220 protein-coding genes, 4 tRNA genes and 3 pseudogenes (1 of these 227 cut by a window edge) are annotated in these 227,318 nt (G+C 65.8%); 119 read left to right on the plus strand and 108 right to left on the minus strand.

Annotated features, from left to right (window positions below; genetic code table 11):
• Positions 1-74: 74 nt before the first annotated feature.
• The 4 genes and pseudogenes from NBT82_RS14030 to NBT82_RS14045 all read left to right on the plus strand — a co-directional run bounded on the left by NBT82_RS14030 (position 75) and on the right by NBT82_RS14045 (position 3,233).
• Positions 75-749, plus strand: a complete 675-nt coding sequence (locus NBT82_RS14030; RefSeq protein WP_251331293.1) for a helix-turn-helix domain-containing protein — start codon at positions 75-77, stop codon at positions 747-749.
• A 47-nt stretch (positions 750-796) separates the two neighbouring features.
• Entirely contained in the window at positions 797-1,792 is a 996-nt protein-coding gene (locus tag NBT82_RS14035) for a DUF8137 family protein (RefSeq protein ID WP_251328734.1), read from the plus strand.
• A gap of 48 nt (positions 1,793-1,840) precedes the next feature.
• Positions 1,841-2,842 carry a DUF7983 family protein gene (locus NBT82_RS14040; RefSeq protein WP_251328735.1) on the plus strand — a complete coding sequence of 334 codons (1,002 nt, stop codon included), beginning with the start codon at positions 1,841-1,843 and terminating at the stop codon, positions 2,840-2,842.
• 86 nt (positions 2,843-2,928) lie between these two features.
• Positions 2,929-3,233, plus strand: a pseudogene (locus NBT82_RS14045) (putative quinol monooxygenase).
• 23 nt (positions 3,234-3,256) lie between these two features.
• On the opposite strand, the gene NBT82_RS14050 reads toward NBT82_RS14045, so the two are convergent.
• The 4 genes from NBT82_RS14050 to NBT82_RS14065 form a co-directional block, all read right to left on the minus strand.
• Positions 3,257-4,954 (minus strand): SWIM zinc finger family protein, encoded by a 1,698-nt coding sequence (locus NBT82_RS14050; RefSeq protein WP_251328737.1) that lies wholly within the window; start codon positions 4,952-4,954, stop codon positions 3,257-3,259.
• Between the two features lie 33 nt (positions 4,955-4,987).
• Positions 4,988-5,986, minus strand: coding sequence for a glutathione S-transferase family protein (locus tag NBT82_RS14055; protein WP_251328738.1), 999 nt, complete (start codon positions 5,984-5,986; stop codon positions 4,988-4,990).
• 153 nt (positions 5,987-6,139) lie between these two features.
• Positions 6,140-6,385: a type II toxin-antitoxin system HicA family toxin gene (locus tag NBT82_RS14060; protein ID WP_234298156.1), complete on the minus strand. Its 246-nt coding sequence runs from the start codon at positions 6,383-6,385 to the stop codon at positions 6,140-6,142.
• Entirely contained in the window at positions 6,386-6,655 is a 270-nt protein-coding gene (locus tag NBT82_RS14065) for a type II toxin-antitoxin system HicB family antitoxin (protein ID WP_251328739.1), read from the minus strand.
• Positions 6,656-6,823: 168 nt separating this feature from the next.
• On the opposite strand from NBT82_RS14065, the gene NBT82_RS14070 reads away from it, so the two are divergent.
• The 3 genes from NBT82_RS14070 to NBT82_RS20445 all read left to right on the plus strand — a co-directional run bounded on the left by NBT82_RS14070 (position 6,824) and on the right by NBT82_RS20445 (position 9,854).
• Positions 6,824-8,251, plus strand: a complete 1,428-nt coding sequence (locus tag NBT82_RS14070; protein ID WP_251328740.1) for a DEAD/DEAH box helicase family protein — start codon at positions 6,824-6,826, stop codon at positions 8,249-8,251.
• Positions 8,238-9,584 carry a DUF790 family protein gene (locus NBT82_RS14075; RefSeq protein WP_251328741.1) on the plus strand — a complete coding sequence of 449 codons (1,347 nt, stop codon included), beginning with the start codon at positions 8,238-8,240 and terminating at the stop codon, positions 9,582-9,584. Before NBT82_RS14070 ends, NBT82_RS14075 begins: the two co-directional genes overlap by 14 nt.
• A 120-nt stretch (positions 9,585-9,704) precedes the next feature.
• On the plus strand, positions 9,705-9,854 hold the full coding sequence (locus NBT82_RS20445; RefSeq protein WP_486617147.1) for a DUF7837 family putative zinc-binding protein: 150 nt from the start codon (positions 9,705-9,707) through the stop codon (positions 9,852-9,854).
• Positions 9,855-10,095: 241 nt separating this feature from the next.
• Here the strand turns inward: NBT82_RS20445 and NBT82_RS14080 are convergent, their stop codons facing one another.
• Positions 10,096-11,766 (minus strand): hypothetical protein, encoded by a 1,671-nt coding sequence (locus NBT82_RS14080; protein WP_251328742.1) that lies wholly within the window; start codon positions 11,764-11,766, stop codon positions 10,096-10,098.
• On the minus strand, positions 11,714-11,959 hold the full coding sequence (locus tag NBT82_RS20335; RefSeq protein ID WP_425601772.1) for a hypothetical protein: 246 nt from the start codon (positions 11,957-11,959) through the stop codon (positions 11,714-11,716). The genes NBT82_RS14080 and NBT82_RS20335 overlap by 53 nt, the downstream gene beginning before the upstream one ends.
• Before the next feature lie 206 nt (positions 11,960-12,165).
• On the opposite strand from NBT82_RS20335, the gene NBT82_RS14090 reads away from it, so the two are divergent.
• Positions 12,166-12,327, plus strand: a complete 162-nt coding sequence (locus NBT82_RS14090; RefSeq protein WP_251328744.1) for a hypothetical protein — start codon at positions 12,166-12,168, stop codon at positions 12,325-12,327.
• Positions 12,328-12,528: 201 nt separating this feature from the next.
• On the opposite strand, the gene NBT82_RS14095 is transcribed toward NBT82_RS14090, so the two are convergent.
• Entirely contained in the window at positions 12,529-13,347 is an 819-nt protein-coding gene (locus NBT82_RS14095) for an IS5 family transposase (RefSeq protein ID WP_251328745.1), read from the minus strand.
• A 114-nt stretch (positions 13,348-13,461) separates the two neighbouring features.
• Here NBT82_RS14095 and NBT82_RS14100 point away from each other — a divergent pair, with 114 nt between their 5' ends.
• Positions 13,462-13,680, plus strand: a complete 219-nt coding sequence (locus NBT82_RS14100; RefSeq protein ID WP_251328746.1) for a hypothetical protein — start codon at positions 13,462-13,464, stop codon at positions 13,678-13,680.
• A 67-nt stretch (positions 13,681-13,747) separates the two neighbouring features.
• Here NBT82_RS14100 and NBT82_RS14105 read toward each other — a convergent pair whose 3' ends face one another.
• Positions 13,748-14,101 (minus strand): hypothetical protein, encoded by a 354-nt coding sequence (locus tag NBT82_RS14105; protein WP_251328747.1) that lies wholly within the window; start codon positions 14,099-14,101, stop codon positions 13,748-13,750.
• Between the two features lie 44 nt (positions 14,102-14,145).
• Positions 14,146-14,331 carry a hypothetical protein gene (locus NBT82_RS14110; RefSeq protein ID WP_251328748.1) on the minus strand — a complete coding sequence of 62 codons (186 nt, stop codon included), beginning with the start codon at positions 14,329-14,331 and terminating at the stop codon, positions 14,146-14,148.
• Positions 14,332-14,473: 142 nt separating this feature from the next.
• Between NBT82_RS14110 and NBT82_RS14115 the strand changes: the two genes are divergently transcribed.
• Positions 14,474-15,031 carry a DUF7342 family protein gene (locus NBT82_RS14115; protein WP_251328749.1) on the plus strand — a complete coding sequence of 186 codons (558 nt, stop codon included), beginning with the start codon at positions 14,474-14,476 and terminating at the stop codon, positions 15,029-15,031.
• Between the two features lie 88 nt (positions 15,032-15,119).
• Here the strand turns inward: NBT82_RS14115 and NBT82_RS14120 are convergent, their stop codons facing one another.
• The 4 genes from NBT82_RS14120 to NBT82_RS14135 form a co-directional block, all read right to left on the minus strand.
• Entirely contained in the window at positions 15,120-16,556 is a 1,437-nt protein-coding gene (locus NBT82_RS14120) for a hypothetical protein (RefSeq protein WP_251328750.1), read from the minus strand.
• A 160-nt stretch (positions 16,557-16,716) separates the two neighbouring features.
• Positions 16,717-17,805, minus strand: coding sequence for a DUF4268 domain-containing protein (locus NBT82_RS14125; protein ID WP_251328751.1), 1,089 nt, complete (start codon positions 17,803-17,805; stop codon positions 16,717-16,719).
• Between the two features lie 316 nt (positions 17,806-18,121).
• Positions 18,122-19,498 (minus strand): restriction endonuclease, encoded by a 1,377-nt coding sequence (locus NBT82_RS14130; RefSeq protein ID WP_345780651.1) that lies wholly within the window; start codon positions 19,496-19,498, stop codon positions 18,122-18,124.
• Positions 19,499-19,595: 97 nt separating this feature from the next.
• Positions 19,596-20,480: a hypothetical protein gene (locus tag NBT82_RS14135; RefSeq protein WP_251328752.1), complete on the minus strand. Its 885-nt coding sequence runs from the start codon at positions 20,478-20,480 to the stop codon at positions 19,596-19,598.
• A gap of 296 nt (positions 20,481-20,776) precedes the next feature.
• On the opposite strand from NBT82_RS14135, the gene NBT82_RS14140 reads away from it, so the two are divergent.
• Positions 20,777-21,184, plus strand: a complete 408-nt coding sequence (locus tag NBT82_RS14140) for a hypothetical protein (protein WP_251328753.1) — start codon at positions 20,777-20,779, stop codon at positions 21,182-21,184.
• A 560-nt stretch (positions 21,185-21,744) separates the two neighbouring features.
• Here the strand turns inward: NBT82_RS14140 and NBT82_RS14145 are convergent.
• The 5 genes from NBT82_RS14145 to NBT82_RS14165 all read right to left on the minus strand — a co-directional run bounded on the left by NBT82_RS14145 (position 21,745) and on the right by NBT82_RS14165 (position 26,017).
• Positions 21,745-22,143: a hypothetical protein gene (locus NBT82_RS14145; RefSeq protein WP_251328754.1), complete on the minus strand. Its 399-nt coding sequence runs from the start codon at positions 22,141-22,143 to the stop codon at positions 21,745-21,747.
• A complete protein-coding gene (locus NBT82_RS14150; protein WP_251328755.1) occupies positions 22,136-22,441 on the minus strand; it encodes a hypothetical protein in 306 nt (101 codons plus the stop codon). Before NBT82_RS14150 ends, NBT82_RS14145 begins: the two co-directional genes overlap by 8 nt.
• 495 nt (positions 22,442-22,936) lie before the next feature.
• A complete protein-coding gene (locus NBT82_RS14155; protein ID WP_251328756.1) occupies positions 22,937-23,644 on the minus strand; it encodes a site-specific integrase in 708 nt (235 codons plus the stop codon).
• Between the two features lie 252 nt (positions 23,645-23,896).
• Positions 23,897-25,441, minus strand: coding sequence for a site-specific integrase (locus tag NBT82_RS14160; protein ID WP_251328757.1), 1,545 nt, complete (start codon positions 25,439-25,441; stop codon positions 23,897-23,899).
• Positions 25,442-25,600: 159 nt separating this feature from the next.
• On the minus strand, positions 25,601-26,017 hold the full coding sequence (locus tag NBT82_RS14165) for a hypothetical protein (RefSeq protein WP_251328758.1): 417 nt from the start codon (positions 26,015-26,017) through the stop codon (positions 25,601-25,603).
• A 127-nt stretch (positions 26,018-26,144) separates the two neighbouring features.
• Between NBT82_RS14165 and NBT82_RS14170 the strand changes: the two genes are divergently transcribed.
• The gene (locus NBT82_RS14170) at positions 26,145-26,756 is read left to right on the plus strand and encodes a hypothetical protein (RefSeq protein WP_251328759.1); all 612 of its coding nucleotides are present in this window, start codon (positions 26,145-26,147) and stop codon (positions 26,754-26,756) included.
• Between the two features lie 61 nt (positions 26,757-26,817).
• Here the strand turns inward: NBT82_RS14170 and NBT82_RS14175 are convergent, their stop codons facing one another.
• Positions 26,818-27,708: a hypothetical protein gene (locus NBT82_RS14175; RefSeq protein ID WP_251328760.1), complete on the minus strand. Its 891-nt coding sequence runs from the start codon at positions 27,706-27,708 to the stop codon at positions 26,818-26,820.
• A gap of 265 nt (positions 27,709-27,973) precedes the next feature.
• Here NBT82_RS14175 and NBT82_RS14180 point away from each other — a divergent pair, with 265 nt between their 5' ends.
• Entirely contained in the window at positions 27,974-28,741 is a 768-nt protein-coding gene (locus NBT82_RS14180) for an RlmE family RNA methyltransferase (RefSeq protein ID WP_251328761.1), read from the plus strand.
• 2 nt (positions 28,742-28,743) lie between these two features.
• Here NBT82_RS14180 and NBT82_RS14185 read toward each other — a convergent pair whose 3' ends face one another.
• Both NBT82_RS14185 and NBT82_RS14190 read right to left on the minus strand, forming a co-directional pair.
• Entirely contained in the window at positions 28,744-29,475 is a 732-nt protein-coding gene (locus NBT82_RS14185; RefSeq protein WP_251328762.1) for a queuosine precursor transporter, read from the minus strand.
• Positions 29,472-29,648 carry a ribbon-helix-helix domain-containing protein gene (locus NBT82_RS14190; RefSeq protein ID WP_251328763.1) on the minus strand — a complete coding sequence of 59 codons (177 nt, stop codon included), beginning with the start codon at positions 29,646-29,648 and terminating at the stop codon, positions 29,472-29,474. The genes NBT82_RS14185 and NBT82_RS14190 overlap by 4 nt, the downstream gene beginning before the upstream one ends.
• Positions 29,649-29,817: 169 nt before the next feature.
• Between NBT82_RS14190 and eno the strand changes: the two genes are divergently transcribed.
• Both eno and NBT82_RS14200 read left to right on the plus strand, forming a co-directional pair.
• A complete protein-coding gene (gene eno, locus NBT82_RS14195) occupies positions 29,818-31,089 on the plus strand; it encodes a phosphopyruvate hydratase (protein WP_251328764.1) in 1,272 nt (423 codons plus the stop codon).
• Complete coding sequence (locus NBT82_RS14200; RefSeq protein WP_251328765.1) at positions 31,086-32,432, plus strand: glycerate kinase type-2 family protein; 1,347 nt, start codon at positions 31,086-31,088, stop codon at positions 32,430-32,432. The genes eno and NBT82_RS14200 overlap by 4 nt, the downstream gene beginning before the upstream one ends.
• A 35-nt stretch (positions 32,433-32,467) precedes the next feature.
• Here the strand turns inward: NBT82_RS14200 and NBT82_RS14205 are convergent, their stop codons facing one another.
• Positions 32,468-34,642 carry a twin-arginine translocase subunit TatC gene (locus NBT82_RS14205; protein ID WP_251328766.1) on the minus strand — a complete coding sequence of 725 codons (2,175 nt, stop codon included), beginning with the start codon at positions 34,640-34,642 and terminating at the stop codon, positions 32,468-32,470.
• A 158-nt stretch (positions 34,643-34,800) separates the two neighbouring features.
• Between NBT82_RS14205 and tatC the strand changes: the two genes are divergently transcribed.
• Positions 34,801-36,219, plus strand: coding sequence for a twin-arginine translocase subunit TatC (gene tatC, locus NBT82_RS14210; RefSeq protein WP_251328767.1), 1,419 nt, complete (start codon positions 34,801-34,803; stop codon positions 36,217-36,219).
• Between the two features lie 96 nt (positions 36,220-36,315).
• Positions 36,316-36,945 (plus strand): histidine phosphatase family protein, encoded by a 630-nt coding sequence (locus NBT82_RS14215; RefSeq protein ID WP_251328768.1) that lies wholly within the window; start codon positions 36,316-36,318, stop codon positions 36,943-36,945.
• 109 nt (positions 36,946-37,054) lie between these two features.
• Here the strand turns inward: NBT82_RS14215 and larE are convergent, their stop codons facing one another.
• Together larE and tnpA are read right to left on the minus strand one after the other, a co-directional pair.
• Positions 37,055-37,933, minus strand: a complete 879-nt coding sequence (gene larE, locus NBT82_RS14220) for an ATP-dependent sacrificial sulfur transferase LarE (RefSeq protein ID WP_251328769.1) — start codon at positions 37,931-37,933, stop codon at positions 37,055-37,057.
• A 102-nt stretch (positions 37,934-38,035) separates the two neighbouring features.
• Complete coding sequence (gene tnpA / locus NBT82_RS14225; protein ID WP_251328770.1) at positions 38,036-38,434, minus strand: IS200/IS605 family transposase; 399 nt, start codon at positions 38,432-38,434, stop codon at positions 38,036-38,038.
• A gap of 53 nt (positions 38,435-38,487) precedes the next feature.
• Between tnpA and NBT82_RS14230 the strand changes: the two genes are divergently transcribed.
• From NBT82_RS14230 to NBT82_RS14255, 6 genes are all read left to right on the plus strand, one after another.
• Entirely contained in the window at positions 38,488-38,643 is a 156-nt protein-coding gene (locus NBT82_RS14230) for a DUF2080 family transposase-associated protein (protein WP_007540613.1), read from the plus strand.
• Complete coding sequence (locus tag NBT82_RS14235; protein ID WP_251328771.1) at positions 38,640-39,917, plus strand: transposase; 1,278 nt, start codon at positions 38,640-38,642, stop codon at positions 39,915-39,917. The genes NBT82_RS14230 and NBT82_RS14235 overlap by 4 nt, the downstream gene beginning before the upstream one ends.
• Before the next feature lie 144 nt (positions 39,918-40,061).
• Positions 40,062-40,316, plus strand: coding sequence for a hypothetical protein (locus tag NBT82_RS14240; RefSeq protein ID WP_251328772.1), 255 nt, complete (start codon positions 40,062-40,064; stop codon positions 40,314-40,316).
• 49 nt (positions 40,317-40,365) lie between these two features.
• Positions 40,366-42,351 (plus strand): helix-hairpin-helix domain-containing protein, encoded by a 1,986-nt coding sequence (locus NBT82_RS14245; RefSeq protein WP_251328773.1) that lies wholly within the window; start codon positions 40,366-40,368, stop codon positions 42,349-42,351.
• A 92-nt stretch (positions 42,352-42,443) separates the two neighbouring features.
• Positions 42,444-43,568 carry an ORC1-type DNA replication protein gene (locus NBT82_RS14250; RefSeq protein WP_251328774.1) on the plus strand — a complete coding sequence of 375 codons (1,125 nt, stop codon included), beginning with the start codon at positions 42,444-42,446 and terminating at the stop codon, positions 43,566-43,568.
• A gap of 47 nt (positions 43,569-43,615) precedes the next feature.
• Complete coding sequence (locus tag NBT82_RS14255) at positions 43,616-44,986, plus strand: PQQ-binding-like beta-propeller repeat protein (protein ID WP_251328775.1); 1,371 nt, start codon at positions 43,616-43,618, stop codon at positions 44,984-44,986.
• Here NBT82_RS14255 and NBT82_RS14260 read toward each other — a convergent pair.
• Genes NBT82_RS14260 through NBT82_RS14270 form a run of 3 tightly spaced genes read right to left on the minus strand, consistent with a single transcriptional unit; the run spans position 44,983 to position 46,650 of the window.
• Positions 44,983-45,696, minus strand: a complete 714-nt coding sequence (locus NBT82_RS14260) for an SDR family NAD(P)-dependent oxidoreductase (RefSeq protein WP_251328776.1) — start codon at positions 45,694-45,696, stop codon at positions 44,983-44,985. The two genes, NBT82_RS14255 and NBT82_RS14260, sit on opposite strands and share 4 nt — an antisense overlap.
• Positions 45,697-45,740: 44 nt before the next feature.
• Positions 45,741-46,238, minus strand: a complete 498-nt coding sequence (locus NBT82_RS14265) for a DUF7965 family protein (protein WP_251328777.1) — start codon at positions 46,236-46,238, stop codon at positions 45,741-45,743.
• Complete coding sequence (locus NBT82_RS14270; RefSeq protein WP_251328778.1) at positions 46,231-46,650, minus strand: hypothetical protein; 420 nt, start codon at positions 46,648-46,650, stop codon at positions 46,231-46,233. The genes NBT82_RS14265 and NBT82_RS14270 overlap by 8 nt, the downstream gene beginning before the upstream one ends.
• Positions 46,651-46,735: 85 nt before the next feature.
• Here NBT82_RS14270 and NBT82_RS14275 point away from each other — a divergent pair, with 85 nt between their 5' ends.
• The 4 genes from NBT82_RS14275 to NBT82_RS14290 all read left to right on the plus strand — a co-directional run bounded on the left by NBT82_RS14275 (position 46,736) and on the right by NBT82_RS14290 (position 49,260).
• Positions 46,736-47,731: a hypothetical protein gene (locus tag NBT82_RS14275; protein WP_251328779.1), complete on the plus strand. Its 996-nt coding sequence runs from the start codon at positions 46,736-46,738 to the stop codon at positions 47,729-47,731.
• Between the two features lie 39 nt (positions 47,732-47,770).
• A complete protein-coding gene (locus NBT82_RS14280; protein WP_251328780.1) occupies positions 47,771-48,115 on the plus strand; it encodes a hypothetical protein in 345 nt (114 codons plus the stop codon).
• Between the two features lie 151 nt (positions 48,116-48,266).
• Positions 48,267-48,458 (plus strand): hypothetical protein, encoded by a 192-nt coding sequence (locus NBT82_RS14285; protein WP_251328781.1) that lies wholly within the window; start codon positions 48,267-48,269, stop codon positions 48,456-48,458.
• 97 nt (positions 48,459-48,555) lie between these two features.
• On the plus strand, positions 48,556-49,260 hold the full coding sequence (locus NBT82_RS14290; protein WP_251328782.1) for a type 1 glutamine amidotransferase: 705 nt from the start codon (positions 48,556-48,558) through the stop codon (positions 49,258-49,260).
• Positions 49,261-49,312: 52 nt separating this feature from the next.
• Here the strand turns inward: NBT82_RS14290 and NBT82_RS14295 are convergent.
• Positions 49,313-49,386: transfer RNA gene (locus NBT82_RS14295), tRNA-Val, on the minus strand.
• Positions 49,387-49,471: 85 nt separating this feature from the next.
• Here NBT82_RS14295 and NBT82_RS14300 point away from each other — a divergent pair.
• The 4 genes from NBT82_RS14300 to NBT82_RS14315 all read left to right on the plus strand — a co-directional run bounded on the left by NBT82_RS14300 (position 49,472) and on the right by NBT82_RS14315 (position 53,400).
• On the plus strand, positions 49,472-50,026 hold the full coding sequence (locus NBT82_RS14300; protein WP_251328783.1) for a DUF192 domain-containing protein: 555 nt from the start codon (positions 49,472-49,474) through the stop codon (positions 50,024-50,026).
• Positions 50,027-50,063: 37 nt separating this feature from the next.
• Positions 50,064-50,342, plus strand: coding sequence for a DUF7538 family protein (locus NBT82_RS14305; protein WP_251328784.1), 279 nt, complete (start codon positions 50,064-50,066; stop codon positions 50,340-50,342).
• Between the two features lie 324 nt (positions 50,343-50,666).
• Positions 50,667-52,631, plus strand: a complete 1,965-nt coding sequence (locus NBT82_RS14310; protein ID WP_345780652.1) for an ABC transporter ATP-binding protein — start codon at positions 50,667-50,669, stop codon at positions 52,629-52,631.
• 31 nt (positions 52,632-52,662) lie between these two features.
• The gene (locus tag NBT82_RS14315) at positions 52,663-53,400 is read left to right on the plus strand and encodes a creatininase family protein (RefSeq protein WP_251328786.1); all 738 of its coding nucleotides are present in this window, start codon (positions 52,663-52,665) and stop codon (positions 53,398-53,400) included.
• A gap of 273 nt (positions 53,401-53,673) precedes the next feature.
• On the opposite strand, the gene NBT82_RS14320 is transcribed toward NBT82_RS14315, so the two are convergent.
• Complete coding sequence (locus NBT82_RS14320) at positions 53,674-54,075, minus strand: DUF5790 family protein (protein ID WP_251328787.1); 402 nt, start codon at positions 54,073-54,075, stop codon at positions 53,674-53,676.
• Between the two features lie 82 nt (positions 54,076-54,157).
• The gene (locus NBT82_RS14325; RefSeq protein ID WP_251328788.1) at positions 54,158-54,493 is read right to left on the minus strand and encodes a dihydroneopterin aldolase family protein; all 336 of its coding nucleotides are present in this window, start codon (positions 54,491-54,493) and stop codon (positions 54,158-54,160) included.
• An 88-nt stretch (positions 54,494-54,581) separates the two neighbouring features.
• Here NBT82_RS14325 and azf point away from each other — a divergent pair, with 88 nt between their 5' ends.
• A complete protein-coding gene (gene azf, locus NBT82_RS14330; RefSeq protein ID WP_251328789.1) occupies positions 54,582-55,370 on the plus strand; it encodes an NAD-dependent glucose-6-phosphate dehydrogenase Azf in 789 nt (262 codons plus the stop codon).
• A 138-nt stretch (positions 55,371-55,508) separates the two neighbouring features.
• On the opposite strand, the gene NBT82_RS14335 is transcribed toward azf, so the two are convergent.
• Positions 55,509-56,129, minus strand: coding sequence for a DUF309 domain-containing protein (locus NBT82_RS14335; RefSeq protein ID WP_251328790.1), 621 nt, complete (start codon positions 56,127-56,129; stop codon positions 55,509-55,511).
• 75 nt (positions 56,130-56,204) lie between these two features.
• On the opposite strand from NBT82_RS14335, the gene NBT82_RS14340 reads away from it, so the two are divergent.
• On the plus strand, positions 56,205-56,624 hold the full coding sequence (locus tag NBT82_RS14340) for a hypothetical protein (RefSeq protein ID WP_251328791.1): 420 nt from the start codon (positions 56,205-56,207) through the stop codon (positions 56,622-56,624).
• A gap of 355 nt (positions 56,625-56,979) precedes the next feature.
• Here NBT82_RS14340 and NBT82_RS14345 read toward each other — a convergent pair.
• Positions 56,980-57,052 (minus strand) — tRNA-Arg (locus tag NBT82_RS14345).
• Between the two features lie 125 nt (positions 57,053-57,177).
• On the opposite strand from NBT82_RS14345, the gene NBT82_RS14350 reads away from it, so the two are divergent.
• The 4 genes from NBT82_RS14350 to NBT82_RS14365 all read left to right on the plus strand — a co-directional run bounded on the left by NBT82_RS14350 (position 57,178) and on the right by NBT82_RS14365 (position 60,730).
• Positions 57,178-57,603, plus strand: a complete 426-nt coding sequence (locus tag NBT82_RS14350; RefSeq protein ID WP_251328792.1) for a hypothetical protein — start codon at positions 57,178-57,180, stop codon at positions 57,601-57,603.
• Positions 57,604-57,725: 122 nt separating this feature from the next.
• Positions 57,726-59,168, plus strand: coding sequence for a single-stranded DNA binding protein (locus NBT82_RS14355; RefSeq protein WP_251328793.1), 1,443 nt, complete (start codon positions 57,726-57,728; stop codon positions 59,166-59,168).
• Between the two features lie 128 nt (positions 59,169-59,296).
• Positions 59,297-59,728, plus strand: a complete 432-nt coding sequence (locus NBT82_RS14360; protein ID WP_251328794.1) for a histone family protein — start codon at positions 59,297-59,299, stop codon at positions 59,726-59,728.
• Positions 59,729-60,730 (plus strand): histone deacetylase family protein, encoded by a 1,002-nt coding sequence (locus NBT82_RS14365; RefSeq protein WP_251328795.1) that lies wholly within the window; start codon positions 59,729-59,731, stop codon positions 60,728-60,730.
• Here the strand turns inward: NBT82_RS14365 and cca are convergent.
• Complete coding sequence (gene cca / locus NBT82_RS14370) at positions 60,727-62,076, minus strand: CCA tRNA nucleotidyltransferase (RefSeq protein ID WP_251328796.1); 1,350 nt, start codon at positions 62,074-62,076, stop codon at positions 60,727-60,729. The two genes, NBT82_RS14365 and cca, sit on opposite strands and share 4 nt — an antisense overlap.
• Before the next feature lie 111 nt (positions 62,077-62,187).
• On the opposite strand from cca, the gene NBT82_RS14375 reads away from it, so the two are divergent.
• Positions 62,188-62,260: transfer RNA gene (locus NBT82_RS14375), tRNA-Asn, on the plus strand.
• Positions 62,261-62,292: 32 nt separating this feature from the next.
• Here NBT82_RS14375 and NBT82_RS14380 read toward each other — a convergent pair.
• Entirely contained in the window at positions 62,293-62,718 is a 426-nt protein-coding gene (locus tag NBT82_RS14380) for a GtrA family protein (protein WP_251328797.1), read from the minus strand.
• Positions 62,719-62,726: 8 nt separating this feature from the next.
• Entirely contained in the window at positions 62,727-64,154 is a 1,428-nt protein-coding gene (locus NBT82_RS14385; RefSeq protein ID WP_251328798.1) for a sulfatase family protein, read from the minus strand.
• 263 nt (positions 64,155-64,417) lie between these two features.
• Here NBT82_RS14385 and NBT82_RS14390 point away from each other — a divergent pair.
• Positions 64,418-64,524: transfer RNA gene (locus NBT82_RS14390), tRNA-Ile, on the plus strand.
• Between the two features lie 381 nt (positions 64,525-64,905).
• On the opposite strand, the gene NBT82_RS14395 is transcribed toward NBT82_RS14390, so the two are convergent.
• The gene (locus tag NBT82_RS14395; protein ID WP_251328799.1) at positions 64,906-66,207 is read right to left on the minus strand and encodes an outer membrane protein assembly factor BamB family protein; all 1,302 of its coding nucleotides are present in this window, start codon (positions 66,205-66,207) and stop codon (positions 64,906-64,908) included.
• Positions 66,208-66,849: 642 nt separating this feature from the next.
• Here NBT82_RS14395 and NBT82_RS14400 point away from each other — a divergent pair.
• Positions 66,850-67,023 (plus strand): annotated as a pseudogene (locus NBT82_RS14400) (DUF8110 family protein); the annotation flags it as partial.
• Between the two features lie 43 nt (positions 67,024-67,066).
• Entirely contained in the window at positions 67,067-67,975 is a 909-nt protein-coding gene (locus NBT82_RS14405; protein ID WP_251328801.1) for an ADP-ribosylglycohydrolase family protein, read from the plus strand.
• A gap of 106 nt (positions 67,976-68,081) precedes the next feature.
• On the opposite strand, the gene NBT82_RS14410 is transcribed toward NBT82_RS14405, so the two are convergent.
• The 5 genes and pseudogenes from NBT82_RS14410 to NBT82_RS20220 form a co-directional block, all read right to left on the minus strand.
• Positions 68,082-69,125 carry an HNH endonuclease gene (locus NBT82_RS14410; RefSeq protein WP_251328802.1) on the minus strand — a complete coding sequence of 348 codons (1,044 nt, stop codon included), beginning with the start codon at positions 69,123-69,125 and terminating at the stop codon, positions 68,082-68,084.
• A 50-nt stretch (positions 69,126-69,175) separates the two neighbouring features.
• The gene (locus NBT82_RS14415) at positions 69,176-69,445 is read right to left on the minus strand and encodes a hypothetical protein (protein ID WP_157690193.1); all 270 of its coding nucleotides are present in this window, start codon (positions 69,443-69,445) and stop codon (positions 69,176-69,178) included.
• 248 nt (positions 69,446-69,693) lie between these two features.
• Positions 69,694-70,131, minus strand: coding sequence for a toxin-antitoxin system TumE family protein (locus tag NBT82_RS14420; RefSeq protein ID WP_251328803.1), 438 nt, complete (start codon positions 70,129-70,131; stop codon positions 69,694-69,696).
• The gene (locus NBT82_RS14425) at positions 70,124-70,693 is read right to left on the minus strand and encodes a DUF7342 family protein (RefSeq protein ID WP_251328804.1); all 570 of its coding nucleotides are present in this window, start codon (positions 70,691-70,693) and stop codon (positions 70,124-70,126) included. The genes NBT82_RS14420 and NBT82_RS14425 overlap by 8 nt, the downstream gene beginning before the upstream one ends.
• Positions 70,694-70,829: 136 nt before the next feature.
• Positions 70,830-71,120, minus strand: a pseudogene (locus NBT82_RS20220) (tyrosine-type recombinase/integrase); the annotation flags it as partial.
• Between NBT82_RS20220 and NBT82_RS20450 the strand changes: the two are divergent.
• Positions 71,079-71,225: a DUF7837 family putative zinc-binding protein gene (locus tag NBT82_RS20450; protein WP_486617158.1), complete on the plus strand. Its 147-nt coding sequence runs from the start codon at positions 71,079-71,081 to the stop codon at positions 71,223-71,225. The pseudogene NBT82_RS20220 and the gene NBT82_RS20450 sit on opposite strands and share 42 nt — an antisense overlap.
• Before the next feature lie 281 nt (positions 71,226-71,506).
• Here NBT82_RS20450 and NBT82_RS14430 read toward each other — a convergent pair whose 3' ends face one another.
• The 5 genes from NBT82_RS14430 to NBT82_RS14450 form a co-directional block, all read right to left on the minus strand.
• The gene (locus NBT82_RS14430) at positions 71,507-73,183 is read right to left on the minus strand and encodes an ATP-binding protein (RefSeq protein WP_251328805.1); all 1,677 of its coding nucleotides are present in this window, start codon (positions 73,181-73,183) and stop codon (positions 71,507-71,509) included.
• Positions 73,150-73,815 carry a DUF8166 family protein gene (locus tag NBT82_RS14435; protein ID WP_251328806.1) on the minus strand — a complete coding sequence of 222 codons (666 nt, stop codon included), beginning with the start codon at positions 73,813-73,815 and terminating at the stop codon, positions 73,150-73,152. The genes NBT82_RS14430 and NBT82_RS14435 overlap by 34 nt, the downstream gene beginning before the upstream one ends.
• Positions 73,816-73,888: 73 nt before the next feature.
• Entirely contained in the window at positions 73,889-75,154 is a 1,266-nt protein-coding gene (locus tag NBT82_RS14440; RefSeq protein WP_251328807.1) for a DNA double-strand break repair nuclease NurA, read from the minus strand.
• A complete protein-coding gene (locus tag NBT82_RS14445) occupies positions 75,154-77,865 on the minus strand; it encodes an AAA family ATPase (protein WP_251328808.1) in 2,712 nt (903 codons plus the stop codon). Before NBT82_RS14445 ends, NBT82_RS14440 begins: the two co-directional genes overlap by 1 nt.
• A complete protein-coding gene (locus tag NBT82_RS14450) occupies positions 77,862-79,376 on the minus strand; it encodes a metallophosphoesterase family protein (protein ID WP_345780653.1) in 1,515 nt (504 codons plus the stop codon). Before NBT82_RS14450 ends, NBT82_RS14445 begins: the two co-directional genes overlap by 4 nt.
• Positions 79,377-80,072: 696 nt before the next feature.
• Between NBT82_RS14450 and NBT82_RS14455 the strand changes: the two genes are divergently transcribed.
• Positions 80,073-81,464: an ATP-binding protein gene (locus NBT82_RS14455; protein ID WP_251328809.1), complete on the plus strand. Its 1,392-nt coding sequence runs from the start codon at positions 80,073-80,075 to the stop codon at positions 81,462-81,464.
• Between the two features lie 198 nt (positions 81,465-81,662).
• On the opposite strand, the gene NBT82_RS14460 is transcribed toward NBT82_RS14455, so the two are convergent.
• Entirely contained in the window at positions 81,663-82,190 is a 528-nt protein-coding gene (locus NBT82_RS14460; protein ID WP_251328810.1) for a hypothetical protein, read from the minus strand.
• Between the two features lie 81 nt (positions 82,191-82,271).
• On the opposite strand from NBT82_RS14460, the gene NBT82_RS14465 reads away from it, so the two are divergent.
• The gene (locus tag NBT82_RS14465) at positions 82,272-82,928 is read left to right on the plus strand and encodes a CRISPR-associated protein Cas4 (protein WP_251328811.1); all 657 of its coding nucleotides are present in this window, start codon (positions 82,272-82,274) and stop codon (positions 82,926-82,928) included.
• Here NBT82_RS14465 and NBT82_RS14470 read toward each other — a convergent pair.
• From NBT82_RS14470 to NBT82_RS14480, 3 genes are read right to left on the minus strand one after another with little or no spacing between them, the layout of a single operon-like run.
• A complete protein-coding gene (locus tag NBT82_RS14470) occupies positions 82,911-83,492 on the minus strand; it encodes an L-threonylcarbamoyladenylate synthase (protein ID WP_251328812.1) in 582 nt (193 codons plus the stop codon). The genes NBT82_RS14465 and NBT82_RS14470 overlap by 18 nt on opposite strands.
• Before the next feature lies 1 nt (position 83,493).
• The gene (locus tag NBT82_RS14475; protein ID WP_251328813.1) at positions 83,494-84,006 is read right to left on the minus strand and encodes a redoxin domain-containing protein; all 513 of its coding nucleotides are present in this window, start codon (positions 84,004-84,006) and stop codon (positions 83,494-83,496) included.
• Positions 84,006-84,290 carry a glutathione S-transferase N-terminal domain-containing protein gene (locus NBT82_RS14480; protein ID WP_251328814.1) on the minus strand — a complete coding sequence of 95 codons (285 nt, stop codon included), beginning with the start codon at positions 84,288-84,290 and terminating at the stop codon, positions 84,006-84,008. Before NBT82_RS14480 ends, NBT82_RS14475 begins: the two co-directional genes overlap by 1 nt.
• Positions 84,291-84,391: 101 nt before the next feature.
• Between NBT82_RS14480 and NBT82_RS14485 the strand changes: the two genes are divergently transcribed.
• Entirely contained in the window at positions 84,392-85,765 is a 1,374-nt protein-coding gene (locus NBT82_RS14485; RefSeq protein WP_251328815.1) for a hemolysin family protein, read from the plus strand.
• 4 nt (positions 85,766-85,769) lie between these two features.
• Here NBT82_RS14485 and NBT82_RS14490 read toward each other — a convergent pair whose 3' ends face one another.
• The 3 genes from NBT82_RS14490 to NBT82_RS14500 all read right to left on the minus strand — a co-directional run bounded on the left by NBT82_RS14490 (position 85,770) and on the right by NBT82_RS14500 (position 88,109).
• Positions 85,770-86,942, minus strand: coding sequence for an inorganic phosphate transporter (locus NBT82_RS14490; protein ID WP_251328816.1), 1,173 nt, complete (start codon positions 86,940-86,942; stop codon positions 85,770-85,772).
• 70 nt (positions 86,943-87,012) lie between these two features.
• Positions 87,013-87,174, minus strand: coding sequence for a DUF7859 family protein (locus NBT82_RS14495; protein WP_251328817.1), 162 nt, complete (start codon positions 87,172-87,174; stop codon positions 87,013-87,015).
• Between the two features lie 359 nt (positions 87,175-87,533).
• Positions 87,534-88,109 carry a metallophosphoesterase gene (locus NBT82_RS14500; RefSeq protein WP_251328818.1) on the minus strand — a complete coding sequence of 192 codons (576 nt, stop codon included), beginning with the start codon at positions 88,107-88,109 and terminating at the stop codon, positions 87,534-87,536.
• Between the two features lie 76 nt (positions 88,110-88,185).
• Between NBT82_RS14500 and NBT82_RS14505 the strand changes: the two genes are divergently transcribed.
• Positions 88,186-89,127: a cation diffusion facilitator family transporter gene (locus NBT82_RS14505; protein ID WP_251328819.1), complete on the plus strand. Its 942-nt coding sequence runs from the start codon at positions 88,186-88,188 to the stop codon at positions 89,125-89,127.
• A 23-nt stretch (positions 89,128-89,150) separates the two neighbouring features.
• Here NBT82_RS14505 and NBT82_RS14510 read toward each other — a convergent pair whose 3' ends face one another.
• Positions 89,151-90,194 carry a threonine aldolase family protein gene (locus NBT82_RS14510; protein ID WP_251328820.1) on the minus strand — a complete coding sequence of 348 codons (1,044 nt, stop codon included), beginning with the start codon at positions 90,192-90,194 and terminating at the stop codon, positions 89,151-89,153.
• A 238-nt stretch (positions 90,195-90,432) separates the two neighbouring features.
• Entirely contained in the window at positions 90,433-91,020 is a 588-nt protein-coding gene (locus NBT82_RS14515; protein WP_251328821.1) for a cyclodeaminase/cyclohydrolase family protein, read from the minus strand.
• A 158-nt stretch (positions 91,021-91,178) separates the two neighbouring features.
• Between NBT82_RS14515 and NBT82_RS14520 the strand changes: the two genes are divergently transcribed.
• The 3 genes from NBT82_RS14520 to NBT82_RS14530 all read left to right on the plus strand — a co-directional run bounded on the left by NBT82_RS14520 (position 91,179) and on the right by NBT82_RS14530 (position 93,401).
• Positions 91,179-91,751, plus strand: a complete 573-nt coding sequence (locus NBT82_RS14520; protein WP_251328822.1) for a DoxX family protein — start codon at positions 91,179-91,181, stop codon at positions 91,749-91,751.
• 206 nt (positions 91,752-91,957) lie between these two features.
• Positions 91,958-93,046 carry an aminopeptidase gene (locus NBT82_RS14525; protein ID WP_251328823.1) on the plus strand — a complete coding sequence of 363 codons (1,089 nt, stop codon included), beginning with the start codon at positions 91,958-91,960 and terminating at the stop codon, positions 93,044-93,046.
• Between the two features lie 7 nt (positions 93,047-93,053).
• Positions 93,054-93,401 carry a hypothetical protein gene (locus NBT82_RS14530; protein ID WP_251328824.1) on the plus strand — a complete coding sequence of 116 codons (348 nt, stop codon included), beginning with the start codon at positions 93,054-93,056 and terminating at the stop codon, positions 93,399-93,401.
• A 15-nt stretch (positions 93,402-93,416) separates the two neighbouring features.
• Here NBT82_RS14530 and lrp read toward each other — a convergent pair whose 3' ends face one another.
• The gene (gene lrp / locus NBT82_RS14535; protein WP_251328825.1) at positions 93,417-93,878 is read right to left on the minus strand and encodes an HTH-type transcriptional regulator Lrp; all 462 of its coding nucleotides are present in this window, start codon (positions 93,876-93,878) and stop codon (positions 93,417-93,419) included.
• Positions 93,879-94,004: 126 nt separating this feature from the next.
• Here lrp and glnA point away from each other — a divergent pair, with 126 nt between their 5' ends.
• Positions 94,005-95,384: a type I glutamate--ammonia ligase gene (gene glnA / locus NBT82_RS14540; protein WP_251328826.1), complete on the plus strand. Its 1,380-nt coding sequence runs from the start codon at positions 94,005-94,007 to the stop codon at positions 95,382-95,384.
• A gap of 69 nt (positions 95,385-95,453) precedes the next feature.
• Here glnA and NBT82_RS14545 read toward each other — a convergent pair whose 3' ends face one another.
• Together NBT82_RS14545 and NBT82_RS14550 are read right to left on the minus strand one after the other, a co-directional pair.
• On the minus strand, positions 95,454-96,254 hold the full coding sequence (locus tag NBT82_RS14545) for a PKD domain-containing protein (RefSeq protein WP_251328827.1): 801 nt from the start codon (positions 96,252-96,254) through the stop codon (positions 95,454-95,456).
• A gap of 194 nt (positions 96,255-96,448) precedes the next feature.
• Positions 96,449-97,288 (minus strand): phosphatase PAP2 family protein, encoded by an 840-nt coding sequence (locus tag NBT82_RS14550; protein WP_251328828.1) that lies wholly within the window; start codon positions 97,286-97,288, stop codon positions 96,449-96,451.
• Positions 97,289-97,530: 242 nt separating this feature from the next.
• Between NBT82_RS14550 and NBT82_RS14555 the strand changes: the two genes are divergently transcribed.
• On the plus strand, positions 97,531-98,517 hold the full coding sequence (locus NBT82_RS14555; RefSeq protein ID WP_251328829.1) for a transcription initiation factor IIB: 987 nt from the start codon (positions 97,531-97,533) through the stop codon (positions 98,515-98,517).
• 48 nt (positions 98,518-98,565) lie between these two features.
• The gene (gene sufU / locus NBT82_RS14560; protein ID WP_251328830.1) at positions 98,566-98,985 is read left to right on the plus strand and encodes a Fe-S cluster assembly sulfur transfer protein SufU; all 420 of its coding nucleotides are present in this window, start codon (positions 98,566-98,568) and stop codon (positions 98,983-98,985) included.
• Position 98,986: 1 nt separating this feature from the next.
• On the opposite strand, the gene NBT82_RS14565 is transcribed toward sufU, so the two are convergent.
• The 5 genes from NBT82_RS14565 to htpX all read right to left on the minus strand — a co-directional run bounded on the left by NBT82_RS14565 (position 98,987) and on the right by htpX (position 103,336).
• The gene (locus tag NBT82_RS14565; protein WP_251328831.1) at positions 98,987-99,412 is read right to left on the minus strand and encodes a helical membrane plugin domain-containing protein; all 426 of its coding nucleotides are present in this window, start codon (positions 99,410-99,412) and stop codon (positions 98,987-98,989) included.
• A gap of 1 nt (position 99,413) precedes the next feature.
• Entirely contained in the window at positions 99,414-100,556 is a 1,143-nt protein-coding gene (locus tag NBT82_RS14570; protein WP_251328832.1) for an NAD(P)/FAD-dependent oxidoreductase, read from the minus strand.
• Positions 100,557-100,652: 96 nt separating this feature from the next.
• On the minus strand, positions 100,653-101,684 hold the full coding sequence (radA, locus tag NBT82_RS14575; protein WP_251328833.1) for a DNA repair and recombination protein RadA: 1,032 nt from the start codon (positions 101,682-101,684) through the stop codon (positions 100,653-100,655).
• A gap of 167 nt (positions 101,685-101,851) precedes the next feature.
• Positions 101,852-102,463, minus strand: a complete 612-nt coding sequence (pspAB, locus tag NBT82_RS14580) for a PspA-associated protein PspAB (protein ID WP_251328834.1) — start codon at positions 102,461-102,463, stop codon at positions 101,852-101,854.
• Complete coding sequence (gene htpX / locus NBT82_RS14585; RefSeq protein WP_251328835.1) at positions 102,464-103,336, minus strand: zinc metalloprotease HtpX; 873 nt, start codon at positions 103,334-103,336, stop codon at positions 102,464-102,466.
• A 113-nt stretch (positions 103,337-103,449) separates the two neighbouring features.
• Here htpX and NBT82_RS14590 point away from each other — a divergent pair, with 113 nt between their 5' ends.
• Positions 103,450-104,556, plus strand: a complete 1,107-nt coding sequence (locus NBT82_RS14590) for a 60S ribosomal export protein NMD3 (RefSeq protein ID WP_251328836.1) — start codon at positions 103,450-103,452, stop codon at positions 104,554-104,556.
• Here NBT82_RS14590 and NBT82_RS14595 read toward each other — a convergent pair.
• From NBT82_RS14595 to NBT82_RS14605, 3 genes are all read right to left on the minus strand, one after another.
• Positions 104,553-104,747, minus strand: a complete 195-nt coding sequence (locus tag NBT82_RS14595) for a UPF0175 family protein (RefSeq protein ID WP_251328837.1) — start codon at positions 104,745-104,747, stop codon at positions 104,553-104,555. The two genes, NBT82_RS14590 and NBT82_RS14595, sit on opposite strands and share 4 nt — an antisense overlap.
• 121 nt (positions 104,748-104,868) lie before the next feature.
• Positions 104,869-106,713: an ATP-dependent DNA helicase gene (locus tag NBT82_RS14600; protein WP_251328838.1), complete on the minus strand. Its 1,845-nt coding sequence runs from the start codon at positions 106,711-106,713 to the stop codon at positions 104,869-104,871.
• A gap of 109 nt (positions 106,714-106,822) precedes the next feature.
• Positions 106,823-107,032: a DUF7561 family protein gene (locus NBT82_RS14605; protein ID WP_251328839.1), complete on the minus strand. Its 210-nt coding sequence runs from the start codon at positions 107,030-107,032 to the stop codon at positions 106,823-106,825.
• A 159-nt stretch (positions 107,033-107,191) separates the two neighbouring features.
• On the opposite strand from NBT82_RS14605, the gene NBT82_RS14610 reads away from it, so the two are divergent.
• The gene (locus tag NBT82_RS14610; protein ID WP_251328840.1) at positions 107,192-108,103 is read left to right on the plus strand and encodes an NAD(P)H-binding protein; all 912 of its coding nucleotides are present in this window, start codon (positions 107,192-107,194) and stop codon (positions 108,101-108,103) included.
• Positions 108,100-108,840 (plus strand): DUF7530 family protein, encoded by a 741-nt coding sequence (locus NBT82_RS14615; RefSeq protein ID WP_345780654.1) that lies wholly within the window; start codon positions 108,100-108,102, stop codon positions 108,838-108,840. Before NBT82_RS14610 ends, NBT82_RS14615 begins: the two co-directional genes overlap by 4 nt.
• A gap of 3 nt (positions 108,841-108,843) precedes the next feature.
• Here NBT82_RS14615 and NBT82_RS14620 read toward each other — a convergent pair whose 3' ends face one another.
• Positions 108,844-109,017 (minus strand): DUF5786 family protein, encoded by a 174-nt coding sequence (locus NBT82_RS14620; RefSeq protein WP_345780655.1) that lies wholly within the window; start codon positions 109,015-109,017, stop codon positions 108,844-108,846.
• Positions 109,018-109,112: 95 nt separating this feature from the next.
• Here NBT82_RS14620 and NBT82_RS14625 point away from each other — a divergent pair, with 95 nt between their 5' ends.
• Complete coding sequence (locus NBT82_RS14625; RefSeq protein WP_251328841.1) at positions 109,113-110,114, plus strand: DUF5784 family protein; 1,002 nt, start codon at positions 109,113-109,115, stop codon at positions 110,112-110,114.
• Here the strand turns inward: NBT82_RS14625 and NBT82_RS14630 are convergent.
• Positions 110,111-110,395, minus strand: coding sequence for a DUF5789 family protein (locus NBT82_RS14630; protein WP_251328842.1), 285 nt, complete (start codon positions 110,393-110,395; stop codon positions 110,111-110,113). The two genes, NBT82_RS14625 and NBT82_RS14630, sit on opposite strands and share 4 nt — an antisense overlap.
• Before the next feature lie 172 nt (positions 110,396-110,567).
• Between NBT82_RS14630 and NBT82_RS14635 the strand changes: the two genes are divergently transcribed.
• Together NBT82_RS14635 and NBT82_RS14640 are read left to right on the plus strand one after the other, a co-directional pair.
• A complete protein-coding gene (locus NBT82_RS14635) occupies positions 110,568-111,359 on the plus strand; it encodes a PHP domain-containing protein (RefSeq protein ID WP_251328843.1) in 792 nt (263 codons plus the stop codon).
• A gap of 25 nt (positions 111,360-111,384) precedes the next feature.
• The gene (locus tag NBT82_RS14640; RefSeq protein WP_251328844.1) at positions 111,385-111,549 is read left to right on the plus strand and encodes a DUF6757 family protein; all 165 of its coding nucleotides are present in this window, start codon (positions 111,385-111,387) and stop codon (positions 111,547-111,549) included.
• A gap of 23 nt (positions 111,550-111,572) precedes the next feature.
• Here NBT82_RS14640 and NBT82_RS14645 read toward each other — a convergent pair whose 3' ends face one another.
• Positions 111,573-112,094, minus strand: a complete 522-nt coding sequence (locus NBT82_RS14645) for a DedA family protein (protein WP_251328845.1) — start codon at positions 112,092-112,094, stop codon at positions 111,573-111,575.
• 85 nt (positions 112,095-112,179) lie between these two features.
• Between NBT82_RS14645 and hemB the strand changes: the two genes are divergently transcribed.
• The 13 genes from hemB (at position 112,180) to NBT82_RS20065 (ending at position 131,423) form a co-directional block, all read left to right on the plus strand.
• Positions 112,180-113,169 (plus strand): porphobilinogen synthase, encoded by a 990-nt coding sequence (gene hemB / locus NBT82_RS14650; protein WP_251328846.1) that lies wholly within the window; start codon positions 112,180-112,182, stop codon positions 113,167-113,169.
• 295 nt (positions 113,170-113,464) lie between these two features.
• Positions 113,465-115,138, plus strand: a complete 1,674-nt coding sequence (locus NBT82_RS14655; protein WP_251328847.1) for an ammonium transporter — start codon at positions 113,465-113,467, stop codon at positions 115,136-115,138.
• Between the two features lie 107 nt (positions 115,139-115,245).
• Positions 115,246-116,580: a glutamate-1-semialdehyde 2,1-aminomutase gene (gene hemL / locus NBT82_RS14660; RefSeq protein WP_251328848.1), complete on the plus strand. Its 1,335-nt coding sequence runs from the start codon at positions 115,246-115,248 to the stop codon at positions 116,578-116,580.
• A 98-nt stretch (positions 116,581-116,678) separates the two neighbouring features.
• The gene (hemC, locus tag NBT82_RS14665) at positions 116,679-117,764 is read left to right on the plus strand and encodes a hydroxymethylbilane synthase (protein ID WP_251328849.1); all 1,086 of its coding nucleotides are present in this window, start codon (positions 116,679-116,681) and stop codon (positions 117,762-117,764) included.
• On the plus strand, positions 117,761-118,504 hold the full coding sequence (locus NBT82_RS14670; RefSeq protein ID WP_251328850.1) for a uroporphyrinogen-III synthase: 744 nt from the start codon (positions 117,761-117,763) through the stop codon (positions 118,502-118,504). Before hemC ends, NBT82_RS14670 begins: the two co-directional genes overlap by 4 nt.
• 36 nt (positions 118,505-118,540) lie before the next feature.
• The gene (recJ, locus tag NBT82_RS14675; RefSeq protein WP_251328851.1) at positions 118,541-119,995 is read left to right on the plus strand and encodes a RecJ family nuclease; all 1,455 of its coding nucleotides are present in this window, start codon (positions 118,541-118,543) and stop codon (positions 119,993-119,995) included.
• Between the two features lie 50 nt (positions 119,996-120,045).
• Positions 120,046-120,981: a cysteine synthase A gene (cysK, locus tag NBT82_RS14680; RefSeq protein WP_251328852.1), complete on the plus strand. Its 936-nt coding sequence runs from the start codon at positions 120,046-120,048 to the stop codon at positions 120,979-120,981.
• Between the two features lie 90 nt (positions 120,982-121,071).
• Complete coding sequence (locus tag NBT82_RS14685; protein ID WP_251328853.1) at positions 121,072-121,407, plus strand: DUF5783 family protein; 336 nt, start codon at positions 121,072-121,074, stop codon at positions 121,405-121,407.
• A 25-nt stretch (positions 121,408-121,432) separates the two neighbouring features.
• Positions 121,433-121,825, plus strand: a complete 393-nt coding sequence (locus tag NBT82_RS14690) for a NifU family protein (RefSeq protein ID WP_251328854.1) — start codon at positions 121,433-121,435, stop codon at positions 121,823-121,825.
• Between the two features lie 106 nt (positions 121,826-121,931).
• Entirely contained in the window at positions 121,932-122,327 is a 396-nt protein-coding gene (locus NBT82_RS14695) for a PCC domain-containing protein (RefSeq protein WP_251328855.1), read from the plus strand.
• Positions 122,324-128,974 carry a DNA polymerase II large subunit gene (polC, locus tag NBT82_RS14700; protein ID WP_251328856.1) on the plus strand — a complete coding sequence of 2,217 codons (6,651 nt, stop codon included), beginning with the start codon at positions 122,324-122,326 and terminating at the stop codon, positions 128,972-128,974. Before NBT82_RS14695 ends, polC begins: the two co-directional genes overlap by 4 nt.
• Before the next feature lie 982 nt (positions 128,975-129,956).
• The gene (locus NBT82_RS20225; protein WP_345780692.1) at positions 129,957-131,081 is read left to right on the plus strand and encodes a glycosyltransferase family 2 protein; all 1,125 of its coding nucleotides are present in this window, start codon (positions 129,957-129,959) and stop codon (positions 131,079-131,081) included.
• 213 nt (positions 131,082-131,294) lie between these two features.
• Positions 131,295-131,423, plus strand: a complete 129-nt coding sequence (locus NBT82_RS20065; RefSeq protein ID WP_256476608.1) for a hypothetical protein — start codon at positions 131,295-131,297, stop codon at positions 131,421-131,423.
• 8 nt (positions 131,424-131,431) lie between these two features.
• Here NBT82_RS20065 and NBT82_RS14710 read toward each other — a convergent pair whose 3' ends face one another.
• A complete protein-coding gene (locus tag NBT82_RS14710; protein ID WP_256476610.1) occupies positions 131,432-132,034 on the minus strand; it encodes a metal-dependent hydrolase in 603 nt (200 codons plus the stop codon).
• Positions 132,035-132,180: 146 nt separating this feature from the next.
• On the opposite strand from NBT82_RS14710, the gene NBT82_RS14715 reads away from it, so the two are divergent.
• The 3 genes from NBT82_RS14715 to NBT82_RS14725 all read left to right on the plus strand — a co-directional run bounded on the left by NBT82_RS14715 (position 132,181) and on the right by NBT82_RS14725 (position 134,501).
• Positions 132,181-132,513, plus strand: a complete 333-nt coding sequence (locus NBT82_RS14715; RefSeq protein WP_251328859.1) for a hypothetical protein — start codon at positions 132,181-132,183, stop codon at positions 132,511-132,513.
• Between the two features lie 113 nt (positions 132,514-132,626).
• Positions 132,627-133,019: a hypothetical protein gene (locus tag NBT82_RS14720; protein WP_251328860.1), complete on the plus strand. Its 393-nt coding sequence runs from the start codon at positions 132,627-132,629 to the stop codon at positions 133,017-133,019.
• A gap of 129 nt (positions 133,020-133,148) precedes the next feature.
• Positions 133,149-134,501 carry a DUF6895 family protein gene (locus tag NBT82_RS14725; RefSeq protein ID WP_251328861.1) on the plus strand — a complete coding sequence of 451 codons (1,353 nt, stop codon included), beginning with the start codon at positions 133,149-133,151 and terminating at the stop codon, positions 134,499-134,501.
• On the opposite strand, the gene NBT82_RS14730 is transcribed toward NBT82_RS14725, so the two are convergent.
• From NBT82_RS14730 to NBT82_RS14770, 9 genes are all read right to left on the minus strand, one after another.
• Positions 134,498-134,887: a hypothetical protein gene (locus NBT82_RS14730; RefSeq protein WP_251328862.1), complete on the minus strand. Its 390-nt coding sequence runs from the start codon at positions 134,885-134,887 to the stop codon at positions 134,498-134,500. The genes NBT82_RS14725 and NBT82_RS14730 overlap by 4 nt on opposite strands.
• 826 nt (positions 134,888-135,713) lie before the next feature.
• Positions 135,714-136,784 carry a carbohydrate-binding protein gene (locus NBT82_RS14735; RefSeq protein ID WP_251328863.1) on the minus strand — a complete coding sequence of 357 codons (1,071 nt, stop codon included), beginning with the start codon at positions 136,782-136,784 and terminating at the stop codon, positions 135,714-135,716.
• 415 nt (positions 136,785-137,199) lie between these two features.
• Positions 137,200-138,138, minus strand: a complete 939-nt coding sequence (locus tag NBT82_RS14740) for an NAD-dependent epimerase/dehydratase family protein (RefSeq protein ID WP_251328864.1) — start codon at positions 138,136-138,138, stop codon at positions 137,200-137,202.
• A 61-nt stretch (positions 138,139-138,199) separates the two neighbouring features.
• A complete protein-coding gene (locus NBT82_RS14745) occupies positions 138,200-139,234 on the minus strand; it encodes a Gfo/Idh/MocA family protein (RefSeq protein WP_251328865.1) in 1,035 nt (344 codons plus the stop codon).
• Positions 139,227-140,360: a glycosyltransferase family 4 protein gene (locus NBT82_RS14750; RefSeq protein WP_251328866.1), complete on the minus strand. Its 1,134-nt coding sequence runs from the start codon at positions 140,358-140,360 to the stop codon at positions 139,227-139,229. The genes NBT82_RS14745 and NBT82_RS14750 overlap by 8 nt, the downstream gene beginning before the upstream one ends.
• Before the next feature lie 3 nt (positions 140,361-140,363).
• A complete protein-coding gene (locus tag NBT82_RS14755) occupies positions 140,364-141,305 on the minus strand; it encodes a glycosyltransferase family 2 protein (protein ID WP_251328867.1) in 942 nt (313 codons plus the stop codon).
• Between the two features lie 7 nt (positions 141,306-141,312).
• On the minus strand, positions 141,313-141,936 hold the full coding sequence (locus NBT82_RS14760; protein WP_251328868.1) for a DUF1616 domain-containing protein: 624 nt from the start codon (positions 141,934-141,936) through the stop codon (positions 141,313-141,315).
• Positions 141,929-143,005, minus strand: a complete 1,077-nt coding sequence (locus tag NBT82_RS14765; protein ID WP_345780693.1) for a polysaccharide deacetylase family protein — start codon at positions 143,003-143,005, stop codon at positions 141,929-141,931. Before NBT82_RS14765 ends, NBT82_RS14760 begins: the two co-directional genes overlap by 8 nt.
• A 30-nt stretch (positions 143,006-143,035) precedes the next feature.
• Positions 143,036-143,386, minus strand: coding sequence for a hypothetical protein (locus NBT82_RS14770; RefSeq protein WP_251328870.1), 351 nt, complete (start codon positions 143,384-143,386; stop codon positions 143,036-143,038).
• A gap of 303 nt (positions 143,387-143,689) precedes the next feature.
• Here NBT82_RS14770 and NBT82_RS20070 point away from each other — a divergent pair, with 303 nt between their 5' ends.
• From NBT82_RS20070 to NBT82_RS14795, 6 genes are read left to right on the plus strand one after another with little or no spacing between them, the layout of a single operon-like run.
• Entirely contained in the window at positions 143,690-143,824 is a 135-nt protein-coding gene (locus NBT82_RS20070) for a hypothetical protein (RefSeq protein WP_256476615.1), read from the plus strand.
• A gap of 5 nt (positions 143,825-143,829) precedes the next feature.
• The gene (locus NBT82_RS14775) at positions 143,830-145,032 is read left to right on the plus strand and encodes a glycosyltransferase family 4 protein (protein WP_251331298.1); all 1,203 of its coding nucleotides are present in this window, start codon (positions 143,830-143,832) and stop codon (positions 145,030-145,032) included.
• Positions 145,029-146,279, plus strand: a complete 1,251-nt coding sequence (locus NBT82_RS14780; protein WP_251328871.1) for a sulfatase — start codon at positions 145,029-145,031, stop codon at positions 146,277-146,279. Before NBT82_RS14775 ends, NBT82_RS14780 begins: the two co-directional genes overlap by 4 nt.
• Positions 146,276-147,604: a sulfatase family protein gene (locus NBT82_RS14785; protein ID WP_251328872.1), complete on the plus strand. Its 1,329-nt coding sequence runs from the start codon at positions 146,276-146,278 to the stop codon at positions 147,602-147,604. The genes NBT82_RS14780 and NBT82_RS14785 overlap by 4 nt, the downstream gene beginning before the upstream one ends.
• Positions 147,601-148,545, plus strand: coding sequence for a glycosyltransferase family 2 protein (locus NBT82_RS14790; protein ID WP_251328873.1), 945 nt, complete (start codon positions 147,601-147,603; stop codon positions 148,543-148,545). The genes NBT82_RS14785 and NBT82_RS14790 overlap by 4 nt, the downstream gene beginning before the upstream one ends.
• Entirely contained in the window at positions 148,542-149,474 is a 933-nt protein-coding gene (locus NBT82_RS14795; protein WP_251328874.1) for a glycosyltransferase family 2 protein, read from the plus strand. The genes NBT82_RS14790 and NBT82_RS14795 overlap by 4 nt, the downstream gene beginning before the upstream one ends.
• A 6-nt stretch (positions 149,475-149,480) precedes the next feature.
• On the opposite strand, the gene NBT82_RS14800 is transcribed toward NBT82_RS14795, so the two are convergent.
• Positions 149,481-150,776, minus strand: a complete 1,296-nt coding sequence (locus NBT82_RS14800) for a sulfatase (RefSeq protein ID WP_251328875.1) — start codon at positions 150,774-150,776, stop codon at positions 149,481-149,483.
• 171 nt (positions 150,777-150,947) lie between these two features.
• Here NBT82_RS14800 and NBT82_RS14805 point away from each other — a divergent pair, with 171 nt between their 5' ends.
• Positions 150,948-151,229, plus strand: a complete 282-nt coding sequence (locus NBT82_RS14805) for a hypothetical protein (protein ID WP_251328876.1) — start codon at positions 150,948-150,950, stop codon at positions 151,227-151,229.
• A 221-nt stretch (positions 151,230-151,450) separates the two neighbouring features.
• On the opposite strand, the gene NBT82_RS14810 is transcribed toward NBT82_RS14805, so the two are convergent.
• Both NBT82_RS14810 and NBT82_RS14815 read right to left on the minus strand, forming a co-directional pair.
• Entirely contained in the window at positions 151,451-152,269 is an 819-nt protein-coding gene (locus tag NBT82_RS14810) for a CPBP family intramembrane glutamic endopeptidase (RefSeq protein WP_251328877.1), read from the minus strand.
• Between the two features lie 191 nt (positions 152,270-152,460).
• The gene (locus NBT82_RS14815; RefSeq protein WP_251328878.1) at positions 152,461-152,694 is read right to left on the minus strand and encodes a hypothetical protein; all 234 of its coding nucleotides are present in this window, start codon (positions 152,692-152,694) and stop codon (positions 152,461-152,463) included.
• A gap of 335 nt (positions 152,695-153,029) precedes the next feature.
• Between NBT82_RS14815 and NBT82_RS14820 the strand changes: the two genes are divergently transcribed.
• Both NBT82_RS14820 and NBT82_RS14825 read left to right on the plus strand, forming a co-directional pair.
• A complete protein-coding gene (locus tag NBT82_RS14820; protein WP_251328879.1) occupies positions 153,030-154,529 on the plus strand; it encodes a sulfatase in 1,500 nt (499 codons plus the stop codon).
• 68 nt (positions 154,530-154,597) lie between these two features.
• Complete coding sequence (locus NBT82_RS14825) at positions 154,598-156,148, plus strand: flippase (protein ID WP_251328880.1); 1,551 nt, start codon at positions 154,598-154,600, stop codon at positions 156,146-156,148.
• A gap of 67 nt (positions 156,149-156,215) precedes the next feature.
• Here the strand turns inward: NBT82_RS14825 and NBT82_RS14830 are convergent, their stop codons facing one another.
• The 4 genes from NBT82_RS14830 to NBT82_RS14845 are packed head-to-tail and all read right to left on the minus strand — an operon-like array spanning position 156,216 to position 161,617.
• Positions 156,216-157,247 carry a glycosyltransferase family 4 protein gene (locus NBT82_RS14830; RefSeq protein ID WP_251328881.1) on the minus strand — a complete coding sequence of 344 codons (1,032 nt, stop codon included), beginning with the start codon at positions 157,245-157,247 and terminating at the stop codon, positions 156,216-156,218.
• Complete coding sequence (locus NBT82_RS14835; RefSeq protein ID WP_251328882.1) at positions 157,244-158,296, minus strand: hypothetical protein; 1,053 nt, start codon at positions 158,294-158,296, stop codon at positions 157,244-157,246. Before NBT82_RS14835 ends, NBT82_RS14830 begins: the two co-directional genes overlap by 4 nt.
• Positions 158,297-158,332: 36 nt before the next feature.
• Positions 158,333-159,865, minus strand: coding sequence for a glycosyl hydrolase family 28 protein (locus NBT82_RS14840; RefSeq protein WP_251328883.1), 1,533 nt, complete (start codon positions 159,863-159,865; stop codon positions 158,333-158,335).
• A gap of 12 nt (positions 159,866-159,877) precedes the next feature.
• Positions 159,878-161,617, minus strand: a complete 1,740-nt coding sequence (locus NBT82_RS14845) for a hypothetical protein (RefSeq protein ID WP_251328884.1) — start codon at positions 161,615-161,617, stop codon at positions 159,878-159,880.
• Between the two features lie 259 nt (positions 161,618-161,876).
• Here NBT82_RS14845 and NBT82_RS14850 point away from each other — a divergent pair, with 259 nt between their 5' ends.
• Both NBT82_RS14850 and NBT82_RS14855 read left to right on the plus strand, forming a co-directional pair.
• Positions 161,877-164,123: a DUF2206 domain-containing protein gene (locus NBT82_RS14850; protein ID WP_251328885.1), complete on the plus strand. Its 2,247-nt coding sequence runs from the start codon at positions 161,877-161,879 to the stop codon at positions 164,121-164,123.
• Positions 164,124-164,190: 67 nt separating this feature from the next.
• Entirely contained in the window at positions 164,191-164,409 is a 219-nt protein-coding gene (locus NBT82_RS14855; protein WP_251328886.1) for a hypothetical protein, read from the plus strand.
• Positions 164,410-164,625: 216 nt separating this feature from the next.
• On the opposite strand, the gene NBT82_RS14860 is transcribed toward NBT82_RS14855, so the two are convergent.
• Positions 164,626-165,894 (minus strand): sulfatase-like hydrolase/transferase, encoded by a 1,269-nt coding sequence (locus tag NBT82_RS14860; protein ID WP_251328887.1) that lies wholly within the window; start codon positions 165,892-165,894, stop codon positions 164,626-164,628.
• Between the two features lie 143 nt (positions 165,895-166,037).
• On the opposite strand from NBT82_RS14860, the gene NBT82_RS14865 reads away from it, so the two are divergent.
• Positions 166,038-167,282: a sulfatase gene (locus tag NBT82_RS14865; protein WP_251328888.1), complete on the plus strand. Its 1,245-nt coding sequence runs from the start codon at positions 166,038-166,040 to the stop codon at positions 167,280-167,282.
• A 1,636-nt stretch (positions 167,283-168,918) separates the two neighbouring features.
• Here NBT82_RS14865 and NBT82_RS14870 read toward each other — a convergent pair.
• The 3 genes from NBT82_RS14870 to NBT82_RS14880 all read right to left on the minus strand — a co-directional run bounded on the left by NBT82_RS14870 (position 168,919) and on the right by NBT82_RS14880 (position 171,296).
• Positions 168,919-169,575, minus strand: coding sequence for a class I SAM-dependent methyltransferase (locus tag NBT82_RS14870; RefSeq protein WP_251328889.1), 657 nt, complete (start codon positions 169,573-169,575; stop codon positions 168,919-168,921).
• A gap of 105 nt (positions 169,576-169,680) precedes the next feature.
• Positions 169,681-169,830, minus strand: a complete 150-nt coding sequence (locus tag NBT82_RS14875; protein WP_251328890.1) for a hypothetical protein — start codon at positions 169,828-169,830, stop codon at positions 169,681-169,683.
• Positions 169,824-171,296: a hypothetical protein gene (locus NBT82_RS14880; RefSeq protein WP_251328891.1), complete on the minus strand. Its 1,473-nt coding sequence runs from the start codon at positions 171,294-171,296 to the stop codon at positions 169,824-169,826. The genes NBT82_RS14875 and NBT82_RS14880 overlap by 7 nt, the downstream gene beginning before the upstream one ends.
• A 212-nt stretch (positions 171,297-171,508) precedes the next feature.
• Between NBT82_RS14880 and NBT82_RS14885 the strand changes: the two genes are divergently transcribed.
• Genes NBT82_RS14885 through NBT82_RS14895 form a run of 3 tightly spaced genes read left to right on the plus strand, consistent with a single transcriptional unit; the run spans position 171,509 to position 175,696 of the window.
• Positions 171,509-173,497, plus strand: coding sequence for a glycosyltransferase (locus NBT82_RS14885; protein WP_251328892.1), 1,989 nt, complete (start codon positions 171,509-171,511; stop codon positions 173,495-173,497).
• Entirely contained in the window at positions 173,490-173,879 is a 390-nt protein-coding gene (locus NBT82_RS14890) for a hypothetical protein (protein WP_251328893.1), read from the plus strand. Before NBT82_RS14885 ends, NBT82_RS14890 begins: the two co-directional genes overlap by 8 nt.
• On the plus strand, positions 173,876-175,696 hold the full coding sequence (locus NBT82_RS14895) for a hypothetical protein (protein ID WP_251328894.1): 1,821 nt from the start codon (positions 173,876-173,878) through the stop codon (positions 175,694-175,696). Before NBT82_RS14890 ends, NBT82_RS14895 begins: the two co-directional genes overlap by 4 nt.
• A 14-nt stretch (positions 175,697-175,710) precedes the next feature.
• Here NBT82_RS14895 and NBT82_RS14900 read toward each other — a convergent pair whose 3' ends face one another.
• Positions 175,711-177,450: a carbamoyltransferase family protein gene (locus NBT82_RS14900; protein WP_251328895.1), complete on the minus strand. Its 1,740-nt coding sequence runs from the start codon at positions 177,448-177,450 to the stop codon at positions 175,711-175,713.
• A gap of 276 nt (positions 177,451-177,726) precedes the next feature.
• Here NBT82_RS14900 and NBT82_RS14905 point away from each other — a divergent pair, with 276 nt between their 5' ends.
• Both NBT82_RS14905 and NBT82_RS14910 read left to right on the plus strand, forming a co-directional pair.
• Positions 177,727-179,199, plus strand: coding sequence for a right-handed parallel beta-helix repeat-containing protein (locus NBT82_RS14905; protein WP_251328896.1), 1,473 nt, complete (start codon positions 177,727-177,729; stop codon positions 179,197-179,199).
• Positions 179,200-179,250: 51 nt separating this feature from the next.
• Positions 179,251-180,372 carry a glycosyltransferase gene (locus NBT82_RS14910; protein WP_251328897.1) on the plus strand — a complete coding sequence of 374 codons (1,122 nt, stop codon included), beginning with the start codon at positions 179,251-179,253 and terminating at the stop codon, positions 180,370-180,372.
• A gap of 33 nt (positions 180,373-180,405) precedes the next feature.
• On the opposite strand, the gene NBT82_RS14915 is transcribed toward NBT82_RS14910, so the two are convergent.
• A complete protein-coding gene (locus NBT82_RS14915) occupies positions 180,406-181,170 on the minus strand; it encodes a hypothetical protein (RefSeq protein WP_251328898.1) in 765 nt (254 codons plus the stop codon).
• Positions 181,171-181,378: 208 nt separating this feature from the next.
• Here NBT82_RS14915 and NBT82_RS14920 point away from each other — a divergent pair, with 208 nt between their 5' ends.
• Genes NBT82_RS14920 through NBT82_RS14930 form a run of 3 tightly spaced genes read left to right on the plus strand, consistent with a single transcriptional unit; the run spans position 181,379 to position 184,480 of the window.
• Complete coding sequence (locus NBT82_RS14920) at positions 181,379-182,224, plus strand: hypothetical protein (RefSeq protein WP_251328899.1); 846 nt, start codon at positions 181,379-181,381, stop codon at positions 182,222-182,224.
• Positions 182,225-182,265: 41 nt separating this feature from the next.
• On the plus strand, positions 182,266-182,802 hold the full coding sequence (locus tag NBT82_RS14925; protein WP_251328900.1) for a gluconate 2-dehydrogenase subunit 3 family protein: 537 nt from the start codon (positions 182,266-182,268) through the stop codon (positions 182,800-182,802).
• Positions 182,795-184,480 carry a GMC family oxidoreductase gene (locus tag NBT82_RS14930; RefSeq protein ID WP_251328901.1) on the plus strand — a complete coding sequence of 562 codons (1,686 nt, stop codon included), beginning with the start codon at positions 182,795-182,797 and terminating at the stop codon, positions 184,478-184,480. Before NBT82_RS14925 ends, NBT82_RS14930 begins: the two co-directional genes overlap by 8 nt.
• A gap of 19 nt (positions 184,481-184,499) precedes the next feature.
• Here the strand turns inward: NBT82_RS14930 and NBT82_RS14935 are convergent, their stop codons facing one another.
• Together NBT82_RS14935 and NBT82_RS14940 are read right to left on the minus strand one after the other, a co-directional pair.
• Positions 184,500-185,291 (minus strand): FkbM family methyltransferase, encoded by a 792-nt coding sequence (locus NBT82_RS14935; RefSeq protein ID WP_251328902.1) that lies wholly within the window; start codon positions 185,289-185,291, stop codon positions 184,500-184,502.
• Positions 185,288-186,832, minus strand: coding sequence for an alkaline phosphatase family protein (locus NBT82_RS14940; RefSeq protein WP_251328903.1), 1,545 nt, complete (start codon positions 186,830-186,832; stop codon positions 185,288-185,290). Before NBT82_RS14940 ends, NBT82_RS14935 begins: the two co-directional genes overlap by 4 nt.
• 233 nt (positions 186,833-187,065) lie before the next feature.
• On the opposite strand from NBT82_RS14940, the gene NBT82_RS14945 reads away from it, so the two are divergent.
• Positions 187,066-187,752 (plus strand): hypothetical protein, encoded by a 687-nt coding sequence (locus NBT82_RS14945; RefSeq protein WP_251328904.1) that lies wholly within the window; start codon positions 187,066-187,068, stop codon positions 187,750-187,752.
• Between the two features lie 12 nt (positions 187,753-187,764).
• On the opposite strand, the gene NBT82_RS14950 is transcribed toward NBT82_RS14945, so the two are convergent.
• Together NBT82_RS14950 and NBT82_RS14955 are read right to left on the minus strand one after the other, a co-directional pair.
• Positions 187,765-187,941, minus strand: a complete 177-nt coding sequence (locus NBT82_RS14950; RefSeq protein WP_251328905.1) for a hypothetical protein — start codon at positions 187,939-187,941, stop codon at positions 187,765-187,767.
• Between the two features lie 196 nt (positions 187,942-188,137).
• Complete coding sequence (locus tag NBT82_RS14955; RefSeq protein ID WP_251328906.1) at positions 188,138-189,370, minus strand: ParA family protein; 1,233 nt, start codon at positions 189,368-189,370, stop codon at positions 188,138-188,140.
• 175 nt (positions 189,371-189,545) lie between these two features.
• Between NBT82_RS14955 and NBT82_RS14960 the strand changes: the two genes are divergently transcribed.
• A complete protein-coding gene (locus tag NBT82_RS14960; RefSeq protein ID WP_251328907.1) occupies positions 189,546-191,699 on the plus strand; it encodes an Ig-like domain-containing protein in 2,154 nt (717 codons plus the stop codon).
• Positions 191,700-191,752: 53 nt separating this feature from the next.
• Here the strand turns inward: NBT82_RS14960 and NBT82_RS14965 are convergent, their stop codons facing one another.
• Positions 191,753-193,303, minus strand: a complete 1,551-nt coding sequence (locus NBT82_RS14965) for a sulfatase (protein WP_251328908.1) — start codon at positions 193,301-193,303, stop codon at positions 191,753-191,755.
• 99 nt (positions 193,304-193,402) lie between these two features.
• Positions 193,403-193,567: a DUF7556 family protein gene (locus NBT82_RS14970; protein ID WP_251328909.1), complete on the minus strand. Its 165-nt coding sequence runs from the start codon at positions 193,565-193,567 to the stop codon at positions 193,403-193,405.
• Positions 193,568-193,710: 143 nt separating this feature from the next.
• On the opposite strand from NBT82_RS14970, the gene NBT82_RS14975 reads away from it, so the two are divergent.
• Genes NBT82_RS14975 through NBT82_RS14985 form a run of 3 tightly spaced genes read left to right on the plus strand, consistent with a single transcriptional unit; the run spans position 193,711 to position 196,968 of the window.
• Complete coding sequence (locus NBT82_RS14975) at positions 193,711-194,559, plus strand: CBS domain-containing protein (RefSeq protein ID WP_251328910.1); 849 nt, start codon at positions 193,711-193,713, stop codon at positions 194,557-194,559.
• Complete coding sequence (gene glyS, locus NBT82_RS14980; RefSeq protein ID WP_251328911.1) at positions 194,556-196,373, plus strand: glycine--tRNA ligase; 1,818 nt, start codon at positions 194,556-194,558, stop codon at positions 196,371-196,373. The genes NBT82_RS14975 and glyS overlap by 4 nt, the downstream gene beginning before the upstream one ends.
• Before the next feature lies 1 nt (position 196,374).
• Positions 196,375-196,968: a diacylglycerol/polyprenol kinase family protein gene (locus NBT82_RS14985; protein WP_251328912.1), complete on the plus strand. Its 594-nt coding sequence runs from the start codon at positions 196,375-196,377 to the stop codon at positions 196,966-196,968.
• 13 nt (positions 196,969-196,981) lie between these two features.
• On the opposite strand, the gene NBT82_RS14990 is transcribed toward NBT82_RS14985, so the two are convergent.
• Positions 196,982-198,418, minus strand: coding sequence for an amidase (locus NBT82_RS14990; protein ID WP_251328913.1), 1,437 nt, complete (start codon positions 198,416-198,418; stop codon positions 196,982-196,984).
• 366 nt (positions 198,419-198,784) lie between these two features.
• Here NBT82_RS14990 and NBT82_RS14995 point away from each other — a divergent pair, with 366 nt between their 5' ends.
• The 12 genes from NBT82_RS14995 to NBT82_RS15050 all read left to right on the plus strand — a co-directional run bounded on the left by NBT82_RS14995 (position 198,785) and on the right by NBT82_RS15050 (position 211,204).
• The gene (locus NBT82_RS14995) at positions 198,785-200,017 is read left to right on the plus strand and encodes an argininosuccinate synthase (protein ID WP_251328914.1); all 1,233 of its coding nucleotides are present in this window, start codon (positions 198,785-198,787) and stop codon (positions 200,015-200,017) included.
• On the plus strand, positions 200,017-200,880 hold the full coding sequence (gene lysX, locus NBT82_RS15000; RefSeq protein ID WP_251328915.1) for a lysine biosynthesis protein LysX: 864 nt from the start codon (positions 200,017-200,019) through the stop codon (positions 200,878-200,880). The genes NBT82_RS14995 and lysX overlap by 1 nt, the downstream gene beginning before the upstream one ends.
• A complete protein-coding gene (gene argC / locus NBT82_RS15005; RefSeq protein ID WP_251328916.1) occupies positions 200,877-201,914 on the plus strand; it encodes an N-acetyl-gamma-glutamyl-phosphate reductase in 1,038 nt (345 codons plus the stop codon). The genes lysX and argC overlap by 4 nt, the downstream gene beginning before the upstream one ends.
• A 39-nt stretch (positions 201,915-201,953) precedes the next feature.
• The gene (locus NBT82_RS15010; RefSeq protein ID WP_251328917.1) at positions 201,954-202,784 is read left to right on the plus strand and encodes an acetylglutamate/acetylaminoadipate kinase; all 831 of its coding nucleotides are present in this window, start codon (positions 201,954-201,956) and stop codon (positions 202,782-202,784) included.
• Positions 202,781-203,905: an aspartate aminotransferase family protein gene (locus NBT82_RS15015; RefSeq protein WP_251328918.1), complete on the plus strand. Its 1,125-nt coding sequence runs from the start codon at positions 202,781-202,783 to the stop codon at positions 203,903-203,905. Before NBT82_RS15010 ends, NBT82_RS15015 begins: the two co-directional genes overlap by 4 nt.
• A gap of 2 nt (positions 203,906-203,907) precedes the next feature.
• On the plus strand, positions 203,908-204,972 hold the full coding sequence (locus NBT82_RS15020; protein ID WP_425601773.1) for a [LysW]-lysine hydrolase: 1,065 nt from the start codon (positions 203,908-203,910) through the stop codon (positions 204,970-204,972).
• Positions 204,969-205,868: an ornithine carbamoyltransferase gene (gene argF, locus NBT82_RS15025; RefSeq protein ID WP_251328920.1), complete on the plus strand. Its 900-nt coding sequence runs from the start codon at positions 204,969-204,971 to the stop codon at positions 205,866-205,868. The genes NBT82_RS15020 and argF overlap by 4 nt, the downstream gene beginning before the upstream one ends.
• Before the next feature lie 150 nt (positions 205,869-206,018).
• Complete coding sequence (locus tag NBT82_RS15030) at positions 206,019-206,492, plus strand: DUF6789 family protein (protein WP_251328921.1); 474 nt, start codon at positions 206,019-206,021, stop codon at positions 206,490-206,492.
• A 40-nt stretch (positions 206,493-206,532) separates the two neighbouring features.
• Positions 206,533-208,695 carry an ATP-dependent DNA helicase gene (locus NBT82_RS15035; protein ID WP_256476620.1) on the plus strand — a complete coding sequence of 721 codons (2,163 nt, stop codon included), beginning with the start codon at positions 206,533-206,535 and terminating at the stop codon, positions 208,693-208,695.
• An 81-nt stretch (positions 208,696-208,776) separates the two neighbouring features.
• Positions 208,777-209,385, plus strand: coding sequence for a hypothetical protein (locus NBT82_RS15040; protein ID WP_251328922.1), 609 nt, complete (start codon positions 208,777-208,779; stop codon positions 209,383-209,385).
• Between the two features lie 74 nt (positions 209,386-209,459).
• A complete protein-coding gene (locus NBT82_RS15045; RefSeq protein WP_251328923.1) occupies positions 209,460-210,383 on the plus strand; it encodes an ABC transporter ATP-binding protein in 924 nt (307 codons plus the stop codon).
• Entirely contained in the window at positions 210,380-211,204 is an 825-nt protein-coding gene (locus tag NBT82_RS15050; protein WP_251328924.1) for an ABC transporter permease subunit, read from the plus strand. The genes NBT82_RS15045 and NBT82_RS15050 overlap by 4 nt, the downstream gene beginning before the upstream one ends.
• A gap of 17 nt (positions 211,205-211,221) precedes the next feature.
• On the opposite strand, the gene NBT82_RS15055 is transcribed toward NBT82_RS15050, so the two are convergent.
• Together NBT82_RS15055 and NBT82_RS15060 are read right to left on the minus strand one after the other, a co-directional pair.
• Entirely contained in the window at positions 211,222-212,331 is a 1,110-nt protein-coding gene (locus NBT82_RS15055) for a pyridoxal-phosphate-dependent aminotransferase family protein (RefSeq protein ID WP_251328925.1), read from the minus strand.
• Positions 212,332-212,397: 66 nt separating this feature from the next.
• Positions 212,398-213,009 (minus strand): hypothetical protein, encoded by a 612-nt coding sequence (locus NBT82_RS15060; RefSeq protein ID WP_251328926.1) that lies wholly within the window; start codon positions 213,007-213,009, stop codon positions 212,398-212,400.
• A 144-nt stretch (positions 213,010-213,153) separates the two neighbouring features.
• Between NBT82_RS15060 and NBT82_RS15065 the strand changes: the two genes are divergently transcribed.
• Both NBT82_RS15065 and metX read left to right on the plus strand, forming a co-directional pair.
• Complete coding sequence (locus NBT82_RS15065; protein WP_251328927.1) at positions 213,154-214,422, plus strand: O-acetylhomoserine aminocarboxypropyltransferase/cysteine synthase family protein; 1,269 nt, start codon at positions 213,154-213,156, stop codon at positions 214,420-214,422.
• Positions 214,419-215,642 carry a homoserine O-acetyltransferase MetX gene (metX, locus tag NBT82_RS15070; RefSeq protein ID WP_251328928.1) on the plus strand — a complete coding sequence of 408 codons (1,224 nt, stop codon included), beginning with the start codon at positions 214,419-214,421 and terminating at the stop codon, positions 215,640-215,642. Before NBT82_RS15065 ends, metX begins: the two co-directional genes overlap by 4 nt.
• A 27-nt stretch (positions 215,643-215,669) precedes the next feature.
• Here the strand turns inward: metX and NBT82_RS15075 are convergent, their stop codons facing one another.
• A complete protein-coding gene (locus NBT82_RS15075; RefSeq protein WP_251328929.1) occupies positions 215,670-216,566 on the minus strand; it encodes a hypothetical protein in 897 nt (298 codons plus the stop codon).
• 157 nt (positions 216,567-216,723) lie between these two features.
• Here NBT82_RS15075 and NBT82_RS15080 point away from each other — a divergent pair, with 157 nt between their 5' ends.
• Positions 216,724-218,019, plus strand: coding sequence for an O-acetylhomoserine aminocarboxypropyltransferase/cysteine synthase family protein (locus NBT82_RS15080; protein ID WP_251328930.1), 1,296 nt, complete (start codon positions 216,724-216,726; stop codon positions 218,017-218,019).
• A gap of 1 nt (position 218,020) precedes the next feature.
• Here the strand turns inward: NBT82_RS15080 and serB are convergent, their stop codons facing one another.
• Positions 218,021-218,659: a phosphoserine phosphatase SerB gene (serB, locus tag NBT82_RS15085; protein WP_251328931.1), complete on the minus strand. Its 639-nt coding sequence runs from the start codon at positions 218,657-218,659 to the stop codon at positions 218,021-218,023.
• 104 nt (positions 218,660-218,763) lie between these two features.
• Here serB and NBT82_RS15090 point away from each other — a divergent pair, with 104 nt between their 5' ends.
• Together NBT82_RS15090 and serA are read left to right on the plus strand one after the other, a co-directional pair.
• Entirely contained in the window at positions 218,764-219,804 is a 1,041-nt protein-coding gene (locus NBT82_RS15090; protein WP_251328932.1) for a sensor histidine kinase, read from the plus strand.
• Between the two features lie 25 nt (positions 219,805-219,829).
• On the plus strand, positions 219,830-221,461 hold the full coding sequence (gene serA, locus NBT82_RS15095) for a phosphoglycerate dehydrogenase (protein ID WP_251328933.1): 1,632 nt from the start codon (positions 219,830-219,832) through the stop codon (positions 221,459-221,461).
• Here serA and NBT82_RS15100 read toward each other — a convergent pair.
• On the minus strand, positions 221,458-221,766 hold the full coding sequence (locus NBT82_RS15100; protein WP_251328934.1) for a hypothetical protein: 309 nt from the start codon (positions 221,764-221,766) through the stop codon (positions 221,458-221,460). The genes serA and NBT82_RS15100 overlap by 4 nt on opposite strands.
• 175 nt (positions 221,767-221,941) lie before the next feature.
• Between NBT82_RS15100 and NBT82_RS15105 the strand changes: the two genes are divergently transcribed.
• Positions 221,942-222,247, plus strand: coding sequence for a hypothetical protein (locus NBT82_RS15105; protein WP_251328935.1), 306 nt, complete (start codon positions 221,942-221,944; stop codon positions 222,245-222,247).
• A 61-nt stretch (positions 222,248-222,308) separates the two neighbouring features.
• Here NBT82_RS15105 and NBT82_RS15110 read toward each other — a convergent pair whose 3' ends face one another.
• The 4 genes from NBT82_RS15110 to NBT82_RS15125 form a co-directional block, all read right to left on the minus strand.
• Complete coding sequence (locus tag NBT82_RS15110; RefSeq protein WP_251328936.1) at positions 222,309-222,446, minus strand: hypothetical protein; 138 nt, start codon at positions 222,444-222,446, stop codon at positions 222,309-222,311.
• 120 nt (positions 222,447-222,566) lie between these two features.
• The gene (gene thrC / locus NBT82_RS15115) at positions 222,567-223,826 is read right to left on the minus strand and encodes a threonine synthase (RefSeq protein WP_251328937.1); all 1,260 of its coding nucleotides are present in this window, start codon (positions 223,824-223,826) and stop codon (positions 222,567-222,569) included.
• 40 nt (positions 223,827-223,866) lie between these two features.
• Positions 223,867-224,244 (minus strand): helix-turn-helix domain-containing protein, encoded by a 378-nt coding sequence (locus tag NBT82_RS15120; protein WP_251328938.1) that lies wholly within the window; start codon positions 224,242-224,244, stop codon positions 223,867-223,869.
• A gap of 58 nt (positions 224,245-224,302) precedes the next feature.
• Entirely contained in the window at positions 224,303-224,536 is a 234-nt protein-coding gene (locus tag NBT82_RS15125) for a DUF8001 family protein (RefSeq protein ID WP_251328939.1), read from the minus strand.
• A gap of 168 nt (positions 224,537-224,704) precedes the next feature.
• Here NBT82_RS15125 and NBT82_RS15130 point away from each other — a divergent pair, with 168 nt between their 5' ends.
• Positions 224,705-226,993, plus strand: a complete 2,289-nt coding sequence (locus tag NBT82_RS15130; RefSeq protein ID WP_251328940.1) for an ATP-dependent DNA helicase — start codon at positions 224,705-224,707, stop codon at positions 226,991-226,993.
• Positions 226,990-227,318: the 5' portion of a KEOPS complex subunit Cgi121 gene (cgi121, locus tag NBT82_RS15135; RefSeq protein WP_251328941.1), read on the plus strand. 199 nt of this gene lie beyond the right edge of the window; 329 of the gene's 528 nt are visible here — the first part of the coding sequence; it begins with the start codon at positions 226,990-226,992; its stop codon lies beyond the right edge, outside the window. The genes NBT82_RS15130 and cgi121 overlap by 4 nt, the downstream gene beginning before the upstream one ends.

Below are 227,318 nucleotides of genomic sequence, written 5' to 3' on the forward strand. Positions count from 1 at the left end.
GCCACAGATGGAACACAGCACCGCTAGATTCATCAGCTATCATCTCGTTCGAGATAACTAGACAGACGATGGCGATGACCGATTTTATGGATCCCACCGCTGCGAAGATCGTCTTGGCGGCACAGCATGGGGATTCTATCAACCGAATCTCGAATAAGATCGGGACGTCGTATTCGTGGATCTACGACTGGATCGGTCGCTTGGACGACGCAGAGATCATCTCAAATACAGATAACGGAGTTCGAGTTCGTGACTACGAGATGCGACGGCGCTACGAGGAGATGATGGGAACGTTGTACAGCCGCGACGATGTTTCACAGGAGGACGCGTACGTGATCCCCCACTTCGCCGGGATGGAGTTCGCCTACACGGAGATCGATGCCGCCTACGTCTGGACGAACGGCGGATTCCAGATCGCTCGAAGTCACGACGATTATCCCGTGTTTATCGAGGTTCACGAGCGCGATGTCGATCGGTGGATCGAGTTCTTCGAGCGGTTCGGGGTCGACACGACCGTGGGTGAGCGCCCGGATGCGGCCGATGTTGACGGGAGCGTCCACTACGTCTTATTCCCGCAGGCAGAGAGTATCGACGTCGAGTGGGTCGACGGCAATCCCGTGATTCCGTTGGACGCCACGGTCAGCCAGATGGTGGAAACCCGACCGGCGTACGAACCGGCGTTGGAGATGCTCGCCGACGAGCACGACGTGGACATCGACGCGAGTCATCGCGATGAGATAGCCAACTGACCGCCTAAAGCGGGAACACATTTCTGCCAGACATCTGTAGGTGAACTATGGCTCACGAGTGCGACGATTGCGGTGAGTCGTTCGATACGCTCACGCGTCTTCGACTCCACGACTGTGGCGATGTCCAATCGGAGACATCCTCTACTTCGTCCGATTCAAATCGCTCTGACTCCGGCTACTCATCGCCAACCGAAGAGCGAAACGCGTCCGTTGCCGAACTCGATACCCTGCTCGATCGGTTTTCGGGCGGTGACAAAGACGCCCTTCATTACGCAGTCGTCGAGTTCGAGTCGGCGCTCTCGGCTGCACTCGAGGAAGACAACAGTGGCGACACGTATCGGGACGTGTTCTGGCCGTACCACGAGCGCGTCAGTGATGCCCTCGATAAGGCGGCGCGATCAGCGGACTGGACATTCCTCGAGCATGTGATTGATGCTCACGATCCCACTGAAGAGGACGAAATTCCGCTCGTGACACCCACGGTTGCGAACGCCGTGGGACGGAATCTGATCCGCACGCGGTTGACCGACGGTGTGTCGGCGATTCCAGTTGCGGGGCTCGAATACCTCGATGACATCGCAGTCAATGCCCCCGATACAGCCGATACCGCGCGGGAGGAAGTCCACGCGTACGGATGGGGAATCGGCCATCCCGATTACTCGGTCGCCGACCGTCTCCGTGCCCGCGCCTCAGAGGACATCTTCTCCGTCAATCCGACGCTCGAACATGCGTTCTACGCCGACCAGCACGCGGCGGTCGATCTGCTCGAAGAGTTGGTGAGAGACGAGTCGATCGACGGGACACTCCCCCGGGTCACCCGTGACGATATGCCGTATCGTCGCTACCTGCTGGACTGCGTCTACGGGCTGCAGACGGACGACCACTGGCCGGGGATGCCGCGGTACTACGACTGGCACGAGGAATTCGACTACACGTTCGAGCTGGACGAGACGGTCGAACAGCGCATCCGTGAACTTGTCGAAGAGACTGGATTCGACGCCGACCTGCCGGACGACTGGACGTTCCGTGACCTCGGCGTCTGAGCGAACCACCCTCACGCTTTACCTGTCTTCCGACGATACTCCCCAGTAATGCCGTTCAGCGTCACGTGGCACACGCTCCTCGACGAATGCGAGGATCTCGCCGAGGATGCGACCCTGCTCACACCACTCTCTCAAAGTCGCTTCCGGATCACCGACGTGCAGGAACACCGCATCGTCGTCGAGTTTCTCGACCGCGACGTGGACGAGACCCGGCCGCTCCAGCGCGACCAGTTCGAGACGCTCCACGAGCGCATCAGTAACGCCGTCGATGGATTCGACCTTTCGCGGCTTCCGCCCGATGCCGATCCATATCCCGCCGTGTTGAGTCTGCATCCCCGATTCGAAGTCGACGAGAGCGCGGACGTGATCCGCGAAACCGACGAACCGACCGGAAGCCAGATCATCACGGGAACAGACGACGAGGACTCGGACGAAGGTGCCATCGAGCGCACGGAACCCGACGTGGATGTCTACAGCGATGCGCTCCTTCTTATCGACGCGCTGGAGCGGAACGACCTCTCCTCGCTGGAGGTGTTGGACACGCCCGTCCTCATCAATCTCTATACCCTGCTCTCGGACATCCAGCGCGATGCCAACGATCTGCGGCAGACCGTGACAGACGTGCTGTTAGATCGACTCCATCACGACCAGCCCGTTCACGGCCAGTTCGGCTCCGTCCAACGAACGACGCGCCGCAACCGAGACCTCCGAGACGACGAAGAGGTGCTGGCCGCGCTGGAGGACGCGGGAATCGACCGCGAGCGCGTGTTGAGCGTCGACCGCGACAAGGTCGACGACGCTCTCGACGTGACGGAACTTTCCGAATCGGACGTGTACGACATCGAGGAGACGGAGTACGTCCGGAAGGCCGAGGTTGACGAGGAACAGAGAGAAACCCGACTGCAGGGGCTGAAAGACCGACTTGCCACGAGCGACGACCCCGAGGCCGAGGAACTTCGAGAGGAGATCGAGGAGTTGGAGAGCCGAATCGAGGAGTTGACCGAATTCAAAACTGGACGGGAGTATCACACCCAGTCAAGTGCGGAGTGAGTCTCTCGATACCGATCGTTCTGTTATCGGACTCGTATCCGACATCGTGAGGCTTTTTCAGAGATCCATTCGTGGGCCGAGACGCGATGATCGTCCTGTATGCTTCATTCCGATTGACCCAGACAAGCGTGAGGAAGCACTCGACCTGATCGAGGATCTCGTCGAACAGTCTCAAGCCGAAGAAGGCATGATCGACTACCGGGCGACGACCGATGTCAACGACCCGAACGTGGTGCGGTTCTTCGAGCAGTACGAGGATGAGAATGCCTTCGAGGCACACACCCAGACCGACCACTTCCAAGAGTTCGAGGCCGCACTTCCCGACCTGCTCGCCGGCGAACCCGAGATTCTGCGGTTCGACGTCGAGTCAGCGAGCGAACTCGATCTGTGAGACGGTGACCGATCGAGTCGGTCTCAGTGTTCGAGCGCCTCCATTTCGTCGAGGAAGGCGGGCCGGTTCGAGTGTTTCTCTTTCAGGTGCGCGACGAACACCTCGAATTCGTCGTCAAAGCCCAATTCCCGCATCTCTTCGAGGTACGCCACGACCGTCTGATAGTGATCGCGGCCCGTCGTGTCCGCGAGGAACGGTTCGAGACGTTCCTCGTAGACCTCGTAGTAGGTCTCCGAATCGTAGTCCGCGACGTCATCGCGGTATTCGCTCAGAATCGCGAGGCCGTTATCACCGACTGCACGTTGCAATGCATCGTCCGGTTCCTCGCGAGCCGCCTCGATGACCGTCTCGAACGCGTCTGCCGTGCGCTCCTCGCGCAGATAGAGGTCGATCAAGCGATGCACGTTCGAGTCATCGAATCGCGCTTCGAAGTTCGCGACCATCTCCTCCCACTCGTCATCCGAGCAACGTGACCGCAGCTGCTCGTAGTACTCCCAGTCCCCCGACTGGAGGAACTGCTCCCGGAGGAGTTCCTTGTGTCGCTCCGGGTCGCGGTCGGCGTACGCGTCGATCAGAAAGCGTCGAAGCTCTCCGACATTCGAGAACGCGTCCAGTCCCTCCTCCGCGACCTCGATTGCCCGGTCACCCTCGCCTTCGGCTGCGAGTAGACGGGCATACCGCACACAGAACTCCCGGATGTCGAGGTACTGTTCCTCGTACACCTCCTGAAGTGCCTCGGTATCGCCGAGTGCGTCCAGCACGTCCGCGTGCATTTGGATGCGTCTTTCGGCCTCGTAGCGGCGCGTATCGAACGATCCGATCCCGTCGTCGGGCTCGCTCGGCTCGGGAATATCGGTCGGGAGATCGTCTTCGAGGAGGTCGCGCCAGTATTGTAGATCCGCGTCGTCGGTGCAAAGATCACAGAGTGCGTCCTCATACTGGCCCGAGAACGTTCCGACAGCCGAATCGTCGCTTTCCCACCGTTCGAAGAGGTAGTCAATATACTCTCGTTTCTCTTCGTGGTCGAGGTCGGCCTCACGGATACACTCGACGAACGCGTCGAGTTCCGTCTCGAAGTCTTCGCCGTAGTAGTCCTGTACCATGTCCATATTCTCGATCCGAACCTCGGTCATCGCCCGGTAGATGGTGGCCGCCTCCAGCGGATTGCCCTGCTCACGGTGGGTCTCCGCGAGGTCGTGAAACTCCGAGAAGTCGGGGCCCTCGTACTGGTATGTGTAGGGGCCGCGGTACTGCTGGCTCATCTCCTTCTTGTAATCGTAGAGGCTCTGCGTGTCCTGCTCCTCGAAGCGTGTCAGCAGTCGCCGGCGCAGATCGGCATCGCGCTCGGACTCGTCAAGCAGGAATTCCCGAAGTTCCTCGGGATGCGCGTCCGAGAGGACGCGTTCGACGGCTTCGCGTTCGTCTTCGAGTTCGACGTCGCCTTCGGCGAGTTCCAGCAGTACCGCGATGATGTGCTTGCAGTACCCGCCCCAGTCGTACGGACACGTGCAGGTGGCGTCGACGGTTTCGGGCTCGACAGCGCCATCCACGAACTGGATCTCGACCTCGTAGGGTTCGGGTTGGGAGCCCTGCACGGCGGCGCTTACGGTCTCGTCGAAGCGGTCGATGCGCTCTATGCGCTCCTCGTCGCGGTAGTTGCGGGCGCGATCAAACACCTCGCTCGTGCCGAGATCGCGGATCTGTTCGGTGGAGAGATTCATCTTCGATGATGGCGCTGGTACCGTTTCCACGTCCTATGTCTGTACTGCTGGCTCTTCACTCGACAGCTGGTCGCGGTCGTGTGGTGCGTCGAAGTCGATATCCGGGCCGATGGGCGTGATTTCGCCCTGATAGTACCCCTGACCCTTGATGTGCTCCATTCGCACCGTCTCTGCGAATCCGGGCGTCTGGTAGAGGTCGCGCAGGTACGGCCAGAGATTCTCGTACTGGTGGAGGTACTGCCGGTCGCAGTTGAAGGCTGTGTGGTAGCAGTGGTCGAAGCGGATGAGCGTCGGGAACAGCCGCACGTCTGCGAGAGTCAGCCGGTCGCCCGCAAGGTACCGCTGGTCGGCCAGCACCTCGTCCCAGTGGTCGAGCGCGTCGAAGACATCGGTGACGGCCTCGTCGTAGGCTTCCTGCGACTCCGCGAAGCCGGCGCGGTAGACACCGTTGTTGATGGGGTCGTAGATCGCGTCAATGATGCGGTCGATCTCTTCGCGGTAGCCCTCGGGATACAGGTCAATCCCGTCGTTACCGACATCGTCGAACGCGGTGGCGAACATCCGCATGATCTCGATCGACTCGTTGTTGACGATGGTGTCATCCTGCGTGTCCCACAGCACGGGCACGGTCACGCGTCCCGTGTACTCGGGGTCGGCCGCGACGTACACCTCACGGAGGTAGTCGGCGCCGTTGACGGTGTCGGGCGTACAGCCGTCCTTTTCTGGCGTGAACTCCCAACCCTCGTCCTTGCGGACGGGGTCGACGATATCCATCGAGATTGCGTCGGTGAGTCCAGCCAACTGGCGCGTGAGCGCGGCCCCGTGTGCCCACGGACAGTTCCGCGCGACGTAGAGGTGGTAGCGGCCGGCCTCGGGTTCCGGCCCGTCCGTGACGACATCTTCTGCGTTTCGGTGCGTACTGCGAATCCAGTCGCGGAACGAGGTTTCGGCCCGGTCGAACGCGCCGTCCTCGTCGGTGTACGGTTCGAGGTCTGTCTTCCACTCGCCGTCGACGAGCATATTCCGGCCCATACGCGTCGATTCGTGCTCGAGACCTACAATTGTGCGGACGTGATGAGTTCCGTCACGGCGACGCGTGAGACAACACGGTATTCGGGACTCTGGTGCCCGGATATCACATAGCAGTTCACACAGGCGTTGACTTCAGGGTTATTCGAACCAAGCTCAGGCGTGGTCGTCGATCCACTCACACCACGCTTCGAAGTCGTCTGCACCACACTGGTCTGCAATTGACCGCAGTGTTCCAATTCGTACTTCCTTGTGTTGAGGGACGTCGACATTCCGAACTTCACCGGTCTCGGGATGTTCGTATCGGAGTCGGACGTGACTTCCCTCGCGGGAGACGGGAACGTATCCAAAACTTCGGAGGACTTTCGCTATCTCTCGTCCGGAAAACGTTTTCCGAACCATTCACTGCAAAAATTCTGGCAGTTCGTCGTGCTCGTCGAGGTCGTCAGGATCGATGTTCATCTCTGTCCGGAGGAAGTCGTCCGGATCGTCGATAGACTCCCCACCCCCGTCTTCGAGTCGGAGGACTTCGGCCAGTTGTGCGAGGGCGTCGGCACGAGTGTCTCCACCCCTCGCGAGACCGGTCTCGATATCATGAGCGGTCACGCTCCCGTCATCTTCACGGATGAATTCCACCCCATCCCGCTTCTTGTCGCGTGACGTGCTCGCCATATCTGTTTAGTGGCGAATCACGCTGATAAGCTTTCGGTGATTGCCGCCACTCAGTGCCTCCTCTGTACTAACCAAGGAAGCAGAGAACTGGTGTTTTGAACCGTTGAATAACACCCTTATCTCCGGTACTGATAACCCCCTCAGACGCAAAGTCTCACTCCACCCGAAATGCGTATCGAGTTCGACGATGGGACGCTCTTGCTCCGGGACGCCCCCGATGGTGTGCCTCACGCGGAGTGGGACGACCGCGTTGACGAATATCGTGCTCAGGCTCGGCATTATCGGTCGATCTGCGACTGGGCCGGTGAGTGGGACGATGGGACGGCCGAGAATGGGCAATTAGAACTCCACCAGAGTGCGGGACAAGACGTCGATCTCACGGACGACGCGCGGGTTTATCCCGACATCGCGCTCACGCCAGCCGTCCAGATCGAATCCCGGGACTATCAACAAGCGGCTCTCGACGCGTGGCGCGACCACGGCCGTCGAGGTAGCGTCGTGCTCCCGACCGGAAGCGGGAAGACGTTTCTCGGCATTCAAGCCATCGCCGACGCTGGCGTTGCGACGCTGGTCGTCGTCCCGACGATCGATCTGATGAACCAGTGGCACGCCACCCTTACCAACGCCTTCGGCGACCAACTCTCACAAGACATCGGTGTCCTCGGTGGCGGCTCCCACGAGGTGACGCCTATCACGGTCACCACCTACGACAGCGCCTATCGCTACATCGACGAGTACGGCGATCGGTTCGGCCTGCTCGTCGTGGACGAGGTGCATCACCTGCCAGCCCCCACCTACCAGCAGATTCCCGAAATGACGATCGCACCGTACCGGCTGGGGCTGACCGCCACCTACGAGCGGGCCGACGACAAGCACGAGGTGCTCGAAGACCTGATCGGCCCGGTCGTCTACGAGGAGCAGGTGGACAATCTCGCCGGCGAGTACCTCAGCGAGTACGAGACCATTCACCTCTCGGTCGACCTCACGTCCGAGGAGCGCGAGCGATACGACGAGGAGTACCAGATCTACCGCGACTACGTCGACAGCCACGACTTCGACCTCTGGAAGGAAACGGGCTATCAGGAGTTTCTCCAGCGAACCTCCTACGACCCGCAGGGACGACGGGCGCTGATCGCCAAGCAGCGTGCCGAGAAGATCGCCCGCACGGCCGAGAAGAAACTGGACACGCTGGACAACCTCATCAAGCGCCATCACGACGACCGCGTCATCATCTTCACCGCCAACAACGAGTTCGCCTACGACATCTCCAAGGAGTTCATCGTCCCCTGCATCACCCACCAGACCAAGACCGACGAGCGCACCGAGATACTCGAGCGGTTCAAGACCGGCGAGTACTCGATGCTGGCGACGTCGCAGGTGCTGGACGAGGGTATTGACGTGCCGGCCGCAAACGTGGGCATCATCCTCTCGGGAAGTGCCTCCAAGCGGCAGTACGCCCAGCGGCTCGGGCGGATTCTTCGCCCGACAGAGGATCGCGAACCCGCCCGCCTGTACGAGATCATCGCCGCCGACACCAAGGAGAACTACGTCTCCCAACAGCGACGACAGGGGGTGACCGGCAGTGCTGACAGCTGATCTCGCCCGCTCGCGCACCACCGACGACGAGGTGCAACCCCTGTTCATCGATCCCCACGAGAAGCGATACCGGCAGACAGCCCGCGAGCTGATCGACCTGTTCGATGCACATCTGGGCGAGCCGAAGGGCGACCTCGAGGACGAAATCGACGAGTTGACCGTCGCCGACACAGACTACAAGATCATCCAAGGCTTGGCGAAGCTATTGCGAGACGAGTCCGAGTTCGAGACCGTGACGCCTGTCGAACCGCGAGAGATTCGCCAGCGACTCTTCGAGAAAGCCAACGAGCGGTATCCGATCGTCCGCCAGCCCACGCTCGGCGAGGACACGCAGAAGCTGGAGGTGTACACCGCCGTGGCCGACGAGTTGGGCATTTCGCTAGAAGAGTGCTACACGGGGATGTACGCGGACTTGGAGCGCAACAAGCGCCTCGTTCGGTTCGGGAATCGCATCCACGAGGATCACGCCGCCGACGAGAGCGGCGCGTCAACCACCCAGCTCACGGGCCAGTCCGACGACCGCTACCGAGAGGACGACATCACGGTCGAGTGGTTGCTTGCCCGCTACAATCTCGCGCTCGCGCAGGCCGTGCTGTACGACGCCACGGAGATGCGCATCCGCGTGTGGGATCACTTCGGAACGGTCTTCAGCTACGTGAAGCTGTTCGGGCTGATGCATCGCATCTATCCCATCGACGCAGAGGGCGAGCGCGTAGCGGGAACGGATCGGGCCGACGGCTACGAGGCGGTGTTGGATGGCCCAGCGTCGCTGTTCTCCCAGACCCGCAAGTACGGCATTCGACTGGCGAACTTCCTGCCGGCACTCCCGCTGTGCGACCGATGGGAGATGGAGGCGGCAATTGCAGACGATGACGCAGTGAGTCGGACGCGGACACTCGCACTCGATCACACGGATTCACTGTCATCGCACTACAGCTCCGGCGACGAGTTCGACAGCGATGTCGAGCGGACGCTCGCCGACAAGTGGGAGCGGGCGAACACCGAGTGGGAGCTGGTTCGCGAGGATGACGTGCTGGATCTCGGTGAGGAGGTGATGCTGCCGGACTTCGCGGTCGAACATCCCGACGGTCGCCGGGCTCTACTCGAAATCGTGGGCTTTTGGACGCCCGAGTATCTCGACGAGAAGCTATCGAAGATCCGCGACGCAGACATCGACAATCTGGTGGTGGCCGTCTCGGAGCGATTGGATTGCGCCGAGGAGGACTTCGGCGACACCGCCGACCGCGTGCTGTGGTTCAAATCCGGGATTCACGTCTACGATGTCGTGGAGTTGGCTGAGGAACACGCTGTCGAAATCTCGGCGGCTCAGTGATCTCGGCCACATCTATCACTTTCACCGTGCTTCCCTGAGTGATTTAAATATGGAGTCTCAATATCCACATGGAACTTGGAACTTTGTCACACGCTCCAAGTTTCCCTTTCCCAATTCCCCATGTCGAACACAGCGTCGGAACTTGGCACGTGTCCGTTCTGCGGGTCGGCCATCCCAGCGGAAGCTGTGCTCATCGAGTACGAGACTGAGGACAAGACACAGGTCTTCGCGGAATGCTACGAGTGTGAGGAACCGGTTCGGCCACAGTAATACGAACAGCGGGCTCTGTTGAAACCCTCCACAACTGATAGGAGCGGCGTGCTGAATAGAAAAGGTCAGTGCAGAGCGACGTTGCTGTTTCTTTCAAAAATCGCTGGCAAATCTACTGTCGGTATGCGTGCGTACGTACCAGCTGGGGCTGCTATTGATATCTTGAGTGGAAAGTCGTACTAACTGAATACAAAAGTTCAGAAGCCGTACCGAGTGCGTTAATCGAGCTAATCTCTACGCTTCAGGATTTAGGCGTATACATTTCCAGCTCTCCATCCAACATCTGGATAAACTCTACGTCGGTCAAGAACTCTACACTCTGTTTCTCGATGTAAGATGGAACGACATTTGACACCACAAACATCCTCACGTCGAGGTCAGTCCATTCCTCCACAAATTGCTGTTCCACTCGATCTTCACAGTCCCGGTCAAGGTGAGATAAGAATGGGTCTCCCGGCTTTTCATTCAGCCACGTCTCCACCTTCTCAGGGAAGGGTTCCCCCGACTCGGCATCGTAATGCTCGGTATCTTCTTTGTAGACCTTAGAATCAAACTTCTGGTTGAGACGGATTACTCCGCTCGCTGTACGCATATGCGTTTCTGGAAGGAGGAATTTACACTCGATAAACCAGAGTTCTTCATCCGATTGGTTAACCACGATGAGGTCAATCTCACGCTGGTCTGATTTTGTGAACCACGAGCTGTAATAGCACTCGTAGCCATCGTTCTTCAGAAACTCATATAGATTATACTCAAATTGTTTTCCGCGACTTTTACATTCATCATCAAGCAGGTCTTGACCACTCTTTGAATCCCCATTCTCCAGCAGAGGGAATAATTGGAACCGGATGAGCTGGTTGTAGTATCTTGGATAGAGGATAACGGGTTCGTCCTTCGTAACGGGAGGTCTTCCAGCATCCTGTGTAATGACGTGTTCACGAATAATTTTGAAAAGGAAGGGGTGAGCATCTACATTATTCTCGCTCACAAGGAGGCTTTCTCCGACCGCCTCCCAGTCATCGCCAAAGACGTTCACTCCACATTGGTTGACTCCTTCTTCAGCGGCAACCGGGAGAGTCCCTGTCTCATCGATGTGCTCTATCCCTTCCTCGGTGAACTGAGAATCAATACAGTCTAGAAATCCTTTTAGATCGAATGCATCTACGCTGTTAGGTAGCGATTTGTGGTAGATTTCATTGAGCGTCTTGTCCGTGGAGAGCATGAAGGCCATCGTCACGATAATTTCGAAAAACGTGCTTGTGAACTCCTGTAACGAATCTATATCATCAACATCTGTCTTCTCGAAATTCCGAGCTTCTTCATGTGCCCGGTAGAAGAACTCGATACCCTCCTTACTTCCACCGGCAAGACTGTCCAAGCATCGGAGGAAGCAGTATCTATATTCCGACTCAAAGAATATGTGTTCACCAACGAATGGTTTGGGGTTGTGAGGCTCTACTGGCGGTTTGACAGCATAAACAAACCCGTCCTCAACCTGATCTAATTTCCTATAAACCTTATCGATGAGGTCGTAGATGAGTCCTATTTTTTCGGGTAGGCCGTCTTCCTGATACTCGAACTGCTTGTCCCCGAAATCGTCGCGTTCATAGACCAATTTTAGAAGATAACTCGTATAGGCGAACTTCCGCACAGGCAGTTCAGAGTCAAATCGCTCATAGAACGAGTGAGAGATTCGGTTTAGCTCGTCAATCAGGAGGAGTATCAAGTGGTTCTTATCATACTCAGCCAACATTTTCATCGCCCGATCTTCGCTAACAATCTGACGGGTCTGGTCTATTTGTTCCTTAACGCTCTCAGGGTCAACTACACCTAAATCCAGACAGTTCGGACAATAGAGGCTATTGAATTTGTGACCAACCAGCAGGGGAGTATCGCACGTCGAACAAGGCATTGGGACAAACTTGTGCCTCACTCCTCATAATGTCTCGTTTGCCACACTTGACGAGACCCCGCGCCACATGAAGCGCCTGCTCCGTGTCGTCGGTGAGGCCATCGGGTGGAACGTACCCGTCGACGAACTCTGTGAGCGTGCCGTGTTTTGTAGCGATGCGATCGTCCGACCAGCCCTCGGCCGTTTCGTCCAGCGCGTCGCCACACGCCCGCCCGAGCAACACGCCTTCGCCACCCTCGTGAGTGACCATACGGGATCTTGTGCCGGCGCCACCTTCGTTTTGCCGACGAGACCGCGCGATCTGCTGGACTACGGGGAACTGCTTCAGAACAGCCAGATCATTTGGAACTTCTGGTGAACGGGCCGGCATTTATCCGAAGCCAGTGACGTCGGCGCCATATGCGAGGGCCCCAGTTTGACTCCAGCGAGGATGGCAAAGACGCGCTGGCCACAGTTCATGGAATCAATACTGCGTTGATCGACAAACTGTTCGATAAAATCGACGAGGTCGCTCCAAAGCTCCTCGAAGAGTACGATGTTGAAGACAAGGTGCCTCGTTGAATCGAAAGACTGCGTCGGGGTAGGGTTAATCAATCACAGTTTTACGGTGTCACAGACGGGTTTCGAACTCAGAATATGCAGTAGCCGCTTCTCCCGGCATTGCTGAAGAGTCAGAACTATGGTATTTAGCGTTCTTGTTTCGATGACGACGGCGACGCCTCTCCCGGATACGCCCGGAGAAGGGGGAGCAGGCGGCGAGCCCTAACTCGCCGCCTGCGTTAGATTATGCACGATACACTTCCGTGTCAGCTCCCGGAACTGGCCATGCCAGCTCCGGGAGCGGAGCTTCTCGCCGTCGTCTTCCTTCAACTGCGAGAAGCCCGTTTCACTCATCCAGCGCTGGTTGTAGTCATTAGCGTCCATTCGGGCGTTGTGAGCCTTCTGCAACGGTGTCTGTTCCCTGTGCTTGATCAACGGGCGCGTTGACTCGGAGCGACACTCTTCACGGAGTTCTCCCCACGAGTAGTTCGCGTCAGCAGACAACACACGCAGGTCTTCCGCGTTCCGGCGGAAGACCTGCATCCCAATATGCCCGTCCCACGCCTTCTGCGTCGTGAAATGAACGTCCTTGATCGCTAAGGAGTTCACATCGATCAAGATCGTCGTCTTCATCGACTGGAACGAGAAATCAGCGCGGTCGCGGTAGTGGTAGCTGGTTTGATCGCGCTGGAAGCCACTTGCATCAATTGCGGCTTCACCACTCCAGCCCGCCTGCTCCGCCGACGCGCGGAGCAGGCGGCGGAGTTCACGCATTCGGTACTCATCTTCCCACCGACAGAGCGAACTGTAGTGCGGAGCCTCGTCAAGATTGAACACGGCGAGAATACCAGGCATCTCGTTAAGGTAGTCTTCAGTTTTGCGGAGGCTCTTCTCCAGTTCGACACGGTACAGAATTAACGCGATCTGGACCCACTCAGCGTACCCGTCCGCGCCATCCGGCGCGGCGGGTACGTCCGGATCGCTAACGTGCTGTTTGGCAAGGTTTCGACACATCCAGGCAAGCCGTCTGAGCGATGCCATATCGCCAGACGGCGTCCATTTCCCGGTTAATCTGGCGGAATATCACCGTGAGAACGTCTGAGGATACCCTTAGTCGGCGGCAAAACAAGGCAAGACAAGGTCGACATCGATGTTGTGAGGGAGTACCTGAAGATCGCGGTCTGCGAGGACATCGCGTGGATGACGGATCAGGGAGTGTGGGATGGAGACGAGGACGTGGAGCGGATCGTCACCGAGATGGACGAGTACGCAGAGGCGAACACGAAAATGATGGTGGGTCGGGTCGCCTCCAGTCACCGAGATATGATGCGACTCAGCGGTGCTATTATGCAGGAGACATTCAGCAGCGAGTAGGTCACAGTCACTCGAGCATATTTCCCGACTTGTCGGTCGACTGGGTGACAGCGCATTCCCGGCCAGACTACCAGATCTGGCCCCGATCGTCCAGCTTCTCGGTCAGCTCCTCGACCTCCTCGAAGTAGACGTGATACCGGTTCCGCCTGACTCCCTCGCCAGAGACCTCAACTTCACCCTCCGAGAGGCGTTCTCGGACAACGCTTTGCGCTTGCTCGATGTCGGTGTCGGCGGCAGCGGCGATCCACTCCATCCCCCGCCACCGTGGGTACTCGTTCGTGAGAACGTGATCGACCCGCTCTTCCGGGGTCATATCGGCGGGATAGTCGGGCTCCAGCTCGTCGGGATCGGCAGGTGGCTCGAATGCCTCCTTGGCATCGTCGAGTGCATCTCGGATGGAGTCGGGGAGGTCATCGGTCATGACTCCGGATCCTCCGTGTGGTAACTTAGTTGCCGGCGTCGGATTCACTCCAACTCGAAATCCGCTTCAAATGACTGCTTAAATTCATCCTCGTCCATTGTCTGCTCGCGCTGTGCGATAGCGACCGAGATCGATCGTTCTATTCCATCTATATGCGAATGCATTTCACGGACTTCGTCGGCCTCGATCTCGCCCTCACGCAACTTATCCAGAGCCTCAATCACGTCCATATTCGGATATTACATCCCAAAGGAGAAAAGAGCCGGCTACAGCGAAAGCGTGAACCACTGGCGTTCTGTATGGATACCGCGGCTGACAGGGGACAAGTATGCTGCTCCCAAAACAAATTAATCCGTGTCCACGAGACGACGTATGGCTGACGACCGTCCCACCAACGTGAACAAGCGTGTTACCAAGGAGTGGACGACGGACACCAGCCCCGGCGAGCGCGTTCGCACCGTGATGAAACGGACGTACGACTCCCAGTCGGTCGCCACCATCGCCGAACGGGCGCTAATCTCGGAGACGACTGCACGCAAGCATCTGGATATCCTCGCCGAAGAGGGCTTCGTCAAGACAGCCTCCCCGCCGGATGAGAACGGGACGTGGTACAAACGTGCTCCCCGCTCGGTTGTCCTCGAACGCGCGGGGCAGATCCTCGATTCGGTCGATGTTGAGACGCTTTCGGCTCGCGTCACGGAGCTTCGCGAGACTGTCCGGGAATTTGAGGAGCAGACCGGCGCAGAATCCCCACGCGCCGCGGCCATCGATGACACAGAACTGGATGCGGCGGCGATAGCGGAGTGGCAGACGACGCATCGGAACCTGAAGCTTGCGCGGGCTGCACTCGCGCTCGCGGATGCAACCGAGGCCGTCGAGGCCTACACCGACTCAGGCGACCACGGTGGGCCATCAGCTCTCAATGGTTGATACTGTCTGCGCACCCGGGGAGATCCCGTAGTCAAGGAGGTCGTGAGGTCTCGTCGGAGCAACTGGTAGCAGTTTATACGGTCTAGCTCTAGCCGGAAGGGAGGCGACCCTCGCCGTGCAGGTATTTGAGGCCGGTCTCCGTGAGTTCTAGTTCGTCGTCAGAGACTGCGAGGGCTTGTTGATCTTGCAAGGCGTCGCAGCGGTCTGCCACGTAGTCTTCTTGGTAGTCAAGGTGATCGGCAACGGACGAGATGGTCTGTGCGTCTCCCTCGGAGATTGCCTGTAGGATGTAGTAGTCGCCGAGGTTCTCGGCCGACCGGATGTTCTCGACGGTGTGCAGGGTCTGGAAGAGGAGCCAGATGAGTTTTGCCGAGAGGATTTCGTCGTCGGCGTAGTCAGTGCGTTCCCCGTGCAGGATGTCAGTGCGATTGGGCCAGAAGTGGCTCTGGTAATAATCCCGGAACGCGTCGTCGATCTCGGAGATGTGTTTTGGACTTCCCTCCCCCTTGCCGACGACCTTGACGCCGTACACATCTTCGTCGTGCCGCCAGATCCCAATATCGAGTGCAGCGTCGATGATTACGCCTTCGAGTTGGCTTAGGATTACGGGGATGCTGAGAGCGTACCGACCTTCGGCGTGGGCGTCAAGGGCTTGGTTGATGATCTCCTGTCGTTCTTCGTACTCGTCGAACGAGCGGAAGTACTCCTTGAAGCCCTCGATGTCCTCCTCTTCGCTGAGTTGGGCGGCGAGGAGTTCGGCTGCAGCTTCGTTTCCCTCCTCGCGATACTCGCGGTAGAGCTGCATAAAGGCGGCGTGCTTGACGTTGGAAAGCCACTTGAACTCGAAGTCGGATTCCTCGATTTCCCGGTACTGCTCGGCGAGTTCGGAGATCGGTTCTAACGCGTCACGGAGGAGAGAGTCGAAGTAGCTGCTGAGGTCGAACGATGCGGCGAGTTGGGTGGCCACGCGCTGGTGGTACGACGTTGTGATGGTCTCCAGTGCCTCGGTGAGGGCTGTGAACTGTGGGGTTGGAAACTCAATGTCGAGGTCGATAGAGGGTGATGGAGGTTCGTCCGGCAAGTCGTCAGTGAACGTCACGCTGTCAATATCCATCTCGTCCGCGTGTACGCCGACGTACTCTCGGAGGTACTCCTCGGCCTCCTCGACGGAGTCGATTCTCGTCTCAGGTTGGAGTTCCTCAACGGATTCCTCCGTGCTGTAGTAGCTACCGCCGATATTGAGGCCGTACCCTGTGACGCTCCCAGATGGGTCGGTGAATATCTTGATGTAGATGGCGACGAGCCATTCTGCCCGCTCTTCATCGACATCCAGTCCGTCGGTGACGCGGTTAACAGCGTCCTGCCAGTTGTCCGCCGAGCGGACGTAATCTCCCGCTTCGCGGATTTGTTCGCAATCGTCGAGTGTGGCCTTTTCCACCTTCTCCCGCCAGTTCTCTTCTATTTGTTCTACCAGTTCTTCAGCTGATGCGACCTCCTCCTCGTCCGGGTCGCTGTCCTCTGTCATTGATAACTCGGTTGTCAGGCGTCCTGCTTAGGCCTCATCATCCCGATCTATCCGCCCGTGAATGATTCGTCAATTTAGCCACAGCATTCCAGCAGTCATTCCCACGACAACTCACATACCCTTCCAACACAACTGAGGCAGACATCTCCTCTCGACGCACTTATCGCAGTTCCTCGTCCAAGACAGGCGTCAACTGTTCGTGGAATTCCGCCAGCCTATCCACGGCCCACTCTTTGAGTTCCTCGTCCTCTAGGGCGTCATCCAGTCGGCCCACCTCACGTTTGACATAGAGCCGCGTGTACCCGCTGCTCCCGTACTCCTCGGAGTGGATCTCCTCAGGGATGTCCAGCGGTCGGTCTTCTATCGCCGCCAGCATCGTCTCCAGCATCTCCTCATTCCGCGCAGAATCATCGAATTGGAAGTTCATCACGACGTGGAACTCCTTGTCGCCGGGATCGCCTTTGAAGTGCCACACGAACTCGACGTCCGAGTGTCCAGCCGGGATCGTGAGCCAGCTATCGCTGCTGGCACTCCTGCTCGTGACGTCGGGAAGTTCCTCCTTGAAGCGTTCGAGTACCTCGCCGAAGAACCGCCGGTACTTCTTCTGCTTCGGCGACGCCTCCCGTTCCTTGATCTCCTGCGTCTCGTCGGCGCCGATGATTGTTGGGACGAACATCTCGGCGTCGTCCCGCTCGTAGTAGTCGAACTCGACGCAGTTGATCTTCAAGTCGTGGGGGTCCCGCAGCCAGCGCGTCATCCGACGGACGTCGTCGGTGATCGTGTACGCGACCAACATCAGCTGGGGCGACTCCAGTCCCTCGGCGAACTCCCGCTCGAAGTCGTCGATGTCGAACTCCGTATCCTCCTCGTGGTCAAAGGCCTCGTAGAGTTCCTCCAGCGACTCGTAGGTGGTGAGGTCGAAGAACTCATCCTGATCCAACCGGGCCAGTGATGACGCGTAGTCGAAGAGTTGCGTCACGGCCGAGCGCGGCGAGCGGTCGCGCTTGAACTCGATCGTCGTGAGCGTTCCCCGCTTGTCGCACACGAGCAAATCGGGCTCTTTTCCGGTCGGCAGCTGGAGTTTACTTCCGAGAACGACGTTCTCACGGGTCGTCAGCGTTCCCATCACCAACCGCGGGTCGCTGTGGATCACCTCGTGGAGGTCGTCCTCTAGATGCTCCTCGCTGTACTCTACCTCCTCAAGATATTCAATTTCGCCGTCCTCGCGACGAAAGCCGATAAGTGACATTACCGACAACTGTGAGCGGCCGCTCAAAGACTCTTCCCTGACAATTAGACGAGTTGGAACGGGAGATACAGAGTGAAGTTTGATCGGTAAGGAGAAATCATCGAGAGAGGGTCGAATGTCCCTATGCGCACGCAATCCGTTGTCACGACAATACTGGCATCGATTAAGGTAATTCGAAATAAGGTATTTTGAAATACCGTATTTTGAACTACCTTATCTTACCGAGGCACTCCCCAAAGGGGTCAGCTCACAGAGCGATTCGACGGCAAACGACGCACTTGAAGGGGCTCGATTTGAGATGGGGATTCTCCCGCAGTCAGATGATGCCTGCACTGACGAGACCGAATATGAGCGCAAGAAGTAGCGACACCAGTACACCGGCGACCAACGGAGGATTTTCGCGTGCCTTCTCGTGAAGCGACATTTCCTCGTACTCGGCACGGAATGTCTCCAGATTCTCCTCGTCGTAGAAGTACTTCGTCTTGAACGCGAATCGCTCGGTGACGGCACAGCCTGTGCAAACGGGCGCCTGTTCCAGCCGCTCCGTCTTGGTGTGGTCGGGACAGCTGATGCTCCCGCAGTTGGTACAGAACGTGTAGTCGGTATCCTGTCCAGCGGTCTCGCAGTGGACACACCGATGGATGCCATCCTCAACTGTCACGCGTGACGGCCCGGCGGCGTAGTACTCGTAGGGGTACTCGTACTGCTGGAGACGTGTTGTCTGGCGGATCTCCGGGAGATAGATCGGGGTGATCGACTGCACTGAGATGTCCGACTGATTCGGCTCGCACGTCTTGGTGTAGGTGACGTTGTTGTCTCCGGTGTAGGAGACCGTCGTGGTGTGACGCTCCCGCAGTCGGTCGACAGCCCAGTCCTTGTACTCTGTCTCAGTCTGGCCGAACCGGTGAACGTCGAAGGCATCGAACACATCGGCGAATTCCTCTTCGTCCAACTCGGTCGTCTGGCGTCTGTTCTCCTCAATGAGCCTACGAACCGCCCCTTCCATTATGTCGGGCCGTCCCCGCCGAGCGTGGACGACGAACCGATCGGTCTCGTCGATGCGGTGGATGACGCCGACCGACGTTTCGAACACGGCGTCAACGTCCGCCGTGATCAGGACGACCGGCTGGAACTCGGCCCGTGCTTGGGGCGTCGGTATCCCACCCGCGTCGATGTTGTCGATGTCTCGGAAGGCCTCGCGCACGGGAGCATCGACACCGCTAGTGGGATCGAACGGGCGCAGAGTCTCGTCACAGATGATCTCGATGCGGCCGTTGTAGAGATCAAGGCCGATCTCGTCGGCGATCTCTCGCAGGTCGGTGCCGTCGATGAGTTCGATGGGATGGGGATCGCCGGCCTCGCGGAGGTCGTCAGCGTACTCTTTTGCCGGCGAGGTGAGCCGGCCTGTCGTCACGACCATGCCGCGCTTGGGGCCGTCGAAGTCGAACGTCGATACCGCCGAGTGGAGTTTCTGCACCACGGGTCGGCCAACCGAACCGGTGTGCTTGCACTCGACGACGATTGCGCGACGCGTTCCGTCGACGGCCTCTTCCATAAGGATATCCCGTCCCTTGTCGGCTGTACGCTCGGCCTGTCGAACGTTCTCGTAGCCGAGATTGCGGAAAACATCCTCCATCAGATCCTCGAACTCGAAGCCGGAGAGGTCGTCTAATAGTTCCGCGTCGCTCATCATTTGCAATCGTAGTACGTATTAGGTATATGGATTTGCTTATGTCAAGGAGTCACATAGAGCGTTCCCACACCCAAGCAGGATTCTTCAATACAACCGCCTATTGAACTGCGTCTGATATCTTTGATTGTGCTTTCTCGAAGTTTGTGTCAATATCAATACCAGAGACGATACTCACGTCAACAGACAGAGTATTTAGATCACGAGTGAATTGATTGTTTGTCACCGGATGGCTGCTAATTATAACAACGTCGGTATCATAGGCAAGCCCGTACCAGAGAATCTGTGAGTAGTCATCCTCGTCAAGTGGTTTATGCTTGCATTCAATAATGTACTCGGCGCTTTCTTGGTAATCCTGCCACTTCTTGTATAGTTCATCTGGTGACTCTTTCTCGGCCTCTGTCTGTACCAAACTGCTACAATCAGCGTAGTTGCTCGGAACTTCATCTACGCCAAGTTCTTTTGCTACCTTCTCAAAGAGGCCGTTAGCGCACATCGTCATCAACCTGCTCTGGTCTACTGGTTGAGGAGTACTGTTTGCTGTCCATGGTAGTTTATCAGTCCCTTCTACGGTCAGAAGAGCATCTGGACGGGTATGATGTGTACGTCCCTCTTGACTCGGATTCTGCAAGTATTTGTAGTCTCTGCTACACTGGTTCCATAGTTCTTTCTCGGGATACGGAGGCAGATGAGGTTCCACGAATAGAGACGGAACCCACGAAAGTTGAGATCCTCTACCACGAGAGGGGGTAAACGAGATCTTCTCCTCAGAGGTCAGGTCTGAAGCATCTATCCAGATGGGCAGTAGATGGAGAAAGACTGTGTATTCATGTAGCTTTTTTCGAATGTCTTTGTTCAGGTCTCTCTCGTCTTGGAGGTACTCAAATAAGCTTTCGTAACGATGGCTAACACCGATATTTTCTAGTTGGAGGTCTTCTGCTACTCTCTTTTCGAGCCTTTTGACTCTCTCTTTGTGGCTTATCATTATAGACGATTGTTATCTAAGAGAAAAAATCCTATTGATGTTAACAGGCGTAGAGCTGGCTGTTATAACGGTTATTGCCATCGAAGGTGTGATAATGATAGTTTTTGTCACTTCATCCATATCTCCTGAATAGGTGGAGACAAAGGGCCGCCACTCCTGCCCAAGTAGTACTCAATCCGCAAGAGTTCTATAACACTCTCGATGGCCAAATATACTAATTGTACTGCAAATACCGATGCGCAATCACTGACTCTGATGATAGCAATCAAATACTGTGCTGGGGAATCTTAGTCAATATGCTCCCTGATGATCTTCCTGTCGACCCCGATCAGTTGCTGACGTGGCACACGGAGTGTTGGCAGTGTGGCGAGGACACTCCTGTCGTTTGGCCGCGGCACGATCATCTTGATACACCAATCGGCGATGTCCTTGCGAATTACGACACGCCTGTTGAACGTGTCTACAGCAACACCCTCGAAAAAGAGGTGTGGGGAAACGTCTGCCAGCACTGTGATTCCTATCAGGGCAACCACTACATTCGCAGAGAAGCGACTGAGATCGACCCGCCCATAGTCGAGTGTCCAAACTGTGGCGAGGAACACGAGTGGCGACCTGACGAGGGACTCGGCGGTGCCTTTGGACAGGGCTGGGTCTCCTGTCCGGAATACGGTGATGTACCAGTTGGCGACCCGCGCGAGGACTAACAAAATCGACCCACACGCGCCACGTCTTGAATGTAAGCTCGAGAGTACAGATCATCGACACCGCAGTTGAATTGAGCACCCACACACGCCACGTCTTGAATGAAAACTCAAGAATACAGTTCACCAGTCCCGGAGTCCAGTTGGGTACCCACACACACCACGTCTTGAATGAAATCTACTCTAACCCCTCTATTTCTCGTGGAACTCTAAAATCTCGGTCGTGACGTACTGATTAGAGCCGTGAAGTTAGTATGGTTCCTACAGGGATAGACTAGAACGCCATCACAGTCGAAGAGACAGCAGAGCAGCTGCAGGCCGGCATTCATTAGGGTCGAGTCATCGGATCCGGATATGGCCGATGACCTTGGCACAACAATGGAGATCCTGAGGAGGAACTACGAAGAGATGGACAGCAGGAGTCAGATGAGCAGCTACGACACAATATGCAGAACTTTCTGGCAAGCGTGAACTCGCTCGTCGCCCATTCCTATCGAATCGCTGGAGAACACGAGAAGACGGAGGAGTGGGAAGTTGAGCAGAAAATGCGGGAGTTACAGGAGCTATTGGACGGGGTCTGAGCCACTGTTACTGCTCTCCTCACGGATCCGCTGCCACTCCTGTTCTCGGTACTCACGCAGTATCTCGAATTCTCTCTCGTATTCGTCGTGGAACTCGAGAGCCTGCTCGACAGCTTCCCGCATTTCTTTCTCCACCTCTGGGGAACAGAGATTGGGCGCGAACATATCCACATAGGCGTCGACATCGCCGTCATACACTTCCCGAACGAAATCGACGGCGTGCGTCACCCAAATCCGATGGACATACCCACCATAGACGAGGTTCGGTTTCACGCCACAACACCCGATCCGGTTCTTGATGCGGTTGAACCGTTCTGGCGGCTCAAGGATTGGATCCGGGAAGTCATCCAATTCATAGTGTGAAGGAAGCTCGTCACTCATACTCCACCCAGTCCGATGTCGCAACAAACCGTTCGATCAGTTCATCTTCGTCGTACTCGTCCCGAGCTGCCCGTCGTATCGCTTCCTCTATCTCGCGGTCATCACGAATCCACTCAGCTGCCTCAAGTGCCTCCTCCTCGTCGACCGGCGCTTCTACAGCCACGGAGAGCAGACCAAACCAAACCATCGGATCATCTGATTCTGGAAGTTCCGAGAAATCGCTCTCCACCCTCTCAAAGTCGGGAAACCCCACGATGGGCGTAGCAGCAGCCGCTACGAAGAACTCGCGGTGTTCCATACTCGGGACAATGCACTGTATGATAGAATATGTTGCCTTTCCGATAACAGAAAGTATCGAGTGAGGACTCCTCTCTCGCGGAGCGTGATTCGCAATTACATTCAAGACGAGGGGTGTGTGCCAGAGTCCCCGATGATTAGCCGGGAATCCCTGTAAATCACAACTGCTTTGTTGCATTGATACTCTTGTACAGCCTACCTTATATATTTAACAGATATATTTACTGAAGTCCGCTATTGGAATGTATGATATTTTATGTAATTGTAAGCGTTCATCATCAAGCCGAATTTTAGTATCAGATTAAATATATTATTCTCCACGCTGTGTCTCCGCCTTGTCCTCGCAATCATCAACAAAGAACGTGGGGAAAATCCGAGAAGCACAATCATCACGGTATGAGAAGAGTTCCACGCACTCTCAACCAAGGCCGTTCACCACGAGCGGCGGCGACTCAATTCAACGTTATCTCAACACCATTGACGTTATTCAACACTCTTAGTTGCCATCTTTATCCTCTGCGCTTGACTCTGAGTTGGTGTTGTTGTCTGAATTATTATCGGAGAACTTCATCGAATATGCCACGGAGATGTCGTTGGTGGATGGCAGCATATTCCCACGACGTAGTCCCATTCTCCCTCGAATAGCTTCTCGGGAGAATCCCTTGCTCGCAAGGATCATCCCATACGTCTCGCGGAGATCGCGTGGCGTCACTTTTCGGTCGATACCTGCCTCATCTGCGACAGACTTCACTCGGCGTCCAACCGCATCACGAAGAATCGGAATCTCCTCGTGCTTAGAAAACCAATCTCTCAACAACTCACACACGGGCTCTTCTTCAATCGGAATCTTCCTAACGGAATACTGTGAACTCGGTCTCCACCGCCCCTGTCGGTTGTTTCGGCACTCGTAACAGGGTCTCTCGCGCGTGCTCTGATCTTTCTCGCCGTCGCTAGTGCCGATACCTCCAGTGCATTTCTCTTCTTGGGGTACACTCAAGACCGTCACTCCCAACTTCGGTTTTTCTTTAAGCCAGTTGGCCCGGAGATGACAGAACTCACCGTTCCGGAGACCAGTATATGGAATCGTCCGAGTTGTGAGTTTCGTGAGAGGGTCGTTCGTTGCCTGAGCGGCGCTATCAAACGCCTCAAACTGTTCTCTGTTCAGCGGGCGAAACTCCCGTCCGGGCGGATTCTGCTCACCCATAGATAGGCGCCATAGGCGGGAGTAAAATAACTCCTGTGTGAAAGGTCTGTGAAATCATACCCTATATGATATTGAAATTTCTGTTTCTGGGCCTTCTAATCCCATATTTTTGGGTTAGTAATTGATTTGCTTACTTTATAAAATAAGAATGTTTATAGTACATATCGGTACCAAAGTTAACATCCGCGACGAGTGGACGTGCTGTGTTCAGCGTCGATAACCCCGTGAACCACCCTTTGTCGAGACTAGCTATCATACGTTGAGTTCACCTGACTCGATACGCCGAATATTCGTGGCATGAGGATGTTCCTCAACATGCTGTTGATCAATTCCGCTGATGTTGTCGTAGACCCACTGCCTGTCATCGGGGTCTTCGATAGACCGATGGTACGTCTCTTTCTGCTCTTCGGCAAGTTCTCCGTCAACCTTGCTTCGGACTGCACCCCCGATCATCCCGCTCAGGAACACGCGTTTCACGTGGTCGAAGAGGTCGGGAACCAATTCGGCAGCGTCGGCTGGCGGTAGCTCTTCGCGATATTTCTCCCGCACTGGATCGTCCTCATCGGTAATGCCGCGATAGATGCGCCACCAGCGTGGGGGCTCGTTGCGCTGCCGAAGCGAGCATTTCGGACAGTACTCCGCATCCATGTCCACGATGGTGCCGCAGCGAGGACACTCTCGGTGTTCGACGCTGTCGCCATCGTCTGTCGGCGCGAAGCCGTGCTTTCTCAAGATGCGTTCGGCCTCATCGATCTCCGTGACGTGTTCGTATCTCCCGTGCATCGGAGTGCCCTCCTCCCAGTCGAGTATCTGCTCGATGTCTTCCTTGCTGTATTTGTCGGAGGCCCGCATCTCGCTCGCGCGACCGTGTTTGAAGGTGTGCGGGCTGATGTGCTGGGCATCGATCTCCTCGGTACGGCGGGCGATCCGCTTGAGTTGCTGGTGAACGCTGTGTGGGTGCAGGTGCTCGGAAGGATCGTCTTGCGGGCGGATCCCGTGGAAGAGAGGGGCCTCGGGATCGTCGGACAGCTCGTGTTCCGATAGCCAGTTGTCCAAGTACCCGCGTGCGAACGTGATGGGCTTCGCCGAGTGTTCGGCGCCCTTCAGACCGGTGACGTAGGCGCCGGGAACTTGGACGACGCCGTATCCCTCGCCCTTCGGCTTCCAGTGCTTGATCTTCAGGGAGGCGAGGGCGGTGACGCGACAGCCCGACTCCCAGAGGACGGTGTACATCGCCTTGTCGCGGATGCTTTCGCCGTCGATGAGCGCAAGCAGATCCTCGCGGCTGGGAACTGTCTCGATATCCACGGCGGCGTTTTCCAGTCCGACCTGCGGATAGTCGATTTCCGTGGCAGTCTCGACTCGGTCGTGCGCGAGAAAGTGGTTCCGTACGGTCAGGCAGTAATCTCGCTCGTTACTTCTTGCCCAGTCGCGTTCGATGGACATCTCGGTGATCAGTTCGGTCACTTGCTCAGGCGTGAGATCGAGGAGACGGTCGGGATAATCGTCGCGTCCCTCCCGACCCGTCCACGTCGTACCCTCGTACTCCACCTCGTCCAGCCCCTGCAGTTGTCCTGCAAGAATGCGGAGATCCCGAGCGTTGTTGCGGATGGTCGCCTTGCTCCACGACGGCTTGGTGCGCTGGTTTGGCTTCGGGCTCGCGATGTTCCCTCGCCGCCCCTTCCGGACAGTCTTCAAGATGTCCGAGCGATTTGGTTCTCGAACGGTGCGCCGAACGCGTTCTACCTGTCGATCGGTGTATTCCTCCACGCGACCGGGGTCACTCCCACTGGGCATATCTGCCCCAGCGCCCACACGACAATAAATGCCGGCATAGTCTCTCTAAAGCCCGCTAAGACTTTCTTCTATCAGAAAGCGAACGGCGATAGAACCACATATCATACGACCGGTTCGCGCGGATGCCCGCCATAGAACTGACGAGTGCTTGATGCCCTGCTAGTCTTGCTCGTGGTTCTTGGCTAGCATTGCGTTGAACAGGACGGCCATATCTCGGTTGCGCGTTTCTGTTCCGCCAACCAGCGTGGCCGCACTCTGATCCATATCCGCAACCAGTCTCTCTACGCCCTCCTGCGGGTCTTTCCATACGTCGTTCTCAATGAACTGCACGCTGGATTCGCACGCCGAGATCATCAGCCACCTTGCGACTACCTCGGTATCCACTTTGTCTCTCACCCCGTATTCGGAAACAACCGAGACGGCCGCATTCTGTGCGGCCTCGAAGAGTTCGTTGATCGTTGCGGGCGACACCCCAAGATCATCGAGTTCCTGACGCGCCTCCGCTACGCTCTCGTACGGAGGTGAGTTTCTGTCCTTGTGCCATCGTTGCTCGCGATAGTCACGTTCGTTGCACACACCAGCTCGTATGGAGGGTGAAAAACTTGAAATTCCGCTTTCCAGAGTCTGAAAGTCCGTAAAAGTCTTGAACTGTCTTGCTTGACTCTGACGGCAGTTCTATCACAGCCACGACTCTTGTGAATATATGGAGGACGCCCTGTCGCTTGACGTGTTTACCGGGGCCGTCGCTGAGGCAGTACCGGCGGTCGACCGCAAAACAACCGGGCAGTACGGGGATGGGCTTGGATCGGAAGACGAGGAACGTCAGGTGAAGTTGCTGCTCAACCATCTCCGCGAGACGGACGACCGCTACGAAGAGGTCAATCGCGAGGTACCGTATCCCGATAGCACCGAGAAATGCGATCTTGTACTGTCGAACGGGATGCCCGTGGAGGCGAAGTTGCTCCGCTACTGGCGGGCGAACGGTGATCCGGAGCCCGCTATGTACGGCCACGTGTTCAGCCCGTTCCACCAGAACACGCTGCTAACGGATGCACGCCGACTTTATGCGTCGGAGTTCAGCGGACGGAGTGGGTTGCTCGGCCTGTTCTACACACGTGCCGACGACGACCCAGAGACGGTAGAGGCGCTACCGGAGCGGTACACGGCGGGAGAGATCGCCGAGAAGATCGTCCGGGACATCGAGCACTGGTACGAGATTGATGCGAGCGTGTGTCGCATCGCCGAATTCGACGGCCTCCAACACGATGTCCATAGACAGGGGGCAGCCATTTCGTGGTCAATTGAGAATGATTAACATAAATGCGTGTGTATGCCCTCTATCTAATTTACGACTATCGCAATCACGTTTCTGTAACTCACCTGCTTGTCTTTTCTTGATAATCTTCCAGATCATCTCCTTTTGTGTCTTCTACGTGTGTCCAGATCGTCTCAATTAGCTCATTCGCGGCCTCAGAATATCTCTGTGTCCATAATGGGACATCTATTAGGTCATCGTCAATATGTCCATAGTGGTGCTCAACGCCGTTTTCATATCCGTCTTCTAATGAGTCAATAGTCGAGACTTCTTCCAGATCAATAGTAAGGGCAAAGCGTTGTTCGTCTGCTTCAGAGCTATAGTAGTCCATAAACCCAATCTCCGGTATGAGATGATGCTGGGCATATATTCTAAGACCATTAATCACTCTACGTCGTTCATTGTACGTCTCCATCGCTTCAGCAACCGGGCCACCTGTTGGTAAATCTGGTTTGATCGTCTCTAGTATTTGGTCAAATGTGTATGAAGACGACAGATAATTATGGATCTCAAGATATGGATCGGAATCTAGACTCTCTTCAGCAAGATTGTCGATTGACTCCAGCTCTTGTTGTACATCCATCACTCGTTCTTCATTACTAAATAGAATACTAGCGGCTTTATTCAAGTCTGTCAATGCCTGAACGAGATCTCGTGCGGGATGTGCTGTTTCATACAGTGCTTCTCTAGTTGAACTGTGTGAAATATCAAATTCTAGTCCATTATCGGGTGCTTCAGGATCTGTTCTGGAGGCATATGCTTCAACCCCATCTTCGTCAACATCCACCTCTACCACATATTCTGCTTCGCATTTGTGACAATCATAATCCGAAATGAAATCAGTATCATCACCCAACTCAAATTTCAAACGCTGTATTTCAAACGGAGTTCCACAGACGTAACAATCAAAGTCAGTTATTGACGCGTACGCCAATCTAGAGTCTTCCATCATACAGAGTAACTATCATTAACTCCTAAAAATATCGTCGGTGGGACGTGTCCCGATTACAGCCACAGTCAAAGTCACTATTTCACTATAAACACTCAACTGGCTACTACGAGGGGATACATACCGGTCATCAGGCTACACATTAGGAGTCGTCCTCAGGGTATCAATCCGATGTCCCTTTCCGCTTTGACGGCGTCCCTTCTCGTATGAACGCGAATTCGCCGGCAGTTCCTGCGCGGAACATGTCAAGGAATTTGGTGAGGTACGTATGACAGACCGGGATAAGTACTACAACCGCTCGAAACAGGAGGGCTACCGCGCCCGGTCGGCCTACAAGCTCAAACAGCTCGACGAGGCGGCCGACCTGTTCGCTCCCGGCGACGTCGTCGTCGACCTCGGGGCGGCGCCCGGCGGGTGGCTCCAGGTCGCCGCCGAGGCCGTCGGGACGGCCGGCACCGTCGTCGGCGTCGACCGCCAGCGCATTCGGCCGCTCGATCACGACGCCGTCGAGACTCTCCGTGGTGACATGACGGAGGCTGAGACGGCCGACCGCCTCCGTGATCACGTCGGCGAGGCGGGGGCCGACGCCGTCGTCTCCGACATGGCACCGAACATGACCGGCGAGTACTCCGTCGATCACGCCCGGTCGATCCACCTCGCCAGGCAGGCCCTCGGGGTCGCCCGTGACCTACTCGCTCCCGGCGGCGACCTCGTCGTGAAGGCGTTCGACGGCCCGGATCTCGCCGACCTCCGGACGGAGATGGAGGAGTCCTTCGAGTACGTGCGGTCGATCCGCCCGGACGCCTCGCGGGACTCGTCCTCGGAGGTCTATCTCGTCGGCAGGGGCTATCTCACCGCCCCGATCGCCGCCGGCGACGAACTCACCGTCGAGGTCGTCGACCGCGGCGACGAGGGCGACGGCATCGCCCGCGTCGAGGGCTTCACCGTGTTCGTCCCCGACGCCGAGGTGGGCGACCGCGTCGAGGTGCGAATCGACGACGTCAAGCCACGTTTCGCCTTCGCCGAACGGCGCTGAAATCACTCCCGGTCGGTCGTCGCCGCTGCTTTCGCGGCCGCGTCGGCACGTGATCGCACGACTCCGACGACTGCGTAGACGAACGGCGTGTCGACGAGCGCGATCAGGAGTTTGAGGAGGTACTGGCCGAGCATCAACCCGACGACCACGGACCACGGCGTCGCGGTCCCGACGCCGGCGTACGTTGGGAGGAGGTAGAACGCGACGCCGACGAAGATGACGGTGTCGATGGCCTGACTCGTCGCCGTCGAGACGATGTTCCGGAGCCAGAGGAAGTCCCCATCGGTCGCCTCGCGGAGGCGATGAAAGACGATCACGTCCCAGTTCTGACTGACGAGGTAGGCGAGCAGGCTCCCGACGACGACGTTCGTGCTCGCACCGAGTACCGCACGGAACTGGGCGGGGTCCACGGGCGAGTCCGGGGACGCCGGTGCGAGGATCGTCGACCACACCAGCGCCAGCAACACGAAGTTCATCACGAAGGCGACGTTCACCATCACCTGCGCCCCACGCCGGCCGTACAGTTCGGCGTAGCAGTCAGACGCGAAGAACGTGAGCGCGTACGCCAGCGCGGCCCCGGGAAGGCTGATCTCCGGGCCGATCCGCGGGAGCGCCACCGGGAGCGGGATCGCAAGCACCTTCGCGGCGGTTACCTGTGCGGTGACCAGCGCCGTGACGAACAGCGCCAGAAGCGCCACGCGACCGACCGGCCACGCGTTACGACGACCGCTCATTCGTCGGACTCCAGTCGCCCGTGTCGGGCGTCGATCTCGTCGAGCAAGTCGAGATGTTTCCGGATCGACGCCCTGATCGCGTCGCTCCGGTTGACGAACTTCCCGTCCTCGCCGACGTGTTCGTCCAGGTCGGCCAGGAGTTCGTCGGGGACCTCGACGCTTATCTTCGTCACGTCGATCCCTCCAGTTCGTCCCGTTCCACCCGTCCGGCGGCGTGCCGCCAGCGGTATGTCGGCAGTCCTCTGACGATCATCCTTGGAGCATACACCGACCAGCCGCCGTTTAAGTTCGACGGATTCGGGGGGCACACCTATACCGACGGGGGGCGGACGGTCGGACGACATGTCCACCGCGTCCATCGAGGCCGTCGACGCACGCGAGATCCTCGACAACCGACTGGAGCCGACCCTCCGGGTCACCGTCGAGACGCCGGCCGGCACCGGCCAAGCAGACGTCCCACGGGGCCGATCCCGTGGCGACCACGAGGCCCTCGACCTCCGCGACGGCGACGACCGGTATCGCGGCCGCGGGGTCCGGTGTGCGGTCGCGAACGTCGAGGAACGGATCGCTCCCGCTCTCGTCGGACGCGACGCGACCGCACAGCGGAGCGTCGACGCCTGCCTCACTGACCTGAACGATCCCGACGATCCGCTCGGCGGCAACGCCATCACCGGCGTCTCGCTCGCCGTCCTGCGAGCGGGAGCGGCGGCGACCGACCAGCCGCTCTACCGGTATCTCGGCGGCGCCGACGCCCACGTCATCCCCCTGCCCTTCTTCGACCTGATCGAGGGCGGCGAACTCGCCGGCGGCGGCCTTCCCTTTCAGGAACATCAGGTCGTCCCGGTCGGCGCCGACTCCGTCGCGGAGGCCGTCCGGATGGCCGCCGAAGTGTACTACGAACTCGGCGACATCGTCCGTGCGGAGTACGGCGAGGCGTCCCTCAACGTCGGCGCTGAGGGCGGATACGTCCCCACCGGCGTCGACGACCCGCGGACGGCCTTCGACCTCGAACTCCGGGCCGTCGAGGCGTGTGGCTACGACGGCGAGTTCGCCCTCGCCGCTGACGTGGCCGCCTCACAGTTCTACGACGCCGAGACGGGGACCTACGCCCTCCTGGGCGAGCGTCTGTCGCCCGGGGAACTCCTCGGGTTCTACGAGAACCTCGCCGACGCCTACCCGCTCGTCTCCCTGGAAGATCCCTTCGACCAGGACGACTTCGCGACCACCGCCGACCTGACCGACCGCCTCGACGTACAGGTCGTCGGCGACGACCTCTTCGCAACCACGCCCGCCCGTCTCAGGCGGGGCATCGACCACGGCGCCGGGAACGCCCTCCTGTGGAAAGTGAACCAGGTCGGCACCGTCACCGACGCCGTCGAGGCGGCTCGGCTGGCGACTCGGAACGGCTACGCGGTCCAGGTGTCCGAACGGTCCGGCCAGACGCCCGATACGTGGCTCGCCGATCTCGCCGTCGGCCTCGACGCCGGCCAGATCAAGACCGGCGTGACCCGTGGCGAACGCACCGAACAGTACAACCGTCTCCTCGAAATCGAGGCCGAACTCGGCGACGCCGCGACCTTCGGCCCGCCCGCCGACGGGGTGTTCGACCCGTGACGACCGTCCGCAACCGATCGGCGCTCACCGACCACGGCAACGCCGAGGCTCGCGACCACCTGATCGACGTCGCCGAGGCGGCCATCGAGGCCGTCCATCCCCGGCGGACCGTCCCCGCCACCGTGACACGCGACGGCGACCGTCTCCGGATCGGGGACCGGACCGTCGACCTCGGTGCCGTGAACGACGTCTACCTCCTCGGTGCGGGGAAGGGTGCGGCCGCCGTCGCCGCCGAACTGCTCGCGGTCCTCGGGACCAGAGTTACGGACGGCGTCGTCGCGGAGAAAGCGGGTGCCGGGACGGACCTCGACGGGGTAACCGTCGTCGACGCCGGCCATCCGATCCCCGACGCGGAGAGCCTGCGGGCCGGCCGACGGGCACTGGAACTCGCGGACGCCGCCGGCCCCGAGGATCTGGTGATCGTCGCCGTCACAGGTGGTGCCTCGGCGACGCTCGCGGCACCTGCCGGCGACTGCTCGCTCGACGACCTCGCGGACGCGACCGACCGTCTCCTGCGGGCCGGACTCCCGATCGACCGGGTGAACGCGGTCAGGAAACACTGCTCGGCGCTCAAGGGCGGACGACTGGCCGAACGGATCGTGCCGGCGACGCTCGCGACACTCGTCGTCGTCGACGAACCCGCCGGAGACCCCTGGGGACCGACCGTCGGCGACGACACGACGTTCGCCGACGCACTCGCCGTCCTCGACCGGCATGGCCTGACCGACGCGGTTCCGTCGGCCGTCGTCCGCCGTCTCCGACACGGCCGCGAGGGGCGGGTTCGGGAGACGCCCGCGGCGGTCGCCCCCGACGATCCGGTCGTCGTCCTCGCGGGACCGACCGACACGGTCGAGGCCGCACGGGATCGGGCGGCCGAACTCGGCTACGAGCCGTTGATCCTCTCTTCGACGGTCGAAGGAGAGAGCCGCGAGGTGGCGACCTGTCTGGCGGCCGTCGCCCGCGAAGCGACGACACACGAGCGACCGGTCGCCCCGCCCTGCGTGCTGATCTCCGGGGGCGAGACGACCGTTCGCGTCGGCACCGACGCGGGCGATGGCGGGCCAAACCAAGAGTTCGCACTCCGTTCGGCCGTCGCCCTCGCCGACGATCCGACGGTCACGACGCTCGCACTGGGGACCGACGGTACCGACGGGCCGACCGACGTCGCCGGTGGCCTCGTCGATCACACGACCGTCCCGCGCCTCGGCGCGGCGGGACTGGACGCGGCCGCCCACCTCCGCCGGCACGACGCGGCGACGGCGCTCCGGGCGGTCGACGACGCGGTGGTGACGGGACCGACGGGGACGAACGTGATGGACCTCCGTGTGACCCTCGTCGAGTGAGGACTGCGCTACGACCTCGTCTCGTGGCCAGCGGGTCAGGCTTTCGCCGTCTCCCCACCGGGCCGGTCGCGGCGTCCGCCGAGCGTCACCACGAACAGCACGGCGAGGCCGACGCCGTACGCCGCCATCAGCGGAACGGTGACCATGAACATCGTCATCACGTCCGCCGGCGTGGCGACGGCGGCGAACGCTAGGATCCCGACCGTCACCTCGCGCCAGCGGTCGCGCATCGATCGGTAGGAGACGCCGGCGGCGTTGAGCAGGAGCATCAGGACGGGCACGTCGGCCAAGAGGCCGATGCCGGCCGTGGTGAAGAAGATGAGCCAGAAGAAGTTGGTGATGCGGTAGGCGATCACCATGTCCGCCCGGACCCCGTCGGCGACGAGATAGGAGATGACCGTCGGCGCGACGGTCGTATAGCCGAGGACGAAGCCACCGAAGAGGCCGACCACGAGGGCGGCGGCCCACCCGAAGATGACGTTGCGGTTACCGCGGACGAACCCCCGTTTTCTGAGCGCCGGCCACGCGTAGTACGCGACCATGGGGAGCGTGACGAGGACGGCGACGAGCGTCGAGAACTTCACCTCGAAGATCAGCGCCTCCATCGGGTGGAGCGCGACGACGGTGATGTCGTCGGTCGCCGTCACCTGAGCCGGCATCTGCGAGAGGAACTGGTCGAACACGCGACCGATGCCGCCGGTGTAGAGCCAGCCGAACGTCGACGCGAGGACGAGGCCGAACACGGCCGCGATGCGGAAGGCTCGGGAGGTGAGGCTATCGAGGACGAAGGCGACGTCGGTGTAGTAGCCGCCGATGTCGTCCTCGTCCGTCTCGCCGTCGGTGAACTCGTCGAGGAAGGTACCGCCGGCGCGACTCGCCCGGTCGCCCAGTTCCTCGCTCGTCGACTGCGGGTCGGAGGCGTCCGCCTCCTCCCGTATCGCCTCTATCTCGTCGAACCGCTCGAAGATGGCGCGGGCCTTCTCCTTGTCCCCGTCGTCTACTGCCTCGCCGGCCAACTCCGTCGCCTCCGCTTCGCTCAACTCGCTGAAAGCCTCCGGTGGGGCAGCCCGGATCCCGTCGGCGTCGAGTTCCGCGAGATCGATCTCGGTCGGATCGCCGACCGCGGTCGGTTCGACCGCCGCGTCGAGTTCGGCGTAGACGTAGTACATGAACCCGATCGCCCCGGCGACGAGGGCGCCGACTGCCGTCCACAGCGCGAGGCCGACGGCGCGGGAGACGGGCAGGGTCGATCCGGGGGCGACGAGCCGTCGGCTGCTACCCATCCACGCCAGCAGGTCGTTGGCGCGGGCGAGGCCGCCGTACGTGAAGAAGCCGTACACCACCAGGCCGCCGACGACGCCGATGCCGAGGATGACGTTCCAGTGGCGGCCGGCGGCCGTCCACACGTCGAGGCGCTGGCTTCCCCGTTTGGCCGTCACCACGACCTTCGCGAGATAGAGGCTGAAGCCATAGAGGACGAGCATCGGCACCGCCCACATGATCTGGGTGAACGGGTCCGGCGGCGTAAAGAGCGCACCGGCGGCGACCATGCCGACGACGGCGTATCGCCAGCGGTCACGGAACGTCTCGTAGGGGACGATTTCGGCGTACGAGAGCGCGCTCATCGCCAGAGGCAGTTGGGCCGCGAGGCCGAAAGAGAGCGTGAGCAGGAAGATGAACTGCGCCCAGAGGACGATGGAGTAGGTCGGGGTGAAGCCGGCCGCGATGGCGTTGTTGGCGAGAAAGGAGAACATCACGGGGAAGAAGACGGCGTAGCCGTAGACGAGGCCGGCGACGAAGAGGACGGCCGACAGCAGTCCACCGGCGACGAGTTTCCACCGCGAAACCGGTGACGACGGCCACAGGCCACGCTCCCGCAGAGCGTCGCGGGAGAAGTAGACGAAGATGGGTAATCCGAGGATGATCCCGACGACGAGTCCGATCTTCGCCTGGAGGAGGATCACGTCGAACGGCGTCTGGGCGATGATCTTGAGTTCCGTCGCGGTCGCCTGGGACATCTTCGCTTCGGTGACGTTCCGAAGGAACTCCCAGATGTAGAGCCGAAGGGCGTAAAACGAGCCGATGAACCCGACGAGGAAGACGAGGAACACCTTCTGGAGATCCTTCTGGGCGGAGCGGAGCATCGCACCGGCGGTCTCCCGCCCCGCGTCCAGCGTCTGTCTGGTGTCCTCGTCGAGGGCGCTCGACATAGTTCACCGAACCCGTCTCGTCGTCATCAATCTTTTCTCTCCCGGCCGGTACGGCGTGGCCGACGGCGCAGTGTCGGCGACTCGAGTCGATCGGGACGACGGACGCTGCTCGACCGATGGAAAAAGGCCTATAACAGCCGGGAGGATAGTTCGGGTGAATGGCTGAGGAATCGGAGTCGGATCCGCCGTCCGGTGGAGCGGCTGACGGCGATTCGGCGGAGCCGACGGACCCGGACGCCACCGAGTCCGACGGCCGCGATTCCGACGACTCGACGCCCGACCCCGACGACTCGACGCTCGATCCCGAGACGGACACCGTCTACTCCCCCGAGGACGCCCCCGAGGCTGGCGGCTCCATCGACGACTTCCTCGACGACGAGTCGGTCGCCGCCGACGAGACGGCGCCGGAGGGTGCGACGGGGTCGACCGATCCCTACGACATCGACGAACGCCGGAGCGTCTCCGACGCTATCGGTGCTCCCGCCGACGACGAGGACCTCGCGGAGGATCCGGAACTCGAACTCGCGTCCGAAGTGACCGGCGACACGACGAGCAACGAGGAGCCTCCGGCTGACGCGGAATCCGGGGGGGACGACAGCCCGTCCGACCGGTCGACCGCCGCCGCCGCACACGCGGACGACGGGATCCCCGACGACGCGCCGGTCAACCGGGGCGAGACGGCGTCGACCGCTGACGGCCCGGCCGCCGAGGCGGACACCGGGGCCGGCACCTGGGACGAATCGGGGTTGGTGACCCCGGACGCGCCGGGCGACGATCATCCCCCGCAACCGGCGCCCGGCCCAGCGGGTGAGGGTGGCGATCCGGACGACGGCATCCTCGGCGAGGGGCCGGCCTCGGACGAGGAGATGCCGCTCGCGGCCCACATCGAGGAGATGATCCGCCGGCTGGCGGTCGTGCTCGTCGTCGGCGGCGTTGTCGGCCTCGCGGTCTTCCCGATTGCCGATCAGGTCATCAACTACCTCTGGAACGCCCACATCCCGGGGGCGGCGACGGATCCGGACCTGCGCCCGCGCCTCTACGGCCCGCTCGAACTCCTGGTCACCGAACTCAAGGTGGCCGCCCTCGCGGGGTTCGTCGTGGGCCTCCCCATCGCCGTCTACGAGACGTATCTGTTCATGCGTCCCGGGCTCTTTCCCCGCGAACGCCGCTATTACCTCGCCGCCGTCCCGACCAGCCTCGTCCTGGCGCTGATCGGCGTCGGCTTCGCCCACTTCGTCGTCCTCCCGGCCATCTTCGCGTACTTCACCGTCTACACCGAGGAGTCGGTCGAACTCATCGCGTTCGGCCTCAAGGAGACGTTCGGGCTCATCCTCGTGCTCATGGGCTACATGGCCATCGTCTTCCAGATCCCGCTGTTCATCATGCTCGCGATCATGATGAACCTCACCACCCGGGAGTGGATGGAGGGGCGCCGCCTGCTGTTCTGGGGTGGCTTCCTCGGGCTCTCCTTTCTCGTCAGTCCGGATCCGACCGGCATGGCGCCGATCATCGTCGCCGCGACGATGATCTCGCTGTTCGAAGGGACGCTGGCCTTGCTCCGCTGGACGGGGAACTGACTCCTCCCGTGTGAACCGTACTCGAACGAACCGTTCGGATGGCGTCCATCCACGTCCCAAGGAACGCTCTTGTAGTGGACGGGCGTAGCAGACCTCATGACGACGGTTCTGCTCGCGCGACACGGCGAGACGGCGTGGAATCGCGACGGCCGACTTCAGGGCTGGGCACCGACGCCGCTGACCGACCGTGGCCACGAACAGTCGCGGGCGCTCGCGGCCGCCGTCGCGGCCGACTACGACGTGGACCGGGTGCTCGCGTCCGACCTCCGGCGGGCCAGACAGACCGTCTCCTACCTAGCCGACAGCGTCGGCCGCGAGCCGACCTACGAGTCGGCGTGGCGCGAACGCGACTTCGGCCGGTATCAGGGCCTCCCCCGCGAGGCGGTGTTCGAGGACCACGACAGACTGTCGCTCGTCCGCGCGGGCCACGAGGCGGTCGACGCCCGGCCGGAGAGCGGCGAGAGCCTCCGCGACGTGCGCGAACGCGTCCTCGCCGGCTGGGAGCGGGTCCTCGCCGAGAGCGGCGCCGACGAGACGGTGGCCATCGTCGCCCACGGCGGCCCACTTCGCCTCCTCCTCGGTGCCGTCGAGGACCGCGACGTCGTCTCCGCCGTGGTCGAGGGCGAACAGCACAACTGCGGGCTGAACGAACTGCGCGTCGACCGCGGCCGGGCCCGTCTCGTCGCCGAGAACCGGACGGAGTTCCTCGACGGCGTCTCGGCGTAGCTCCACACCCTTCGCCGAGCGAAGCACGTCGGGCGGTGATCGAGCGTGGCGGGATCCGTGAGCGTCCGCGACGCCGTCCACGGGATCGGGGCGGCGTGCGACCGTGTGGTCAGTCCTCGCCGACCGGATACTCCTGTTCGAACACGTCCGCGACGACCGGGTCGTCCGCGTCCGCCGTTTCGTCTTCCGGGCTCACGCTCCCGGTCCGGTAGCCGTGCAGGTCGAGCGTAACGTGATCGAAGCCGACGTCCGTGAGATGCTCGCGGGCGGCCCGGACGAACTCTCGGTCGAGCGCGGCGTCGAGTTCGTCGGGGGCGACCTCGATGCGCGCGAGGCCGTCGTGATCGCGGACGCGGAACTGGGAGAACCCCCACGTTCGGAGCAGCGTCTCGGCCTTCTCGACTCTGGTGAGTCGCTCCTCGGTCACCTCAAGTCCGGTCGGGATGCGCGAGGAGAGACACGCCATCGAGGGTTTGTCCGCGACGGAGAGGTCGTATCGCTCGGCGGCCGCCCGAACCTCGTCTTTGGTCAGATCGTGTGCCAGCAGCGGCGAGAACACGTCGAGTTCCTCGACGGCGCGGAGGCCGGGACGGTGTCCCTCGCCGGGGTCCGAGGCGTTCGTCCCGTCACAGACGGTGCCGACACCCAGGTTCCGGGCCACCTCGTACATCTTCCCCAAGCGCATCGTCCGGCAGTGGTAACACCGGTCGTCGCCGTTCGCGACGAAGTCGGGGTCGTCGAGTTCGGAGAACGTCACCGTCTCGTGGCGGATCCCGATCTCCTCGGCGACGCGGATCGCGTCGTCGAGTTCGTCCGCGGGGAGCGTCTCGCTTCTGGCCGTACAGGCCACGGCGTCGTCCCCGAGGACGTCGTGAGCGAGCGCGGCGACGACCGCCGAGTCGACGCCGCCGGAGAACGCGACGACGACCCCGTCGCGCTCGGCGAGGGCCGTGCGGGCGGCATCGAGCTTCGCGTCGAGACTGGTCATCGTCACCTCGTTCCGTGCCGACGGGCAAAAGCCCGTTGTCTACAGGCAGAGCAGGCCGAGTGCCTCGGGGATTGACCCCGAGGGTGAAGGCCGTACGCTCCGCTAAACGTGTTCCGTTCGCTCGATATCCTGCTCAATCGTGTCGGTCGAAACATCGCCTGCCGTCCCCACGTAGTACGATTCCTCCCAAAACCCACCACTCCACAGGTACTCCTCCAAGAACAGTTTGTACTGTTCCCACATCTCCCGTGCCGTGATGCTTTTGACTGTCCGTACAATCTCACTTGGCGCGTGCTTCGGATGGGCAGACAGGAACAGGTGTACGTGGTCAGGTGACATGTGGAGCGACAGTATCTCGTAGTCGTAATCGTCACACACGTCGCGGAAACTCGCTTCCAACGAATCCTCTATTGGTTCAAGAATCGCGTGGCGATACTTCGGACACCACACGAAATGGTAGTTGACGTTGTACACCGGGTGATTCGACCGCTTCTCACCCATATAGAACCCACTCCACCAACACAGTTAAGTATATCCAAAGGATATACGAAGGTATGGCGAATCGTTTTGAAATCGACGGCGAGGAAGTTCTCGACGGTGAGGTCAAACCGTTCGGGAATAGCGCCCACGTCACCGTTCCCAAGCGCTGGCGTGGGGCCGACGTGAAAGTCGTCCGAACCTCAGAACCTACCGAACAAGACGAAGAATGACCGACTCACAGGCTCTCGTCAAGACGCTAGACTTCCAACTCGATATTCAGAGTGACAACGAGAGTCTGTTGTACGACGCCACACTCGAAGCCCGTCGGGTGTACAACGAAACCGTCAGGCTCGCCAAAGAAGGCGTGGACTGGGACGCAATTCCCGGCCGCGTGGCCGACGACGCCGACCTCGTGAAAAACACGACCCAACGAGTCGTTGCGAAAGCACTCGGCGCGATGAAGAACTACTTCGAGTACGACGACTTCGGACTCCCGAGTCACACCAAGGACGGCGCGTACCTGATTCGTGCGAACCACGAGGAAGGGTACAATCTGTCGATCAACAACGACGGCGACGTGGCGTTCCGCATCAGCGCGAAACCCTACAAGCACGTCAAAGGCGTCCTCAAAGGGGGTGACGCCCACCTCGACATTCTCAAGACCGCGCTTACGAGCGACGAGTGGAAGATTGGGACGGCAGAAGCCCTGTTCCACAACGAGAACCCCGAGTTGCACGTCAACGTCACCAACACCGAACAGACCGTTCGAGACAAGCAGGACTCACGGACGGTCATCGGCGTGGACGTGAACGAGGATAACGTATCACTCACCGCGCTCTCCGAGGATGGCGTCGAGAACACGCTGGTCATCGACTTCCCCGAAATCAAGTTCGAGCGCCACCGCTACTTCACGATGCGGAAGCGCGTCCAGAACGCGGGGAAGGACAGCATACACGACACGCTCGAAGGGCGTGAGGAACGGTTCGTCCGTGACCGACTCCACAAGGTGAGTCGTCACATCGTGGAATGGAGTCGTCAGTTTGAGAGGCCGTGCATCGTCTTTGAAGACCTCAAAGAGATGCGCGACAGTATCGACTACGGCACGCGGATGAATCGACGCTTGCACCACCTCCCGTTCCGCGCCCTCCAGTTCTATACGTCGTACAAGGCGGCGTTCGAGGGTATCCCCACTGCGTGGATTGACCCTGCGTACACGAGCCAACGGTGTCCGATGTGTGGGCATACGGAGCATGCGAATCGAAACAAGAAGCGGTTCAAGTGCAAGTCCTGCGAGCATCAAGACCACAGCGACCGAGGTGCAAGCGTCAACATTGCCGTCAAAGGCATCAAGAAGCATCAGGATTGGAATGTGCCAGCTCTCAACAGCCTTCCCGTTGTTCGGAAGGTGCGACGGCAGGCATCGGGGGCCGTGGACGCCCCGACCGTGACCCACCCGACCGTTCGAGGCCACCCAGCCGATGGTCGGATGGGAGTGTCCGACTAATCCACGGGAAGTCTCGGGGTCGTACGGAAGACGAAGTCTTCCGTGATGACGAGACGCTCTGCGTCTCGAACCACTTGACCCCGAGGCGGTTCACGGAGAAAGATTCATTCCCCCATCCCGTCAATCGAACGGCAGACCGGGAGCATGCCAGCAAAAACGGGAGCATCCCACGCGCTGTCGGCGTTCGTCAGCCTGATCGTCGGTACCGTCCTCTCGAAGTACGTCTGGACGTACACGCCGCCACTCGCGGAGGCGGGCGCCGTCGCCGGTCGCCACCTTTCGGGCCTGATCGGGACGCCGATCGCCCCCGAAACGACCGGCGGTCTCGTCGTCGTCCTCCTCCTGTCGTTCGTCTGGGGTGTCATCTATCACCTCGCCCGGCACGACGCCGAGAACTGATCGCCCCGACCCGCAACGTTTTGCCGGATGGGGCGATACCCCTTCCCGCATGGAGCTTACGGCCATCCCGGGCGTCGGGGAGAAGACGGCCGCCGCGCTCGCCGACCTCGACGACCCCGAACGGGCGCTCCGGGAGGGCGACGTGGCCGCACTCGCCGAGGCGCCGGGGGTCTCCCCCGGCCGTGCCGCGGCCATCGCCCGCGCGGCCGTCCGGCACGAACACGGCGCCGACGGCGACTTTCTGGCGACCGATCGCGCCCGCGACGTCTACGAGGATATCCTCGACTTGCTGGAGGAGCGCACGGTCACCGACTACGCCGCCCGCCGGATGGCGACGTTCGTGCCCACGGGTGCGGCCTCCCGGATCGAGGAGGTTCGGGCGCTCGTCGATCGGGCGACGAGTCGCGAGACCGACCCCGCGACCATCGATGCGCTGACCGACGTGTCGCCGCTCGTCGACCCGCCACCGACGCGGGTGCGCGACCGCTGTCTCGCCACCGCGGACGCGGAGCGGTACGCCGAGGCCGACGAGGCGATCCCCGAACTCTCCGTCGAGGTGGTCGACGACGCCCGCGACCTCGCGGAACTCGCACGGTCGTACGCGACGGTGATCGTCCTCGACGAGGCCTTCGCCGGCGTCGACGTGACCGGTGACGTTCGCGTCCGGCCCGACGCCCTCGATCACCCCAGCGAGGTGGTGCCCGAGCGTCTCCTCTCCTTTTTTGCGGCGAACCGCGATACTCTCCTCGCGGCGGCGCGGGTCCACGAGACGGCGGGAATGGACCCGCCCTGCGACCCCGACACACTCCGCGATGCGCTCTCACGACTGGACGACGACGGCACGCCAGTCGGCGACGACGAACTCGATCGACTCGCGACGGCCGTCGACGACCTCGACGCCGCCGTCGGCACCGCCGAGTCCGTCGCCAACGACCACCTCCGGACGGCCATCCGCGACCGCGACGTCACCATCGAGGGGACGGACTTCCTCTCGCTGGTCGAACAGGGAGCCCGCGTCGACGCCCTGCTCTCCCGGGAACTCGCCGACGAATTCGACCGCGCGGTCGAGAAGGCCCGGACCCACCTCGTCGACGGCCTCGACCTGTCCGACGTGGCTGACCTCGCCGAGCGGGTCTTCGGCGGTGAACCCACCTTCCCGCTGGAACACGACGAGGAGGCGGTCTCGCGGCTCCGGACCGAACTGACCGCGGCCCGTGACCGCCGTGCGGCACGGCTCAAGGCCGACCTGGCCGACGACCTCGGCGCCCTCCGTGAGGCCGCCGAGACGCTCGTCCGCGCGGCGCTGGAGCGCGACGTGGAACTCGCCGTCGCCCGCTTCGCCGACGACTTCGACTGCACCCTCCCGACCGTCTCCGACGACGTGACCGGTGTCGCCGTCGAGGGGGGCCGGTCGCCGCTGCTCGACGTGGCCTTCGAGGACGTCGAGTCCGTCGACTACGCCGTCTCCGGCGTGACGCTACTCTCGGGGGTCAACTCCGGCGGGAAGACCTCGACGCTCGACCTGCTCGCGCTCGTGACGATCCTCGCACACATGGGCCTGCCGGTGCCTGCCGAGTCGGCACGCGTCGAGCGCGTCTCCGAACTCCACTACTACGCCAAGAGCCAGGGGACGCTGGACGCCGGCGCGTTCGAGGCGACGCTCCGGGACTTCGCCGACCTCGCGACCGGGACGGACTCGCGGCTCGTCCTCGTGGACGAACTGGAGAGCATCACGGAACCCGGAGCCAGCGCGAAGATCATCGCCGGTATCCTCGAGTCACTCGACGGCGGTGGCGTGACGGCCGTCTTCGTCTCGCATCTCGCGGGCGAGATCCGCGACGCCGCCGCGGTCGACGTGGCCGTCGACGGCATCGAGGCGGTCGGCCTCGTCGACGGTGAACTTCGGGTGAATCGCTCGCCCGTGACCGACCACCTCGCGCGGTCGACGCCCGAACTCATCGTCGAGAAGCTAGCGACCGACTCGACCGAGGACGACGACGTCGCGTTCTACGCGCGGCTGCTGGAGAAGTTCTGAACTGCGCGGCAGACGCACGTCAGACGGCCGCAGGACGTCGTCTAACGGTCTCGCGACAACTGTTAAGTGGCCCGGCGAGCGAGGTGAAAGTGATGACAGACGACCCCGACGAGGGGATGCTGTCGTGGGACGAGTCGGTCTTCCGGGACGAACACGTCTTCGAGATCGACTACGTACCCGAGACGTTCGACCACCGGGAGACGCAACTGGAGAACCTGAAATACGCGTTGCGGCCCGCGGTGCGTGGCTCCCGCCCGCTCAACACGATGGTTCGCGGGCCGCCCGGTACCGGCAAGACCACCGCCGTCCTGAAGCTATTCGGCGAGTTGTCGGGTCAGCCGGGCGTGCGAACCGTCCGGGTGAACTGCCAACTCGACTCGACGCGCTACGCCGTCTTCTCGCGGGTGTTCGAACACGTCTTCGACTACGAACCGCCGTCCTCGGGTATCTCGTTCAAGAAACTGTTCGGACAGATCACCGATCATCTCGTCGACGACGACGAGGTGCTGGTGGTCGCGCTGGACGACGTGAACTACCTGTTCTACGAGAACGAGGCCTCCGATACCCTCTACTCCCTGCTGCGTGCCCACGAGGGATCGGCCGGCGCACGCATCGGCGTCATCGTCGTCTCCTCGGATCTGGGCCTGGACATCATGGAGGAACTCGACGGTCGCGTCCAGAGCGTCTTCCGGCCCGAAGAAGTGTATTTCCCCGTCTACGACGCCGACGAGATCGTCGACATCCTCGGCGAACGGGTCGACCGCGGGTTCCACGACGGCGTGATCGGCACACGGGAACTCGATCGGGTCGCCGAACTCACGGCCGAGAGCGGCGACCTCCGAGTCGGGATCGACCTGTTGCGCCGGGCGGGACTGAACGCCGAGATGCGTGCGAGCAGGACGATCAGCGTCGACGACGTGGCGGAGGCCTACGACAAGTCGAAATACGTCCACCTCTCGCGGTGTCTCCGCGAACTCACGGAGTCGGAGCGGGCGCTGGTCGAGACCATCGCCGAACACGACGGCCAGCAGGCCGGCACGGTGTACGAGGCCTTCCACGAGGCGACGGACCTGGGCTACACCCGCTACTCGGAGATCATCAACAAACTCGACCAGTTGGGTGTCATCGAGGCGGACTACGCCGAGGTCGACGGCCGGGGGCGATCCCGGTCGCTCACCCTCTCCTACGACACCGAAGCGGTGCTCGACCGCCTCTGAGCGCGCCGGAACACCTTTATTCGCCGACTCCTGCGTGCGAGGCGAGGATGGAACGTGACACGTTCACACGCCGCAAGTGTCTGGCCGCTATCGCGGGGGGCCTGACCGCCGGTTGTGGCGGCCGGGCGGCCGAGGAGTCGTCGACGCCCACGTCGCCGACTGCGACGGCCACGGCCCGGCCGATACAGACGGGAGCGGCCGACCCGACAGCAGAGGCGGCGGCGACGCTCGGGGCGGCGTTCGATCGGGGGGTGGGACGTTGTGCGCTAGAGGCCAGCCCCACGCCCGACGGCACATGGCCGATGATCAACCGCGATCCCGCCGGGACGAACGCCTCGCCCGCGTCCAACGGCCCCACCGAGTTCCCACTCAACGAGCGCTGGACCATGTCGGCGCTCGAAGCGCAGGTCACGTTCCCCGTCGCCGACGACGGCTTCGTCTATCTGGTCGCCGCCGACCCCGATTCCGACCCGAGCGTGCCGATGTCGGCCGTCCTGTGTCACGACCCGCGCCGCAACGGCGAGATCCAGTGGCGTCGTCGGGTCGACGCCATGCCCGTCGGCCCACCGGTCGCCGACGGGGAGACGGTGTACGTCGCCTTCGGTTCCCCCGAAGACGCGCGCGTCCAGGCCATCGACCGGACCGACGGCTCGCTCCGGAACGTCTACGACCTCCCCGGGCGGTTCGTCGGCGAGTTGGCGACCGCCGGGACGAGCCTAGTGATGCCGACCGAGGACGCCTACCGCGTCGTCGACGCCCGCACGGGTGCACACTGCTGGTCGTTCGCCCCGAACGACCTCCGCGGGAGCGAGCCACGGAACCGAAAGATCCGCGACGCCGCCGTCGGCGACGGCGCCGCGTTCGTCGGGACGGGCTATCCCGACAGCCAGCCGACGACCGGGGTCGGCCACCTGTACGCGGTCGATCCCTCGGTTCCTGGCATGCGGTGGCACGTGCCGATGGACGGGCCAGTCGGGCGGATCGCGGTGACGGACGACGCCGTGATCGTCACGACCGACGACTCCGTGGCCGGGTTCGATCTCCGGAGCGGCGAGAAGCGGTGGACCGACAGCGTCGAGCGGTCCGTCCGTCCGGCCACGCTCGCGGTTGCCGACGGCGTCGCCGTCTACGGGACGCGGCGGACACTCCACGGTCTCGACGTGGCGACGGGCACCGAGCGCTGGGCAGTCCCCTTCGGCGTCCGGGGCGACGTGATCTTCGTCGGCGACGTGCTCTACGCCGTCGGACGACGCGACCCGACGAGCCGACGCATCCTGCTCGTCGCCGTCGACGTGGCGTCGGGGACGCCGCGCTGGCAACAGGAGCTTTACGACCCCATCGTCGACGTCATGGCCGCCAACGGCTACCTCTACGCCGTCACGACCGACGGCCGCCTGTTCGCGTTCAGCAGCGTCTAGACGAACTCGATGGCGCCGCTCGGCCCGTTCGTGAGGTGGACCTCGAACGGCATCGTAGCCCGATCGCTCTCGACGAGGTCCCAGTACGTCGCCGCGATGGCGGCTGGATCGAGCGACGTCGGCGGATCGCTCGCCGACGTGTTCGGCGGCCGGATCGTCCCGTCGAGGACGACGTGGGCGACGTGCACCCCGTCGGGACCGAGTTCGCGGGCAAGCGACTGGGCGAGTCCCCGGACGCCGAACTTGGCCGCCGAGAACCCGACGGCGCCCCCCTTGCCCCGGACGGCCGTGGTCGCGCCGGTGAAGATCATCGTCCCGCCCGCGTCCGTCACGTCGGTGGCGGCCGCCCGGGCACAGCAGAAGGCCCCGCGCGGCCCGGCCGCCAGCGCCTCGTCGAACTCGTCGAGCGAGATGTCGGTCAGGCCCTTCCAGGCCGCTCCGCTGGCGTTGTAGACGAGGACGTCCGGCGCCCCGAACCGCTCGCGGACGGTTTCGAACGCCGCGTCGACCGCCGAGGCGTCGGTGAGATCGATCGGGATCGCCAGTCCCGCACCCTCGCCGTCCCCCTCGTCGAGGTCCGCGGCCAACTCCCGGAGAAACGAGTCGGTACGGGCGAGGAGGGCGACGCGACACCCTTCACTCGCGAAGCGTCGCGCGACGGCAGCACCGAGTCCCGGGCCGACGCCCGCGACCACTGCGGTGTGTGTCATACCTCGCCGAGGGACGGCGCAGACAAAACGGTTCGGCCGGGCGGTCACCCCGCCCTCGCCTCGACCGGACCCTCGACGCCCGCCAGCCGTCGGCCCGCGGCCAGGATCAGCAGATCGAGGGCAGCGGCGCCCGCTCCGATCACCGCCCCGGAAAGCGCCGCGACGGGCGTCCCGACCAGCGCGAACGCTGCCACGAGAAGGAGTTCGCGGACCGCCACTCCGATGACCACCAGCAGGACGACGAGGAAGGCGACGCCGGTGACGGCGCCCCACGTCGCGCCGGGAACGGCCGTCCCGCGGAGCGTCCGGCAGTCGGCGGCGGCCAGCCACCGGCGGTTCGTCCGCCACGTCACCAGCCAGAGCGCCGCGTACAGCGAGAGACCGGTCACGGTGTGGATCCCCTGCAGGAGCGAGTCGAGGGCGCCGATGGCATGGAGCACCAGGACGGGACCGGCGGTTAGCGTCGCGGCGTGAAACGCGGATAGCGACCAGGCGAGTAGGGGGTCGACCGACTCGCCTTCCGTGGCCACCGACTCAGCCATGCGCCAGCACCTCCGCGAGACCGACGACGGCGACGAGGGCGGCGGCCGTGAGCGCGTAGCCACGGACGAGGGGCGCGGTGACGGGGCCGTCCCGCGTACCGGCGGCCCACACCGCCGCCGTGCGGACCGCCGATCCGACGAGGACGGCGAGGACGAGGACGAGTTTCACGCCGAGGATCGCTCCCCACGACCCCTGGGGGATGGCGGGTGCGAGCGCACCGAGGTTGCCGATTCCGGTCATCACGAGGACGGAGAGCGCACCCCAGAACGCGGCCTCGGTAACCCGTGCGACGGCGAGGGTGGTCGACGCGTCGGCCGTCCGGCTCACCCACCACGCGAGGGCGGTGCCGCCGAGGGCGACGGCCATCGCCAGGAGGTGGAGCCAGCGGACCAGGAGGTGATGGAGGGCCATACCCCCCACCGACGGCCGTCGGGTACGTATACGTTCGGCCGGGACGGGGGACGAGTATAAGTCACACGGAGCCCAACGCCGGGCGATGCACCGGCGTGCGTATCTCCGTGGCTCGCTCGCGGCGCTCTCGGCCGCGACGAGCGCCCTCGCCGGGTGCTCGGAGTCGGCGACGACGTCGGAGGGGACGGCCACCACGACACCGACGGCACCCCCCGCCACGACCCGATCCGTGACCCACTCGGCGACCCCCGCCGCGACCCCCGCCGCGACTCCCGCGCCGACCGACCGGTCACTCGCCCCCTACCGCTCGTGGCTGGTCGCGCCCACGCCCGTCACGCCGCACGTCTACGAGTTCACTCACCTCTCGCTGTCGGCGGTGCGAGCCGACGCCAGCGAGGGGTTCGCGGCGTCGTTGGATGAGTACTGGCGCCAGCGGACGACGACGTACTTCGGGTTCGAAGTGCCGGTGGCAGCCATCGACGTTGTGCTCACGGTGAACCACTCGCGGGTCGCCAACGAGTCCTACCGGGTCGTCGGGGGCTCGTTCGACCCCGCGGCGCTCCGTCCCGCCCTCGCCGACGCCGGCTTCACGGCCGCCGGCTCCGTCGCCGACCTGCAGCGCTTCATCCGGACCGCCGAGGGACAGGTCCGCGTCGTCGGGCTCCATCCCGACGTGTTCGTGAGCATCGGCGCCGACGCGTCGGCGACGGATCCACTGGCGACGGCCATCGAGCAACGCGCGGGCGGCGACGTGCGCACCGACGAGGACGCGGGACTCGCGGCCCTCGTCGAACACTTCGGCACGGCCGACTACGTGACTGGACGCGAACTCGAACCCGCGGACGAGGACTACCCCCTGAGCGAGGCCGTCGCCACGGGACGGCGACTCGACGTGGAGGAGTCGACCTCGCGGGCCGAGCGCACGTACGTCCTGCCGCCGGACGCGACCATCGACCGCACGGCCGTCGAGGAGGAGATCCGGACGCGTCACGTCGGCCAGCCCATCGAGGCGTTCCGCCGCGAGGGGCGGTTCGTCACCGTCGCCGGCGAGGTGGAGAACTCGCTGGTCCGGCTGTTGTGAGGCCAGAAGGCCCTTATCGCCCGGGCCGCAACGCGAGGTATGCCTTCCAGACGGACGGTCGTGAGCGGGTTGAGCGTCGCTCTGGCGACCGGACTGGCCGGGTGTGGCGCCCTCGCCTCGCCCGACCCGACCGTCGTCGAGACGGAGATAGACGGCGGCATCGACGCCCTGTTCGGCGAGACCGACGTGTTCGTCGTCGTCCGGAACGACGGCGCCGCCGGCGACGTCGAGGTGACTCTCGAACTCCTCGACGGCGAGGGGACCGTCCTCCTCGACGAGAGCAAGACCGAGTCCTTCGAGGCCGACGAGCGAAAGCGCGTCACCTTCTCCGTCGACGTACCCGAGGGGACCGAAGAGGCGTCGGCGACGGCGCGGGCGGCGTAATCGGCGAATCAGCCATCCGTCGATTCAGATGCCGCTGGAGACACTATTCAGGTAGACACATCGAATACTTTGATCGATTCGTCCAGATATTTGAGAAATCTATGCACTATCCAGCCATGGCTTTTTGTATCGAGCGCCGTATCGTGTGATCATGGATGGTATTGACTATCGCAGGAACGTCGAGGCGGCGATCCGGGATGGGCTGGCGTCGGATGCAGCCCGTACCTACCTCGTCCGTATGGGGTTCGACGTCGGTACCTACGAGCCACTGACTGGGGCGTTCGACGACGGCGCGCTCACGCCCGAGGACGCCCGCCAAGGGAGGCCGATCCATGCGGACTGATCGCTCCGGGCGGGCGGCGGACGACGGCCGTCGTGGGCACCGGCAAACAGTGACGAAGTCACACACGTTTTGTACGCGGATCCCGTCCGAGAAACCGATGAAGCGGCCACGGATCGCCCTGTTGAACGCGGCTCACGAAGCGACCGAGACCGGGCGGAACTTCCACCGGGAACTCGACGCGGACCTCGATGAGTTCCACTGTCCCGCCGGCGATTTTCCCGCCGGCTTCCACTACGACGGCTTCGTCGTCACCGGCTCCCGGGCGTCGGTCTACTGGGACCGGGAGTGGATCGGCCGGCTCAAAACCTGGACCAGCGGCGCAATCGAGGCCGGTATGCCCGGTCTCGGCGTCTGTTATGGCCACCAACTCCTCGCGGACGTCATGGGTGGCCGGGTCGTCGGCATGGACGAGTACGAGATCGGCTACCGCACCGTCGAACAGGTGGCTCGGAACCGACTGCTCGACGGCGTCGACGAGACGTTCACCGTCTTCACCAGTCACTCCGATCGTGTCGCCGAGGCGCCGCCGGGGGCGACGGTGTTCGCGGCGAACGACTACGGCATCCACGGATTCCGCAAGGGAGACGTGTTCGCCGTCCAGTTCCACCCCGAGTACGACATGGCGATGGCGCGGTCGGTGACGAAAGGCAAGGACGGCCAACTGTCGGCGGCGCGCATCCAAGAGGTGCTCGACGGGATCAACGAAGAGAACTATCGCGCTGCCGCCGGATGCAAGCGACTGTTCGACAACTTCCTCGATTTCGTATCCGAGGTGCAGGCCGACCGGGTCGCCGCGGAGTGACGGTAGTGGGCGGATGTTGTGACTCGCCGTTCGGCTCCTCGCAAAATCCGTATGGGCTCGGGCGGATTCGAACCACCGACCTCGGCCTTGTAAAGGCCGCGTCATAACCAACTAGACCACGAGCCCTCGCCGGACGTATCGTCCCCGGCCGAATAACGGTTTCTGTCTCCGCCCGCGAAACGCTTACCCTCGCGCGGCCGGTTCCTCCACTATGCCTCGCCGTGTGACGGTTCTCGAGGTCGGCCTCCTCGTCGTTCTCGTGGGGCTCGCGGGCTGTGCGGGGATGGGAACGAGCGTGGAGTCGACGGCCACGTCGACGACCGACCCCGCCACGACCGCCGGAGCGACCACCGCGGACACCCCGGTTTCGACTCCGGGCAGCGGCTACGAGACGAGGACGGTCACCCTCCGCGACGAGAACGGAACGCGTCTGGCGACCGTCGACGTCTGGGTAGCCGACACGTTCACCAAACGCTACGTGGGGCTGAGCGACACCTCGGCGCTCGAACCCGGACGGGGGATGCTGTTCGTCTTCGACGGCGAGGACGGCCGCTCGTTCGTGATGCGGAACATGGACTTCCCGCTCGATATGGTGTTCGTGGCGGCCGACGGGACGATCACGACGATCCATCACGCTCCGGTCGAGTCGGACGGCGACCTGACGGAGTACACGGGCCGGGCGAAGTACGTCCTCGAGGTGCCGATGGGCTACACGAACCGCACGGGCGTCGACGTGGGCGACCGGTTGCGGGTCGACGGCGCGTGATCGAAAGCCCCACCCCCGTCGACGCCGAAGCGCGGCCATGAGCGGGACGCCGACCGCGGTCGAGACACTCGCCGAACGCGAGGGCTGGCGTGCGGAGGAGTTCGCGGCGCGCGTCCACTACCGTGGCGAGGGCGAGCGGTACGCCGTCGAGTACTACGCGCCGAGTGACTGCGTCCTCTACTGGAAGGTGAAAGGCGACGGGGAGACGGCGGTGCCGGTGGGGCGGGGGACGGTCCCGGACCCCCTCCGGGAGCGGGTCCGGGTGGACCTCGACGCGGCGGGAATCGATCCGGCGGTCGAGGGACGGTCGCTGTAGCTCCGCGACCAGGTTCTCGACGGCGCGGTCGCTGTCCTCGATCTGCTCGGTCCGTTCGTCCACCTCGTCGGCAGTCCCCTCGGAACAGCCCTGCAGTTTCGCGAACGAGGTCCGAATCACTCATCCGGCTTCATCGATCGTATCCCGCCTGTCCGTCGAGCTCCTCGTCGGTCTCGGCTCCGAGGTCCCTCTCGGCGCCCGGCATACTCCGCCGCTCGGCACAGGTCGGCAACAGCCCTGGTATCGGGGGTATCTCCGTCGACGACTACGGGGAGCCTATCCCGGCGGGTCAGCCTTTTGCCCGCTCGCCCCCGAATGAGACCGATGGACGTCCCCGCGGACGACGACCCCTTCGAGGCACAGCGGGAGCGGACCGCGAACCCGATGCGGCGACTGTTCGCCGAGTACGGTCGGGAGCGGTCGGGCCTGTTCGGCCTCGGCGTCGGCGCTAGCCTCCTCGCTCGGCTGCTCGACCTCCTGCCGCCGCTCCTGCTCGGTATCGCCGTCGACGCCATCTTCCTCGACGAGGGACCCTTCGACCTCCCGCTGGTGCCGAACGCGTGGCTCCCGACCGACCCCGAGGCGCAGTTCTGGCTCATCGTCGGCGTCGTCCTGTTCTCGTTTCTGGGCGGGGCGGGACTACACTGGGTGCGCAACTGGGGCTGGAACCGCTTCGCCCAGCACGTCCAGCACGCCATCCGGACGGACACCTACGACGCGATGCAGCGGCTCAACATGACGTTTTTCGCCGACAAGCAGACCGGCGAGATGATGTCGGTGCTCTCGAACGACGTGAACCGACTGGAGCGCTTTCTCAACGACGGGCTGAACTCCGCGTTCCGCCTCGGTGTGATGGTCGTCGGCATCGCCGCCCTGCTGTTCTGGATGAACCCACAACTGGCCGTCGTCGCACTCCTGCCCGTCCCACTGATCGCCGGCTTCACCTACCGCTTCGTCGAGAACATCCAGCCGAAGTACGCCGACGTCCGCTCGACGGTCGGGCAGGTCAACTCCCGACTGGAGAACAACCTCGGCGGCATCCAGGTCATCAAGACGAGCAACACCGAAGGATACGAGGCCGACCGGGTCGAGGACGTCTCGGGCGACTACTTCGACGCCAACTGGGACGCCATCGAGACCCGGATCAAGTTCTTCCCGGGGCTCCGTGTACTCGCGGGCCTCGGCTTCGCGCTCACGTTCACCATCGGCGGCCTCTGGGTGTTCCGCGGCGAGGGGCCCTGGATCTTCACCGGGACCCTGCGCCCCGGCGAGTTCGTCTCCTTCATCCTCTACACCCAGCGGTTCATCTGGCCGATGGCGCAGTTCGGGCAGATCATCAACATGTACCAGCGGGCCTACGCCTCCGCCGCCCGCATCTTCGGGCTGATGGACGAGAACGCCGGGATCGACGAACGCCCTGACGCCGGGGAGTTGGTCGTCACCGAGGGCCACGTCGAGTACAACGACGTGACCTTCGGCTACGACGACGAGACGATCCTCGACGGCGTCTCCCTTACCGCCGAGGGCGGTGACACCCTCGCGCTGGTCGGTCCCACCGGGGCCGGAAAGTCGACCGCATTGAAGCTCCTCCTCCGGATGTACGACGTCGACGAGGGGGCGATCAGGATCGACGACGAGGACATCAGCGACGTGACCATAACGAGCCTCCGGGACGCCATCGGCTACGTCAGCCAGGAGACGTTCCTCTTCTATGGAACCGTCCGCGAGAACATCACGTACGGCACGTTCGACGCCGACGAGGCGGAGATCGTCGCGGCCGCCAAGGCCGCGGAGGCCCACGAGTTCGTCACGAACCTGCCCGAGGGCTACGACACCATGGTGGGTGAGCGGGGCGTGAAACTGTCCGGCGGCCAGCGCCAGCGCCTCACCATCGCGCGGGCGATGCTCAAGGATCCCGAGATCCTGATCCTCGACGAGGCGACCAGCGACGTGGACACGGAGACGGAGATGCTGATCCAGCGGTCGCTCGATCGGCTGACCGCCGACCGGACGACGTTCGTCATCGCCCACCGGCTCTCGACGGTGAAAGACGCCGACCGGATCGTCGTCCTCGACGACGGCCAGGTGCGGGAGCGGGGCACCCACGAGGATCTGCTCGCCGAGGACGGCCTCTACGCCAGCCTCTGGGGTGTGCAGGCGGGGGAGATCGACGATCTGCCCGAGGAGTTCGTCGAGCGAGCGACCCGGCGAGGGGCGCGGGCGGACGTCGACGGCGAGGACCGCGACGCCGCAGGCGGCCGACCGACGGTCGGCGACGGCGACGACTAGGCTTGAAACCCCTCCGGCCCGGACGGGTGGTATGCACCTCACCGACGCCACCTGGACGGACGTCCGGGACGCCGACGCCGACCTCGCGGTCCTCCCGGTCGGCAGCACCGAACAGCACGGCCCGCACGCACCGCTGGGAACCGACGCCCTCCACGCCGAGACGGTCGCCGAGGCGGGCGCGGCACGGTACGATGGCGAGGTGGCCGTCGCGCCCACGGTCCCCGTCGGCGTCGCGGAGGAACACCGCGATTTCGCAGGGACGCTCTGGGTGTCGCCCGACACCTTCCGGAGTTACGTCCGGGACGTGATCGGCAGCCTCGCCCACCACGGCATGGATCGGGTGGTCGTCGTCAACGGGCACGGGGGAAACGTCCCCGCGCTGGGCGAGGTGACCGCGACGGTCTCCCGCCACGACGACGCCTACGCCGTCCCGTTCACGTGGTTCGAGGCGGTCGGCGACCACGGGTCGGAGATGGGACACGGCGGGCCACTGGAGACCGCGCTGTTGCGCGCGACCCACCCCGAACTGGTTCGGGAGGATCGGATCGAGGCGGCCCGCGAGGGCGCGAGCGAGACGTGGGGTGACTGGGTGTCGGGGACGAGGACGAACCTCGCCCACGACACCGCTGAGTTCACCGATAGCGGCGTCGTCGGCGATCCGGGTGGGGGCGACGCGGACCTGGGCGACGAACTGCTGGATCTGGCGGCTGCCTCGCTGGACCGGTTGCTGACGGCGGTGGCCGACCGCGACCTGACGGCGGAGCGGTAGTTACAGCGGTTCAAGGAGAAAGCCCACGGCTTCAGCCGTGGGATGAATCCGACAACAGCCGAAACAACTACCACGGTTCGTATCGTCGGTTGTGCTACCGAGTCTTGGGTAAGGATATGCACGCCAGCGCGGCGGTAGATGAAGCCCGCTATCCGAGTCGGGGGCCGGACTGGCACGGCCCACAACCCCACCGAACGACGCGAGTGGGGAACCTCTCCGTCGTGGGCACGGTCTGTGACCGTGGAACCCCACGACTTCAGTCGTGGGAGGATGTCAGTCTTCGTCCTCGTCCAGTTCCTCCAGCGTCCCCCGGAGTTCCGGCACCGCGTTCGTGAGGTCGCTCACGTTGTCGTGGGCCGTCCGGATCGTCCCGATCAGCGACTCCAGATCCTCGATGGCGGCCGCGAGGTCGGCGGCGTCCTCGAAGGCGTCGGCGCGCTCGCCCATCGTGTACCACTTCTTCGCCTGCCGGAGATGTTCCTCCGCCTCGCCGACGTCCAGCGCCGATCGGAGGCCGTTGAGGACGCCGAGGACGTTGTCGGCGTCGGTCTCCCAGACCTCGTCGGCCTCGGGGAGTTCCGCTCGTGCCGCCGTGAGGTGTTCCTCCACGTCCGCGCGCATCTCCGCCGCAGCTTCGCCGAAGAGTTCGTCGTCGCCGAGCGTCGTCTGACTCATAGCCGTCGGTTCGGCGGCGTGTGAGTTAAACGCATGCCCGAAAGTGAAAGTGAAACGGCGACCGTCGAGGCGCGAACGGCCGCTATTCGACGGCCACGGGGCGCATCAGCGGATAGCCGTCCGCCATGACCATCTCCGTGCGGACGACGACGCCCTCGTACTCGATCCGCATCCGTACCTCCATGAACCGGCCGGTGAGTTCGACGTAGCCGTGGTCGTCGGCCGCCTCGGCCAGGGCCGTCTCGTCGACGTCGACGGTGACCGACTCGCAGAACGGCTGGTTCTCGATGGACTCGGCCATCGCGCGTTCGAGGCTCGCGGCGCTCCCGGGGGAGACGGGTGTGCCCGCGAACTGGTGATAGAGCGAGCCGAACTTGATGCCCGCCTCGAAGCAGGCCCGCTGGGCGTCGGTGACCATGCTGACCGGTCGGGCGGCGCGGAGGAATGTCTGTCGCCCGGCGTCGAATCGGTCCTTACTTGGTCTCGGTCGTCCCAGTACCGGGCGAATGGACGACCCGGTGTTACTGACTGGCGCGGGCGGGCGCGTCGGGCAAGCCATCCTGCACGGGATCGGCGGGGCCCACGAGTGGCGGCTGCTCGACCGGGAGCCGCTATCGAGCGACCGCCTCCCGCCGGGCGTGACCGACGACGACGTCCGCGTCGCGGACGTGACCGACGGCGACGCCATCGCCGAGGCGATGGACGGCGTCGGCGCCGCGATCCACCTCGCGGGGGACCCCCGCCCGGAGGCGCCCTGGAACTCGGTGCTCTCGAACAACATCGACGGCACGCAGACGGTGTTCGAGGCGGCGGTCGGGGCGGGCGTCGAGAAGGTGGCCTTTGCCTCCTCGAACCACGCCGTCTCCGCGTACGAAACCGACGAGCGAACCCCCGAGATGTACCGCACCGGCGACGACGGCCGCCTCGACGGGACGGAACTCCCGCGTCCCGGCAATCTCTACGGCGTGAGCAAGGCCGCCGGCGAGACGCTCGGTCGCTACTACCACGACGCCGAGGACCTCTCCGTCGTGTGTGTCCGGATCGGCAACCTCACCGAGGGGCACCCGCCGCGCAACTACGAGCGCGGCCAGGCCATGTGGCTCTCACATCGCGACTGCGCCCACCTCTTCGATCGCTGTATCCGTGCCGACTACGGGTACGAAATCGTCTACGGCATCTCCGACAACGAGCGCAAGTACTACTCCATCGAGCGCGCGAAGGAGGTGCTGGGCTACGAGCCACGGGACGACTCCGCGGAGTACACGCTGGCGGGCGACCCGAAAGACGGGGCCTGACGACCTGTCGGAGGTCGAAAGGTACTCGGTGCTCACGCCGGAGGGGTTCGTATGAACCGCCAACAGATCATGGCCCTCGTGCTGGTCTTCCTGATGGTGTTCTCGTCGCTGGCGTACGCCGTCTCGATGTTCTGATCGTCAGTCGAACAGTCCCGCCACGTCGTCGAACTCCCGGTCACGACGGGCGACGTGGCGGCCCAGTCGACGGGCGACCAGATCGCGGTGTGTCTCGTCGTCGGCCGCGACGAACTCGAACAGCGCGCCCGTAAACAGCGTCCGGTCGCCGTCGGCAATCTCGTCGCACGCGTGCGAGACGGCGCCGTCGACCGTCTCCTCGTCGTAGCCGTGCTCGGACGCGAGGGCGCGGGCGGCGGGAGCGACGGCCTCGAAGTCGAGGTCCGCGGGGACCAACACGTGGCCCTCGTGGCGGATCGGCGGTGGGCGACGTCGCTCGGCGGCTTCGGGATCGGCCGCGAGCGTCGTGAGTGCCCGCCGAAGCGGGGCGATCGCGACCCCGCGGTACGGCGAGTCCAGCCCGTCGAGGTAGTCACCGGCGCTCACCGCGAGTCCCGCGGCGCCGCTCCAGTTGCGGGTCCGGGCGTGGTGGATCGTCGCAGTGAACTGGACGAGACCGTGGAGGAACCGCTCGTCGTCGGTTCCGTCCGGGAGCCCGAGCCAGACGTCTTCCCACGGCTCGTGGGCGGCACGATGCTCGCCGTCGTTGTAGAGCGCGATGCCGGCCCGGAGCGCCGCGTCCATGCGACGTCGTTGGCGCCGAGCCACTAAAGTCGCGCCGTCGCAAGCGACAAATAGTGGGGCATGGTATTTATGCACATGGTATCGGACGGCACGGACGGACTGACCGAGGCCGAACGCGAGGCGCTCCACGAGGTAGAGTTGGGAATCGAACATCTGCATCGGGCACACGGTCACCTCGTCTCCTTTCACCACAGCACGGGGCGGGCGATGGACCACCTGTCGGCCGCCGAGACGATGCTCCGCGAGGCCGGTCACGACGAGGTGGCGAACCGCCTGCGCGACGAGTACCTTCCACAGGGCGTGTTGCCGGCGTGTGACGACGAGTCGGCTGCTGGGCGGTGGTCGTACGACGTGTTGGAGACGTTCCAGCGAACGTTCCTCGACGATGTAGTGGCCTTCGGTGACAGGGTCCACGACCGCCTCGCGGACGGACGACGGCACGTCGCCGAGCGACGACAGGAACGAGAGTGGAAGCGCCGGGCTCGGTCGGAGTGAGGGTCGACGCTCTCGGGGGCGCGTCGGCAGAAACGCCCCGACGGAGTCGCACGCGAACGGCGAGGGACCGACGGTCCCTCGGGCAGCCGGCGCGGAGCGCCGGCGACGAAGTGAGCGTCCTGACGGAGTCCCACGCGAACGAAGTGAGCGTGGGGCACGTCAGGACCGGACGAAGGAGTGACCTGACGAAGTCAGGTCACGACTGAAGTGAGCGTCCTGACGGAGATTTGAACTCGCCGAGACGGTCGGCCTCGCTCCGCTCGGCCGCTGCGACTCGTCTGCTCAAATCTCCGTGTTCCCGTTTCTGCTGACGCGGACACCTCGCTGTCGCTCGGTGTCGTAGCGTCAGCAGAAACGTCCTGACGGAGATTTGAACTCCGGTCCCTGGCTCCGCAAGCCAAGAGGATAGTCCACTACCCTATCAGGACTCATCCACCAATACCTCGGACCGACTTAAGACGGTTACGATCCGTCGCGGTCCGGCGACGCCGAGGGACAAAAGGCCGTTTGAGGCTCCCGAAGGGGTATGTCGTCGGCCGCCGACGGGAGGGGCATGGACCGACGGACCCTGCTCGGGGCGCTACCGTTCGTCGTGCTCGGCGGCTGTGCCGAGGCGCCGACGGACGACCCGCTTCGACTGAGCGACGCGTCGCTCCGAGACACGGGGCGGTGTGACGACCCGGAGACGGCGACGGTCGACGTGTCGTCGTCGCGCGTGCGGGTGGCCGGCTGTGTCACGGGGCCGAACGGATGCGCAGTCGCCAGTTTCGGGTCGGCAACCGTCGCGGGCGACCGGCTTGAAGTAATCGTCACCACGCGGCGGGACGCCCCGCCTGACGCCGCCTGTACCGAGGCGCTCGTCCACCGAGGCTACGTGGCGACACTCGACTTGGCGAGCGGCGGGCCCGCGACGGTTCGGGTGATCCACGACGCGGCGGGGGGCCGACGGCGGGTCGCCGAGATGGCCGTAGATTCGTAAGCGATGGCGGGACGACCCCCGCCCGTGAACGGGAGTCACGGGCGACACGAATTGGAAGACGGTGCGGGAGCGTTCGACCAAGGACAACGCTTAACGGGAGGGTTCTCCTGATGCACGGTACGATGGGCGTAATCGAGGACGTATACGAGGACCTCGACACCGACGTGGCGTTCGAGGAGTTCGAGGCCGCCGTCCACGACAAGGTCGAGCAGATGGGAGGACTCGCCGACGAGGAGACGGCGGCGATGCTCATCGCTCACGAACTGGAAGACGAGGAGGTGAGCGGGGTGGCCGACATCGAACCCGGGATGGACGAGGTGAAGTTCCTCGCGAAGGTGATCGGGATCGGCGACCTGCGGACGTTCGAACGCGATAGCGACGGTGAGGCCGACGGCGACGATGGGGGCGAGGGTGCCGACGAGGGCTACGTCATCAACGTCGACGTGGCCGACGGGTCGGGGCAGGTCCGCATCTCCTTTTGGGACCGGATGGCCCAGTCGGTCGCCGACGGCGAACTCGAAGTCGGCGACGTACTCCGGATCAAGGGCCGCCCCCAGGAGGGGTACAGCGGGATCGAAGTGAGCGTCGATCAAGCCGAAGTCGACGAGGACGCGGAGGTCGACGTTCAGATTCGGGACACCTACCGGGTCGAGGACCTCTCGCTCGGCCTCTCGGACGTGAACCTCCAGGGGCGGGTCTTGGCGACGGACTCGGTTCGGACCTTCGACCGCGACGACGGGTCGGAGGGCCGGGTCGCCAACCTGACCCTCGGCGACGAGACGGGACGGATCCGGGTGACGCTGTGGGACGAACGTGCGGACCGGGCGACGGAACTCGACGCCGGGACGAGCGTCGAGGTGGTCGATGGCTACGTCCGCGAGCGCGACGGCGACCTGGAACTTCACGTCGGGTCGCGGGGTGCAGTCGAGGAGATCGACGCCAACGTCGCGTACGACCCCGAGACGACGGCCGTCGCCGACCTCGAACTCGGTGCGACGGCGGATCTCGCGGGGGGCGTCATCGAGACCGACCCGAAGCGGACGTTCGACCGCGACGACGGGAGCGAGGGACAGGTCCGGAACGTCCGGCTCAAAGACGAGACGGGTGACATCCGGGTGGCGCTCTGGGGCGAGAAAGCCGACTTGGACGTCGACCTCGCCGACTATCTGATCGTCACGGATGCCGAGATCCAAGAGGGGTGGCAGGACGACCTCGAAGCCTCGGCAGGGTGGCGGTCGACGGTGACCGTCACCGACCCACCCGAGGACGCACCGGGTACGGATGCGGGTGGTAGTGGTGGCAGTGGTGGTACCGACCCCGGACTCGACGCCTTCGGCGACGACGGCGGCGTGGAGGCTGAGGGCGAAACCGACTCCGACGACCCCGCCGACGGCGAGACGGTCAAGTTCACGGGAACGGTCGTGCAGGCCGGCGATCCGGTCGTCCTCGACGACGGGACGGAGACACGAAGCGTCGACACCGACGCCGATCTGCGTCTCGGCGAGGAGGTGACCGTCCGCGGACCGATCCACGGCGGGCGGATCGACGCGGACGAGGTGTACTGACCCGCCCTCGGGACGTCGGCGACAGGTCGACGGCGGGCCGGCGGGGCGCCGTCCGGCGGCGATCCAGTGTCGGAGTGGGGGTTCGACCGACGGAAAGGATTATACCCGATACGGACGGGTATCACGGTATGAGCGTCGAGTTACCGTTCGCCCCGGTAGACACGATCATCCGTCGGAACGCGGAGGACCTCCGGGTGAGCGCCGGTGCGGCGGAGGAACTCGCCCGACGCATCCAGGAGCACGGGGCGGACCTGGCGGTCGACGCCGCCGAACGGGCGACGGCGGACGGCCGAAAGACTTTGATGGCCGCCGATTTCGGCGTTGAACAGGTGATCGACAGGGAGTCGCTCGAACTCCCCGTCGCCCCGGTCGACCGCATCGCACGCCTCGACATCGACGGGCGCTATCGCGTCTCGATGAACGCACGGATCGCGCTCGCCGACATCCTGGAGGACTACGCGGACAACGTCGCAGCCGCGGCGGCGACGCTCGCGGATCACGCCGATCGACGGACGATCCAGGCCGAGGACATCGAGACGTACTTCGCGCTCTTCGAATAGATGCAGTTCGGCTACACCGACACCTGTCTCGAACACGACACCGGGGAACGCCACCCGGAGACCGCCGACCGATTGCGGGCGATCCGCCAGCAACTCGCCCGACGCCACGGCGTGGAGTACGTCGATGCCGACCCCGCCTCGGTGGCGGCCGTCACCGCCGTCCACGACGACGACTACGTCGACGACCTTCGGTCGTTCTGTGCCGACGGTGGCGGCAACTGGGATCCCGACACCGTGGCCTCGGCCGGCACCTGGGACGCGTCGCTGGCGAGTGCGGGCCTCGCCCAGTGGGCCGCCGAGCGCGCCCTGGCGGGCGACGACGGCCGCCGGACGCCCTTCTCGCTGGGTCGGCCGCCGGGGCACCACGCCGTCGGCGACGACGCCATGGGCTTTTGCTTTTTCAACAACGCCGCCGTCGCCGCCCAGTCGGTCCTCGACGACGGCGCGGCCGACCGGGTCGCGATCTTCGACTGGGACGTCCACCACGGCAACGGCACGCAGGACCTCTTCTACGACCGTGGTGACGTGTTCTACGCCTCGATCCACGAACGGGGGCTGTACCCGGGGACGGGCGACGTCGACGAAACCGGCACGGGACCGGGCGAGGGGACGACGTTCAACGTTCCGCTCGGGTCGGGGGCAGGGGACGCCGACTACCTGCTGGCGTGGGAGGCGACCGCAGCCGCGGTCGACCGCTTCGACCCCGACCTCCTACTCGTCAGTGCGGGGTTCGACGCCCACCGCCACGACCCCATCTCGCGGATGCGCGTCTCGACGGAGGGGTACAGTCGCCTCACCGACGCGGTGCGGGAAACTGCCGATACCGTCGACGCCGGCCTCGCGTTCGTACTGGAGGGGGGGTACGGGCTCGACACGCTCTCGGAGAGTATCGCGACCGTCCACGAGACGTTCGACGGTCGCTCACCGGTCGAGGACGACGACGACCCGACCGACACCACCCGCGATCTGCTCGACGAAGTACGGGCCCGGCACGACCTCTAAGGCGTCGGCTCGAAGTAGCGGGCGAAGGCGACCCCGAACTCGTCGGCCAGTTCGGCCACGTCGTCACCGGCGAGCAGATCGTACCCCTCCTCCAGTGCCGTTTCGACGTGGGCTCCGAGCGCCACGTCGAAGATCGCGTCGTCGCCGAGCAGTGCCCGGGGCGTCGTGTACTCGCGGTCGCGTTCGACGACGTAGCGGTCCGCATCGAGAAACGGGCCGTACACGTCGGCGTCGGCGTAGGCCTCGTAGAAACCGGTCGCATGCTCCCGGACGTGGACCGGCGGACCGCGGTGGCGTCGAATCGTGGGCAGTTCGTCGACCGCGAGTTCGACGAGGAGGACCGCCCGGTCGTCCGCGACGGTGGTGGAGCGAAGCGGGGCGAAGCCTCGGCGGTCGAGTTCGCCGACGATCCCGTCGAGTGACTTGCGCAACTGGGGGTAGAGCTGGTCGTCGACGAGGGCGGGGGCGTCGAAGACGACCGCCACGGGAGTGGTACCTCGGCGGTCGAGGTGTTCCCTGACTGCGGCGGGATCGAGGGGGTCGGCTTCGGTCGGGACGAACAGGTCCTCGCGGGGGTCGGCCAGCAACTCGCGGGCGTAATGCTGGAGGCGCGCCACGTTCTCGGCGGCACAGACCGCGGCGACGTTGCGCTCCGGATCGGTCGGATCGACGACGACCAGTGGGTCGTCGAACGTCGTGGTGCCGTGGTCGGCGGGGTCGAGACGGACGGGCGGGTGCCAGTCGGCGGCGGCACGGACGAGCGGTTCGAATCCGTCGGACGCGAGAACGAGGAGTTCGGCGAGATATCCCGAGAACCCTCGGGTCCGGAGATCGCTCCCGTACGCGCCGATGCCCGAGAGGAAGGCCTTGAACAGGCGCACGTCGCGCGCCAGGTCGGGATCGAGGCGTTCCTGCAGGTAGGCGTCGTGGAAGGGCGTCCGGTCGACCGCCGACCGGATGGCCGTCGCGTCGGCCACGTCGTAGCAGGGGACCAGATCGACATCGAAGCCGCGGACCTCGCCGGCGACGTAGGGATGTTCGGCGTACTCCTCGTGGCCGTCGGGGAGCGCCGCCCGGCCGACGGCGAGGCCGTACCGTTCGAGTTCGGCGCGGTCGAGATCCGGCGGCAAACAGACGAAGAGGTCGATGTCCCGGTCGTCGGCGAGCCACGTCCCGCGGGCCGTCGAGCCGACCTGGACGATCCGGGCGTCGACCGGGAGGTCGGCGACGGCGTCCCGAACCCGTTCTGTCAGCTCGTCGACGGCCTCGCGGAGTCGATCCCGTTCGGCGGCGGTGGGCGTCACGCGTTCGGCCACCCGCGCAAGAACCGCCTCGAAGTCGCTCATACGGAGGCCATCCGTCCGGCCGGGCGAAAGGGTGTCGGTCACACGGGACCGACCGACGGGAGCGGGTGAAAACGAAAGCCCTTTGGGGCGACTTCGACTACGAGTATCCGAGCCGTCGTAGCTCAGATGGTAGAGCACCTCGCTGTTAACGAGGTGGTCCCAGGTTCGAGCCCTGGCGACGGCGTCTCCTTCCGACACCGGCCCGCGAGCGGCGCGTCATCCTTGCCAGGTCCACCGCGAGTCGAGAACGTAGCGATAGATCCCGCTGACGACGATGCCGACGCCGTTGGCGACGAGGTAGGGGATGGTGGCCGCCGAGACGAGGGCGTACAGCACGCCCACCTGGATCGGGATGGCGGAGCCACGGACGATGTTCGTCCGCAGGAGCCCGTGACCGTACTCCCGCCAGCCGTCGTGTCGGGAGTCGTAGAACGTCCAGCGGTTGTTCACCCCGTACTGGAGGATGATGGTCGTCTCGATGGAGAGGACCGCCGCGATGAGATACTGGACGTTCCCCCACTCGACGAGCGTGCCGAGCAGCGCCGTCTGGAAGCCGGCCGCGACGACGCCGACGGCGAAAAACCGGCGGATCTGTGGCGCCTCGGGACCGACCAGTATCGCCCGCAGGAAGCGCCTGAGCATCGGCGGTGTTAGCGGTATCCCAGCGCTTCCAGTCGTGTCTCGATGTCGTCGCCGACGTCGCCCTCGTGGGCCTCGTGATCGACCGCGTCGAGCGTCGCCGCGTGATCCAGGGTGGCCTCGCGGAGGCGGTCCCGGGCGGCGACGGTCGTCGGGTCGTCGTCGGCCGACCGGTCGTCTTGCAGGCCCGGATCGGCGCGTCGGTCGTACAGTTCCTCGGCGTCCGTCTCCGTGTTCCGAATGTACACCCAGTCGCTGTCGCGGGCGCTCACCAGCAGATCCCCTTCGTCGAGTGATCGAGGGATGGGTTGCTGGGTCACGTCGTCGCCGCGGACGGTGACGGTCACTACCGGTTCGTCGGATGGCCTGGCGCCGTCACGGATCGTCGGCAGGAGGCTCTTCCCGGTCCACTCCGCCGCGGGCGCCACGCCGAGGAGGTCACAGACGGTCGGCGCGATGGCGTCGAGACCCACGTGGTCGGCCACCCGCCGAGCGGGGAGCCCCGGAACGTCGATCAACAGGGGGACGTGTACGAGTTCGTCGTAGAGTTTCGGGTAGTGTGCGAGGTGGCCGTGTTCCATGAACTCCTCGCCGTGGTCGCCGGCGACGACGACCGCGGTGTCGTCGGCGACGCCCGCGTCGTCGAGCGACGACAGCAGGCGACCCAGACTGGCGTCGACCTGCCGTACCGCGCCCTGATACAGCGTGCGCAGGTCGTCGAGGGTGCGGTCGCCGACCGACCATCCCAGCCCCGTCCGGACGTGAGCGATCAACATCCGACCCTTGCCGACGCGGCGGTCGGTGACGTCGCGGAGATACCGGGGAGCGGGGACGTACGGCGTGTGAGCGTCCATGTAGTGGACCCACAGGAAGAACGGCTCGTCGGTTTCCTCGACGAACGACGTCGCCCCCCGCTCCACGTCGAGCATCCGTGAGGCGTCGGTAAAGGGGCGCTCGTCGTCGCCGCCACGGAGGAAGCTTCCGGCACGGCGAAACGGCGACGTGAGCAACTGGAGCCACGCCCCCCACGTCGGATGAGCGGCGACGAACTCGCCGGCGCGGCCGTCCGCACTGCCGCCGACGAACGTCTCGAAGACGTCGAATCCTCGGTCGTACCCCCAGTGTTCGGTGAGAAATCCGTTGGCAGCGTTGAAGCCGCCGGTGGCGACGCCCGCCGCGCCCACTCGCTCGGCGAGGGAGGTGACGTCGTCGACGCCGATGCGTCCGGTATCCGCGAAGACGGGACGAGAGGCGAGGATCGACGGGAAGGACATCGGCGTCCAGTTGCCGTGTGCGAAGGCGTTCTCGAAGACGGTCCCGCGCTCAGCGACGGCGGAGAACGTCGGCGTGTCGTACTCGCCACCGTAGGGTTCAATGGCGTCGGCACGCAGGGAGTCGACGGTGACCAGAAGGACGTTTGAGGCGGGCGTATCTGTCATGAGCAGGTTTCAGCGCCAGTGGTAGCCGTCGACGGGGGCGGCTCCGACGCCGTCGACGACCGCTGTTGGCCGACCTAACGTGGACGACCGTACTCAAGGTTTTGATCGGCCGGCGCCGGCGCGGCCGAGTGACGCCCCGGGATCGAACCACATCCCCGTGCCCGAGCGCCGGTACACGTGCGCCGTCTCCGAGCGACGGGACCCGATCGACCTCGGATCGCTCCGGCACGTTCAAGACGCCGGGGCGCCGACATCCGTCGCACGGGCCCTTAGCTTAGTCCGGTTAAAGCCCCCGGCTCATACTGGCTGCGACGCGGCGTCGTCGCCATGGGACACCGGGTGATCGCTGGTTCGAATCCGGCAGGGCCCATCCAGAGTTTACACGATTCTGAGCCAACGGGTTCGACCGCGTGACTGCCTGAAACCCATATTTCCACTTTTGCCGAGCCGAACATAAATTTCTGGCAGTCTGGAGTTCAATCATACTGTGAATGCGGGTCGCCGCTGTCGTGCCTTCGTTGATGACTGAGAGCGATACCCCCGTAATCATTCGCTCGTTGTGGGGGGCAACACGCGTTTGGAACGCCGTTTCCCTTGTTGTCCCTCTCTCACCGTGTGGGATCCACAGCTGCGAACTGCTAGTAGGTCACCACGGCGACGCATCAGATACATGCTGAACATCTCGCATGAACGGCTTGACGGATATAGAGAATATAGTCAGTAGCGGGTAGAGCGCGACCCGGACTCCTTCTCATTCGGACTCCTGTCCAGTTAGTCGGCGTTCGAACAGATAACCTGCACTCCCAAGTGCCGCAAGACTACCTAGAACCCCGAATCCAGGCCCTACCATCGATGTTTCGTCATCAGCTGTTCCCAAGGGCCCATTAACACGTGATCCCTCACTTGACCCGCTGACGCCGGCATCAATTGCATAGAGATTGCCATCCCAACTCCCAACGAAGACAGTGCCATCGGCGACGATGGGTGACGAGTGAACTTCATCGCCGGTCTCGAAGGCCCACTGTTTCTCCCCACTCTCGGCGTCCACTGCGTAGAGATGTTTATCATCACTCCCGACGAAGATGGTTCCATCAGCCACCGTCGGCGACGACTCGACAAAATTGTCAGTTTCAAAGGCCCACTGTTGCTCGCCGCTCTTGACGTCGACCGCATAGAGGCTGACGTCGAGACCATCTTCGAGATCAGTGCCACTTCCGACAAAGACGGTTCCATCGGCAACCGTCGGGGAAGAATAGATTGCGCCCGCTGCTTCGAAGGCCCACTGTTTCTCACCGCTCTCGGCATCAATTGCGTAGAGATGGCTGTCAGCACTCCCGACGAAGACGGTGCCATCAACTACCGTCGGCGACGAATAAATCATCTCGTCGGATTCAAAGGCCCACTGTTTCTCGCCGGCATCTCCGAGGAATCCGGTATCGGTACCAATCGCGTAAAGTTTGGTACCACCCCCGACGAAAAGGGTGCCATCAGCCACTGTCGGCGCCGAATATTTATTGGTAGAAATGGTGCCGATGCTCCACTTTTTGTCACCACTCTCGGCATCTACCGCATAAATCGAGTCGTAGCCGCTTGAAACGAAGACTGTGTCATCGACTACCACCGGCTTCGAACGATATTGAACACTGACTGATGAAGGGAAACTCCACTTTTGTTCGCCACTCTCAGCATCAACTGCATAGAGGGTGCTGTCACCGCTCCCAATAAAGACGGTGCCATCGGCCACCGTCGGCGACGATCGAATCTTACCACGGGTCTCAAAGATCCACTTTCGCTCTCCACTCTGTGCATTGACAGCGTAGACATTTTCATCGTGACTCCCAAAGAAAACGGTGTCATCGGCTACCGTGGGCGACGACACAACACGGTCCCCAGTATCGAATGCCCACTGTTGGCGAGGGCCCGAGGATGGTTTCTGTGCTGCTGTGGGTGTAGTTGCCAGTATTGATGCACCAATTGCACTGCCGACGATTTTGAGTGCTCCTCGACGAGTAGAAGTAATGTCTCTGGACTGTACACAGTCGTTTGTATTCATAAGGAAAACTCAGATTTCCCCTCTTGTAAAAATCTTCTAATCATGTTGGCCTTTTCTCACGTCGCTACGTGGACTCTCTGGACTGACCGATTCAAGCTAACTCTTTCTGGCAGGGATTTCGTGCAAGATACGCGCTCTGTATTCAGCAGGACTGCTGAAACCTATCACCAAGCGATGGTTTCAACAAGGCCGATTTGTTGGTGCACCCGTCAGGGAACCATAGTAATGTGAAACCAAGTCGAACATTTATAGATTTACCAAGGGGCTGACGAGAGGGGCTTCCATCGTCGCTCCTTCTGTGGGTCTCCCTACGAGTAGTCCTAGTTGAGTCGTGTTGGTAGGTGAAGAGCGCGATTCGGGCCGGGTTACAGCGGTTCAAGGAGAAAGCCCACGGCTTCAGCCGTGGGATGAATCCGACAACAGCCGAAACAACTACCACGGTTCGTATCGTCGGTTGTGCTACCGAGTCTCGGGTAAGGATATGCACGCCAGCGCGGCGGTAGATGAAGCCCGCTATCCGAGTCGGGGGCCGGACTGGCACGGCCCACAACCCCACCGAACGACGCGAGTGGGGAACCTCTCCGTCGTGGGCACGGTCTGTGACCGTGGAACCCCACGACTTCAGTCGTGGGAGGATGTCAGTACCAGCAACTCTACCCGCTTGGGAGACTCATGAAGATGCTCGAAAAGGACGAACTCCCGTTCTACGACGCGGACAAGCACGACACGATGACGGAGAAGGAACGGATCGAAATGTATCAAGCGTGGGCCGAGTATCGAGAAAACCTCCGTACCGGAACGAAACCTAACGAGTGACTCCCACCCTACATTTTTCTCAGCGGTAGTTCTTGAGTGACGTATGGATTTGGATCGGGCGCGTGGTGTCCTCCTTGGGCTAGCGTGTGGGGATGCGCTTGGCCGGCCAGTCGAGTTTACGTCTGCGTCGGAGATCAGTGCTGAACATGGACGGCTCGACGAGATGGTCGGGCACGGCACGTGGAACCAGCCAGCCGGGACGATTACAGACGACACCGAACAAGCGCTGTGCATCGCCCGAAGTCTGGTAGAACGCCAAACGCTCGATCCGACGGATATCGCAGAGCGGTTCGTCGCGTGGTACGACAGTGGCCCGTTCGACATTGGAGAGATGACCAGGCGGGCGCTGAGACGTCTCAAACGCTGTGAAGCGTGGGACGAGGCGGGCCAGCACGTGTGGGAGAACAGTCCGGAAGAGCAGAACGCGGGGAACGGGAGTGTGATGCGGTGCGCGCCGCTCGCCATTCCGTACGCGACGGACTGGGATCGGCTTGTCGAGGTGAGTCGGCAGTCCTCGCAGATCACGCACGCTGACCCGCGGTGTACCGAGGGCAGCACGGTGCTGAACCTCACAGTGGCTGGTCTGCTCGAAGATGCTGAGACGCCGTTACAGGACGCGCTCGACTATGTCGGTGCGGACGCACCTGATGCGCTCGTGGCGGCACTCCGACCGCTTGCGCGTGGCGACTCGCCCGATACGTTGGAGACATCGGGCTACGTTGTGCATTCGCTGCAGACGGCACTCCACGATGGCCTTGTCGTGGACAGTGCCAAGGACGCGATTGTGACGGCGGTGAATCGTGGTGGTGATACGGATACGGTTGGGGCGATTGCGGGTGCAGTCGCTGGGGCGCGGTTTGGGGCGTCACAGCTTCCGGATCGATGGCTAAGTGCTGTCGACGAGACCGACGAACTCGAAACACTGGCCGAGCGACTCGTGGAGGTGGCGTAATGTACGTATTGGCGTCTTGACTGAGACGTGTGGGTCGAGTCAGCATCGGCGACGGGTCGGGACTCCATACAAACCGAGTCTAGCCGCCCCAGATTGTTTGGGTGAACTATAGCCACGAGAGGCCAGTGTTGAGTTCTTCGAGGAAGGATGAACGGATCTCCACAGTGGGTGGGAGGGAGAGTTGTTCGCCTTCCCGGTCAAGAATCGTTTCGCGGAGGAACGGATGGGCTGGGTCGAATGCGGGACTTGCTTGGATGCGGTAGTCGCTGTCGATGGTGAACAGCGCGGCGTCGAACGCGCGGTGGTGCAGTGAGTTCAATACGAGAACGTTTTCCGGATGTTCGGCGAGTTCTGGGTGTTGACTTCGTGGGAGGATGTGTGCGAGATCAAGCAGCTCATCTTCTCGAATACCGGTCAGGGTACACGCGTGGTCGTAGCGGTCGAGTATGTCTGCCCGGAAGGCGTCGCTTACGGTGATTTCGGATGTTTCGTAGCGGCGAATCCGGCCACTCGAATCGAGGGGTTCTCCGGTCGGCCACTGGGCCACCTCTCCGGTCTGGATCCACTGCTGCCAGACGGCCGGTGCCTCGCTGTCGTCGTTCTGCCGGGCGCGGTCGTGCAGCCACGTGACGGGGACGGCGTTGGTGTTGAGGATCGAGAAGTGAAACCGGTAATTCGGGACCTGGGTCCCGTCATCGGCCTGGTATGCGTGGACTTCGAAGTGGTCGGGAACGCAGAGCCCACAGAACTCGACGACGCCTGATTCGGGTTTGCGGAACACGAGGACTGGCGAGACATCCTCGCGCCGACCGGCCGCAGCGTTGTCGAAGGCAGCCTTGATTTTCTGGTTCTGCGCGGATTTATCGTAGGGGTTTGAGGCCTTTGCGTCGCCCCAGTAACTGATGTAGCCGGCGTTGACGGCGAGCGTGTCCTCCCACGGGTCGTCGTGCTGAGAGATGCCGCTGTCGTTGGAGACGAGCACGAGCGCAGCAGGGGTATCGGACCGGTCCGCACCGAGATCACGGATGCCGCCGGTATTCTTGATGCCGGTGTCGAGCGGACCACGGATCCACCGCAGGAACTGGTCCTCCGGGTTGCGGTAACTGCCAGTGTCGCGGTATTGCTGCCCGACCCGAAAGGCGTGCTGCATGATACCGCGGCATTACGTCTGTCAGTCAATAAATGCCTGCGTGATACGCGCTACTCGTCCGTTTCAGCCTGCGGTTCAAGTGGTTCGAACGTTCTGAGCTGGTCACCCAGCTGCTCTCGGAAGTCGTCCGTTGACGTTACTTGGATGCTTCCCGGCATCGGTCCGTAGTCGTCCCAGTTCGAGGTGTATCGGACGACGCGTGAGTGAAGCTCCCCGCTTCCGGTTTCAAGATCGTACTCGTCGAAGACGTGGTGAACGTCGAGAACGAGCACCGCTCCATGTTCGTCGTGTTCGTAAATCGTATTGCCGGTGACTCTCATCCTTTCTTCTGTTCGGATTGGTGCGCTGGAGTATGTATTCGGGGGCCGCTCGACAGCTATGCTATCGCGCCGGTGTCTTCCGCGACTATCGTTCCAGTTTCACAGACCGGGTTCGTACAGTAGAGATCAGATATCTGGGGCATTGGTTCGGCAATCATCAGGATACCAGCAATCAGTTTCCCTGAACCGAGTCGGATTCGGCCTGGTAGCGTCTGTAAAACCGCACACTACCTTGCTGTGCTGGACCGTTACTCAGTCCAGAATGCTTCGATTCGTTCGTCGAGACGAGTGAGAACGGTGGTGAGTACGTCCCGCCATTCGTCCGGATAGTCCTCGTCTTCACCTAGTGTCGGTGTATCTGGGGGCGGGTGGAAGTGCTCACGGGTGTTGTGGTCGTTCGGGTGACGATCCCAGCGGCACTCCCAGGATTCCCCCGTGTTGTATTGCTCAGCGTAATGGATGTTGAAGTCGTCCGTCTCGAACCACCGAATGCGGAGATACGCACGCGTGACTCCGCCAGGGAAGTACCCGAGGTCGTAGTCTGCGACGACAGAATTCGGTGCATACGCGGGGCGTGCTTGGATATCGTCGAAGCGAGCGCTTCGAGTGAGGTGTGCGGCAATTCGGTCGAGAAGTTCAGCATCGAGAGGGCCGGTCCGGGGCGGATCGGCCGGGTTGTCAGGCATCGATGTGACCAGGGGTGCTCCCAGCGGCTGGCTGGTCACGTCGCGCGGCGTCGAGGAGGGCCGCTCTGCGTTCGAGAGTTTTCCACTCGGAGAGGGCCTCCCACGCGTTTTCAGTGGGCATGTCCCGGCTGGCTTCGACGAGGGAGACGTCATCGGGGTCGTCTGTGTCGAATTGGTCTCTGTAGTCTTCGATCTGGTCGATAGCGTCCGAAAGCGCCTCGACGATCTCTTGTTCGGAGTAGTCCTCGCGGATGTGGTCGATGCGTCGCCACTGGAAGTACGCGTCGTTGCGCTCGTATCGGACCGGGCGGCCGTCGTGGCGGTGGACCAGTCCCATCTCGTCGAACCACTCCAGATAGTCTCGAGCCGTCTCGGTATCGCAGTCAGCGAGGTCAGCGATAGCGGATACCTTGGAGGGGGTTCGAAGCCCGGTGACGACGTCAAGAAGTCGCTCGCGGATCGGTCCGCCCTTGAGCAGCGATTCGGGTGACTCCAGTTCGTCGATGTCTGGCGGTGATTCGTCGCCAGGGTACGCGTCGTCTGGAATGTCAGTGATATCCATTCGTGAGTCCCTCTTAGCGTAGCTTAACACCTGAAGCGACATATATCTATTGTAGACTGAATTATTTCTGCTTCAGATGATTGTAGAAACGCGCAGCTCGTTTCCGCACCGGCAGGTCTGGTTCGATCCCCTGCCGTTACACCTTCCGCATATGGTCGTAGATTCGTTCGGTGGTTTGGATACTCCGGTGACGAAGTCGACTGCGGACGTCGCAGAGGGTGTTCCCGTCTTCGGCGTTCATCATCCGGTAGGTGATACCGTGACACAGTGCGTGCGGCGTGACATCGTCAGGTGTGCCTCTGCTCCCGTCAATCTTGTAGGGTCGAATACCTGCTTCGTCCGCGATCTTGTGTAGCATGTTCCGAATGCCCTGCTCGGAGATGCAATCCGAGAAGCGAGCAGGCGTGTCTTTCCAGCGATTAGTGAGGAGCTCTCCAGCGCATACGTCTTGGTCGAATACGAGAAAGACGACGGGACGACTGGGATCTGGGCAGAGTGCCCGCTTTGTGAGGAAGTCGTGAGTCCTCAGTAACAGTAGGCGCGAATTCTTGAATAACTGTACATGCAACGGTCCCGAATATTGGTCAACCGGTCTGAAGATATATATCCAGCTCTTGCCGTACTTCATCGCCAGTCGCGTCAGTCGCTTCTGCGGGTTGTTTCGTGAGCATCCAGTTCTTAAGCGTGAGGACTGACCAAGGAGACACGTAGGACGTCCGGTAGAGGGCCAAGGGGAGCCCGTAATTAGCGGAGTCTTAGGTTCTAAAACTAGCGTATCCTGGAGGGATAACCAGCTATTCACACACTCCTCGATCAGTCCAGATCTTGCACTCCTGTCGAATCACCCTCACCGAAGTCAGCTCCTTCTGATCGCGTCGGTTTGCGCTGCCGTTCATCGTAGGCGTCATGCCATTCCTCGATGACTGGCCGGCTTCCAGCCCCGTGGGGCGTGCGTCGCTGTCGAACCTGGATCAAGGCTGGCGTGTTCATCGCATCCCCTGAGACGACTGCTTGCCCGGGCGTTAACCCTGGAAGTTCTCTGAGAACATCTTCGCCGGCGGCTTCGACAGAATTCTTGATCGCGTCTTGGTCGTTCGGGTTCTGGATTTGCATCGAAATCTGCGTCCCACACTGTGATAGTACGTCTTGATCGATTTTCGACGGTCGTTGACTGATAATTCCGAGCCCGAACCCGAACTTGCGGCCTTCGGATGTGATCGTCCGCATAATTCCTAACGACGGAGCATCACCAGAGGCCGGGGCAAACCGATGACCTTCCTCAAAGAGCGCGAATATCGGATGGTCGATTGCAGACTCGCGGTCCCGCACGTCATCGAGTCGCTCTCGATACATCCGTCGTAAGAGAACGGTGGTGATGAGTTGCTGATCCCATCGATCCAGCGTGTCCATCTGAAGCACTGTACACTGTCCTGCATCCACAATCTCGTCCAACGGGACGTTTTCTTCGGGATGGAAGAGATCATTCCGCTCGATCGACCGTCGGAGTCGCCACTCTAAGGCACCAACACTTGCGTCATCGTCACCGTAAATCCGCTCCATTTCGGCAATGAGTTCGTCTACGCCCCACGTCCGACTCTCCTGTCTCTGCATCGCGCGCCACGCCGTCGAAAGCCGCTCTTGCATCCGATTACTCGGATTGTCCAGGATCGCCATCACGTCGCCGATCTCCAGTTCAGAGATGCGAACGCGAAGTCGCTCCGGGTCATAGTACACAATATCCGGCTCATACCCATCCTCATCCTGGAAGGCCGCCTCGCCCTGCATATCAGCCAAGGTATCGTACTCGCCGTGCGGGTCAAACACGAGTAGTGATGCGCGTGCACTCGGCCGCATCATCTCCTCGATCAAGACAGACGCAGTGTAGGATTTCCCGCTACCAGTCGATGCGAGGATCGCCAAGTGTGTCGAGGCGAACTCCTCGATTGGGATGTGAATGTTCGTCGCTTCAGCGGGACGGTTCAACAGCCACCCGACGTGCGCGATGCCGTCCAGGCCAGCCACATCCGTACTGTCCGTTTCACACCCGAGGTTCGGAAGCACCGTTTCGAGTTGCTGATCCGGAGCGATCGACAGCGGTGTTCCCGGATCCGGGAGCTGTCGCGGATTGGCGAACGTAGTCATGTCGGTGTCGTAGTATCCGATGACCGTTGCGGTCAGTCGGTACAACTCGGTGTCATCGGTCGGCACACCGAGTGTCGCCGCGACCGTCTCCGGGCCGACTTCTGGATCGGCGAGGAACCCCTCCGGCAAGCCTCTGATCAGTTCGCGGTTCGTGACACGAGCAAAGACCGACCGCTCGCCGCCATCGGCCGAGACGGTATACGTGATGAACTCGCCCGTCTTGATCGACCGGTCCGACGGGGTTACGAACACGAATTCGTTCGGATCTTCACCCGGTCCAGCGACGGTCCCGACGACGTCTGAGCGGCCAGCCATTAGACCACTCCTCGGCGTTCTCGTGCCTGCCACTGCACGTTCTGTTCAACGACATCAAGGACTCGCTGGTTCGGGTCATCCTCCGGAAGGATCCCCTGTAACCGGTCAATGAGTGTGACGATGACCTCCGCACCGAGGTCGCCTGCGATATCCACCAGTCGATCCATGTACGCCAGCTGAATCTGGTCGTCGATTGTGTGGAAGGAGCGCGTGATTTCATCCGGACAGTGGAAGACGGTATCATCGACTTCCAACGTCCACCGCGGCATCTGATGCGTCGGATTCGTGATCGTCCGATCATCAGTGATGACGGCAGTCCCGAGCAGTGCGACACCGGCGAGGGTTGTGCGTTCCTCAATATAGCCAGGGGTGAATTGCGCCTGATCCTCTTGGGCTAATCGTGGGCCAGTACGACCCTGGTCAGGATCGATCAGTTGCGTATCGTAGATCACGCCCATGACCGCGTGATCGGTCCCGTCGATGGTTTTCTTGATGAAAACTGGTTGGCCGAACTCGCGTTCGTGGAGTTCCGGTGGCCGCTCACAGTCTCGTTCCTTGTAGACCTCGACGACATAATCTAAGTGGCTGTTCGAAGAGACGACACTGCCAATCTGAACGCACGAGTCAAGGTCTAACTGGTCGCCGGCTGTCGAGTGATCGGTCATTGGGTTCCTCCTGTCCTGTTAGGTAGTGCTGCGGTGGTGACTCTGGCTAGTGAACTGCTGGTGTTGTGGTGAATCATCGTCGTCGAAGCTCCTTGCTGAGTGCTTTGGCGTTCCATTCGAGCGGCACGTCGTTCGAGTCAGCCCACCGTTGGACGACTCGCTGGAACTGCTGGCGGTCCTGATGGTCTAACACGGCGTCGCTATCGACCTGTTGCAGGATTTCAGGATATCCTCGCCCGATCCCTGCTTCTGCCCGGACAATATCGACGGTGTACTCGTACATCGAGTCGTAGGCGTCAGGCCCGTCACTGCGGCAGAGCCAGCCAGGGAACTCGATCCGGTCGAGTCCAGCACCTGGCGGTACATTGAGGTACGAGAACAGGATGTCGTCGCGGAATTCGTACGCTTCCCCGTCGTACGTTGCCTGCAACGCGTCGATGCTCCCGTCGCGTTTCGAGATAAATGGGATCGTCGTGTCGCCCCACGGACTCATTAGCTCGGTCAGCACGTGGGCGTCGGGAATAACGCGATCAGTCCCGAATTCAGTAGGTAAGAGCAGTCGCGTCATCTTCACCAGTTCAGTGGCGGACGACCCGGCAACGTACCCGACCAGCGGAATCTCGTGGTGTTGACTCGCCGCAATAACGCGACTCAGCGTCGAGATGTACCGCTCTCGGGTCTCTGGCTTCAATGGGTTTGCAAATGACGCGATCAACGGCCCGTCATAGAACGCGACCGGCGTGTGGTCGATGTCACCTGCATCACGCGCGTCGGCTATCGCCGAGAGTTGGTCGATGAGGAGCTGGCCCTCGTGCTCAAACCGGTGATGACCCACGAGTTGGGAATCAACGAACCGGTAGTCACCGTCGCTCGATTCTTGCGTGACCTCGTCAGGCGTCAAGAGCCGTCCCTCAACGCCGCGGTCAAGCCGTCCCTCGGCGTGATGGTGGTTGACTGCCCACGCCGCTTGGACGTACGCGAGCGGGACATTGAATTGTGTTGTCGGCGGGAGCTGTGACCCATCGACAGCCAGCACCGGGACGTCACGAATAATCTCCCGCGCCCATTTGTTGACCTCCTCGTGATTCTCCCACCCGTCACTCTCCGGGTACGGGACAATGATGCTGTCCACGGCATCAAACTCGCCCGTCGGAGACGCCCCTGGATATGATGCATCCTGCAGCGCCGCGCGAATGTCATCGGACGTCCACTCGTCGGGCAACCGCTGAAACGCGTCTCGATACCGCTCAACGATCCCCGTATCGTCTTCGAGATACGACTCGATCGTCTCAACGTTCGCCTCCAATTCGGACGCGACACCGCGTTTATCGATCGGCATTAATTGACCGACACCTCCGACGTCTGCCGGTCTTTCTCGACGGTAATCGTGTAGTCAGTCATCGAATCGAACGTCTGGTCGTGACTAATGACCGTGAGTTGCTCGAAGCTATCCAGCTGTTTGAGCTGCGTGACGAGATTCCGTTTCTTTTGCCGATCGAGATTCGCCGTTGGTTCATCTAGGAATGCGACGCCGACCGATGCCAACTGCTCTAGGATCGCCAACCGCACGGCGAGTGCAGCCGCCATCTTCTCCCCACCACTCAACGTCGAAAACGACTTCTGAACATCTGCGTCATGCACGACGATCTCGTAATCGCTCGTCCACTCCAGCGTCTCAGCCGACGCGCCGCGAATCGAGCGGAACAACTCATTTGCCCGGGACCCAATCCGGTCGGTGATGATTTCCCGCATCTTCGGCCCGGCTTCCCGGACGTTCTCCCGGACCCACTTGGCGAACTGCTGGTCCGCTTTCAGTTCTTTCAGTTGCTGGAGTTTCTCCTGGCGCTCCTCTATCTTCGTCTCCAATTCCTCGATTTCCTCGCGCTCCTTCCGCAGGTTCTCCTCCTTCTCATCAAGCGTCCCTTTGGCCCGCTGGATCTCACGCTTGAGTTCCTCGATTTCTGATGCAAGCGTCTCGAATCGCTCATCATCGAACGATGTCTTCGTTTCTTCCAGTTTGGCCTCTGTCCCTTCGAGATCCGCTTCGAGGTCCGCGAGCTTGCTCTCCAGTTCGTCGACTCTCTCCTGCCGCTCATCCACCTGCGACGCCTGCTGTTCGTGCTTAATATACGTCTGATACGCCGATTCCGTCTCCTCCAGCGTCTCCTTGACCTCCGCCAACTCCTCATCCAGGCCGTCAAACTGCTCTAACTCGTCTTTGATCTCCGCGAGCGCCGACTGTTCCTCCTCCAATTTGGCGCGCTTTTCGTCCAACTCTGCAGGCACATCAACATGCTCCTCAACCCGGAACTCGGCAGTCTGGTACTCGTCGTACGCCTCCTCTAAGTCGTCTCGCTCGGCTTCAAGATCCGGGAGGGCCGCCAAGTCGTCTTCCAAGTCCGCTAACTCCGCTTCCTTCTCTTTCTTCCCGGTTCGCAGGTTTTCGATCTCATTCTCCAACGATTCGATTTTGTCCCGATGAACAGGCAGCTTATCGACACGCTGCTTGACTTCCCTCGCCGCCTCACGCCGCTCACGCAACTCAGCCAGTTCTTCAGCCAGTTCCTCGCGTTCCGTCTCGATTTCCTCGATTCGAGTTTCACGCTGCTCGATTGCCTCCGACCGATGGCCTTCGTTTAACGGCCGGTCACACGTCGGGCACGGCGCATCAACATCCGTGTCACGCAACCGATCCAGTTGTTCTTCAAGCCGCTCACGCTCGCTCGCCAACTGCTTCCGGCGCGCCTCCCGATCGTTGATTTCATCGGAGAGCGTTTCCGGATTCGTTGTCTCCTCCCACTTCGCTTCGATCTCCGCGATCGTCTCCTCTACCGACTCGATTTCCTCCTCCTTCTCTTCAATCTCCTCGGCCAACTGCTCGATTTCCTCTTCTAACGCCTCAATGTCGTCTTCACGGTCTTTCAGCGACTTGATGCGGTCATCGAGTTTCTCGTACCGCTCCTTATCCGCTTCACGCGCCTCCAGCGTCTCCCGAGCCTCCTCCAGTTCTTCCAAGTCCTCTTCCAGCTGTTCGACCTCGAATCTGATTTCCTTGATCGTGTCTTCCTGTGCATCGCGTTTCTCAGCCAGCTTGTCTCGTTCAGCCTCCCGCTCCTCTAACTCTTCCTGCCGCTCGCTCGCCTGCTTGTACTCACGGTACCCCTCACGATTCGCCTCGCATTTCTCCTGTGCCTCTTCGGCCGCTGCGAGTTCCTCCTTCGCTGTCTCCAAATTGCTCTCCGTCGAGTCGATGTCCCGCTCCAGCGAGTCAACCTCTTGGTCAAGCCGTTCGATTTCCTCTTCGACGGCCTCCAGCTCTTCGTACTCAGCCTCCTTCTCCGACAACTCACTTGATTTCCGCTCGATACGCTCCTCAATCGCCGCAACGTCATCGGCCAGTGATTCCGCTTCCGCTCGCTTATCCGGCAGCCCCTGTACCTCGCCGGTGAGCGTATCGATGTCGCTACGAAGGTCCTGTTGCTGGCTCTCGATCGCGTCCGGGATGTCCTTGAGCGTCTTCCACGCCTCCTCGTACGCGTCCAGATTCAGCAGCGCATCGAACGTTGCCTTGCGATTCCTGGGCGTTTGCGAGAAGTCGGATAGGAACCGTGTCTGAGGCACCCCAATACTAGAACTCCAGAGACTACTCAGCTCGTCTCCATCGTCAACATCGAAGCGCGCGCACAACCAGTCCACAAGCTGCTTCTTGGAATCGATATCCTGGTCGATCCACTCGTCAGCATCTGGATCATATCGGTGGACGCCGTACTTCGACCGACCAACCGACCGGACAATTCTGTACCGTTCCGTCCCATTCTGCGTGTCTTGCTCGAACGTGACCTCGACAGTGCCCGAACTTGCGCCTTCCCGCACGAACTCCTTGTTGTTGAACGGGAGCGAGTCGAACAACGCGAACCCGATGGCCTCCTGAATCGTCGACTTCCCCGCGCCGTTCTCACCGAGAATTGCCGTCACGCCGCCCTCGATCGGCACGACAGTCCGGTCGGCGTAGGACTTGATGTCTTCCAGCGCAACCTCCGTGATTCTCATTGCTCCACCACCTCCTCGGTCTCTGTCTCAGCCTCTGTGTCACCGCCGGTCGTGTCACCGGACGCCTCCTCGTCCGATTCGGCATCGGCGAACGGGTCTTCCTCGATATCCAGTACCACGTCGTCCGCCAAGTCCGGGAACAACTCCTGGCGGGCCGAACTCACCGAGTCACGGATATCCTCGACGGCTTCGTCGGCTTGGGCCATCTGGTGGGCGTTCCCCAATACGTCAGCGACGTCGGCTGCGTGGTCATCGTAGATCGATTCCTTCGCAATCGTCTCGAAGACGCGGTGTTCCAGCGCCGCCGTGTTCAACTGCCCATCCTTGAACACCTCGTCCTCGTCGATCTCCGAGAGAAGTTGCTGCACGTTTGCCGTCCGAATCCCCGTATTCACCTGCACGTACAACGCGTCGCACGCGTCTTCCACCCACGCCGCGAGTTCATCTGTCCGGAAATCGCCGCGGCTGAACTGCAACGTCCCTGTGAATCGCAGGTCAATAATCGGCGCTCGCGGCTCACCCCGCGCCATGAACGCGGCCTGACTGCAGTACTCCGTCATCGCAGCCTGCTTGTCCGTTACGTGTTCCCGGAACGCGGTTTCGAGGTCGCCGGGTGACTCGTGCGCGGTGACGTCGAACTCAATCCGGTAGTACGGCCGTCGCTTCGTCGGGTGATGGTCTACATCGAACTCGGGGGCGTCACCTCCGGCATCGGCTCCGTCGGTGTCGAGTGTGACTGAGTAGTAGCCGTGATCCCACTCAGGTCGCCCTTCCCGCGTGTTATGTGCTTCCGGCGACCCGGGATTGTAGATCCATCCACCAGACTCGTACCGCTTGTGAATGTGTCCGAGTGCCAGGTAATCCACGACGTCCTTCATGTCCCGCAGTTCGCCGTGGGTTACTGCCCCGCCGAGCGTCGGCACCTCATCTTCAATCCCGAAATGCGCCAGCAACACGGTCCATGCCGGCTCACCGTGCATCTCATTCGTCTCTTCGATCCCCTTCGCCACTTGCTGGAGGGCCTGCCCGGTCTTCGCGCCACGCCACTGCAGGCCGAACACGCGAATCGGCCCATCCAACCCCGCGACATCGATATCATAAAACCCTGCAGACTGCCCCGGGTCCTCCGGATCGTACGGGGTAAACCACGCTGTCTCTGGATCCGCATTCAGTTCGGCGTTCAGGAACACGATGTGGCCGCGCTGATGCAGGTAATTCAACCACGTCACGTCACGCGGCGTCAGATTCTCATCATGGTTACCACGCGAGACTAACACCGGCACCTCATCAGGTATCCGTTCGAGCTCCTGTTCGATCTGATGCAGGATCTTTGGGCGGAGATCCCGCGAGTGAAACAGGTCACCCGGTAACAGAATCACATCCGTCCCGCGCTCCTCAATCATCTCTTGGAACGCAGCACGCGTGGTCGATACCATGTCGTCCTCACGCTGTTTCAATCCGTACTGTCGATGGCCGAGGTGGGTATCAGCGATGTGCGTAAGTGTCATCATATTTAGTTATTTTTGGAGGGTACTTGTTCAGCCAAGCGTGCTATCAGACCACGCAGCTGAGAGTATATGACGATGTGTAAACGGACGGTTATTAAATGCCAGCCAGCCAGGGTGAAAGTAGAATGCTAATCTGCAGTAGTGCGTGGCCGGTTTCGGCCTGTTGAGGATGAATCTGATAACGAACGAAACAGAGTCTCGGACAGTTGAGTGGGCGACACCCACGCCAAGTGGTGGTGAGTATCTGGATACCTTGGTGTTGAGCCGTGACCAAGCACGTGAGTATGGTGACGAGCTTATGATGTCCCTACAGGTGGATGGAGGGATGCTGCAAGAGCGGGGGATAGATTCCGCTGAGCCGTTTGCGTGGAAGATTGAAGACGGGGAGTTGCTGATAAAGCAAATCTCACGTCAATTGTTCGAAACCGTTCCAGAGAGCGACCGAGACGATGCCGAGTACGCCAGTCAAGTACTAGACTAGCGAGCGAGACGACCGATAGGCGACGCACGGTAGTGGTCGGTCGCGTCGATCGGAATCGAGACACTGGTCGTTCTCACGGTCGCTAGCGGTCATAGTGAGTCGTTTCTGCTGTCACCGATTATATTCAGAGAACAATTCTCGAATAGCCTATTTCTAGTTAGCCTATTCTAGATTAGTCTATTCGAGTGTTTTATTTGACTGGACGCCAGTCAGAGGATATGGAGCGATTCGTGGATCGAGAGGATGAACTCGGCCGGCTTCGAGATTGCTATGCGTCGGATGACGCTGACATGGTCGTGATTTTCGGGCGTCGCCGTCTCGGGAAGACCAAACTCGTCCGAGAGTCACTGGAAGGCCGCGATGACGCCGTCCTGTACCAAGCAACCGAAACGACCCGTCAGATCCAACTGGATGCGTTCGTGGACGTGGCGGCAGAGTCGTTTCCAGGGATCGACCGGATCGAGAGCGAGTGGGAGTCACGACTCGGGTATCTCGCTGACCAAGATGCGGTCGTCGTGCTGGACGAGTTCCCATACCTGATCGATGCCGACGAGAGCCTCCCATCGGTGATCCAGCGACTGTGGGATCAGGAGTTGCGTGACACTGGCCTGACCCTCGTCCTCATCGGATCCTCGATCAGTATGATGGAGGAGGCGACACTCCTCGGGAACAGTCCGCTGTACGGCAGGTTCACCGAGAAGATCGATCTCCGGCAGCTCGATTTTGCCGCCGCGCGTACGTTCTTCCCAGAGAGCTATACCCCCGAACAACTGCTGCTCGCGTGGGGTGTGTTTGGCGGGACCCCGTACTACTTGGACGGCGTCGAACTGGACGACGACCTCGGAACGGTCATTCAGGGGTCGCTGCTGTCACGGCAGGGATTCCTGCACGACGAGCCGGAGTACGTGCTTCGCACCGAACTGACCGAGCCGAACCGGTACTTTGCCATTCTGAAAGCGATCGCGGCCGGGAACACGTCGTCGAACGAGATCGCACAAACGATCGGGATCGACGGCAAGCAGATTTCGACGTACACGCAGAAATTGGAGCGGTTGCGACTGGTCGAGCGTGAGGTGCCGGTGACGGAGGACAAGACGAAGTCACGCCGCGGGCGGTACCGGATTCTCGATCCGTTGTTCAGGTTTTGGTTCCGGTTCGTCTACGGCAACGAAGACCGGTACGAGCGGTTGGGCGTCGACGCCTACGAGACGGTCATCGAACCGGAGCTTGCGGACTTCGTGAGTCAGGAGTTCGAAAGTCGCTGTCAGGACGTCCTTCCCGAGTTCTATCCTGATCTGATGTTCACCGATATCGGTCGCTGGTGGTACAACGAGTACGAGGTGGATGTGGTTGGGTTCGCTGCAGACGGGACGATGGTGACGGGGGAGTGCAAGTTCACGTCCGCGCCGCTCGATTACAGCGCGCTCGCCTCGCTCGAAGACCACACTGACGAGATTCGATGGTCGCCTGATGGTAGCGAAGTCACGCACGAGTATGCGCTGTTCGCCCGAAACGGGTTCACGCGATCCGTTCGGGATGCAGCGACCGACCGTGACGATCTGCAGTTGTTCGACCTCGAACGGATCGTTGAGCCGAGCGTGTCGCACTAGCGGTGTCGAGGGGTCTGATATCGGTCGATGACGAGACGTGGCGAACTACGCTCTGAGTCTTCAGGCTGGAGTTGCAGAGTACAGAGCTCATATTCAGCACGCACAGCCGTTCAGTTCGTGCCTGTTGATACGCTAATCTTGCGGTTCGAAGCAGGAACCATTCCACGTTTTCCCCGGTCCCCGTCGCCCGGGGGGATGCTAGTACCGGACGACGGCGTCCAGAATGCCGGCGGTCTGGCCGACGCCGACGAGGACGAGGCCGAGGAGGGGCGACACGGTGGAAACGGCGTAGACGGCCACGCCGAGCGCACAGAGGACGCCGCCACCGAGGTAAGGGAGCGTCGCGGCGTCGATGAACGACGGGGCGACGGACCCGGTCCGCTCCGCGGCGACGGCCGCGCCGGTCCGGAGGAGGCCGCCCGCGGGCAGACCCATCCAGGCGTAGAGCGCGACGGCGAGGAGCAGTTCGACGTCGAGGAGGAATCCGACGACCCCGAGCGCCGTGGCGACGAAGCCGACGGCGACGACCGACCGCCAGGTCCGAAGGACGCCCACGGACATCTCCGTCCACCCGGTGACGGCGAAGCCGGGGAGCAGGACGGCCATCACGAGGTGTGCGACGAACAGCGCGTGGATGGAGACGGCGCCGAGGTGGGCACCGACGACGACGGTCCAGGCGAGAGGCACGAGAAGTCCCGGGCCGGTTTCGCGGAGGCGACGGAGCATGGGGAACGGCAGGGTTCGGAGCCACAAAGAGGGTGGTGGCGATACCGGAGTTTCAAGTGTGGGAAGGGGGCCAGAGGCCCCGTGATCACCTTCTCCTCGCTCGCGCGGGCGGCGTACTGCCCGCGCCAGCACTACTACGCCGAACGGGACGACGACGTCCGCCCCCCGCCCACCGCCCGGGAGCGGCGCGACCTGGCGTTTCGATATCCGGAACTCCGGAGAGCGAGCGACGCGGCGCTGGCCGCGGAGCCGATCGAGCCGTCGCCGTCGGCGTACCGGGCGGCGCTCGACCGACTCGCGACCCGGGCGGACTGGGACGGGCTGGTCAACCCCGTGGATCGAGAGGTCGTGCTGACGGGACGGAAGTGTCGCGGGGTCGCACACAAGGTACTCGACGGGGATCCGCCGACGCCGACGTTCGTCTCGCCGGGACGCCCGCCCGACCGTGGCGTATGGCGCCCACAGCGGGTACGGGCCGTGGCGGCCGCGAAGGCGCTGGCGTGGGAGCGGGAACGCGAGATTCCGGCGGCGCTGGTCGAGTACCCTGCCCACGGGGTCGTCCGGCGGGTGGCGTTGACCACACGGAACAAGGCGGCCTACCGGCGGACGGTGCGGACGGTCCGTGAGGTGGATGGGCCGCCGCCGCGGATCGACGACGAATCGAAGTGTGCAGCCTGTGACTACCGCGAGCGGTGTGGGGTCCGGACCCGCTCGCTCAAATCACTGCTCGGCCTCTAGCCAGGCGTCGATCGCGCCGGCCGTCGCCCCACGGCGGTGGATCACGCCGCGGTCGGGGTCGACCACGGTGCTCTCGGTGCCCGACGTCTCGCCGCCGTCGAGGACGACGGCGACGCCCTCGCGAACCCGGTCGTCGAGGTCGGCAACGCGGACGACACTCGGCGACCCTGAGCGGTTGGCGCTGGTGGCGGTCAGCGGCGGCGTCCGGGCGAGGAGGGTCCTCGCGATCCGGTGATCGGGGACGCGCACGCCGACGCGGTCGCGGCCGGCGGTCAGGGCGTCGGGCAGGACGGGATTGCGCTCGACGACGACCGTGACGGGGCCGGGGAGGAAGCGGCGCATGAACCGCACCGCGCGGTCGGTCGGACGGGTGTGATCGAGGGCGGCGTCCACGTCCGGGACGGCGAGAGAGAGAGGGTTCTCCCGCGGCCGATCCTTCAGGTCGAACACGCCCTCGACGGCGTCGCCGTCGGTCGCGTCGGCGCCGAGCCCGTACACCGTCTCGGTGGGGTAGACGATCGCACGGCCGGACCGAACGGCGGCGACGGCCTCGTCGACGGACATCTCAGTCGGCGAGCGCGCGAATCTCGCGTTCGAGGTCGTCGTAGGGTGGGAAGTCCGGCCACTCCGCGGCGACCCACGCGTACCGGACGGTACGGTCCCCGTCGATCAGGAAGGTGGCGGGGCGGGCTTCGCTGACCCCCGCCATCCCGTCGAGGTCGTGTGTGACGCCGTACGCCTCGGCGACGCCGTTGGCAGGATCGGAGAACAGTTCGAAGTCCATCTCCCGGTCCTCGATGAGTCGCTTGTGGGCGTAGGGCGTCGAGACGGAGACGCCGACGACGGTGAGGTGATCGTCGAGTTCGCGGTCCCGGAGTTCTTTCCAGATGTACGTCGCGGGGAACGAGCCGTTCATGGGGAAGAAGACGAGACAGACGGGGCCGTCGGCGGTCAGGTCGGACAGCGAGGCGTCCTCCCAGAACTCGGCGTTGACGAGCGGCCGGGTGAAGTCGGGGGCGCGGTCGCCCTCGGCGACGTGGTCGGTCGCGGGGAGGGAAACGACCTCGAAGTCCACCATCAATCGTCACCCCCCGCGTCGACGAGGGCGTCGCCGTAGGTCGACTCCAGGTACTCCACGACGTTGGCGGATTCGGACATGGTCACGCCAGTGCGCTCGTCGACGATGGCTGGGACGGGGCGGGACCCCGCGACCCGTTTGACGACGTCTCGCTCGGAGTGTAGGGGTTCGACGAACCGCGAGGTGTAATCGAGGCCAAGGTCCTGCAGCGTCCGAACGACACGTTCGCAGTACGGACACGCCTGCAGGCGATACAGGGTGATCGGTGGATCGCCATCGGACATGGCTGGTGGTACGGCGGGCGCCGGCCTAAGCCCTTCGCCCGATGCATGGGCCGCGCGAGGGCAACGCTTAATTCAGATCCGTGATTAGATCGGATACTTCCATGGGTTTGTCGTCGACAGCGAGCGCCGCCGGAGTCGAATATCCGGCGCAAATCGCCGACTTCGTGCCGTTGACGGACACGACCGTCACCATCGGCGGTTCGGTCGCAATACTCCTTTTGATCGCGCTGTCGGCGTTTTTTTCGTCCTCCGAGATTGCGATGTTCTCGCTGGCCCGCCACCGCGTCGAGTCGATGGTCGAGGAAGGGATTCCTGGGGCGGCGGTGGTTCAGGAGCTAAAATCCGATCCGCATCGACTCCTGATCACCATCCTCGTCGGCAACAACATCGTCAACATCGCCATGTCGTCGATCGCCACCGGGCTCTTTGCCATCTACCTCTCACAGGGCCAGGCGGTGCTCGCGGCGACGTTCGGCATCACGACGCTCGTGCTCCTGTTCGGCGAGAGCGCGCCGAAGTCCTACGCGGTCGAGAACACGGAGTCGTGGGCGCTACGGATCGCCCGCCCGCTCCAGTACTCCGAACTCGTGCTCATGCCGCTGGTCATCGTCTTCGACTATCTGACGCGGGTCATCAACCGAGTGACCGGCGGGCGATCGGCCATCGAGACGACCTACGTCACCCGGGACGAGATTCAGAACATGATCCAGACCGGGGAGCGCGAGGGGGTAATCGAGGAGGAGGAACGCGAGATGCTCCAGCGCATCTTCCGATTCAACCGCACCATCGCCAAGGAAGTGATGACCCCGCGGCTGGATATGACGGCCGTCCCGAAGGACGCCGCCATCGACGAGGCCATCGAGACCTGCGTCCAGAGCGATCACGAGCGCATCCCGGTCTACGAGGGTAACCTCGACAATATCATCGGCGTCGTCACCCTGCGGGATCTCATCCGGCAGAAGGATTACGGCGAGGGTGACGTCGATCTGACCGACGTGGTCCAGCCGACCCTTCACGTCCCGGAGTCGAAGAACGTCGACGAACTGCTGGAGGAGATCCAGGAGAATCGGATGCGGATGGTGATCGTCATCGACGAGTTCGGGACCACTGAGGGGTTGATCACGCTGGAGGACATGGTCGAGGAGATCGTCGGCGACATCCTGGAGGGCGACGAGGAGGAGCCGTTCGAATTCCTCGAAGATGACGTGGTGATCGTCCGCGGCGAGGTCAACATCGACGAGGTGAACGAGACGCTCGATCTCGATCTGCCGGAGGGCGAGGAGTTCGAGACGCTCGCAGGGTTCGTGTTCAATCGCGCCGGCCGACTGGTCGAGGAGGGCGAGACCATCGACTACGACGGCATCACGATCCGGATCGAGCAGGTGGACAACACCCGGATCATGAAGGCCCGGCTCACCATCCACGACGAGACGGAGGCCGAGGACCCGACCGACGAGGCCGAAATCGAGGGGTAGGTGGCTACGTCACGAACGCGTCGATGGCGGTGAACGCACCGAAACTGACGGCGAACGCGAGGAGGAGCGAACCGATCCACGCGAGGACGGTGTAGATCATCTTGCGGCCGCTGACGCCGCTGCCACCGGCGGCGTAGCCGGAGCCGATGATCGCCGAGACGACGATCTCGTTGAACGAGACGGGGATGCCGAACGCGACGGCGGCCTGGGCGATGGCAAAGGAGGGGATAAGGGCCGCGATCGACCGCCGGGGACCAAGCGAGGAGTAGTCCTGTGCGAGCGCCTTGATCATCCGCGGGGCGCCGGTCCACGAGCCGAACAGGAGGCCGATCCCACCGCCTGCGAGCACTGCGGGCAGGGGGATGGTGAGGTCGTCGAGCAGCGGAACCAGCGGGCCGATTGCCAGCCCGACCTGACTCCCGCCGGCGGAGAAGGCGACCAGTCCGCCGAGCGAGAGCAGGAAGCGACGCTGGGTGGTTTCGGGATCGGTGACGAGCCCCCGGTAGAGGACGGCAGTCACGAGCACCGCACAGGCGAGCGCCGCGACTGGCGACCCGCCGGGGATGCCGGCGCCGAGGGCGGCCGCGATGGAGCCGGCACCGCCGTCCGGCCCGAGCAGGGCGAATTCGATGGTAGCGACGAGCGCCCCGACGAGGCCGCCGAGGGCGGCGACGGCGTACCGCTCTGGGACGGCGGGCGACCGGAGCAGTCGGGCCGTGGCGTACGCGACGCCGCCGCCGGCGAACGGGGTGAGCACCCACAGCGCCGCGATCTGTCGGTACTTCGCCCACGCGGGGTCACCCCCGAGGGCGAGGCCGACGCCGACGACGGCACCGGTGACGGTGAAGGCCGTCGCGATGGGGTAGCCGGTGAAGACGCCGATGGCGACGAGGATGGCCGCGGTGAGCAGGCCGACGATGGCGGCGGTGGCGGTCAGCGAGACGCCGCCGATCAACTGGGTGCCGACCGCCTCGGTGACGTTCGCCCCCTGGAGGACGGCGCCGGCAAAGCCCAGCAGGCCGACGACGAAGCCGGCTCGCATCACGGAGATGGCGTTCGCGCCGACGGCGGCGGCGAAGGGCGTCGATCCCGAGGAGCCCGCACCGATCGCCCACGCCATGAACAAACTCGCTATCGCGGCGACCACGAACGTCAGCAGCGTTCCGGTGGCGACCATCGGTTCGTGCCCTTCTGGGGGAGGGGGGTACTAATCGGTACCGGGCCACGACCGGTGGAGGCGAGGTGACCTACCGGTACCCCTCGTCGTACCCCTCCCGAAGCGAGAGGAGCGTCCGGCGGACGAGTAGGTAGCCGAAGAAGACGAGCAACAGCATCAGCCCCACCAGCGCGATGAAAAAGGGATCCTCGAGGAGGTCCGCGTACTGGAGCACCACGGAGGGAACGATCATGGTCGGAGGGTGGCTCGGGCCGCACAAAGCCGTTTCGCCGCGCCGTGGGCAGACTCAAACGGCCGTTTGAGCCTACGGTGTTTATATTATGTCGTCGGGTGTACGCCGGAGTGCGTGGTCCCCCGACCTCGCTTCGGCCCTCCATTCCGACGCTTCGGCCCTCCATTCCGACGCTTCGGCCCTCCATTCCGACGCTTCGGCCCTCCATTCCGACGCTTCGGCCCTCCATTCCGACGCTTCGGCCCTCCATTCCGACGCTTCGGCCCTCCATTCCGACGCTTCGGCCCTCCATTCCGACGCTTCGGCCCTCCATTCCGACGCTTCGGCCCTGCATTTCGCGTCCCGACGCGGGAGGAAGATCACTCCGACGCCGGAACACGGACCCGATCGATCACCTCCCCGTCGGGCGTCCGGAGCACGCCTACGAGTCCCGACTCGGGGTCCCGTTCGCTCTCGTCCGCCGGGCGGGCGACCGCCGGCACGTCCTCGTTCCCGACCGACCACAGTTCGGCGTGGCCGGGACGGTTGCCCCGCGGGTCGGCGTGGCTCCCGGGGTTGAGAAGCGTCGGGCCCCCGTCGGGGGCGACGACCGTCGGGCGGTGGGTGTGCCCCGAGACGACGAGTGCGGCGCCGCGTTGGCGACCGAACAGCGGAAGGGCAGTCGCGCCGCCGCGTTCGGTGTGGGTGACGGCGATCCGGACGCCCGCGTAGGCCGTCGACACGGCCGCGGGGAGTCGGGACCGTACGGCCTCGCGGTCGGCGTTGCCGTGGACGGCGACCAGACGCGACGTGGCCTCGCGGAAGCCATCGAGGACCGTCGGCGTGGTGAAGTCGCCGGCGTGGATCACCAGGTCGGCGTCGGTCACGGCCTCGCGTGTGCGACCGGTCAGGCGGGGGTCGTCGGTTCCGTGCGTATCGGCGCAGACGACGAGCATGGCCCCGGAGAGGGCCCCCGACGGCAACACGGTTGCGGTCGGAAGGTTGAATCGGCGGCCAGCCGACGGGACGAACATGGCTGGCAGCAAGTCGGTCGTCCTCGCCGCGCTCGTCGCGAACGGCGCCATCGCAGTCCTCAAGTTCGGGGCGTTCCTCCTCACCGGGAGTCCCTCGATGCTCTCGGAGACGTATCACTCCATCTCGGATACGGGCAATCAGGTGTTGCTTCTGATCGGCATCCGGTACAGCGGGAAGGACCCGAGCGGCGAGCACCCCTTCGGCTACGGCAAGTCGCAGTTCTTCTATAGCTTTCTGGTGTCGGTCCTCCTGTTCGGCATCGCGGGCTGGGAGAGCCTGAAACACGGCTACGGCGCCATCGTCCACGGTCACTCGGCCGCGCCGGGGACGGTGACAGTCGGGAGCGTCACGTTCGACGCCGTCTACGTGAGCGTCGTGGTCCTCCTCGGCGCCATCGCGTTCGAGACCTACGCGTTCGTCAAGGCGAACGCCGAACTCCGGCGGCAGATGGAGAAGTACGACTGGAACGGGCTGGTGGAGGCGTTCAGATCGACGAGCGACGTGACGACGCTCACCGCGTTCACGGAGGACGCCATCGCCCTCGGCGGCGCGATGATCGCGCTCGTTGGCATCGTCCTCTCGCGGGTGACCGGCAACCACATCTACGACGCCGTCTCCGCGGCGCTCATCGGCGTCCTCCTGATGGGATTCGCGCTGGCGCTGGCCTGGGAGAACAAGCGCCTGCTGCTGGGTGAGAGCGCGCCGGCGGAGCTGGAATCGGCGTTCCGGTCGATCGTCCGCGAACAGCCGGGCGTCACCCACGTCGACCGGTTCCGGACGATGTTCGTCGGCCCGGCCGCCATCCTCGTCGCCGCCGACGTGAGCTTCGACCCCGAACTGAACACGGACGACGTCGACGCCGACATCGAGCGCATCGAGGAGAAACTCCGCGAGCACGACGACCGGGTGCGGTTCGTCTACATCGAACCCGAACTGTAGCCCGTCCGGACCGTCGTGAACGGTTACGTCGGGGTGTCTCGGTCCGCCGACTCGACGGCCGCCTCGATCCGGTCGATCGCTCGCTCGATGTCCCCCTCGTCGACGTCGAGGTGGGTACAGAAGCGGACGGTCGTCCCGCCGAACGGGACACAGCCCACGTCGTGGCTCGCACAGGCGTCGACGAACGCGTCGGCGGTGAGGCCGGTGCCCGCAACGTCGACGACGACGATGTTCGTCTCCGGATCGGCCGCCGAGACGCCGTCGAGAGCGTCGAGTCCCGCGGCGAGACGCTCGGCGTTCGCGTGGTCGGTCGCGAGGCGGTCGCGGTTCTCCAGCGCTCGGAGGCCGGGTGCGGCGATCACTCCGGCCTGTCGCATCCCGCCGCCGTAGCGCTTCCGGGTCCGCCGAGCGGCCTCGACGAACGCCGCGCTCCCCGCGAGCATCGATCCGACCGGGGCGCCGAGCCCCTTCGAGAGACAGAAAAGGACGGAGTCGACGGGTGCGACCATCTCGGCGGGGTCGACCCCGCGGGCGACGCAGGCGTTGAATAGGCGGGCGCCGTCGAGGTGGACGGGAACGTCGTGTTCGTGTGCGGCGTCGGCCGCCGCCCGGACGTGGTCGACGGGGACGGCGGCGCCACCGCGGGCATTGTGTGTGTTCTCGAGCCACAGGAGGCCGGTGCCGGGGCGGTGGAGGCTCCGCTCGTGGCTGTCGGCGTGGATCCGTTCGGGAGAGGGCACGGCACGGTCGCCGGCATCGACGGTGCGGGTCTGGAGCCCCGAACCTTGGCCGAGGTTTCCGAGTTCCCACCGGACGACGTGGGCCTCGCTGTCGACGAGCACCTCGCTCCCGGGATCGGCGTGGACGGCCGCGGCGGCCTGGTTGCCCATCGTTCCGGTCGGGACGAACAGCGCGGCCTCGCAGCCGACGACGTCGGCCGCGCGGCGTTCGAGTTCGGCCACCGTCGGATCGTCGCGATAGACGTCGTCGCCGACCTCGGCGTTGCGGGCAGCGTCGCGCATCGCGTCGGAGGGGGTCGTCACCGTGTCGGATCGCAGATCGATCATGGATCGACTCCGGAGGCCGAAGGCAAAAACGTGTGCGGTCGGGGCTTCGAGCCGACGCCGCTGTACGACGTGCCCGAGGAGCGTGGTTTCGCGGACGAAACGGCCCGTCCGGCGCGGCGAGTTCCGGGCTCCGAGGCGTGACGGCTCGGCAGTCGCATCGGTGCGACGTCGATCCGACACCGGTGACGGCCGCGTACGGACGCCCTCGGTGGCATCGGGGATCGCTTCACCCGCGACCTCACCGCTGCTCGACGTGTCGCATCGCTCGCTTCTCGGCACGGTCGGCTCGTGCCTCGATCTCGGCGGCACGGCGTTCGATCTCGTCGACGAACGACGGGTCCGGAATCCGATCCAGGTTGTGCCGGGCGGTGAGCAGCGACGCTCGAAGCGCCGCATCGACCAACAGGACGCCGGTGGCGGCGTCGGCCACGGCGGTGGGGGTCCCCGTCGCCGTCACGTCGGTCGCCAGTTCGAGGACGGTCAGACACGCCCGTGCAGTCGTGAGCGGGACGCCGACGGCGCGTTCGATTCCCGCTCCCGACTCCGGTCTCGCCTCGGTCCCGGACGCACCGAACAGTTCGTCGACGACAGCCGCGTCCGTCTCGGCGAGATCGAGGAGGTGACCGCGCTGAGTGCGAAGTTCGTCGCGCACGTCGGCCAGTCCCGCCGCGTCCGCGCCCCTTCCGACGGTGTGGATGCAGACCATCTCGCACAGCGCCGCGCCGAGGCCGCCGGCGACTGCGGCGGCGGTCCCGCCGGCGGGCGCCACGCTCTCGGAGGCTATCTCGTCGAGGAACCGATCGATCGATCGGGCGTTCGAGGTCACCGTCCCGGCCGTTTCGTGCGCCGGTACTAAGGAATGTGGGCGCGCCGTCGGTCCGTCCACGCCGCTGCCGGCGAACCTCTCTTCGTGGTGACCGGTGAGCCACACCACTGCGTTGGGATCGACGCAACGTTGATTATCACCAGCGGTGAGTCCAGGATATGTCGTCAAAAGAAACACTCGAAACGGAGATCTTCGGCCGACACACTACCTTCGACTACTCCGAGCAGTGGGTCGGCTATTCGTTGTTCGTCCTTCGGGTCGTGATGGGATGGACACTGTTCCAGGGTGGGGTCACGAAACTGATCACGTATCTCGACGGAAACCCGGAGAACAACTGGACCGCCGCCGGCTACCTCGCGAACGCGATCCCGGAAGGGAACCCCTTCGTGTTCCTGTGGGCGAACTTCGCCGGAAGCCCGCTCATCGATATGCTGAACATGTGGGGGCTGACGCTGACCGGCCTCGGACTGATGGTCGGGGCGCTGGTTCGGTGGAACGCGTTCTGGGGCGCGATCATGATGCTCTTCTACTGGGCGGCGGCGCTCCAGGGGGGCCTCCTCGCCGGCTTGCCCCTCGCCCACGGATGGGTCGTCGACGACCACATCGTGTACGCCGCCCTGCTGTTCGGTCTGGGTGCGTTTGGTGCCGGTCGCATCTTCGGTGTCGATGCGTATCTCGAACGGACGTCCGTCGTCGAGAACAACCCGTGGCTCAGGTACCTGCTCGGCTGAGATAGTTCCGGTTCGTAGGCCGCCGGTTCCGGCGTGACGGTGTGGACGGGCGAAGCGAACGCACTGCGTGTCCCCGTGAGCGCCGAGTGGGTGATTCCTAGCCGACACCGCCGTCCGGCAGCGAGCGGGACGGCCTCGGGTGTCCGTACCGCATACGGGGAACGGACTCCGAAAGGCTTTGCCGCCCGCGGCGGAACGCCTGTGACATGGACCCGCGCATTCGCACGCACGCAGAGATCATCGTGGATCACTCGACCCGGATCGAGGCGGGCGACGACGTGGTCGTCAGCATGCCGGCGGTCGCCGAGGACCTCGCCGTCGCGCTCCACGAGGTGTTGGGTGACCGTGGGGCGAACCCGGTGTACCTGCACAACTCCGAGCGCGCGGACCGGGCGTATCTTCGCGCGAGCGACGACGGGAGCTTCGAGACGCCGGGCCACCTGCTCGCACTCTACGAGGAGACGGACGCCGCCATCATCGCCCGCGGGGGGCCGAACGTCTCCGAGCAGAGCGACGTGACTCCCGAGACCAACGCCGCCTACCGTCGCGCGATGCGGCCCGTCCTCGACGAGCGACTGGGGACGCGCTGGTGTCTCACGCAGTTCCCCTCCTCGGGGCACGCCCAACTGGCGGGCATGAGCACCGAGGCCTACGAGAACTTCGTCTGGGACGCCGTCACGCTGGACTGGGACGCACAGCGCGACCACCAGGCGCGGATGGTCGACATCCTCGACGGCGCCGACGAGGTGCGGATCAGGAGCGGCGAGGGGACGGACGTGCGGATGTCGGTGGCGGGCAACCCTACCCTCAACGATTACGGCGAACACAACCTGCCCGGCGGCGAGGTGTTCACGGCGCCGATCAAGACGTCCGTCGAGGGCGAGGTACACTTCGACCTGCCGCTCTACCGCAAGGGCAAGGAGATCGAGGGCGCCCGCCTCCGGTTCGAGGACGGGAAGGTTGTGGGTCACAGCGCCGAGCGCAACGAGGACGTGTTGACCGGAATCTTAGAGACCGACGGCGGGGCGCGCTACCTGGGCGAACTCGGCATCGGCATGAACCGCTCCATCGATCAGTTCACGTATAACATGTTGTTCGACGAGAAGATGGGAGATACGGTCCACATGGCGGTGGGCAACGCCTACGAGGACACCGTCGGCGAGGGAAACGAGCGCAACGAGAGCGCCGAACATGTCGACATGATCGTCGACATGTCCGAGGACTCGACCATCGAAGTGGACGGCGAGGTCGTCCAGCGAAACGGCACGTTCGTGTTCGAGGAGGGGTTCGCGTAGGGGTTTTTTGATCCTTCAGCGAGCGCTCGTCGAGCGAGAGCCGACGAGCGTCGCCGACGTGGTCGTCGGCTTCGATGATGCGCTCCCGGTGCCGCAGTCGTCCCCGATCCGGCGGGCGAGGTGTGTCAACGTCTCCGGCGGGCTCCGCCGGGATCACGGCGTCACGCCGACCGCGTGGTCGATGGCCGGCGTCGCCGGGGCGGCGCTCGTGGTGCGGGTCGCCGAACTGACCGGCGGCCACGAACTCGCCTTCTACGTCGTCGCGGGCGTCCTCACGGGCGGCCTGCGCCGCTGGCGGGTGAACGTCGTCCGCCGGGCACGGCACCACGGGACGCCACACGGCGTCCACCGCTGACCCGCGCGGGGACGGTCACTCCCCGTCGACTTCGAGTTCGAACTGCTTGTTCTCGACGACGGCGTTCAGGACGACGCTGGTGTTGGACTCGCGGATGTCGGCGTCGGTCAGCAGCGTCTTGATCTGTTCGTTCATGCCGTCCGTGTCGCGGAACTTGCCGACGGCGATGACGTCGTAGTCGCCCGTGACTTCGTAGACGCTGACCATCTGCTTTTGATCGCGCAGGCTCTCGGTGATCCCGGGCAGGGCGCTTCCCTCGACTTTCAACTGGAGGATGGCCGTCACGTCGTAGCCGAGCGCGTCGTAGTTCACGCGGGGCGTGTACCCCTCGATGACACCTTCGTCTTCCAGGTCACGGAGGTGATTCGAGACGGTGGTGACGGAGACGTCGAGTTCTTCGGCGAGGCTCCGCAGGCTGGCACGACCGTCGCCCAGGAGCGCGTTGATCAGCTTCGCATCCAGATTTTCGTACGTCATGGCAGTTACGAACGTCCCGGGGGGTATAGAAGTTTACGAATATCCAATTACGAGAGATCGCGAGAGGAAATTGCAGCCAACAAAAAGGGCTTAATACTGGGAGTATAGAGTAACCCTGTCCAGAACATGACGGACGACACTACGGCGACTGACGGCGGCTTGACGGCGGAAGAACAGGACGTCATCGACGAGATCGACGAGGAAGGGGTCGACTTCCTGCGGCTCCAGTTCACCGACATCCTCGGGACGGTCAAGAACGTCTCGGTCCCGGCGAGCCAGGCGGAGAAGGCGTTCACCGAGGGGATCTACTTCGACGGCTCTTCGATCGACGGGTTCGTCCGCATCCAGGAGTCGGACATGCGCCTCGATCCCGACCCGGAGACGTTCGCCGTGCTCCCGTGGCGGAACGGGGATTCGGGTGGCGGTGCGGCGGCCCGGCTCATCTGTGACGTGATCGACACCTCGACCGGCGAACCCTTCTCGGGCGATCCGCGTGGCGTCCTCAAGAGTGCCATCGAGCGTGCCGAGGAGATGGGCTACCACGTGAACATGGCCCCCGAACCGGAGTTCTTCCTGTTCGAGGAGGACGAGGACGGCCGCGCGACGACGAAGACGAACGACGCCGGGGGCTACTTCGACCTCGCACCCAAGGACCTCGCGTCCGACGTGCGCCGTGACATCATCTACGGCCTGGAGAGCATGGGCTTCGACATCGAGGCCTCCCACCACGAGGTCGCCCAGGGGCAACACGAGATCAACTTCACGTACGACGACGCCCTGTCGACGGCCGACAACGTCGCCACCTTCCGCGCGGTCGTTCGTGCCATCGCGGCCGAACACGACCTCCACGCGACGTTCATGCCCAAGCCGATCGCCCGGATCAACGGCTCGGGGATGCACACCCACATGTCGCTGTTCACCGAGGATGGCGAGAACGCCTTCCACGACGAGGACGACGAGTTCAACCTGAGCGACACGGCCAAAAGCTACCTCGCTGGCATCCTCGAACACGCCCCGGCGATCACGGCCGTCGCCGACCCGACCGTCAACAGCTACAAACGGTTGGTGCCGGGCTACGAAGCCCCCGTCTACGTCGCCTGGTCCGACCGCAACCGCTCGGCGCTCATCCGCAAGCCGGCCGCCCGCGTCCCGGCCGCCTCACGGATCGAGCTTCGGTCGCCCGACCCGTCGTGTAATCCCTACCTCGCCTTCGCGGCCATGATCCACGCCGGTCTCGACGGCATCGAGAACGACCTCGACTGCCCGGACCCGGTCCGCGAGAACATCTACGAGTTCGACGAGACCAAACGCGAGGAGTACGGCATCACGACGCTGCCTTCGAACCTCGGCGAGGCCGTCGACGCCCTCGAAGCCAACGAGACGATCAGGACTGCGCTCGGCGAACACGTCACCGAGAAGTTCATCGAGGCCAAGTCCCAGGAGTTCGGCGAGTACATCGTCGAGGTTTCGGACTGGGAACTCGACCGCTACCTCGAGAAGTTCTGAGCGCGACCCACCCGCATCCATTTTTCCGTACGCGTCGACGACGGGGAGCGACACGGCCCGGACGACGGCTCAGTCGGTGATGTTGTCGGTCGTCTCGCGCAGCGTCACGAACTCGCCGTTCTCCGCTGCGATCCCGCCGGTGAAGTTCTCGCCGTTCGGCAGGTTCCCGTTCTCGTCGACCTCGGGACCGTCGTAGAGGTCCAGATCCATCGCCTCCAGCGCCGCGGTGTACTTCCCGAAGCCGTTGAGATACAGGAACTCGTCGTCGAGGGACGCGACCGCTCCCCGATCCTGATCGGTCAGGGTGGAGGTCGTTCGGGAGATCGACGACCCATCGCCGGGATAGATGGACAGCCGCAGGGCCAAGATGTCGTCGTCGCCGTCGGCGTCCGACACTCCGTACTTGATCGACTGCGTCTGCCCGAGGGGACCGACGAACTCCCACGTGTCGACGGTGAACCGATCCTCGACATCGGGCAGACTGACCGACACCGTCCGCGTCTCGCTGTCGGATTTCCCGCCGGTGTCGGTGACCGTCACGGTCACGTCGACGTCGCCTTCGGACTGGAAGGCGTACGAGAGCGTCGACGAGTCGTCGCCGACGGCCTCGCCGTCGACCTGCCACTCGTAGGTCAGTTGCGACGCCGAATCCTCCGTGTCGGAGGCGTCGACCTCGAACTCGTACACCGGCCCCGAGGAGTCGACGACGTCGATACCGTTCACCGTCGGCGAGAGATTCGTCGGGATGTCGCCGTACAGCACCGGATTGAGGTCCCGGAGTACCTCGTTGAGTCGCTCCGAAGCCTCCTCGGGAATCGTGAAGTCCCGCTCGGACGCGTCGACGAAGTCCTGCAGGGTGATCCCGCTCATCGTGACCCCCCCTCGGGCGGACGGGACCCGAGTGAGGCGCGCTCGGACATCGATTCGATCGGCATCGGGACGGAAGGAATCATACTACCGGCCGTAGGAACGGCCGAATCCCGCATTGTATTCATGTCATTGAAGGCATACAAGGGAAGGTTGAAACGGACGGCGTCGCGCCGCGTTCGGTCGATTTCGGGACGCTACCCCGACAGACCGGGGATCGCGAGCAACAGCGCGACGGTCCCCCCGGCGAGGCCGCCCGCGACCGGGAGGGTGACGCCGCCGTCGAGGACGAACAGCGCGACGACGACGACACCTGGAAGGAGGGCGAACGAGGCGACGAGGCGGCGCGTCGATCCAGCGGCGGCGACGACGCGATCACCGGCGACCCGCCAGCCGATCCAACCGCCGGCGGTGGCGGCCGCGGCGACGACGGTATCGGTGACCACCGCCGCAGCGAGCGCCACGAGGCCGACGGCGACGGCGAGGGCGAAGGTCCGACCGGTCTCGGCGGCGGTCACGCGCTCGGGGGAACGGCCGGGGCCAACCCCGAGTCCGGCTGCGACGTAGCCGAGGCCGACGGCGACGCCGACGACCACGTCGGCCAAGTAGTGGACGCCGATGACGACCCGCGAGGTGGCGACGACGACGACTAGCCCGGCGGCGGCCGCCGAGAGGCGACGGTCGTCGAAGAGGGCGGCGAGTCCGCCGTAGACGACCGTCGCACCGAGGGCGTGGCCGCTGGGGAAGCCGTAGCCGTCCGTCCCCGCACCGGGCGGCCGGGGGAGCGCGAAGGCGTGTTTGAGCGCGAGCGTCGCCGCGAACCCGCCGAGTGCAAGTGCGAGCGCCGTCGCCATCCGAGTCGAGGAGACGCCGAGGTAGTCGGCGAGTAGATAGCCGGTGACGACGACGAGCAGGAGCGTCACGGGATCGCCGAGGCGCGTGAGGAGACCGAACAGGTCGACGAGTGTCGCGGGAAGTGTCTCGACGACTGCCATCTCGCCGAGGTCGCGGTCCGCAGTCATGGAGCCGGCGCGCATACCTGCGGCTTCGTGTGGAAGAGTATATATATCCGGCTTTCCACGAGGACGATACCCCATTACTTATATTTCTCTGCTTATCGTCCAAACTGCTGACGCCGATAACTGTCGGAAACGTCCACGATATTTATATATCTCCGCGCCATTTAGCGAAATGTTTATATATCTAACTACCTAACTATGGGTTAAGAAGAGTCACGGCGGCCGTGCCCCCGCGTCGGTCGTCCGTGGCGACACCTATCATGACCGAGACACGCACCTGGACGACCGAGAGCACCGACATTCGAGAACGGGAGGAATCGACGGCGACACGCGAACGGGAACACGTCTGCCCCGAGTGTGGCGGCGCCCTAGTGACCGACGAGGAGCACGGCGAGACGGCCTGTGGCGAGTGTGGGCTCATCGTCGAGGCCGACGAGGTCGACCGCGGTCCCGAGTGGCGCGCCTTCGACGCCAGCGAACGCGACGAGAAGGCCCGGGTCGGGTCGCCCACGACCAAGATGATGCACGACAAGGGGCTGTCGACGACCATCGACTGGCAGGATAAGGACGCCTACGGGAACGCCCTGAATGCGAGCCAGCGCGAGAAGATGCAGCGGCTGCGCACCTGGAACCGGCGGTTCCAGACCCGTGACCACCAAGAGCGCAACCTGCGACAGGCCTTAGGCGAGATCGAGCGCATGGCGTCGGCGCTCGGCCTCCCCGAGAACGTCCGCGAGACCGCATCGGTGATCTACCGACGGGCACTGGAGGAGGACCTCCTCCCCGGCCGATCGATCGAGGGCGTCGCCACCAGCGCGCTGTACGCGGCCGCCCGCCAGGCGGGCGTTCCCCGGACCATCGACGAGATGGCCCGGGTGAGCCGGGTCGAGGCGGAGGAGTTCAAGCGCACCTACCGCTACGTGGTGCGGGAACTCACCCTCGAAGTCGCGCCGGCCGATCCGGTGAGCTACGTCACCCGGTTCGCGTCGGAACTCGACCTCTCGGACGAGGCCGAGCGCCTGGCCCGGGAGATGCTCGACGCGGCCAAGGAGCGGGGCGTTCACAGCGGCAAGAACCCGGTCGGACTGGCGGCCGCGGCCGTCTACGCCGCACCTCTGCTCACCAACGAGTCGGTGACCCAAGACGAGGTGAGCGCGGTGGCGGACATCAGCGAGGTCACCATCCGCAACCGGTACCGTGAACTCCTCGAGGCGTACGACGACGCCGGGCAGACGGCCACGGCCTGATTCGCCCCGGAATCCTTTTACTCGGCACCACCCTACCCGGACGCAACTATGGGTATGGGCTCGGACATGTACCGACAGCAGATCCTCGATCACTACAAGAACCCGCGCAACCACGGGGATCTCGAGGATCCGACGTTCAGCCACGTCGGCGAGAACCCGTCGTGTGGCGACACCATCAAGATGAACGTGCGTCTCGACGACGACGACGAAACCATCGACTACGTGAGTTTCTCCGGCGACGGCTGTGCCATCAGCCAGGCGAGCGCGAGCATGCTCACCCAGCGACTCCCGGGCACGACACTCGACGAACTGGCCGAGATGGACCGCGACGACGTGGTCGAGATGCTCGGCGTCGACATCAGTCCCATGCGGATCAAGTGTGCCGTCCTCGCCGAGAAGGTGGTACAGGACGGGGCGAAGATCCACGAGGGCGAACTCGAACTCGACGAGACGACGACCGAGGAGTGATTCAGCGGTCCTGTCGGTCCAGTTCCCGGCCGATTCCCCGCGCGAGCGCCACCAGAAACGCCAGTCCTCGCTTGACTTCCGGATCGCGGAGCGCCCGCAGTAGGCCGAGCGCACCCACACCCCGATAGGCCGTGTCGGGATCGCCCGCGTCGCCGAGCGCTCGCAGGAGCGTCTGCGCTCCTCGAACCGTCTCCGGCTCCGCGGCCTCGTCGGCCAGTTCGCCGAGCGATCCGGCGGTGCCTGCCACCGACGACACCATCTCGTCGTCGGCCGCCTCGGTGGCGAGGGCCAACACGTCGAGGAGTTCGTTCACGTCGTCGAGGCGCTGAACGAACGCCGCCACGGCCTCGGGGTCCTCGGCGATGGCGGCCGCCAGCGCGTCGTCTGGGGCGTCGGCCGTCGTCCCCGACGCCTTGTCGTCGCTCATCTCAGATCAACCCCCGTGCAGTCAGCCAGTACGACTCGTTGTACGCCCCCTTCGCCCAGTGGACGAGTTTCGACTCCTCGCGCAGATCGGGCAGGGAATCGTAGTCGAAGGAGACGAACGTCGCCTCGTCCAGGCCGGCCTCGAGGAAGCAGAGCACCTTGCCGTCGTAGGTCGCGGTCGGCGTGTGTCCACGAACGCCGGCGGCGATGCGCTCGGCGACCGTCCCCGCCTGGTAGTGGGCGACGCTGCCGGCCATCGGCCGTTCGATGTCGGTCGTATCGCCGATGGCGTACACGTCCTCGGCGTTGACCGCCTCCAGTGTCCGCGGGTCGGTCTCGACCCAGCCGTCGTCGCCCAGCCCCGCGTCGGCCACGAGGTCGACGCCCGCGTGTGGCGGGATGGTCACGAGCAGGTTGTAGTCGAGCGCCCGGCCATCCGCCGCGTGGAGCGTCCGCTCGTCCGGGTCGACTCGTTCGACGGCGAAGTCGGTGTGTGCCTCGACGCCACGGGCGTCGAACCGCTCGTCCGTCCAGTCGGCGACGGGCGGGAGTTTGTGCGACCGCTCGGTCGGTGCGGTGTAGACCACCTCACTGGCCTCGCGCAGGCCCCGGTCGCGGAGCCAGTCCTCGACCATCAAGGTGAACTCCACCGGCGCGGCCGGACACATGTGCGGCATGCCAGCGACTGACAGGACGAGACGGCCGCCGGAGAAGTCCGCGAGGGCGTCGCGGAGACGTTCGGCCCCGTCCGCGCTGTAGAAGTCGTGAGCGCCCTCGGCGAGTCCGGGGACGCGGTCGGGGACCAGACGCGCCCCAGTCGCGAGGACCAAGTGATCGTACTTGAGCGTCTCGCCGTCTCCGAGCGTCAGTCGCTTGCCAGCCGTGTCCACGTCGGTCACCCGGCTCGTCCGGAGCCGAACCCGACGGTCGAGGAGGTCATCGAGCGGTCGCAGTCCCTCGGACGGGTCAGCCCGGCCGAACGCGACGTAGAGCCAGACTGGCTTGTAGACGTGGGTCCCCGTCTCGTCGATCAGGATCACCTTCACCTCGTCCGCGTCGAGTTCCGCGGCGAGTTTCGACGTGAGTTTGTTGGCGAGGACCGTGCCGCCGGTGCCGCCACCGACGACGGCGATACGGGTTGTCATTTAGAGGTCACCGTTCTCGACAACGCACCGGAGGGTGGTAAAATTGTGCTTCGGTTCCAATACTATGGAACCAACACGCGACGTCGGTGAGAGTCGTTACTCGGGGACGAGTCCCGCGTCCTGTACCCGCATCACGGCCTCGCCGTCGGCGAGGTTCGGCGCGTCGACGAGGCGGACGATCCGCTTGTCGCCCTTGGACTTGCGGAGATACATCCGGAACGTGGAGGTGTGACCGAGGATGTTACCGCCGATGGGCTGGGTCGGATCGCCGAAGTACGAATCGGGATTGGAGGCGACCTGGTTGGTGACGAGGACGGCGGCGTTGTAGAGGTCGCCGATACGCATCAGGTCGTGGAGGTGTTTGTTGAGTTTCTGCTGGCGCTCGGCGAGTTCCCCCCGGCCGACGTATTCGGCCCGGAAGTGAGCGGTGAGCGAGTCGACGTTGAGCAGGCGGACGGGCCACTCGCTGTCCTCGTGTTCGCTCGCCAGTTCCTTCGCCTTCTCGGCCAGGAGGATCTGGTGGTTGGAGTTGAACGCCTTGGCGACGTGGATCTTGTCGAGGACGTCGGTGACGAGCGCTTCCATCGCCTCCTCGTCGCCGGGCGATCCCTCGATGCCCCGGTCGTCCATCGTCGCCTGAATGACCTCGTCGTCGAGGCCACGGACCATGTCGTCGATGCGTTCGGGGCGGAACGTGTCCTCGCTGTCGACGAAGATGGCGCTCCCGCGGAGGCCGCCGTACTCGGTGGGCAACTGGACGTTGACCGAAAGCTGGTGGGTGACCTGTGATTTGCCGGCGCCGAACTCGCCGTACACCTCGGTGATGGACTGGGTCTCGACGCCGCCGCCGAGGAGTTCGTCGACCTCGGGGACGTTCCAAGTGAGTTTGCCGATCTGTTCGCGGCGTTCGAGGACGGTCGCCCCCGTCTCGAAGCCGCCCACGTCCGCGGCGTCGCGGGCCGCGTTGATGATGTCGCTGGCGGTCGACTCGCCGATGTCGGCCGTGTTGGACAGTTCGGCCGGACTGGCGACCGCGATGCTCTGGTAGCTCTCGAAGCCCGCTTCGATCAACTTGTCCGCCGTCGCCGGACCCACGCCGGGAAGGTCCTCGAGGTCGTCTTCTGCCATGTGACTCCGCTTGTGCCCCTCCGCACATAAAGCCTCGTTAACACCGTAGTGGAAGTGAAAATAGCGAGACGGCGTGGTTGTCAGTGACACACCGAGCCGAGGGGTTCAACCCCGAAGACGGGGGGATCGGCCGCGTTCGACGGCGCGGGTGCCGAGAGCGAGTCCGATCACTCCCAGGGGTGGCCGTCCGGGCGGTCGGGCCACAGTGGATACCAGTAGCCCTCGTCGTCCTCCACGTCGAGTTCGCCGTCGAGGACCGACTGAAGTTTGAACTCCAGTCGCGTGTCGCGGTCGTGACGCCCCGTCGGCGCGAAGGGGTAGTACGCGCCGCGGCGGAAGGAGTAGATCCAGTACGCCCGTCGGTCCTCGCGCACGTGCTCGAAGCCGAAGACGGCCGCAAGGATCCGGGAGCCGTATCCGCGTTCGACGAACGTGTCGGCCGCGAAGTGGATACTCGTCACGAGGTCCTCCGGATCGTCGTCCTCGAGGACGACCCAGTGGTAGCCGTGGTCGTCCTCGTGGCGGCGGAAGGCCGTGCCGGTATCCTCCTCGCCGGCCCGGAGGATCTCTTCGACCTCGTCGACCGCCCCGGCGAAGTCCGTGCTGTCGACCGAGGAAAAACAGAGCGCTGCGGCGGCGACGGGGGCGAACTCGAGGTCCGCCTCCATCGTGAGGTAGGCCGTCGACATCCCGAACAGGTCCTCGGGGTCGGCCGCGCGTGTGGCGTCGGCCTCGGCGCCGAAGCCGAGCGCCGAGCGGAGGGAGTCGAACAGACCCATCTATCGCCGTTCCATCTCGGCGGCCATCTCGCGCAGGCGTTCGACGCGTTTCTCGGTCGGCGGATGAGTGGAGAACACTCGGCCGACGAATCCGCTCCGGATGGGGATGACGAAGAAGGCGTTCATCTCCGACTGCTCGCGGAGGTCCTCCTGTGGAACCCGATCCATCCGCCCCGAAATCGAGCGGAGGGCGGAGGCGAGGGCGGTCGGGTTGCCGGTGATGGCGGCGCCGCCGCGGTCGGCGGCGTACTCGCGGTACCGCGAGAGCGCCCGGATCAGCAGGAAGGAGACGATCCAGACGACCAGCGAGACGAGAATGGCGACGACGATCCCCCCGCCGCCCTGCCGGTTCCGGTTCCCGCCGAACAGCCACCCCCAGCGCACGATCATGAACGCGATGGTCGAGAGAAAGGAGGCGATGGTCATGACCATCACGTCCCGGTTCTTGACGTGGGCGAGTTCGTGGGCCAGGACGCCTTCGAGTTCCGCCTCGTCGAGGGTGTCGAGTAACCCCGTCGTGACACACACTGTCGAGGCCGACCGGGAGCGCCCGGCGGCGAAGGCGTTCGGCGTCCGGGTGTCGGCGACGGCGACGTCGGGTTTCGGGAGGTCGGCCTGCTGACAGAGGCGGCCGACGGTCGCGTGGAGCGTCGGGTACTCGCCCTCGTCGACGCGGGTCGCGCCCATGCTGTACAGCGCCAGTCGATCGCTGAAGAAAAACTGGCCGAGCGAGAACAGCCCCATGATCAGGACGACCCCGAACAGCCCCATGTACTGCGAGAGGGCGGCGATGAAGACGACATAGAGGACGACGAGGAGGAACATGGTCAGAACCATCCGACCACGGAGCCCCCAGTCCGGATTCCACTCCATGCTGGAAACTACACGCGGACGAAGGTAAACGCTGTCGGCGTCGCCGCGTCGGCAGTCCGATCACCGCGGCCGTGTCGCGGGGCTTAACCGCCGCCGACGAGTACGGAGCGGCGATGAGCGACACCGAGTCCCGGGAGTTCTGTCCGCGCTGTGGCGACCCGGTGCCGACGCGAGCGGAGCCGCTGCCCGGTGAGCCGCGGGATCGGGATCGCCGGCTCTGTGACGCCTGTTACTTCGAGGACTTCGCCCTCGTGGACGCGCCCGACCGGATCGAAGTGCTGGTCTGTTCGGGGTGTGGCGCCGTCCACCGTGGGAACCGCTGGGTGGACGTCGACGCCCGCGACTACACCGACGTGGCCGTCGACGAGACGCGCGAGGCGCTGGGGATCCACGTCGGCGCCCGGAACGTCACGTGGGCGGTCGACCCCGAGCAGGTCGACGAGAACACCATCCGGATGCACTGTCAGTTCACCGGGATCGTCCGCGAGACCCCCCTCGAGGAGTCGGTCGTCGTCCCCGTGAAGATCTCGCGGGGCACCTGCGATCGCTGTGGGCGCATCGCCGGCGGCTACTACGCCAGCACGGTCCAGGTGCGGGCGACCGACCGGACGCCCACCCCCGCAGAGCGGTCCCGGGCGGTCGAAATCGCCGAATCACACGTTGCCGACAAGGAGGACGACGGCGACCGGGAGGCGTTCGTCACGGAGGTCAACGAGACCGACGACGGCCCGGACGTGAAACTTTCGACGAACGGCCTCGGCGAGGAGGTGTCCCGGCGCATCGTCCGCGAACTCGGCGGGAGCGTCGAGAGCTACCCGACCCTCGTCACCGAGGACGGCGACGGCAACGAGGTGTACCGCGTGACCTACGCCGTGCGGCTACCGAAGTTCACGCCGGGGGACGTGATCGACCCCGAGGACGGCGCGGGACCGGTCCTCGTCCGGAGCGTGAGCGGGAACCTGAAAGGGGTGCGGTTGGCCTCCGGCGACGCCTACGAGACGCCGTTCGACGACGAGGAACTGACGGCCGTTCGGCTGGCCACCCGCGACGACGCCGTCGAGACGACGGTGGTGGCCGTCGAGGACGACCACGCGGTCCAGGTGCTCGATCCGGAGACCTACGAGGCAAAGACGATTCCGCGGCCGGACTTCTTCGATCCGAGCGTCGAGACGGTGCCCGTCGTCAAGACGCGGGCCGGCCTCCACGTCCTGCCCGACTAGTCGGCGTCGGCCAGCGGGGTCGGGCCGCCCACTCCGGCGTCCCGGGTTCGGGGCTGCCGGGAGCGCGTTCGCGGCCCGGGTGCCGACGCCAGTGCCGCCTCCGCACAGCCGGCGAGCCGCGCCGCCTGCGGGAGCGAGAGGGTTCCGCTACGGTACAGGGTCAGCGCCGATCCGAAGGAGTGCATGCTCATCAGAGCGTGGTCGATCTGAGGCGACGCGCGGGCCTAAGATTTCCGTGAGATGGAACCGCAGACCACGGACACGGAGGGTTTTAGGCCGTTACGTACGGGAACGGTTGTCGAGGGAGGCCACTCACTCGCCCCACACGTCCGAGAGCGGATGGTCGTCCGCGGCGTCGTCGGCGGTGGTGTCGGAGGGGCCGGTCTCGCCGCCGTCGGCACCGCCCGTCCCGCCGGTGTCGAGCGACGACCGCCGGTCACCGGCCGTGCGGGACGCCGACCGACCGGCGGAACCGTGGCGGGCCGTGTCCGTCGTCGCGTCGACGCCGGCGAGCGCCGCCGACGGGTCGAACTCGGGGAGGTCGGGACGGGTTCGACGGTCGACGGCGTCGGCGAACCACTCGGGCATGTCGCTTCGGGCACGCTCGAAGAGTTCGAGCAGGCTCGAATCCGCGAGGTAAGTCGCGCCGTGGTCGTCGGGTGCGCGGACGATCCGACCGGCTGCCTGGATCACCGTCCGCAGGGCGACCCGGTAGTACCACGCCCACTGCCCGTCCTCCAGCCGCCGGGCCACCCGCGAGTCGCCCGTGTTCAGGTAAGGAGCCTTGCAGCACACCTGCCAGCGGGCCAGGTCGCCGCGCAGGTCGAGAGCTTCCTCCATCTTCACGGAGAGAAAGAGGGTCGGCTCGTCGCCGTCCTTCCAGGCCTCCAGCGCCCGGTCGCGGTCCTCGCGGTCGTGAGCGCTGATCCGGGCCGAGACGCCGAAGTCGTCGAGTCGGTCGGCCAACCGCTCCTGGATCGCGTAGGAGTGGCAGTGGACGAGACCCTTCTCGTCGGGGTGGCGGGCCATCAGCCGCACCAGCAGACGCGCCACGTCCGGCAGCGTCTCGTCGCGGTGTTCGTAGGTCATCTTCCCCTGGGTCACGTCGTAGAGCGGCCGGTTCTCCAAGGGGAACGTGTGCGGGACGTCGACCAGAGCGACGTTCGACGGGTCGAGGCCGACGCCACGGCAGAACGCCACCTTGTCGAGGATGGTCGCCGAGAGGAGGGCAAACCGGTTCCCCCGATCCCAGACGGTGTGGTGGAGGTAGCGCCCGGGATCGAGCGGTTTGATCGTGATGGCTGTCCCCTCGCCGCCGGGCTGATCGACGACCCACGTCGTCGTGCTGGTCGGGTCGCGGTAGTCCGAGACGAACCACCGGAGCTCCGAACGGAGGTCCTGCAGGCGGTCCCGGCGCGCCGCCTCGGCGGCGGTCAGTTCCGGGGTGGCGGTCAGTTCCTCGACGGCGCGTTCACAGACGCCGGCGAGCGTCTCGGCGAAGCGGGCCGTCCGATCCAGGGGGGCGTCGGCGGCGGCGACGTCGGGGATGCCCACGTCGTCCCAGACGGGGACGGTCGCGGGCCGGAGGTCGACGGTGGCGTACATCTCCGCCCACTCCGCGAGGCCGTGGGCCTCGTCGATCACCACGACGTCGCGCGTGCCGAACACCTCCGAGCCGGCGGTCTGCATGAAGTAGGCGAGCGTCATCGCCGCGATGGATCGGTTGGAGGCGACGGCGCGGTCGGCGTAGTACGGACACCGGTGTTGTATCGTGCAGTCGTAGCCCGACTCGCGGGCACAGGGTGCCCGGTCCACGGGCGTCGTCGTCTCGTCGGGGAGGATACAGGTGTAGTTCGACTTCCCCCGGATCACGGCGAGATCCGAGAGCAGGTCGTCCGCGGCGACGTCGTCCAGTTGTGACACCTGCGGCGTGGTGTAGTAGGCGCCGGTCGCCTGCGCCGGGTCGGCGTCGTCGGGCGTGCGAGCGGCACCCGCGACGGCGCGGGCCAGCAGCGACTTCCCGCTCCCGGTCGGCGCGCGAACCAGCACCACGTCGTTGCCCGCGGCGAAGGCCGCACGGATGTCTTCCAGCGCCTCGCGCTGGTTGCCACGGAAGGACGGGGCCGGAAACGAGGGACGGATGCGCTCGGGGTCCACGGTGACTCCTGCCGGGCGCCGCAGGTAATACTGTCGAACGGAACTGTCGGCAACGGTTCGACATCCGGGGATGTCGGGCCGTTCCGTTGACTTCCGTTCGACTGTAAAATTATTCGGACAGCGCCGCCACGTCGGCGGCGGTCACCTCGCGGTCGTCGGGCAGGCGCTCGATGCAGTCGAAACAGAGGAAATGCTCGGTGCCGTCGGCGAGTTCGAGCGTGACGCCGCCGGTGGTCTCCGCTTCGAACGTCCAGAAGTTCCCGGCCCCGCCCGCGACGGGAACGTCCGTCCCACAGCCGTCACAGGGATCGGCGCTCATACCCGACGTCGGGGGAGCGGGGCGGGAAAGCCCTGCGGTCGGTCGCGGCGGGACGGCATCGCAGGCGACGGGCGAAGGTCGCCGTCGGGGGAGTCCACGGACGCTGGGGAGTCCACCGGAGCGCGAACGATTAATCCCCTGGCCGCCCTCCGGAGAGGTATGCGCGTCCTCGTCACCGGAGCCACCGGGTTCGTCGGCGGCCGTCTCGTCCCCGCACTCGTCGACGCGGGTCACGAGGTGACCGTCCTCGTTCGCGACGCCGACCGCTACGACCCGCCGGACGGCGTCCGGGTCGTCGAGGGCGACCTGCTCGACCCGGCGTCGTACGCCGCCGCCCTCGACGTCGAGGCGGCGTACTACCTCGTCCACTCGATGACCGCGCGTGACGACTTCGAGACCCGCGATCGGCAGGCGGCGACGGGCTTCGCCCGGGCCGCAAGCGACGCGGGCGTCGAGCGAGTGATCTACCTCGGCGGCCTCGGGGAGGAGCGGAACGGCCTCTCGACGCATCTCCGCTCGCGCCGCGAGGTCGAACGGGTGCTGGCGACGGGGACGTACGCGCTCACGACGCTCCGGGCGGCCATCATCGTCGGCGCGGGGAGCGCCGGCTTCGAGATGATCCGCCAACTGGCCACGCGTCTCCCCGTGATGGTGACGCCGCGGTGGGTGCGGACGCCGTGTCAGCCCATCGCCGTCGACGACGTGATCGCGTTTCTCGTCGGCGTGCTCGACGCACCCGAGACGGCGGGCGAGACCTTCGAAGTCGGCGGGCCGGAGGTGCTGACCTACGCCGAGATGCTCCGGCGGACGGGGCGGCATCTGGGTCACGAACCGATCATCGTCGCGGTCCCCGTGTTGACCCCGCGGCTCTCGGCGTACTGGGTCGGTCTGATGACCGACGTGCCCTGGCGCGTCGCCCGGCCGCTGATCGCGGGGCTGAAGAATCCGGTGGTGGTCCACGACGACCGACTCCGGGAGGTCGTTCCGGTCGATCCGACGCCGTTCGACGGGGCGGTTCGGCGGGCGCTCGCGGGGGAGGAGGGATCGCGCGCAGACGCGGCGCCGGCGTGACGGGGAGCGACGGGGACGTGAACCGGCGGACCGCGACGGGCAACGGCGACGGACCGACCTTCGGCGACGCCTGGGTGTACGAGAGCCTCGTGGGGGGGATTCCCGGTCTCCGACTCACGACTCGGCAGGCCGTGAGCGTCCAGGTCGTCCTCTTCGAGACGCTCGTGTTGGGCGTCGGCGCCGGCTACGGCTTGCCGGCACGGGCCGTCGGCGCCGGCACCGTCGCAGTCGGCGTCGCCGCGGCGGGGAGCGTCGCCATGCTCCGCATCGGGGCGGCGGCACGCGGGGCCACCCTCTCGGCCGCCCACCGTCGGCTCCTGTTCGGGTCGAGCGTCGAGGTGCTCTTCGGGGTGCTCTCGTTCACCGCGCTGACGGCGTACCTGGTCGGCGGGGGGGCACCGACGCCGCTCGCGACCCTCGTCGGCACCGAGGCGCCGCCCGTCCCCGTGGTGTTCGTGGCGCTGTTGCTCCTCTGGGACCTCTGTTACCGGTCGGGGACGGCCTGGTGGGCCGCGCTGGTCTCGCTGTGGCGGTCGGGCCGCTATCGGGTCGACGCCGAGACGGCGCGCCGATGCCGACGAATCGACGCCGCCACGGCCGGGTTCGCCTTACTGGAACTGGCACTCGTCCCCGTCGTGTGGGGGGACACGCTGCTGGTCGGGGCGCTGGTGAGTCACGTCGGCGCCGTTGCGGTGGTGGTGACGGCGGCGACGATACGGCTGCGGACGGCGGAATAGTCGTCACTCGCCCTGGAGCTGTTTGAACTGATCCAGGAGGGCTTCGGTGGAGTCTCCGGATTCGTACGAGAGGGTCCCTCGGAACTCCGACCGGTCGTCGTCGAAATCCGCGTCGACCTGCCCCGTTTTCTGTGCGCGGCGTTCGTGCTCGTCCTCGTCATAGGCACCCATTGACATGGTACATACTGGCTTGGACACCTCCGAATATATATGTAACGGACGTCCCAGTCGGGGACGGAACGCGTAAATCGTCCGAGAGCGTACCGGACGACGTGGCACGACCCCTTCGTTTTCGATACGCCCCCGGTCGCTGGACCGACGGCCGCGTCCGCGCCGAGGTGGCCGAACCGCTGGACGACAACTTGGGCGCGACCAGTCGTCGGCCGTGGTTCAAACCGCCGGACGGATACGATGCACGTCGGTTCGACGTCGACAACGGCGATACGGCGCTGTTCTGCTGGAACGACGACGGCGCCTACTGGCTCGGCAACACGGAGACGCCGTCGAGCCTCTGGCGCACCGAAAAGTACGGCTTCACCGAAGTCCCGGTGGCCGTAGCAGAGTGGGCCGAGCGCGAACTCCTCGCGGAACTGCACGAGCAGTCGCCGTGGCTCGAACCCTACCCCCACCTCTCGTGGTTCTTCCTCCCCGTCTTCCTCTCGAAGGACGGTCGGTGGACGACACGCGAGTTCTTTTCGGAGCACGCGGCAGGGTTCCCGGACGCCGACGCCGACGACGCGCTGGCGTTCTACGAGTCGGTCCTCTCGACGGGCGTCCTCGACGACGACCGGGAGACGATGGCAGGGAAACTCGGCACGTCCGAACGGCTGGATCTGACGCGCATGGCAGCGACGATGGGAGAGTTCCACGCCGCGAAACTCCTGGCCGACGCGGGCTACGATCCCCAGCCCGAAATCGAGGTGACGACCGGCCACTCCATCGACTTCCAAGCGCGCACCGAGAGCGGGGAGCAGCCGCTCGTGGAGGTGACACGGCCGCTCCCGCCGAACCGCCGCTCCGCGGGGACGCCGGCGGCCGCCGTGCGAGACACGACGCGGACGAAGACGGACGGACAGCTGTCGGCACACGCGGGTGGCGTGGTGTTGTTCGTCGACTGTTCGTCGTTCCCGGACGACGACTGGTTCGCCGTCGAGGAGGCCCGTCCGGACGTGGGTCACCGACCGGTGGTCGTCTACCGGATGCGGCCGGACGGACGGACGGCGGGGTATCTGAAGGGATCCGTGCCGCTAGAACTGGACGCGATACTCGATTAGAGTGACAGCGGCGTCGGGCCGGATTCGCCGAGAGCCGTCGGGTCGCGGTCGCTGTAGAAGCGCCGGCCGATGGCTTTGTGACCGACCGCGGAGCGAACCGAGAGCCGGACCTCCTCGGGCGTCTCGAACTCTTCGGTCCCCAGTCGTTCGAGAATCTCACCGACCTGTTCGGTGCCACGCTGGAGTTCGAGTTCGTATTGACCGTGGTTGTCGATGATTTCGTCGGTGGTAGTCGGGTAGTCGAGAGCTTCGATCATTTCGCCAGTGCCGTTGAACCTCATCACTGGGTTCCAAGGGTTCGATAAATATAATGGTTTTCCATGTACGACCTTAATGCGAGACAAGTCTTTAATCATCCTTAATTGCACACCGTCACCGCGTCAGCTGGTGTCACGCGGGACGACGGCGTGAGTCGGGCACAAGGTCTATCGGCGGGGGTAGCGAGGGAAAGATATGGACGTCGTCGCCGACCTGCACGTACACACGCCCGTCTCGGACGGGCGGTTGTCGCTCTCGGCTCTCCCGGGGGCCGCGCGGCGGGCCGGCGTCGAGGTGGTCGCCGTCACCGACCACGACCGGCTCCACCCGGGGCTGGACGCCCCCGTGATCGTCCGCGACGGCGTGACGATGATCCGGGGGATCGAACTCCAGGTCGAGACGGCGACGGGACGGATCGATCTGCTCGGCTACGGGGCGGCGGAGACGGTGGCCCTACGGGCGGAGCTGGATCGACTGCAGCGCGACCGGATGTGCCGGGCGCGTCGGATGAGCGAGCGGATCGAGGACCGCCTCGGCGTCGAGCTTGACGTGTCGTTCGAACCCGGAGTGGGCCGGCCACACGTCGCACGCGCGGTGGCGGAGAGTGACGCCGCCTGCGACTACGCGGGCGCGTTCGACCGGCTCATCGGCGACGACGGGCCGTGTTACGTCCCACGTGAGGTGCCGTCGGTCGAACGCGGGATCGACCTGCTGTCGGACGCCTGCCCGGTCGTCTCGCTGGCCCACCCGTTTCGGTACGCCGACCCGGACGCGGCGCTCGAACTCGCGCCGGAACTGGACGCGGTCGAACGGTACTACCCGTACGACGCGCCGGTGGATACGGACCGTCTCGACGCGGTGATCGAGGCCCACGACCTGCTGGCGACGGGTGGGAGCGACGCCCACGATCGGCGACTCGGCGTCGCCGGACTGGACGCCGCGGCGTACGCCCGGTTCGCGTCGTATCTGCCGGATGCGCAGGGTTAAACCGGGGGGAGCACCTACCCGGAGTATGAACTGCCACTACTGCGATCGCGAGGCCGCCTACGCGGCGGAGAAGGAGGGGATTCGCGTCGGCCTCTGCGAGAACCACTTCCGCGAGCGGTTGGAGGAACTCGCGGAGTCGGACGACCTCGCCGCGCTCCGCGAGAAGATCGACATCGATCGGACCGAGTAGCTCTTTTCTCGCCCGCCCCCCGCTCACAGCACCGTTCCGAACCAGAGATACAGCCCGGCCAGAATCGCCTCGAAGGAGAGGGTCCCGAGCGCCGAGAGGGCGACGAACCGGCGGTCGTCCATGTCGGCGAGGCCGGCGGGCACCGTGACCATCCCCCGCGTGAACAGGAGCGTGTTGCTCACGGGGACGACCACCGGCCCCCAGCGGTCGAACCAGCCCTCGAAGCGTGCGAGGGCGTCGTCGCTAACGCGGAACCACCGCGACTGGAGCAGCCGCTCCCGTCCCGCACGCTTGGCCAGCGTGAACAGGGCGAACTGGCCGACCGTCGCGCCGGCGACGGCGACGGCGACGACGATCACGGCGTTCGCGACGGACCCGCCGAGGAGGGCGAGCGCCCCCGGGACGACGAGTTCGCTCGGCACGACGTACAGCAGCATCGCCCCTTCGAGGACGAACACGGCGAAGAGGACGAGGAGGCCGTAGTCGGCGGCGAGCAACTCGCGGAGGGTGGTGGGCAACTGTGCGACCTGGAGCGGCGTGGGCACGCCGTACGGTCGACGGTGGAAGAATATAGCGGTTGCGTGTCCGCACGAACGACGGGGTTTTGAGCGTCCCGGGCGAGGCGTCCGTATGGAGCAGACAGACCGCCCGCGGCGACTCCGCCGCGACGGCATCCGCCCGCTGGTCAGCGAGACCGAACTCCACGCGACCGATCTGGTGGCGCCCGTCTTCGTCGACGCGACCGCCGAGGAGCGGGTGCCCATCGAATCGATGCCCGGACAGGAACGGGTCCCCGTCGACGCGGCGGTTGACCGCGTCGAAGAGATCATGGCGACGGGCGTCGAGGCCGTCATCCTCTTCGGCATCCCGGCGTCGAAGGACCACGAGGGGTCACGCGCCTGGGCCGAGGACGGCGTCGTCCAGCGGGCGACGCGCGAGATCACCGCGGCGACGGACGCGACGGTCATCACCGACGTCTGTCTCTGTGAGTACACCGAGCACGGGCACTGCGGGGTACTGGAGGCAGACGCACGGGAGAATCCCACTCTGACCGTCGACAACGACGCGACGCTCGACCTCCTGGCACGGACTGCCGTCTCGCACGCGGCGGCGGGCGCGGAGATGATCGCCCCCTCCAGCATGACCGACGGGATGGTCGGTGCGATCCGGAGCGGTCTCGACGACGCCGGCTTCGAGGACGTGGGAATCATGTCTTACGCCGCGAAATACGAGAGCGCGTTCTACGGCCCGTTCCGTGACGCCGCCGACGGCGCCCCCGCCTTCGGCGACCGTCGCCACTACCAGATGGACCCCGCGAACGGCCAGGAGGCGCTGCGGGAGGCCCGCCTCGACGTCGAACAGGGCGCGGACGTGTTGATGGTCAAACCCGGCCTCCCCTACCTCGACGTGGTGAGCGCCGTCCGCCGCGAGTTCGACCGCCCGGTCGCGGCCTACAACGTCAGCGGCGAGTACGCGATGATCCACGCCGCCGCCGAACAGGGGTGGCTCGACCTGGAGGCGACCGCCCGGGAGTCGTTGCTCTCGCTCAAGCGCGCGGGCGCCGACCTGATCGTGACCTACTTCGCCGAGGACGTCGCCCCCGACTGCCGGGACGCGTGAGCGCGCACCGGCCCCGAATCATACAGGTTCACTGACAAAACGTTCGTCCGATTTTCGGGCAACATTTGTCCCGCTATCCCGCATTTTACATCCTTATACAACCCTTATCCGATATTAAACCTGACGAGCGTCTACTTCACACCCGTTATACAAACGTTTGTAAACGCTAATCCTTATACTATGTCGTAACAGTACCTTCTATCGCAACACGGAGAACGAACATGGTAGAAGAATTCGAAAACGCGAACGTCTGTCCAAGCACTGATAGCGAAGTACCGTTCGAGGAGGGGGACGGATGCTGACGCCGCTGCAGGTCGACCCGTCGACCGTCGTCTCCGGCGTCAACAACGTCTGGGTGTTGACCGTCACCTTCCTGATTTTCTTCATGCACGCCGGCTTCGCCATGCTGGAGGCGGGCCAGGTGCGGTCGAAGAACGTCGCCAACCAGCTGACGAAGAACATGCTGACCTGGAGCATCGGCGTCATCGTCTACTTCCTGATCGGCGCGGGGGTCTCCGGAATGGTCGGCGGGAGTGCCGATCCGTTCGGCTACATCACCGGCGGCTCCGACGCGTGGATCGGCTGGCTGTTCGGCGCGGTGTTCGCCATGACGGCGGCGACCATCGTCAGCGGCGCCGTGGCGGGCCGCGCGAAACTCCGCGCGTACGTCACGTACACCGTCGTCCTCTCGGCGGTCATCTACCCCGTCGTGACGGGGCTGACGTGGGGTGGTGGCTACCTCTCGTCGGTGCTGGGCGTCGGGTTCAGCGACTTCGCCGGGGGCATGATCGTCCACGGCATGGGCGGCGTCGCCGGCCTCACGGCGGCGTGGGTCCTCGGTCCGCGGATGGATCGCTACAACGACGACGGCTCGGCGAACGTCATTCCCGGCCACTCGATGACCTTCGCCGTGCTGGGGACGCTCATCCTCTGTTTCGGCTGGTACGGCTTCAACGTCGGCACGGCCGCCTCGGTGTTCGTCGTCGAGGAGGGCTCCGTCGCGCTGGGCGCCTTCGCCGAGACGGTCGGTCGCGTCGCGCTGACGACGACGCTGGCGATGGGCGCCGGGGCGATCGGCGCCGCCGGCGTCTCGCTGCTCCAGACCGACAAGGTCGACACGCTCTACGTCGCCAACGGGATGCTCGCCGGCCTCGTCGGCATCACGAGCATCACCAACCTCTCGACGTGGTGGGGTGCGCTCCTGGTCGGCCTGCTGGCCGGCGGACAGCTTCCCATCGTCTTCAAGTTCGTCGAGAAGCGGCTCAAGATCGACGACGTCTGTGCGGTCTACCCCGTCCACGGGAGCGCCGGTGCCCTCGGGGCGGTGTTGCTCCCGTTCGTCTCGATCAACGGATTCTCGGCGCAGGTCCTGCTCGCACAGATCGTCAGCGTCACCGTCATCGGCGCCTGGACTATCGTCGCGACGGCGGCGGTGTTCGGCGTTCTGAAAGCCATCGGGCAGGCCCGCGTTTCGCCCGATCACGAGCGCGAAGGACTCGACGTGGCCGAACACGGCGTCGACACGTACCCCGAGTTCGGCGATCAGCCCGACGCAGTTCCGGACGGCGGCGAGCGGACAGAGCTTCGCACCGACGGCGGCGAGATCGTCCGGACCGACGGTGGCAGCGAGATCAAGATGGTCGTCGCCATGCTCCGCCCGGAGAAGCTAGGCGACGTGAAGCAGGCCATCGCCGAGGTCGGTGCCCCCTCGATCACAGTGACGAACGTCTCCGGCCGCGGTTCCCAGCCCGCCAAAAAGAGCCAGTGGCGCGGCGAGGAGTACACGGTCGACCTCCACCAGAAGGTGAAAATCGAGTGTGTGGTCGCGGACGTGCCCGCGATGGACGTCGCGGACGCCATCCGCGAGAGCGCGAACACGGGCGACCCCGGCGACGGCAAGATCTTCATCATGCCCGTCGAGAACGCCATCCAGGTCCGGACGGGCAAGGAGGGGCCCGACGCGGTCTGAGCGGCCCCCGAATCCCACGGCCCGCGGGCGAGCGGCGAGCACCCACGCGATTGCCGTTTCTGCTGTAACCCAGTACATTCTTTCCGCAGCGGCGCACAGCCGTAGGTATGAACCACGACGATTCCCGAGCGCTGTACGACCGGGCGCTGTCGGTGCTGCCCGGCGGTGTCAATTCGTCGGTGCGGGCCACGATGCCCTACCCGTTTTTCGTCGACCACGGCGACGGCGCCCACGTCGTCGACGCCGACGGCAACCGCTATCTCGACTACGTGATGGGGTACGGCCCGCTGCTGTACGGTCACGACCTGCCCGACCCGGTGGAGGCGGCCATCCAGTCACACGCCAGCGCCGGGCCGATGTACGGCGCCCCCACCGAAGTCGAGGTCGACCTCGCGGAGTTCGTGACCCGACACGTCCCCTCGATCGAGATGCTCCGGTTCGTCAACTCGGGGACGGAAGCGACCGTCTCCGCGGTCCGCCTCGCGCGAGCGTACACCGGACGGGACAAGATCGTCGTCATGCAAGGCGGCTACCACGGCGCCCAGGAGTCCACGCTCGTGGAGGGCAGTCCCGGGGACGTCCACCCGTCCTCGCCGGGCATCCCCGACGCCTTCGCCGAACACACTATTCCCGTCCCGTTCAACGACACCGACACCGTCGCGGACGTCTTCGAGACTCACGGCGACGACATCGCGGCCGTCCTCACCGAGCCCATCCTCGGCAACATGGGCGTGGTGATGCCCGTGGACGGCTTCCACGAGTCGTTGCGTGACCTCTGTGACGAGTACGGCTCGCTGCTGATCTTCGACGAGGTCATCACCGGCTTCCGCGTCGGCGGACTCGGCTGTGCCCAAAGCGAGTTCGGCATCACGCCGGATCTGACGACCCTCGGCAAGATCGTCGGCGGCGGCTTCCCCGTCGGCGCCGTCGGCGGCCGGGCCGAAATCGTCGAACACCTCACTCCGGGCGGCGACGTGTTCCAGTCCGGGACCTTCTCGGGCCACCCGGTGACGATGGCCGCCGGCCTCGAAACGCTGCGTTACGCCGCCGAGAACGACGTCTACGAACACGTGAACGGGCTTGGTGAGCAGTTGCGTGCGGGCATCACCGACGTCCTCGAAGAGCGCGCCCCGGAGTACACCGTCGTCGGCACCGGCAGCATCTTCAAGACCATCCTCACCCGGGACGGGAGCGGCGGCGAGGGCCGCTGTGAGGCCGGCTGTCGCCAGCGCGAAGACTGTCCCAACTTCGACGCCTGTCCCAAGACGGGCGCGGACGTGGCTGCCGCCGAGACCGACCGTTGGGAGCGGGTGTTCTGGCAGGAGATGCGGGATCGCGGGATCTTCCTCACCGCCAACCAGTTCGAGGCGCAGTTCGTCAGCTACGCCCACACGGAGGCTGACGTTCAGCGGACGATCGACGCGTATCAGGACGTACTGTAGGACACGACGGCGGGTGGTCGGCGACCGGCCACCCCGCTGGCCGACCGCTCGCAACCGGGAACTGGTGGGCTTTTCACCCTCGGGAGCGACCATCGGACATGAACACGCGCGGGACCATCCGGCTAGCGACGCGCGAGTCCGACCTCGCCCGCCGACAGACGGCGAGCGTCAGCGACCGACTCGACGGGCCACACCGCACGGTCGAGACGGTGGGGGTGTCGACCCGCGGCGACGAGATCCGTGACGAACTCATCCACCGCCTCGGGAAGACGGGCGCGTTCGTCCGAGCGCTCGACGAGCGGGTACTCGACGGCGACGTGGACGCCGCGGTCCACTCGATGAAGGACATGCCCACGGAGTCGCCGGCGGCCCTCGTGGTCGCCGGGGTCCCGGAGCGTGCGCCCGCGGACGACGTGTTGGTGACACCCGACGGGACCGACCTGGACGAGCTGCCCGAGGGTGCCGTCGTCGGCACCTCGTCGCTCCGGCGGAGAGCGCAGTTGCGCCGGGCGCGGCCGGATCTGAGGATCGAGCCGCTCCGGGGCAACGTCGATACGCGTCTGGAGAAGCTGCTCGCGCCGGAGCTCCAGCGCGAACACGAGCGGCGGCTGGACGCGGAAGACGAGGACGAGGGCGAGCATCCGGACGCGTTCGACCGATCGGTCGAGGACTGGTTCGACGGGCTCGCCGAACTGGAGCGCGGGGCGATGGAACGCGCCGTGGAGACGGAGTACGACGCCGTCGTCCTCGCGGAGGCGGGGCTGGCGCGGAGCGGGCTGCTGGAGACCGTCGAGACGAGCCGGCTCCCCAAAGAGCGGTTCGTCCCCGCGCCGGGGCAGGGCGCCATCGCGGTGACGGCCCGGGCGGACGGTGCGGCGACCGAGACGATCCACGACCGCGTCGACGATCCGGTATCACGCGTCGAGACGACCGTCGAACGGACGGTCCTCGCGGAGCTGGGGGGTGGCTGCATCGCTCCCATCGGCGTCTACGCCGTCGTCCAGGGCGAGTACGTCCACGTGACCGTACAGGTCCTCTCGCTCGACGGCGAGGAGGCGATCGAGCGGACCGCCGACCTGCCGATCACGGACCACGCCGACGCGGCGGCGGCGCTCGCGTCCGAACTGCGCGAGGCGGGCGCCGCGGACCTGATCGAGCGCGCCCGTGCGGAGGCCGAGGCGTGACCGGGGACCGCCCGCGCGTCGCCGTCTTCCGTCCGGACGACGACCGCCTGGCCGCGGCCCGGTCGCTCCTCGACGACCTCGGCGCCGAGGCGGTCGCCGACCCGATGCTCGCGGTCGAGCCCACGGACGCGACCCCGCGGGCGGCCGACTACGTCGTGTTCACGAGCAAGACGGGCGCGGAACTCGTCGCGGCGGCGGGGTGGGAGCCGGGAGCGGCGACGGTCGTCGCCATCGGCCCCAAGACCGCCGACGCACTGGAGGCGGCGGGCTACGCGGTGGATCTGGTGCCCGAGGAGTTCTCCTCGACGGGGCTGGTCGACCTGCTGGCCGACCGGGCCGCGGACGCGACGGTGGAGGTGGCCCGGAGCGACCACGGCAGTCCGGTCCTGCTCGACGGCCTCCGGGCGGCCGGCGCCGACGTCCACGAGACGGTGCTCTACCGGCTGGTCCGCCCCGAGGGAGCGGGCGAGTCGGCGGCGCTCGCGGCGGCCGGCGCCCTCGACGCCGCCTGTTTCACCTCGTCGCTGACGGTCGAGCACTTCCTGGACGCGGCCGCCGAACGCGGGGGTCGCGACGCCGCGGTCGCGGGGCTGAACGACGCCGTCGTCGGCGTCATCGGCGAGCCGACCTGCGAGACCGCCGAGGCGAGGGGAATCGCGGTGGACGTGGTGGCCAGCGAGGCGACCTTCGAGGCGCTGGCCCGCGAGACGGTCGCCCGCCTGCGCGCCGACGGGGGGTGAGAGGGTTTATCCGCGATGGCGACGGAGTCGACGACGATGGGACCGGTACCCGAACTCGCGGAGCGGGCGGCGGCGTGTGCCGACCGCCTCCGGGCGGCCGACGCCGTTCTGCTCGCGTCCCACATCGACGCCGACGGCCTGACGAGCGCCGCCGTCGCCGCGACGGCACTGGAGCGCGCGGGCATCCCCTTCGAGACCGTCTTCGAGAAACAGTTGGACGGGGCGGCGATCCGACGGATCGCAGCGACCGACCACGACACCGTCCTCTTTACCGACTTCGGCAGCGGGCAACTCGACGTGATCGCCGCCTTCGAGGAACGGGGCGCGTTCGATCCGGTGATCGCCGACCACCACCAGCCGGCGGACGCGACGACGACCCACCACCTGAACCCCCTGCTCGAAGGGATCGACGGGGCGAGCGAACTCTCCGGCGCCGGGGCGGCGTACGTCCTCGCCCGCGCCCTCGAACCCGCGGGCGGGGACAACCGCGACCTGGCGGCGCTCGCGGTCGTCGGCGCCGTCGGCGACATGCAGGGCGGGGTCGACGGCCTCGTCGGCGCCAATGCGGGAATCGTCACCGAGGGCGTCGAGGCGGGCGTCCTCGCCGAACGGACAGACCTCGCGGTGTACGGGCGCCAGACACGGCCACTCCCGAAACTGCTGGAGTACGCGAGCGACGTCCGGATTCCGGGGATCACGGGCGACGCGGCGGGCGCCGTCGCCTTCCTCGCGGAGTTGGACGCCGACCTGCGTGACGATGGGGAGGAACCACGTTCCTCGGGCAGTCGGCCACAGGCCGACGCCGGGGAGTGGAAGCGGTGGGTCGACCTCGCGGACGACGACCGGCGGACGGTCGCGAGCGCGCTGCTCAAGCGGGCGGTGTCGAGCGGCGTCCCCGCCGACCGCGTGAACGACCTGATCGGGACGACCTACACGCTCACCGCCGAGGCCGAGGGGACCGAACTGCGCGACGTGAGCGAGTTCTCCACCCTGCTGAACGCGACGGCGCGCTACGAGCGCGCGGACGTGGGGCTGGCGGTGTGTCTCGGCGACCGCGGGGCGGCCTTGGAGCGCGCCCGGACGCTCCTGCGCAACCACCGCAAGAACCTCTCGAACGGACTGGAGTTGGTGAAATCGGAGGGCGTCACGGTCGAGGATCACGTCCAGTGGTTCGACGCCGGCAGCCGGATCAGGGAGACCATCGTGGGCATCGTCGCCGGGATGGCGCTGGGCGCCGACGGCGTGCGTCGCGACCTGCCCATCGTCGCGTTCGCCGCGGCGGGCGACGACGAGGTGAAGGTCTCCGCACGCGGCTCACACCGGCTGGTTCGGGAGGGCCTCGATCTCTCCGCGGCCATGCGGGAGGCGGCGCGATTGGTCGGCGGCGACGGCGGCGGCCACGACGTCGCCGCGGGGGCGACCATCCCCGACGGCGAGCGGGCGGCGTTCGTGGCGGCGGTGGACGACCTGGTCGCCGAACAGCTCGGATAGCGAACTGGTTCGGCTCAACCCTTACCCGCGGTGCCGGGGTAGCGGCGAGCATGAGCGACCGCGTGACGGCCGACCGAGGGGACGGGTCGCGAGTCGTCGACTCCGTGGAGGCGCTGATCGGGGACACCCCCCTGCTTCGGCTCGACGGCTTCGCGCCCGGACTGCTCGGCAAGGTGGAGGCGGCCAACCCCTACTCGGTGAAAGACCGGATCGCTCGGGCGATGATCGACGCCGCGGAGGCGTCGGGCGACCTCTCGCCCGGCGGGACGGTCGTGGAGGCCACCAGCGGGAACACGGGCATCGGTCTGGCGACCGTGGCCGCCGCCCGGGGGTACGACTGCGTGCTGACGATGCCGGAATCCATGTCGACGGAGCGTCGAACCATGCTCGCCGCCCTCGGCGCGACACTGGAACTGACCCCGGCCGAGGAGGGGATGACGGGGGCAAACCGGCGGGCCGAGAACCTGGCCGACGCCGACGATGCCGTCCTCGCGCGCCAGTTCGAGAACGCGGCGAACCCGCGAGCCCACCGGGAGACGACCGGGCCGGAGATCGATCGCGCGACTGGCGGCGACGTCGACGCCGTGGTCGCGGGCGTGGGCACCGGCGGCACCGTCACGGGCGTCGCCGAACACTTCGCGGCGCGCGACGACCCCGTGACGGCCGTCGCCGTCGAACCCGCGTCCTCGCCGACGGTCTCCGAGACGTGTACGGACGGCCACGACATCCAGGGCATCGGCCCGGGGTTCGAGCCCGACGTGTTGGACACGGCCCTGATCGACGAGGTGCGGGCGGTCACCGCCGAGGAGGCGCGGGCGGCGGCGCGGCGCCTCGGGCGCGAGGCGGGACTGCTCGTGGGCATCTCCTCGGGGGCGGCGCTCGCCGCGGCGACCGAGTACGCGACTGCCAACCCGTCGGAGACGACGGTGGTCGTCCTCCCGGACACCGGCGAGCGGTATCTGTCGACGGATCTCTTCGAGGAGTGAGGGCGTTACGCGGCCGTCCCGGTCCGTGACCCGGGGCGAGGACGGGCGGGTAACCGTCCGACTTTTCTCCACCCCCCCGCAAGGGCGCCCATGGCCGAGTTCGACCCCGAGAAGTTCGAGGACAAGTACGCCAACTACTTCACCGAACTCCAGCGGGCGTACAAGAACGCCTTCGAGACGATGAACGATCGGTTCGACTCCGAACTCGTTCACGCCATCGACCAGCAGGTGCTCAACGAATCCGAGCCGTTCTACGAGGACGGCGAGTTCCGCGTGGAACTCCCCGAGAACCCGGCCGAACGGGTGACCGCGGTGATCGTCGACGAGGAGAAACTGGAGGCGACGCTGTCGCGCTACGTCGAGGAGATCGAGGGGGAACTCCGGGCGGTCTTCGACCTCGAGGACTCGGACGAACCAAAGGCCTAAGCCCGTCGGTATCCTTGTTCTGCGCATGAGTACCGACGCTCAGGACGCCGACGGCGAGGACGACCTCCGGGAGCGGATCACCAACTTCCTGCGGCGCAACTTCCCGCAGATCCAGATGCACGGCGGGAGCGCGGCGATCCAGCACATCGACACCGAGACGGGCGAGGTGAGCATCCAGCTCGGCGGCGCCTGTTCGGGCTGTGGCATCTCCCCCATGACGATTCAGGCGATCAAGAGCCGGATGGTCAAGGAGATTCCCGAAATCACGAAAGTCCACGCCGACACCGGCATGGAGGGCATGGGCGGCGAGGGCGGCGAGGGCGGCGAGGGCGGCCACGGCGGCATGGAGCCTTCGTTCCCCGGCGAGACGACCGACGAGAGCGACGGCCGCGACGAAGGCCCGCAGGCGCCGTTCTGAACCCTGTTCGCCGCGGTGTTTGTTCCGGTGCCAGCGGTAGCGCCGTCCGTCGAGTCCCCGACGGCGACCGAGTAAGGTTTAATCGGGGGCGGTCCGTCTCGCGTCTATGGACGCTCGTGAACTCGCCGTGAGCGCGGAGTACCGCGTCGCCATCGAGGCGGGCGACGACTGGCGAGAAGCGATCGAGGCCGCCACGGCCGAGGCGGCCGTCGCCGCGGCGTGGTTCACCGGGGTAGGTACGGTCCGTGACGCCGACGTGTGGCACTACGATCCGGACGCCGAGGAACACCGCGCGGTACAGTTCGACGAACCGCTCTCGGTCGCCGCCTGCATGGGCGAGGTGTCGGTGACCGACGGGAAGCCGGACGCCCGCCCCTACGCGGTCCTCACGCGACCGAGCGGGCAGGCGGTCGGCGGCTATCTCAACGCCGCCGTGGCCGTCGAGGGGCAGGTGCATCTCCGGGGCTTCGAGGACCCGTTCGACCGACGGAGAGGGCCGTGACGCCGGACGACGAGCGCTACTTCGAGCGGATGGAACGACGCCTCGACGAGGCGTTCGACCGGGCCGAACGGGCCAAGTCCCGCGGCGTCGACCCCCGGCCGGAAGTCGAGATCCCGATCGCCCGGGACATGGCCGACCGGGTGGAGAACATCCTGGGCATCGAGGGGGTCGCGGCGCGGGTCCGCGAACTCGACGGGCAGATGAGCCGCGAGGAGGCGGCGCTGGCGCTCGTCACCGACTTCGTCGAGGGGACGGTCGGGGACTACGACACCGACGCCGGCAAGATCGAGGGCGCGGTCCGGACGGCCGTGGCGCTCCTGACCGAGGGAGTCGTGGCGGCGCCGATCGAGGGGATCGACCGCGTCGAGGTACTCGACAACGACGACGGCAGCCGCTTCGTCAACGTCTACTACGCGGGGCCGATCCGTTCGGCCGGCGGGACCGCACAGGCGCTCTCGGTGCTGGTCGCGGACTACGCACGCTCGCTGCTGGGCATCGACGAGTTCAAAGCCCGCGACGACGAGATCGAGCGCTACGCCGAGGAGGTCGGCCTCTACGACACCGAGACGGGACTGCAGTACACGCCCAAGGACAAGGAGACGAAGTTCATCGCCGAGCACATGCCGATCATGCTGGACGGGGAGGCGACGGGCGACGAGGAGGTGTCGGGGTTCAGGGACTTAGAACGGGTCGACACCAACGCCGCCCGCGGCGGGATGTGTCTCGTCCTCGCGGAGGGGATCGCGCTGAAGGCGCCGAAGATCCAGCGGTACACCCGCGACCTCGACGAGGTCGCGTGGCCGTGGCTGCAGGACCTCATCGACGGCACCGTCGGGAACGACGAGGGGAGCGACGACGGCGAGGGTGCCGAGGACGACGCCGACGGCGACGCCGACACGGACGCGGCCGACGACGCCGACGGGGCGGCGGGACCGCCACGGGTCGACTCCTCCGAAAAGTACCTTCGGGACCTGATCGCGGGGCGGCCGGTGTTCGGCCACCCATCGGAGTCGGGGGGTTTTCGTCTCCGCTACGGCCGCGCCCGGAACCACGGCTTCGCCACCGCCGGCGTCCACCCGGCGACGATGCACCTCGTCGACGACTTCCTCGCGACGGGGACACAGATCAAGACGGAGCGCCCGGGGAAGGCCGCCGGGGTCGTCCCGGTCGACACCATCGAGGGACCGACGGTGCGGCTTGCGAACGGCGAGGTGCGCCGCATCGACGATCCGGCGGAGGCACTGGAGATCCGCAACGGAGTAGAGGAGATCCTCGATCTGGGCGAGTACCTCGTCAACTACGGCGAGTTCGTCGAGAACAACCACCCGCTCGCGCCGGCCGCCTACACGTTCGAGTGGTGGATTCAGGAGTTCGAGGAGAGCGGGGCGGACGTGCAGGCGTTGCGCGACGACCCCCGCGTCGACCTCGCGGAGCCGAGTGCCGAGGAGGCCCTCGCGTGGGCCACCGAGTACGACTGCCCGCTCCACCCGGCGTACACCTACCTGTGGCACGACGTGAGCGTCGACGCGGTCGAGACGCTCGCCGCGGCGGTCGCGAGCGGCGAGACGCGAACCGTCGAGAGCGACGGCGGACGGGGGATCGTCCGCTCGGCGGACGACGGCCGAGGGGACGTCCTCGTGATCGAGCGGACCGAAGGGCTCCGCCGCACCCTCGAAACCCTCCTGGTCGAACACGTCGCGACCGACGCGGGGATCCGGATTCCGGACTGGCGGCCGCTCGTCCGGTCGCTGGGTCTGACGGCCGATCTCGACCGGACGTGGACGAGCGGAGACCTCTCGACGGCGGCCCGGGAGTACGACGACGGCGACAACGCCATCCGCGCGGTCGGCGAGGTGGCGCCGTTCGCGGTTCGGGAGCGGGCGCCGACCCGCATCGGCAACCGGATGGGACGCCCGGAGAAATCGGAGCGGCGCGACCTCTCGCCGGCCGTCCACACACTCTCTCCGATCGGCGAGGCCGGCGGGAGCCAGCGCGACGTGGGCGCCGCCGCTGGCGCCCGGACCGACGAGGGGAAAGGCGTCGTGAGCGTCCAAGTGGGGCGACGTGGCTGTCCGGACTGCGGGACCGATACCCACCGCACGCAGTGTCCGGACTGTGGCGCACACACCGATCCCGTCTACGAGTGTGACTCCTGCGACCGGCGGATCGAACCGGACGAGTCGGGGCGGGTTCACTGCGAGCGCTGCGACCGGGACGTGACCAGCGTCGAACGACGGGACGTGGACGTGGGCGAACGCTACCGCGAGGCGCTGGAGACGGTCGGCGAGCGGGAAGCGGCCTTCGACATCCTCAAAGGCGTCAAGGGGCTCACCTCCGCGAACAAGACGCCCGAACCGATGGAGAAGGGCGTGTTGCGCGCCAAACACGACGTCAGCGCGTTCAAGGACGGCACCGTCCGCTACGACATGACGGACCTGCCAGTGACGGCGGTGCGTCCGGAGGAACTCGACGTCACGGCCGAGGACTTCCGCGAACTCGGCTACGAGGAGGACGTCGACGGCGACCCGCTCCGGTTCGACGACCAGTTGGTCGAACTCAAGGTACAGGACATCGTGCTCTCGGACGGCGCCGCCCAGCATCTCCTGCAGACGGCCGATTTCGTCGACGACCTGTTGACGGAGCTGTACGACCTGCCCGCGTTCTACGAGGTCGAGGAGCGGTCGGAACTGGTCGGCGAACTCGTCTTCGGGATGGCACCACATACCTCCGCGGCGGTCGTCGGGCGGGTGGTCGGCTTCACGTCGGCGGCGGTCGGATACGCACACCCGTACTTCCACGCGGCGAAGCGGCGCAACTGCTTCCACCCCGAGACGAAGGTGTGGTACCGGGACGAAGACGGCGCGTGGCACCACCAGCGGATCGATCGGCTGGTCGAGGAACGGTTGACGAATCCGGAGACGGACGACTTCGGCACGCTCGTGCAGGAACTCGACGGCGACGTACACGTTCCGAGCATCGACGACGACGGTGTCCAGGTGCTGAAACCGGTCGAAGCGGTGTCGAAACACCGGGCGCCGGATCATCTGGTCGAAATCGAGACGCGGAGTGGGCGGGAGGTGACGGTTACCCCGGATCACGAAGTGCAGGTGTTCGACGGAGGGGAGATCGAATCGAAACGAGCGTCGAAAATAGTGGACGATGACCAGCTAATCAAACCCACACATCTCGACACTGTGGCACCAGCAGACGAGCCACACCGTATCGATCTGCTTGCGGAATTACTACGGAGAGACATCATCGATGCTGACAGCCTGACTATCAGAGGAATAGCGAAGGATGAGCTCTACGATCTATTCACCAAGTCACTGAGCGATAGGTGGGAAGGGACGTTTTATCCACTGAAAAGTACTGCCGAGTACCTCGGATTATCGAAAAAGGCACTGAGTAACTACGTCTATCGGGAGAGCATCCCTGTTCAACTGTTCGATCGACTGTTCGAGTCTACCGACGCGCTCCTATCGGCCGTCCCGGACAATGTGAAACTCGGTGTCAAGCGAGATCGAACCCAGATGAATCGCTTCGTCGAACTGAACGAACGGGTTGCGACGCTCTTGGGATACTACGCTGCGGAAGGATTCGCTCGTACACAAGAGACATCTAAAGGGACGATCCATCAGACGACGATCTGTGGTACCGAATCCGAAGCCCGAGAGTTCTACATGGAGACGTTGCGGTCGGAGTTCGGCGTCGAACCGTATCGTGAAAACGAGGCGAAGGTGACCGTTTCGGGACGACTACCCCGTGCGTTCTTCGATACAATCCTGGACGCCGGTGTATACGCAGAAACCAAGCGCGTCCCACAGCCACTATTCGACTCGCCGAATCGAATCGTCGCAGCGTATCTCCGCGGATACTTTAGCGGCGATGGATCGATCGACTCGACGGGAACGACGGTTTCTGCGTGGACAGTAAGCAGCGAACTCAAAGAGGATCTCGTCGCACTTCTGACCCGTTTCGGTATTGAAGCACGGATCAGGCACGTTGAGCCGACCTTGCTCCAAGACCAGTTTCCGGAGCACTACGGCGCTGAAGACATGTCTATGTCGAAACCGGCATACGTCGTTCACCTTGCCGGTGAACGCAGCCTTCGATTTTCGAAGCAAGTCGGATTTCACCTCTCTCGGAAAGCCGAAACGCTTCGTCAAAATGTCGATGAACGTAATAATAAGGAGGGCTATGCCCGCTGTTTCGACGGTGGAAATGATGAGTTTCTGTTAGATCCCGTTGAATCCACGAATATCGGCACCGGTAAAGTCGATTCGGTATACTGTCTCACCGTCGCAGATACTCACTCCCTGATCACGAACGATCTGTCAAATAAACAATGTGATGGAGACGAAGATTGCGTCATGCTCCTCATGGACGGCCTGCTCAACTTCAGTCGGGAGTTCCTGCCGGACCAGCGTGGCGGGAGCGTCGCCGCCGATTCGCGGCTCGTCGCCGTCTCGCCCGAGGGCGAGGTCCGCTTCCTGACCGTCGAGTCCTTCTGGGACGAACTCGACGCCGGAGTCGTACGCGACGGGAAGTTCCGGAAGAAGCCGTGCGTCGACGAAGGATGGCAGACGTACGTCTTCGACGACGATCACCGGGCGTCGCTCGCGCCGATCGAGAAGGCGATCCGATATCCGGCCGACGAGGACGAGACGCTGCTCCGCGTCGAGACGCAGTTCGGCCGGTCGCTGGACATCACTGCGGATCACAGCCTGTTTCGCTACGACGACGGGATCGAGGAGGTCGCCGGCGAGGATCTGGAGGAAGGTGACCTCGTGCTGGCACCGCGACAGCTCGACGTCGATCCGGTCGAAACGACGGTCGACGTCGCCGAGGTCGTCGACGATCCGTACGTCTTCATCGACGACCACGTCGAGGACCTACTCCGGACCGTCTGGGAGTCGACCGATCACGGAAGCGATGCGCACGACGAGTTCATGCGGGGGCTGTCGTACCGTCTCGCCAAGCGCAAGATCGGGTACGAACGGTTCGAACACATCTTGGGCGCGGGCGGATTCGAGGGGGTGCCGGCCGACGTAACGGTGGGGCGGTCCGGCTCCGAGACGGGGATCGCCCCCGAGATCGACATCGACGAGGAGTTCGCCTGGCTCCTCGGCCTGTTCGTCGCGGAGGGGACGCTGTCGAGCACCTATCCGGCGATCCACAACAGCGACGAAGGGATCGTCGAGCGTGCGCGCTCACGTGCCGAGTCGGCGCTCGGTCACGAGCCCTCCATCAGGTGGTCGAACCGAACGTACGAAATCCGGTTCCCGGCGGTCTTCGAGGACGTACTCCACGAGCTTGGATTCGTCGACGCGGAGTCGTACGACTCCAGCGAGAAAGTGATCCCCGAACCCATCCTCCGGGCACCGCGTGAAATCGTCATCGCGTTCATTCGGGGATTCATTGCGGGCGACGGGAGCGACTCGACCGACGACAACGTCACCACGGTCGGGTTCCACACGACCAGCGAGGACGTCAAGGACGGCATCGTGTTCCTGCTCCACCGACTCGGGCTGGTAGCCAACGTCTCGGTCAAGACGGAGCGCGACGGAAACAGGCAAGACATCTACACCGTGACGGTGTCCGGTGGAGCGAGCGACAACCCGCTACACAGAGTTCTGGACGGTGACGAGCCTTATCGCTCGAAGAGCCTCGTCGTGTCGATTCCGGACGCCCTGATGGCGCTCCGCGGGATGGAGATCGAGGGAATCAAGCGGACGATTCCGAAGTATCTCAAGCGCCGAGAGAACGTGTCCCTAGAGAAACTTCGAGAGATCGTCACGGAATTGGACAGTCGAGACCTGCCGGAGATCGCAGAGGCTCGACTCGACGAACTCCGCCCACTCGTCGACGGCGACCTCTCGTATCTCCGGGTACAGCGCGTCGAGGAGGTCGACTACGAGGGCGACCTCTACGACCTGCAGGTCGGCGGCGAACCCATCTTCACCGCGAACTGGCTGTACGCACACAACTCGATGGACGCCCCCCTCGTGATGTCCTCGCGGATCGACCCCACCGAGATCGACGACGAGGCCCACAACATGGACGTGGTCCGGCAGTATCCCCTCGAATTCTACGAGGCGACCCGGGAGATGGCCGACCCCGAGACGGTGGACGTCGAGATCGCCGAGGCGTCTCTGGAGACGGCCGACGAGTACCACGGTTTCGACCACACCCACGACACCTCGAACATCGCGCTGGGACCGGACCTCTCGGCGTACAAGACGCTGGGGTCGATGATGGAGAAGATGGACGCCCAGTTGAACCTGGCCCGGAAACTGCGGGCGGTCGACGAGACGGACGTTGCCGAACGCGTCATCGAGTACCACTTTCTGCCGGACCTGATCGGGAACCTCCGGGCGTTCTCCCGGCAGGAGACGCGGTGTCTGGACTGTGGGGAGTCCTACCGACGGATGCCGCTCTCGGGCGACTGCCGGGAGTGTGGCGGGCGGGTCAACCTCACCGTCCACGAGGGATCGGTGAACAAGTACATGGACACCGCCATCACGGTGGCCGAGGAGTTCGACTGTCGGCCGTACACGAAACAACGGTTGGAGGTGCTCGAAAAGAGTCTGGAGAGCGTCTTCCAGAACGACCGGAACAAGCCGTCACGGTTGGACGACTTCATGTGACGGGCGGGGCGGCGTCTCCGATACTGTCCGACACCCCCCGCGTCAGAACGACTCCCCGAATTCAGGACGTTCGTTTCATATAGACGCACGAAAACCGGACATTCAATCACAGTTTTCGCATCGTAATAGCACATTACCGTCCCGTCGAGGGTTCGGGAAGCCACGGTAAGGTGCTACTAACTATATCATAGAGTCTGAATGATTGGAACGAGTAGATGAACAGGGACAGTATCGATACGGCGTTGTGTCGGGATCGGCCCGGCGGGGGGGAGTGCGGACGACCGGGTCCCGAACGTGTCACCAGCGTCGGGACGGGCGAAGGACTGCGGTGCGTGTTAGGATGAGCGTACAGACCGTAATCAGGGATGGGGTGAGCGTCGAGAAGGACATCCAATCGGCGGACGACGGTTCGTCTACCGTCAGGGAACTGGACGTCACGATGACGGTGTCGTCCGACCACGACTTCCCGGTCGACGTGTCCATCGTCGACAGGCTCCCGTCCGACCTTGGTCCGTCCAACGTAGCGCTCCCCCCGGGAACGGACCGGGAGGACCGCTGGACGCTAGATACGGAGGCTGTGACCTGCCGAACGGTCGTGCCGCCGGACGACGACGTGGAGGTGAGCTACCACCTGCACACGGACGCTCTCGACGAGGCGGCACTGGTCGGGGCGACGGTGATCAGGGACGTCCGGCCGCTCGACCCGGCGGCGACCGTAGAGTCCGACGATCATCGCCGGACGAACGGCGAGGCGGCCACGCCGGGGGCGAGGACCGGCGGCCCCCGGGCCGACGGCGTCGGGGTCGTCCCCGACACCGCCACGACCGACGGCCGGAACGGCGACGTCGATACGCTGGCCGCAGCGGCGGACGACTGCGGGATCGAGTCGGTCGAGCGGTTCGAAACGAGCGAGCGGGTGGCCACGGAGAGCGGGTTCCTCGTTCCTCGGCAGAGTTCGTCCGATCCGATCGTCTCCTTCGTCATGCCGACGATGAACGAGGAGGAGGGCATCGAAGAGTGTATCGAACGGGCGAAATCGGCCCTGGAGATGCTCGGACTGACCGGCGAGATCATCGTGAGTGACAGTTCCGAGGACCGCACCCCTGATCTCGCCGCCGAGATGGGCGCCCACGTCGTCACGCCGGACGGCGCGGGATACGGCTACGCGTACCGCTACGCGTTCGATCGGGCACGCGGCAAGTACATCGTCATCGGGGACGCGGACACGACATACGACTTCGAAGAACTGCCGACCCTGTTCAAGCGCCTGCAGGCGACGGACGCGGACATGGTGATGGGGAGTCGACTGGAGGGCGAAATCAAGCCCGGTGCGATGCCCAACCTCCATCAGTACGTCGGGAACCCGCTCCTGACGGCGTTCCTCAACGTGTTCTACGAGGCGGGGGTGAGCGACGCCCACAGCGGCTTCCGGGTGATCGAGCGCGACGCGCTGGACCGGCTCGACCTCCGGTCGGACGGCATGGAGTTCGCCAGCGAGATGATCATGCAGGCGGCCGAGCGGGACCTCAACATCGAGGAAGTTCCCATCGTCTATCACGAGCGGGAAGGCGAAGCGACCCTCGACAGTTTCCGCGACGGCTGGCGGCACGTCCGCTTCATGCTGTTGAACGCCCCCGGATACCTGTTCACCGGCCCGGCCATCGGCCTCGGCATCGTCGGCGTCGCAATGATGGTGCTGTCGGTCATGAACCGGCCGGTCGGCGGCGTGTTCTTCGGCCAGCACACGATGATCGCCGGCAGCCTCGCCGTCATCCTCGGCTACCAGATCGGGAGTCTCGGCCTGTTCAGCGCCGTCGCCGCGGAGCCGATCCGGTCGCCCCGCGACCCGGTGACGGAGTTCGTACTGGGCCGGTTCCGACTGGAGCACGGAACGACGATCGGACTGGGACTGTTCACCGTCGGCGCCCTCTACACGACCTATCTCGTCGTCCAGTGGGTCCAGAGTGGCTACACCGCCCTCCCGATCGTCCCGGTGAACCTGCTGGCGTTCACAGCACTCGTCCTCGGGGCCCAGACGGTGTTCCATTCCTTCTTTCTCAGTCTCCTCGGCGGGCGTTCGACGGACGCGGACGAATCGGAGACGTAGCGGCGAGCGCCCGGTCGCGTCGCGACCGGTGCTCCGGAATCCGCGCCGGCGGCGTCGGCCGGGAGCGGTTCGGGGTCGAGACGGCCGGCCGACGCGTCACAGCGGTAGGAAGGCGGAAGCCCACGGCTTTAGCCGTGGGAGGAAGCCGACAGGGTTGGCTTGTAACCCGGTAACAGACCAATAACTAATCACTATTCGGGCAATGACGGTCGTATGAGTCGGTATCCACGAGAGGTGCGGGACTCACGCATCAAATGCATCCCGTGTAACGCGCCGGTCGCGAAGACCGTCGACGGGCGGTACGTCTGTGTCGAGTGTGGCGACTCGCCGATCGGTGGCTGACGACCGCCTCAGCGCTCGGTATCCACGGTCGAATCCGACGACCGACGGGTGAGGAGTCGCCGTGTCGTCCCGAGACCCGGGAACCCGTCCAGTCCCCAAACACCGAACACGACCGAGAAGAGCGCGAGCTGGACGCCGAACCCACTCGTCAGGAACTCCAGCGGGGAGACGGGCAGCAACCGAAGGTGAGCGAGCCACGAACCGAGGTGGCCCCCCAGACTGTCCGTGGAGTAGGTCGGCACCGGCAGCAGGGGCCAGAGGAGAAACGTCGCACGCTCGAACCGTCCCGCGACCAGCGGTCGCCACGCGTCGGCACACAGGTGAGAGAAGAGTCCGATCGAGAGTGCCCCGGTCAGCGCGGGCCGATCGTATCTGCGCGCGACCAGAACGGCGAGCAGACAGACCACGGCCACGGCAACCAGCGAGTGGCCGATGCCCCGGCCGTCGAAGACGCCGAACCACCAGTTGAGCGGCTTGTCGACGAGGTCGGGAAGCTGCGTGGCGACCGCCAGCACGAGCACCGGAACACCTGCCGGGGGGCGGCGGGTCCGCGCCCGCGTCAGGACGGTGTAGCCGAGGTAACCCACCGCTAGATGTCCCCATGGCAACATATGAGAGACGGTGACGGGGGAGCGTAGTAAGCGTCCCGGTCCGACCGGCCCCGGCGTCGGCGGAACGCGGCAGTCGGGCGGCGTCCGGACCCCGAACGGCCGCAGGATCACGTTTTACCTTCGACGGGCGACAATCCAGTGTGCGTATGACGGATCCGGCAACGCTGTTCGAGTTCGTCGGCATCGTCCTCCCGCTGAGTTTCGTGGGGTTCCGCATCCTCCTCGACGAACTCGAGGAGGCGAGCGGCGTCCCCGACGGGGCGGAGTCGAACAGGTACGTAACCCACCTCGTCTGGATGGCCGTCGCGCTCGTGGCCGCCGGGTGGCTGGCGATTCTGGAGTTGCTCGTCGCTCCGACCTGGCTGCCGCTCGCGGAACTCGGGTACCTTTCGGCGGCGGCTGGCATCACCGTCCCGGTGTGGCTGTTGCTGACGCTCCGGAACGACCTCGACGTGACCGACGTCTCGGAACGTGCGTGAGCCGTCGCGTCGGAGCGCAACCGTCGTCACACCCCTCAACGAACGCGATATTTCGGCCGCTCGTCGGATTCACTAAAAGTATTATGATTATTGATTAACAAGACAACGAGTGTATGTCACAAAGTGGCGACATGATTCCGGAGGAGATCAGTAGACTGATCAACATCGGCGAGCGGATGGCCGAGATCCGAAATATCGCGTCGGAGTCGACGATACTCGGCGGCGGGGGCACGGGTCGGACCGACGACCTCCCCGACCACTTCCCCGACAACCTCCCCGAGGAGTTCGCCAGGCGGCCGCTCGGCGAGTTTACCATCGGCGAGTTGGCGGAGGCGGAGGGTGCGAGCATCGAGGGAATTCCCGAGGACATCGTCGACAGGCCGCTGTCGGAGTTGACTCTCGACGACGTCACACGCGCCGTCGACGAAGGCGGATTCGGGCTTGGGGGCGCCGGCCAGACCTTCGTCATCTGTGGCGGGAGCGGCTGTGCGGGCTACGACAACTGAGCGCGTCGACACCGGCGGCCGCACGCGTCGGGTGCTTCCCGGAGCCACGCGGGGGTCGAGCCGACTCCCGACCGACGATGCGACGTCCCGGATCGACGCGACGGCTCGGCCCCCGCCGCGACACACCACATGACGGGGTCCGAAACGTCCGACGACGACCTCGGTCCGATCGGTCGTGTGGGGCCGTCGAACGTCCCGGCCGAGCTCCGACGACTGGAACGAATCGCGGGCCGCTGGATCGACGACCGGGCCGACCTCTTCGACCCGCACGGCTGGGAACGACAGGACGAGTATCAGACGCGGCTCAAGGCCTTCAGCGAACTGTCCATCTACCTCATGCTGGGCGATCAGCTTCCGGTCGAACCGTCGGCCGACCGGACGGACGGCCACGAACTCGTCGTCGAACGGGTCCACGACCGATCGTATCGAGAGGCGATCCGCCGGAATCCGGCGGAGATCCGAGTGTACGGCTATCCACCCATCTACGTCGACCTGGCCGGCGAACTCCGCGACCCAGCCGTCCGGGACGCGCTGGGTGACGTCCTCGGTGGGGACGCGGCCTGGGCACGGGAGCGCCAGCCGTACGCGCTGCTCGACGTCTGGCACATGGCGACCCTGTGTGGGATCGAACCGCCGTACGACCGGGACACCATCCTCCGGACGAGCAGCCTCGTCGGGGGTGTCCACCCGATCCGGGCCGAACTGGAGGACGTCTATCCGCTGACCCACGACATCATGTTCGCCCGCGGCTTCGGGCTGGAGGGGTTCGGCTTCGCGACGGACCCGCTCCCCTACGACGTGCGGTGTGCCCACGTCGGGCTCGCGCTGCGATATCTGGCCGCCGAACTCTACGATCCACTACTCGAAGTGTTGTTGACGGGCGTGTTACAGCACCAGTTACCGCCGGATCTCGTCGGCGTCTGTCTGCAGCGGCTCGTCGAGGTCGCCGAATCACACGGCCACGTGCCCGACCACTCCGGGGACGACCCGCGACTCGACACGATCAGCGACGCCAACACGGAGACGCTGGCCCACCTCGGGGACCGTGCCGTCGACTGGGGGAGCCAGTACCACGTCAACCTGGTCGCCGGCTTCTGTGCGCTCGGTGTCCGGGCGGAGTGGCCCGCGCTCCGAGAAGCGTTCGAGTGGCGGACGTGCACGTACGACCCGGAGACGCTGTTGGGACTTGGCGAGGCGCTCGACCACCTGGCGAAGTACGAACTGGAGTCGGGCGCCCGGCGCCTCCGGGACGTCGCGGGGACCGACGCCGCCGCGGCGTATCCGCAGGTCTTCGAGGCGGCGGTGACGTTCCTCCGGGAGCAGCGTCGGGCGGACGGCTCCTTCGGCTACTGGCCCGAGGAGCGACTGGTGCTCGGCCGTGCGGGCGTCGACGCCGATCAGTTCGACCGGCAGTTCCTGGCGACGACGACCGAGGCCTGTGCGGACGCGCTCGATGCGATCGACGACGAGGTCGAGGACTAGTCTTGGTGGCGCCGACCACGGACTGGGAGGCGTTCGTCCAGCTCTTCGGCGGGCCAATCGGCGACGTCGACGGTGGCGGAGTGCGTGAGTCGGAGGACGAGCGGCCCGTCGGAGACGAGACAGTTCAGAGACATTTCCCAGTACCGATCGGCGGGCGTCGTTCCGTCGACGTGGGCACGATAATACGTCACCGACCCCTCTCGTCGCTCCCGGGAATCGACCAGCCGGATCGGCGCCGTGCGGACGTCCACGTCGTTGGGGGAGTGAGCGACGGGGAACACGACGCGGTCGACTGTCGCCGGAGCTAGCCCCCCACCGGCTTCGATCGTGGCGGCGGAGCCGTCCGTGCGGATCGCGCCGACGGACCACTCCTCGGGATTCGGCATACGAGTCACCTCCGGGCGTCGGGGCACGACGACCGGCGGGGGCAGATCACGGTCGTCGCCCCGCGAACCGTCGCCTCAGCGAAGTGAGGGGAGCGTCCCACACCTCGCGGACTCGACACTGACGGGACGGAGGATTGACAGATCCGGGCGGTCGGTCGACCCGAAGCGACGGGCGACGGCCGCTCGCGTGGAGCGAGGAACGTCACTGGTTGATCGACAGACAGCGCTTGCAGAGCGAACCGATCCACGGCTCGTCTCGAAGCACCTCGGTGATCTCCTCACACTCCGGACAGTATTTCGTGTCGCCGAGCCCCACCATATGTTTCATATTAAATTAGTTCTTCTAAACACTTTCGGTCGTGTTGGAATAGTAATACGACCCCCGCAGGTGGCCCCGACTCGGCCGACGCGAGCGGAGCGCCGTGGTTCCGTCGTCACAGGAGCCACCGGAGCAGTCCGGTAATCCCCTCGATCGTTCGCGGGGCGTATCCGTGTTCGACGACGTCAGCGAAGACGTGCGTCCACGTAGCCAACAGCAGCAGTGATAAGAACTGCCGTGACGACATCCAGCTTATATAGCCACCGGGGGCCGTCGATCGCGACGGCGACGACGTCGAATAGATCCACGCTAACCCCAGCAATCCCACAAGCGACGACGACCAGAAGTGGTAGAACCCAGGATGGATCGGATCGTACATTCACGCGGGGTGCTAGGAGGGGAAACGTCATATATCCTATCGCTTCCCGCGTATCGCCGCGACCGCCGTCGGCGTCGTGAGCGTCCGCTCGATGCGTAAGCGGGGAACTCGTTCGTCGGGGGGCGCGACTACCCGCCGAATCCGTCCTGGCCGTAGCCCTGGACGCCGTACTCGTCCGTGGCCGTCGGCGTTGGCGTCGGCGTCGCCGTCTCGGTTGGTGTTGGGGTCGGCGTTGGCGTCGCCGTCTCGGTCGGTGTCGGCGTCGGCGTTGGCGTCGCCGTCTCCGTGGCTGTCGGCGTCGGCGTTGGCGTCGCCGTCTCCGTGGCTGTCGGCGTCGGCGTTGGCGTCGCCGTCTCGGTCGGTGTCGCCGTCTCCGTGGGTGTCGCCGTCTCCGTGGGTGTCGCCGTCTCCGTGGCGGTGGCCGTATCGCTGGGCGTCGGCGTCGGGGTCGGCGTCGTAGCCTCGTCGGACTCGGACACTTCGAACCAGTTGAGGTTACAGTCGCCGCCGATGGACTTGATGCGGAGGGTGTGCTCTCCGCTGCTGTCGACGGAGACGGCGTACAGGGTCGTGGTCGCCCACTGCTGCCAATCGCCGGTGACAGGGACCTGGATGACGCCGAGTTCCGTCCCGTCGAGGAGGAACTGCAGTTTCTCGCCGGAGGACTTGGCCGCCACGCGGGCCGAGATGTCGTAGGTCCCAGCGGGGATCCTGACGGAGTACTCGAGCCACTCGCCGTCCTCGATCGCGCCGATGTTGTACTCGCCGCTCGTGTCTCGCGTCTCCTGGATGTCGACGCCGGAGTCCGGTCGGTACGCGCCGAAGCGGTTCTCCGCGTCGGTGTCGTGATACGAGACGCCTTCGCCGCCGGTGTCGAAGTCCTGCGCCTGGACCCGTCCGGGAAGCTGCCGCACGTACGCGGACTGACCGGAGGAGTCCGTGACTTGTGCCGCGCCCGTGCCGCCGTCGTCGACGGCCTCGGCGATGCCGGCGGTCGAGCCCGCCGTCGACTCCGTCTCCGCCACGAGTGGCACGCCACCGTAGCCGTAGCCGACGTGGTCCGACTCGGGCTCCGAATCGTCGGACCGGGTCCGCAGGTACCCACCCAGACCGACGGCGGAGAGACCGGCCACTTTGAGATACGACCGGCGGGCGATGGGGGCGTCGTCGCCCTCCGTCTCGCCGTCGTTTTCAGTCAATTCGGGATCACTTCCAATCAGCTCTGATAACTTCGGGATCACTGTACTCTCACCCGGCGATGCGTATTTATGAACCTTGAGCCCCCAGTATTACGGGTGATATTCCCGCACGGTCGAATCGAACGACCGCGCAACCTCGCCGCTCGGCGGGGGTTCGCCGGGCCGGATGGCGATCGGTCACCGCCGTCGTCGAGACGGGGATGACTCGTCTCGCGCTCGCCGAACGGTGCCGGCGAGGAGTGACTGCTCGACGTGTCTGGGGGATCGCAGCGCATGACAGGGACACTGGATTCGAGGTCGGCGTTGGCTCCTCAATCCTGCGATTTCGGACGGACGGGGAGCGGGACGCCGGGTGGCCGAACGCGGACCGCCGGCACACGGGCGACGGGGCGGAGCCCCCGGTGCCCGTCGCGAGCTAGGTCTCCTCGCTGATCTCCCCGACCAACTGATCGGCCGCCCGGCGCACCGCCTCGTCGCTCGACCGGTCGGGCTCCCAGCCCAGCGCGGACAGCTTCTCGATCGACAGGCGCATCTTGGGGACGTCGCCCGTCCAGCCGCGGTCGCCGCCGGTGAACTCGTAGGTGGGATCGAGGCCCATCCGCTCGGCGACGATGTCGGCGATGCGGGTGACCGACGTCGTCGTCCGCGTCCCCAGGTTGTAGATGTTCAGGTCGTCGGTCGCGTGCTCGACGACGTGGCGGATGGCGTCGACACACTCCTCGACGTGGAGGTACGACTTCTCCTGTCGGCCGTCGCCGAGGATCTCCAGGGTGTCGGGGTCCGCGACGAGTTTCTCGATGAAGTCCGGGATGACGGTGCCGCGCTGGTGGGGGCCGACGATGTTGGCGAAGCGGAAACACCAGACCGTCATGTCGTGTGAGTGTGCGTACGTCGAGAGGAGCGCCTCGTCGGCGAGTTTCGCGGCGCCGTACACCGAGATCGGTTCGAGCGGAGCGTAATCCTCGGGGGTCGGGCGCGGGGCCTCGCCGTAGACGGTCGAGGACGACGTGAACGCGAGCTTCGAGACACCCACTGCGTCCATCCGTTCCAAGACGTTGTACGTCATCGCGGCGTTCTCCTCGAACAGCTGTCGCGGCCGGTCGAAGTTCGTGTCCGTGTACGCCGCGAGGTGGAAGACCACGTCGACGTCGGCGGTGATGACGTCGGCGACGTCGTCCGGGTCGGTCATGTCGGCGCGGACGAGTTCCGCCGCATCCGGCAGGTACGCTTCGCTTCCCTTGGAGAGGTCATCGGCGACGACGACGCGGTTCTCGGGGACGAGCGCCCCGGCGAGGTGAGAGCCGATGAGTCCGGCACCCCCAGTGATGACGATGTCGCGGTCTCGGAGTCTCATATCATACCGTCAGCGGATCGAAAAAAATAGGTTGGGGTATCGGTGCGGCGGGCGTTCGCCGTCAGTCCGTCTCCTCGGTGGATTCGACCACGTCGTGAACCGTGCGCAGGATCCGGTAGCCGTCGGCACCGGTGACGGGGGGCTCACCGTTGGAGTCGAGCGCGGCGGTGTATCGCGACAGGAGTTCCCCGAACCCGAAGTAGAGGTCGCCACGCAGGACGTCGAGGCCGGACGAGAGCGCACCCGCGACGGCCTGTCCGGTCCCGGAGAGGAGGACCTTCAGGACCTGCAGCGGGGAGTGGGACTCCTCCCGGTCGAAGGTCAGAAGGATGTCCCGGAAGATGTCGACGACGACGAGGCGTCGCGTCCCCACGACGAAGAGGAACCACTCGGAGAGGGGGGCATCGAAGAGCATCGTCAATTGGCCGACCTTGTCCTCGCGGCCCCGGAACGTCGCCGTCACCGACTTCAAACTCTGTGCGTCGGCCGGCGCGCGCTGGGCGGTCGAGGACTCCAGATCGAGAGTGCCGACGAACCGCTCCATCAGGTACAGGAGGTGGGGCGATTCGTCGAAGAACAGCCCCCCGGGAAGGTCGGTGTACCACGACGGGAGGTCACGCCGGGGACTACTCAGCTGGAACCCCTTGACGTATCGCACCGTTCCGAGTCTCCCGTTCGCAGCCATGCGGTCGACCTTCCGTAGCGAGTTCGAGTACAGGAAGTTGTGGACGATACCCAGCGTGCGACCGCTCTCGTCCGCGGCGTCGATCATCGACTGTGCGTCCGAGAGCGTCACCGCCATCGGTTTCTCACAGAGCACGTCCACGCCGGCCCGCAGCGCGGAGGTCGTCCGATCCGCGTGGGCGAAGGGCGGCGTCGCGACGGTCGCGAAGTCGATGCCGGAGTCCAGCAAGGCGTCGTAGTCGTCGTACGCGTAGGGGACGTCGTACGCTTCGGCCGTCGTCTCCGCGTTCGACCACTTGTGGTCGTACACTGCCCGAAGTGTCGTCCGATCGTTCGCCTCGATGGCAGGAATGTGTCGTTCAGTCGCGATCGACCCACAGCCGACCACGCCCACGCGATACGTGTCAGTCACGGTTCATCACACTCTCGTACACTGTAATTACCTTTGTCGTCCGTTGGTCCCACGAGTGATGCGTCCGAACGTACTCGCGAGCGCGGCGCCCGATCGCCACGCGCTGCTCCCGGTCCGCGACGAGGTCGTCGAGCGCCGAACCGATCGACGCCGGATCGCCCGGCGAGACGAAGCGCCCGGTCCGGTCGCCCGTGACCACTTCGGGGACGCCGGCGACCGGCGTGACGACCGGCGGAATCCCACACGCCATCGACTCGAGGAGCGTCAGCGGGAGCCCCTCGGAGTACGACGGCCGGCAGAACACGTCGCCGACCGCGTACGCGTCCGTGATGTCGTCGACGTAGCCGTGGACGGTGACCCGATCGGAGTGATCGAGTTCGGCCACACGGCGACGGAGCGTCTCCTCCAAGGGACCGCCGCCGAACAGTTCGATCCGCACGTCGGGGTGGGTTTCGAGCACGTCGGGGGCGGCAGCCAGCAGATCCTGGGGCCCGTTGTTCCGGATCAGTCGCCCGACGTAGAGGACGGTCACGCCGTCGTCGGTCTCGGTCGGCTGGAACCGGGACGTGTCCACGGAGTTGCGGGCGACGGTAGTCCGCGGGGCTCCCAGTTCGGTCGCCACCTCCTCGACTGCCCCGCTGACGCAGATGACGTGATCGCTGCCCGAGACGATCCAGCGCGAGACCGTCCGTTCGAAGCCCGTCGCCAGCACGCCGCCGAGACCGTCGATCTCGTCGATATGCCCGAGATGCAGCGTCGTCACCAGCGGATACCCCGACAGCAGGTGGTGGAGTTTGCCGACGATGCTGGTGAAGAAAAATCGGTTGTGGACGTGGACGAGGTCCGGATCGAAGGCGCGAAGCACCCGTCGAAACTCGGGGATGGCCGCCGGGGCGACGCTCGATTGCAGCCCCAGGAGGTCGGTCAGTTCGAGCGAGTCGGCCTCGAACACGGTGACGGCCGGGTCGTCGCGGAGATCGATGCCCGAGTCGTCAGCCAGGGTGAACACCCCCACGTCGTGGCCGCGCTCCGACAGGCGGAGCGCCAGGTTTTCCACGACGTGTTCGACGCCCCCGTCGCTCGGTGGGAGATAGTCCGAACAGAGGAGGATGGAGTAGGAGGCCACGGATTACATCCCCTTGCCCTTCCGTTTCGATCCCAAGACCAGTCGCGAGTAGAGTCGTCGGGAGAGCTTGTAAACCAGTCGACCGAACAGCGAACTGACCAGCGATCCCGCGTAGGGGAGCGAAAACCCCGGCGAGTACGACACCGCGGTCACGAACGACCGGATGGCGGACGTCGACCAGACGGCGTCTTGGAGAGCGAACTCCCCCGCGACGAGGTACGCCTCCGCCAGCGCCTCCCGCCGAACGTCCTCCGGAAACCGTGCGTACAGGTCGTCGTACATGTCGATGATCTCGAATCGTCCCGCAACGGCGGCCTGCGTGGTGCTGAGCGACCCCGCCGAGTCGCCCCTGATGAGCAACACGTCGTTGATGTAATCGAAGTCGGTGACGCGGGCGAGTTCGATCTTGAAGCCGATGTCGTCGGCCGCGTGGTCGTGTTTGAGCAGATCCACGCGGTCGAGCGCCGACCGCTCGATCAGCATCGTCCCCATCATGCAGGACGAGGTGTCGAACCGCAGCGCATCGACCAGAACGTCTCCCCGAACCCCGGGTCGCGGCAAAACGACGGGACCGTCCTCCCACCGGAGCCCACAGTAGACGACGCCGACGTCGTCGTCGTCGACGGCGAGGACCGGCACCTGTCGGCTCAGCTTCGACGCCAGGAGCTGGTCGTCGTCGTCCAGAAACTGGATATACTCCCCCGTTGCCCGCTCGACGCCGGCCTGCCGTGCCCCCTGTGCGCCGCGGGACTGGCTCAACGGCACGTACGTGACCGACTCGTACTCGTCGACGACGGATCTGGCGTGTTCCTCCCCGGAGTCGTCGACGACGATCACCTCGACGGGGTCGTACGTCTGGCCGAGGGCACTGCGGATCGCATCCCGCAACGGATCGTTCCGGTAATGTGTGGGGATTATCACCGAGACGGTGCCGGGAGACGCCATCAACACATCAATGAGACTGTACTACTATATAATTGAGGGGTTGGGCGAAACGAGCGGCGACAGGGCTCAGCGCACCAGTACGACGGACAGGTGACGGAGCCAGATCCACCGCGACCGTCGCGGGCGGCGCAGAGACGTTCGTCCACAGCCGAAGTCGGCGATACGGCTCGGCCCCGGACCCGGCGTCGGTCCCGCGATACAGGTGGAACTGCACCCTGACACGGCCGGAGCGATCGAACGAGTACGACACCGTCTCCTCGCGGCGCTCGTCCCTGTCGACGGCCAGTTGTCGGGTCACGAGCGTCCGGTCGTCCGTCCGGACGAGGAGCGTGTAGGTGACCTGGCGCCGTTCGTGGTTCACGACGCCGACGGTGACCGTCGCGCGCTCCCCGACGGTCAGATTCGTCGGGTAGTCGGCGGCCCGCCCGTCGTCCCCGAGGACGTAGAACTCGGTGTAGGGATCGGTCGCCTGCTGGGGCGTCAGGGCGACGTAGACCACGCCGGCGAGGCCGACGAGGAGGGCCGCCGCGACGACGAGCGTCGCGACGTCCCGGACCGTGAGCGCGGCCACCAGCGCGCGAAGGCGGTCGACCCCGGCGTCGTCGGCGTCCGAGGGGTCGTCCTCAGGCATCGGCGATCCGCTCCGTGAGCGAGTCCATGGTTCGGACGGCGACGTCGCCACGATCCCGCCGTCGAGCGATCGTCCGCAACGCCGATTCGACCGGCTCCCACTGCGCGTCGTTCGAGAGGTTGAACAGGTGACTCCAGAAGTGGGCACAGGACCGCTGCGCGACGGCCCGCTCGACGCCCGACCGCAGATACCGTTCGTGGATCGACTGCCGGAGCGACCGCGGAAGCAGCCGAAAAGCACGGTGGGGAACGGTCCGACCGTTCGGCAGGTAGGGGGCAGTCAGCGACGCGTGCCACGAGGAGTAGTGTTCGACGACGCCGTCGACGACGGTCGGCTCGCGGACGGGATGCGAGCGGAACAACACCTCGACGGGATACGCGTGCCGGAGACGCCACGGGAGTGCCCGCAGGAGCGACGCGGGGGGGTCGGGCTCCGCCACCGGCGCCCAGTACTCGGTGGGCGTCCGAACGGCGTCGAAGCCGTGGGTCCGGAGCAGGTCGTGGGGGACCGGCGCGTGGATCGGGGGGACGAAACTCGTCGGCGCCGACAGGCCGAAGTCGGCGTGGTGCCGGCGGGCAGCGTCGAGTTCCCAATCGAGGACGTCGGTCCCGACCTCGTGAGCGGGGGTGTGTGAGAAGGTGTGCGACCCGATCTCGTGAGGCGTGTCGGCGTCCAGGATCCGCCGGATCAGATCGGGCGCGTAGTACAGCGGATCGCGCTCGGCGTCCGTCCCCGGATCGGCGCCGAAGAACACGTCGTCGTGCGGACCGTCGTGGCGACCGGCACAGCGCTCCAGCAACAGGTGGCCGACGACGTCGAACGTGAGCGGCAGGGAGAGGTCGTCACACAGCGAGAGCAGGCGTTCGAGCGTCGCCGTCTCGGCCGTGCGTCCGCGACTGTGTCGGTCGATGCCCTCGCGACCGGGCAGGTGACTCAACCCCCACGCCAGTTCGATCTCCACGCTGATGACGACCGTCGGTTCCATGTGATTCTCGGGCCCCCCACCGGCCGGGCGGTCGACGACGCCGACGACCGTCCGTTCGGACGAGAGGTGGACCCCCCAGCACATAAATGTCACGTAGCTGGAACGCCGGCGAACTCACCGCGTCTCGGCGTCGGGGTCACGTCGTGACGCCCGGAGCCACTCGCTCAGGGCCGTACTGACCAGGAGGAAGCCGAGCGCGAGGGCGGCCGCCCTCCTGGTTCCCTCACCCTGACGGGCCGCGTCGAGGGCCGCGTGAAACCAGAACAGGTTGCCGAGGGCGGTGTGTTTGATCGCCGAGAGCGGCCCCCGGAACACCGGCGAGAGGTAGTGCAGGTCCGGAACGAGCGCCCAGATCCCACTCAGGACGACGAGCGACTCGCGGTATCCGATCGACGGGGAGACGACGGCGAGGACGAGTTGCATCAGCCCAGCACCCAGGGCGAAGTGCGTGAGCGCGAGGGACATACGTCCACCCTCGACGGCGACACGTAAGTATCATTCCTCGTAGACACCGAATCGACCCCGTGGACGGCGAGGGTCCCACCACGGGAACGCGGCCCGACGGGCCGAGAGTCGCGCCGTCGACGGCCGTGTCGGGCGCTGGCCGCGACGGGGAACCGGCGTCCAGACGGTCCGCCCGAGCAACATGTCTCGGTGATTAAAAATAATAGCCTGCGCTCACAACCGGAGTGATAGACACATGACTTGTCGGGGGGACACCGACGGACCGTCGGGACGCCGTCGCCGTCGAGGAGGGTGCCACGAGCGATGAGCAACGGAACGCACGGGACGGCAACGGTGGAGACGAACGGGCGCGAACGAGGCGGACGGCAGGGTGGGCCGCCGGTGTCGGCCGCCCCGGTCGGGACAGCCGAACCGAGGGGGCGGCCGGGCGACCGGTGAGCGCGATGCACGTCGTCCACCTCTACGACGGTCACGAGAAAGTGTACGACGGCCGGGGGTCGGTCCCGGGCGTCGTCTGGAACCTGGCACGGGAGACGGTCGCGCGCGGCCACGAGGTCACGGTCGTCGAACGTCAGTGGCGGGACCTCGACGTGACGGCGGCCCACGAGGGCGTCGCCTTCCACCGGCTGGCGCTGGCGACGGGGAGCGCGGAGCCCTGGGACCAACTCCCCTACGAGATGGTGTCGAGTCCGCTCGGGGCGGTGCGACTGATCGTCGACCGGGCCAACTTCGCCCGCGCCGCCGTTCCCCTGCTTGCCCACCACGATCCGGACGTGATCCACGTCCACCTCCCGTTCGCGGCGAACGTCCTCGTGACCGTCGCGTCCCGCTTCCGGGACCGACTCGTGTACACGGCCCACCTCGGGGAGACCGAACAGCGCGTGGTGGAACCACGCGTCTCGCCGGACGTCTACCTGGCCAAGCGGGCGGCCCGGACGATCGCGCTGAACCCCTCGATGCACGAGGCGTTCGCCGACCGCGGCGTCTCGGAGGGGGCGCTCGAAACCATCCCCAACGGCGTCGACACGACGCAGTTCGACGGCGTCACCGACGCGGACCGCGCCGGCGTGGCCGAGCGGTTCGGCGTCGACGCCGACGTGGTCGCCCTGTTCGTCGGCACGGTGACGCCGCGGAAGGGCGTCCTGGAACTCGCGCGGGCGGCCGGCCGGATCTTCCCCGTCGACGCCGACGCCGAGGTGGTCGTCGTGGGCAACACCGAGTTGGACGCCGAGTACGTCCAGTCCGTCGAGGACGCGATTACAGAGGCGGGGATCGACGACGACGTGACGCTGACCGGCTTCGTCTCCGAGCGAGACCTCGCCGCGCTCTACGACCTCGGCGACGTCGTCGTCCTGCCGTCGTACGAGGAGGGATCGAGCATCGCCGTCGCCGAGGCGCTCGCCGCCGGGACGCCCGTGATCGGCACGCGGATCGACGGGATCAGACAGCAGATCGACCACGGACGACACGGGTTGCTCTCGGAACCGGGCGACGTCGACGAACTGTCGCGGCACCTGGAGACGCTACTCACCGACGACGAACGGCGCGAGACGATGGCGGCGGCGGTCGACGAGCGCGCCCACGATCTCTCGTGGTCACGGATCACGGGCGACGTCCTCGACGTCTACCGGGAGGTGGCGGCGTGAGAAACGTCGTCCTCGTGACGTTCGACAGTCTCCGGGCGGACCACTGCGGGTTCATGGGCTACGACCGCGACACCACGCCGACACTCGACGCGATGGCCGCCGAGGGGCTGAACTTCGAACACGCCATCTCGCCGGGGCCGTCGACGCCGGAGTCCATGCCGGTGATCATGACCGGGGAGTTCCCGGTCGGCAGCGACGATTCGGGGTCGTCGCTGCTCGCGACCCGCCGGGCCAAGATCAGGCGACACATGAAGACACGGGAGACGCTGGCCGAGCGCTTCGGCCGGGCGGGGTACGCGACGGCCGCCTTCTCGCCGAACCCGTACACCTCGCGGTACTTCGGATTCGATCGGGGGTTCGACCGCTTCGAGGACTTCATGGGCGGCTCACGGGAGGAACTGTACCAGCGGATGCTCGACGGCGCACTCGCCGGCCTTCCGCTCGGATCGGTGCTGCCGGTCCGAATCCTCCTCAACTGGATCCAGCGCGAGGAAGTGTTCAAACCGTGGGAGGACTTCTACGACGCGATCCGCGCGTGGACCGAACAGGCCCCCGAGCCGTACTTCCTGTGGATCCTGCTGATGGACACCCACGATCCGTACCTCGTGCCCGACGACTACCGGACCCAGTCGTGGCGGGCGATGTACCACGCCAACTATCGGCTCTGGCGACAGGGCCACGAGCCGCCGTTCTCGGAGACGACCCACGAGCGACTGGTGCGGGCGTACGACGACTCCATCGCGTACGCGGACGCGTTCCTCGACCGACTGCGGACCGACCTCGCGGACGACGACCCGCTGATCGCCGTCCACGGCGACCACGGCGAGGCGTTCGGCGAACACGGCACCTACGGCCACCACCAGCGACTGTTCGAGGAGAACGTCCACGTGCCATTCGTCGTCGAGGGGGCGGCCGACCGGAACGTGACGGCGCCGGTCACGCTCCAGCGGACGCCGGAGCTCCTCGAATCGCTCGCCATCGACGGGGAACTGCCGGCGTTCGACGACCGGAACGTGCCGGCCCGGACGCTCGACGTGGACCGGTCGGCCGTGCGCGCCCGGACGTACAAGTACCTGCGCGACGGGGACGAGGTACGCCTGTACGACCTCGTGACCGACCCCGGGGAGGAGTCGCCGAGTCGCGACCTCGACCCCGTGGCTCGGGCGCCGGTGACGGCACGGGAGGAACACGTCGCCGAGCGGCGTCGGATTCGCGACGCGGTGTCGGACCGGGGGGATCGGCTGTGACCGACCGTCGAAACGTCGTGCTGGTGAGCGTCGACAGTGTCCGGGCGGACCACTGCGGGTTCATGGGCTACGACCGCGACACCACGCCCACCCTCGACGCGATGGCCGAGACGGGGCTGTACTTCGAGAACGCCGTCGCGCCCGGCCCGAGCACGTACGACTCGATGCCGGCCGTCTTCACCGGTCGCCGGATGGCGCCACACACCGTCGGGGAGACGTTCGAGGGCGACACGCTCGACCGCAAGACCGAGAACATCGCACGGAACATGCACGGCGAGACGCTCGCCGAGTGGTTCGACCGCCAGGGCTACGCGACCGGGGCGTTCACCACGAACCCCTACACGGGCGAGCACACCGCGTTCGCGCGCGGCTTCGACCGGTACGAGGATTTCATGGACGGCGGCGAGGGGACGCTCATGCAGAAGGCCGCCCACGTCCCGGTGTTCGCGGAACTCAAACACCTCGTGACGCTCGTCCGGGGCGACCGGGCGTCGATGCGGTGGTCCGAGTACTATCGGGAGATCGTCGAGTGGGTCCGGAATGCCCCGGAGCCGTACTTCCTCTGGATCTTCCTGCTCGATACGCACACGCCGTACCTTGTCGACGGCGAGTACCGATCGGAGACGGGACCGCTGGGTATGTACTACCACAACTGGAAACTGTGGATGGCCAAGAAGTGGCTGGACTCGGACGGGTCGTCGCTGGATCGCGACAGCCTCGTCTCGCTGTACGACGACGCGATCCGCGCCACGGACGCGTTCCTCGACCGACTGCTCGCCGATCTGGGCGACACCGATCCGGCGGTGGTCGTCCACGCGGACCACGGCGAGGCGTTCGGCGAACACGGCACCTACGGCCACCAGGGAACGCTCTACGAGGAGAACGTCCACGTGCCGCTGGTGGTCCACGGCGGGACGGTCGAGGGTGTGGAGCGGCGACCGACCTCGTTGACCCAGCTCCCGGCCATCCTCCGGGCGGTCGCGAGCGACAGAGACCCACGGGACGGGGCGACCGATCGGCCGGACATCGCCACGGCGACGACGTGGGACGGGCGGCGGTTCGCCGTCCGGGGCCGGCGGCTGAAATACATCGCGACGGTTGATCCCGAGACCGGAAGCCCCACCGAGGAAGCGGTGTACGATCTGGCGTCCGACGAGGACGAGCAGCGGAACCTCGCGGCAGAACACAGGGCTGTCGTCGACGCATGTCGGACGATGGTCCAGCAACAGTTTCACCACGGAAAAGAGGTGACGAACGTCGCGGATCGGGCCGCGGCGTTGGTGGCGGAGGAAGACGAGACTGCGAAGACCCCCGATCGATCATGAAAACGAGCATCATCATCGCGACGTACGAACGCCAGGACGACGTGGTCGAGTGTGTCCACTCCCTCCGCAATCAGTTCGAGCAACCCGACGAGATAATCATCGTCGACGACGGCGATCTCGAGCGCACACGGGACCGTCTCGCCGAAAACGGGATGCTCGATGACGTCACCCACATCGGCGGGCCGGGCGAGGGGCGGATGGCGAGTCGGAACGTCGGCGTCGCGAATGCGTCCGGGGACATCGTCTGCTTTCTGGACGACGACGTGATTCTGCCACCGATCTGGCTGCGTGAAGTGGTCGAAACGTACGAACGAAACGAGGACGCCAGCGGCGTCGGGGGGCACGTGTTGAACTTCAACCCCGACGAAATCCGGAAAGCCAACATGGAGTCGCTCGGGTACCGGGCGCTCACCGCGTTTCGGCTACTGTTTCTGCACGACAGAATCGGTGACTTCAGTCCGATCGGCGTCCTCTGGGCGCCGCATACGCTCGTCGGCGGCGGTGAACAGGACGCCGAGGCGTTCCAAGGCTGCAACATGACGTTTCGGGCCGACGTGTTCGAGGAGTACGAGTTCGACGAGTGGTACGGCGCGACCGGCTCGTTCACCTGTGAGGAACTCGATATCTGTGCGCGTCTGGCCGCCGACGGCCGTCGGCTGGTGTACAATCCCCGTGCGACGGTCGTCCACAAGCGGAGCACCGGTCCCGACAGGCAGACGGACGGACCGGACTACGCCAACGTGACCAACCTGTCGTACTTCCTTCTGAAGAGCCCCCGCTTCGGCGTAGCGAATTTTCTTCTGTTCGCGTGTCTGATCACGGGATATTCGTTGCTCGGCCGTGACGCCGAATACGTCAAACGGGTGTTCGCGGGACTGGGGCATTACGCACGACAGACCGACTCCGGATGGCTGACCAGTCTGACGAGCAAGCTACTATGAACGACGAGACAGTCTCGGTGGTCATTCCGACGTACTTCCGGAACGAACGGCTGCGCGAGGCCATCGAGAGCGTCCGGGCACAGACCTACGAGCCGATCGAGATCATCGTCGTCGACGGCTCCGAGGAGGCACACGCTCGTCCGGTCGCCGAGAACTACGACGTCCGGTACATCCCACAGGACGAGGACCGGGGGCCACACGCCGGGCGGAGCGAGGGCGCACAGGTGGCCGAGGGAGCGTACGTGAACTTCCTCGACGACGACGACCGGTTTCACCCGCGAAAGATCGAAAAGCAGCGATCGGTGCTCGACGCGAACGACGAGGTCGGCGTGGTCTACTGTGGCATCGAGTGGGAGAACGGCCACCCGGTGCTGCCCGATCCCGACGTGCGGGGCGACGTCCTCGACCGGGCGCTCATGTTCGACATGACGCCGAGTAGTCCGTCGACGATGCTGATCGACGCCGACGTACTCGACGCGATCCTCCCCTTCGAGAACCTCCACGGCGCCGACGACATGGGGATGAAGATCGAACTGGCCCAGCGGTGTGCGTTCGATTTCGTGGACGAACCCCTGGTGACCAAGGGCGACGACGGCGACGGTCTCGGCGGCTCGCGGGAGAACATCGAAGGGCGGTTCACGCTCGTCGACCGGTATCGGGACCTCTACGACCGACATCCGCCACACGTTCGCCGAACCGCCGTGGGTCACACGCACCTCCTCGACGCGGAGTTGACGCTGAACCGGACGGTGTGGTCGCCGCGAGCGATCAGGCAGGCGGCGCTGGCGTGCTATCACGTGCCGGGGCTGCCGCTCTCTTTCGCCGGCTATCTGGTCGCGTCCGTGTTCGGCCGGCCGGGACGTGACGTCGCGAGGGGGGTCTACTCGGCGCTGGTACTCGGCGACGAACACCGGGGCAAGATCACGTAGCCGGCGCTACCCGTCGTCGGGGATCGTCTCCGCGGCCGCGGAGACGGCGGCACACTCCCAGCCGTGTGCGTCGAACCGATCGAGGACCGCCCGCAGGAGGGCGGCGGGTTCGGCCATCTCGGCCTCGGCGATCAGGTTTCGCGTCTCGCCCGGGTCGACGGTCGTTCGATACAGCTCCGCCGGCTGGAAGTCGTAGAGGTAGTCGGCGAACGTCTCGTCGGCGCTGATATACGTCCAGTCGTCGGTCCGGACGGCGGTCCGTTCGGCCTCCTCGGTCCGGGAGAGGAGGAAGTTACGGGCGGAGGCAGTCGGATCGAGACCGCCGGAACCGGCACGGGTGACGTACGCCGGCAGATCCCGGAGTGTGACGGGAGTCTCGATCCGGCCCGTCGTCTCGGCCCCGTGGATCAGGAAGGGGACGTGGAGGTTCTCCTGGTAGAGTTGGGGACGGTGGCCGTAGGTGCCGTGTTCGTGGAACGACTCCCCGTGGTCGGCGTGGACGACGGTCGTCGGATCGTCGTCCGCGAGGTCGTCGAGGAGGCGGTCGACGAACGCGTCCACCGACCGGACGGTGTCCCGATAGGCGCGCGCGAGGCGGGTTTCGAGGTGAGCGGGGAGCGGATCCGTATACCCGTGAAACCGACTGTGGCGGACGTTGCTGTAGTACATCGCCGGCGTGGAGTTCTCCTCGCGATAGCGAGACGGGGTGAAGTAGGGTTGGTGAGGGTCGAGGAGGAAGACCCAGAGGAAGTACGGTTCGTCGAGTTCCGCACGGGCCTCGATGATCAGGTCGTAGAAGTCGGGCCAGGTGAGCAGCCAGTCGTCGACGCCGGCGTCGGTGAGCGTGCCGATCGCCCGTCCGAGCGGGAGGCTCCGGGGTTCGACGTCGCTGTTCTGGACGGCGTGGAAGACGTCGAATCCCCGGTCGAAGTTGGTCTCCGCGTCGGTCCACGGGTTCGCGGTGACGCCCGCGGTGTCGTAGCCGAGCGCCCCGAACCGTTCGGGCACGGTGCGAAAGCGATCGAGGTGTCGCCGGATGCGGGCACGTCGCTCGACGTGTGCCGACCGCTTCTCGTCGTAGCTCCGGTACACGCCGAGGTCGCGCTGCCGGACGAACTCGCCGGTGAAGACGACCGGCATCGACGACGGCGTTCGGGGGCCGGGGGCGAACGCCTGTTCGAAGACGAGGCCGTCGGCGGCCATCGCGTCGAGGGTCGGCGTCAGGTCGCGGTCGGCGCCCAGAAAGCCACAGTGGTCCGCACGCAGGCTGTCGACGGTGACGAGGATCACGTTCTCGCTCATCTCGGGAGTCCCCTCCGGCGCGTGATCGACCGCACGACCCGTAGTCGTCTACGATCATTGATAGATCTACCGGTGGATCTCACTGGCCGAACGACGCGTTCGAGGACAGACGAGACACCGGACACGCCGAACCGGCGGTGGTTATATGTTCGCCGCCGACCCAGTCGGGGTATGCGACTCTCGATTCTCGGCCCGGAGGGGAGCGGTACCCTTCCCGTTCGGCTGGGGTTCGAGATCGGTCCGGGAGACGTGTTCGTCGCGCTCGTTCTCGTCTACCTGCTGGCGTATCTCTACCTGCTCGAACCGATCAAGACGGCAGCGGGGAACAAACGGGAGGTCAGACACATGTTGCTCGCGGTGGCGCTCCCGCTCGTGGTGACGTTCCTCGCCGTGCTCACGTTCACCATCTTCCAGCGCGAAGTGGTGCTGTTCGCCGTCGGGGTGCTCGGCTGACCCACGAGTCGACCCGTGGAGACCCGTGGCGCGATCCGAGTCGACGTCGCCCCTGCGTCGCCCGCGGCCACGTCCTCGTCACCGACCCGCCCCGAGGCACGGGGACACGGCGGCCGTACTCGTGAACGTCGCTTCGGACCGTGCTGATGGGACACGTCACGTCCGGGACGCGACGGGACGAGAATCGTTGCGAGACGGCGGGAGACGGCACGGTCCGAGAGTCAGGCCAGCGGCAGCGCGGGGACCACGCCGGCCGAGACTGCGGGAAGCACGACCATGAGAGACAGGTTCACCGTTCCACGGCAGACGATCGGCACCACCAGCGACTCGCTCAGTTCGTAGCCGAGTCCGTAGATCACGCCCGCACCGAGCGCGAGAGCGACGGCCGTCCCGCCGAACGCAGCCTGCATCGTGGCGAACACCACGGCGACGGTACCGACGCCGAACCACGGGCCGACGGAGCGACGGAGCGCGGACTGCAGGACGCCACGGAGGAGGACCTCCTCGGCGATCACGCCGACGACGACGACCGCGCCGAGCAGCCACAGGCCGTCGCCCGTCACCGTCGGGAGGAGGGAAGGGACGTCGACGAGACGAGATTCGACGGCGCCGACGACGGCCCCGACGACGACCGCGGCCGGGGTCCACAGAAGCGTCCCCCGCGGATCGAGCAGCGGTTCCACGGCCTCGCTACGCCGGAGATACCACATGCCTGCGAGGGGAAACGGGGCGTACACCAGCGGCACCCAGAGGACGGTCAGATCGAGGAAGACGGGCATCGAGAGGTTGACCAGCCGAAACACCGTCAGCAAGGCGAACCCCGCGAGGACGGGGACGGGACTCGGCACGCGGAGCGGGAGGAGCGTACAGAACAGGAGGATGACGACGTAAACCCAGAGCGCCGACTGGACCAGCCCGGCGGAGAGGAACAGTTCACCCAAGAGGAGTCCCAGCGCCGGGAGGAACACGGCCAACATCGCGTTCGACGTGACGTCCGGAGCCACGTCGAGGGACGTCGAGGGGAGGGAGATCCGAGACATGTTCAGGGGTGTAGTGGTAGTTATAAAAGCTTAATCGGCCGATTTCGGCGTATGATAACGACGGACGGTGGCCTGTGTGGCCACTCCCTCGGAGTGGGCTACCTGATCGCGTCCCACCGCCGGCCCCGAGGGACCATACGGAACGGGACGACACGGGGTCGTCCCGTCCGGGCGAAGCCGGATCGGCGAGATCACCCGTCGAGGTAGCCGAGCGACTCCAGGCGGTCCCTGACCTCGTCCTCGTCAACCTCCTCGAAGTCGTCGTCTTCGGTCTCCTGTTCGACGTGGTAGAGAACCTCTTCCATGACGAAGGTGATGTAATCGGCCGGGTCGTCCCACTCGGTCCGCGGGAGGCGGTCCTCGACTCGCTCGACGATTCGGGTCGGCAGTTCGACCGCCCGTGCCTGCTCGTACTCGTTCGACATGTGATCGGTCGGGAGTATATGATTTCTCATCACACATATTCCTTTCCGTACACGAGACGAGGATGCGACGAGTGGGGCGCCGGCGGGAACGCCACCCCCGTCACGATCGTTCGACGCCGGGAGCGCCGAGATTGGGGCGACGGTGGCGACACGAGCGGTCGGGATCGCACGAACGTTATCCGGAGTTACGGCGGGACGTTTCGGAACCTGGCAACACACGGGGATGTCTCAAGGTTTTTATTTATCGCACGACATATCGAGGTCGACGGATCAATGTGTGGGGGTAGCTTCACGATCGAGACGCCGACGGACGGCACCGCGTGGCCGGACGGAGCATGAGCCGACCGAACATCCTGCTGGTCGTCTGGGACGCGTGTCGACGCGACGCCGCGCGCGAGCACGCACCGACGCTGTCGAATCTCGCCGCGTCGAACGTCCGGTTCGAGAACGCGATCACGCCGGGGGGGTCGTCCCTGCCGGCACACGTGTCGATAGCGACCGGCACGTATCCGGACGAACACGGCGTCGTCCGCCAGTCACATACGATCGACTCCGTGCCCCTCGTCGACACGCTGAACGCGGCGGGCTACCACACGGTCGGCGTCTCGGCGAACGGGTTCGCGTCCTCGAAGTACGGGTTCGACGCCCCCTTCGATCGGTTCTACAACACGCAGGGGTTGGTCGTCTCCCCCGAGGGGTTCGACGTACACGAGTACGCGAAACGCGTCGCGGACCGGACGGGCGAGCAGTTCTCGACGGACGACGTCGACTACGCGACCCTGGCGAAGCAGGTGCTCACGCACGAGCATCCCGTCGCCAGCGCGCTGAACCTCGGCGCGGCCGCCCTCGCGGAACTGGTCGGGGCGTATCCGGCCCTCCGTCGGATCCCCCACCCCCGATTCAGCCGGTTCAACGAGTTCTGTTACGATCCCGCGAAGAACACGAACCGCATCACGCGGGTGTTCGAGGAGCACGCGGAGCGCGACCGGCCGTTCTTCGTGTTCGCGAACTACATGGACCCCCACCACCCGTACGCGCCCCCCGAACGCTACCAGCGGGAGTACTGCGGGCGATCCTTCTCGTATCGAGAGTTGCGGCGACTGAGCCACGAGACCCATCCCTGGAACTACATGGAGCGGATCGCCGCCGGCGACCCACCCTCGGAGGAGTGGCTCGACACCGTTCGCGACCTGTACCACGGCGAGGTCCGGACCGCCGACGACCACCTCCGGCGGCTCCTCGATACCCTCGACCGGACCGGGTTGCGCGAGGAGACGCTGATCGTCGTCACAGCCGACCACGGGGAGAACCTGGGCGAGACGGATCGACTGGGCGAGCGGCGAATGGGCCACGTCTGCTCCGGGAGCGACCACCACCTTCGGGTGCCGCTCGTCGTCGCCCATCCCGACCTCGGGAACCGGACGGTCGAGCAGTACGTCTCGCTGAAGGACCTGTTCGGACTGCTGACCGAGGGAGCCGACCGGCTGGGCGAGTCGACGGGCGATCCGCTCGCTCCGCTACTGACCGAGGCGGTCGTCTCGGCAGCGGTCCCGGCGACGGACAACGACGCGCTGGTCGAGAAGTATCCGGAACTGGCCGACGTCCTCGGCCGACACCTCGTCGCGTCGTACGTCGACGAGTGGGCGGCCGTCGTCGCCTCGACCGGCGAGGAGCGCGTCTGGCGGGACGGGACGGAACGCGACCCCCGGGAGGCGCCGCCGGACCTGCTCGAGACGAGCCAGGAACGTCTCGGGGGACTGGTCGAGGCCGCGACCGAGGACCGGGCGCTGAGCGAGGGCGAAATCGCCCACCTCGAAGCGCTCGGGTACATGTGATGTGTCCGGTCGCCTCGACGAGAACCGCGCCGACGAACGGGTAGCCCGAACGAGCCACGAGATCAGTCATGTCGGAGGAGACCACGGAGGACGGAACCGCCGACTCCCTGTCGACCATCGCGGGAGGCGCGGGGCTGATCGTCGGGGGGCGCATCACCAAACTGCTGTTCGGGTTCCTCTCACAGCTCGTGATGGCGCGCCTGCTCGGTGTGGACGCGTACGGAAGCGTCGTACTGGTCAACATCACCGTCGGGATCGTCGTGCTGTTCGTAGTGCTGGGGCTGCCGGGCGGGCTACAGCGAAAGATCCCGTACTACGAGGACGACCCGGAGAAGGCACGCGGCGTCGTGAAGGCGAGTGGCCAGATCGTCGTGGTCATGAGCGGTATCGTCGCGGGGTCTCTGTTTCTCGCCGCCCCGTGGATTTCGGCGGCCGTGTTCGACGACAGCGATCTCACGCTGCTGTTGCGGATCGCCGCGCTCGGCCTCCCGTTCACCGCCCTGAAATCACTCAGTGTCGCGGCAGCGAAGGCGTCCCGCAGCGCGGTGCCCGAGGTCATCGTCAACCACATCCTCAGACCGGTCACCGGGTTGGTCTTCATCTCCGCGCTCATCGTCGCCGGCTACGAAGCCCCCGGCGCGGTGGCCGGCAAGGTCATCGCGACGGTCGTGGTGACGGGCGCCGCGCTGTATCTGGCACGCCGGACGCTGCGCTTCTCGGTCCGCGGGCCGACGACGCGGATGCACACCGAGGTGTTGCAGTTCGGCCTCCCCCTGATGCTGTCCGCCGGCATGAATATTCTCGTCTTCCAGACCGACACCGTCCTGATCGGAATGTTTCTGGAATCCGCCGCGGCGGGCGTCTACAACGTCGCGTTTCAGTTCCGGAGTATGGGCATGTTCTTTTTCTTCTCGTTCGCCTACCTGCTCCCCCCGGTACTGGCACGGCTGGAGAAGGGGGGGAAACATCGGGACGCCCTCCGGACGTATCAGATCACGTCGAAGTGGATGGTGATCACGACGTTCCCCATCGTCCTCGGGTTCGTCCTCTTTCCCGAGATCATCATCGGCCGGATCTTCGGAAGCGGGTACGTGGGTGGCGCCACGCCCCTCCGCGTCCTGATGCTCCCCGTCCTGGTGACGGCGCTGTTGGGCGCGAACGGTCGGGCGCTGGTCGCGCTGGGTCACAACAAGGTGAATATGTACGTGAACACCGGAATCGGCCTCGGGAATCTCCTGCTCAACCTCACCCTGATCCCGCGGTACGGCATCGTGGGGGCGGCGGCCGCCACCGCGACGGCGCTGGTGACCCGCGACGTCGCTTTCGCCCTCTTTCTCTACCGGCGCGAGGGGATCTTCGCGATCACGCGGACGACGGTGAAGACCGTCGTCGTGTCGTCGCTGCTCGCCGCCGTCGGCTACCTGCTCTTCGTCCAGTTCGTCACGGTCTCTTTCCTCTCGGCGCTCGCGTGGGGGATCGCCTTCCTCGCGGTGTACGCACCGGCGCTCGTCGTCATCGGCGGGGTCGAGAGCGAGGACGAGGAGATGGTCTCGCTGTTCGAGCAACGCGTCGGCGTGGACCTGACGGCGGTTCGGTCGGTCGTCGCGAAACTCCAGTGAGTCGGACGGACCGTCGGACCGGTGGACCGGTCGTCGCCGACCACGGCCCCGAGCGCGGCGATCCGTCTCAGGCCTCGATTTCGTCCAGAAGGCTGTGGAAGGCGTCGGCAAAGGCCTGCTTTCGGGAGTCGGGATCGAAGCGAGCGCCGCGCTCGCGGGCGCGGCGGGAGAGTTCGCGGCGCTCCTCGGCGGGACGGTCGAAGTAGTCGACGATGCCCTCGGCGAGGGCGTGGGGACTGTTGTCCACGACCAAGTCGCCGCTGACCGCTCGCACCTCCGATCGGGTTCCGGTCGTCTGGGTAACGATCGGCGGGAGGCCGGCCTGGAGTGCTTCGAGCGTACTGACCGGGAAGGCGTCACCGAGCGAGGGCTGGACGAACAGCGACGCTTCGGAAAGCTGATGGGCGACCGAATCGACATACCCGAGACAGTCCACGCCATCGACATCGGCGTACGTGCCCGGTTCGTTGCCGGGGCCGACGAGACGAAGTTCGGCCGAGGGATGGGCTTCGCGAACGGTCGGCCACGCCTCGATTAGCTCATCGAATCCCTTGTAGTGCATGTCACGTCCGACGGTCACGGCAACGTTGTCCTCCAACGCGGGAGACGTGTCTCCGAGTTCTTCGAACGGTTCGTCGTGAATGTACGGATGCGCCACACGTATCGGCGTGTCGGGACCCGTTAACAGTCTCGTGTAATCGGCCACGAAATCGGAGACGGAAATGACACCGTCGATCGACTGAGACAGCGATCTACCGACGTACTTGCCGATCCGGCGGATGACAACGTCTCGGATCGTGTGATCCGGATGCTGTCCGGACGCGGACGAGAGGGCATACATTCCACGATCCGCGCCGAGATAGATCACGATAGAATCGGAGGCGACACTGTTCGAAAACGCCGAATAGAGGGGCGCCGAACCCTCGATGATGTAGACGTCGTACTCCGGCCATCGATAGCCGGATACTACATCTCCGAGAATCGTCCCATCGAGAACGCCCGTGGATTCATCTCTGAAGTGAAATATGTCGGCATCGATGTCCTCCGCCCACGCCAAGTGGACCTGATGCTGGAACGAGGAGACGAAGGCAGTCCTCATAACAGTTCGTCGACTGCCGTGTCGATAGCTTCGACCTGTTCACGCTTCTTTCGTCGTAGCTTTTCTTGATCGATCGTCGAGAATCCGTCCGTGATCTCCCTGTCCATCACTTCGTCGAAGAGTTTGGATCGACCGGTCTCGTAGTAGAGATACGCCTCGCTTCCGTAAACGAGGGTCGGAACACAGGCGTGAACCCGATCCGAGATGGTCCGATCGGTGTTCGCGTAGATGGTCAGATAATCCTCCAGGAGATCGGAAACGAACACGTTCGGATCGTCGAAATAGCCGTCGCCGAGGTGTGCCGCGAGTATGGATTTGAGCGAGGCGAGGATATCGGTGGACAGTTCCACGTTCTTTCCGGTGGGTCGTAGGAACTCCTTGATCACTCCCTGGAACGGGAACCCGAAGGGATCGTGATGCGGACGGATCACCTCGGCGTCCGACCGAAGCGTCGGTTCGGTTCGCTTGTCGAACGCAGCCGTGATGTACTCTTTTTCCAGGTCCGGTGGCTCGAACCAGTCGTTTATGAAGAACGCGCAGTCGATTCCTTCCCGGGAATACGCCACCGTATCGGAATAATATTCGTAGGCTGTTCCGTCGCGTGATATCAACCCGACGGAGTCGAGTTCGCGGAGCTGTCCCCTGACGTAGTTTCGCATCGGATCGTTGTACGTGCCACCCCCACCCAAAATCAAGATGGGAATCCCTCGGTCACTGATGGATCGCAGCGTGCTGTGATACTTTCTCAGCGCGTGCGTGGTGAGAACGCAGCCGGGGAGAACGGCGAGATCGAACTCCATGCTCTCGGGGAGTTTGAACACGTTTTCGACCTCCTGCGGGGCTTTCGAGTAGTCGATCCTGTTCGCGATCTGTCCGAGTAATCCGTCGATTCCCCCCATGGCGTTCTCGTCCGCCGCCGCTACCCCGTAGCCGCTGGCCTCCACGATATTAGCGTCCGGAAAAGCCGCAGTGAGTTGTGCCTTGGCGCCTTTATCGATGAACCCGTTGCCGATGTTTCGAATCCAGGTCCGCAGGAGGAGTATGTCCATATGACAAAGGGAAGTGTTCTATTACATAAGTGTTCCTCAAGATGAGATTTGGACCCAGTTGAGAGTGGGAGTCAACAAGTAAGTCCCCGATCCGGTACCATCACCGGAGTCGTTATGTACGACTATCGTCCCAGGGGCGTAATCGCCCTGTGGCAACTCGGCATTCGAGGATTCAACAGTAGTATTGTTTATGATGACATCACCAGGATCAACGTCCCACATATTATCCACTTGCTCACCGGAAATATTGTCAAACGAGACACTATCGGTGGAAACAGCGGAGGAGATCGAGACACCAGTATCACATCCGCTAAATAACATGTTGCTTGCCTGGATGTTGCTTACAGTGGTACTTGATCCGGAGAAACCAATCCCTGTTGACAAGGAGGTTCCGTTATCATGGACGGAGATCCCGGTCATTTGGAGATTGTTGACGGTACCGCCGGTAATCTTGATAGCGGGACCAGTCATTTCCCGTGCAACACAGTTCGTGAGTTGCACGTTTTCCATATTTTGTTGGTCATTATCCAAGAGACCCCCTTTAGCATTCATTTGGGAAACATAGAGATTCATCACCGAATGGTAGCACTCGATGCCCTTCGATTCTGAGAACACATTATTGACCAAGATATTCTTATGCTGACTCCTGTCGGGGTTGTCATTTCCGCCCAGTCGCAACGCTGGCTGGCCGTTCCCGATTGTTGAATTTTCAAGAATGATGCCATCACAAACAAATGATGCACCCGATGCAGTTCGAAGCAGTCCACCACCCTTTATGCTATTATAATGACAATTGGAGAACGAAATATTGGATACACCTCCACCGCCGCCATAGGCGGAGTGAGGATTAGGAGTAGCATCCGCGGCCAGGAAGTCATCGCCGGTCTCCCCTATGATACCACTAACCACGATCTTGGTTGCCGGTCCAGTAATGTGTACTGCGTCCGTTCGGAGAGCTTTACGACCATGCACCTGAATATCGCGAATGGTACCGTTGGATGAACCTTCTGTCTGAATCGACCTGGACTCCGCATTCCGGATAACCAAACCGGAAATCAGGAACGAGTCAACGTTGATTAATGTAATACAGTTGTCATTATAAGTGTTCTGTCGAGTCTGATTAGCACCAGCGTGGTCAAGGACTGTCCCTCTGCCGAGGATGGTAATGTCAGAGTCACCGTCCTGAATATTCTCATTCCGGAGAATATTATCGTCGGAGCCGTCGCTGAGAACCAATCGGGTACTCTCCAAGATCAAGCAGGTGTTACCCGGAACACGGATAGCCTCATTCAGCAACCATGAGCCGTTCGAATCCGGACCATGGTTATCCACGACGACCACGTTTTTTCCGTTTGATGAATCGGCATCATCAATCGCCGCTTGAATCATTTCACCGCCGTTCTCACCCGAGAACTCCAATGCGTGCCGCACACCGCCGTCGTTAATCGAGCCGTCAGTCTCTAGCTGGTACAGCAGCGAATCAAGACTCTCGAAGTTCTCGTTCAGCGGGACGTGCCAGTCGGTCGTGCCCTCCGCGGGCGTGTTGAGGTCGTAGTTGTTGGTCGGCATGGTTGGGAGGTATTACGCGGTGTTGCTCCAGACTTCACGCCAGGCGCCGGTCTGGGAGTCGTAGCGGTACGCGGCGACGGCGCCGGCCGAGATGAGCGTCTCGTCCGTGCCGGAGCGGTTGAGCAGCGGGTTGGTCGCCGAGCCGTCGTGTTCGAGGATCACCTGCTTCGAGCCGGTGCGCTCGACGACGACGACGCTCCCGTCGGTGGTGCGGCCGTCGATGCCCCGGAGGTTCGCCGAGGCGGAACCGGCGTCGATCCGGATCGTCGTCGGGTTCGAGGGTTTGTCCGAGATGGAGACCGAGCCGCTGGACCCGCCGAGCGAGTAGGTGTAGGGGCGGACCCACTCGCCGTCGACGATGCAGAGCTGTGGGTTGTTGATGTTGGCCGCGTAGTCGGCGGTGCCGAGGTCCAGGCCGTTGAACACCGGAACGTCGCCGGGCTGGCCGCCCTGCACGCCGCGCACGTCGACGGCGGGGCTGCCGTTCCCGTTGCGGTCCCAGTTCCGGACCCGGACGTTCGACAGCTGCGAGAAACACTGCGCGCCGTCGAAGACGATGCCGGGGCCGTCGACGCCACTGACGTCGACGCGGTCCCACTGGCCCGGGTTCGTGTTCACGTAGACGCCCGCCGACAGCATGTCCCGGACGCGAACGGAATCGAGCGCCGTGTTCGGGTTGCCGTTCAGGAAGATCCCGACGTCGCCCTTCTCGATTAGGGTGTCGGAGACGCGCAGGTGGTTGTTCTGTGACTGGCGGATGCCGTGCGAGCCGGCGCCTCGATAGGCGTCGACGGTACACCGCGAGAGTTCCAGCATCGAGCCGTCGTGTTCGACCACCGGCATCGGCGACGTCGCCGGCGACGCGCTCGACTTGAGCGTGGCGTCGTACCAGCGCCCGAGCGCGGAGTTGAACACCAGCGCCGACTGGCCGCGGTCGTTGGAGATCCGGCCGCCGAGCCAGCGGATCTGTGTGTCCTGGCCGCCGCTCCCGATGGTGCCGTCCTCGCTCTCGATGAGAACGGCGGGCGTGGTGCTGTCGCCGCAGTCCTTGACGCTGCTCATCTCGACCCACGTGTCGAGCGAGCCGCGACACCAGTAGCCCGGTCGGCGGGTCCGGGTCACGATGACGTTCTGCGTGATGTTCGTCCCGGAGCCCACGTCCCACTTGATGCCGTACACGTCGTTGCCGGCGCCGTTCACCACGAGGTTGTGGACGCCCATGTGGTTCCGGCCGGACTCGCTCCGGATGATCGGGCGCCCCGACGAAATGTTCGAACCCGAGATGACCGAGTACTGCCACTCGTGGTGGTTCTGTCCCAGGAGCCAGTCGGGCTGGACGCCGACGAGTCGGGTGCCCTGTCTGAGCGTGATCGGCGAACTTGGCGTGTACTCCTTCCGTTTGAGCATGACGATGCCGCCGCCGGGCCGGGAGGCCCGGCCGTCGCTGTCGTAGCCGGTCTGCGAGCCGTCCAGCGTGTCGAGTGCCGTCTGGATGTCCGCCGCCGTGTCGGCGACGATGATCTTGTCGTCCGCAGTCGTCGGGTCCGTCGAGAACAGCGATTCCCAGGACGTCCGCGTCTCGCCGTCGAGCGTCAACTGATCCGTCGCTACCGAGGACGGGGAGAACGTCGTGCCGTCGCCGCTGATGTTCTGCAGGATCGAATCCAGCGAACTGAAGTTCTCGTTCAACGGGACGTGCCAGTCGGTCGCACCTTCGGGGGGAGTGTTTAGCCCGTGATTGTCAGTAGGCATTGCGTCTACCTCACCGTGAGGCCGGATCTATTTACCCATTAGGGCCACGGTATCAGACGCGATATCCGGAGGGTTCGGCCGCGAAAGCATACGTTTCGGAGAATGTCCGCCGGGGGACCGAGGCCGGATTCGCGTCCTGTGCCCGCCGATCGAAGCCCGTCAGCGCGTTCCTCACTGGTCAATCGTGTGACCGATAACTCTAATTGAGTGGACAGTTCAATAAAACACGTAAATGTGGGAACACGTGAGACGGTATCGGGTGGAACACCTCGCCATCGCGGTCACGGTGCTGTTCGGTGCGATCGCTCTGCTCGACGAGACGCTGGTGGAACTCCCCCTCGTTCGGCCCGTGGTCGGCTTCGTGTTCCTGACCTTCGCGACCGGCGGTGTGGTCCTCACGGCGCTCGGGTTCGAGCCCTCGGTGCGCGCCCGATCCCTGATCTACACCGTGGGCGTGGGCCTGATGAGCGTGATGCTGATCGGGCTCGTCCTGAACGCCGGGTTTCTGCAACTCGGGCTGGCGGACCCGCTCTCCCCGCTCCCCCTCGTGGTGGCGCTGTCCCTGTCGACGATCGGGATCGCCGTCGCGACCCTCTGGTACCGCTCCGGTCCGACGGTCGACGACCTCGCGCCCGACCCCGCGCGGGTGTGTGGGCTGCTCCGCGAGGACGGCCTGCAGGTGGGACTCGTCCTGTTGCTGCCGGTCGCGGGGGTCCTCTCGGTCGTGTACCTGAACGGGACGAACGAGGCCGCGCCGCTCCTGGTGGTCCTGGCCGCGGTCGCGAGCGTTCCCCTGTTCGCGGTGATGGGGTTCGTCGACGAACGGTATCTGGCGTTCGCAGCGTGGGGAACGGGGCTGACGATCCTCTATCACAAGACCGTCTGGGTGGGGAGCGTGTACGGCGGACACGCGTCGACGGTCGGGGTGTACGAGCAACACGTCTGGACCATGAGCGGGGAGACGCTCCTGCCGAATGCGGTGCTCATGCCCGCGTACGCACACGTGCTCGATGTTGGCATCATCACCCAGACACAGATCGTCATGCCGGCGATGGTCGCGTTCATTCCGCCCGCCCTCTACGTGACGTTCCGCGACTACACGTCGCCCTCGCTCGGCTACCTCGGCGCGGCGATATTCATGTTTGCCCACCCGTTTTACTACCAGTATCCCTCGACGCCGCGGGCGTCGATCCCGGTCCTGTTTCTGGTGTTGATCGGGACGGTGATGAGCGATACCGGGACGGCGCCCATCGTGCGACGTAGCCTGGCCCTGCTGTTCGCGGCCGGGCTGGCCGTGTCCCACTACGGGACGTCCTACTACGCGCTGTTCGCCCTCGGGGGGGCGCTGCTGGTGCTCGTGCAGTTCAGGCTGTTCGACCGCGTCGCCGAGTCGATAGCGGCGAAGCGGGCCGTGGCCGACGGGAGCGGGTCCGAGGACGGACTGTTGAGCAGGGTGCCTCCGAACCTGCTCAGACTCGACTTCGTCGCGTTTTACGCCATCGTGGTCACGGCGTGGTACTACTACATCGATCGGAGTTCGAAGTTCGTCTCGATCGCCGAACACGTCGTCAGCTCGTTCGCGGGCCTGTTCGAGTCGGGAGGCGGGGCGACGGCGACTCGCCTGAGCACGGACTACGGCGGCCTGTCGATCCGCTATTCGAAGTACGTCTACCTGATCGTCGCGTCGTTGAGCGGCTTTGGACTCGCACTGGCCTTCGTCCGCCGGTACGTCCCGGCGTTGCGGACCGAGTTCTCCGACGAGTATCTCGCGACCACGGCACTCCTGTTCGTGCTGTTCGGCGGGACGTTCATCATGTCCGGACAGTGGGGCGGCGGGCGGCCGATGATGATCGTCCTCAGTTTCAGTGCGGTCTTCACCGCGGTGGCGGCCAACGAGTGCGGTCGAGCGATAGCTGCGGGGTGTGAAGCGGGCGCCCGTCGGATCTCGGGACGCCTCGCTGCGGCCGTCGACCGCGCACCCACCCTCCTCGGCGGGAAGGTCGCCCTCGCGACCGTCCTCGCGGTGTTCTTCCTGCTGAACTCGGGGTTCATGGCCGCGGTCGCGTACGGCGGCGAAGCGCCGAGCAACGTGCCACAGTCCGACACCGACGACGTGTACACGACCTACGACATCGAGACGCACGTCTGGCTGGCCGATCACCGCGACGTCAACTATCCGATATCCGGTGATCGCAACGCGCGGGCGCAGACGACGGACTGGATGAACGGCGAAATCGCGGCCCGAAGCGAGCGGTCGCCGTATCGGTTCAGGAAATCCAGCCAGTTCACGTCGGTGAACGACTCGGAACTGGGGCGTGGCTACCTCCTCCTTATGGGACACAACGTCGAGGAGGACCGAGCGGTGGTGAACTACGTCGTCTCGCGACCGATGAGCGCGTACGATCTGGAGACCGACAGGCGACACAGGGTGTACTCGAACGGCGCCGGCCGCGTGTACTTCGTCGGAAACGACACGCGGACGTTCACGGGCGGGGAGGCGACCTGATTGTGACCCGACGGTCGTCGGCCTCCCTCGCCGCGGGGAGTCCGCCGGAGACAGGGGGTGTGCCTGAATGAACGAGCGCGTCCTCGAATCGTCGGTCGTCGTGTTCACGGCGGCCGTGACGACCGCCGTCATACTCGGGATCCCGGTCGCCATCGGCGTCGTGTTTCCCTACGGGCGCTTCGCTCCCGCGGAAGGGCTCGCCATTCTGCGGGTCGGCGCCCCGTTCCTGTTGCTGTTCGCCGTCGCGTTCCTCGTCGAACGAACGCTCGGGACGAACGAACACTGACGTCGAGGACGATCACGCGTCGAGGCGACGAACGCCCGTTCGGTGGCGCGACGTCCACAGGAGTGGCGGTGACGGATGGGGTGTGCTCCCACCACGGCCCGCCGAAGGGTCGCCGGGGCGGCCATCGACCGTCGGGGCCGGACGCGGATCGGCCGGACCACCGGTCTCGGCGGGACGGTCGTCCGGAGCCGGCGTCTCGTGGCAAGACGGTCCCGATCAGAGAGCCCCTGCGTCGAGCGTCGGCGCCGTCGACCGGAGCGTGACACGCTCGCCCCAGTCGTTTCGGAACGACCGGACGTATTCGTGGAGCGCGTCCCGCAGCCCGGTCAACTCGGCAGCGAGGTTCTCCCGCTCGTTCGGATCGGTTTCGAGGTCGTACAGTTCGTCGCCGTCCGGGGTCGCGATGTACTTGTACCGCGCCGTCCGGACGGCGGTGCGGCCACCTTCCGTGGAGTGTGCCACGACCGGCACGCGCCCGGCCTCGTACCGCCGGGACAGCGACGCCGCGTCACCGTCCGCGATCGTCCGAATCGCGTCCGGAATCGACCGGAGCGAGACGGGCCGGTCGACGGTCGCGCTGGCCGGCACACCGCCGATCACGTACGGGACATGGAGGTTCTCCTCGTACAGATGCCGCTCGTGTCCGTAGACGCCGTGCTCGCTCAGCGCTTCCCCGTGGTCGGAGTGGATGAGATACGCCGGATCGGTGTCGGCGAGGTCGGTGGTGAGACGGTCGACGAACGCGTCGACGTACCGCACCGTATCCTCGTACGCGCTCACGAGCCGTCCGTGAGCCGCGTCCGGATCGTTGACGTTGTGCGCGCGCCAGTTCGCATACATCATCCCCAGCCACGAGTTCTTCCGTCGATACGCACGCGGGACCAGGTACGGGGAGTGAACGTCGAGCAGGAACACCCACAGAAAGTACGGTTGTGACGCGTCGCGAACGCGGGCCACGACGTCGTCGTAGTACCCCTCCCACCGTTTCCAGTTGCCCTCCCCCCGGACGAGTTTGATGAGTCCCCTGAGGTGGTTCGGGATATCGAACCCGGGCCGGATATCCTCGTCGAGAAAGTCGTTGAAGAAGTCGAACCCTTCGCCGAAGCCGAAGTATCGCGAGGTGAACCCGTTCGGCGTGAACGCTATCGTCTCGTACCCGCGATCCGAGAGAGATTCGGGAATCGTCTCCCGTTTCAGCATATGTGACTCGATATCCGCCTGCCAGGAGTCGAGTTCCGAGTCCGTCCGATGGCCGGTCGGATACTGTCCGGTGAAGATGGCAGGCATCGACTCGGGCGTCTTCGGTCCCGGAGCGATAGCGTCCCGAAAACAAATACCGTCCGTAGCCATCCGATCGATGGTGGGCGTGAGTTCGACGCCCGGATTCAGGTGACCACACCGATCGGCTCGAAGACTGTCGATGGTTATCAGAACGATATTCGGGTTCATACAGGCAACCGGATTGTCGGTAGTATCCGCTGACATGTAACTTTTCCTCAAAAACGGCGGGATTGCGCCACGGTGCCCGGAGTCGGGGCGGTCCACCGGCGCAGTCGCGTGATGAGTTCCCGAGGCGTGTCGACACAGGTCTTTATCTTACCACTGGTCGTACAGTTCCGTATCGTATCATGAGAAATACAGTTCTCGTCACCGTGGACAGTTTGCGCGCGGACCACGTCGCGCCATACGCGGACGTTGAGACCACGCCGGAACTGGAGGGGTTGGCAGACGACGGGGTCGTGTACGAACGGTCGATCGCACCCGGTCCGAGCACCCCCCAGTCGATGCCCGCGATATGGACCGGGAGCTACCCGACATCGGCCGTCGGCGGAGATGTCCGGGACGTCATCGAGCGCCACGTAGACACTCGAACGACCCTCGCCGAGCGGTTCTCGCAGTCGGGATATGCGACGGCCGCGTTCACGCCGAACCCGTTCACCTCGCGTCACTACGGGTTCGACGAGGGATTTGACACGTTCGAGGATTTCTTGGACCCGGGAGGCCGGATCGATCGGCTTCGCTCGCGGGTCGTCACCCGATGGATGGAGCAGGGGTCGACGTTCGGGATCAGATTCGCCCTGAATATGCTCGGTGTGGGGGATCTGACGATGAGTTGGGAATCGTATTACGATCGGATCGTGGAGTGGGTCGACCAAGCTCCGGAACCGTGGTTTCTGTGGGTCTTCTTGCTCGAACCGCACTGGCCGTACCGACCGCCACGTCGCCATCGCGACAGCTCGATCCTGGAGATGTATCGCGCGAACTTGCGGCGCGCGCCCGCGACGGACTCCACGCCGTCGGCCGAGGATCGCGAGCGTCTCCTCCGGCTGTACGAGGGGACCATCCGCCACGTGGACGAATTCATCGGACGGATACGGCGCGAGTTCGACGAACCGATCGTCGCAGTCCACGGCGACCACGGTGAGGGGTTCGGCGAACACGGTGAGTGGGGACACGGAAGCGTCGGATTCGACGGGCCGCTCTTCGAGGAAAACGTTCGCGTGCCCCTCGTGATCGGCAACGTCGATCAAGAAACTATCGAGCGCCCCCTCTCGCTGCGATCGCTCGGGGACATTCTGATATCGGCGGCGGGTGGGGACCCCGACTGGAGCGAATTTTCGCGACGATGGGTGGTGACGAAATCCGCGACGGTCGGATTGCGGGGGAGTGAGTGGAAGTTTTTGAAGTCCGCCGACGAATCGAGGGCGTATGCTCTGCAATCGGACCCCGGTGAGCGAACCCCACTGTCGGACGGCCATCCCCTGGTGGAACTCGGAGAGCGCCTGGCAGCGGCGTTCCAGGAGTCACAGAGCGAGAGGGAGCGCCTCGAGAGAGCGGCGGAGTCCGTGAGCGAGCACTCCGGGCGCCTATGACTCGACCGGCATGCAGATCTCGTGTCGCTCCGACTCGTCAGATTCGCCCACGTCGACACCCTTCGTGACCGCCGGACGTTTTCTCACTGGTTCCGGTCCCGCGAACCGGACGCGAGCGGACGTGTGAAGGGCCTTGGCCGCCCGGATACCGGCCGGCCCGTCTTCCCGAAGGGACTCCTAGTGGCTGTTGTGGATCGCCTCATCACCACCGAGGCTGTCGAGCACGACCACCCCGCGACTCATCTGGGACTGCAGCTCCGTTCGGAGAGCTGGTGGGAGCCATCCCACTAGGGCAGTGATTCGGACCCGCGCACCAGACGATCATGATCGGCGGCAACACAGGAGCGGGGCTTAGGGAGGCTTTCGGGGACGTACGGTACGCGTCGAGGATTCATAATCGGGATCAGGCCCCGCAAGAGAAGGAGGGGGACACATCGGTTGCGGTCGTATGACCGCAGGGAAGTGCCACCCGATCGGCTGATTCCGGACAAGACATGGCTCAATACGGTATTTCGGGAAGATCACCGATGGCAAACAGGAGAGTAAAACGAGACCTGAGTCCGCACAAAATTTTCATAATCGGTTCACGTCTGCCGATTTTTCGTTGTGAGATATCGCAGTATCCTCGTAGATTGAGGAACGCCACCCACCATTGTGAAGCGGGAACAGCGGTGGCCTCGGGATCCAACTGGCCTCGCACCCAGTACGGCCGTTACGCGACACAACACAGGGCTTGAGGAGGCTGGCGTCGAACCGACGACACGTACACCGACGCCGATGGCTGGGAGACGAGGTTGGAGCGTGGACAGCGACGTCTCGTCGACTTTCCGAATCGTTACCTTCTCGAGAGCCGAACTCGCACGTAGATTCATACACATACCCGTTCGTCCCCGGTTCTTGCGGAACGATAGCCGATTATGAAAACCGATTGCGCCACGCTCTGCTCCCGAGCGACGATTTGACCCGATGAGCGCCCCGCGAACCGATTATGACCGAGAGCTGGACGACATTTGAGAACGTCACTTGCGAACGCATACGCACCGAGTGTATCGAGGCGATCCGGCGGCCACTTGACGCGATGCATCGCTGTCAGTCCAAGGGACCCCTTCGCGGAACCGCCGTATCGGAGTCGTCTTCGTGGGGGTCTTCCGTTCGTGGCACACTCCGTTCAGCGACGCATTAAATGCGCCCGGGCTCTCGTGACCCGCGAAGTGATCATTACAAACCAACCAGTGTCCACAACCTCGGTAGATACGGTCCTAGCGAAGTCCTCAAGCACCGGACGTAGGACATTGTGGTTCAACGTTCGGCCCTGATGGCTACGACGATGTCGGCGCCGGCGATCCATTCAATTCACTGTCGGATTGTAGGTGTGGACTTGGGTTTGTGGAGGTCACGGTCCCAACGCGGGCAACCTGCGAGATCGCGGCCGCCACCAGCGTCCCGTGAGTGATAGTGCCGTCTGCCTTGGATCCAATCCTCGGCTCCGGATCGCTGCTGCCGCCGAACGCACGCCCGGCACTGGTGGCGGCTACGTAGTCGGCCGACTGGGCCAGCCACGTAGTGGAATCCGTATCACGCCGACGTCTGAGTGATGCAGATGAGGAGCGCTTCGCGACGGGGCACGACACGCGGACTACTCGTTCGGTTTGATGAAAAACCAATCCGTACCGGGGTCTTCCAGGCGAAACGGGATGCCTTCCGTTTTCGAGAACTCGACGACGGCTTCGACGACACCTGGCCACTCTCCGGAAAAGTCGTGTCCTGCCAGAACACCACCGGGTCTCAAAAGTGAATAGTACGTTTGGATATCGTTCAGTACGTACTCGTACGCGTGGTTCCCGTCGACGTAGACGTAATCCAACGATTCGGAGAGGTGATCCGAGGCGTTCTCGGATCGCCGTTCGATCCACGTGATGTTATCGTATTCCGCCAACCGGGCCCGTGCTTCTCGTTTTGCATGCTTTAATCGGTGACTCGATCGAGGCTCATTCAAGTCCGCGTATCCGTTGTAGTCCTCGTAGGAGTCGATTAGATACAAGTGGTCGATATCCAACTGGTTCTGTAGCGTCCGGGCGTGGTCTCCCTTCCACACCCCGATTTCGGCCACTGTGAGGTCGTTCATTCGCTGAACCGTTTTGATATGCTCCCTGAGAAAGCAATTCCGGGGATCGGAGTTCAGCAGATAGTGGTTCAGCCCGAACCAGACGCCGATCAGTCCAGTCGATCGATAAACTCGGAGAGCAGTAGCCAATCTATCGACCATTCGTTTGCTACTCACGCACCGATTCACATCCGATAGGCCCTATCATCGCTGTGTGCACCGAGGCGAGCTAGTTCGGTGAGAGGCTGGGACGCCTTCTGTGGCGACGTCCAGACAGGCGTGTGACAACCGTGTTCATCTGAGATACTCCTGATGGCTGTTGTGGATCGCCGACTCCACGATGGCCGCGAGTTCGGCGTCCACGTCCTCGTCCATCTCCTCGCGCAGCGTCTCCAGCAGCGCGTAGTGGCCGTCGCTGATCTCGATCGTCAACTCCTCTACCACGAGACTCTCGCCTCCCTGACCGTGCCGCCGCTGTCCTTGCCCTTGAGGACGAACTCCCCGCTGGACTCGTCCATGAACAGGGTGACTTCCCCGGGGACGTAGTCGCCGTCGGCGAGCTGTTCGCTGCCCTGCCAGACCAACTGACGCGGACTCGGGTCCGGCGAGGTCGAGGTGCCGATGCGGGCGACCTGTGGTGTCGCGACCTCAACGTTCGTCCCGAGGGCAACCGCGCCGTGGGCGCCGGATTTGATCATCGGCTCCGGATCGCTGCTGCCGCCGCCGATCGCGCGCTGGTCGCCGATGGCGACCGCGTAGTCGGCCGACGAGGAGGCCTCGTTACCGATGTTGACGACGTGGCTGCCGGGCGTGCCGCGCTCGCCGGCACCCGGACCGAGCGCGGTGCCGCGGATACCGGCGGACGCTCGCGACCCGACGGCGACCCGAATCCCATCCCAGCCACTCCCCGTCCCCGACGCGTTCTCGTTGGCGGAGGCGCCGATAGCGACAGAGTTGCGGTTCGCGGCGCTCGCGTTGAGGCCGAGCGCGACCGACCGTCGGTCGTTCGAAACGTTCCGTCCGACGGTTACGGCGCTGGGACCCCCGCTGTTGCCGTGACCGACGAGGACCTCCCCTTTCCCACCCGGCGTGTTCGACTGACCGACGACCGTCGACTGGTCGTTGCCCGACGCGTCGGTGCCGTCGCCGATCACGACGCCGCCGCTCGGGGCCGTACTCCCTGCGCCGACGACCAGGCCGGAGTCGGCCGTCGACGCGCCGGCGCCGATCGTCACGGGGTCGCTGGCGAGGCCGCCGCCGACGGTCAGCGTGCCGTCGACCCGCGCGTCGTCCCCGGTGTACAGGCCGTATCCGTCGGGCGAGTCGACCCGGCCGTGGACGCCGTAGGTCGTCCCCGAGGTGGCGGTGTTGATCCCCTGGACGGCCGTCCCCTGTGGCGACTGGGCGAGGCCACGGACGCCCTTCGTCTGGCCGCTCTCGTGTTTGGCGAAGCCGATGACGCCGGTGCCGTACTCGGCGCTCGTCCGCCCTTCCAGCCCCTTGGCGGACCCGAACTCGTTCGTCGCGTTGCCGAGCAACCCGACGCCCTGCTCCGATTTGGTCTTGCCCTCGACGCCGTAGTTCTGTCCGTCGGGATCGTGGGCCACCCCCTGGATGGCGATGCCCTCGGGGTGGGCGGTGGCGCCGACGTACGCCCGGTCGGTGTTGGAACCGACGTCGATCGTGAGTCCGGGATCTCCCGGATCGCCGCTCCACGTCTGGGTGAGGTGGTCGTGGTCGGACTGGGCGCGCGCGGTGTCGCTCGCCGCGTACGTCCCGACCCCGAGCAGCGCGAGCAACCCGAGTGCCCCACGGCGGGTGGCGCCGAGTGAGCGCTCGTTCTCACCCCCGCCGTCCGTCGAGTCGTCGGAACCGTCGGACCCCGCCGACCCCATGTCAGTATCTGTCACGGCTACGCGTGTCAACGCTCTTGGACAACTAAGCATTAACGGTATGAAACGTTCCGGGCAGCGATCCCCGCGACGAGACGCGCGGTGGGAGGATGAGTCAATCCATGTGAGACCCGTAGTAATCGGTGCTTACCGGTCGTTACGGCCGACCGCGATAATGTAAACAAAAGAAACAGCTAACACTGTCGACAATAATCACAGAGTATCCATTCATGTCAGATGGTGTCGGAACGATTCCAGGTGGGGGGGAGGGGAACCGTCCGGTCGCCGGGGCGACGGCGGACGACGTCGGACCGACCGGTGTCTCGGTCGTCGTCCCCACGTTCAACGAGGCCGAAAACGTCTGCCGGGTCGTCTCGCGCTGTTTCGCCGCGCTCGGGGACCGGCCGGCCGAGGTGATCGTCGTCGACGACGACTCGCCCGACCGGACCGCCGAGCGCGCACGCGAGCGGTTCGGCGACGACGATCGGGTCCAGGTGGTGTGCCGGACGGGCAAGCGGGGGCTGTCGCGGTCGGTCGTCGAAGGGTTTCGGCGGGCCAGCCACGACTGCGTGGCCGTGATCGACGCCGACCTGCAACACCCACCGGAGACGCTCCCGGCGCTCCTGGCCGAGATCGACGACGGCGCCGCGCTCGCGATCAGCAGCCGGTACGCCGACGGCGGGAGAATCGAGAACTGGTCGCTGTGGCACCGGATCGTGAGTCGGGGCGCCACGGCGCTCGCCAGACTGGTGTTGCCGTCGGCCCGGACGGTGAGCGATCCGCTGTCGGGGTTTTTCGCCGTCCGACGCGAGGTCGTCGACCACGAGGCGATCGACGGGGACGGGTACAAGATCCTGCTGGAGATCCTCGCCAAGGGCGACTACGCGCCCGGGTCGGTCGTCGAAGTGCCGTACGTGTTCTCCGAGCGTGACCGTGGCGAGAGCAACCGGACGCTCGGCGAGTACGGCGACTTCGTCAGGCGCCTCGACCGACTCCGGCGCCACGATCCCGCCGTCGAGGGCGGCCTCGGCGACGGGGCGAGCGAGCGGTCGACCAGCCCCGACGGCGGCCGCGCCGGTCGGCCCGCGCTGGTGTCGGCGTATCCCCCCGCCACCGACGGACTGGCACACTACGCCGACGGCCTCGCCGCCGGCTACGCCGAGACGGCGGGCGCGGTCACCGTCGTCGGATCGAGAACGGACGGCGACGACGACGTGACCGACGCCCGGATCGACCTGCGGCGGGACTGGCGGAAGGGGCGACTCAGCGGCCTGTACGGCATCCTGCACGGTCTCTGGGAGTCGGCCCACCAGTACGAGTTCGTCCACTTCAACGTCAAGCCGACGTACTTCGGGTCGGGGAACGTCCACCGGTTCCTCTCGCTGTTCGTCCCGCTTCTCGCGCGCATCGTCTGTCGCAAGCCGACGGTCGTGACGATGCACGACCTCGTCGAGGACGTCGATCCGGACGCGGTCGACGAGCGACTCGGACCCCTCCAGCGGGTCGGCGCGACGCTCGCGACGGCGGCGGTGTTGCTCGCCGGCCCGGTGACGGTGACCTCCGAGCGATACCGTCGCCTGCTCGCGGCGAAGTACCCCTTCGGCGAGGTCCACCACGTCCCACACGGGGTCCGGGGGAGCGGCGAGCCGAGCCCGGTCCAGGTCGCCCCGTTCAGGCTGCTCCTCTTCGGCTTTCTCTCGCCGTACAAGGACTACGAGACCGTCTTCGCGGCCGTCGACGACCTCCGGGCCGAACGGGAGGACGCCGAACTCTGGATCGTCGGCGAGGCCCACCCCGACCACCCCGAGCACGCGGAGCGAATCCGCGACGAGGCCGTCGACCGACCGGGCGTCCGCTTCTTCGGCCACGTCGAGGAGGAGATGCTGCCGACGATCTTCGAGCGCGCGAGCGTACTCGTCGTCCCGTACCGGACGGCACCGGGGGTGAGCGGCCCCTACCAGCGGGCGAAGGCCCACGGCCTCCCGGCGGTCGTGTACGACGAGGAGGACATCCGGGCGGCGACGATCGAAACGGGCGGAACGGCGTCGCTCGTCCCCCCCGGCGATCCGGCGGCGATGCGCGCGGCGTTCGACCGCCTCGCCGAGGATCCGGACCGACTCGCGGCGATGGCCGAGACGAACGCCGCCGCGGCCGACACCACGATGGTCGAGGTCGCCCGCGAAGTGACGCGCATCGCCACGGAGGGGGCCGATGAGTGACCTCCTCCTCCGGTGGGCCTCCATACTGGCGTTCTCGGTCGTCGTCTCGGGTGCGTTCGTGCTCTACGGCCTCGTGTTCGGCGACGTCGGCTCGCCGCCGAGCGGCGGCGTCGAGGTCGTCAGGTACTTCGCCCGGATCGCGACGCATCCGCTCTTTCTCGCCGGCCTCGTGCTCGCCTTCACCGGCGCGTTGCTCCGCATGTTCCTGTTCAGCTACGTCGGGATCGCCCAGACGGCGATGGTGAGCGAGTTCACCCTCGTCCTGTCGGTCGCGCTGGCGACGGTCGTCTTCGACGGGTCACCCAACCGACAGGAGTACGTCGGGATGCTCCTGATCATGGCCGGGGTGTACCTGGTGCAGTCGACCGGGAACGTCGTATGAACCGGGCACGGCGACGGGTCGCCCTGGGCAGCGCGGTCGCGATACTGCTCGTGCTCCCTCGACTCGACGAACTCCTGACCGTGCCCTACGACTCGTGGACCCACGTGTTTTTCGCCTCGCATTACCTCCACGGCTGGTTCAGCGCGATCGACACACGGTGGTATCTCGGCTTCCCCGTCACCGGCTACCCGCCGCTTGCCCACCAGTTGCTCGCGCTCGGGGCCGTCCCCTTCCTCCAGTTCGGCTGGGAGCAGTCCCGCGCCCTCGGAACCTCGTACGCCCTGCTCGCGACGGTGCTGACGGGGCTGTATCCGCCCGCGACGTATCTGTACGGCCGGGTGCTGACGTCGGCGCGCGCGGCGTCGTACGGCGCGCTTGTCGGCGCCGTCTTCGGCGGCTGGTGGCTGATCCTCCTGGGCTACGGACAGCTTCCGACGGCTCTCGCCGGCGTCCTCACGCTGGTCGGCGGGTGGGCGCTGTCCCGGGCGTTGCGGACCGAGCGCCCGGCCCACGTCGGCCTGGTGGTCCTGCTCACGGCGCTCGTCCCGATGACACACCACTTCACCGCGATCTCGTTCCTGCCGGGGGTCTACGCCGTCGTGTTCGCCACACACGCCGCGGAGCGACTCCGGGCGATGGACGATCCGTGGGCCGCCCCCCGGGCGACCGCGGTGACGGTGCTCCGACCGGCGGCCGCGATCGGCGCCGCGGCCGTCGCGCTCGCGTTGCTGGCGCTCCTCCCGTTCGCGGACTTCCTGCTGACCGGGCCGGACCAGCCCGTCATCCCCCACGGTTCCCGACAGTCGTGGCTCGTCGGCGCCGTCTGGTCGCGACCGCAGTTCGCCCTCACGCTGGCGACCGGCACGCTGTTTCTCCTGCTCGTCCCCGTGTGTGCGTACGTCGTCGATCGGCGCGCGGACCGGCGTTCGGCGACGGGACTCCGGGCCGCGATGGGCGTCGCAGCCGTCGGCGGCGCGCTCTCGCTGGGCTTCACGACACCCCTCCCGCGACTCCTCTATCCCGGCCTCGCGGAGTCGCTGACGTACTTCCGGTTCGGCGCGTGGGGCGGGTTCGTGTTGCTCCCGGTCGTGGGCTTCGTGATCGTGCAACTGCGCGAGACCCGGGTCGCCGACCGACTCGACCGCGAACGGCTCGACTGGGCGCCGGTCGTCGCCGCGGCGATCCTCCTGATTCTGGCGTCGCAGGTGCTCGTCGCCTCGCAGATGGCGACCGAGGCGTCGGCGAGCCCCGACCGGCGCGCCGAAGCGGCCCAGATCGGGGAGTTCATGGAGACCGACGAGCACTGGAAGTGGCGATACCTGACGCTCGGGATGAGCCAGGAACTGGGCCTGATCGGCGTCGAGGCGCCACACGCGCGAACGATCGACGGGAACTACAACGCCGGGAGACGCCCGGATCGGGTGCCGGTCCTCGCGCGGAGCGGGGCCGCTCAGCTGTCGAGCGCGAAGTTCTCGCCCGAGGGCCGGCGCGTCCTCGCACACTACCTCGCCGAACACGAAGCCTACGGGCTCAAGTTCGTCTTCTCGGCGGATCGAGCGTACGCGGGCCAGTTGCGCGCGGCCGGGTACGCCGTCCTCTACGAGTGGCCGTGGCTCGACGTGCGCGTCTGGTTCGATCCCGACGTTCCCCCCGTCTACACGGAGCCCGGCGATCCCGCGCAGGGCGGCGGCCCGTGGCTGTACCCCTGGGGGATCGTCCCGCTGGCGTCGCTCGTCGCGGCGGGCGGATGTGCGTGGCGGCTGTCCCGGCCGGCGGGGACCTCGAGCGGTTCGTGGTCGGCGGATGGGCACGCGTAGGCGGGCCGGGCAGTTCACTTCGTGAGCAGGTACTCCCCGATCACCAGGGCGTCGAGGCCGGTCGAGTAGAAGGTGCTGAGCGCCTGTTCGGGCGATTCGACGATCGGCTGGCCGGAGACGTTGAACGACGTGTTCAGGACGACCGGGACGCCAGTGTGGCGGTGGAACGCCTCGATGAGGTCGTAGTACCGGGGGTTGTCCGCCTTCGAGACCGTCTGCGGTCGCGTCGTGCCGTCGACGTGTGTGACGGCGGGGACCTCCTCGCGCTTGGCCTCCGGCACCGAATCGAGGACGATCATGTACGGATACGCCGCCCCGTCGCTCAGATACTCCGAACGGTGATCGTCGAGGATGCTCGGTGCGAACGGCCGCCACGACTCCCGGTGTTTGACCCCACGATTGACCTCGTCAGCGTACGCCTGCGCCGTGGGGTTCGCCAGGATGCTCCGGTTGCCGAGCGCCCGCGGCCCGAACTCCATCCGCCCCTGGAACCATCCGATCACGTTCCCCTCCGCCAGCAACGCGGCCGCGCGGACCGCCGGGTCGGCGACCGACTCGTAGTCGACGTTCGCCGTCGTCAGCGCCGACTCGATGGCGGCAGTGTCGTACCCCGGGCCGTAGTAGACGGTGTCGAACGTTGGGTCCGGTCGCGCCCCGGACGCCCGTGAGACGGCCTCTAACGCGGCGCCCAGACAGAGGCCCGAATCGTTCGCGGCGGGCTGGACGAACAGCGACGCCACGCGATCGAGACGGCGGATCTCCCGATTCAGTTTGCAGTTCAGCGCGACGCCGCCCGCGAGAGCTAGCCGGTCGTGGCCGACGTCGGCCAGATGGGAGTCGACGAGGTGAGTGACGATCCGTTCGGTCGTCGACTGGAGGTGGTGTGCGAAGTCCCGGTGGCGCTGGCTGAACTCGTCCGTCGGCGGCCGGCGCGGGCCGAAGGTGTCTTCGAGGACGCCGACGGGGTCCGACGCGTCCGTGATCGCCGTCACGTCGTACTCGCCGCCGCCGACCTCGACGAGCGAGTCGAATCCGGCGTCGAACCGCTCGCGGTACTCGCCGTGGGACGCCAGCCCCATCACCTTGCCCGCGTCCCATCCCCGGGGGTAGCCCAGATAGTTGACGCCGGCGGCGTAGAACACCCCGATCGAGTTGGCCGCGGAAAAGGTCTTCACCCGTCGGAGATCCCGATCCCACAGGACGGTGCTGTCGTGTTCGCCGCGGGCGTCGACCGTCACGACGACCGGACGGTCGGCGTCCGCACAGTACGCCGCCGACGCGGCGTGACAACGGTGGTGTGAGACGGTCTCGTAGGTGCCCGTGAACGCGCCCGTCGGTGGCGACGTCGCGGGATGGCCGCGGTGGATCTCGCGGTCGACCAGATCGACGTGCACGCCGCGACGAACCGCGACCTGCGTGCTCACCTCCCTGAACAGCGAGAACAGATCGGTCGGTGAGGTCGGGACGAGATGTTCCGCCGGTGCGTCACGAAGCAGTTTCGTCCGGTTGGATCGGTCGCGGCCGATCCCGATCACGTCGATGTCGGCCAGCGAGAGATCGGCCGCGTCGAGGACATATTCGATGCTGAAGTGGGGAAACTCGTCCAGGGCGTGTTTGTTCCGCGTGAATCGCTCCTCTTCGGCCGCCGCGACGATCTCGCCGTCTCGGACGAGACAGGCGCCGGCGTCGTGTCGTCCACCCCCTTTCAACGGCGTGCCGTTCGAGAGGGAGGGTTTGATTCCGAGAACGTTCATGATCGGATACTGTCAACAAGTGCCGGTTCCGGCCCGTCCCGGTCCGGACCGGGTGGCGGCTATCTCCTGCACGGTTGTTGTGAGATATCTTTCACGACAGTATATTAATACTGTCGGTGGCGTGATGGGACGGGACTCGAAACGAGGGTTTGACACGGGAGAGCGGCTACCTCGGGGCGGACGACCGGCGTCACGTCGTGGCCACGGACGCCGGGAATCGCGCCTGATAATCGAAGCCACTCGTTTATCATCACGCGTGAACGACGGTGGGGTGACATGAGTCGTGGCGACGGACCCGACGTCTCCCGGCGCGGCGTCGTCGGCGTCCTGGGCGCGCTCCTGCTGGGCCCCGGCGATGCGGCCGGTGACCCGTCGGCAGTGGGCGTCGGGGGCGGAGCAACCGCCGCGGAGCGCGTCGAGGAGGCGTACGTCGCCCCGTCGAAGGCCGCATTACCCGTGCCCGCGTCGGCCCCGGGCGTCGGTCTCACCGACGACGGACTCTACCGCTCCCCGGGCGACAGCGACAGGTGGGAGGCGCTCGAAGGGTGGCCCACCGATGACCGACCCTCGACGGGGGGCGAGTCGCCCGTGAGCGACGACGTCCGCGTCGTCGCGCCGGGCGAGGACCTCCAGTCCGCGGTCGATAGCCTCCCCGACGGCGGCCGAATCGTCGTCGCCAACGGCGTCCATCGCCTCTCGGCCCCGCTCGCACTCCCGAGCAACGTGACGCTCGTCGGGCGCTCCCTCGACGGGGCCATCCTGGTCCCCGACGGGCTCTCCGGCGCGGTGATCGAGAGCCGGGACGAGGACTACGTCCGGATTCGGAACCTGAAGATCGACGGCCAGAACGCCGGCGTCGACGGCGTTCGCTTCGCGAACGCGACGTCGGAACCCTCCCATCACCTCCTCGAAGACGTCCACGTCGTCAACTGTCGACACGGGATCGTCTTCGACGACGTGGAGGACTCGTGGATCCGGCGGGGGCGCGTGGGCGGTTGTGACGTCGGGATCCGACACGCGGTCGCGGGCGGGTTCGGCTCGGTCGCGGGAACGCACGTCGTCGACTGCCGGGACCACTCCGTCCGGACCGGCACGCGGATGCTCTCGCTCCGGGACGTCGTGCTGGGGTCGGCCGACGCCGACCACCACGTCGACGTGGGCGCCGACGCGCGCCAACTCGGCTTCGACGGCTGCTGGGTGGAGAACGCGCCGCCGGTGGTCGACACCGGACGACACGTGCTCGAACAGCTCCGGGCACACGCGTGTCGGTTCCTGATCGGCGGCGGCGAAGCGGGCTTTCGCGGCGAGTACAACCACGTCGACCTCGGGTCGACGACGGTCGCGGATTCGGACGGAGGGGCCGTGGAGCTGTTCGCGTCCGAACCGGGGCGAGTCTCGGGCAACAACCTGAAACTCGCGGGCGCGGCGGAGTGGACCAACCGCGGGTTCGCGAACGCGCTGAGCGGGATTCAAGGGGGTCGCCGCGGGACCGACGGCTTCTCGACCTCCCATCCGGTGTCGGTCCGCCAGTCGTTCGTCGAGGAACCGGTCGCCGCAGGGGCCACGTCGACGACGATCGACCTTCCCGACGGCGAACCCGACGCCGGCTACGGCGTGATGATCAGTCCGGGATGGACGACGTCGTACGCGGTCGCCGCAAAGCGTCGCGACGGCTTCGACCTCGACTTCGAGACGCCCGCCCCGTCTGACGGCGGCACCCTCGACTGCTGGGTCTATCGGGGGGACTGAGGTCGAATCGCGGGACAGTTATAATGCGGTCGGCCGCGCATCGGGAGGTGGATGTCCGGAGCGACCGATCCGTGTCTCGTCTACAAGCCCATCACGACGGACGGCGGCCTGGAGCGGTACGTCGCGGAACTCGCGGTCACGCTCGACGCGCCCATCTACACGCCCGTACAGACCACGTCGCTCCCGGAGGCGAGCACCGGCGACCGCCCGACGGTGGTCGAGTTCCGGGCGTCGGACTGGGTCCGGAGCCTCCTCGACCGCCTCCCCGTGGGCGCCGTCGTCGACGTCCTGGAGTACGAGGCCTTCGAGGTGCCCGACGAACACGACCTCGTCGTCACGGTCGGCGAGGCGACGAAGGCGGTCGTCCACCGGCCACACCAGCACCGCCTCCACCTGCTCAACATGCCGCCCCGGTGGTTGTTCGACCTCGGTCCGGGCCGATACGACGGGAGTCCGGCCCCCGTCCGGTGGGGCAAGCGCCTCTACCAGTCGGCGGTCCGGGCACACGACGTGGGCACCGTCCACCGGATCGACCAGTTCGTCGTCCCGTCCGAGACGATCGGCCGGCGCCTGCGGACGTACTACCACCGGACGCCGGAGCGGGTGATCTACCCGCCGGTCGACACGGAACGGTACTGGTTCGAGGGGACCGAGGGCTTTCTCCTCTATCTCGGCCGACTCGCGCCCGCGAAGCGTGTCGTCGAACTCGTCGAGGCGCTCTCTGCCACCGACCACCGGTTGACGATCGCCGGAACGGGGCCACGGCAGGCGGCCGTCGAGCGCGCCGCGGGGGCGAACGTCGAGGTACTCGGCTACGTCTCCGAGGAACGCAAACGTGACCTGCTGGCGACCTGTGACGCCCTCGTGTTCAACAGCGACCGGGAGGCATTCGGCATCGTCCCGATCGAGGCGATGGCGAGCGGGAAGCCGGTCGTCGGGGTCGACGAGGGGTACACTAGCCACCAGATCGAGGACGGCGTCAACGGCGTGCTATTCGACCGCGGGACGGCCAACCTTCGGGCGGCCGTCGATCGAGCGTACGCGACCGAGTGGGATCCCGAGGCCATCCAGCGCACGGCGGAGCGCTTCGACACGGCCCGCTTCCGCGAGGCGTGGCGGGACCTCCGTGGCTCGCTGGACGACGGTGGGGCGCCGACCGACCCGAAAGACTAGCGGGACGCGACGGCGCCGCGGACGACCGCCGGGTTATCCGCCGCCGCCCTTCGCGCAGTTGGTCTGGCCCGGCCGGTAGCAGTTCGGGAAGACGCAGACCTCGACGACGATGTTGCTGATCCCGTAGCGTTTCCCGTTCCTGTCGTTCGTCGGGGCGCAGGCGTCGGGGATCCGGCTGTACTCCTGGTTGCGATTCTCCTCGTCGCCGCAGTCGTACGTCGCCGTCTCGGGGCCACCCTTCACCTCGGCGCCGGACAGGTACAGGCCGTCGTCGGCACACTTGCACTTGCCGTTGTTGTCCAGGATCTCGAGTTCGACACAGGTGACCTCGCCGTCGTCCCCGCCGTCCGTCCGGAACCGCTCGCCGTCAGCGACCGTCGCGCCGTACCGCCCGTCCACGGCCTCGTCGTGGCCGCGGCCCCGATCCTCCCGCTCGTCGTCTCCCCGGCCGCGGCCACGACCGCGACCACGATCTTCCTCCTCTTCCTCCTCTTCGTCTTCTCCGCCGTCTTTGACCGCCGTCGGCGTGACCCGCACGGTCACGTCCTTGTCGCCCTGACAGGCGGCGCAGTTCTCGACGTCGCGGAGATCGCCGTCCAGCGTCAGGGTGAACTCCGAGGTGGTACCGTTCTCCAACTCGTTGATCTCCGCCGAATCCAACTTCCCCAGCGTCACGGGGGTACACGGCCCATCGCAGTTCGCGCTCGCGGTGCCACTCAGCGCGGCGGTTCCGAGGGCGCCGGCCCCGGTCGCCTTCAGTATCTCCCGTCGTGTCAGTCGGTCTGTGATTCCGGACATCGTATCAATTAAACAAGTATTATACCGTTAGTAATTGGTCCATACCGGCGTCCGGACCGGGGATCGCCGGTGTTCGCGCGGCGACGGTCGCGGGCGGCCGTCGGGAGCGCAACGGCCCTCGCGAGCGCAACGTCGCCGTACCGGGCGAAGTGGGTCGCGAACAGACCCATTATTTATCTATCACCTCGCCCGAAGACCGAGGCAGTGGATGACCGAAGACAGGTTCGGATCTCGGCGGCGGACGATCGGGGTGGTCGTCGGGACCGCGGTGGCGTACGTCGTCGTGGCGATGCTCGGCCACGGTGCCGCCCGGGCCTCGGCGCTCGCCGTTCCCCTGACGCCCGGTCTGGTCGTCGCCCTGGGGCTGGTACTCGGTCCCGTCGTGGCCTGGGGTGCGGGCGCGGGCTACGTCGCGGTCGACCTCCTCACGGGAGCCTTCGGACCGACGACGGCCGTCGGTTACCTCGGGCAGTTCGTCCTGGTCGTGACCGCCCACCGACTTTGGGGTGCCTTCGGACCGCTGTCGAGCGGGACGGATCCCGGCGTCCGCACGCCGCGAAACGCCCTCGAATACGGACTCGTCGTGGCGACGACCGCCCTCATTACCGCCGCGATCACCGGGTTCGGAACCGCGATGCTCGCCGAGAGTCCGTTCGCGGCGACGGTGGGCCCCCGCGTTCGCGGAACCCTGCTCTCAACCCTCGTCGTCGGGGCGCCGCTCCTCTACGCGCTGGCACCGCTCGCCGACCGGGTGGACCGCCGCGTCTCCCGGCTGACGGTGGACGGCGGGACGGCGACCGCGTGGTGGAACGTCCCGACGGGGTGGTGGGTGGCCGCGGTCGGCCTCGCCTGGTGTGTCGCCGGCTACGGGATCAGCTTCGTGTTCCGGGACGTCGGACTCACGTCCACGCACCTCCTGATCAACCGGCTCGGCCGGGGCGTCCTGCCGATACTCGCGGTCGCCGGGCCGGACGGACGCTACCTCCAGTTGGTCGTGGGCGGCACGCTCGCTGCCGCGTACGTCGTCCTCGTCGTGGGGATCCCTTTCCGGTGACACAACGTTATAGTCTCCGAACACGTACGCCGGAAGAAGACATGGAGTTGTCACGACGTGACGCCCTCGTCGCGGTCGCGACGAGTACGGCAGGGGTCGCCACGGCCGGGGAACTCGCCGAGCGACTCCGCGACCGGGAGGAACAAGCCGGCGACCTCGACGGCGTCCTGACACGGCTCGCGGCGGTCGCGGACGTGGTCTACCCCTCCGAGGTCGAGGTGACCGAGAGCTACCTCCGGACGTATCTCCTCGGCAACGAGTACGACCGGGCGGAGTACGTCGAGCGGACCGGGGCGGCGCTCGACGAACTCGACCGGCAGGGGCGACGGCGATACGGCGACCGGATCGTCGACCTGTCGCCGGCCGAACGCGACGGCCTCCTCCGGGAGATTGGCGTCGACCGCGTCCCGCCGGATCCGGACGGGACGGCCGTCGAGCGGGTTCGCTACTACGTCGTGAACCAACTCCTCTTTACGCTGTACACCTCGCCGACGGGTGGGCGACTCCTGGGCAACGAGAACCCGCCCGGCTATCCCGGGGGCCGTGCCGCGTATCAGCGGGGGCCGGCGGATGAGTGAGGATCCGCGTCGCCCCTCGGAACGGGTCGACGTCTGCGTGATCGGGTCGGGGCCCGCCGGCGCGCTGGTGTCGGCCACCCTCGCGGACCGCGGCCACGACGTCGTCGTCCTCGAAGCCGGGCCGCGCTTCGACTTCGAGAAGCGGATCGACCGGATGGAGCAGTCCCTCCGCCCGAGCCACGATCCGAGCGACGTCTGGGACATGGGCGGCGCGCGCGACGACTACACCAACAGCGGCGAGGTCACCTACCCGCTGAACACGCGGCGGGTGAAGGGAATCGGCGGATCCAGCCTCCACTGGGGCGGGCGCCTGGAGCGGTTCAAGCGCAAGGACTTCGAGATGCAGTCGCGGTACGGCGTCGCGACGGACTGGCCCATCTCCTACGAGGACCTCCAGCCCTACTACCTGGCGGCCGAGAAGGAACTCGGCGCCGCCGGCGAGGCGCAGTTGCCGTTCGGGCCGCCCCGGGAGGAGCCGCCGCCGATGGACGCGTTCCCGCCAAGCTACACCGACAAACTGGTCGCGCCGGCCTGCGAGGAGGCCGGCATCACGCTCCACCGGGTGCTGTGGGCGATCAACTCGGAGCCGTACGACGGGCGAAGCGAGTGTCTCGGCTACGGCACGTGTTCGCCGGTCTGTCCGTCCGGGGCGAAATACTCCGCGGACGTCCACGTCGAGAAGGCAGAGGCGCGTGGCGCACGCGTCCTCGACCGCGTGCCGGTCCAGAAACTCCACCACGACGAGGCGGGTGACCGGATCGTCTCGGCCGAGTACGCGACGCCGGCCGGGGAGACACACCACCAGGAGGCCCGCGAGTTCGTCGTCGCCTGCGGCGGGGTGGAGACGCCGCGGCTTCTGTTGCTCTCGGCGTCCGAGACGTATCCCGACGGGCTGGCGAATTCGAGCGGGGCGGTGGGCAGATACTTCGAGGAACGACCGGCGGCCGTCCTGCGGGCACGGATCGACCAGCCGACCCGTCAGCATCTCATCGGGTTCGGCACGACCGAATCACACCAGTTCTACACCGTCGACGACGTCCCGCCGGGAAGCATCAAACTCGAAATCGACAACAACGGCGGGCCGCGGCCGGTCGACCTCGCGTTGCGTCGTGAGGACGCACTGCACGCCGCCCGGGACGTGTTGCAGAACCCGAGCGATCCGGCCGAGTGGCGCGACCTGGCCGGCCCCGGGGACGGGGTTCCCTGGGGAGACGACCTCCTCGAGACGATGCGCGAGCAGTACGGCACCACCATCCAGTTGAGCGCGGCGGTCGAGGAGCTTCCCGATCCGGAGAACCGGATCACGCTCAACCCGGACGTGACCGACGACCACGGCAACCCCGTGCCGGACGTCTCGTGGTCGCGGAGCGACTACGCCGCGCGGACGATGGATCGCGCGTTCGAGATCATGCACGAGATCCTCGACAACCTGGACGCCGAGGTGCACGCACGGTCCGAGATCCGGTTCTGGAAGGGGATCGGCCACCACCTCGGGACGACGCGGATGGGGACGGATCCGGCGGAGAGCGTCGTGAACCCGCGGCTCAGGACACACGATCTGGAGAACCTCTCGATCGTCTCCAGCAGCGTCTTCGTGACCGGCGGGGCGATGCAGCCGACGCTGACGATCGCGGCGCTCGCGCTCCGGGCGGCGGACCACCTCGACGAGCGGCTGTGAGGGTCGGTCGTCGCACCCGTCAGGGCTTGGCCGCCCGGAGGACGTACCGCTCCCCCGGGAGGTCGGCGATCCGCGAGGTCTCGAACCCCAGGTCCGAAAGCGTCGACGCGAGGATCGGTGCGGAACCGCCGAACGCCCGGAGCCGCGCCGGATGCACCTCGCAGTAGACGAGCCGACAGGCGGGATCGCGGAGCGACTCTCGGAGTCCCTCGACGACCGAGAGTTCGTACCCCTCGACGTCGACCTTCACGACCGTCGGGGACGGCAGGTCCGACCGGTCGAGGTAGTCGTCGCCACGGACCCGACGCACGTCGACGTCGCCGCCGTCGGTCGTGACGGCGGAACTGCCGTGTGCGTCCGGGACCGTCATCGACACCGTTCCGGGGTCGGCGCCGAACGCGACGGTCGCGACCGTCGCGTCGACGTCGTTCAGCGCGAGGTTGCGTCGGAGTTTGTCCGCCGTCGACGGGACCGCCTCGACGGCGATCACGTGGCCGGTCTCCAGTGTCTCGCCGACGAACACGGCGTACGCGCCCAGGTTGCTCCCCACGTCGAGGAAGACGTCGTCCGGGCGGATCTCGTCGCGGAGCCGACCGATCGTTCCCGCCTCCGCCGCGATCTGGTTGAGTTCGACGTGGTCGCCGAACTCCTCGCGCAGGAAGCGGGGCCGTGCGCCGTCGACCGAGACCGTCCGTCGTTCGTCGGCGAGGCGCATGAACGCACGGCGGGCGACGTCGGTCAATCCCAGTCGACGGAGCGTGCGCCGGGCGTACGGGCGGATCGTCGCCCCCAGCCCGCCGTCCCGGATCATTCGAGATACCCCAGGTTCCGAAGTTGTTCGCGGGCGGCCGCCGCACGGTCCGTGCCGGTGTCGCGCGTCCGCGGGTCGGGGACGGCCCCCGGATCGAGGACGGTCGGGGCGGCGTCCGTCCGGAGCATCCCCGTCCGCACCTCGCCGTCGAGGTCGGGGGGGAGCGACTCGCCGAGTGCGTGGAGGATCGTCGGCAGTACGTCGACGATGGACATGCCGTCGACCGTCCCGGCGGCAAACAGCGGACCGTCGGCGGCGACGAGCCCGTCGTACCGGTGGTCGTAGTGGTCGTGCCCCGGCATGTCGATGACCGGATCGCCCGTGGGTGAGAAGGCACGGAGCGGGAGATAGCCCGGGGCCGGTCGGGCGACGAGATCCGGGAGCATGGCGTCCGGATCCGGGTCGGCATACACCTCGTCGAGTTCGTGGACGGACTGGAAGACGGGGGTGCCGTCGTCGTCGGTGAGCCCGGCGAGTCGGTCGCGTAACTCCGCACGGAGCGCGTCGGCGTCTTCGACGGTCGGCGAGTCGAACCGGTCGGCGTTCACGTACAGACAGCCGTATCGGAGCTGCCACGCCCGCGAGGCGGCGAAGTCGACGTCGGGATTGAAATCGACCACGTCGCCGAGTCGCTCGCCACCCGTGGCGCTGGTCACGCGGAGGTACGCGGTCCGCAGGAGGTCGAACAGGGTATCGAAGCGCCGGGCCACCTGCGTTGCGGTCCCCGTGGCGAGGCGCTGCAGCGACGAGCGTTCGTCGGCCGTGGCGAGATACCCCTCCCGTTCCAGCCAGGTCTGGAGGTGGATCGCCTTCGGCTTGGGTTCGAACCCGTGATCGCTCAACAGGAGGACGTTCTCGGCCCGGTCGGCGAGGGCCGCGGCGAACTCGTCGCACGCCTCTAGGACGGTCCGATACCATCGGGAACCGGTCGCCCCGTCGGGCGCGAACTGGAGGTGGTGGCCGACCCAGTCCGGCGTCGAGAACAGGACGAACCCGACCCGGGGATCGAACCGACCGAACGCCTCGGCCGCGAAGTCGTGACGAGCCCGCGTCGTCTCGACGAGGTGTTCGAAGTACCGCTCCGGGGTCGCCTGGAGGTCCGTGTCGGCGTGAACGACGTACTCCTCGAACCCGTCGACCGACCGCAGTTCGGCCGGGACGGCATCCGCCTTGTCCGACGCGAGAAAGGACGACACGAGGCGAGTCCCGGCGGCGGCGGGCGTACGGCCGATCGACCCCGGGAGGTTGACGAAGAGCGCGTCGTCGATCAGGTCGTACGCCGCCGCGTCGGTCGTGTTGGGCCGCGAGGGCACGATATCGTAGTCAGTTCCCTGCTGGAGCATCGTGGCGACGCCGTGACTGCCCGGATCCTTCCCGGTCGCGAACGACGTCCACGCGGGGAGTGTCGTCGGCGCGTCCACGCTCCGCAGGTCGCCGGCGACGCCGTCGCGCTCGACGGCGTCGAGGAACGTCGTCTCCACGTCGAACTCACGGAGCATGTTGGGCGACACCCCATCGAGTCCGACGACGAGCAGTTCCATGGTCGTGTGCCCATACATGTCGGCGCATCACAAATGTTACTGTCGCTAGATGCGGGGGACGCGGCGCCGAGACCGCTCACCCGGAGTCCGTGAGCCGCCGTCCCGAATCGGCACGGCGTCGACGCCGCCGACCGGTCGTCTCACCGGCTGGTGTGTCGGAAACGCGACCGACGCGCGCCGATCATGTCGGCGAAGAATATTTAAGTTGAGAGATACTTTCGTTCGTTGTGGGGATGGATCGCCGAGGGGTGCTCGCCGCGTTCACGTCGTTGTTAGCCGGATGTACGGGCGTCTCGGCCAGAGGCGTCTGGGAAGACGAGGCGCCGGGTTCGGACGGGGCGGAGACGCCGACCGCCACCCGGACGCCCGCCCCGACCGCCACGCCAACGTCGACGCCGACCGCGACGGAGGCGCCGTCACCGACGCCGACGGAGACGCCGACGCCGACCGCCACGCGAACGCCGACGCCGACCGCCACGCCGGAACCGGAGGACATCCTCATCGGGATGGGCGAGTGGGCTGAGATGGAGACCGACGGGACGAGCCTCGAAATCCGGGTCACGCATTACGACACCGCCGAAAAGATCCAGCGAGGTCCCGGAGAGGTCCCCATCTCGCCGGACGCGAACGACGAGACGTTCCTGGTGACACACGTCGAACTCCGGAACCTCTTCACGGTCACGACGGTCGGGTGGTCGCAGTGGTCGATGACCGACTTCCAGGGGAACGAACACACGCCGTATCAGAAGGCGATGTACCAGGGGCAAAATACGCTGGACGAGGGAGTCGACATCGGTATATCACCGGAGTTCATCTCGACGCGGGTCGTCTTCTCCCTGAAGTACCCGCACGATCCGTCGTGGACGGTCGAACCGTACGACGACAACGACGGGCCGACAGTCCGGATCCTCAGCGAGTGACGGGCCGCCACGTCACTCCCCGTAGCCACCCGTGCCGTAGCCCTCGGCGCCGTACGTCTCCGGCCCCGCCGGCCGGGAGAGTCCCGCCATGGCGTTCGGGAGCGAATCGTCGGGAACCACCGTCGACACCACGAGGTATCCACCGAGGGTGGCGGCCGCCAGTATCGTGAGATAGTCACGTCGGTCCATTGGTTGGCTGTCGACCACGCCGCTCGGGGCCCGAGTTCGGGACCGTGGGGGTACACGAGCGGCGGGACACATGAGTTTTCTGAAGGATTACCGACGTTTTCGGCGGTCGCGACGGGACGGGGAAACCGGGAGACCGGTCGCTACCACCGGCGCCGGCCGGTGAACGGGGGGATGGGTCCGCGCCCGTTCGGCAGTCCTACACGTTCCCACCGTAGCCGCCCTCGCCGTAGCCGACCTCGCCGAAGTCGTCGTCGGACGTCGCAGTCGGCGTCGGCGTGGCAGTGGCCGTCGACGAATCACCGGCCCCGCCGCCACCACCGCCCCCGCCACCACCCGTCATTCCGGCGGACTGCTCGGAGGTAGCCGTCGCCGTCGAGTCGGGCGTGGGCGTCGGCGTGGCGGTGGGTTCGGACGTGGCGGTCGGTGTGGTCGTGGTGGCGTCGGCCGTCGTCGCCTCCGGCGTCGCGGTGGGGGTCCCGTCGTCCGTCTGCGTGGCCGTGACGACGGCCGTAGCAGTGGCTGTGGTCGCGGTGGTCCCGGGAGCGTCGGTCGTCGCGTCGGCGACGGGCGTACCGCCGTATCCGAACCCGTCGATGTCGGCGACGGCATCGGTCGGATCGTCGTCACCGGGTCCGAGGACTCCGGTCGAGACCGCACCGACGACGCCCATGACGAGCGTCAACAGGACGCGACGACTGGTCACGAGGCGGGCCGTCTCGTCGGCCGCGAACGTCGACGCGTCCGAACGGTCGCTCGAACCCGATGGTGTCGCGTCGTCGCCCGGACGGGACCGCTCGGCAACGACGGCGGCGAGTCGGCGATAGGCGACGGCGGCCGGGTGATCCGGAGCGTCACGAACGAGAGACGGTGTGTTCGCGTCGCCGACCCCCGGAACCCGTGCGATGACGGGACGGTCCGGGTCCGCGGGGTCGACGGACGCGTCGGCGCGTGTCAGAACGGAACCGAGGTGTTCGGGGTCCCGGAGGTCCGGACGGTCGCGGACGGCAGACGGGGTTCGACGACTGTGGACGGTCGAGACGGTGAGCACGCCGTCGGCCACGTCGAGGGCGGCGTCCGTGTGCGGGGCGGTCGGCGGTCCGGTGTCGATCAGGACGAGGTCGAAGGCGTCGAACGCCGCCGCACGCAGTTCCTTGGGAGCGGCGGGCGTTCCCCGCCGTCCCGGAACGACGACTTCCGTGGATCCCGCCTCCGGGGCCGAGCGGCGCGGCGCGTCGCCGGCGAGTACGTCCCGAACCGTCGGCCCGGTATCGCAGTCGTCGAACTGCTCGGCGAGTCCGGGATCCGTCGGGTCGAAGTCGACGAGCAACACGTCGTGTCCGGCGTCGACGAGGAGCGTGCCGAGCGCCGCCACGGTGACGGTCTTGTCGACCCCATCGGTCGGACCAACGACAGTGCAAACGTACACCATGGCCGATCGGCACACGATAGATAGCCAGTTGATATATCAGTTGCGCGCAAATTATCAGGAGCGATTTTCTCGGAGGAGCGGAGAGACGCCAGTCACGAGGTGGGGGGGCCCAGCGCCGTCGCGGGATTCTCCCCGTCCGGAACACTTAGTGTAGTCGGTTCTACACCCGTACAGTATGGGGAGACGCACACGGGGACGCGTCGTCGTGGCGATGGTCGCGCTCGTCGTCGTCTCGGGGCTGGCACCGGCGGTCGCGGCGGCCCCGAGTCTCGACGTCACGGTGGAACACACGAGCGTCGAGGGCGGGGAGACGATCACGGTCACCGACGACCCACAAGTGGATATCGAGGCATCGGGAGACGCGGCGATCGAATCGGTCGAAATTAGGGTCGACGGGGAGCGTCGACAGTCGTTCGAGCCGAACGCGGAGTCGTTCTCGGAGCGGATCACGCTCGACCTCGACGACGGCGAACACGAGGTGACCGTCGTCGCGGAGGGTTCGGGGACCACGGAGCGAACCGCGACGGTACGGAAAGACTCCCACGGCCCGCGCGTGAGTTACACCTCGCCGTTCACCACGGAGCGAGGGCAGCCCTCGGGCACCGTCCGGGTCGAGACGGCGGACGCGACGATCGCGGGTGAGCTGTACGATCTGAGCGGCGTCGAGCGGGTCCGCATCGAACGAAGCTACGAGTGGACGTTCGCCGGGCGGAGTGAGACTCAGGAGCGAACCAAGCGCGTCATGGATCCGGGCGACAACTTCTCGGTTCCCATGTTGCTGGGCCTGGGCGAAAACACCCTGAACGTTCAGTTGATGGACGTCCACGGCCAGCGGCGGACCCACGAGATCACCGTCGACGTGGTCGACGGACAGAAGCCCGCGATCCAGCTCGACCGGTTCGAGCGAAACGGGAACCAACTCGACGTCGAGGGGGTCGTCAGCGACAACGTCAAGGTGAAGTCGCTCTCGGTGCGGGCCGGAAGCGGTGAGAAGTCCGTGCTGGTTCGGACCTCGAAGGAACCGGACCGGGAGCGCCTCTCGACCGAGTTTTCATTTTCAGTCCGGGTCGACGACGACACGGAGGAGATCACGCTCGTCGCCACCGACGTGGCCGGTAACACCCGGGAGTGGGCGGTCCCCCTCGACTACCGAGGACACGTGGCGCCGACCGTCAGTATCGACGCCGACGGCACCCGGATCGAGGACGGCAGCGTCGCAGTCTCGGGGATGGTGACCGACGGACAGGTCCAGCGGGTCGTCGTCGAGACGGTGGGGCCGGACGGAGCCACGGTCTCGACGGCGACCGTCTACGACGGGGACGTGACCGGGGAGGTCGCCGTCCAGGCACGCCTCCGGGCCGCCGACGGCGAGACGACCGTCGTCGTCCGCGCCGTCGACGCCGACGGCCGCGAACACGAGCAGACGCTGCGACTCGGCGGCGAACGTGCGGCGACGACCGAGGCGACCGCCGGGGCCACTACCGCCGCACCGTCGACGCCGGCGCCGACCGACGCGCCGTCGACGCCGGTGACGACGACCGTATCCGACGGTCCCGGAGGGCTCGCCTCGCTGGGCGCCGCGTCGACTCACCTCCCGATGCCGGTGGCCCTGCCCGTCCCGCTCTCGATCCCCCTTCCCGTTCCCTTCGCCGGATCGATCGTGGTCGTGGCCGTCCTCGGTCTCGTCATGGCCGTCAGCAACGTCACCGCGATCGAGGCCGCCGACGCGACCGCGGAGACGGCAGCGGCCGGGAGCGATCGACCGGCGTCGGGCGGCGAACGGACGGGCGCCGGCGGCGGCGCCGACGCCGGAGGTCCGACGGACGCGCCGGCGCCCGGGCGGGATCCGGCCCCGCGGGATCGGGCCGGGGGCGGGACGTCCCGGGGAGCACCCGACGATACCCGCCCGGCGGCCGGGCCGGGCGGCCCCGACCGGCGAGCGGCCGAACCGCGGGACGATCCACGGCCTGACCGGACGGCCGAGGGCCAGGCCGACGATCCCGTCGCGGCGGGCGGGGCGGCCGACGCGAGCGAGGACGTGACCGCCGATCCCGAACCGGCGTTCGACGTGACCGACCACCTCGGCGTGGCCTCGATGGCCGACGTGGGCGACGACGAGGTGGCCGACCTGGTCGCGTCGCTCGACGCGGACGGCGACGAGGCAGCCGACGCGGCCCGTGGACTGGCGGCCATCGCGGGCGAGCGGCCGGAACTGCTCGCCGGGACGGAGGCCGAGTCACGCCTGCGTGATCTCCGCCTCGATCCGGATCCAGCGGTGAGCGACGCGGCGAGTACCGCGGTACAACGACTCACCGACGCGGACGACTGACGGCGACGGGCCGTCGCCACGTTTCGGTGATGGGGACCGTGCGCCCGGAGGCGTCACTCCAGATAGCCCAGGTCGCGCAGGCGCTCCTGGGCCTCGTCGTCCATGTCCGCGACGGCGTCGTCGGTCACGTCGGCGTCGGCGGCGCCGGTCCACGCGCCGCCGACGTCGGATTCGAAGGCGGCGAGGACGCGTTCGACCTCGTGAACGGGCGACTCGGCGTCCGCGTCGCCGGCCACGTTCGTCGTCTCGTCGGGGTCGACGTCGAGGCGGTAGGCCTCGTCGGCGATCCGATCGATCCGGACGTACTTCGCGTCGGGGCGCCGGGCGGCGCGCATCCGCGCGTAGAACCGGGACTCCTCGGGGAGGTCGATGCCCGCGGCCGCCGCCTTCTCCTCCAGTTGCTTGAGTTCGACCACCGGCCGGGAGTACTCGACGAAGCCGACGGTCCCGTCGGGGGCGGCCGCCTGTCCGGGGTCGGGGTCGGCCGCGGCGTCGAAGGCGCGGTACTCCCCGGACAACAGGGAGCGGGTGGGGTCGCGGGCGACGGCCGTCTCGCCGGGGGCGGAGTCGCCGCCGGGGACGTCGAGGGCGTCGAGGACGGTGTGGTAGAGATCCAGGAGTTCGACGGTGTCGGTCCGGCGGTCGGCGTCGAGGGCGGGGTGTTTGACCATGAGCGGGACGTTCACCAGCGGGTCGTAGAGACCGAACTCGTGGCCGTAGAGGTCGTGTTCCCCGTGGAGTTCGCCGTGGTCCGCACAGACGACGACGGTCGTGTCCGCCCACTCACCACGCTCCTTGAGCCAGTCGAACAGCCGAGTGAGTTGGGCGTCGATGTGGGCGATTTCGGCGTCGTAGAGGTTTCGAATATCCCGCCACTCGTCGTCGTCGATGTCGCGGGCGCCCGAATTGTACTCCTTGGAGTTCTGGCAGACGACGGTGGAGTCGACGCCGGGGGCGAACTCGTCGACGAACGCGTCGGGGGGGTGGTAGGGGAGGTGAGCGTCCATCAGGTTGATGAAGGCGAACCAGTCCTCCGAGTCGTCGACGAACTCCATGGTGCGGTCGATAACGGCGGGGGTCTTGGAGTCGGCGCCCTCGCCGCCGGCCAGATACTCGTGGGCGACGTTCCCCAGCGAGACGAGTTTGTCCGCAAGGGTTCGAAGCCGGTCGTTGTCGTTCATCGTCTTCCACGCACGGGCGAGCGGACCGGAGAGCAGGTCGCGGGGCATCACCTCGAAGAAGTTGTCCTGGGCGTCGAAGCCGTCGGTGAGGTGGGTGTAGGGCGTGATCCAGGCGTTCGAGGAGTAACAGGCGGTGTCGTAGCCGGCGGCGGAGACCGTCTCGGCGAGCGTGGTGACGCCGTCGAGATAGGGGTTCTCCTGGTCGGCGCCGTGTTGGCTGGGGTAGAGACCGGTAAAGAGGGAGGCGTGAACCGGGAGCGTCCAGGGGGCGGGGGCGACGGCCTCCTCGAACACCGTCGCCTCGGCGGCGAAGTCATCGAGGCCGGGCGTGGTCGGTCGGTCGTAGCCGTAGGGCGTCAGGTGATCCGCCCGAACCGTATCCATGACGACGAAGAGGACGTTCCCGGGGGCGTCGCTCGACATACCTCGCAGTGCGTGGGAAGCGCGAATAAAGCCCGCGGATCCGGGGCGCTGTCGCGGGAGGGTGACGAACCGCGGCGGGCGGTCGTCGAGTCCCTGCGCTTACCGCCAGTCGTCGAGGCCCGGGGCGTCGGCGAGCTGGATCGATACCCAGGCGTCGTCGCGGGAGATATCTGCGATGACGAACTCCGGGAGTCCCGGCCCCTCGTCGACCGAGGCCATGACATCCGAACCCTTCCCCCTTGCTGCCGTCACGTCGGGCGCCATGTGTGGTACTTTGTGACAACCTCATATAAATACGTCGATATGACGGTCCCGAAACAGCGCCCCGATCTGGGGTCCGCCCCGCTCGTCGCGACCGTGGCCCGGCGTTCGCAGAGTATTAGAGGGTGGACGGCGGAACGGGAGGCATGCACGTAGCCGACGCGATGACTCCCCGCGCGGACGTCGTGACCGTCGACCTCCCGGGAACCCGGGACGACGCCCTCGAGTATCTGCAAGAGCGGGGCTTCTCGTCGATCCCCGTCGTCAAGGCGACCGACGACGGGGAGGCGTACCGCGGTCTCGTCTCGCGGGACGATCTCATCGAGAACCCCGACGAGGACCAGTTGGCCCTCCTGATGCGGGAAGTGCCGACGACGACGGCGGACGCCGACCTCGTCGAGGTGGCCCACATGATGGTCGCGGAGGGGGCCCGCCGGGTCCCCGTCGTCGACGGCGACGGCCTCGACGGCATGCTCACCGTGACGGACGTGGTCCGGGCCATCGCCCGTGGCGATGTGGACGGCGAGACGGCGGTCGGCACGCTCGCGACGCGGGACGTGAACACCGTCTACCACGAGACGCCGCTGACGGTCGCCGAACGCGAACTCCGCTACGCGAACGTTCCCTACGCCGTGGTCCTCGACGACGACGGCCGGATGACGGGGATGCTCACCGAGGTGGATATCATCGAGGTGGCCCGGGTCGTCGAGGGTGAGGACGACACCGGCGAGAGCATCGCCAACCAGGACGACGAGTGGATGTGGGAGGGGATCAAGGCCGTCGGCAACCGGTATTATCCCACCCGGAACGTCGAGATCCCGCACGAACCCGTGTCCACGTTCATGACCGGCGATCTGGTGACGGTCTCCGGCCGGAAGACGGCGAAGGAGGTCGCCCGCCTACTCCTCTCGAACGACATCGAACAGGTCCCCCTCGTCGACGGCGGGACGCTGGCGGGCATCGTCCGGGACGTGGATCTGCTGGAGGGCGTATGAGCGACGGCGCCGACATCGCGGAACTCGCAAAGCGCCGTGGCTTTTTCTTCGGTGCGAACGAGGCGTACGGCGGCGTCGCCGGCTTCTACACCTTCGGTCCCGAGGGTGCCGCGCTCAAGCGCAACGTCGAGGCGGCCTGGCGCGACCGGTTTACCGTCCGGGAGGGCAACGACGAGATCGAGTCGCCGACCATCGCGCCCGAGGCCGTCTTCGAGGCCTCCGGTCACCTCGACGGCTTCGACGACATGCTCGTCGAGTGTGGCGAGTGCGGCGAGAGCCACCGCGCCGACCACCTGATCGAGGACGCGAGCGATATCGAGGAGGCCGAGAGTCTGCCGATCCCGGAGGTCGAGGAACTGATCGCGGCGTACGAGGTGGCCTGTCCCACCTGTGGCGCGGCGCTCGCCGGTCGCTCGATCGAGGAGTTCAACCTCATGTTCGCGACGTCGATCGGCCCCGGGTCGGGCCAGCCGGGGTACCTCCGGCCGGAGACGGCCCAGGGTATCTTCGTCGAGTTCCCGCGCCTGAAGGAGTACGCCCGCAACACGCTCCCCTTCGGGATCACACAGATCGGCCGCGCGTACCGCAACGAGATCAGTCCCCGGAAGGGAATCGTCCGCACCCGCGAGTTCACGCAGGCGGAACTGGAGCAGTTCGTCGACCCCGACACGGACGAGCCACCGCTCTCCCGGGTGGCCGACGTCCCGCTCCGCCTGTACCCCGCCGACGAACAGGAGGACCCCGACGGCGAGTACGTCGAGGCGACGGTTCGCGAGGCGGTCGCGGAGGGCATCGTCGCGAGCGACTGGGTGGCCTACTATCTGGGCGTCGCCCGCGAGTGGTACGAGCGGATCGGCGTCGACGGCGATCGGTTCCGGTTTCGCCAGCACCTGCCCGGCGAGCGCGCCCACTACGCCGCGGACTGCTGGGACGCCGAGAGCGAGGTGAGCGGCGCGGTCGAGGACCACGAGGATCCGGCCGACGGCGACTGGATCGAGATCGCCGGCTTCGCCTACCGCGGCGACTACGACCTCTCGAAACACGCCGAACACGGCGACGACGACTTCACCGTCTTCCAGCAGTACGACGAACCGCGGACCGTCGAGCGAGCGGTCGTCGACCCCGATATGAGCGTCCTCGGCCCGGCGTTCGGCGGGCAGGCCGGCGACGTGGCCGACGCTCTGCGCGACTTGGCGGCGCGGGATCCCGACGCCTTCGAGGGCGAGACGGTGGCCGTCGAGGTGGACGGCGAGGAGGTGACCGTCGACACAGACGTGGCGAACTTCCGGATCGAGGAGCAGACGGAGGCGGGCGAACACGTCACGCCGCACGTGGTCGAGCCATCCTTCGGCGTCGATCGCACCGTCTACACGCTGCTCGCCCACGCCTACGACGAGGACCGAATCGACGGTGAGGAGCGGACCTACCTCTCGCTGTCGCCGGAGGTGGCGCCGACGGACGTGGCGGTCTTCCCGCTGGTGGGCGAGGCAGCACTGGAGGAACTAGCCGACGGCGTGGTGGCGGACCTGCGGGCCGCGGGCCTGTCGGTCGCCCACGACGACTCCGGCAACATCGGCCGACGCTACCGCCGACAGGACGAGGTGGGCACGCCGCTGTCGGTAACCGTCGACCACGAGAGCGTCGAGGAGGCGCCCATGACGGTGACGGTTCGCGATCGCGACACCACCGCACAGGTGCGCGTCCCGGTCGACGAACTCGCGACGGAGTTGGAGGGCGTCCTCGCCGCCGGCGGCTCATTCGAACGACTCCTCGAAACGTACGACCGCGTCGACACCGACGTCACGCGCTCCTGAGATGGGCGCCGAACTCCGGCGGCGGGCCGTCCACGCCAGCGGCGTCGGCTTTCCGGCGCTGTACCTGCTGGGGCTGGTCGAGTGGCGGACGCTCGGCTACCTCCTCGTCGTCGGCTCCGCCGTCGCCGCGGGACTGGAGGTGGTGCGACTACTGGTCGGCCTCGACTGGGCCGTCTACGAGACGCTCACCCGGGAGTACGAACGGGACAACGTCGCCGGCTACGCGCTCTACATGTTCAGCATGACCGCCGTCGCGTGGGCGTTCGATCCGCTCATCGCAGTCCCCGGGATGCTCATGCTCGTCATCGGCGACCCCGTGAGCGGTCTCCTGGGATCGAACGACGCGGGACGAGCCAAACGCGCTGGCGTCCTCGCGGCCATGTTCGTCGTCTGTTTCTCGCTGGCCACACTAGTCTTGGTGAGGGGCGCTGCGCTCCCGCGGGCGCTCCTCGCCGCGGCCGTCGGCGCGGCGGGCGCCACCGTCGCCGACGGCTACACCCCCGTCGTCCGTGGGTACGTCCTCGACGACAACCTCACCATCCCGCCGGTGGCCTGTCTGGGCATCTGGCTCGTCTTGCGTGGACTCGGGGGCTGAACTCGGACAGTGCTCACACCGGATAACGATCCCGCCACGGACGGTGGCGCTCCAGTGCGGCACTCGCCGCGAGGACGTCGGCGTCGGCGAGCCGTCGACCGGCGAGTTGCATCCCGACCGGGAGCCCATCGACGAACCCGGCGGGGACGGACGCGGCGGGATGCCCGGTGAAGTTGTACGGCTGAGTAAGCACCCACCCTCGGAACGGTTCGACCTCGGTCCCGTCGATCGCGGTCGGCTCCTCGCCGTGCGGGAACGCGGTGGTGCCGAGGGTCGCGGACGCGATCAGATCGTACTCCGCGAACACGTCCTGCAAGCCGTCGAAGACGTCGGTGCGGACGCGATCCACACGCCGACGGTCGCTGGCGGTCGGGACCTCGGAGTCCATGACGAGGTCGACGAAGTACGGTCGGAGGCGGTCACGGTCCGCGCCGCGGGGATCGAGCCCCTGCGTTTCGAGGTCGTCCAGGAGCGACTGCCACAGTACGGTCGCCATCGTGTAATACGCGTCGAGGATCGTGGTCCGATCGTGGCCGAACTCGGGGTCGACCTCGTCGACGGTCGCACCGGCCCGCTCGAAGGCCGAGACGGCGTCGTCGAGGGTTTCCCGGACCGCCGGCTCGACCGGATAGGTCCCCAGCCCGGGACTGTACGCGATGTCGAGGTCGTCGACCGGGCGGTCGACGGCGGATCGATAGTCGTCGTCCCCGGGGACGGAGAAGGGATCGCGGGGGTGTGTCCCGGCCATGACCTCCAGAGCGAGGGCGGCGTCCTCGACGGTTCGTGCCATCGGCCCCTTGTGAAACATCGGCGTGTGGGTGACGAAGGCGTTCGGTCGCTCGACGTCCGGAACCAGTCCGTACGAGGGTTTCAGTCCGTAGACGCCACAGAGACTCGCCGGGGTTCGGATCGAGCCTCCGACGTCCGAGCCCTGTGCGAGCGGGACCAACGAGTCACCGAGCGCCGCCGCCGACCCCCCGGACGACCCGCCGGCGACCCGCGACGGATCGAACGGGGTCCCCGTCGATCCGACGAGACGGTTGTCCGTGGTCGTCCCGAGGCCGAACTCCGGCGTGTTGGTCTTCCCGACGACGACGGCACCGGCTTCCCTGAGACGGGCCACGAACGGGTCGTCCGCGTCCGCGATACGCTCCTCGAACAGCAGCGACCCCGACGTGGTGCGGACGCCCTCGACGTCGTCGAGGTCCTTGACCGCGACGGGGACCCCGTGGAGCGGCCCGATCGGGGCCCCGTCCTCGAGGGCTCGTTCGGCATCCGCGGCCATCTCGCGGGCGAGGTCGTCGGTGACGGTGACGAAGGCGTTCGTTCGGTCGGTGCGCTCGTGGATCCGGTCGAGATGTGCCTCGACGACCTCGCTCGGCGAGAGTGTTCGGTCGCGGACGCCCCTGGCGATCGCTGCGGCCGTCATTCGAGTGGGGTCTGTTGTCACGAGTCGAACTCCCGAACGGGCGAACAAAAATGGTTCTCCCTCGAGGGCGGATCCGCGGGGACGTCCGTCGGGGCCTCCGGGGCGTGTCGACCGCCCACGTACCGGCCGCCGTTCGGAAGATATTTGTATCGAGATAGGCTGTGTTCGTACAATGGACCGGACGACCCCCTCGTCCGCACTCGTCCGCCCCACCCTCGCAGTCCGGCGACCGCGACGACAGGGCCGTTAGGCCCACCTATCACTCCACTCCACCGGCAGTTTCGTTCTCCCTTTCCCACCGATCGACTCCACGAGCGTCCAGTTTTCCGTTTTATTCCAACAACGAAAGCATAGAATTTAAGTCTCCGAGGGCCGGATACGTCGATAATGACACGTGTGGCACTCGCGTTCTCCGGCGGACTCGACACGACAGTATGCGTCCCGCTCCTCGAAGAGGAGTGGGGGTACGACGAGGTGGTCGGCGTGACGGTCGACGTCGGCCAGCCCGAGGCGGAGTTCGCCGAGGCCGAGGAGACGGCCGAGGCGCTGGATCTGGAACACTACGTCGTCGACGCGAAGGCGGAGTTCGCGGCGCAGTGTCTCGACTCCGTGCGCGCGAACGCCACGTACCAGGGGTATCCGCTCGGGACGGCGCTGGCGCGGCCAGTCATCGCCGAGGCCATCCTCGACGTGGCCAAAGAGCAGGACTGCGATGCCGTCGCCCACGGCTGTACGGGCAAGGGTAACGACCAGTTGCGCTTCGAGGCCGTCTGGCGCGCGTCGGACCTCGACGTGATCGCGCCCGTGCGCGAACTCGGCCTGACCCGCGAGTGGGAGATCGAGTACGCCGACGAGAAGAATTTACCAGTTGAGGGCGGCAACGAGGGGGTCTGGAGCATCGACACGAACCTCTGGAGTCGGTCGATCGAGGGCGGCGACCTCGAACAGCCCGGTCACGTGCCGGGCGAGGAGATCTACGACTGGACGCGCTCGCCCGCGGGCGACAGCGAGGAGATCGAACTCACCTTCGAGAACGGCTACCCCGTCGCCGTCGACGGCGAGGAGATGGCCCCGATCGCGCTCATCGAACATCTCAACGAGGTGGCCGGCGAGTACGGCGTCGGGCGCACGGACATGATGGAGGATCGGATGCTCGGGCTGAAGGTGCGGGAAAACTACGAACACCCGGCGGCGACGACGCTCCTGAACGCCCACGAGACCCTCGAAAGCCTCGTACTCACGAAGGAGGAGCGCGACTTCAAGACACTCGTCGACGACGAGTGGTCACAGAAGGGATACGAGGGGTTGGTCGACGCGCCGCTGATGGACGCCCTGGAGGGGTTCATCGACGCGACCCAGCACCGCGTCACCGGCACGGTGACGATCCGGTTCGAGGGGGGCCAGGCCCGCCCGGTCGGCCGCGACAGCGAGTACGCGGTGTACGACGAGGCCTTCGCCTCCTTCAACACGGAGGACGTGGGCGATATCACACAGGCGGACGCGACGGGCGTGGCGAAGTACCACGGCTTCCAGGAGCGTCTCGCCGCGAAAGTGCTCGCGAAGGCGAAGGGTGACGGAACCGAAGCGGTGACCGACGGCGCGGCCTGGAGCGAGGAGTGATGCACGTCGGACTGCTGTACTCGCGGATCAGGCGCGACGAAAAGCTCCTGCTCTCGGAGCTTCGGGACCGCGACCACGAGGTGACGAAAATCGACGTCCGGAAGGAGCGGTTCAACATCGGCGAGGCGCCCGCGGCGTTCGACGACATCGATCTGGCGATCGATCGCTGTCTGGCGACGAGTCGGAGCAAGTACGTGACGCGCTTTCTCGACGCCTACGGCGTGCCCGTGATCAACGCCGCGGATACCGCCGAACTGTGTGCGGACAAGGTGAAAAACAGCCTCGTACTGGAGGACGCGGGCGTGCCGACGCCGAACACCGACGTCGCCTTCACCACCGACAGCGCACTGGAGTCCATCGAGGACTTCGGGTACCCCTGTGTGCTCAAGCCCGTGATCGGGTCGTGGGGGCGGCTGATGGCCAAGGTGGACAGCCGGAGCGCCGCCGAGGCGATCCTCGAACACAAGGCCACGCTCGGCCACTACGAACACAAGGTGTTCTACATTCAGGAGTTCGTCGAGAAGCCGGGGCGTGACATCCGCGTCGTCGCCACCGACGGCGAGCCGGTCGCCGCGATGACGCGCAGTTCGGACCACTGGCTCACCAACGCTGCGAAGGGCGGCGAGGTCGACGAGTTCGAGGTCGACGACGAGGTGGCGGCGTTGGTGGAACGCGCCTCCGACGCCGTCGGGGGCGGCCTACTGGGCGTCGACCTGATGGAGACGGGCGACTCCTACACCGTCCACGAGGTGAACCACACGGTGGAGTTCAAGGCGCTCGACTCCTGTGTCGACTTCGACGTGCCCGCACGGATCGTCAACTGGCTGGAGACCAAAGCGGAGACGGAGGAAGCGACCGCATGACCCACACCGCGAGCGTCGTCGGCGCCAGCGGCTTCACCGGCGGCGAACTCCTCCGCCTGCTCGACGGCCACCCCGAGTTCGAGGTGGTCCAGGCGACCAGTCGGAGCTACGAGCGCAAGACGATCGGTCACCAGCATCCCAACCTCCGGGGGATGGACCTCCGCTTTACCTCGCCCGACGACCTCGACTCGGTGGACGTCCTCTTCGCCGCGACGCCCCACGGCGTCTCGATGGAGCGCATCGACGCCTTCCGGGACGCCGCGGACACCGTCGTCGATCTGAGCGCCGACTTCCGCCTCGCCACCGAGGGGCAGTACGACGAGTGGTACGACGGCCACGACCGGCCGGAACTGCTCGCCGAGGCGGAGTACGCCCTGCCGGAGATCAACCGCGAGAACCTCCGCGGGGCGGAGCTGATCGCCTCCGGTGGCTGTAACGCGACGGCGACGATCCTGGGGCTGAAGCCCCTCTTCGACGCCGGCATCCTCGCCGGCGACGAGCGGGTGGTCGTCGACGTGAAGGTCGGCTCCTCGGAGGGCGGCGCCGGCGGCGGCGCGGCCTCCTCACACCCCGAGCGATCGGGGATCGTCCGCCCCTACGCCCCGACCGGCCACCGCCACGAGGCCGAAATCGAGCAGTTCCTCGGGCTCTCGGTGTCCTTCACCGTCCACGCGGTGGACATGACCCGCGGCGCCGCCGCGACCTGTCACGTCTTCCCCGACGATCCGGTACGGAAGAAGGACCTGTGGAGCGCCTACCGCGAGAGCTACGGCGACGAACCGTTCATGCGCACCGTCGCCGGCGGTGGCGGCGTCTACCGCTACCCCGAACCGAAGGCGGTGGCGGGCACCAACCACGCGGAGGTGGGCTTCGAGATCGATCCCGGCAACGAGCGGGTAGTGGTGTTCTCGGCCATCGACAACATGATGAAGGGCTCGGCGGGACAGGCGGTCCACGCCGCGAACATCGCCCTCGGCATCGAGGAGACGGCCGGACTGGAGTTCCAGGGACTCCACCCGGTGGGGGCACCCTGACATGACTTCGGGACCCCCTCGCCACCGGAGGTGGCTCGCGTGACCGTCGTCGTCAAGATCGGTGGCGCGAAAGCCGTCGACCCGGCGGACGCGGTCACGGACGTCGCGGACCTCGTCGCCGACGGCGAACCCGTCGTCGTCGTCCACGGCGGGTCGACCGCGGTCGACGACCTGCTGGACCGCCTCGACATCGACCCGACGTACGTCGAGACGCCGGACGGCGTCGTCGGGCGGTTCACCGACGAGGCGACGATGGAGGCGTTCACGATGGCGATGAGCAAGGTGAACACCGACCTCGTCGCGACGCTCCGGGCGGCCGGGGTCGACGCAGTCGGGCTCTCGGGGGTCGACGGCGGCCTCGTCACCGGCGCCCGGAAATCCGCGGTGCGAGTGATAGAGGACGGCAAGAAGAAGATCAAGCGCGGGGACCACTCGGGACGGATCGAGTCGGTGAACGCCGAACTGCTCGAAACACTGCTGGCGGACGGCTACACCCCCGTCACCGGGCCCCCGATGCTCGCCGACGACGGCGTGCCGGTGAACACGGACGCCGACCGCGCGGCTGCGGCCGTCGCCGGTGCGCTTGGCGCGACGCTCGTCGTCCTCACGGACGTGGCGGGCGTCTACGCCGAGCCCGACGATCCGTCGACGCTGATCGACGCGGTGACGACCCCCGCGGAGTACGACGCGCTCACCGACGCCGCGGAGGGGTTCATGACCAAGAAAGTGATGGCGGCGACGGAGGCCCTGGAGACGGGCGCGTCCGAAGTGATCGTCGCCGACGCCAACGCCGAGGCGCCCGTGACGGGCGCCCTCGGCGGTGGCGGCACACACGTGTACGCGAGCGCACTGGAGAGGGAGGACACATGAGCGGATTCGTCTTTTCGGAGAAACCGATCGGCATCGAGCGCGGCGAGGGGGCGACCCTCTACGCCGACGATGGAACCGAGTATCTGGACTTCGGCGCGAGTTACGCCGTCGCGTCCGTGGGTCACTGTCACCCGCGGGTCGTCGACGCCATCAAGTCGCAGGTCGAGGACCTGCTGTACGTACAGGCGTCCTACCCCGTCGAGGCGCGGACGGAACTGTACGAGAAACTGGCGACGGTGTCGCCACCGGGGCTGGAGAACGTCTGGCTCTGTAACTCCGGTACCGAGGCCAACGAGGCGGCGATGAAGTTCGCCCGCAACGCCACGGGGCGGTCGAAGATCGTCGCCACCCGTCGGGGCTTCCACGGTCGCACCCTCGGCGCCCTGGCGATGACCTGGAAGGACAAGTACAAGAAGCCGTTCGAACCCCTCGCCGGCGGGATCGAGTTCGTCTCCTACGGCGACGGCGAGGAACTCGCCGAGGCAGTCGACGAGGAGACCGCCGCGGTCTTCCTCGAACCAATTCAGGGCGAGGGCGGCATCCACCCCGCCGATGAGGCGTACCTGCGTCGGGCCCGCGAGGAAACCGAGGCGGCCGGCGCGGCGCTGGTCTTCGACGAGATCCAGACCGGCGTCGGTCGGACGGGGGCGCTCTGGGCCTGTGAGCGGACGGGCGTCTCGCCGGACATCCTCACGACGGCGAAGGGGATCGCCAGCGGCCTGCCACTGGGCGCGACGGTCTGTGCGGACTGGATCGCGGACGCCGACCCCGAACACGGGTCGACGTTCAGCGGCGGGCCGGTGGTCTGTGCGGCCGCCAACGCCACGCTCGACACCATCGTCGAGGAGGATCTCCCGACCCACGCCGCGGACGTTGGGGACTACCTGATGGAGTCCATCGAGGACGCCGACCTCCCGATCCGAGAGGTCAGGGGGCAGGGACTGATGATCGGCGTCGAGGTGAAGCGGGGATCGAACCGTCTGCTCCGCGATCTGGCCCTCGAGGAGAGCATCCTCGCGCTGCCGGCCGGGCGGACGGTCCTTCGCCTGTTGCCGCCGCTGATCGTCGAGGAACACCACGCCGACCGGGTCGTCGACTCCCTGGAGGCGGTGCTCGGATGACGGTGAGCGAGTCGACGGCGGCGGAGTTGACCGACGCCCAGCGACTGCTGGTCGACCTCGTCTCCACTCCCTCCCCCTCCGGCGAGGAAGGGGACGCCGCGGCGCGGCTGGTGGAGTTCTTCGAGGCCCACGACCGCGAGGTGTGGGTCGACGAGGTGGGCAACGTCCACGCGCCGGCGGACGACACCGTCCTCCTGACCTCGCATCTCGACACGGTTCCGGGTGACGTCCCGGTGGAGATCCGGGACGATGGGGACGACCGGACGCTGTGGGGCCGCGGGAGCGTCGACGCCACCGGGTCGCTGGCGGCGATGGCCGTCGCCGCGGTGGCGACGGACGTGAGCTTCCTCGGCGTCGTCGGCGAGGAGGTCGACTCCCGGGGCGCACGGCACGTGATCGAGAGCGACCGTCCGGCGCCCGGCGCGGTCGTCAACGGCGAGCCGAGCGGGTGGACGGGCATCACCCTTGGCTACCGCGGCCTGCTGGCGGGGACGTACGTCGCCACCAGCGAGTCGGGACACACCTCCCGGCCGGAGAACAACGCGATCCAGGACGCGATGGACTGGTGGACGCGGGTCGAAGAGGAGTTCGACCCCGACGAGTACCTGCCCGTCTTCGAGCGGGTCACCTGCAAGCCCGTCGAGTTCGAGGGCGGCACCAGCGTCGACGGCCTCTCCGTCGAGGCGACGATGGAGGTCCAACTCCGCGTCCCGCCGAAGTACACCGTCGACGACGTGCGCGAGGTGGCCGACGGCCAACTCGACATCGGCACCGTCCACTGGTACGACCGAGTGCCACCGGTGATGGAGAGCCCGCGGACGCGCGTGGCGCGGGCGTTCCGGGCGGCCATCCGGGAGACCGGTGGCGACCCTCGCCTCCTGCGCAAGACCGGCACGGCCGATATGAACGTCTTCGCGTCGGCGTGGGACTGTCCCATGATCACCTACGGCCCCGGCGACTCGGACCTGGATCACGCGCCCGACGAACGCCTCTCGCTCTCGGAGTACGACCGCGCCGTCGACGTGTTGGTCGACGCCTGCGAGCGCCTCGTGGGGGTGGAGGGATGAGTGTCGAAACGACGGACCTACTCGACGTGGACGACCTGACGGCCGCCGAACTGGAGACGGTTCTCTCCCGGGCCGCGGCGATCAAGGCCGGGGAGGACGGGACCGACCTGACGCGGCAGACGCTCGCGATGGTGTTCGAGAAGCCGAGCACACGCACCCGCACCTCCTTCGAGACGGCGATGACGCAACTCGGCGGCCACGCCATCTTCCTCGGACCGGACGACATCCACCTCGGCAGCGGGGAGCCGGTGAAAGACACCGCCCGGGCGCTCGCGGGCTACGTCGACGCCATCATGGCGCGGCTGTTCGACCACGCGGACGCCGAGGAACTGGCCGCCTACGCCGACGTCCCGGTCGTCAACGGCCTGACCGACGACGCCCACCCCTGCCAGACGCTCGCGGACCTGCTGACGATCCGCGAGACGTTCGGCGGGTTCGACGACGTGACAGTCGCGTGGATCGGCGACGGCAACAACGTCGCCCAATCGTTCGTCCTGGGCGCGGCGCTGGCGGATCTGGAGGTCACGGTCACCACCCCACCGACCTACGGTGTCGACGGATCGGTGATGGACCGCGCGGCCGAACTGGGGCGGGCCCCTACGGTCGTCGAGGAACCTCACGACGCCGTCGCCGACGCCGACGTCGTCTACACCGACGTGTGGGTGTCGATGGGCGAGGAGGGCGTTCGCGAGGAGAAACTGGCGGCGTTCGAGGGCTACCAAGTGAACGCCGACCTACTCTCGGGGACCGACGCCAAGGTGATGCACTGTCTGCCCGCCCACCGCGGGGAGGAGATCACCGACGACGTCGTCGAGAGCGACCGGGCGATCGTCTGGCAACAGGCCGAGAACCGCCTGCACGCCCAGGCCGGCCTGCTCGTGGAACTGCTGGGGTAAGAGTACCCGCCCGGGACCCGGGTGGCGCCCCCGAACGAGCGCCGACCAACTTTTGTCAATAGTCCAACTAGTACTTCACTCTTTCGACGTCGTGTGTCCGTCGCGTCAGACCCCCGAACGGGGTTGTAGTCACCCGTCCTCCGAACGGCCATGGCGACGACGACACAGTCAGCCCACGAGACCGGGGAACCGAGCGGCAACTGGCGGGCGGGCGTCGTCGGCGGGAGCGTCGGCGCACTCGTCATGGGTGCGCTCGTCCTGGCGATGAACCCGCCGACGCTAGCGGTGGCGATCCCGTCGCTCTATACGCTCGCACCGCCCCCGAACCCGGGGCTCGGGATGGTCGTCCACGTCTCGCACGGCGCGGTGCTTGGCGTGGTCTTCGCGGCGCTGGTCGGGGCACTGGACGTAGAACGGCCGACACGGCTCGTCGGCGCCGGCATCGCCTGGGGCGTCGCGACGTGGATCGGTCTCGCGGCGCTGCTCATGCCCCTCTGGCTGAGCGCTGTGGGATCGCCGGCGTCGCCCCCGTTTCCCAACTTCGCGCCGCCGTCGCTCCTGTGGCACGGCGCCTACGGCGCCGTGCTGGGCGCCGTCTACGTCGCGACCGAGGACGCACTCTGACTGCCGAGGGTTTTAATCCCGGCGCGCGCTACCCGGTGTCGTGGCAGACACCGCGGGACACGAGCGGTTCTTTCCGTACGAATCGCCGTATCCGAACCAGCGCGAGGCGATGGACCGCATCACCAACGCGCTGGCTCGCGGCCAGGACGTGCTGCTCGAAGGCGCGCCGGGGACGGGCAAGACGCTGTCCGCGCTGGTGCCGGCCCTCGCCCACGCCCGCGAGGAGGACCGGACGGTCGTCATCACGACGAACGTCCACCAGCAGATGCGGCAGTTCGTCGAGGACGCCCGCGCCATCCGGACACAAGAGCCCATCCGGGCGGTCGTCTTCAAGGGCAAGGCCTCGATGTGCCACCTCGACGTGGGATACGAGGAGTGCCGGAGCCTCAAGGAGACCACCCGTTCGCTGGTCGACGCCGAGCGTGACCGCCGGGAACTCGCCGAGCGGAGCGAGGTCCTCCTCGACGAGGTACGAGCGGGCGAGGACGGGGCCGCCGAGGCCCGCTCGGCCGTCGTCGACGAACTCGAAGGGGTAGAAGAAGAGATCGCGGAGCTGGAGGCGGCCAACGTCTGTGAGCATTACCGCGCGAACCTCACGCGGGACACCGACGCGTTCCACGACTGGCTGTTCGAGGACGTGCGCACGCCCGATGAGATCTACGCCTACGCCGACGAGCGGGGGCTCTGTGGCTACGAACTCCTCAAGGAGGGGATGGAGGGGATCGACCTCGCAGTCTGTAACTACCACCACCTGCTCGATCCCTCGATCCGCGAGCATTTCTTCCGGTGGCTCGGGCGGGACCCCGCCGAGGTGATCACGGTCTTCGACGAGGCCCACAACGTCGAATCCGCGGCACGAGAGCACGCGACGCGGACGTGCTCGGCGCGCACCCTCGAGGGGGCGCTCGCCGAACTCGACGAGGCCGACGACTCCCGGGCCGGGCGGGCGAAGAACGTGCTCTCGGCGTTCCTGACCGGGCTCGAGACGGCGGTGGACGACGCCCTCGGCTTCGGGGAACGCGAACAGGTCGGCGAGAACTGGCACGAACTCGGGATCGCCAACGACGACCGGCGGGACGACCTCACGCTCGCCTTTCTCGACGCCTACGAGGGCGAGGGGATCGACGCGGAGATCGATCTCGCGCGACAGGTGGGGGAGGCGCTCGACGAGGCGTACGAGGAGGCCTATCGTCGGGGCGAGACGACCACCCGAAAGGAGTCCGCGACCCTGCAGGCGGCCGGCTTCGTCGCCGACTGGATGGGCCAGGGGACGAGTCTGGGGCGCCACCCGATGGCCGCGGTGCGTCGCGACGCGGGCACCGACGAGGTGTACGGCCGGGCGGAACTCTACACCGCGATCCCGCGACAGGTGACCGAGGGGCTGTTCGACGAGGTGGCCGCGAGCGTGCTAATGAGCGCGACGCTCCGGCCGTTCGACGTACTCGCGGACGTCCTGGGGCTGTCGGACCCGGCGACGCTCGCCTACGGCCTGGAGTACCCCGAGGAGCGCCGGCGGACCTTCGCCGTCGAGGGGCCGGCCCTGTTCGCCAGCGACCGGGACGACCCCGAGACGCAGGCGACGGTGGCCGAGACGCTCGGCGACGTCGTCCGCATGACTCCGGGGAACGCGCTCCTGTTTTTCCCCTCCTACGGCGAGGCCGAACGGTACCACGACCTGGTCGACGCCCCGAACGCCTACCTCGACGAGGCGGGGACGCCCACGGAGGACCTCCGACAACGGTTCGTCGACGACGACGGGGCCGCCCTGTTCACGTCGCTGTGGGGCACCCTCGGCGAGGGGGTGAGTTTCGACGGCGACGACGCCCGGAGCGTCGTCGTCGTCGGCGTCCCCTACCCGAATCTCTCGGAGCGACTTGGGGCAGTCCAGGACGCCTACGACCGGGCGTACGACGACCGGCGGGACCCGGGGTGGCGCTACGCCGTCGAGATTCCGACGATCCGCAAGACGCGACAGGCGCTCGGGCGGGTGATCCGCTCGCCGGACGACTACGGGGTGCGGGTCCTGCTCGACAAGCGCTACACGCGCGCCGGTCGTGACATGGGGAAGTACGGCGTCCGCGACGCGTTCCCGCCGGAGGAGCGGGACGAACTCATCGACGTGACGCCCGAGAAACTCAAGTTCGCGACGCTGAACTTCTTCGCGGACCTCGACGCCTACGACGGCGACCCGCCGGCGCCGTGAGACGCCACGCCCCGCTACGGATGCCTCAACGCGCCGATATCGTCCGAAAAGCATTTGTCAGCCAAACCGCTGGCCCCGCGTATGCGACGAGGTATCCCCGCCCTCGTTGTCGCCCTCTCGCTGGTCCTCGCCGGCTGTGCGGGACTGGCCCCCGAGGCATCGCCGACGAACACGCCCACGGTGACGCCCACGACGACGAACACGCCCACGGCCACGTCGGCGCCCGTCGACGTCGAGTACGTCGTCCGCGCGGGTGCGATTCCCGACGACGTCCGCTCGGTGACCGTGACGCTGCAGGTCGTCTTCGTCGAGCGGTCCGAGGATATGGGACCGTGCTGGCGCGAGACGTTCACCGGGCCGTACAAGCCGACACCGACGCCCATCGCCCCGCCGGTCGGTGACTGCCACCGCTCGGAGTCGGTTACCCTCGATCTGACCGAGGTGGACGACGGGCGCTCGCTGGGACGGATCACCGCGCCCGGGCGGTTCGACGCCGGCCACGCCCTGATCGTCACGAACGTGACGGCGACCCACCGGAACGGGACGGCCGTGACCGGGATCCGGGGCGCGAGCGGCAAGCGCGCCGCCGTCGTGTCCGGGCGTCCCGCGGGACGCCACCGGGTGACGCTCGCGCTCGAGTCGTACACGGACCGGGACTACGACCACTGGCTCGTCGCATCGACGGAGTAGCGGAACATCGCGGAGTCCCGGGCGGAGAGACGGACACCTAAACTCTTTACCCGGGGCTGGTCCAACGGGTCCCCATGACCGCAATCGAACTCGACGGCGTGACCAAACGGTTCGGCGACGTCACCGCCGTCGCCGACCTCGACCTCACGGTCCCCGAGGGCGAGGTGTTCGGCTTCCTCGGACCGAACGGGGCGGGGAAGTCGACGACCATCAACATGTTGCTCGATTTCGTCCGCCCGACGTCCGGCGAAGTGCGCGTCCTCGATATGGACGCCGGGCAGGAGAGTGTCGCAGTGCGACGGCGGACGGGCGTCCTCCCGGAGGGGTACGACGTCTACGACCGTCTCACGGGGCGCAAGCACGTCGAATTCGCCATGCGGTCGAAGGAAACCGCGGACGATCCCGAGGCGGTGCTCGAACGGGTGGGCATCGCGGACGCGGCCGACCGCAAGGCCGGTGACTACTCCAAGGGGATGCGCCAGCGACTCGTCCTCGGGATGGCGCTGGTGGGCGAGCCCGACCTGCTGATCCTCGACGAACCGTCCTCCGGACTGGATCCGGGCGGCGCCCGCGAGATGCGCGACATCGTCCGCTCGGAGGCCGACCGCGGCACGACGGTCTTTTTCTCCAGTCACGTGTTGGGACAGGTCGAGGCCGTCTGTGACCGCGTGGGGATCATGCGCGCGGGCGAACTCGTCGCCGAGGACAGCATCGAGGGGCTCCGCGAGGCCGTCGACGAGGGCGAGACCCTGTCGATCACCGTCGACGCGGCGAACGAGTCGGAACTCGACGGCGTGCGGGCACTCGGCGGCGTGAGCAGTGCGACCGCCGACGGCGAGACGGTGACCGTCGCCTGCGATCCCGACGCGAAGACGGCGGTCATCGCCGCACTGGAGGAGGCTGGCGTGACGGTCAAGGACTTCCAAACCGAGGAGACCTCCCTGGAGGACCTGTTTCTCGCGTACACCGAGGGCGAGAAAGGGGAGGTGTCGGCATGACCTGGTCCGCCGTCGCGCGCAAGGACTTCGAGGACGCCATCCGGTCGCGGTGGGTGGCGGGCCTGTCGGCGCTGTTCGTGCTGCTGGTGTCGCTGGCGGCGTATCTCGTCCGGCCAGAGCCGGGTGAGACGATCAGTTCGAACGCCGTCCTCAACTCGCTGGTCGTCCGCGACGCACTGGTGACGACGCTCGTCCCGTTGCTGGCGCTCGTCGTCGCGTACAAGGCCGTCGTGGGCGAGCGGGAATCGGGGTCGCTGAAGCTCCTGCTCTCCCTGCCCCACTCGCGGGCCGACGTGGTGTTCGGGAAGGTGATCGGGCGGGCGGGCGCCATCGCTGGGCCCATCGCGGTCGGGTTTCTCCTGCCCGCGGTGATCCTCCTCGTCGCCCCACCCATCACCTTCGACGCGATCTCCTATGTCGGCTACACGCTGTTGACGGCGATCCTCGGTGTCGTCTTCGTCAGCATCGCGGTCGGCTTCTCGGCGGCCGCGTCGTCCAGTCGACGGGCCGTCGCCGGCGCCATCGGCATCTACTTCCTCTTCGTCCCGCTGTGGGGGGCCGTCAGATTCCCGCTCCAACTCTATCTCGGCATGGGCGGCGGGCCGTCGTGGCTCCCCCTGACGGGACAGCAGGTGTTGCGGATGCTGACGCTCATCAACCCGACGGGGTCGTTCAAGACCGTCTCGAACGCGTTCCTGCAGGGTGGCCTGTTCACCCAGGGCGACGTGAACATGCAGGTGTCGGCGACGCTGATGCTGGTACTGTGGATCCTCGTCCCGCCCCTGCTCGGCCTCCTGTGGTTCCGCGAGGCCGACCTGTAGGCGGGGCGTGAGCGCCGTCAGAGGCCGGCGACGTCCTCGATGGCGTCGGTCAGCGCCCGGATGCTCTCGACGGTGTGTTCGCCCATGTGACCGATCCGGAACGTCTCCTCGCCGATCGCCCCGTAGCCGTTGGAGAAGACCATGTCGTACCGCTCGGCGACGGCGTCGATGGTCGCCGCGACGTCGATGCCCCGCGTGTTCTCGATGCAGCTCACCGTCAGCGACTCGTAGCCCGCCTCGGGGAAGAGGTCGAAGTGCTCGCGCGCCCAGTCGCGGGTGTACTCGGCCATCTCGCGGTGGCGGCGGGCCCGCTCGCGGTGGCCCTCCTCCAGCATGTGTGTCATCTGCTCGCGGTAAGCCAGCATGACGGGGATGGCCGGCGTCGAGTGGGTCTGACCCTTCCGGTCGTAGTAGTCCAGACAGCGCTGGAACCCGCCGTACCACGACGCCGAATCGGTGGCGAGTTCGCGCTCGTAGGCGTCCTCGCTGACGACACAGACCGCGAGGCCGGGGGGCATCGCGAAGGCCTTCTGGGTCGAGGCGAAGATGACGTCGATCCCGTGGGCGTCGATGTCGACGTAGTCGCCGCCCAGCGCCGATACCGCGTCCACGACGAAGTAGGTGTCCGGATACTCGGCGACGACGTCGCCGATCTCCTCGATCGGGTTCCGGACGCCGGTCGAACTCTCGTTCATCACGCAGGTGACGACGTCGTAGTCGGCGTCGGCCGACTCGATCGCCGCGCGGACGTCGTCGGGTTTGACGGCCGCCCCCCACTCGTACTCCAGTCGATCGACGTCCTTGCCGAGTCGCTCGGCCACGTTGGCGTGACGCTCGCTGAAACTGCCACACGTTGGGACCAGCATCCGGTCCTCGACGAGGTTGAGCGTCGACGCCTCCCAGAACGCCGTCCCGGAGGCGGTGAGGACGATCACGTCGTTGTCGGTGCCGAGGAAGTCCTTCGTGTCCTCGACGATGGTCGTGTAGAGATCGGTCATCCGGTCCATGCGGTGGCCGAACATCGGCTGGCTCATCGCCTCGGTGACGTCCTCGCGCACCTCGGTCGGGCCGGGAATGTACAGGGTCTTGTCGGGGTAGTCGTCCGTGTATTCGCGTTGCTTCGTCATGGGCACCACTCGGGTACGGTATAGCGTGGTGCGGGACGGCATGGTCCTTTTGATGCCGATCGGGGCTCAGTCGGCCACCGCCGCGAGGTTGGCGGCGAGACCACTGAAAAGCAGGAGGACCGTCACGCCGAGGTTCGCCGCGTCGTTGGCGAACAGGAGGGGGATCAGCGCAATCTCGTCGGCGAACCCGTAGAGCACGCCGCCGACGATGAGCGTGACGCCGACGAGGCCGAGAATGAGGCTACCGATGGTCCCGAGTCGGTGCGGTGTGTCGTCGCCGACCGTCGCTTCCGAAACGGCCTCCCGGACCGTCTCGCGGATGCCGTCGTCGACGTACTCCTGGAGCGTCCGTTCTTTTTCGTCGAGTTCGTCGGCACGGGTCGCGAGTTCGCGCTCGCGGTTCTCGATCGTGACCTCCCGATCGTCGAGGTTCGACTCGCGTTCCTCGATCCGCCGTTCCCTGTCGTCGAGTTCGGTCTCCCGCTCGTCCAACTCCTCGTGTCGGCTCCGGAGGGTGCGCTCGCGTTCGTCGAGTTCCGCCTCGCGCTCGTCGAGTTCGTCGGCGAAGTCCGCGAGGCCGCGTTTGCGTTGCTCCAGTTCCCGTCGCTCGGCTTCGAGGCGGTCGTCGTCCGCCGGATCGACCGGGTCGACCTCGGAGAAGGGATCGTCGCCGCTCATGGGTGAACGTCTCACTCGATCGTCTAAATATTGTCGAGAGTACACTTTATCCACGGTCGGTCCGGGAGCCAGGCCTGGCGGCGACGTCGTCCCCGGTGACGTAACTACCGGTTATAAGTTCTTCCAGGAATATGCGCTGTACACATGACCGACGGCTTTCACACCCGAAGCCTCCACGCCGGGGGGGAGCCGGATCCGGCGACGGGCGCGCGTGCGCTGCCCATCTACCAGACCACGTCGTACGTCTTCGACGACGCCGACGACGCCGCGGCGCGGTTCAGCCTCGACGTCGAGGACGACATCTACTCGCGGTTCTCGAACCCGACGGTGCGGGCCCTCGAACGCCGACTGGCCTCGCTCTCGGGCGGGACCGACGCCGTCGCCACCGCGTCGGGGATGGCCGCTCTCGACGCCGCGACGAGCATCCTCGCCGAGGCGGGCGACAACGTCGTCGCCTCGGCGGACATGTACGGCGGGACCAGCACGTACTTCTCGAAGATGGCCTCGCGCCGGGGAATCGAGTTCCGCCCCGTCGAGACGCTCGACTACGACGCGTACGCCGAGGCCGTCGACGACGACACCGCGTTCGTCCACGTCGAGACGCTCGCCAATCCGTCGCTGGTGACGCCGGACTTCGAGCGACTGGCCGACATCGCCCACGAGCACGGCGCCCCGCTTTTCGTCGACAACACCTTCGCCACGCCGTACCTGTGTCGGCCGCTCGAACACGGCGCCGACGTCGTCTGGGAGTCGACGACCAAGTGGATCCACGGCTCCGGCACCACGCTCGGGGGGATCCTCGTCGACGGCGGCACGTTCCCCTGGGACCACCCCGATGCCGAGTACCCCGAACTCGCGGGGGAGAACCCCGCCTACGGCTTCGATTTCACCGAGCGGTTCGGCGACCGGGCCTTCGCGGCCGCCGCGCGCTACCGCTCGCTGCGGAGCCTCGGCAACGGCCAGTCCCCGTTCGACGCCTGGGTCACGATGCAGGGTCTGGAGACGCTCCCGCTCCGGATGGAGCGCCACTGCGAGAACGCCGAGGCCGTCGCCGCGTTCCTCGACGACCACCCCGCGGTCGAGTGGGTGGCCTACCCCGGTCTCGACACACACGAGACCCACGAGAACGCGAGCGAGTATCTCGACGGCGGCTACGGCGGCATGATCACCTTCGGCCCCGCCGACGGCTTCGACGCCGCGAAGGGACTGTGTGAGACCGTCGAGTTGGCGAGTTTCCTCGCGAACATCGGCGACGCGAAGACGCTGGTGATCCACCCCGCATCGACCACCCACTCGCAGTTGAGCGAGGCCGAACAGCGGGCGGCGGGCGTCACGCCCGACATGGTCCGCCTCTCCGTAGGCTTAGAGGACGCCGAGGACATCACCGCCGACCTGGATCGAGGGCTGCGATGACGTCGGTCGAGAGCGGCACGCGGGCCCTCGGGGAGTTCACCTTCGAATGCGGGGAGTCCATCGACGACCTGCAGGTCGCCTACGAGGCCTACGGCGACTTCGAGGCGACGGAGGAGGGGAGCAACGCCGTCCTGATCTGTCACGCGCTCACCGGCAGCCAGAACGTCGCCAGCGCCGGGGTAGCCGACACCGCGGGCCAGGCGCGGGCGTGGTGGAACGACATCGTCGGCCCCGGCAAGGCCATCGACACCACGGAGTATTACGTCGTCTGTGCGAACGTCCCCGGGTCCTGTTATGGCTCGTCGGGGCCGCCCGCGGAGAACCCCGAGACGGGCGAGCCGTGGGGCACCGACTTCCCGCCCGTGACGATCGGCGACTGGACACGGGCCCAGCGACGCCTGCTCGACGACCTGGGCGTGGGGCGTCTGCACGCCGTCGTCGGCGGGAGCGCCGGCGGCATGAACGTCCTCGACTGGGCGGTGCAGTTCCCCGACGACGTGGCGCGGATCGTCCCCGTCGCCGCGGCGGCGCGTCTCGACGCCCAGTGTCTCGCCCTCGACGCCATCGCCCGCCGGGCCATCACCACCGACGACGACTGGCAGGGCGGGGATTACTACGGCGGCGAGACGCCGACGGAGGGCCTCGCGCTCGCCAGACAGATCGGCCACGTGATGTACCTCTCGAAGACGTCGATGCGCGAGAAGTTCGGCCGCCGGGCGGCCGGCCGGGACGCCGTGCGCTCCTTCCCCGCCGATCGCGCCGCCGCCTTCTTCCCGTATCGAGAGGTCGAGTCCTACCTCGACTACCAGGCCGAGAAGTTCGTCGATCGGTTCGATCCCAACACCTACCTCTACCTCACCCGCGCGATGGACGACTACGACCTCAGCGAGGGGTACGAGGGGGACGCCGACGCCCTCGCCGCCTTCGAGGGCGAGACGCTGCTCGTGTCCTTCACCGGCGACTGGCATTTCACCGTCGCCCAGTCCGAGTCGCTGGCCGAGGCCTGCCGGACGGCGGGGGTCCCCGTCGCCCACCACGTGATCGAGTCGGACCACGGCCACGACGCCTTCCTCGTCGAACCCGAGAAGGTCGGCCCGCCGCTCCGTGACTTCCTCGCGGACGGCCTGACGGGGCGTGCCATCCACGACACCGCCGAGGACGACGAGGACGACGACGAGGAGGACTTCGCGCCCGTCCACAACTCGCTGTTCGGCGGGTGAGGGTCGCGGATCGCCCACCCCGGTCGATCACCGAAACAGGAACTCCGCGGCGTGGGCCAACGCGACGACCGAGAGGGAGCCGAGGAGTAACAGCAGCATGCCGAGGAGGAGTTTCGAACCGAGAAGGGCGGCCCGTCTGCACTCCGCGAGCAGAACCGACGCCCCGCAGTGCAGAACACGGTTGACGCGGCGGTATCGGTAATACGAGATCCGATTCCGTAGCCCGAGGACGAACGGGACCGAGGGGATACCGATGGCGACGAGAAAGACCGCCACGTCGGGGGAGAGATAGACCGAAAACCGGAGTTCGTGGACCATATTGGCAAAGAGGATCGGTACGCCGACGAGCGCGAACAGCAACTGGGACGACGTACTGCGCTCGAACACCGTCCCGACGTGGGCGACGACGGCGGCTTCGCCGATCGCCGAGACGGCGACCTTGACGGCGGCGTACGCGACCAGCGAATAGCCGAAGAGGGCACGCGAGCGAGCGGCCATGATTTCGAGTTCGGCGTCGCGTATCTTCGACTCCGGGAGGTATCCCTCCGTGAACAGCGACCGCTCGTCGTACGTTCGCTCCATCCCGGCGTGTCCCTCGTATCTCGGCACCAAGACGTTCCAGACCGTCTCCAGTTCGACCTTCAGGCGTACCGAGGCCTTCACGAACAACACGAGCAGTGTCGAGAACACTCCCAACTTGAGCAGGTCGACGGCGATTCCCACGACGACGGCCTCGACGAACCCCCTCGTGACCCGCGCGCCGAACAGGGACGCGGCGCCGATAACGAGATACCACACGACCACGACGAGCAGCGGAACGAGGAGAACACTCTCGAACGCACGAAGCCACGCCCCGACCCAAATCAGCGTTCGATAGGCGAGATTTCGTGTGATTTCGGCGGTGTTCGCGACGTTGTTGGGCATTCGCGTTCGCGTTCGACGGTGAATAGATGTCAACTCACATTATTTTTTCGTCGGGAGCTACGAAGGGCGGGGGCAGGCGGGATGATTCCGGTCACAGACACCGGCAGGACCTGCACCTGCCCGTCGGTTTTACGCCGCGGGAACCGAATCACCGAGCATGGCAGACGACGAAGATGGACCCGGATTCCACACGCGAAGTTTGCACGCCGGCCAGGAGCCAGACCCCTCGACCGGTGCGCGCGCGCCGCCGATCTTCCAGACCACGTCGTACGTCTTCGACGACGCCGACGACGCCGCCGGGCAGTTCGCCCTCGAGAAGGAGGGTCACATCTACTCGCGGCTGATGAACCCCACCGTGGGCACCCTCCAGGAGCGGCTGGCCTCGCTGGAGGGTGGCGTCGGCGCCGCCGCCACCGCCTCGGGCATGGCCGCACTCGACCTCGCGACCTTCCTGCTCGCCGAGGCGGGGGACAACATCGTCACCGCGTCGGCGCTGTACGGGGGGACCTACACGTATCTGACCCACTCCGTCGAGCGCCGCGGAATCACGACCCGGTTCGTCGACACCCTCGATTACGACGCCTACGCCGAGGCCATCGACGAGGACACCGCGTACGTCCACCTCGAAACGATCGGCAACCCCGCCCTGATCACGCCGGACATCGAACGGATCGCGGACATCGCCCACGAGAACGGCGTCCCGCTGTTCGTCGACAACACGTTCGCCACGCCGTACCTGTGTCGGCCGCTCGAACACGGCGCGGATCTCGTCTGGGACTCGACGACCAAGTGGCTCCACGGGTCAGGGTCGACCGTCGGCGGCGTCCTCGTCGACGGCGGCACCTTCGACTGGGGCGAGTACGCCGAGGACTACCCCGAAATCGGGCAGTCGAACCCCGCCTACCACGGCGTCAACTTCCACGAGACGTTCGCCCCCGCGGGCTTCACCTACGCGGCCATCGCCCGCGGCCTGCGCGACCTCGGCAACACCCAGTCGCCGTTCGACGCCTGGGTCACCCTCCAGAAACTCGAATCGTTCCCGATGCGGATGGACCGCCACTGCGAGAACGCGATGGCCGTCGCGGAGTTCCTCGACGACCATCCCGCGGTCGCGTGGGTGAACTACCCCGGCCTCGAATCGCACGAGACCCACGCGACGGCGAGCGAGTACCTCGACGGCGGCTACGGTGGCATGATCACGTTCGGTCTCTCGGCCGGCTACGAGGCCGCGAAGGGCACCGTGAACAACGTCGAACTCGCCTCCCTGCTGGCGAACGTGGGCGACGCGAAGACGCTCGTCATCCACCCCGCCTCGACCACCCACCAGCAGTTGACCGACGAGGAACAGGAAGCGGCGGGTGTCACGCCCGACATGGTCCGCCTCTCGGTGGGCCTGGAGGACGTCGAGGACATCGTCGCCGACCTGGATCGGGCCATCGACGCCGCGACGTAGCTCACCCGAGCAGGCCGCGCTCCTCGAACACCCGTTCCAGCCGATCCATCGACGCCACCACCACGTCGCAGGCCGGCCGCACCGCGGGCTTGGGGAGGAAGCCGACGGCGAGGCCGGCGACTTCGAGCATCGGGAGGTCGTTGGCGCCGTCGCCGACGGCGACGGTCCGCGACAGCGGCAGGTCACGGTCGGCGGCCAGCGTCTCCAGTGCCTCGTCTTTCGTGCCCTCGATCAGCGGCCCCTCGACAGCGCCGGTGAGGCGATCACCGCTCGCGGGGAGTCGGTTGGCGACGACGGTGTCCACCTCAACTCCCTCCCGCGCGAGGGCGCGCTCGACGCCGCGTTCGAACCCGCCGGTGAGGATGGCCGTGTGGTGGCCGGCGTCGTTCAGACGGGCGAGCAGGTCGGCCGCGCCCGAGCGGAGGCGCACCCGACCGAACGCCTCGTCGGCGCGGTCGATCGCCAACCCCTCCAGCAGCGCGGCGCGTTCGCGCAGGCTCTCCGCGTAGCTGAGTTCGTCGTTCATCGCTCGTTCGGTAACGTCAGCCATGCGGTCGGCCACGCCACACTGCTCGCCGAGCAGGACCGTCATCTCGGAGTCCGAGAGCGTGCCGTCGAAGTCGAAGGCGACGAGTCGCATATCGGCCCGTCGCCGGCCGGAGGTTTGAATCCCCCGACCCCGATCTGGTCGCGACAACGTTTATAAGCGTGCCGTCGGGGGATACGAAGTGAATCACCCTGGCCATGTTCGACATCCCCGGCCCGCTGAAGCGCTGGTCGCTCGCGATGACCGGCCTCGGCCTCGGCTCCGTCCCGGCCTTGCGCCTACTCGTCGCGACCGACCGGGCGGCGGCGCTGCTGGAGGGGGCCGTTCCCATCCTCCTGTTTACCGGCGTTACCTACGCCGGGGTAGCGTACGCGCGCCGACGGCCGCCACGGTTCACGGCCGTGGTGACGGCGTGGACGCTCTCGGTCGTCGCGGGCATGGTCGTGGTCGCCCTGTGGATCGTGACGCTCGTCCACCTCGCCGCCGCGACCCTCGCGTTCGGGGCGGTCGTGCCCATCCTCACCTCCGTCGGCGCGCTCGCGGGGCTGTGGCTGGGGACGAGCAACGCGCGGTGGCGGGAGGGCGAGCGGACGCTGCGGCGTGAGCGCGAACGGATCGACTTCCTGAACGAACTGTTGCGCCACTACGTGTTGAACGCCGCCCAGGTGATCGTCGGCCGGGCGGACCTGCTGGCGGAGCGCACCGACGACGAGAACGCGGCGATGATCGGTGACACGGGGCGGCGGATGGCACGCCACGTCCAGCAGTTGGGGGCGCTGCTCTCGAGCGAGGGATCGTGCTGGCCGGTCGATCTCGCGACCGCAGTCCGGAAGGCACGTGCGAACCTGAACGCGGACGTCCGTCTCGTGGATCAGGTGCCCGAACCCTGTCCGGTGCTCGCGGACGACGCGCTGGACGTGCTGATCGAGGGACTGCTCGTGCAGGCGGTCGACCGGGCGGGCGAGGACGGCGTGACGATCCGGATCGGCGCGACCCGCACCGACGGGAGCGTGGTCCTGACCGTCGACGACGACGCCGACGAGCCACCCGTCGAGGCGGTCGATCCGGAGGCCATCGACACCGACAGCGGCGTCCTCCGGTTCCAGCAGTATCTCGTGGTGACACTGACCCAGCGGTACGACGGCGAGGTAACGGTGACGGACCGCGAGGACGGCGCCCGGATCGATATCCGGCTGCCGGCACCACGCCGAACCGAAGACGCGTTTGGAAACCCTTAACAGCCGTCCTCGGGTCGATTCGAGTATGAAGGTACTCGTCACGGACCCGATCGCCGACGCAGGGCTGGACCGCCTTCGCGAGGCGGGCCACGAGGTGGTGACCGCGTACGACATCGCGGGGGACGACCTGCTGGACGCCGTCGCCGACGCCAACGCCCTCGTGGTGCGGTCGGGGACGGACGTGACCGAGGCGGTGTTCGAGGCGGCGCCGAACCTGATCATCGTCGGACGGGCGGGCATCGGCGTCGACAACATCGACATCGACGCCGCGACCGACCACGGCGTCATCGTCGCCAACGCGCCCGAGGGGAACGTCCGGGCGGCGGCGGAACACACCGTCGGGATGGCCTTCGCCACCGCCCGCTCCATCCCACAGGCACACGTCCGGTTGCGGGCCGGCGAGTGGGCGAAAAGCGACTACCTCGGAACGGAGCTCAACGGCAAGACGCTCGGCATCGTGGGGCTCGGGCGGGTCGGCCAGGAGGTCGCAAAGCGCCTGGGCTCGCTCGGCATGGAACTCGTCGCGTACGACCCATATATCGGACAGGAACGCGCCGACCAACTCGGCGCCGAACTCGTCGAGTTCGAGGCCTGCGTGGAGCGGGCGGACTTCCTGACGGTCCACACGCCACTGACCCCGGAGACGGAAGGGATGATCGGCGCGGACGAACTCGCGCTGATGGGTGGCGGCTACGTCGTCAACTGCGCGCGCGGCGGCGTCGTCGACGAGACGGCGCTCGCGGCGGCGGTGGAAGACGGCACCCTCGACGGGGCGGCCATCGACGTGTTCGCCGACGAGCCCATCTCGCCGGACAACCCGCTGTTGGCCGTCGACGACGTGGTCGTCACGCCCCACCTCGGCGCCTCGACGGAGGCCGCCCAGGAACACGTCGCCACGAGCATCGCGGATCAGATGGTCGCGGCGTTCAACGACGAACCCGTCGTGAACGCGTTGAACGCCCCCTCGATCGATGAGAGCGCCTTCCCCCGCGTTCAGCCGTACGTCGAACTCGCGGAAACCGCGGGCAAGGTGGCGGCACAGATGTTCGACGGCCGCATCTCTGAGGTTCGGGTGCGCTACGAGGGCGACATCGCCGACGAGGACGTCGAGTTCGTCACCGCGAGCGGCCTCAAGGGTGTGTTCGAGCCCCTGGAGTGGCAGGTGAACGCGGTCAACGCCCCGAAGATCGCCGAGGAACGGGGGATCGAGGTGACCGAGGAGAAGACCCGCCGGAGCGAGGACTTCCAGAGCCTCGTGACCGTCGTCGTCGGCGACGGCACCGACGAGATCGGCGTGTGTGGCACCCTCTTCACCGGCGACGATCCCCGGATCGTCCGCATCGACGGCTACCGCGTCGACGCCGTCCCCCACGGACAGATGCTCGTCGTCAGGAACTACGACCGACCCGGCGTGCTCGGCCTGATCGGGACCGTCCTCGGCGACAACGACATCAACATCGCGGGGATGTTCAACGGCCGCGAGACACTCGGCGGCGAGGCGATGACGGTGTACAACCTCGACGAACCGGTCCCGGAGGACGTCGCAGCAGAGATCCGTGCCGACGAGCGCATCATCGAGGTGAAGGGCATCACGCTCGGGGACGGCGAGGACGAGGAGGAGACGGCCGAGGCGGACACCGGGACTGCGGACGACTAGAGCCCGAGGAAGCCGGCGATCCGCCGGAGGGCGCCGGGCGTCGTCTCGGGCGGCGACACCGCGTCGTCGTCGTCGGTCGACTCCTCGGCGTCCCGCTGTTGTTCGAGCAAACGCTCGTAGCGCTCGACGATCCGCTCGTTCTCGCGGCGCTGTTTCTCGACCGCGGCACGGAGCGCCTCGTTTTCCCGCTCCAGTTCGGCGATGCGCGTACGGGCGTCAGGGTCGGCGTCGGTGGCGTCACGCGACGCCGACGGCCCGTCGCGACCGCTACTCACCGTCCCGGTCGGAAGGCCGCTCGGAACCATGTATGGTACTTTTTCACATGGCAGTAAAAACCCCCGTCAGACGGTCGTCCGACCGGCACCGCGACGCACGGAGCGGCGTCCGGAATCGTTCTCACACCGGATCGCGGGGCCGCGCGCGCTCGGACGGAAAGTGACTTGGAAAGGTTCCTATAGGTAGCGGACCGACCATCCGACCATGAGCGACGACGACTTCCAGTCGACGGTCGCCGAGGGGTTCCAGTCACGGTTCGGCGCCGACGCCGAGACGGCCGCCGCGGCCGCGGAGAAGGCGGCGACGTTCCGCGAGGCGGTAGCCACGGACCTGACCGCCGACGAACTGCTCGACGCCGTCGCGAACGCCGACGACTACGAGGACTTCGTCCACCGGTACGATCTGGCGATCGGAGACCTGGCGGCCGCCCACGAGGACTGCACCGACTCGCGCCCGTATCGGCTCGCCGGCTTCGACGACCCGGCGGCCGATCCCGAGATCGGCGCCTGAAGACGCGGCCCCGGTGTCCGGCGTGATCGGTTGTCGACGCACCGCCGGACCGACGGGTCCCTCAGGCGAAGGTCACGAACAGGACGCCGCCGAAGCCGAAGAGAATGAGAAGGAATCCCGGGACCTGATACACCCAGTCCGGGAACAGCCGTTCGTACTCGGCGTCGGCCGTCGGAGTCCGTCTGGTTTTCTGTGCCATGTATGTTATTGCCTACTACAGCGATAACACCGTCGGTGGGTCGGGGTCCAGCCACGACCGGACGGGCGCCACCGTTCGGGGCGGCGGCGTAAAACGGTCGGCGGTCGATGCCCGAACGACCTACTCGGCGATGTGTTCGAGGACGGCGTCGGTGTCGTTCGGGACGGGTTCGGGATCGTTGCCGGCGGCGAAGGCGGCGTCCGGGTCCTTCAGCAGGTGACCCGTGGTGAGACAGACCACCTGCTCGTCGTCCTCGACGACGCCGCGTTCGCGGAGTTTGCGGAGCCCCGCGATGGAGGTCGCCGAGGCGGGTTCGACGCCGACGCCCTCGGCCGCGAGCGCTCGCTGGGCGTCGGTGATCGCCTCGTCGGCGACGGCGACGGCGGTCCCGCCCGTCGCCCGGATCCCCGGCAGCGCCTTCGGCGCGTTCACCGGGTTGCCGATGCGGATGGCGGTGGCGATGGTCTCGACCTCGGGCCACCGACGGATCCCGTCGGTGCCCTCCTCGATGGCCTCGACCATCGGGGCCGCCCCCTCGGCCTGCACGCCGGTCAGTTTCGGCACGTCCGCCGGGGCGAGCGCCCCGCTCTGGACGAGTTCGCGGAAGCATTTGTAGAGCGCCGAGGTGTTGCCGGCGTTGCCGACCGGGAGGACGATCCGGTCCGGATACGTGCCGTGGTCGTCGTGGAACTCCTCGAGGATCTCCAGCCCGATGGTCTTCTGTCCCTCCAGCCGGAAGGGGTTGAGCGAGTTGAGCAGGTACGCCTCACCCTTGGCGGCGAGGTCCTGTACGATGTCGAGGCAGTCGTCGAAGTTTCCGTCGACCTCGAGGATGCGGGCGTCGTGGAGGGCGGCCTGGGCGATCTTGCCGGCAGCGACCTTGCCCGCCGGGAGGAGCACGAGCGTCTGCATCCCGCCGCGGGCGCCGTAGGCCGCGAGCGCCGCACTGGTGTTGCCGGTCGAGGCACAGGCGAGGCGGCCGACGCCGAGTTCCTTCGCGACGCGGACGCCGACGGTCATGCCGCGATCCTTGAAACTCCCCGTGGGGTTCATCCCCTCGTGTTTGATTCGGAGGCGCTCGACGCCCACCGCCTCCTCCAGCCGAGGGACGTGGTGGAGCGGCGTCGCGCCTTCGGGGAGGGACACCCCTTCCTCGAAGGGGAGCGCGGCGGCGTAGCGCCAGACGCCGCGACCCTCGAAGTCGTCGAAGGTCGGTGGATCGGCGTAGCGGACTTCGAGGAGCCCGTCGCAGTGATCGCACGTGTACCGGATCGACGAGAAGGGAGCGAACGTCTCGCCACACTCGATGCAGGCGAGCCAGACGCCGTCGGCGGCTGCCGTCGGTGCCGCCGGGGTGGCCGCGGTCAGGTCGAGACTCATTGGCGAGTGAACGGACCGCGGAGGCAAAAACGGGGCGGGTTCAGGCCGACTCCGTCCCGAAGTCGTCGATGGCGTCGTGGACGTGCTCGACCCACCCGTCGAGGGTGCGGTGCATCAGCTCTTTGGCTTCTGGGAGCGGCGTCGCGGTGTACTGGTAGACGTACCCCCCGGGATCGAGCAGGCGCCGTTCCCGCTCGACCAGTTGCTTCTCGAGGAGCGTCGTCAGCGACCGATTGACGTTGCTCCGGTCGCGGTCGAGTTCCGCCGCGAGTTCCGCGACCGTACTCCCGGGGTTGTCGAGCAAGACCAGGTACGTCCGACTCTCGTGGTCCTGAATGCCGAAAACACAGGAGAGGACGTGCTGGAAGCTCGGCTCCTCGACGCCGACGAGCTCCTCGATGTCGGGGGCGTCGGACATACCGTCCGTTGACCGCGGGCGACGTTAAAACTGCGGGGCTGCCGTCGCGTGTCACCGTTCAGGCCCGGCCGTACCCCATCCGCTCGATGCAGGTCCGCATCTCGTCGACCGAGCCGTGCTTGTGGAGCGTCGTCGGGGTATCACAGTAGTAGGTGGTGCCGTCGTGACGGAGCGTCACCTCGTGGACGCCGCCGAGCATCTCGACGCTGACGACGACCCGTTGTCCGTCTTCGAGGGCGTCGAGAATCTCGCTGACCGTCAGTTCGCCGGCCTCGATCGTGAGCGTGGACATCGGTGACACGTCGAACGGCCAGGGACAAAGCGTCCACGAACAGGGACGGGGTCGACTCGGCAGCCGAGAGGTGGTACCCGCCGAGTGCGGGGGATGACTGGGGCGGTGGGGGTGCCCCGACCCGACCCGAAAGCCTAACCGCCGGGCCGCGCCAAGAGCCACCGACCGATGAACCCCACGGACGTGCCCGGTCTGCCGCCGGGCGTTCCCGAGTTCCTCGTCGACTCGGGGATCGAGGAGCTCTACCCACCACAGGCCGCGGCCGTCGAGGCCGGCGTCACCGAGGGAGCGAGCGTCGTCGCGAGCGTGCCGACGGCCAGCGGCAAGACCCTCGTGGCGGAACTCGCCATGCTGTCGAGCGTCGAGCGCGGCGGCAAAGCCCTCTATGTCGTCCCGCTGCGCGCGCTCGCCAGCGAAAAAAAGGCCGAGTTCGAGCGCTGGAGCGACTTCGACGTCGACGTGGGCATCTCGACGGGCAACTACGAGTCCAGCGAGGAGTGGCTGGCCTCGCGGGACATCGTCGTCGCGACGAGCGAGAAGGTGGACTCGCTGGTGCGCAACGGCGCGCCGTGGATCGACGACCTCACCTGCGTCGTCGCCGACGAGGTCCACCTCGTCGACGACCCGAACCGGGGGCCGACCCTGGAGGTGACGCTGGCGAAACTTCGGCGCGTCAACCCCGACCTGCAGGTGGTCGCCCTCTCGGCGACCGTCGACAACGCCGACGAGGTGGCCGACTGGCTGGACGCCGGACTCGTCGCGTCGGACTGGCGGCCGGTCGACCTCCGGACCGGCGTTCACTACGGCGACGCCCTCACCTTCGACGACGGCGACAAACGCGAGGTGCCCGTGGGGCGGGGCGAGCGGCCGACGGCCGCACTCGTCGACGATGCCCTCGACGAGGGCGGTTCGTCGCTCGTCTTCGTCAACTCCCGCCGGAACGCGGAGGCCGCGGCTCGGCGACAGGCCGACGTGACCGAACGCCACCTCACCGACGAGGAACGCGACGAACTCGCGGAACTGGCCGACGAAGTGGCGGGCGTCTCGGACACCGAGACCAGTGAGGACCTCGCGGCGGTGGTCCGGAAGGGGGCGGCCTTCCATCACGCCGGCCTCTCCGCGGAGCACCGATCGCTCGTCGAGGACGCCTTTCGCGATCGGTTGCTGAAGGCCATCTGTGCGACGCCCACCCTCGCGGCGGGGGTCAACACCCCCAGCCGCCGGGTGATCGTCCGCGACTGGCGCCGGTACGACGGCGAGTTCGGCGGCATGAAACCCCTCGACGTACTGGAGGTCCACCAGATGTTCGGCCGCGCTGGACGGCCGGGGCTCGACCCCTACGGCGAAGCGGTCCTACTCGCGAAGGACCACGACACCATGGACGAACTGTTCGACCGGTACGTTCACGCCGACCCGGAGCCGGTGCAGTCGAAACTCGCCCGGGAGCCGGCGATGCGGACCCACCTCTTGGCGACGGTCGCCTCCGGGTTCGCCCGCAGCCGCGACGGCCTCCTCGACTTTCTCGACCGGACGCTGTACGCGGCCCAGAGCGACACGACCGAGCGCTTGGAGTCGGTCGTCGACAGCGTGATCGAGTATCTCGTCGCCAACGACTTCGTCGAGCGGTCGGGTGACGAACTCGCGGCGACGAGTCTGGGTCACACCGTCTCGCGGCTCTACCTCGACCCGATGAGCGCGGCCGAAATCGTCGACGGCCTGCGCGCGGCCGACGAGGCGGGCGACGACCCCACGGCGCTCGGCCTCTATCACCTCGTCTGCCGGACGCCCGACATGTACGAACTCTACCTGAAGTCGGGGGACCGCGAGACCTACACCGAACTCTGCTACGAACGCGAGTCCGAGTTCCTCGGCCGCGTCCCCTCGGAGTTCGAGGACGTGCGCTTCGAGGAGTGGCTGTCGGCGCTCAAGACGGCCAAACTGTTGGAGGACTGGGCAAGCGAACTCGACGAGGACCGCATCACGGAGCGGTACGGCGTCGGCCCCGGTGACGTTCGTGGGAAAGTCGACACCGCGGAGTGGTTGCTCGGTGCGGCCGAACGGCTCGCAGTCGAACTGGAACTCGACTCGGTCGTGGCGGTGCGCGAGGCGAAAAAGCGCGTCGCCGACGGCGTGCGCGAGGAACTGCTGGATCTGACGGACGTGCGCGGCGTGGGTCGTAAGCGTGCCCGCCGGCTGTTCGAGGCGGGCGTCGAGTCGCGGGCCGACCTCCGCGAGGCGGAGAAGTCGGTCGTCCTCGGCGCGCTCCGGGGCCGCGAAGGGACGGCCGAGCGCGTGTTGGAGAACGCCGGCCGCCAGGACGCCTCGATGGAGGGCGTGAGCGCCGCCGAAGGGTCGGTCGACGGCGGGCGCGAGGGCGAGGACGGCGCTGGAAACGCCGATGCGACCGGCGGCACGGGCGGCGCCGACCAGCAGGCCAGCCTGGGTGATTTCGAGTGATCGTGATCGAGGGGGTCGCCGTGGTCGACGACCTCGACGACCTCCTGGCGACCCTCGACGCCGTCGCCGAGGAGTACGGCGTCACGATCCAGGCGTTCGACGCGCGCTACCTGGTCGGCCGGCGTCACCTGGAGCGTGCGGTCGAACTGGCCGACCGGGCGTTCGACCGCGGCGAGAACGTCGCCCGCGAACGGAGCGTCGAGATCCTCCTGTACGCCGCGGGGCGCCGCCAGATCGACGACGCGCTGGCGATGGGCGTGAGCGAGGGGCGGACGCCAGTCGCCGTGGTGGTCGACGCCGGGGAAGGGGGCGAAGGCAGGGACGC

This window comes from Haloplanus sp. HW8-1 (genome assembly GCF_023703795.1).
Taxonomy (GTDB): domain Archaea; phylum Halobacteriota; class Halobacteria; order Halobacteriales; family Haloferacaceae; genus Haloplanus; species Haloplanus pelagicus.

Coding starts and splice junctions, on each gene's coding strand:
- NBT82_RS14030 (WP_251331293.1), top strand. CDS start 75: ATGACCGATTTTATGGATCCCACCGCTGCGAAGATCGTCTTGGCGGCA.
- NBT82_RS14035 (WP_251328734.1), top strand. CDS start 797: ATGGCTCACGAGTGCGACGATTGCGGTGAGTCGTTCGATACGCTCACG.
- NBT82_RS14040 (WP_251328735.1), top strand. CDS start 1,841: ATGCCGTTCAGCGTCACGTGGCACACGCTCCTCGACGAATGCGAGGAT.
- NBT82_RS14050 (WP_251328737.1), bottom strand. CDS start 4,954: ATGAATCTCTCCACCGAACAGATCCGCGATCTCGGCACGAGCGAGGTG.
- NBT82_RS14055 (WP_251328738.1), bottom strand. CDS start 5,986: ATGGGCCGGAATATGCTCGTCGACGGCGAGTGGAAGACAGACCTCGAA.
- NBT82_RS14060 (WP_234298156.1), bottom strand. CDS start 6,385: ATGGTTCGGAAAACGTTTTCCGGACGAGAGATAGCGAAAGTCCTCCGA.
- NBT82_RS14065 (WP_251328739.1), bottom strand. CDS start 6,655: ATGGCGAGCACGTCACGCGACAAGAAGCGGGATGGGGTGGAATTCATC.
- NBT82_RS14070 (WP_251328740.1), top strand. CDS start 6,824: ATGCGTATCGAGTTCGACGATGGGACGCTCTTGCTCCGGGACGCCCCC.
- NBT82_RS20445 (WP_486617147.1), top strand. CDS start 9,705: ATGTCGAACACAGCGTCGGAACTTGGCACGTGTCCGTTCTGCGGGTCG.
- NBT82_RS14080 (WP_251328742.1), bottom strand. CDS start 11,766: ATGCCTTGTTCGACGTGCGATACTCCCCTGCTGGTTGGTCACAAATTC.
- NBT82_RS14090 (WP_251328744.1), top strand. CDS start 12,166: ATGCGAGGGCCCCAGTTTGACTCCAGCGAGGATGGCAAAGACGCGCTG.
- NBT82_RS14095 (WP_251328745.1), bottom strand. CDS start 13,347: ATGGCATCGCTCAGACGGCTTGCCTGGATGTGTCGAAACCTTGCCAAA.
- NBT82_RS14105 (WP_251328747.1), bottom strand. CDS start 14,101: ATGACCGATGACCTCCCCGACTCCATCCGAGATGCACTCGACGATGCC.
- NBT82_RS14110 (WP_251328748.1), bottom strand. CDS start 14,331: ATGGACGTGATTGAGGCTCTGGATAAGTTGCGTGAGGGCGAGATCGAG.
- NBT82_RS14115 (WP_251328749.1), top strand. CDS start 14,474: ATGGCTGACGACCGTCCCACCAACGTGAACAAGCGTGTTACCAAGGAG.
- NBT82_RS14120 (WP_251328750.1), bottom strand. CDS start 16,556: ATGACAGAGGACAGCGACCCGGACGAGGAGGAGGTCGCATCAGCTGAA.
- NBT82_RS14125 (WP_251328751.1), bottom strand. CDS start 17,805: ATGTCACTTATCGGCTTTCGTCGCGAGGACGGCGAAATTGAATATCTT.
- NBT82_RS14130 (WP_345780651.1), bottom strand. CDS start 19,498: ATGATGAGCGACGCGGAACTATTAGACGACCTCTCCGGCTTCGAGTTC.
- NBT82_RS14135 (WP_251328752.1), bottom strand. CDS start 20,480: ATGATAAGCCACAAAGAGAGAGTCAAAAGGCTCGAAAAGAGAGTAGCA.
- NBT82_RS14140 (WP_251328753.1), top strand. CDS start 20,777: ATGCTCCCTGATGATCTTCCTGTCGACCCCGATCAGTTGCTGACGTGG.
- NBT82_RS14145 (WP_251328754.1), bottom strand. CDS start 22,143: ATGAGTGACGAGCTTCCTTCACACTATGAATTGGATGACTTCCCGGAT.
- NBT82_RS14150 (WP_251328755.1), bottom strand. CDS start 22,441: ATGGAACACCGCGAGTTCTTCGTAGCGGCTGCTGCTACGCCCATCGTG.
- NBT82_RS14155 (WP_251328756.1), bottom strand. CDS start 23,644: ATGGGTGAGCAGAATCCGCCCGGACGGGAGTTTCGCCCGCTGAACAGA.
- NBT82_RS14160 (WP_251328757.1), bottom strand. CDS start 25,441: ATGCCCAGTGGGAGTGACCCCGGTCGCGTGGAGGAATACACCGATCGA.
- NBT82_RS14170 (WP_251328759.1), top strand. CDS start 26,145: ATGGAGGACGCCCTGTCGCTTGACGTGTTTACCGGGGCCGTCGCTGAG.
- NBT82_RS14175 (WP_251328760.1), bottom strand. CDS start 27,708: ATGATGGAAGACTCTAGATTGGCGTACGCGTCAATAACTGACTTTGAT.
- NBT82_RS14180 (WP_251328761.1), top strand. CDS start 27,974: ATGACAGACCGGGATAAGTACTACAACCGCTCGAAACAGGAGGGCTAC.
- NBT82_RS14185 (WP_251328762.1), bottom strand. CDS start 29,475: ATGAGCGGTCGTCGTAACGCGTGGCCGGTCGGTCGCGTGGCGCTTCTG.
- eno (WP_251328764.1), top strand. CDS start 29,818: ATGTCCACCGCGTCCATCGAGGCCGTCGACGCACGCGAGATCCTCGAC.
- NBT82_RS14205 (WP_251328766.1), bottom strand. CDS start 34,642: ATGTCGAGCGCCCTCGACGAGGACACCAGACAGACGCTGGACGCGGGG.
- tatC (WP_251328767.1), top strand. CDS start 34,801: ATGGCTGAGGAATCGGAGTCGGATCCGCCGTCCGGTGGAGCGGCTGAC.
- NBT82_RS14215 (WP_251328768.1), top strand. CDS start 36,316: ATGACGACGGTTCTGCTCGCGCGACACGGCGAGACGGCGTGGAATCGC.
- larE (WP_251328769.1), bottom strand. CDS start 37,933: ATGACCAGTCTCGACGCGAAGCTCGATGCCGCCCGCACGGCCCTCGCC.
- tnpA (WP_251328770.1), bottom strand. CDS start 38,434: ATGGGTGAGAAGCGGTCGAATCACCCGGTGTACAACGTCAACTACCAT.
- NBT82_RS14230 (WP_007540613.1), top strand. CDS start 38,488: ATGGCGAATCGTTTTGAAATCGACGGCGAGGAAGTTCTCGACGGTGAG.
- NBT82_RS14235 (WP_251328771.1), top strand. CDS start 38,640: ATGACCGACTCACAGGCTCTCGTCAAGACGCTAGACTTCCAACTCGAT.
- NBT82_RS14240 (WP_251328772.1), top strand. CDS start 40,062: ATGCCAGCAAAAACGGGAGCATCCCACGCGCTGTCGGCGTTCGTCAGC.
- NBT82_RS14245 (WP_251328773.1), top strand. CDS start 40,366: ATGGAGCTTACGGCCATCCCGGGCGTCGGGGAGAAGACGGCCGCCGCG.
- NBT82_RS14250 (WP_251328774.1), top strand. CDS start 42,444: ATGACAGACGACCCCGACGAGGGGATGCTGTCGTGGGACGAGTCGGTC.
- NBT82_RS14255 (WP_251328775.1), top strand. CDS start 43,616: ATGGAACGTGACACGTTCACACGCCGCAAGTGTCTGGCCGCTATCGCG.
- NBT82_RS14260 (WP_251328776.1), bottom strand. CDS start 45,696: ATGACACACACCGCAGTGGTCGCGGGCGTCGGCCCGGGACTCGGTGCT.
- NBT82_RS14265 (WP_251328777.1), bottom strand. CDS start 46,238: ATGGCTGAGTCGGTGGCCACGGAAGGCGAGTCGGTCGACCCCCTACTC.
- NBT82_RS14270 (WP_251328778.1), bottom strand. CDS start 46,650: ATGGCCCTCCATCACCTCCTGGTCCGCTGGCTCCACCTCCTGGCGATG.
- NBT82_RS14275 (WP_251328779.1), top strand. CDS start 46,736: ATGCACCGGCGTGCGTATCTCCGTGGCTCGCTCGCGGCGCTCTCGGCC.
- NBT82_RS14280 (WP_251328780.1), top strand. CDS start 47,771: ATGCCTTCCAGACGGACGGTCGTGAGCGGGTTGAGCGTCGCTCTGGCG.
- NBT82_RS14285 (WP_251328781.1), top strand. CDS start 48,267: ATGGATGGTATTGACTATCGCAGGAACGTCGAGGCGGCGATCCGGGAT.
- NBT82_RS14290 (WP_251328782.1), top strand. CDS start 48,556: ATGAAGCGGCCACGGATCGCCCTGTTGAACGCGGCTCACGAAGCGACC.
- NBT82_RS14300 (WP_251328783.1), top strand. CDS start 49,472: ATGCCTCGCCGTGTGACGGTTCTCGAGGTCGGCCTCCTCGTCGTTCTC.
- NBT82_RS14305 (WP_251328784.1), top strand. CDS start 50,064: ATGAGCGGGACGCCGACCGCGGTCGAGACACTCGCCGAACGCGAGGGC.
- NBT82_RS14310 (WP_345780652.1), top strand. CDS start 50,667: ATGGACGTCCCCGCGGACGACGACCCCTTCGAGGCACAGCGGGAGCGG.
- NBT82_RS14315 (WP_251328786.1), top strand. CDS start 52,663: ATGCACCTCACCGACGCCACCTGGACGGACGTCCGGGACGCCGACGCC.
- NBT82_RS14320 (WP_251328787.1), bottom strand. CDS start 54,075: ATGAGTCAGACGACGCTCGGCGACGACGAACTCTTCGGCGAAGCTGCG.
- NBT82_RS14325 (WP_251328788.1), bottom strand. CDS start 54,493: ATGGTCACCGACGCCCAGCGGGCCTGCTTCGAGGCGGGCATCAAGTTC.
- azf (WP_251328789.1), top strand. CDS start 54,582: ATGGACGACCCGGTGTTACTGACTGGCGCGGGCGGGCGCGTCGGGCAA.
- NBT82_RS14335 (WP_251328790.1), bottom strand. CDS start 56,129: ATGGACGCGGCGCTCCGGGCCGGCATCGCGCTCTACAACGACGGCGAG.
- NBT82_RS14340 (WP_251328791.1), top strand. CDS start 56,205: ATGGTATCGGACGGCACGGACGGACTGACCGAGGCCGAACGCGAGGCG.
- NBT82_RS14350 (WP_251328792.1), top strand. CDS start 57,178: ATGGACCGACGGACCCTGCTCGGGGCGCTACCGTTCGTCGTGCTCGGC.
- NBT82_RS14355 (WP_251328793.1), top strand. CDS start 57,726: ATGGGCGTAATCGAGGACGTATACGAGGACCTCGACACCGACGTGGCG.
- NBT82_RS14360 (WP_251328794.1), top strand. CDS start 59,297: ATGAGCGTCGAGTTACCGTTCGCCCCGGTAGACACGATCATCCGTCGG.
- NBT82_RS14365 (WP_251328795.1), top strand. CDS start 59,729: ATGCAGTTCGGCTACACCGACACCTGTCTCGAACACGACACCGGGGAA.
- cca (WP_251328796.1), bottom strand. CDS start 62,076: ATGAGCGACTTCGAGGCGGTTCTTGCGCGGGTGGCCGAACGCGTGACG.
- NBT82_RS14380 (WP_251328797.1), bottom strand. CDS start 62,718: ATGCTCAGGCGCTTCCTGCGGGCGATACTGGTCGGTCCCGAGGCGCCA.
- NBT82_RS14385 (WP_251328798.1), bottom strand. CDS start 64,154: ATGACAGATACGCCCGCCTCAAACGTCCTTCTGGTCACCGTCGACTCC.
- NBT82_RS14395 (WP_251328799.1), bottom strand. CDS start 66,207: ATGAATACAAACGACTGTGTACAGTCCAGAGACATTACTTCTACTCGT.
- NBT82_RS14405 (WP_251328801.1), top strand. CDS start 67,067: ATGGATTTGGATCGGGCGCGTGGTGTCCTCCTTGGGCTAGCGTGTGGG.
- NBT82_RS14410 (WP_251328802.1), bottom strand. CDS start 69,125: ATGCAGCACGCCTTTCGGGTCGGGCAGCAATACCGCGACACTGGCAGT.
- NBT82_RS14415 (WP_157690193.1), bottom strand. CDS start 69,445: ATGAGAGTCACCGGCAATACGATTTACGAACACGACGAACATGGAGCG.
- NBT82_RS14420 (WP_251328803.1), bottom strand. CDS start 70,131: ATGCCTGACAACCCGGCCGATCCGCCCCGGACCGGCCCTCTCGATGCT.
- NBT82_RS14425 (WP_251328804.1), bottom strand. CDS start 70,693: ATGGATATCACTGACATTCCAGACGACGCGTACCCTGGCGACGAATCA.
- NBT82_RS14435 (WP_251328806.1), bottom strand. CDS start 73,815: ATGACCGATCACTCGACAGCCGGCGACCAGTTAGACCTTGACTCGTGC.
- NBT82_RS14440 (WP_251328807.1), bottom strand. CDS start 75,154: ATGCCGATCGATAAACGCGGTGTCGCGTCCGAATTGGAGGCGAACGTT.
- NBT82_RS14445 (WP_251328808.1), bottom strand. CDS start 77,865: ATGAGAATCACGGAGGTTGCGCTGGAAGACATCAAGTCCTACGCCGAC.
- NBT82_RS14450 (WP_345780653.1), bottom strand. CDS start 79,376: ATGATGACACTTACGCACATCGCTGATACCCACCTCGGCCATCGACAG.
- NBT82_RS14455 (WP_251328809.1), top strand. CDS start 80,073: ATGGAGCGATTCGTGGATCGAGAGGATGAACTCGGCCGGCTTCGAGAT.
- NBT82_RS14460 (WP_251328810.1), bottom strand. CDS start 82,190: ATGCTCCGTCGCCTCCGCGAAACCGGCCCGGGACTTCTCGTGCCTCTC.
- NBT82_RS14470 (WP_251328812.1), bottom strand. CDS start 83,492: ATGTCCGTCGACGAGGCCGTCGCCGCCGTTCGGTCCGGCCGTGCGATC.
- NBT82_RS14475 (WP_251328813.1), bottom strand. CDS start 84,006: ATGGTGGACTTCGAGGTCGTTTCCCTCCCCGCGACCGACCACGTCGCC.
- NBT82_RS14480 (WP_251328814.1), bottom strand. CDS start 84,290: ATGTCCGATGGCGATCCACCGATCACCCTGTATCGCCTGCAGGCGTGT.
- NBT82_RS14485 (WP_251328815.1), top strand. CDS start 84,392: ATGGGTTTGTCGTCGACAGCGAGCGCCGCCGGAGTCGAATATCCGGCG.
- NBT82_RS14490 (WP_251328816.1), bottom strand. CDS start 86,942: ATGGTCGCCACCGGAACGCTGCTGACGTTCGTGGTCGCCGCGATAGCG.
- NBT82_RS14495 (WP_251328817.1), bottom strand. CDS start 87,174: ATGATCGTTCCCTCCGTGGTGCTCCAGTACGCGGACCTCCTCGAGGAT.
- NBT82_RS14500 (WP_251328818.1), bottom strand. CDS start 88,109: ATGCTCGTCGTCTGCGCCGATACGCACGGAACCGACGACCCCCGCCTG.
- NBT82_RS14505 (WP_251328819.1), top strand. CDS start 88,186: ATGGCTGGCAGCAAGTCGGTCGTCCTCGCCGCGCTCGTCGCGAACGGC.
- NBT82_RS14510 (WP_251328820.1), bottom strand. CDS start 90,194: ATGATCGATCTGCGATCCGACACGGTGACGACCCCCTCCGACGCGATG.
- NBT82_RS14520 (WP_251328822.1), top strand. CDS start 91,179: ATGTCGTCAAAAGAAACACTCGAAACGGAGATCTTCGGCCGACACACT.
- NBT82_RS14525 (WP_251328823.1), top strand. CDS start 91,958: ATGGACCCGCGCATTCGCACGCACGCAGAGATCATCGTGGATCACTCG.
- lrp (WP_251328825.1), bottom strand. CDS start 93,878: ATGACGTACGAAAATCTGGATGCGAAGCTGATCAACGCGCTCCTGGGC.
- glnA (WP_251328826.1), top strand. CDS start 94,005: ATGACGGACGACACTACGGCGACTGACGGCGGCTTGACGGCGGAAGAA.
- NBT82_RS14545 (WP_251328827.1), bottom strand. CDS start 96,254: ATGAGCGGGATCACCCTGCAGGACTTCGTCGACGCGTCCGAGCGGGAC.
- NBT82_RS14550 (WP_251328828.1), bottom strand. CDS start 97,288: ATGCGCGCCGGCTCCATGACTGCGGACCGCGACCTCGGCGAGATGGCA.
- NBT82_RS14555 (WP_251328829.1), top strand. CDS start 97,531: ATGACCGAGACACGCACCTGGACGACCGAGAGCACCGACATTCGAGAA.
- sufU (WP_251328830.1), top strand. CDS start 98,566: ATGGGTATGGGCTCGGACATGTACCGACAGCAGATCCTCGATCACTAC.
- NBT82_RS14565 (WP_251328831.1), bottom strand. CDS start 99,412: ATGAGCGACGACAAGGCGTCGGGGACGACGGCCGACGCCCCAGACGAC.
- NBT82_RS14570 (WP_251328832.1), bottom strand. CDS start 100,556: ATGACAACCCGTATCGCCGTCGTCGGTGGCGGCACCGGCGGCACGGTC.
- radA (WP_251328833.1), bottom strand. CDS start 101,684: ATGGCAGAAGACGACCTCGAGGACCTTCCCGGCGTGGGTCCGGCGACG.
- pspAB (WP_251328834.1), bottom strand. CDS start 102,463: ATGGGTCTGTTCGACTCCCTCCGCTCGGCGCTCGGCTTCGGCGCCGAG.
- htpX (WP_251328835.1), bottom strand. CDS start 103,336: ATGGAGTGGAATCCGGACTGGGGGCTCCGTGGTCGGATGGTTCTGACC.
- NBT82_RS14590 (WP_251328836.1), top strand. CDS start 103,450: ATGAGCGACACCGAGTCCCGGGAGTTCTGTCCGCGCTGTGGCGACCCG.
- NBT82_RS14595 (WP_251328837.1), bottom strand. CDS start 104,747: ATGAGCATGCACTCCTTCGGATCGGCGCTGACCCTGTACCGTAGCGGA.
- NBT82_RS14605 (WP_251328839.1), bottom strand. CDS start 107,032: ATGAGCGCCGATCCCTGTGACGGCTGTGGGACGGACGTTCCCGTCGCG.
- NBT82_RS14610 (WP_251328840.1), top strand. CDS start 107,192: ATGCGCGTCCTCGTCACCGGAGCCACCGGGTTCGTCGGCGGCCGTCTC.
- NBT82_RS14620 (WP_345780655.1), bottom strand. CDS start 109,017: ATGTCAATGGGTGCCTATGACGAGGACGAGCACGAACGCCGCGCACAG.
- NBT82_RS14630 (WP_251328842.1), bottom strand. CDS start 110,395: ATGAGGTTCAACGGCACTGGCGAAATGATCGAAGCTCTCGACTACCCG.
- NBT82_RS14635 (WP_251328843.1), top strand. CDS start 110,568: ATGGACGTCGTCGCCGACCTGCACGTACACACGCCCGTCTCGGACGGG.
- NBT82_RS14640 (WP_251328844.1), top strand. CDS start 111,385: ATGAACTGCCACTACTGCGATCGCGAGGCCGCCTACGCGGCGGAGAAG.
- hemB (WP_251328846.1), top strand. CDS start 112,180: ATGGAGCAGACAGACCGCCCGCGGCGACTCCGCCGCGACGGCATCCGC.
- NBT82_RS14655 (WP_251328847.1), top strand. CDS start 113,465: ATGCTGACGCCGCTGCAGGTCGACCCGTCGACCGTCGTCTCCGGCGTC.
- hemL (WP_251328848.1), top strand. CDS start 115,246: ATGAACCACGACGATTCCCGAGCGCTGTACGACCGGGCGCTGTCGGTG.
- hemC (WP_251328849.1), top strand. CDS start 116,679: ATGAACACGCGCGGGACCATCCGGCTAGCGACGCGCGAGTCCGACCTC.
- recJ (WP_251328851.1), top strand. CDS start 118,541: ATGGGACCGGTACCCGAACTCGCGGAGCGGGCGGCGGCGTGTGCCGAC.
- cysK (WP_251328852.1), top strand. CDS start 120,046: ATGAGCGACCGCGTGACGGCCGACCGAGGGGACGGGTCGCGAGTCGTC.
- NBT82_RS14685 (WP_251328853.1), top strand. CDS start 121,072: ATGGCCGAGTTCGACCCCGAGAAGTTCGAGGACAAGTACGCCAACTAC.
- NBT82_RS14690 (WP_251328854.1), top strand. CDS start 121,433: ATGAGTACCGACGCTCAGGACGCCGACGGCGAGGACGACCTCCGGGAG.
- NBT82_RS14695 (WP_251328855.1), top strand. CDS start 121,932: ATGGACGCTCGTGAACTCGCCGTGAGCGCGGAGTACCGCGTCGCCATC.
- NBT82_RS20225 (WP_345780692.1), top strand. CDS start 129,957: ATGCCGACGATGAACGAGGAGGAGGGCATCGAAGAGTGTATCGAACGG.
- NBT82_RS20065 (WP_256476608.1), top strand. CDS start 131,295: ATGAGTCGGTATCCACGAGAGGTGCGGGACTCACGCATCAAATGCATC.
- NBT82_RS14710 (WP_256476610.1), bottom strand. CDS start 132,034: ATGTTGCCATGGGGACATCTAGCGGTGGGTTACCTCGGCTACACCGTC.
- NBT82_RS14715 (WP_251328859.1), top strand. CDS start 132,181: ATGACGGATCCGGCAACGCTGTTCGAGTTCGTCGGCATCGTCCTCCCG.
- NBT82_RS14720 (WP_251328860.1), top strand. CDS start 132,627: ATGTCACAAAGTGGCGACATGATTCCGGAGGAGATCAGTAGACTGATC.
- NBT82_RS14725 (WP_251328861.1), top strand. CDS start 133,149: ATGACGGGGTCCGAAACGTCCGACGACGACCTCGGTCCGATCGGTCGT.
- NBT82_RS14730 (WP_251328862.1), bottom strand. CDS start 134,887: ATGCCGAATCCCGAGGAGTGGTCCGTCGGCGCGATCCGCACGGACGGC.
- NBT82_RS14740 (WP_251328864.1), bottom strand. CDS start 138,138: ATGAGACTCCGAGACCGCGACATCGTCATCACTGGGGGTGCCGGACTC.
- NBT82_RS14755 (WP_251328867.1), bottom strand. CDS start 141,305: ATGGCGTCTCCCGGCACCGTCTCGGTGATAATCCCCACACATTACCGG.
- NBT82_RS14760 (WP_251328868.1), bottom strand. CDS start 141,936: ATGCCTGAGGACGACCCCTCGGACGCCGACGACGCCGGGGTCGACCGC.
- NBT82_RS14765 (WP_345780693.1), bottom strand. CDS start 143,005: ATGTGCTGGGGGGTCCACCTCTCGTCCGAACGGACGGTCGTCGGCGTC.
- NBT82_RS14770 (WP_251328870.1), bottom strand. CDS start 143,386: ATGTCCCTCGCGCTCACGCACTTCGCCCTGGGTGCTGGGCTGATGCAA.
- NBT82_RS20070 (WP_256476615.1), top strand. CDS start 143,690: ATGAGCAACGGAACGCACGGGACGGCAACGGTGGAGACGAACGGGCGC.
- NBT82_RS14775 (WP_251331298.1), top strand. CDS start 143,830: ATGCACGTCGTCCACCTCTACGACGGTCACGAGAAAGTGTACGACGGC.
- NBT82_RS14790 (WP_251328873.1), top strand. CDS start 147,601: ATGAAAACGAGCATCATCATCGCGACGTACGAACGCCAGGACGACGTG.
- NBT82_RS14795 (WP_251328874.1), top strand. CDS start 148,542: ATGAACGACGAGACAGTCTCGGTGGTCATTCCGACGTACTTCCGGAAC.
- NBT82_RS14800 (WP_251328875.1), bottom strand. CDS start 150,776: ATGAGCGAGAACGTGATCCTCGTCACCGTCGACAGCCTGCGTGCGGAC.
- NBT82_RS14805 (WP_251328876.1), top strand. CDS start 150,948: ATGCGACTCTCGATTCTCGGCCCGGAGGGGAGCGGTACCCTTCCCGTT.
- NBT82_RS14810 (WP_251328877.1), bottom strand. CDS start 152,269: ATGTCTCGGATCTCCCTCCCCTCGACGTCCCTCGACGTGGCTCCGGAC.
- NBT82_RS14815 (WP_251328878.1), bottom strand. CDS start 152,694: ATGTCGAACGAGTACGAGCAGGCACGGGCGGTCGAACTGCCGACCCGA.
- NBT82_RS14820 (WP_251328879.1), top strand. CDS start 153,030: ATGAGCCGACCGAACATCCTGCTGGTCGTCTGGGACGCGTGTCGACGC.
- NBT82_RS14825 (WP_251328880.1), top strand. CDS start 154,598: ATGTCGGAGGAGACCACGGAGGACGGAACCGCCGACTCCCTGTCGACC.
- NBT82_RS14830 (WP_251328881.1), bottom strand. CDS start 157,247: ATGAGGACTGCCTTCGTCTCCTCGTTCCAGCATCAGGTCCACTTGGCG.
- NBT82_RS14835 (WP_251328882.1), bottom strand. CDS start 158,296: ATGGACATACTCCTCCTGCGGACCTGGATTCGAAACATCGGCAACGGG.
- NBT82_RS14840 (WP_251328883.1), bottom strand. CDS start 159,865: ATGCCGACCAACAACTACGACCTCAACACGCCCGCGGAGGGCACGACC.
- NBT82_RS14845 (WP_251328884.1), bottom strand. CDS start 161,617: ATGCCTACTGACAATCACGGGCTAAACACTCCCCCCGAAGGTGCGACC.
- NBT82_RS14855 (WP_251328886.1), top strand. CDS start 164,191: ATGAACGAGCGCGTCCTCGAATCGTCGGTCGTCGTGTTCACGGCGGCC.
- NBT82_RS14860 (WP_251328887.1), bottom strand. CDS start 165,894: ATGTCAGCGGATACTACCGACAATCCGGTTGCCTGTATGAACCCGAAT.
- NBT82_RS14865 (WP_251328888.1), top strand. CDS start 166,038: ATGAGAAATACAGTTCTCGTCACCGTGGACAGTTTGCGCGCGGACCAC.
- NBT82_RS14885 (WP_251328892.1), top strand. CDS start 171,509: ATGTCAGATGGTGTCGGAACGATTCCAGGTGGGGGGGAGGGGAACCGT.
- NBT82_RS14890 (WP_251328893.1), top strand. CDS start 173,490: ATGAGTGACCTCCTCCTCCGGTGGGCCTCCATACTGGCGTTCTCGGTC.
- NBT82_RS14895 (WP_251328894.1), top strand. CDS start 173,876: ATGAACCGGGCACGGCGACGGGTCGCCCTGGGCAGCGCGGTCGCGATA.
- NBT82_RS14900 (WP_251328895.1), bottom strand. CDS start 177,450: ATGAACGTTCTCGGAATCAAACCCTCCCTCTCGAACGGCACGCCGTTG.
- NBT82_RS14905 (WP_251328896.1), top strand. CDS start 177,727: ATGAGTCGTGGCGACGGACCCGACGTCTCCCGGCGCGGCGTCGTCGGC.
- NBT82_RS14910 (WP_251328897.1), top strand. CDS start 179,251: ATGTCCGGAGCGACCGATCCGTGTCTCGTCTACAAGCCCATCACGACG.
- NBT82_RS14915 (WP_251328898.1), bottom strand. CDS start 181,170: ATGTCCGGAATCACAGACCGACTGACACGACGGGAGATACTGAAGGCG.
- NBT82_RS14920 (WP_251328899.1), top strand. CDS start 181,379: ATGACCGAAGACAGGTTCGGATCTCGGCGGCGGACGATCGGGGTGGTC.
- NBT82_RS14925 (WP_251328900.1), top strand. CDS start 182,266: ATGGAGTTGTCACGACGTGACGCCCTCGTCGCGGTCGCGACGAGTACG.
- NBT82_RS14930 (WP_251328901.1), top strand. CDS start 182,795: ATGAGTGAGGATCCGCGTCGCCCCTCGGAACGGGTCGACGTCTGCGTG.
- NBT82_RS14935 (WP_251328902.1), bottom strand. CDS start 185,291: ATGATCCGGGACGGCGGGCTGGGGGCGACGATCCGCCCGTACGCCCGG.
- NBT82_RS14940 (WP_251328903.1), bottom strand. CDS start 186,832: ATGGAACTGCTCGTCGTCGGACTCGATGGGGTGTCGCCCAACATGCTC.
- NBT82_RS14945 (WP_251328904.1), top strand. CDS start 187,066: ATGGATCGCCGAGGGGTGCTCGCCGCGTTCACGTCGTTGTTAGCCGGA.
- NBT82_RS14950 (WP_251328905.1), bottom strand. CDS start 187,941: ATGGACCGACGTGACTATCTCACGATACTGGCGGCCGCCACCCTCGGT.
- NBT82_RS14955 (WP_251328906.1), bottom strand. CDS start 189,370: ATGGTGTACGTTTGCACTGTCGTTGGTCCGACCGATGGGGTCGACAAG.
- NBT82_RS14960 (WP_251328907.1), top strand. CDS start 189,546: ATGGGGAGACGCACACGGGGACGCGTCGTCGTGGCGATGGTCGCGCTC.
- NBT82_RS14965 (WP_251328908.1), bottom strand. CDS start 193,303: ATGTCGAGCGACGCCCCCGGGAACGTCCTCTTCGTCGTCATGGATACG.
- NBT82_RS14970 (WP_251328909.1), bottom strand. CDS start 193,567: ATGGCGCCCGACGTGACGGCAGCAAGGGGGAAGGGTTCGGATGTCATG.
- NBT82_RS14975 (WP_251328910.1), top strand. CDS start 193,711: ATGCACGTAGCCGACGCGATGACTCCCCGCGCGGACGTCGTGACCGTC.
- glyS (WP_251328911.1), top strand. CDS start 194,556: ATGAGCGACGGCGCCGACATCGCGGAACTCGCAAAGCGCCGTGGCTTT.
- NBT82_RS14985 (WP_251328912.1), top strand. CDS start 196,375: ATGGGCGCCGAACTCCGGCGGCGGGCCGTCCACGCCAGCGGCGTCGGC.
- NBT82_RS14995 (WP_251328914.1), top strand. CDS start 198,785: ATGACACGTGTGGCACTCGCGTTCTCCGGCGGACTCGACACGACAGTA.
- lysX (WP_251328915.1), top strand. CDS start 200,017: ATGCACGTCGGACTGCTGTACTCGCGGATCAGGCGCGACGAAAAGCTC.
- argC (WP_251328916.1), top strand. CDS start 200,877: ATGACCCACACCGCGAGCGTCGTCGGCGCCAGCGGCTTCACCGGCGGC.
- NBT82_RS15015 (WP_251328918.1), top strand. CDS start 202,781: ATGAGCGGATTCGTCTTTTCGGAGAAACCGATCGGCATCGAGCGCGGC.
- argF (WP_251328920.1), top strand. CDS start 204,969: ATGAGTGTCGAAACGACGGACCTACTCGACGTGGACGACCTGACGGCC.
- NBT82_RS15030 (WP_251328921.1), top strand. CDS start 206,019: ATGGCGACGACGACACAGTCAGCCCACGAGACCGGGGAACCGAGCGGC.
- NBT82_RS15040 (WP_251328922.1), top strand. CDS start 208,777: ATGCGACGAGGTATCCCCGCCCTCGTTGTCGCCCTCTCGCTGGTCCTC.
- NBT82_RS15045 (WP_251328923.1), top strand. CDS start 209,460: ATGACCGCAATCGAACTCGACGGCGTGACCAAACGGTTCGGCGACGTC.
- NBT82_RS15050 (WP_251328924.1), top strand. CDS start 210,380: ATGACCTGGTCCGCCGTCGCGCGCAAGGACTTCGAGGACGCCATCCGG.
- NBT82_RS15055 (WP_251328925.1), bottom strand. CDS start 212,331: ATGACGAAGCAACGCGAATACACGGACGACTACCCCGACAAGACCCTG.
- NBT82_RS15060 (WP_251328926.1), bottom strand. CDS start 213,009: ATGAGCGGCGACGATCCCTTCTCCGAGGTCGACCCGGTCGATCCGGCG.
- NBT82_RS15065 (WP_251328927.1), top strand. CDS start 213,154: ATGACCGACGGCTTTCACACCCGAAGCCTCCACGCCGGGGGGGAGCCG.
- metX (WP_251328928.1), top strand. CDS start 214,419: ATGACGTCGGTCGAGAGCGGCACGCGGGCCCTCGGGGAGTTCACCTTC.
- NBT82_RS15075 (WP_251328929.1), bottom strand. CDS start 216,566: ATGCCCAACAACGTCGCGAACACCGCCGAAATCACACGAAATCTCGCC.
- NBT82_RS15080 (WP_251328930.1), top strand. CDS start 216,724: ATGGCAGACGACGAAGATGGACCCGGATTCCACACGCGAAGTTTGCAC.
- serB (WP_251328931.1), bottom strand. CDS start 218,659: ATGCGACTCGTCGCCTTCGACTTCGACGGCACGCTCTCGGACTCCGAG.
- NBT82_RS15090 (WP_251328932.1), top strand. CDS start 218,764: ATGTTCGACATCCCCGGCCCGCTGAAGCGCTGGTCGCTCGCGATGACC.
- serA (WP_251328933.1), top strand. CDS start 219,830: ATGAAGGTACTCGTCACGGACCCGATCGCCGACGCAGGGCTGGACCGC.
- NBT82_RS15100 (WP_251328934.1), bottom strand. CDS start 221,766: ATGGTTCCGAGCGGCCTTCCGACCGGGACGGTGAGTAGCGGTCGCGAC.
- NBT82_RS15105 (WP_251328935.1), top strand. CDS start 221,942: ATGAGCGACGACGACTTCCAGTCGACGGTCGCCGAGGGGTTCCAGTCA.
- NBT82_RS15110 (WP_251328936.1), bottom strand. CDS start 222,446: ATGGCACAGAAAACCAGACGGACTCCGACGGCCGACGCCGAGTACGAA.
- thrC (WP_251328937.1), bottom strand. CDS start 223,826: ATGAGTCTCGACCTGACCGCGGCCACCCCGGCGGCACCGACGGCAGCC.
- NBT82_RS15120 (WP_251328938.1), bottom strand. CDS start 224,244: ATGTCCGACGCCCCCGACATCGAGGAGCTCGTCGGCGTCGAGGAGCCG.
- NBT82_RS15125 (WP_251328939.1), bottom strand. CDS start 224,536: ATGTCCACGCTCACGATCGAGGCCGGCGAACTGACGGTCAGCGAGATT.
- NBT82_RS15130 (WP_251328940.1), top strand. CDS start 224,705: ATGAACCCCACGGACGTGCCCGGTCTGCCGCCGGGCGTTCCCGAGTTC.